At 54.8% G+C, this 230,686-nt stretch carries 204 protein-coding genes, 6 tRNA genes, 1 other RNA gene and 1 riboswitch (2 of these 212 cut by a window edge); of the genes, 118 read left to right on the forward strand and 93 right to left on the reverse strand.

The genetic code is table 11. The features are described from left to right. Window positions 1-708, forward strand: the 3' portion of a protein-coding gene (locus CPA57_RS00320; RefSeq protein WP_182080522.1) for a glycosyltransferase family 8 protein. It extends 201 nt beyond the left edge of the window; 708 of the gene's 909 nt are visible here — the last part of the coding sequence; the start codon falls outside the window, past its left edge; the stop codon is at window positions 706-708. Between the two features lie 148 nt (window positions 709-856). On the opposite strand, the gene ligA is transcribed toward CPA57_RS00320, so the two are convergent. The 23 genes from ligA to zwf all read right to left on the reverse strand — a co-directional run bounded on the left by ligA (window position 857) and on the right by zwf (window position 29,058). Next, window positions 857-2,935, reverse strand: a complete 2,079-nt coding sequence (ligA, locus tag CPA57_RS00325; protein WP_182080524.1) for an NAD-dependent DNA ligase LigA — start codon at window positions 2,933-2,935, stop codon at window positions 857-859. Continuing rightward, window positions 2,932-4,668 (reverse strand): DNA repair protein RecN, encoded by a 1,737-nt coding sequence (recN, locus tag CPA57_RS00330; protein ID WP_182081733.1) that lies wholly within the window; start codon window positions 4,666-4,668, stop codon window positions 2,932-2,934. Before recN ends, ligA begins: the two co-directional genes overlap by 4 nt. 214 nt (window positions 4,669-4,882) lie before the next feature. Beyond that, entirely contained in the window at window positions 4,883-5,902 is a 1,020-nt protein-coding gene (locus CPA57_RS00335; protein WP_229709232.1) for an outer membrane protein assembly factor BamD, read from the reverse strand. A gap of 90 nt (window positions 5,903-5,992) precedes the next feature. Beyond that, entirely contained in the window at window positions 5,993-6,931 is a 939-nt protein-coding gene (gene lpxC / locus CPA57_RS00340) for a UDP-3-O-acyl-N-acetylglucosamine deacetylase (RefSeq protein ID WP_229709129.1), read from the reverse strand. A 122-nt stretch (window positions 6,932-7,053) separates the two neighbouring features. Beyond that, on the reverse strand, window positions 7,054-8,517 hold the full coding sequence (gene ftsZ, locus CPA57_RS00345; RefSeq protein WP_182080529.1) for a cell division protein FtsZ: 1,464 nt from the start codon (window positions 8,515-8,517) through the stop codon (window positions 7,054-7,056). 127 nt (window positions 8,518-8,644) lie between these two features. Continuing rightward, window positions 8,645-9,970 carry a cell division protein FtsA gene (ftsA, locus tag CPA57_RS00350; RefSeq protein WP_182080531.1) on the reverse strand — a complete coding sequence of 442 codons (1,326 nt, stop codon included), beginning with the start codon at window positions 9,968-9,970 and terminating at the stop codon, window positions 8,645-8,647. A gap of 6 nt (window positions 9,971-9,976) precedes the next feature. Further along, entirely contained in the window at window positions 9,977-10,864 is an 888-nt protein-coding gene (locus CPA57_RS00355) for a cell division protein FtsQ/DivIB (RefSeq protein WP_182080532.1), read from the reverse strand. Between the two features lie 6 nt (window positions 10,865-10,870). Then, a complete protein-coding gene (locus CPA57_RS00360; RefSeq protein WP_182080534.1) occupies window positions 10,871-11,866 on the reverse strand; it encodes a D-alanine--D-alanine ligase in 996 nt (331 codons plus the stop codon). Between the two features lie 17 nt (window positions 11,867-11,883). Further along, complete coding sequence (murB, locus tag CPA57_RS00365; RefSeq protein WP_182080536.1) at window positions 11,884-12,801, reverse strand: UDP-N-acetylmuramate dehydrogenase; 918 nt, start codon at window positions 12,799-12,801, stop codon at window positions 11,884-11,886. Further along, window positions 12,798-14,216: a UDP-N-acetylmuramate--L-alanine ligase gene (gene murC, locus CPA57_RS00370; protein ID WP_182080538.1), complete on the reverse strand. Its 1,419-nt coding sequence runs from the start codon at window positions 14,214-14,216 to the stop codon at window positions 12,798-12,800. Before murC ends, murB begins: the two co-directional genes overlap by 4 nt. Before the next feature lie 41 nt (window positions 14,217-14,257). Continuing rightward, the gene (murG, locus tag CPA57_RS00375; protein WP_182080539.1) at window positions 14,258-15,367 is read right to left on the reverse strand and encodes an undecaprenyldiphospho-muramoylpentapeptide beta-N-acetylglucosaminyltransferase; all 1,110 of its coding nucleotides are present in this window, start codon (window positions 15,365-15,367) and stop codon (window positions 14,258-14,260) included. Beyond that, window positions 15,367-16,569 carry an FtsW/RodA/SpoVE family cell cycle protein gene (locus CPA57_RS00380; protein ID WP_182080541.1) on the reverse strand — a complete coding sequence of 401 codons (1,203 nt, stop codon included), beginning with the start codon at window positions 16,567-16,569 and terminating at the stop codon, window positions 15,367-15,369. The genes murG and CPA57_RS00380 overlap by 1 nt, the downstream gene beginning before the upstream one ends. Continuing rightward, a complete protein-coding gene (murD, locus tag CPA57_RS00385) occupies window positions 16,569-17,921 on the reverse strand; it encodes a UDP-N-acetylmuramoyl-L-alanine--D-glutamate ligase (protein ID WP_182080543.1) in 1,353 nt (450 codons plus the stop codon). Before murD ends, CPA57_RS00380 begins: the two co-directional genes overlap by 1 nt. Continuing rightward, on the reverse strand, window positions 17,921-19,012 hold the full coding sequence (gene mraY, locus CPA57_RS00390; RefSeq protein WP_182080545.1) for a phospho-N-acetylmuramoyl-pentapeptide-transferase: 1,092 nt from the start codon (window positions 19,010-19,012) through the stop codon (window positions 17,921-17,923). Before mraY ends, murD begins: the two co-directional genes overlap by 1 nt. Further along, a complete protein-coding gene (locus CPA57_RS00395) occupies window positions 19,012-20,427 on the reverse strand; it encodes a UDP-N-acetylmuramoyl-tripeptide--D-alanyl-D-alanine ligase (RefSeq protein WP_182080547.1) in 1,416 nt (471 codons plus the stop codon). The genes mraY and CPA57_RS00395 overlap by 1 nt, the downstream gene beginning before the upstream one ends. Then, the gene (locus tag CPA57_RS00400) at window positions 20,427-21,914 is read right to left on the reverse strand and encodes a UDP-N-acetylmuramoyl-L-alanyl-D-glutamate--2,6-diaminopimelate ligase (protein WP_182080548.1); all 1,488 of its coding nucleotides are present in this window, start codon (window positions 21,912-21,914) and stop codon (window positions 20,427-20,429) included. Before CPA57_RS00400 ends, CPA57_RS00395 begins: the two co-directional genes overlap by 1 nt. Window positions 21,915-21,954: 40 nt before the next feature. Beyond that, window positions 21,955-23,772, reverse strand: a complete 1,818-nt coding sequence (locus CPA57_RS00405; RefSeq protein ID WP_229709132.1) for a peptidoglycan D,D-transpeptidase FtsI family protein — start codon at window positions 23,770-23,772, stop codon at window positions 21,955-21,957. Between the two features lie 182 nt (window positions 23,773-23,954). Continuing rightward, window positions 23,955-24,731 (reverse strand): cell division protein FtsL, encoded by a 777-nt coding sequence (gene ftsL, locus CPA57_RS00410; RefSeq protein ID WP_182080552.1) that lies wholly within the window; start codon window positions 24,729-24,731, stop codon window positions 23,955-23,957. Then, a complete protein-coding gene (rsmH, locus tag CPA57_RS00415) occupies window positions 24,728-25,672 on the reverse strand; it encodes a 16S rRNA (cytosine(1402)-N(4))-methyltransferase RsmH (RefSeq protein WP_182081734.1) in 945 nt (314 codons plus the stop codon). Before rsmH ends, ftsL begins: the two co-directional genes overlap by 4 nt. A gap of 26 nt (window positions 25,673-25,698) precedes the next feature. Continuing rightward, window positions 25,699-26,178 carry a division/cell wall cluster transcriptional repressor MraZ gene (gene mraZ / locus CPA57_RS00420; RefSeq protein ID WP_182080554.1) on the reverse strand — a complete coding sequence of 160 codons (480 nt, stop codon included), beginning with the start codon at window positions 26,176-26,178 and terminating at the stop codon, window positions 25,699-25,701. Between the two features lie 360 nt (window positions 26,179-26,538). Continuing rightward, window positions 26,539-26,942, reverse strand: an RNA gene (gene rnpB / locus CPA57_RS00425) — RNase P RNA component class A. 62 nt (window positions 26,943-27,004) lie between these two features. Further along, entirely contained in the window at window positions 27,005-27,460 is a 456-nt protein-coding gene (locus CPA57_RS00430) for a hypothetical protein (protein WP_195805385.1), read from the reverse strand. A gap of 125 nt (window positions 27,461-27,585) precedes the next feature. Then, window positions 27,586-29,058, reverse strand: coding sequence for a glucose-6-phosphate dehydrogenase (zwf, locus tag CPA57_RS00435; RefSeq protein ID WP_182080556.1), 1,473 nt, complete (start codon window positions 29,056-29,058; stop codon window positions 27,586-27,588). A gap of 413 nt (window positions 29,059-29,471) precedes the next feature. Between zwf and CPA57_RS00440 the strand changes: the two genes are divergently transcribed. Then, window positions 29,472-29,738, forward strand: coding sequence for a DUF2312 domain-containing protein (locus CPA57_RS00440; RefSeq protein WP_077395914.1), 267 nt, complete (start codon window positions 29,472-29,474; stop codon window positions 29,736-29,738). Window positions 29,739-29,839: 101 nt separating this feature from the next. On the opposite strand, the gene CPA57_RS00445 is transcribed toward CPA57_RS00440, so the two are convergent. Continuing rightward, window positions 29,840-30,748, reverse strand: a complete 909-nt coding sequence (locus CPA57_RS00445) for a LysR family transcriptional regulator (RefSeq protein WP_182080558.1) — start codon at window positions 30,746-30,748, stop codon at window positions 29,840-29,842. A gap of 99 nt (window positions 30,749-30,847) precedes the next feature. On the opposite strand from CPA57_RS00445, the gene budA reads away from it, so the two are divergent. The 5 genes from budA (at window position 30,848) to CPA57_RS00470 (ending at window position 36,306) form a co-directional block, all read left to right on the forward strand. Then, entirely contained in the window at window positions 30,848-31,579 is a 732-nt protein-coding gene (gene budA / locus CPA57_RS00450; protein WP_193791526.1) for an acetolactate decarboxylase, read from the forward strand. A 78-nt stretch (window positions 31,580-31,657) separates the two neighbouring features. Next, a complete protein-coding gene (gene alsS, locus CPA57_RS00455; protein WP_182080562.1) occupies window positions 31,658-33,340 on the forward strand; it encodes an acetolactate synthase AlsS in 1,683 nt (560 codons plus the stop codon). Between the two features lie 211 nt (window positions 33,341-33,551). After that, window positions 33,552-34,295: a (Fe-S)-binding protein gene (locus CPA57_RS00460; protein WP_182080564.1), complete on the forward strand. Its 744-nt coding sequence runs from the start codon at window positions 33,552-33,554 to the stop codon at window positions 34,293-34,295. Then, window positions 34,292-35,704 carry a lactate utilization protein B gene (locus CPA57_RS00465; protein ID WP_182080565.1) on the forward strand — a complete coding sequence of 471 codons (1,413 nt, stop codon included), beginning with the start codon at window positions 34,292-34,294 and terminating at the stop codon, window positions 35,702-35,704. The genes CPA57_RS00460 and CPA57_RS00465 overlap by 4 nt, the downstream gene beginning before the upstream one ends. A gap of 11 nt (window positions 35,705-35,715) precedes the next feature. Beyond that, window positions 35,716-36,306, forward strand: a complete 591-nt coding sequence (locus tag CPA57_RS00470; RefSeq protein ID WP_077395910.1) for a LutC/YkgG family protein — start codon at window positions 35,716-35,718, stop codon at window positions 36,304-36,306. Between the two features lie 70 nt (window positions 36,307-36,376). Here CPA57_RS00470 and obgE read toward each other — a convergent pair whose 3' ends face one another. From obgE to rplU, 3 genes are all read right to left on the reverse strand, one after another. Further along, the gene (gene obgE / locus CPA57_RS00475; protein WP_182080567.1) at window positions 36,377-37,384 is read right to left on the reverse strand and encodes a GTPase ObgE; all 1,008 of its coding nucleotides are present in this window, start codon (window positions 37,382-37,384) and stop codon (window positions 36,377-36,379) included. A 105-nt stretch (window positions 37,385-37,489) separates the two neighbouring features. Beyond that, window positions 37,490-37,756, reverse strand: a complete 267-nt coding sequence (gene rpmA / locus CPA57_RS00480; protein ID WP_182080569.1) for a 50S ribosomal protein L27 — start codon at window positions 37,754-37,756, stop codon at window positions 37,490-37,492. A 28-nt stretch (window positions 37,757-37,784) separates the two neighbouring features. Beyond that, window positions 37,785-38,099 carry a 50S ribosomal protein L21 gene (gene rplU / locus CPA57_RS00485; RefSeq protein WP_182080571.1) on the reverse strand — a complete coding sequence of 105 codons (315 nt, stop codon included), beginning with the start codon at window positions 38,097-38,099 and terminating at the stop codon, window positions 37,785-37,787. Window positions 38,100-38,399: 300 nt separating this feature from the next. Here rplU and CPA57_RS00490 point away from each other — a divergent pair. Then, window positions 38,400-38,489, forward strand: a tRNA-Ser gene (locus CPA57_RS00490). A 175-nt stretch (window positions 38,490-38,664) separates the two neighbouring features. After that, window positions 38,665-40,185, forward strand: coding sequence for a DNA recombination protein RmuC (rmuC, locus tag CPA57_RS00495; protein WP_229709134.1), 1,521 nt, complete (start codon window positions 38,665-38,667; stop codon window positions 40,183-40,185). Between the two features lie 11 nt (window positions 40,186-40,196). Here rmuC and CPA57_RS00500 read toward each other — a convergent pair whose 3' ends face one another. The 4 genes from CPA57_RS00500 to CPA57_RS00515 form a co-directional block, all read right to left on the reverse strand. Further along, complete coding sequence (locus CPA57_RS00500) at window positions 40,197-41,204, reverse strand: flagellin (RefSeq protein ID WP_268235184.1); 1,008 nt, start codon at window positions 41,202-41,204, stop codon at window positions 40,197-40,199. 426 nt (window positions 41,205-41,630) lie between these two features. Continuing rightward, window positions 41,631-42,479 (reverse strand): fumarylacetoacetate hydrolase family protein, encoded by an 849-nt coding sequence (locus CPA57_RS00505; protein WP_182080573.1) that lies wholly within the window; start codon window positions 42,477-42,479, stop codon window positions 41,631-41,633. After that, on the reverse strand, window positions 42,476-43,585 hold the full coding sequence (locus CPA57_RS00510; RefSeq protein WP_182080575.1) for a glycosyltransferase family 4 protein: 1,110 nt from the start codon (window positions 43,583-43,585) through the stop codon (window positions 42,476-42,478). Before CPA57_RS00510 ends, CPA57_RS00505 begins: the two co-directional genes overlap by 4 nt. Window positions 43,586-43,648: 63 nt before the next feature. After that, the gene (locus tag CPA57_RS00515) at window positions 43,649-45,844 is read right to left on the reverse strand and encodes an FUSC family protein (RefSeq protein WP_182080577.1); all 2,196 of its coding nucleotides are present in this window, start codon (window positions 45,842-45,844) and stop codon (window positions 43,649-43,651) included. A 210-nt stretch (window positions 45,845-46,054) separates the two neighbouring features. Between CPA57_RS00515 and CPA57_RS00520 the strand changes: the two genes are divergently transcribed. Further along, the gene (locus tag CPA57_RS00520) at window positions 46,055-46,537 is read left to right on the forward strand and encodes a MucR family transcriptional regulator (RefSeq protein ID WP_182080579.1); all 483 of its coding nucleotides are present in this window, start codon (window positions 46,055-46,057) and stop codon (window positions 46,535-46,537) included. Window positions 46,538-46,670: 133 nt separating this feature from the next. Continuing rightward, the gene (locus tag CPA57_RS00525) at window positions 46,671-46,958 is read left to right on the forward strand and encodes an HU family DNA-binding protein (RefSeq protein ID WP_077395689.1); all 288 of its coding nucleotides are present in this window, start codon (window positions 46,671-46,673) and stop codon (window positions 46,956-46,958) included. Here the strand turns inward: CPA57_RS00525 and CPA57_RS00530 are convergent. Next, entirely contained in the window at window positions 46,939-47,883 is a 945-nt protein-coding gene (locus CPA57_RS00530; protein WP_182080581.1) for a LysR family transcriptional regulator, read from the reverse strand. The genes CPA57_RS00525 and CPA57_RS00530 overlap by 20 nt on opposite strands. 294 nt (window positions 47,884-48,177) lie before the next feature. After that, entirely contained in the window at window positions 48,178-49,149 is a 972-nt protein-coding gene (trxB, locus tag CPA57_RS00535; protein WP_182080583.1) for a thioredoxin-disulfide reductase, read from the reverse strand. A gap of 295 nt (window positions 49,150-49,444) precedes the next feature. Here trxB and CPA57_RS00540 point away from each other — a divergent pair, with 295 nt between their 5' ends. Further along, a complete protein-coding gene (locus CPA57_RS00540; protein ID WP_077395687.1) occupies window positions 49,445-49,909 on the forward strand; it encodes an Lrp/AsnC family transcriptional regulator in 465 nt (154 codons plus the stop codon). Between the two features lie 96 nt (window positions 49,910-50,005). Next, window positions 50,006-51,325: a glycosyltransferase family 39 protein gene (locus tag CPA57_RS00545; protein ID WP_182080585.1), complete on the forward strand. Its 1,320-nt coding sequence runs from the start codon at window positions 50,006-50,008 to the stop codon at window positions 51,323-51,325. 86 nt (window positions 51,326-51,411) lie between these two features. Here CPA57_RS00545 and rpsU read toward each other — a convergent pair whose 3' ends face one another. Next, window positions 51,412-51,615, reverse strand: coding sequence for a 30S ribosomal protein S21 (gene rpsU / locus CPA57_RS08920; RefSeq protein ID WP_026294133.1), 204 nt, complete (start codon window positions 51,613-51,615; stop codon window positions 51,412-51,414). Window positions 51,616-51,808: 193 nt separating this feature from the next. On the opposite strand from rpsU, the gene CPA57_RS00555 reads away from it, so the two are divergent. After that, window positions 51,809-52,354 (forward strand): MarR family winged helix-turn-helix transcriptional regulator, encoded by a 546-nt coding sequence (locus tag CPA57_RS00555; protein ID WP_229709136.1) that lies wholly within the window; start codon window positions 51,809-51,811, stop codon window positions 52,352-52,354. Window positions 52,355-52,422: 68 nt separating this feature from the next. Here CPA57_RS00555 and CPA57_RS00560 read toward each other — a convergent pair whose 3' ends face one another. Beyond that, a complete protein-coding gene (locus tag CPA57_RS00560) occupies window positions 52,423-52,983 on the reverse strand; it encodes an outer membrane protein assembly factor BamE (protein ID WP_182081739.1) in 561 nt (186 codons plus the stop codon). A 257-nt stretch (window positions 52,984-53,240) separates the two neighbouring features. On the opposite strand from CPA57_RS00560, the gene CPA57_RS00565 reads away from it, so the two are divergent. The 7 genes from CPA57_RS00565 (at window position 53,241) to CPA57_RS00595 (ending at window position 58,858) form a co-directional block, all read left to right on the forward strand. Then, the gene (locus CPA57_RS00565) at window positions 53,241-53,840 is read left to right on the forward strand and encodes a DUF177 domain-containing protein (protein ID WP_182080587.1); all 600 of its coding nucleotides are present in this window, start codon (window positions 53,241-53,243) and stop codon (window positions 53,838-53,840) included. A 221-nt stretch (window positions 53,841-54,061) separates the two neighbouring features. Beyond that, a complete protein-coding gene (gene rpmF, locus CPA57_RS00570) occupies window positions 54,062-54,268 on the forward strand; it encodes a 50S ribosomal protein L32 (protein ID WP_077395684.1) in 207 nt (68 codons plus the stop codon). A gap of 105 nt (window positions 54,269-54,373) precedes the next feature. Next, window positions 54,374-55,477 carry a phosphate acyltransferase PlsX gene (plsX, locus tag CPA57_RS00575; protein ID WP_182080589.1) on the forward strand — a complete coding sequence of 368 codons (1,104 nt, stop codon included), beginning with the start codon at window positions 54,374-54,376 and terminating at the stop codon, window positions 55,475-55,477. Window positions 55,478-55,486: 9 nt separating this feature from the next. Beyond that, window positions 55,487-56,482 carry a beta-ketoacyl-ACP synthase III gene (locus tag CPA57_RS00580; protein ID WP_182080591.1) on the forward strand — a complete coding sequence of 332 codons (996 nt, stop codon included), beginning with the start codon at window positions 55,487-55,489 and terminating at the stop codon, window positions 56,480-56,482. 107 nt (window positions 56,483-56,589) lie between these two features. Beyond that, entirely contained in the window at window positions 56,590-56,910 is a 321-nt protein-coding gene (locus CPA57_RS00585; protein WP_195805386.1) for an integration host factor subunit alpha, read from the forward strand. Further along, window positions 56,897-58,717, forward strand: coding sequence for a MerR family transcriptional regulator (locus tag CPA57_RS00590; RefSeq protein ID WP_182080593.1), 1,821 nt, complete (start codon window positions 56,897-56,899; stop codon window positions 58,715-58,717). The genes CPA57_RS00585 and CPA57_RS00590 overlap by 14 nt, the downstream gene beginning before the upstream one ends. Before the next feature lie 64 nt (window positions 58,718-58,781). After that, window positions 58,782-58,858, forward strand: a tRNA-Pro gene (locus tag CPA57_RS00595). A gap of 12 nt (window positions 58,859-58,870) precedes the next feature. Here the strand turns inward: CPA57_RS00595 and CPA57_RS00600 are convergent. Continuing rightward, window positions 58,871-59,986 (reverse strand): AI-2E family transporter, encoded by a 1,116-nt coding sequence (locus tag CPA57_RS00600; protein WP_182080595.1) that lies wholly within the window; start codon window positions 59,984-59,986, stop codon window positions 58,871-58,873. Window positions 59,987-60,066: 80 nt separating this feature from the next. Next, a complete protein-coding gene (locus CPA57_RS00605) occupies window positions 60,067-60,909 on the reverse strand; it encodes an NUDIX hydrolase (RefSeq protein WP_182080596.1) in 843 nt (280 codons plus the stop codon). A 172-nt stretch (window positions 60,910-61,081) separates the two neighbouring features. Between CPA57_RS00605 and CPA57_RS00610 the strand changes: the two genes are divergently transcribed. From CPA57_RS00610 to CPA57_RS00625, 4 genes are all read left to right on the forward strand, one after another. After that, window positions 61,082-62,887 (forward strand): ABCB family ABC transporter ATP-binding protein/permease, encoded by a 1,806-nt coding sequence (locus tag CPA57_RS00610; RefSeq protein WP_182080598.1) that lies wholly within the window; start codon window positions 61,082-61,084, stop codon window positions 62,885-62,887. A 133-nt stretch (window positions 62,888-63,020) separates the two neighbouring features. Then, a complete protein-coding gene (gene rpmB / locus CPA57_RS00615) occupies window positions 63,021-63,326 on the forward strand; it encodes a 50S ribosomal protein L28 (RefSeq protein ID WP_077395677.1) in 306 nt (101 codons plus the stop codon). 153 nt (window positions 63,327-63,479) lie between these two features. Continuing rightward, the gene (gene fusA, locus CPA57_RS00620) at window positions 63,480-65,591 is read left to right on the forward strand and encodes an elongation factor G (protein WP_182080600.1); all 2,112 of its coding nucleotides are present in this window, start codon (window positions 63,480-63,482) and stop codon (window positions 65,589-65,591) included. Between the two features lie 113 nt (window positions 65,592-65,704). Then, window positions 65,705-65,792: riboswitch (Fluoride riboswitch) on the forward strand. A 46-nt stretch (window positions 65,793-65,838) separates the two neighbouring features. Further along, the gene (locus CPA57_RS00625) at window positions 65,839-67,179 is read left to right on the forward strand and encodes a voltage-gated chloride channel family protein (RefSeq protein WP_182080602.1); all 1,341 of its coding nucleotides are present in this window, start codon (window positions 65,839-65,841) and stop codon (window positions 67,177-67,179) included. A gap of 70 nt (window positions 67,180-67,249) precedes the next feature. Here CPA57_RS00625 and CPA57_RS00630 read toward each other — a convergent pair whose 3' ends face one another. Then, the gene (locus CPA57_RS00630; protein WP_182080604.1) at window positions 67,250-70,042 is read right to left on the reverse strand and encodes a phosphoenolpyruvate carboxylase; all 2,793 of its coding nucleotides are present in this window, start codon (window positions 70,040-70,042) and stop codon (window positions 67,250-67,252) included. A gap of 219 nt (window positions 70,043-70,261) precedes the next feature. On the opposite strand from CPA57_RS00630, the gene CPA57_RS00635 reads away from it, so the two are divergent. The 8 genes from CPA57_RS00635 to CPA57_RS00670 all read left to right on the forward strand — a co-directional run bounded on the left by CPA57_RS00635 (window position 70,262) and on the right by CPA57_RS00670 (window position 77,642). Then, the gene (locus CPA57_RS00635; protein ID WP_182080606.1) at window positions 70,262-71,518 is read left to right on the forward strand and encodes a DUF445 domain-containing protein; all 1,257 of its coding nucleotides are present in this window, start codon (window positions 70,262-70,264) and stop codon (window positions 71,516-71,518) included. 148 nt (window positions 71,519-71,666) lie between these two features. Then, a complete protein-coding gene (locus CPA57_RS00640; RefSeq protein ID WP_182080608.1) occupies window positions 71,667-72,161 on the forward strand; it encodes an SUF system Fe-S cluster assembly regulator in 495 nt (164 codons plus the stop codon). After that, window positions 72,136-73,617: a Fe-S cluster assembly protein SufB gene (gene sufB, locus CPA57_RS00645; protein ID WP_182080610.1), complete on the forward strand. Its 1,482-nt coding sequence runs from the start codon at window positions 72,136-72,138 to the stop codon at window positions 73,615-73,617. Before CPA57_RS00640 ends, sufB begins: the two co-directional genes overlap by 26 nt. Before the next feature lie 3 nt (window positions 73,618-73,620). Further along, window positions 73,621-74,391 (forward strand): Fe-S cluster assembly ATPase SufC, encoded by a 771-nt coding sequence (sufC, locus tag CPA57_RS00650; protein ID WP_182080612.1) that lies wholly within the window; start codon window positions 73,621-73,623, stop codon window positions 74,389-74,391. Next, window positions 74,388-75,587, forward strand: coding sequence for a Fe-S cluster assembly protein SufD (gene sufD / locus CPA57_RS00655; protein ID WP_182080614.1), 1,200 nt, complete (start codon window positions 74,388-74,390; stop codon window positions 75,585-75,587). Before sufC ends, sufD begins: the two co-directional genes overlap by 4 nt. Then, window positions 75,580-76,791 (forward strand): aminotransferase class V-fold PLP-dependent enzyme, encoded by a 1,212-nt coding sequence (locus CPA57_RS00660; RefSeq protein ID WP_182080616.1) that lies wholly within the window; start codon window positions 75,580-75,582, stop codon window positions 76,789-76,791. Before sufD ends, CPA57_RS00660 begins: the two co-directional genes overlap by 8 nt. A gap of 7 nt (window positions 76,792-76,798) precedes the next feature. Beyond that, window positions 76,799-77,245, forward strand: a complete 447-nt coding sequence (locus tag CPA57_RS00665) for an SUF system Fe-S cluster assembly protein (protein WP_229709138.1) — start codon at window positions 76,799-76,801, stop codon at window positions 77,243-77,245. Between the two features lie 40 nt (window positions 77,246-77,285). Continuing rightward, entirely contained in the window at window positions 77,286-77,642 is a 357-nt protein-coding gene (locus CPA57_RS00670; RefSeq protein WP_182080619.1) for a HesB/IscA family protein, read from the forward strand. A 39-nt stretch (window positions 77,643-77,681) separates the two neighbouring features. Here CPA57_RS00670 and CPA57_RS00675 read toward each other — a convergent pair whose 3' ends face one another. The 3 genes from CPA57_RS00675 to CPA57_RS00685 all read right to left on the reverse strand — a co-directional run bounded on the left by CPA57_RS00675 (window position 77,682) and on the right by CPA57_RS00685 (window position 81,925). Further along, window positions 77,682-78,980 carry a class I SAM-dependent RNA methyltransferase gene (locus CPA57_RS00675; protein ID WP_182080621.1) on the reverse strand — a complete coding sequence of 433 codons (1,299 nt, stop codon included), beginning with the start codon at window positions 78,978-78,980 and terminating at the stop codon, window positions 77,682-77,684. Continuing rightward, window positions 78,977-81,304 carry a DEAD/DEAH box helicase gene (locus CPA57_RS00680; protein ID WP_195805387.1) on the reverse strand — a complete coding sequence of 776 codons (2,328 nt, stop codon included), beginning with the start codon at window positions 81,302-81,304 and terminating at the stop codon, window positions 78,977-78,979. The genes CPA57_RS00675 and CPA57_RS00680 overlap by 4 nt, the downstream gene beginning before the upstream one ends. A 177-nt stretch (window positions 81,305-81,481) precedes the next feature. Beyond that, window positions 81,482-81,925, reverse strand: coding sequence for a cytochrome ubiquinol oxidase subunit I (locus CPA57_RS00685; RefSeq protein WP_182080623.1), 444 nt, complete (start codon window positions 81,923-81,925; stop codon window positions 81,482-81,484). 60 nt (window positions 81,926-81,985) lie between these two features. On the opposite strand from CPA57_RS00685, the gene CPA57_RS00690 reads away from it, so the two are divergent. The 15 genes from CPA57_RS00690 (at window position 81,986) to dnaE (ending at window position 100,574) form a co-directional block, all read left to right on the forward strand. Continuing rightward, window positions 81,986-83,458, forward strand: a complete 1,473-nt coding sequence (locus CPA57_RS00690; protein WP_182080625.1) for an NAD(P)H-hydrate dehydratase — start codon at window positions 81,986-81,988, stop codon at window positions 83,456-83,458. 122 nt (window positions 83,459-83,580) lie between these two features. Continuing rightward, window positions 83,581-83,665, forward strand: a tRNA-Leu gene (locus CPA57_RS00695). Window positions 83,666-83,732: 67 nt separating this feature from the next. Then, a complete protein-coding gene (tig, locus tag CPA57_RS00700) occupies window positions 83,733-85,061 on the forward strand; it encodes a trigger factor (RefSeq protein ID WP_182080627.1) in 1,329 nt (442 codons plus the stop codon). A 150-nt stretch (window positions 85,062-85,211) separates the two neighbouring features. Next, window positions 85,212-85,853 carry an ATP-dependent Clp protease proteolytic subunit gene (locus tag CPA57_RS00705; RefSeq protein ID WP_077395662.1) on the forward strand — a complete coding sequence of 214 codons (642 nt, stop codon included), beginning with the start codon at window positions 85,212-85,214 and terminating at the stop codon, window positions 85,851-85,853. A 68-nt stretch (window positions 85,854-85,921) separates the two neighbouring features. Further along, window positions 85,922-87,184: an ATP-dependent Clp protease ATP-binding subunit ClpX gene (clpX, locus tag CPA57_RS00710; protein WP_182080629.1), complete on the forward strand. Its 1,263-nt coding sequence runs from the start codon at window positions 85,922-85,924 to the stop codon at window positions 87,182-87,184. A 167-nt stretch (window positions 87,185-87,351) separates the two neighbouring features. Then, on the forward strand, window positions 87,352-89,955 hold the full coding sequence (lon, locus tag CPA57_RS00715) for an endopeptidase La (protein WP_182080631.1): 2,604 nt from the start codon (window positions 87,352-87,354) through the stop codon (window positions 89,953-89,955). Between the two features lie 128 nt (window positions 89,956-90,083). After that, the gene (locus CPA57_RS00720; RefSeq protein WP_043559910.1) at window positions 90,084-90,371 is read left to right on the forward strand and encodes an HU family DNA-binding protein; all 288 of its coding nucleotides are present in this window, start codon (window positions 90,084-90,086) and stop codon (window positions 90,369-90,371) included. 93 nt (window positions 90,372-90,464) lie between these two features. Beyond that, window positions 90,465-90,539, forward strand: a tRNA-Val gene (locus tag CPA57_RS00725). 19 nt (window positions 90,540-90,558) lie between these two features. Continuing rightward, complete coding sequence (locus tag CPA57_RS00730) at window positions 90,559-91,308, forward strand: biotin--[acetyl-CoA-carboxylase] ligase (protein ID WP_182080633.1); 750 nt, start codon at window positions 90,559-90,561, stop codon at window positions 91,306-91,308. 10 nt (window positions 91,309-91,318) lie between these two features. After that, window positions 91,319-92,116, forward strand: a complete 798-nt coding sequence (locus CPA57_RS00735) for a type III pantothenate kinase (protein WP_182081742.1) — start codon at window positions 91,319-91,321, stop codon at window positions 92,114-92,116. Window positions 92,117-92,170: 54 nt separating this feature from the next. Beyond that, window positions 92,171-93,829: a ribonuclease J gene (locus CPA57_RS00740; protein WP_182080635.1), complete on the forward strand. Its 1,659-nt coding sequence runs from the start codon at window positions 92,171-92,173 to the stop codon at window positions 93,827-93,829. A gap of 11 nt (window positions 93,830-93,840) precedes the next feature. Next, complete coding sequence (gene proS / locus CPA57_RS00745; RefSeq protein WP_182080637.1) at window positions 93,841-95,157, forward strand: proline--tRNA ligase; 1,317 nt, start codon at window positions 93,841-93,843, stop codon at window positions 95,155-95,157. Between the two features lie 2 nt (window positions 95,158-95,159). After that, the gene (locus tag CPA57_RS00750; RefSeq protein ID WP_182080639.1) at window positions 95,160-96,407 is read left to right on the forward strand and encodes a lipoprotein-releasing ABC transporter permease subunit; all 1,248 of its coding nucleotides are present in this window, start codon (window positions 95,160-95,162) and stop codon (window positions 96,405-96,407) included. Continuing rightward, a complete protein-coding gene (locus CPA57_RS00755; protein ID WP_182080641.1) occupies window positions 96,400-97,098 on the forward strand; it encodes an ABC transporter ATP-binding protein in 699 nt (232 codons plus the stop codon). The genes CPA57_RS00750 and CPA57_RS00755 overlap by 8 nt, the downstream gene beginning before the upstream one ends. A 47-nt stretch (window positions 97,099-97,145) precedes the next feature. After that, the gene (gene dnaE, locus CPA57_RS00760; RefSeq protein WP_182080643.1) at window positions 97,146-100,574 is read left to right on the forward strand and encodes a DNA polymerase III subunit alpha; all 3,429 of its coding nucleotides are present in this window, start codon (window positions 97,146-97,148) and stop codon (window positions 100,572-100,574) included. A 45-nt stretch (window positions 100,575-100,619) separates the two neighbouring features. Here dnaE and CPA57_RS00765 read toward each other — a convergent pair whose 3' ends face one another. From CPA57_RS00765 to CPA57_RS00780, 4 genes are all read right to left on the reverse strand, one after another. Then, window positions 100,620-101,516, reverse strand: coding sequence for a hypothetical protein (locus CPA57_RS00765; protein ID WP_182080645.1), 897 nt, complete (start codon window positions 101,514-101,516; stop codon window positions 100,620-100,622). Between the two features lie 54 nt (window positions 101,517-101,570). After that, window positions 101,571-103,394 (reverse strand): cobaltochelatase CobT-related protein, encoded by a 1,824-nt coding sequence (locus CPA57_RS00770; RefSeq protein ID WP_182080646.1) that lies wholly within the window; start codon window positions 103,392-103,394, stop codon window positions 101,571-101,573. A 5-nt stretch (window positions 103,395-103,399) separates the two neighbouring features. Further along, window positions 103,400-104,368 (reverse strand): AAA family ATPase, encoded by a 969-nt coding sequence (locus CPA57_RS00775; protein ID WP_077395650.1) that lies wholly within the window; start codon window positions 104,366-104,368, stop codon window positions 103,400-103,402. Window positions 104,369-104,492: 124 nt separating this feature from the next. Further along, a complete protein-coding gene (locus CPA57_RS00780; protein ID WP_182080648.1) occupies window positions 104,493-105,104 on the reverse strand; it encodes a J domain-containing protein in 612 nt (203 codons plus the stop codon). Between the two features lie 125 nt (window positions 105,105-105,229). Here CPA57_RS00780 and CPA57_RS00785 point away from each other — a divergent pair, with 125 nt between their 5' ends. Together CPA57_RS00785 and CPA57_RS00790 are read left to right on the forward strand one after the other, a co-directional pair. Further along, entirely contained in the window at window positions 105,230-105,529 is a 300-nt protein-coding gene (locus CPA57_RS00785; RefSeq protein ID WP_182080650.1) for a BolA family protein, read from the forward strand. Then, window positions 105,526-106,158, forward strand: coding sequence for a LolA family protein (locus tag CPA57_RS00790; RefSeq protein WP_182080652.1), 633 nt, complete (start codon window positions 105,526-105,528; stop codon window positions 106,156-106,158). The genes CPA57_RS00785 and CPA57_RS00790 overlap by 4 nt, the downstream gene beginning before the upstream one ends. Here CPA57_RS00790 and lipB read toward each other — a convergent pair. Continuing rightward, window positions 106,142-106,840, reverse strand: coding sequence for a lipoyl(octanoyl) transferase LipB (lipB, locus tag CPA57_RS00795; RefSeq protein WP_407647549.1), 699 nt, complete (start codon window positions 106,838-106,840; stop codon window positions 106,142-106,144). The genes CPA57_RS00790 and lipB overlap by 17 nt on opposite strands. A gap of 84 nt (window positions 106,841-106,924) precedes the next feature. On the opposite strand from lipB, the gene CPA57_RS00800 reads away from it, so the two are divergent. The 7 genes from CPA57_RS00800 to CPA57_RS00830 all read left to right on the forward strand — a co-directional run bounded on the left by CPA57_RS00800 (window position 106,925) and on the right by CPA57_RS00830 (window position 112,453). After that, a tRNA-Leu gene (locus tag CPA57_RS00800) sits at window positions 106,925-107,010 on the forward strand. Window positions 107,011-107,213: 203 nt separating this feature from the next. Beyond that, window positions 107,214-108,083 (forward strand): UTP--glucose-1-phosphate uridylyltransferase, encoded by an 870-nt coding sequence (locus CPA57_RS00805; protein WP_182080655.1) that lies wholly within the window; start codon window positions 107,214-107,216, stop codon window positions 108,081-108,083. A 16-nt stretch (window positions 108,084-108,099) separates the two neighbouring features. Beyond that, window positions 108,100-109,509 carry a phosphoglucomutase/phosphomannomutase PgmG gene (pgmG, locus tag CPA57_RS00810; protein WP_182080657.1) on the forward strand — a complete coding sequence of 470 codons (1,410 nt, stop codon included), beginning with the start codon at window positions 108,100-108,102 and terminating at the stop codon, window positions 109,507-109,509. 77 nt (window positions 109,510-109,586) lie between these two features. Then, window positions 109,587-110,339, forward strand: coding sequence for a ComF family protein (locus CPA57_RS00815; RefSeq protein ID WP_182080659.1), 753 nt, complete (start codon window positions 109,587-109,589; stop codon window positions 110,337-110,339). A gap of 33 nt (window positions 110,340-110,372) precedes the next feature. Continuing rightward, window positions 110,373-110,633, forward strand: coding sequence for a glutaredoxin 3 (gene grxC, locus CPA57_RS00820; RefSeq protein WP_182080661.1), 261 nt, complete (start codon window positions 110,373-110,375; stop codon window positions 110,631-110,633). Further along, window positions 110,611-111,093, forward strand: a complete 483-nt coding sequence (locus CPA57_RS00825; RefSeq protein WP_229709237.1) for a DUF2147 domain-containing protein — start codon at window positions 110,611-110,613, stop codon at window positions 111,091-111,093. The genes grxC and CPA57_RS00825 overlap by 23 nt, the downstream gene beginning before the upstream one ends. 118 nt (window positions 111,094-111,211) lie before the next feature. Beyond that, window positions 111,212-112,453 carry a lactonase family protein gene (locus CPA57_RS00830; RefSeq protein ID WP_182080663.1) on the forward strand — a complete coding sequence of 414 codons (1,242 nt, stop codon included), beginning with the start codon at window positions 111,212-111,214 and terminating at the stop codon, window positions 112,451-112,453. A gap of 61 nt (window positions 112,454-112,514) precedes the next feature. On the opposite strand, the gene ubiG is transcribed toward CPA57_RS00830, so the two are convergent. Further along, window positions 112,515-113,279 (reverse strand): bifunctional 2-polyprenyl-6-hydroxyphenol methylase/3-demethylubiquinol 3-O-methyltransferase UbiG, encoded by a 765-nt coding sequence (gene ubiG / locus CPA57_RS00835; protein ID WP_229709146.1) that lies wholly within the window; start codon window positions 113,277-113,279, stop codon window positions 112,515-112,517. A 126-nt stretch (window positions 113,280-113,405) separates the two neighbouring features. Between ubiG and CPA57_RS00840 the strand changes: the two genes are divergently transcribed. From CPA57_RS00840 to prfA, 6 genes are all read left to right on the forward strand, one after another. Then, the gene (locus CPA57_RS00840) at window positions 113,406-114,716 is read left to right on the forward strand and encodes an aspartate kinase (RefSeq protein ID WP_182080667.1); all 1,311 of its coding nucleotides are present in this window, start codon (window positions 113,406-113,408) and stop codon (window positions 114,714-114,716) included. Then, entirely contained in the window at window positions 114,713-115,762 is a 1,050-nt protein-coding gene (locus tag CPA57_RS00845; protein ID WP_182080669.1) for an NAD(P)H-dependent flavin oxidoreductase, read from the forward strand. Before CPA57_RS00840 ends, CPA57_RS00845 begins: the two co-directional genes overlap by 4 nt. 51 nt (window positions 115,763-115,813) lie before the next feature. Beyond that, on the forward strand, window positions 115,814-116,980 hold the full coding sequence (locus CPA57_RS00850; protein ID WP_229709238.1) for a helix-turn-helix domain-containing protein: 1,167 nt from the start codon (window positions 115,814-115,816) through the stop codon (window positions 116,978-116,980). 73 nt (window positions 116,981-117,053) lie between these two features. Then, window positions 117,054-118,175, forward strand: coding sequence for a flavodoxin-dependent (E)-4-hydroxy-3-methylbut-2-enyl-diphosphate synthase (gene ispG, locus CPA57_RS00855; protein ID WP_077395637.1), 1,122 nt, complete (start codon window positions 117,054-117,056; stop codon window positions 118,173-118,175). Beyond that, window positions 118,175-119,425 (forward strand): histidine--tRNA ligase, encoded by a 1,251-nt coding sequence (gene hisS, locus CPA57_RS00860; protein ID WP_182080672.1) that lies wholly within the window; start codon window positions 118,175-118,177, stop codon window positions 119,423-119,425. The genes ispG and hisS overlap by 1 nt, the downstream gene beginning before the upstream one ends. Beyond that, window positions 119,422-120,495 carry a peptide chain release factor 1 gene (gene prfA, locus CPA57_RS00865; RefSeq protein WP_182080674.1) on the forward strand — a complete coding sequence of 358 codons (1,074 nt, stop codon included), beginning with the start codon at window positions 119,422-119,424 and terminating at the stop codon, window positions 120,493-120,495. The genes hisS and prfA overlap by 4 nt, the downstream gene beginning before the upstream one ends. Before the next feature lie 20 nt (window positions 120,496-120,515). On the opposite strand, the gene CPA57_RS00870 is transcribed toward prfA, so the two are convergent. Next, window positions 120,516-121,004 carry a hypothetical protein gene (locus CPA57_RS00870; protein WP_229709148.1) on the reverse strand — a complete coding sequence of 163 codons (489 nt, stop codon included), beginning with the start codon at window positions 121,002-121,004 and terminating at the stop codon, window positions 120,516-120,518. 47 nt (window positions 121,005-121,051) lie between these two features. On the opposite strand from CPA57_RS00870, the gene prmC reads away from it, so the two are divergent. Then, entirely contained in the window at window positions 121,052-121,915 is an 864-nt protein-coding gene (gene prmC, locus CPA57_RS00875) for a peptide chain release factor N(5)-glutamine methyltransferase (RefSeq protein ID WP_182080676.1), read from the forward strand. Window positions 121,916-122,091: 176 nt separating this feature from the next. Continuing rightward, entirely contained in the window at window positions 122,092-122,547 is a 456-nt protein-coding gene (locus CPA57_RS00880) for a DUF4167 domain-containing protein (RefSeq protein ID WP_182080678.1), read from the forward strand. Window positions 122,548-122,722: 175 nt separating this feature from the next. Here CPA57_RS00880 and CPA57_RS00885 read toward each other — a convergent pair. Next, a tRNA-Met gene (locus CPA57_RS00885) sits at window positions 122,723-122,797 on the reverse strand. Between the two features lie 183 nt (window positions 122,798-122,980). On the opposite strand from CPA57_RS00885, the gene CPA57_RS00890 reads away from it, so the two are divergent. Next, on the forward strand, window positions 122,981-124,186 hold the full coding sequence (locus CPA57_RS00890; protein WP_182080680.1) for a mechanosensitive ion channel family protein: 1,206 nt from the start codon (window positions 122,981-122,983) through the stop codon (window positions 124,184-124,186). A 72-nt stretch (window positions 124,187-124,258) separates the two neighbouring features. On the opposite strand, the gene CPA57_RS00895 is transcribed toward CPA57_RS00890, so the two are convergent. From CPA57_RS00895 to CPA57_RS00905, 3 genes are all read right to left on the reverse strand, one after another. Further along, a complete protein-coding gene (locus CPA57_RS00895) occupies window positions 124,259-125,806 on the reverse strand; it encodes an APC family permease (protein ID WP_182080682.1) in 1,548 nt (515 codons plus the stop codon). Between the two features lie 89 nt (window positions 125,807-125,895). Next, on the reverse strand, window positions 125,896-127,398 hold the full coding sequence (locus CPA57_RS00900) for an APC family permease (RefSeq protein WP_182080684.1): 1,503 nt from the start codon (window positions 127,396-127,398) through the stop codon (window positions 125,896-125,898). Between the two features lie 131 nt (window positions 127,399-127,529). After that, window positions 127,530-128,390, reverse strand: coding sequence for an undecaprenyl-diphosphate phosphatase (locus CPA57_RS00905; RefSeq protein ID WP_182080686.1), 861 nt, complete (start codon window positions 128,388-128,390; stop codon window positions 127,530-127,532). Between the two features lie 105 nt (window positions 128,391-128,495). On the opposite strand from CPA57_RS00905, the gene CPA57_RS00910 reads away from it, so the two are divergent. After that, window positions 128,496-129,014, forward strand: a complete 519-nt coding sequence (locus CPA57_RS00910; protein WP_229709153.1) for an MlaD family protein — start codon at window positions 128,496-128,498, stop codon at window positions 129,012-129,014. 64 nt (window positions 129,015-129,078) lie between these two features. Here CPA57_RS00910 and CPA57_RS00915 read toward each other — a convergent pair whose 3' ends face one another. Next, entirely contained in the window at window positions 129,079-130,143 is a 1,065-nt protein-coding gene (locus tag CPA57_RS00915; RefSeq protein ID WP_182080688.1) for a D-alanine--D-alanine ligase, read from the reverse strand. Between the two features lie 3 nt (window positions 130,144-130,146). Then, window positions 130,147-130,692 carry a DedA family protein gene (locus CPA57_RS00920; protein ID WP_182080690.1) on the reverse strand — a complete coding sequence of 182 codons (546 nt, stop codon included), beginning with the start codon at window positions 130,690-130,692 and terminating at the stop codon, window positions 130,147-130,149. A 154-nt stretch (window positions 130,693-130,846) separates the two neighbouring features. Here CPA57_RS00920 and CPA57_RS00925 point away from each other — a divergent pair, with 154 nt between their 5' ends. The 7 genes from CPA57_RS00925 (at window position 130,847) to CPA57_RS00955 (ending at window position 137,940) form a co-directional block, all read left to right on the forward strand. Further along, complete coding sequence (locus tag CPA57_RS00925) at window positions 130,847-131,872, forward strand: lytic murein transglycosylase (protein ID WP_182081746.1); 1,026 nt, start codon at window positions 130,847-130,849, stop codon at window positions 131,870-131,872. 119 nt (window positions 131,873-131,991) lie between these two features. Beyond that, entirely contained in the window at window positions 131,992-133,212 is a 1,221-nt protein-coding gene (locus CPA57_RS00930) for a D-alanyl-D-alanine carboxypeptidase family protein (RefSeq protein WP_182081747.1), read from the forward strand. After that, window positions 133,199-133,852, forward strand: coding sequence for a dTMP kinase (gene tmk, locus CPA57_RS00935; RefSeq protein WP_182080692.1), 654 nt, complete (start codon window positions 133,199-133,201; stop codon window positions 133,850-133,852). Before CPA57_RS00930 ends, tmk begins: the two co-directional genes overlap by 14 nt. Continuing rightward, a complete protein-coding gene (locus CPA57_RS00940; protein ID WP_182080694.1) occupies window positions 133,849-134,793 on the forward strand; it encodes a DNA polymerase III subunit delta' in 945 nt (314 codons plus the stop codon). Before tmk ends, CPA57_RS00940 begins: the two co-directional genes overlap by 4 nt. A 2-nt stretch (window positions 134,794-134,795) precedes the next feature. Next, window positions 134,796-136,373, forward strand: a complete 1,578-nt coding sequence (metG, locus tag CPA57_RS00945) for a methionine--tRNA ligase (RefSeq protein ID WP_326831327.1) — start codon at window positions 134,796-134,798, stop codon at window positions 136,371-136,373. Then, on the forward strand, window positions 136,370-137,155 hold the full coding sequence (locus CPA57_RS00950) for a TatD family hydrolase (RefSeq protein WP_182080697.1): 786 nt from the start codon (window positions 136,370-136,372) through the stop codon (window positions 137,153-137,155). Before metG ends, CPA57_RS00950 begins: the two co-directional genes overlap by 4 nt. Continuing rightward, complete coding sequence (locus CPA57_RS00955) at window positions 137,152-137,940, forward strand: MBL fold metallo-hydrolase (protein ID WP_182080699.1); 789 nt, start codon at window positions 137,152-137,154, stop codon at window positions 137,938-137,940. Before CPA57_RS00950 ends, CPA57_RS00955 begins: the two co-directional genes overlap by 4 nt. Window positions 137,941-137,953: 13 nt before the next feature. On the opposite strand, the gene CPA57_RS00960 is transcribed toward CPA57_RS00955, so the two are convergent. Together CPA57_RS00960 and argH are read right to left on the reverse strand one after the other, a co-directional pair. Next, window positions 137,954-138,397 (reverse strand): hypothetical protein, encoded by a 444-nt coding sequence (locus CPA57_RS00960; protein ID WP_182080701.1) that lies wholly within the window; start codon window positions 138,395-138,397, stop codon window positions 137,954-137,956. Between the two features lie 372 nt (window positions 138,398-138,769). After that, on the reverse strand, window positions 138,770-140,224 hold the full coding sequence (argH, locus tag CPA57_RS00965) for an argininosuccinate lyase (protein ID WP_182080703.1): 1,455 nt from the start codon (window positions 140,222-140,224) through the stop codon (window positions 138,770-138,772). A gap of 10 nt (window positions 140,225-140,234) precedes the next feature. Here argH and CPA57_RS00970 point away from each other — a divergent pair, with 10 nt between their 5' ends. The 12 genes from CPA57_RS00970 to CPA57_RS01025 all read left to right on the forward strand — a co-directional run bounded on the left by CPA57_RS00970 (window position 140,235) and on the right by CPA57_RS01025 (window position 152,613). Beyond that, on the forward strand, window positions 140,235-140,807 hold the full coding sequence (locus CPA57_RS00970; protein ID WP_182080705.1) for a TlpA family protein disulfide reductase: 573 nt from the start codon (window positions 140,235-140,237) through the stop codon (window positions 140,805-140,807). Window positions 140,808-140,816: 9 nt separating this feature from the next. Further along, a complete protein-coding gene (locus CPA57_RS00975; protein ID WP_229709158.1) occupies window positions 140,817-141,608 on the forward strand; it encodes an N-formylglutamate amidohydrolase in 792 nt (263 codons plus the stop codon). After that, entirely contained in the window at window positions 141,605-142,438 is an 834-nt protein-coding gene (locus CPA57_RS00980; protein WP_182080707.1) for a shikimate dehydrogenase, read from the forward strand. The genes CPA57_RS00975 and CPA57_RS00980 overlap by 4 nt, the downstream gene beginning before the upstream one ends. Window positions 142,439-142,477: 39 nt before the next feature. After that, window positions 142,478-143,083, forward strand: a complete 606-nt coding sequence (coaE, locus tag CPA57_RS00985; protein WP_182080709.1) for a dephospho-CoA kinase — start codon at window positions 142,478-142,480, stop codon at window positions 143,081-143,083. Window positions 143,084-143,087: 4 nt separating this feature from the next. After that, complete coding sequence (gene dnaQ, locus CPA57_RS00990; protein ID WP_182080711.1) at window positions 143,088-143,783, forward strand: DNA polymerase III subunit epsilon; 696 nt, start codon at window positions 143,088-143,090, stop codon at window positions 143,781-143,783. Continuing rightward, on the forward strand, window positions 143,780-144,685 hold the full coding sequence (locus CPA57_RS00995) for a glycosyltransferase family 9 protein (RefSeq protein WP_326831328.1): 906 nt from the start codon (window positions 143,780-143,782) through the stop codon (window positions 144,683-144,685). Before dnaQ ends, CPA57_RS00995 begins: the two co-directional genes overlap by 4 nt. 51 nt (window positions 144,686-144,736) lie before the next feature. Continuing rightward, window positions 144,737-146,059, forward strand: coding sequence for a dihydroorotase (locus CPA57_RS01000; RefSeq protein ID WP_182080713.1), 1,323 nt, complete (start codon window positions 144,737-144,739; stop codon window positions 146,057-146,059). Window positions 146,060-146,233: 174 nt separating this feature from the next. Beyond that, window positions 146,234-146,926, forward strand: a complete 693-nt coding sequence (locus CPA57_RS01005) for a tetratricopeptide repeat protein (protein WP_326831329.1) — start codon at window positions 146,234-146,236, stop codon at window positions 146,924-146,926. Then, a complete protein-coding gene (locus CPA57_RS01010) occupies window positions 146,923-148,332 on the forward strand; it encodes a PQQ-binding-like beta-propeller repeat protein (protein WP_182080717.1) in 1,410 nt (469 codons plus the stop codon). The genes CPA57_RS01005 and CPA57_RS01010 overlap by 4 nt, the downstream gene beginning before the upstream one ends. After that, the gene (gene der, locus CPA57_RS01015; protein WP_229709161.1) at window positions 148,307-149,692 is read left to right on the forward strand and encodes a ribosome biogenesis GTPase Der; all 1,386 of its coding nucleotides are present in this window, start codon (window positions 148,307-148,309) and stop codon (window positions 149,690-149,692) included. Before CPA57_RS01010 ends, der begins: the two co-directional genes overlap by 26 nt. 88 nt (window positions 149,693-149,780) lie before the next feature. Further along, the gene (locus CPA57_RS01020; protein WP_077395611.1) at window positions 149,781-151,214 is read left to right on the forward strand and encodes a sugar porter family MFS transporter; all 1,434 of its coding nucleotides are present in this window, start codon (window positions 149,781-149,783) and stop codon (window positions 151,212-151,214) included. A 1-nt stretch (window position 151,215) separates the two neighbouring features. Then, a complete protein-coding gene (locus tag CPA57_RS01025; RefSeq protein ID WP_229709165.1) occupies window positions 151,216-152,613 on the forward strand; it encodes an MFS transporter in 1,398 nt (465 codons plus the stop codon). Between the two features lie 87 nt (window positions 152,614-152,700). Here CPA57_RS01025 and ubiA read toward each other — a convergent pair whose 3' ends face one another. Beyond that, window positions 152,701-153,627 carry a 4-hydroxybenzoate octaprenyltransferase gene (ubiA, locus tag CPA57_RS01030; protein ID WP_182080721.1) on the reverse strand — a complete coding sequence of 309 codons (927 nt, stop codon included), beginning with the start codon at window positions 153,625-153,627 and terminating at the stop codon, window positions 152,701-152,703. Window positions 153,628-153,714: 87 nt separating this feature from the next. On the opposite strand from ubiA, the gene CPA57_RS01035 reads away from it, so the two are divergent. The 3 genes from CPA57_RS01035 (at window position 153,715) to CPA57_RS01045 (ending at window position 156,598) form a co-directional block, all read left to right on the forward strand. Next, the gene (locus CPA57_RS01035; RefSeq protein WP_229709166.1) at window positions 153,715-154,431 is read left to right on the forward strand and encodes a 16S rRNA (uracil(1498)-N(3))-methyltransferase; all 717 of its coding nucleotides are present in this window, start codon (window positions 153,715-153,717) and stop codon (window positions 154,429-154,431) included. A 141-nt stretch (window positions 154,432-154,572) separates the two neighbouring features. Next, window positions 154,573-155,958 carry a glutamate--cysteine ligase gene (locus CPA57_RS01040; RefSeq protein WP_182080725.1) on the forward strand — a complete coding sequence of 462 codons (1,386 nt, stop codon included), beginning with the start codon at window positions 154,573-154,575 and terminating at the stop codon, window positions 155,956-155,958. A gap of 13 nt (window positions 155,959-155,971) precedes the next feature. After that, entirely contained in the window at window positions 155,972-156,598 is a 627-nt protein-coding gene (locus CPA57_RS01045; RefSeq protein ID WP_229709168.1) for a LolA family protein, read from the forward strand. Here the strand turns inward: CPA57_RS01045 and rsmI are convergent, their stop codons facing one another. Continuing rightward, window positions 156,599-157,495 carry a 16S rRNA (cytidine(1402)-2'-O)-methyltransferase gene (rsmI, locus tag CPA57_RS01050; protein WP_229709172.1) on the reverse strand — a complete coding sequence of 299 codons (897 nt, stop codon included), beginning with the start codon at window positions 157,493-157,495 and terminating at the stop codon, window positions 156,599-156,601. Between rsmI and CPA57_RS01055 the strand changes: the two genes are divergently transcribed. Beyond that, on the forward strand, window positions 157,480-159,000 hold the full coding sequence (locus CPA57_RS01055; RefSeq protein ID WP_229709173.1) for a penicillin-binding protein activator: 1,521 nt from the start codon (window positions 157,480-157,482) through the stop codon (window positions 158,998-159,000). The two genes, rsmI and CPA57_RS01055, sit on opposite strands and share 16 nt — an antisense overlap. A 90-nt stretch (window positions 159,001-159,090) precedes the next feature. On the opposite strand, the gene CPA57_RS01060 is transcribed toward CPA57_RS01055, so the two are convergent. The 4 genes from CPA57_RS01060 to CPA57_RS01075 all read right to left on the reverse strand — a co-directional run bounded on the left by CPA57_RS01060 (window position 159,091) and on the right by CPA57_RS01075 (window position 162,892). Beyond that, window positions 159,091-159,489 carry a hypothetical protein gene (locus CPA57_RS01060; RefSeq protein WP_182080727.1) on the reverse strand — a complete coding sequence of 133 codons (399 nt, stop codon included), beginning with the start codon at window positions 159,487-159,489 and terminating at the stop codon, window positions 159,091-159,093. Window positions 159,490-159,660: 171 nt separating this feature from the next. Beyond that, complete coding sequence (locus tag CPA57_RS01065) at window positions 159,661-160,572, reverse strand: lysophospholipid acyltransferase family protein (RefSeq protein ID WP_182080729.1); 912 nt, start codon at window positions 160,570-160,572, stop codon at window positions 159,661-159,663. 35 nt (window positions 160,573-160,607) lie between these two features. Beyond that, window positions 160,608-161,600: a tetraacyldisaccharide 4'-kinase gene (gene lpxK / locus CPA57_RS01070; protein WP_182080731.1), complete on the reverse strand. Its 993-nt coding sequence runs from the start codon at window positions 161,598-161,600 to the stop codon at window positions 160,608-160,610. After that, entirely contained in the window at window positions 161,600-162,892 is a 1,293-nt protein-coding gene (locus tag CPA57_RS01075) for a 3-deoxy-D-manno-octulosonic acid transferase (RefSeq protein ID WP_182080733.1), read from the reverse strand. Before CPA57_RS01075 ends, lpxK begins: the two co-directional genes overlap by 1 nt. A 155-nt stretch (window positions 162,893-163,047) precedes the next feature. Between CPA57_RS01075 and fabI the strand changes: the two genes are divergently transcribed. From fabI to CPA57_RS01100, 5 genes are all read left to right on the forward strand, one after another. Further along, window positions 163,048-163,899: an enoyl-ACP reductase FabI gene (gene fabI, locus CPA57_RS01080; RefSeq protein WP_077395601.1), complete on the forward strand. Its 852-nt coding sequence runs from the start codon at window positions 163,048-163,050 to the stop codon at window positions 163,897-163,899. Between the two features lie 6 nt (window positions 163,900-163,905). Beyond that, entirely contained in the window at window positions 163,906-165,000 is a 1,095-nt protein-coding gene (gene aroC / locus CPA57_RS01085; RefSeq protein ID WP_182080735.1) for a chorismate synthase, read from the forward strand. A 199-nt stretch (window positions 165,001-165,199) separates the two neighbouring features. Then, window positions 165,200-167,107, forward strand: coding sequence for a ribonucleoside-diphosphate reductase subunit alpha (locus CPA57_RS01090; RefSeq protein WP_407647555.1), 1,908 nt, complete (start codon window positions 165,200-165,202; stop codon window positions 167,105-167,107). A gap of 132 nt (window positions 167,108-167,239) precedes the next feature. Then, window positions 167,240-168,262 (forward strand): ribonucleotide-diphosphate reductase subunit beta, encoded by a 1,023-nt coding sequence (locus CPA57_RS01095; RefSeq protein ID WP_077395598.1) that lies wholly within the window; start codon window positions 167,240-167,242, stop codon window positions 168,260-168,262. Between the two features lie 215 nt (window positions 168,263-168,477). Next, window positions 168,478-169,545 (forward strand): polyprenyl synthetase family protein, encoded by a 1,068-nt coding sequence (locus tag CPA57_RS01100; protein ID WP_407647550.1) that lies wholly within the window; start codon window positions 168,478-168,480, stop codon window positions 169,543-169,545. On the opposite strand, the gene murI is transcribed toward CPA57_RS01100, so the two are convergent. Both murI and CPA57_RS01110 read right to left on the reverse strand, forming a co-directional pair. Further along, window positions 169,542-170,366: a glutamate racemase gene (gene murI, locus CPA57_RS01105; protein ID WP_182080740.1), complete on the reverse strand. Its 825-nt coding sequence runs from the start codon at window positions 170,364-170,366 to the stop codon at window positions 169,542-169,544. The genes CPA57_RS01100 and murI overlap by 4 nt on opposite strands. Window positions 170,367-170,465: 99 nt before the next feature. Then, window positions 170,466-171,209, reverse strand: coding sequence for an orotate phosphoribosyltransferase (locus CPA57_RS01110; RefSeq protein ID WP_077395596.1), 744 nt, complete (start codon window positions 171,207-171,209; stop codon window positions 170,466-170,468). A 205-nt stretch (window positions 171,210-171,414) separates the two neighbouring features. On the opposite strand from CPA57_RS01110, the gene CPA57_RS01115 reads away from it, so the two are divergent. Beyond that, on the forward strand, window positions 171,415-171,669 hold the full coding sequence (locus CPA57_RS01115; protein WP_182080742.1) for a hypothetical protein: 255 nt from the start codon (window positions 171,415-171,417) through the stop codon (window positions 171,667-171,669). 145 nt (window positions 171,670-171,814) lie between these two features. Here the strand turns inward: CPA57_RS01115 and CPA57_RS01120 are convergent, their stop codons facing one another. The 13 genes from CPA57_RS01120 to CPA57_RS01180 all read right to left on the reverse strand — a co-directional run bounded on the left by CPA57_RS01120 (window position 171,815) and on the right by CPA57_RS01180 (window position 188,620). Next, window positions 171,815-174,010 (reverse strand): pyrroloquinoline quinone-dependent dehydrogenase, encoded by a 2,196-nt coding sequence (locus CPA57_RS01120; protein WP_182080744.1) that lies wholly within the window; start codon window positions 174,008-174,010, stop codon window positions 171,815-171,817. Further along, window positions 174,003-174,383: a glycerol dehydrogenase gene (locus CPA57_RS01125; RefSeq protein ID WP_182080746.1), complete on the reverse strand. Its 381-nt coding sequence runs from the start codon at window positions 174,381-174,383 to the stop codon at window positions 174,003-174,005. Before CPA57_RS01125 ends, CPA57_RS01120 begins: the two co-directional genes overlap by 8 nt. A gap of 166 nt (window positions 174,384-174,549) precedes the next feature. Beyond that, window positions 174,550-176,760: a pyrroloquinoline quinone-dependent dehydrogenase gene (locus CPA57_RS01130; RefSeq protein WP_182080748.1), complete on the reverse strand. Its 2,211-nt coding sequence runs from the start codon at window positions 176,758-176,760 to the stop codon at window positions 174,550-174,552. Further along, window positions 176,753-177,130 (reverse strand): glycerol dehydrogenase, encoded by a 378-nt coding sequence (locus CPA57_RS01135; RefSeq protein WP_326831330.1) that lies wholly within the window; start codon window positions 177,128-177,130, stop codon window positions 176,753-176,755. The genes CPA57_RS01130 and CPA57_RS01135 overlap by 8 nt, the downstream gene beginning before the upstream one ends. A 116-nt stretch (window positions 177,131-177,246) precedes the next feature. Then, on the reverse strand, window positions 177,247-177,594 hold the full coding sequence (locus CPA57_RS01140; RefSeq protein ID WP_182080750.1) for a chorismate mutase: 348 nt from the start codon (window positions 177,592-177,594) through the stop codon (window positions 177,247-177,249). After that, entirely contained in the window at window positions 177,584-178,240 is a 657-nt protein-coding gene (locus CPA57_RS01145; protein WP_182080752.1) for a metallophosphoesterase, read from the reverse strand. Before CPA57_RS01145 ends, CPA57_RS01140 begins: the two co-directional genes overlap by 11 nt. 147 nt (window positions 178,241-178,387) lie before the next feature. After that, window positions 178,388-182,935 (reverse strand): AAA family ATPase, encoded by a 4,548-nt coding sequence (locus CPA57_RS01150; RefSeq protein ID WP_182080754.1) that lies wholly within the window; start codon window positions 182,933-182,935, stop codon window positions 178,388-178,390. 45 nt (window positions 182,936-182,980) lie between these two features. After that, window positions 182,981-183,637 carry a thioredoxin domain-containing protein gene (locus CPA57_RS01155; RefSeq protein ID WP_182080756.1) on the reverse strand — a complete coding sequence of 219 codons (657 nt, stop codon included), beginning with the start codon at window positions 183,635-183,637 and terminating at the stop codon, window positions 182,981-182,983. An 86-nt stretch (window positions 183,638-183,723) separates the two neighbouring features. Further along, window positions 183,724-184,608, reverse strand: coding sequence for a hemolysin family protein (locus tag CPA57_RS01160; protein WP_182080758.1), 885 nt, complete (start codon window positions 184,606-184,608; stop codon window positions 183,724-183,726). A 59-nt stretch (window positions 184,609-184,667) separates the two neighbouring features. Further along, window positions 184,668-185,159 carry an rRNA maturation RNase YbeY gene (ybeY, locus tag CPA57_RS01165; protein WP_326831331.1) on the reverse strand — a complete coding sequence of 164 codons (492 nt, stop codon included), beginning with the start codon at window positions 185,157-185,159 and terminating at the stop codon, window positions 184,668-184,670. Next, complete coding sequence (locus tag CPA57_RS01170) at window positions 185,128-186,231, reverse strand: PhoH family protein (RefSeq protein ID WP_182080760.1); 1,104 nt, start codon at window positions 186,229-186,231, stop codon at window positions 185,128-185,130. Before CPA57_RS01170 ends, ybeY begins: the two co-directional genes overlap by 32 nt. Then, window positions 186,228-187,613, reverse strand: coding sequence for a tRNA (N6-isopentenyl adenosine(37)-C2)-methylthiotransferase MiaB (gene miaB / locus CPA57_RS01175; RefSeq protein ID WP_182080762.1), 1,386 nt, complete (start codon window positions 187,611-187,613; stop codon window positions 186,228-186,230). Before miaB ends, CPA57_RS01170 begins: the two co-directional genes overlap by 4 nt. Before the next feature lie 56 nt (window positions 187,614-187,669). Next, the gene (locus CPA57_RS01180) at window positions 187,670-188,620 is read right to left on the reverse strand and encodes a lysophospholipid acyltransferase family protein (RefSeq protein WP_182080763.1); all 951 of its coding nucleotides are present in this window, start codon (window positions 188,618-188,620) and stop codon (window positions 187,670-187,672) included. A 178-nt stretch (window positions 188,621-188,798) separates the two neighbouring features. On the opposite strand from CPA57_RS01180, the gene CPA57_RS01185 reads away from it, so the two are divergent. From CPA57_RS01185 to CPA57_RS01195, 3 genes are all read left to right on the forward strand, one after another. Beyond that, window positions 188,799-190,895, forward strand: a complete 2,097-nt coding sequence (locus CPA57_RS01185; RefSeq protein ID WP_229709175.1) for an autotransporter assembly complex protein TamA — start codon at window positions 188,799-188,801, stop codon at window positions 190,893-190,895. Continuing rightward, window positions 190,895-195,118: a translocation/assembly module TamB domain-containing protein gene (locus CPA57_RS01190; RefSeq protein ID WP_182080764.1), complete on the forward strand. Its 4,224-nt coding sequence runs from the start codon at window positions 190,895-190,897 to the stop codon at window positions 195,116-195,118. The genes CPA57_RS01185 and CPA57_RS01190 overlap by 1 nt, the downstream gene beginning before the upstream one ends. A 73-nt stretch (window positions 195,119-195,191) precedes the next feature. Beyond that, window positions 195,192-195,836 (forward strand): YceI family protein, encoded by a 645-nt coding sequence (locus CPA57_RS01195; RefSeq protein WP_182080766.1) that lies wholly within the window; start codon window positions 195,192-195,194, stop codon window positions 195,834-195,836. A gap of 200 nt (window positions 195,837-196,036) precedes the next feature. Here the strand turns inward: CPA57_RS01195 and CPA57_RS01200 are convergent, their stop codons facing one another. The 3 genes from CPA57_RS01200 to CPA57_RS01210 all read right to left on the reverse strand — a co-directional run bounded on the left by CPA57_RS01200 (window position 196,037) and on the right by CPA57_RS01210 (window position 198,455). Then, the gene (locus CPA57_RS01200; RefSeq protein ID WP_182080768.1) at window positions 196,037-196,837 is read right to left on the reverse strand and encodes an SDR family NAD(P)-dependent oxidoreductase; all 801 of its coding nucleotides are present in this window, start codon (window positions 196,835-196,837) and stop codon (window positions 196,037-196,039) included. Window positions 196,838-196,917: 80 nt separating this feature from the next. Then, entirely contained in the window at window positions 196,918-197,490 is a 573-nt protein-coding gene (locus CPA57_RS01205) for a CarD family transcriptional regulator (protein WP_407647551.1), read from the reverse strand. An 89-nt stretch (window positions 197,491-197,579) separates the two neighbouring features. Continuing rightward, on the reverse strand, window positions 197,580-198,455 hold the full coding sequence (locus CPA57_RS01210; protein ID WP_182080769.1) for a bestrophin family protein: 876 nt from the start codon (window positions 198,453-198,455) through the stop codon (window positions 197,580-197,582). A gap of 111 nt (window positions 198,456-198,566) precedes the next feature. Here CPA57_RS01210 and CPA57_RS01215 point away from each other — a divergent pair, with 111 nt between their 5' ends. Together CPA57_RS01215 and fghA are read left to right on the forward strand one after the other, a co-directional pair. Beyond that, window positions 198,567-199,688, forward strand: coding sequence for an S-(hydroxymethyl)glutathione dehydrogenase/class III alcohol dehydrogenase (locus tag CPA57_RS01215; protein ID WP_182080771.1), 1,122 nt, complete (start codon window positions 198,567-198,569; stop codon window positions 199,686-199,688). Beyond that, window positions 199,685-200,536 carry an S-formylglutathione hydrolase gene (fghA, locus tag CPA57_RS01220; RefSeq protein ID WP_182080773.1) on the forward strand — a complete coding sequence of 284 codons (852 nt, stop codon included), beginning with the start codon at window positions 199,685-199,687 and terminating at the stop codon, window positions 200,534-200,536. Before CPA57_RS01215 ends, fghA begins: the two co-directional genes overlap by 4 nt. An 83-nt stretch (window positions 200,537-200,619) precedes the next feature. Here fghA and hisI read toward each other — a convergent pair whose 3' ends face one another. Further along, the gene (hisI, locus tag CPA57_RS01225; RefSeq protein ID WP_182080775.1) at window positions 200,620-201,042 is read right to left on the reverse strand and encodes a phosphoribosyl-AMP cyclohydrolase; all 423 of its coding nucleotides are present in this window, start codon (window positions 201,040-201,042) and stop codon (window positions 200,620-200,622) included. 1 nt (window position 201,043) lies between these two features. Next, the gene (gene ygfZ / locus CPA57_RS01230) at window positions 201,044-201,892 is read right to left on the reverse strand and encodes a CAF17-like 4Fe-4S cluster assembly/insertion protein YgfZ (RefSeq protein ID WP_229709177.1); all 849 of its coding nucleotides are present in this window, start codon (window positions 201,890-201,892) and stop codon (window positions 201,044-201,046) included. An 87-nt stretch (window positions 201,893-201,979) separates the two neighbouring features. Here ygfZ and CPA57_RS01235 point away from each other — a divergent pair, with 87 nt between their 5' ends. From CPA57_RS01235 to CPA57_RS01255, 5 genes are read left to right on the forward strand one after another with little or no spacing between them, the layout of a single operon-like run. Further along, on the forward strand, window positions 201,980-204,373 hold the full coding sequence (locus CPA57_RS01235; RefSeq protein WP_229709180.1) for a cache domain-containing protein: 2,394 nt from the start codon (window positions 201,980-201,982) through the stop codon (window positions 204,371-204,373). Continuing rightward, window positions 204,370-205,188, forward strand: a complete 819-nt coding sequence (locus tag CPA57_RS01240) for an MlaE family ABC transporter permease (RefSeq protein ID WP_182080791.1) — start codon at window positions 204,370-204,372, stop codon at window positions 205,186-205,188. Before CPA57_RS01235 ends, CPA57_RS01240 begins: the two co-directional genes overlap by 4 nt. Beyond that, the gene (locus CPA57_RS01245) at window positions 205,188-205,922 is read left to right on the forward strand and encodes a P-loop NTPase family protein (protein ID WP_182080793.1); all 735 of its coding nucleotides are present in this window, start codon (window positions 205,188-205,190) and stop codon (window positions 205,920-205,922) included. The genes CPA57_RS01240 and CPA57_RS01245 overlap by 1 nt, the downstream gene beginning before the upstream one ends. 7 nt (window positions 205,923-205,929) lie before the next feature. Further along, window positions 205,930-206,901: an MlaD family protein gene (locus CPA57_RS01250; protein ID WP_229709181.1), complete on the forward strand. Its 972-nt coding sequence runs from the start codon at window positions 205,930-205,932 to the stop codon at window positions 206,899-206,901. After that, a complete protein-coding gene (locus CPA57_RS01255; protein ID WP_182080795.1) occupies window positions 206,898-207,683 on the forward strand; it encodes a hypothetical protein in 786 nt (261 codons plus the stop codon). Before CPA57_RS01250 ends, CPA57_RS01255 begins: the two co-directional genes overlap by 4 nt. Window positions 207,684-207,760: 77 nt before the next feature. Here CPA57_RS01255 and bioB read toward each other — a convergent pair whose 3' ends face one another. Then, on the reverse strand, window positions 207,761-208,756 hold the full coding sequence (bioB, locus tag CPA57_RS01260) for a biotin synthase BioB (protein WP_182080797.1): 996 nt from the start codon (window positions 208,754-208,756) through the stop codon (window positions 207,761-207,763). A 120-nt stretch (window positions 208,757-208,876) separates the two neighbouring features. Here bioB and CPA57_RS01265 point away from each other — a divergent pair, with 120 nt between their 5' ends. From CPA57_RS01265 to mltG, 8 genes are all read left to right on the forward strand, one after another. Further along, window positions 208,877-209,701: an acyl-ACP desaturase gene (locus CPA57_RS01265; protein ID WP_182080799.1), complete on the forward strand. Its 825-nt coding sequence runs from the start codon at window positions 208,877-208,879 to the stop codon at window positions 209,699-209,701. Between the two features lie 43 nt (window positions 209,702-209,744). Continuing rightward, on the forward strand, window positions 209,745-211,844 hold the full coding sequence (locus CPA57_RS01270) for a M13 family metallopeptidase (RefSeq protein ID WP_182080801.1): 2,100 nt from the start codon (window positions 209,745-209,747) through the stop codon (window positions 211,842-211,844). A gap of 122 nt (window positions 211,845-211,966) precedes the next feature. Continuing rightward, window positions 211,967-212,692 carry a glycine betaine ABC transporter substrate-binding protein gene (locus CPA57_RS01275; RefSeq protein ID WP_182080803.1) on the forward strand — a complete coding sequence of 242 codons (726 nt, stop codon included), beginning with the start codon at window positions 211,967-211,969 and terminating at the stop codon, window positions 212,690-212,692. Between the two features lie 48 nt (window positions 212,693-212,740). Continuing rightward, complete coding sequence (gene fabD / locus CPA57_RS01280) at window positions 212,741-213,685, forward strand: ACP S-malonyltransferase (protein WP_182080805.1); 945 nt, start codon at window positions 212,741-212,743, stop codon at window positions 213,683-213,685. Window positions 213,686-213,698: 13 nt separating this feature from the next. Further along, entirely contained in the window at window positions 213,699-214,442 is a 744-nt protein-coding gene (fabG, locus tag CPA57_RS01285; RefSeq protein WP_182080807.1) for a 3-oxoacyl-[acyl-carrier-protein] reductase, read from the forward strand. A 164-nt stretch (window positions 214,443-214,606) separates the two neighbouring features. Next, window positions 214,607-214,849 carry an acyl carrier protein gene (locus CPA57_RS01290; RefSeq protein WP_077395564.1) on the forward strand — a complete coding sequence of 81 codons (243 nt, stop codon included), beginning with the start codon at window positions 214,607-214,609 and terminating at the stop codon, window positions 214,847-214,849. A 128-nt stretch (window positions 214,850-214,977) separates the two neighbouring features. Continuing rightward, complete coding sequence (gene fabF / locus CPA57_RS01295) at window positions 214,978-216,261, forward strand: beta-ketoacyl-ACP synthase II (RefSeq protein WP_182080809.1); 1,284 nt, start codon at window positions 214,978-214,980, stop codon at window positions 216,259-216,261. Window positions 216,262-216,304: 43 nt separating this feature from the next. After that, window positions 216,305-217,393, forward strand: coding sequence for an endolytic transglycosylase MltG (gene mltG / locus CPA57_RS01300; RefSeq protein WP_182080811.1), 1,089 nt, complete (start codon window positions 216,305-216,307; stop codon window positions 217,391-217,393). Window positions 217,394-217,470: 77 nt separating this feature from the next. Here mltG and CPA57_RS01305 read toward each other — a convergent pair whose 3' ends face one another. After that, window positions 217,471-218,172 (reverse strand): lipid-binding SYLF domain-containing protein, encoded by a 702-nt coding sequence (locus CPA57_RS01305; protein WP_182080812.1) that lies wholly within the window; start codon window positions 218,170-218,172, stop codon window positions 217,471-217,473. 49 nt (window positions 218,173-218,221) lie between these two features. Beyond that, a complete protein-coding gene (locus CPA57_RS01310) occupies window positions 218,222-219,028 on the reverse strand; it encodes an inositol monophosphatase family protein (RefSeq protein WP_182080814.1) in 807 nt (268 codons plus the stop codon). A 169-nt stretch (window positions 219,029-219,197) separates the two neighbouring features. Here CPA57_RS01310 and CPA57_RS01315 point away from each other — a divergent pair, with 169 nt between their 5' ends. Further along, entirely contained in the window at window positions 219,198-220,085 is an 888-nt protein-coding gene (locus CPA57_RS01315) for a glucosamine inositolphosphorylceramide transferase family protein (RefSeq protein WP_182080816.1), read from the forward strand. A gap of 49 nt (window positions 220,086-220,134) precedes the next feature. Here CPA57_RS01315 and CPA57_RS01320 read toward each other — a convergent pair whose 3' ends face one another. Genes CPA57_RS01320 through CPA57_RS01340 form a run of 5 tightly spaced genes read right to left on the reverse strand, consistent with a single transcriptional unit; the run spans window position 220,135 to window position 224,870 of the window. Beyond that, complete coding sequence (locus CPA57_RS01320; protein ID WP_182080818.1) at window positions 220,135-220,890, reverse strand: nucleotidyltransferase family protein; 756 nt, start codon at window positions 220,888-220,890, stop codon at window positions 220,135-220,137. Further along, window positions 220,887-221,693, reverse strand: a complete 807-nt coding sequence (locus CPA57_RS01325; RefSeq protein ID WP_182080820.1) for a sterol desaturase family protein — start codon at window positions 221,691-221,693, stop codon at window positions 220,887-220,889. Before CPA57_RS01325 ends, CPA57_RS01320 begins: the two co-directional genes overlap by 4 nt. Continuing rightward, window positions 221,690-222,790: an LptF/LptG family permease gene (locus CPA57_RS01330; RefSeq protein WP_182080822.1), complete on the reverse strand. Its 1,101-nt coding sequence runs from the start codon at window positions 222,788-222,790 to the stop codon at window positions 221,690-221,692. The genes CPA57_RS01325 and CPA57_RS01330 overlap by 4 nt, the downstream gene beginning before the upstream one ends. Then, complete coding sequence (locus CPA57_RS01335) at window positions 222,787-223,956, reverse strand: LptF/LptG family permease (protein ID WP_182080824.1); 1,170 nt, start codon at window positions 223,954-223,956, stop codon at window positions 222,787-222,789. The genes CPA57_RS01330 and CPA57_RS01335 overlap by 4 nt, the downstream gene beginning before the upstream one ends. Further along, a complete protein-coding gene (locus CPA57_RS01340) occupies window positions 223,950-224,870 on the reverse strand; it encodes a metallophosphoesterase family protein (protein ID WP_182080826.1) in 921 nt (306 codons plus the stop codon). Before CPA57_RS01340 ends, CPA57_RS01335 begins: the two co-directional genes overlap by 7 nt. Before the next feature lie 145 nt (window positions 224,871-225,015). Between CPA57_RS01340 and CPA57_RS01345 the strand changes: the two genes are divergently transcribed. Both CPA57_RS01345 and CPA57_RS01350 read left to right on the forward strand, forming a co-directional pair. Further along, the gene (locus CPA57_RS01345; protein WP_182080828.1) at window positions 225,016-226,002 is read left to right on the forward strand and encodes a diacylglycerol/lipid kinase family protein; all 987 of its coding nucleotides are present in this window, start codon (window positions 225,016-225,018) and stop codon (window positions 226,000-226,002) included. Beyond that, window positions 225,995-226,933 (forward strand): hypothetical protein, encoded by a 939-nt coding sequence (locus CPA57_RS01350; protein WP_182080830.1) that lies wholly within the window; start codon window positions 225,995-225,997, stop codon window positions 226,931-226,933. The genes CPA57_RS01345 and CPA57_RS01350 overlap by 8 nt, the downstream gene beginning before the upstream one ends. Before the next feature lie 91 nt (window positions 226,934-227,024). Here the strand turns inward: CPA57_RS01350 and spt are convergent, their stop codons facing one another. The 3 genes from spt to CPA57_RS01365 form a co-directional block, all read right to left on the reverse strand. Continuing rightward, window positions 227,025-228,224, reverse strand: a complete 1,200-nt coding sequence (gene spt / locus CPA57_RS01355; RefSeq protein WP_182080832.1) for a serine palmitoyltransferase — start codon at window positions 228,222-228,224, stop codon at window positions 227,025-227,027. Then, window positions 228,221-228,475 (reverse strand): acyl carrier protein, encoded by a 255-nt coding sequence (locus CPA57_RS01360; protein ID WP_182080833.1) that lies wholly within the window; start codon window positions 228,473-228,475, stop codon window positions 228,221-228,223. The genes spt and CPA57_RS01360 overlap by 4 nt, the downstream gene beginning before the upstream one ends. 80 nt (window positions 228,476-228,555) lie before the next feature. Further along, window positions 228,556-230,304 carry a fatty acyl-AMP ligase gene (locus CPA57_RS01365; protein WP_182080835.1) on the reverse strand — a complete coding sequence of 583 codons (1,749 nt, stop codon included), beginning with the start codon at window positions 230,302-230,304 and terminating at the stop codon, window positions 228,556-228,558. 364 nt (window positions 230,305-230,668) lie between these two features. Here CPA57_RS01365 and alr point away from each other — a divergent pair, with 364 nt between their 5' ends. Further along, window positions 230,669-230,686, forward strand: partial view of an alanine racemase gene (gene alr / locus CPA57_RS01370; RefSeq protein ID WP_182080837.1) — the 5' portion only. 1,059 nt of this gene lie beyond the right edge of the window; only the first 18 of its 1,077 coding nucleotides appear in the window; it begins with the start codon at window positions 230,669-230,671; its stop codon lies off the right edge, out of view.

The following is a 230,686-nucleotide window of genomic DNA, read 5'->3' on the forward strand; positions in this document are numbered from 1 at the left end:
TGTTCTTCATTTTTGGAAAAACAAAGATTTTCCAATAACGAGAATCGCCCTCTGGAAACTTATTTTCCTTTATTTATTCCTACGCTGTTTAAAGATTTTAGCCGAGTGTTGAGCATTGATGTCGATGTATTGGTGAGAGATGACATCCTGAAGATTATTCAAGAACTTCCTTCGGATAAGAAAATCGGCGGTGTTCGCTGTATGATAAGGAATTACAGGAAATATGATGATTATGGAGATTTTAATAAATTTAGCAGGAACGTGCTGGGTTTAGCCGATCCATGCCGTTACATAAATAGTGGACTAGTTCTTTTTAATATGGATGCCATTACGACATCGGATTCTTTATACTGTATTGAATGTATAAATAAAAAATGGCCCTTTTACGATGAATCAATATTGAATCATGTTTTTAGAGAATCTCTTTATAATTTTGAACAATGTTGGAACTTTTACGCTGAATATGTAGATACAAATTACCTTGATTTTGAACCTGATATACAACAGCAGGTGAAAGAAGCACAGGACAATGCGTCCATATTCCATTTTGTAGCAGATACCAAGCCGTGGGATCATCCCGAACCTGAGACTACAAGTAAATATAGGTTAGAATATCGGGAGCTGGTCATCTCTGTAAAGGAGGAGATTAGACAAAGTCTACCTAAGGTGATTTGTGGCTTTATGTGGGATAAAATTGATAAGGCCTAAGCGATCCATTCAGGGATAATAGTAACGTATCCCGATATTTTTCATGTGTTCCACAGTCTCTTCTGAGAGGAAAACCCCAGAAGAGACTGTAGCCTAGGCTATGAACGACGTTAGAGGATTGGCATTGCCCCCATTTGTTTTGAGAGCATCAGCCTGCCTCGGGCAGTCCGGCCATTGTACGCCATTCAGCTTCATCAAGAGTGCGGATATTCAGCTCATGGGCCTTCTTAGCCTTGGAACCAGCTTTTTCACCCAGAACGACTAATGTTGTGCGGCGAGAGACGCTGTCCGTCACCTGTGCGCCTAGCCGTTCAGCAATGGCTTTCGCTTCGGCTCGGGACATGGTGGTGAGCGACCCCGTGAACACCATGACCTGACCACTCAAGGGAGCAGAGCCTTCATCATCAGTAACGGGACCTGTCTCTTCGTTGATGGTCAGGGATGGCGTCAGGTCATCCAAAGCGTCCCGGTTATGCTCTTCAGCAAAGAAGGCAGCCACTTCCTCGGCAATGGCGGGGCCAATGCCCATGATGGCACTCAAGGCAGCTCGTTCTTCGCTATCCGATTCAATAGCGGCGAGCATGGCCTCATGCCAGGTTGAGAAGGTTTGATAATGACGTGCGAGTAACTGGGCGTTACGCTCCCCGATGCGGCGGATACCCAATGCATAGATGAAGCGAGGTAGGCTGATGGTGCGGCGGTCATCAATAGCCTGAAGTAATTTATCGACCGACTGCGGCCCCCAGCCTTCCAGCTTTTGGAGGCGTTCCCTGTGCTCATGCAGGCGGAAAATATCGCCCGGACGTTGGACCAGCCCAAGCTCATAAAAGCTGCGAATGCTGCGCTCGCCCAGCCCATCAATATCGAACGCTTTGCGGGATACAAAATGAATAAGCCGCTCGACCGTTTGGGCAGGACAAGTCAACCCTCCAGAACAGCGGCGCACGGCCTCCTCGCCAATGCGTTCGGCATGGGCATGGCAGGCAGGGCAGTGGTCGGGAAAATGGAACGGCCCAGCCCGGTCTGGCCTGTCAGCATCGACGACACCAAGCACTTGCGGAATAACATCCCCGGCACGCTGGATGCGCACGAGGTCACCGGGCCGGACGTCAAGACGGCGGATTTCATCCTCATTATGCAGGGTTGCCCGGGAGACGATGACCCCACCGACATTGATAGGTTCCAGATGCGCTACGGGGGTAAGGGCACCAGTCCGCCCCACCTGAATCTCGATGTCGTTTAGGCGGGTAATGGCCTGTTCCGCTGGAAACTTCCAAGCGATGGCCCATCGAGGGGCACGGCCCACAAAGCCAAGGCGTGTCTGAAGGTCTATGGCATCAATTTTAAAAACGATGCCGTCAATATCATAATCAAGATCAGACCGTTCCTTGGCCAAGTTCTCCACATAGGCGGGCACATCACTGGCGTGGCTGATGGCCTGTGAGAGTGGATTGACGGTAAAGCCCCATTTTTTCAGCTGCTCTAGCCATTCCAGATGGGTGGTGATGGTCACGCCCGTGTTATAGCCCAGCCCATAGGCAAATAGCCCCAAAGGGCGGCGGGCCGTAACGGACGCATCCAGCTGGCGGAGTGATCCAGCAGCGGCGTTGCGTGGGTTGGCGAAGGGCTTTTCTCCCCGTTCTTCCTGCTGCTTGTTGAGGGCCAGAAACTCGGCCCGGCTCATGAAAATTTCGCCTCGGATTTCCAGAAGTTCCGGAAAGGGGGCAGGGAGTGTCTGGGGAATGGTGCTAATGGTCTGCACATTGGCGGTCACATCTTCCCCGGTCGTGCCATCCCCCCGGGTCGTGGCGACAGTCAGCGTACCATTTTCATAGGTCAGGCTGATGGAAAGGCCGTCAATTTTGGGTTCCGCTACGAATTTTAACCCGTCTGTTTGGGCCTCATCCAACCCAAGAAATCGGCCGATCCGGCTGATGAATTGGGCAAATTCATCCTCGTTGAACACATTATCCAGCGAGAGCATAGGGGCACGGTGCTTGACCTTGCCAAAGGCCGGATTGGGCGCTGCCCCGACCTGTGAGGAAACGCCGTCCTTTTGTTTTAGTTCCGGGTGGCGTTTCTCCAGCATGACCAGTTCCAACCGAGCATTATCATATTCGGCATCGGAGACTTCCGGATTGTCCTGCCCATGATAGGCTTCATTCCAGCGGGCAATTTTTGCTTCCAGTTCGGCATGGCGCTGGGCGGGAGTGGGAGTACGGGTCATTCTGCTGTGGGTCCAAGAAGGCTATCCGCCGCTGCACGGGCGGCATCGGTTACAGTATCACCAGCGAGCATACGGGCTAGCTCTTCACGGCGTTCTTTATCTGTTAGAGGGGTGGCACTGGTCTGCGTCTGATTATTGACGACCTGCTTAGCGATGCGGAGCTGATGGTTACCGTAAGCAGCGACCTGAGGGCTATGGGTAATGGCTAGCACCTGAACATCCTTTGCCACACGGTTTAGCCGCTCCCCAATGGCGGAGGCAGTGGCCCCACCAACGCCAGAATCCACCTCGTCAAAGACCAGTGTGGTGAGGGAAGAACGCCCTGCTAACACGACCTTGAGAGCCAACATCAGGCGGGAAAGCTCCCCACCGGAGGCTACTTTGCCAAGAGGGCCGGGTGGCTGGCCGGGATTGGCAGCGATGAGGAAAGCCACCTGTTCCATGCCATGACGATTCCACTGCTCGGCAGGCAGGGGGGAAAGTTCGACGATGAAGCGTGCCCGTTCCAGCTTGAGAGGCACCAGCTCCGCCATGACCCGAGCCTCAATCTGACGGGCTGCCTTACTGCGGGCTGCACTGAGCTCTTGGGCAGCTTTCTCGTAGGCGGCCCGGCTTTCGCGGACTTGTTCTTCCAGTTGGGCGAGGGCCTCTGCGCTGGAATCGATGCTGGCAAGCCGTTGGTTCAGTGTTTCCAGGAATGAGGGCAGTTCACTAACGCTAATCTTATGCTTACGGGCTTCGGAACGCAGGGTGAAAAGCCGTTCTTCTGTTTCTTCCAGAAGGCGGACATCAACTGTCGTATCCACGGCCAGACGGGAAAGCAGGGTCTCAGCCTCGGCCAGATATTCCTCTGCTTTTTCCAAGGCGGTAAGAGCTTCTTGTGCCTGTTCCTGCTGGGCGGATGGTGTTTCTTGTTCTTCGTCTTGTGCTCTGTCCAGAGGAGAGGGTAGCAGCCGGGAGAGGGCACGATTGGCCGAACGGAGTGCCGTGGCAGGTGTGGCGGTACGGCGGTCTTTGGGGGTTAGTTCTGCAAGGGCAGCGGCGACAGCTTCGCCTCGGCGTTCATCCTGTTGGAGCTTGATGCGCAGGGCGGCAAGCTCATCTTCCTCGCCTTCCTTGGGGGCGAGGGCGGAAAGGTCGTCCACGACCTGACGCAGCCAGTCTTCTTCTTTGCTGGCCTCCTCTACCTCTTTGCGGGTCTTGTTTAGGGTGCACAGTGTGTTCTGCCATGTATCCCAACAACGAGCGACTTGCCGGCGTAGATGTTGTGGAACCCCGAATGCATCCAGCAATGTCTGGTGAGCACTCTGATTAGCCAACCCCATTTGTTCATGCTGGCCCTGTATTTCCACAAGAAGGGAAGCTACTTCCCGCAGGATGCTGATGCTGATGGGTTGGTCGCAAACATAGGCCCGGGAACGTCCTTCTTTGGGGACGATCCGACGCAAGATAAGGGGTTTGCCTTCTTCGACGGAGGCAATGCCTTTGTCTTTGAGCAGTTCATAAACGGGATGGCCCGAGGGTAGCGTGAAGGTAGCCGTCACGCTGCTTTGGGGGGCCCCGGCCCGAATGATGCGGCTGCTAGTCCGCTCGCCCAGAGCGAGACCGAGACTATCCAGCAGGATAGATTTTCCAGCCCCGGTCTCTCCCGTCAGGGCTGTCAGACCACCGTGGAACGGGAGGTCCAGCTTTTCTATCAGTACAACATCACGGATGGAGAGATGTGTCAGCATAAATGCAGCCTCCAGAACCGGTAGAAACAGCCATGCCATGTTTCTGTTATGGTTTGTAGAAAATGCGGTGCCCGATAGTCAGGAAGAAACTTGATCCGTGCAAGTGGTTGCACCGGCCGGACAAAGAGAAACGTTGTGAGGCCAGATGTTTCTAACCTCACATGTTACTTTTCAGAAAGAATTGCGACACGAATACGGCAATAATGAACCTGCCTTAGTGTGATGTCTTTCCATTATTCTGATGGCTGGAGCCAGAGGCCGCAGCCGGCACGGGGGGAATCTCGACAGAAGCAACAGGTGCAGACTGTGTCGTGGAAACAGGCTGCACAATGACAGCATCCGGAGATGCCGGTGCACTCTTCTGCACGGGCGGCGGTGCCATGGTGTGGTGTTTCTTGGCGTGCCGCTCCTGCTTCTGCTGGCTACGGGCGGGCTTTGGCAGTTGCGGCGTAAGCTGATTGTTATATTTCAGCTTGTCATAGGCGAGACGATACCAGCGGCTATCTGGCGAGTTGTAGCCAAGGACAGCTGCGGCCTGACGGGCCTCATCTGGCAGGCCGAGGTCCAGATTGACTTCCACCAGACGCTCCAGTGCTTCCGGCACATGGTTGGTCGTCTGGAAGTCCTGAATAACCCGCTGGTAACGGCCATAAGCGGCCTGATAGTCTTTTTCCCGCTGGTAGTAACGGCCAACATACATCTCTTTACCGGCCAGATGATCACGGCAGAGGTCAATTTTCAGCTGGGCATCACGAGCATAAGAAGTTTGGGGGAAGCGTGTTATGACTTCCTGGAGAGCATCCATAGCCTCCAGCGTGCCAAGCTGGTCTCGGGAAACATCGCCGATCTGCTCGTAATAGCAGAGGCCACGGAGATAATAGGCGTAAGCGGCATCCGGGCTGGTGGGATGCAGCTGAAGGTAGCGTTCTAGCTGCTGGACAGAAAGCGCATACTCACCCTGTAGGTAGTAGGCGTAACCTTCCATCAGTTCGGCACTGCCCGTATAGCCGGAATAGGGGAAATTTTGCTGGAGGAGCTCGAATTCACTGCTGGCCAGCTTGTAATGCCCACCATGCAGGGCATCAATCCCGTAGTTATAGAGGGTCTCGGCATCTGCCGTGCGTGGCAGCTTTGCCTGTATGTCGGCATCGGAGCTGGAGCAGCCCGTAAGAAGGGCAAGCCCGAGCAGAGCCGGTGCGCCGAGGGCCGAAAGACTGAAACGGTACGAAACCATGTGGGATTTGAGGATGCTGCTGACCATGATTTTCTTATAGCATGGGAGTGTTCAGGGGAAAGGGGGTTCTTGCGTCCGGATATGATATTCTCAACCGGATGAAGGAAGCCTGTGCGGGCTGCCATCAGAGAAACGCCAGTTTTCGGGGGAGGCGAACAGGGTGTGCAAAAGCTGGTTGTTCAGTGCATGGCCTGTTTTATGGCCTTCGAACCGGCCTGAAAGTCTGAATCCGGCACAGTAAAGATCACCGATAGCATCCAACATTTTATGGCGGACACATTCATTATCAAAGCGTAGCCCATCGGGGTTTAGGATACGGTCATGTTGAATGACCAGTGCATTCTCCAGCGAGCCCCCGAGAGCTAGCCCCTGTGCCTGAAGCATGGTGATATCCTGATGGTTCACAAAAGTTCGGCAGGGGGCGATGTCATGCTCGAAACTATGTTGAGATAGAACCATCTGGAAAGATTGTTTCCCGATGGCTGGGGCGGGGAAATCAATGGTGAGGGAGAGTTCAAGCTCTTCCGGTCTGCCCGGTAGTAAGCTGGCATAAGCGTCGTTCTTCCCCTTTGCGTGAACTGGACGAAGAACTTCAATAGTCCGGCGTGGCACTGGTAGGCGGCTACGGCCAGCCGCCTTTATGAGAGAAAGAAATGTGCGGGAACCACCATCTAAAATGGGTAGTTCTGGGCCATCAAGCTGGATGAGCAGGTTATCCACCTCACAGGCATGGAGGGCCGCCATGAGATGTTCCATCGTGGCGACTGTCAGCCCGGGTGTGAGCGGGGAGGAAGCAACCGTGGCTAGTGGGCTGGAGATGATGCAGTCATATGTCAGGCGGAAAGCAGGAGAGGCCGCTACATCTAGCCGTTGGAACCGAGTACCCGTATCAGGCCCTGCTGGGACAAGATGGACTAAGGCGGGTTTGCCACTATGTAGCCCTATGCCCTGACATTGTATGGCACGATCCAATGAGGTCTGCATTTGCAGGGATGCCGGTGCTGGCCGGGAGTATGAGGCGTCTGTCATGAGGGCAGGTGCTTGGGCATGGGCGACCTTACCCGATGAGGCAGGGCGCGCCCCCATAAAGGGGGAGAGGTGGATAACGCCCCCAGCCTACAGAAAGGCTGAGGGCTTATAGGCAGAGTGGGTTACTTCGGGCCACGGCGCAGATAGGTCGGGATGCTCAGCTCGTCATCCTCGGGAGGTGTTGTCAGACCGTCACTCTGTGGTGGCTTCCGTTCACCAGAGACAGGCGGTACGTCCCGGCGGTCATGTTCTGGTGCGGGGCGGGAACGGAAGAAGCGGCTAAACAGCCCACCACCCGTCTGCCCGGCATCTTCTCTTGGGCGGATCGGCTCGGGCGGAATACCGCTGGGGGTGTGATTAGGGCCGAGATGGGGATCGTAATTGGGGATATGAGGGGGATGGCTCTCAGGCGTTGGCTCGGATGGGTTTTCACCCTCATGCACACCCTCAGCCCCTTCGGAAGGCCCGTTATGCTCGGTGGTTTCTGCCTCATGCTCCGCAGCCCGATTCCCCTCTGCGGGGGGAGCTGCGTCCTCGGTGGAAGGCGTACGATGAGGTGCCTCGGCGGGTTTTTCTTCAAAAGGCTCCTGGCGTTTCTGGCCATTCAGCCCCGTAGCGATGACAGAAACCTGTACTTTGCCCTGCATGTTCTCATTGACGACAAACCCGCTGTTGATTTCTTCATCTTCACAGTTGGCTGTCTCACGGATGAGATTCATGATCTGGTTATAAGCCAGCAGGCTCATATCTGGACCAAGCGTCACGTTGACGAGCAGTGCCCGTGCCCCAGCGATGGAGGTTTCCTCCAGGAGTGGGTTAGAGATGGCTCGTTCGGCGGCGGTGATGGCCCAATCCTCACCGTCTTCTTCAGCCGAGGCGGTACCAATGCCCATCATGGCCTTGCCCATGCCGCTCATGACAGTGCGGACATCGGCGAAGTCAAGATTTTGGTACCCGGCTTCCACCATCAGGTCCGTCACGCTGCGGACGCCGCTGTATAGAACATCATCAGCCATGGCGAAGGCCTCCACAAGGGAGGTCGTCAACGAGGCACTGCCAAAGAGGTTCTGGTTAGGGATGACCAGCAGTGTATCAACGTATTTTTCCAGCTCGGCGATGCCGGCTGCTGCTGCCCGACTGCGGCGGGAGCCCTCAAAGTCGAATGGTTTGGAGACGACACCAATCGTCAGAGCGCCAACTTCATGGGCGATCCGTGCTACGACAGGGGCTGCGCCTGTACCGGTGCCACCGCCCATACCAGCCGTAACGAAGACGAGGTCCACACCCTCCAGATGCTGGCGGATTTCGTCTTCCACCTCCTCGGCGGACTGACGCCCGACCTCTGGCTTGGCTCCTGCGCCTAGTCCGCGTGTCAGGGTTGGGCCAAGCTGGAGACGTGTTTCCGCTTTGGAGAGAGCCAGCTGTTGTGCATCCGTATTGGCAGCAATAAAGGTGACGCCCCGTAGGTGGCCATCAATCATGTTATTGACGGCATTGACCCCGCCGCCGCCAACCCCGATGACAGTGATGCGCGGGGGGCTGACAGCGCTAACACCAGGGGTCGTCGGGGTCAGGTTCAATGACATAATGGTCTTGCTCCGGCCGGGGTGGACTATAAAGAGAGCTACAGATGTGCTGTAGCAAACAGATTTCGGCGATAGAGTAACATCTGGAATGAAAGATGTAATCTGAAATATCGAGGCTAAAGCCTGTTTATGTCTTCCTTCGTAGGAAATTTGCAAGACGCCAGGCAATACCCCGTGGGGCTGCTTCAGTCTCGGAGAGGCAGAAACGGTCTTTTGCTCCAGCCGCCCAAGCGAGTAGGCCCGCCGCTGTTGAGAATCCCGCCCAGATGGAGGGATGGTCTGATTCCGGTAGCCCTCGTATCGCCGTGGGAGAGCGGACCTGCACGGGACGGTTCAGGATTTCCGCCGCTACAGCATCTATCCCATTGAGTAACGCTCCACCGCCTGTCAGGATGACACGCCCTTCTGCTGGACGACCTAGACCGGCTCCATCAAGCTCATAGCGGAGCATTTCCAGCGTCTCTTCAACACGAGGGGCAATAGCCCGGACGAGGTCGGCCCGGGTGATTTGCCGGACAATATTGCGATGTGAGACAGGGAGGGCGATGGGGATGGAGGTATCATCGGCTGAGGCATAAGCGACCCCGTAGAGGGTTTTTAGCCGTTCTGCGGTTTCGAGCTGGATAGACAGGGACTGGGCGATGTCACGAGTGATGTGATGCCCGCCAACCTTGATGTGCCGTGTGTAAAGGACCCGCCCACGGGCAAAGACGGCAAGAGTGGTTGTCCCGGCCCCCATATCGACAACAGTCACCCCTAGGTCGCGTTCATCATGATCGAGCACGGCAAGGCCAGAGGCGATGGGGTTGGAAAGCAGGTCGACAGCCCGCAACTCCGCTTTACGTAGGACGGCATCTAGCGTGTGTAGGGCGCTCGTCTGGGCATCTACGAGATGAAACTTGCCGACCAGCTTTTCGCAGCGCTGCCCGCAGGGGTTTAGAACAGTGAGGCTGTCGTCAATATTGAAGCCCAGAGGCATGGCCTGAACAATCCTACGGTCATGCTCGGCGGCGTCGTGGCGGGCCTGCCCGTAGAGGTGCAGAATGTCATCTTTGGTTACTTCCCGCCCATTGGGAGCCATGAGGGTATCAATATGGTAGCTGCGCGGATTGCCGCAGGCGAGATTGACCGTTACGTCTCGAATACGGCGGCTGATTTTGCGTTCCGCATCCCCAACTGTTGCTCGAATGACCCGCTCCAGTTGGATAGTGTCTACGATAGCCCCGGAGTTCACCCCTTCAGAGCGCCGCCACCCCCAGCTTAGTACACGCAGGCCGCCATTTTTCAGCCCTTGCCCAATTAGGCAGGTTGTTTTGGTGGAGCCTATGTCCAGAATAGCCTTCAGCCCTGGTGTCCAGACAAAGCCCTGCTGTTCTTCTGAGGGAAGAATGGGAAGAACGGCTCGGTTCTGTTGAAGGATGGCGGGGGAATGCTGAGAGGCAGAGCGGGACATGATGGATCAGTTTTCAGAGGGCGGAGGCACAGGTGGGACTTCCTGGTCGGCACCCGGAGACGTAGCAGGGTGAATGACCATACGGTCGGGCAGGCGCATGTCAATGGTTTTCAGGGGGCGGTCTAGGAGCTGATAATCGTGTTGATAGTCATGCAGGCGAGAGAGGGCGGCAGCTTCGGCGCCTTCAGGCAGCATAAGGGTGGTGCCATTCTGCATGAGGATATTCCAGCGTCGCTGCCCAATACGGATAAGGGCCAAGGTATGGCTGTTAATGTCAGGGAACTGGTCTAGCAGGGTAATGAGGGTATTCGCCTCCAGATTAGCCCCGGCACCAACAACAAGAGGCAGCTTGCGGAACACAGAACTGTTATGGGCCGTCAGCTCTTGCCGGGAGACGGTATCTCCCTTCTGGTTGATGAGAACGAAATGGCCTTCCATCTGCCAGATGGCGATGGGGTTTTTCTCCTCTACCGTTACACTGATGGTATCTGGCAGATGGCGTTCGACCGTCGAGTGGTCGATAAAGGGCAGGGCATCAATACGCTCCCGTGCATCTTCGACAGAAAAGCTGAAAAGCGAGTGGTTCAGGCTCGTTCCCAAGGCCTCCATGATCTCGCTTTCATCAGTCAGGTGCCGCCCGGTGATGATGATGTGCTGAATGCGTAGCGGGTCTAGTGCTGCTAGGCGGGAACGTAGGCTGTCGGCTAGTCTGTGCCCTCCTTGGCTGCTCCAGGCTAGCCAGCCAGCACCGGCAAGCAGGAAACAGACCACTCCCAAAATACTGAGCCGCCGGAGAAGGATCTTCTGCCTTTGCCAGAAGAGGGACATGCTGGAGGGGCGGTCCCCGTAGGGATCGAAAGGCTCCTGAGGGCGTTTTCTGAAGAAGGACACCATGATGTGTCAGCGGTTATCTGGTAGGGGGACAGGATGGAGGGAAAGCGGGTGTGCTTGCCCTAGTGCATCCATCACCAACCAATGGCATAGCAGGGGATAGCTTACGCCACGGGCTGCGGCCTGCTCGGGTAGTAGGGATGTGGCCGTCATACCCGGTTGGGTGTTGACCTCCAGAATGACCAGCTCATCACTGTCGCTGTTATAGCGGTAATCTGTCCGGCTAGCGCCCTTGCAGCCTAGAGCTTGATGGGCCTTGCGGGCCAAGGCAAGGGCTTGTTCCGTAATGTGTGCTGGCAGGGGGGCGGGAATAATATGGCGGGACCCATTGGCCTGATATTTGGCGGCAAAGTCGTAAAAACCGCCGCTTTCCTGCGGGAGGATTTCCGTCACGGCGAGGGCATCATCCCCCAGTACGGCGACTGTTAGTTCACGACCGGGAATGAAACGCTCGGCGAGAATCTGAGGGCCGAATGTCCATGAATCAGCAATGGAGGTTCGCCGTTCTGCATCATCCTTATGGATGATATGCACCCCAACGGATGATCCTTCTGCTACGGGTTTCAGCACATAGGGGGCTGGTAATGGTGCTTGTTTTTTTAGCTCATCCGGGGTGGTGAGACAGCCTTCTGCTACGGGCAGTCCAGCCGCTTGAAGGGCCATGCGGGTGCTGGCCTTGTTCATGGCGATGGCAGAAGCCAGCACGCCAGAATGAGTATAGGGCAGGCCCAGCCATTCTAGCACGCCCTGGATGGCACCATCTTCCCCACCGGGACCATGAAGGGCATTGAAGACGGCATCGGGCTTGCAGGCTTTTAGGGCCTGAATGGTAGCAGTAATGTCCGGCCCTGCATCAATGGCATGGACATGGTGTCCGGCTTCCTTCAGAGCGGCCATCACAGCCTTGCCGCTGGAGAGGCTGACGCTTCGTTCACTGGATGTTCCCCCCATCAGTACCGCAATGGAAAGAGGGGTGGAGGTAGGAAGGATGGGTGTGTATGTCATGCCCGGATGTCTCACTATCAGGAGGAAGAAGCAGAAGGAAGAGGGCGGCCCAGCCGTTTGATCTCCCAATGCAAGGCGATGCCGCTTTTATCCAAAACACGGCTACGGACCATTTCGCCTAGTTCTTCCAGCTCTGTGCTGGTGGCATTGCCTGTGTTGAGCATGAAGTTGCAGTGTTTCTCGCTAATCTGAGCCCCTCCATGTCGTAGCCCCCGGCACCCGGCAGCATCAATCAGCTCCCATGCCTTATGTCCTTCGGGATTACGGAAGGTGGAACCACCGGTCCGGGCACGCAGGGGTTGGCTGGCCTCACGGCTGGCACGCATTTCCTGCATTTTTTGCTGGATAGCGGCAGGTTCTTCATCGCCACGTGCCTTTAGGCGGGCACGTAGGACGATGCTACCTGCTGGCAGAGAGGTATGACGATACTGCATGTTTAGTGCCGAGGCGGGCAGACGTTGGAGTGTGCCTTCATGGGTCAGAATCTCTACCCAGTCGAGCAGGGTAGACATGTCCCCCCCATAGGCTCCTGCATTCATGCAGACGGCACCGCCAATGGAACCGGGAATAGTGGAGAGGAAGGCAAAACCGGCCATGCCTGCCCGTGCTGCTGTTTCAGCTACGCTGCTATCTAGTGCGGCCGCTCCGACGATCAGGCCATCGTCATCCGCTTCGATGCTTGCAAAACCTCCTGCAAGGCGGATGGTCAGGCCCGGAAGGCCACCATCCCGGAGGATAACGTTGGAGCAGGCTCCAAGAACCGTCACCGGCAGGTCGGATGGGCACTGGCGCAGGGCGGAGGCGAGGTCTTCGGTATCCTGCGGGATGAAGAGCCAGTCGGCAGTTCCGCCGGTTCGGAACCAGCTGCGTGAGGCCAAAGGGGCGTGTGCCTTCAGCCGTCCCCGTATATGTTTGAAAGGTGCAGCAGCCGTCATGATGCGTCCTGTTTGAGGCTGGTCAGCTGCTCGGGAAGAGCCTGTGCCCAGTGGGTGATGGACCCAGCGCCCAGGCAAAGGACATAGTCACCCGGCACGGCTACGTCGGCGATGACGGTGGCTAGATCATCCGGGGAGGTGAGGGGCAGGACATGGCGGTGCCCACGGTCCCGCAACCCTTCGACGAGTTGGTCTCTCCCAATGCCTTCGATGGGGCTTTCCCCTGCGGCATAGACGTCTGCCACGATAACGGTATCGGCGTCGTTCATGCAGGTGCAGAAATCATTGAATAGTGCATTGAGGCGGGAATAACGGTGCGGCTGGATGACGGCAATGACATGCTTTGCCCCAGCCTGTCGGGCGGCTTTGAGCACAGCGGCAATCTCCACAGGATGATGGCCGTAATCATCAATGATTTTCACATCATTCCAGGTGCCTGTCAGGGTAAAGCGACGCTGCACGCCTCGGAAGCCGCCAAGGGCATCGGCGATGACGTGATCGGGAATTTCCATTTCCTGCGCCACGGCGATGGCAGCCACGGCATTGAGGACATTATGGTGCCCGAACATGGGTAGGTGGAACGGTCCGGCCAGACGTTGGCTGTTGGTGGCTCGGTCTGTGATGGTGACGTTGAAGTTTACGCCCTGACCGTCTGCCCCGGTGATTTCAGCCCGAACATCTGCCTGTGGGCTGAAGCCGTAGGTTACGACACGGTGGTCGGAAAGCTGAGGGATCATTTGTTGCACGCGCGGATGGTCCACGCAGAGGACGGCAAACCCGTAAAAAGGGATGTTGGAAACGAATTGTCGGTAACCGGCCTCCATCGCTTCATCGGACCCCCAATGGTCCAGATGTTCGGGGTCCATATTGGTGACAACGGCAATGATGGCAGGAAGGCGGAGGAAAGAGCCATCACTTTCGTCGGCTTCCACCACCATCCAGTCACCGGACCCCATGCGGGTGTTGGTGCCGTAGGCCTCGATGATGCCACCGTTAATGACGGTCGGGTCCAGCTTGGCCTGTTCTAACACACAGGCCACGAGGCTGGTCGTGGTCGTCTTGCCATGTGTCCCCCCGATGGCCACCGCCCAGCGTAGGCGCATCAGCTCGGCCAGCATCTCCGCCCGCCGGACAACGGGAATGAGCCGGGCACGGGCGGCCATGACCTCCGGATTATCCCGCTTCACAGCGGTGGAAATGACAACGACCCGCGCTTCCCCCAGATTGGCTTCATCATGGCCAATATGCACTTGAATCCCCGATTTGCGCAGGCGTTTTACATTGGCATTTTCGGCAATGTCGGACCCCTGAACCTTGTAGCCAAGCATATGCAGTACTTCGGCAATGCCGGACATGCCGATGCCACCAATACCAACGAAGTGAATCAAGCCAAGATTGAGGGGTAATGCACGCATGAGGGGGAACTCCGGCAGGGGATGGGATAGGGGGCAGATAATCAGGCTTTAATGGTCGTTTCAACCAGGTCGGCCAGTTTTTCGGCAGCACGACGCTGCTGGAGGTTGCGAGCACCTTCTGCGGCCCGCTTCAGCTCTTCAGGGTGGTTGAAGAGATAGGTCAGATGCTTGCACAGCGCAGAGGAGGAAAAGTCACGCTGACGGACCATCCAGCCGCCCCCCGCCTGTTCCATCGCTTGTGCATTGACACCTTGCTCATCAGAGGCAGCGATGGGAAGCGGCACGAGGATGGAGGGACGGCCCGCCATAGCCAGCTCTGCTACCGAGGAGCCACCAGCACGCCCGATGACGAGATGGGCTTTCCCCAGTTCGGCGGCTACATCGTCAATGAAAGGCGTAACAGTCGCCTTAATGCCGACTTGCTTATAAATGCCGGACAGGACAGGGACCATGTCCGCATGGGCCTGCTGAGTGACATGGAGGCGGAAGCGGAAGGATGCCGGCAAGTTGCAGAGTGCCTGAGGAACAACAGAACTGAAAATTTCTGCCCCTAATGAGCCTCCCCAAACCAAAAGATTGATTGGTTCGTTACTGAACATGTTTGGGGTGGTATATTCCGTATCGGCCAGAGCCTCGATAGAGGGGCGGACTGGCATACCCGTCTGCATAACCTTCCGGCCTGCTGGTAGGCGGGCGACCCGCGGGTAGGACGTGGCGATGGCATCGCTGAAGCGGGCTAGAAGGGCATTGGCTTGCCCTAGGATGGCATTGCCTTCGTGGATGATGAGGGCGGGGCGTTTGCCTATCTTCAGGCGGCTACCCAGCAGGGGAGGAATGGATGGATATCCGCCAAATCCGACCACAGCGGCTGGTTGGTATCCAGCTACGATCTGGCGACCGCCAAGGCAGCTCCAGAGTAGGCTGCCTATGCCTTTGAGCTTGTCGAGAGGTTTTTTCCCGGCCACACCACTGCTTTTGAGAACATAGCGGGGGGAGTGGGCAAAGGCACCCAGTTCTGCCCGGGTGTTGCGGGCATCGGTTACGAGAATGGTCTGATGCCCCCGGCGTTGAAGTTCTGCCCCTAGTGCTTCAGCAGGGAAGAAATGGCCACCAGTACCGCCAGCGGCGATGAGGATTGTTGCGTGTTTCATCAGATGCGATCCTTTGAGGATGACGTGGTTAGACGGGGGGTTGTTTCTATTGGAGAGGGATCAGGCGTAAAGGGGCCTGCCTCCACGCGATGGCGGGTTAGTGCCAGAACCATGCCAATGGTCAAGGCTACGGAGAGGGCTGAACTCCCCCCGTAGGAAATAAAGGGCAGCGTCATACCTTTGGTGGGAATGAGGTGCAATGACGAACCCATATTGACGAAGGCCTGTAGGCCGAACCCGGTGATCAGCCCGCTTGCCGAAAGGATGATATAGGGCTTCTTCTCTTCCAAAAGGCGGTTGAGAGTGGAAAATACGAGTGCGGTAAATATAGCAATGATGAAGAGGCACATCACGAAGCCATATTCCTCACCCGCTACGGAAAAGACGAAGTCAGCATGTGCATCGGGCAACAGGTCTTTTACCCGGCCTTCACCCGGCCCCCGGCCTAGCAGACCACCATTGCCGAAGGCCCGCATGGAGGTATCAATCTGGTAATGATCCCCCACATCTGGGTGGAGAAAGCGTTGCACGCGGGAATGGACATGGTCGAACACTAAATAAGCCACCCCGAAGGCACCCAGAGCCGCCGAGACAAGCATCCCAAAAACAACGATGGGGAGGCCATCAATAAACAGCTGGGTGATGAACACCATGCTGATGACCGAAAGCATCCCGATATCCGGCTGTGCCTGAAGCAGAGCGGCAATGACGATATAGACCCCGCAGGCTACTATCCTCCCCGGGAAACGCCACCCGTTGGAGAGCCGTAGGGTATGACGCAGGCTTAGCAGCAGCCCTGTTACAACGGCGAAGCAGGGTTTAAGAAACTCAGAGGGCTGGACAGACATCAGGGGTAGAGCGATCCAGCGTCTTGCCCCTTTGATCTCCATACCATGGACGAGTGTTAGGAAGGTGGCCCCCAGTGCTACGATCCCTCCCATGACGGCAATCCGACCAATCATGCGGGGGCTAAGCCGTGAGGTTATAACAACGACCGACCCGGCAAGGGTCAGAAAGACCACCTGCTTGAGGATGAACATGTTCCGGGAGGCCCCGATGCGATGCGCCACGGCGGGGCTGGCAGCCAGCATAAGGATATATCCCAGCGCAATAAGGGCGCCGACACAGCTTAGGCTGACATGGTCGAGGCTACGCCACCATTGGGCCTTCTGGGAACTGTCGGTGCGGTCGGTGAGGGCCATCAGCAGGGTTCCTCCGCACAGAGATGCCGGGCCAATGTCGCAAAGGTCGTGCCTCGTTCCTCGAAATTGCGGAACTGGTCAAAACTGGCACAGGCCGGGGAAAGCAAGATGGGTAGGGCCTCCTGCGCCTGGGCGAAGGCCCAGGCGGCACGGGTTGCCTGTTCCAGCGTTTCGCTGATCTCGAAGGGAACGCCATGTGCTGCCAGTGTATCGGCCAGCATTGGCGCATCCTGCCCAATAAGAAAGGCTCGGCGTATATGACCCAAAAGTGGTGCAAGGCTGGCTATGCCGCCTTCCTTGGCGGCGCCTCCAGCAATCCACAGGCTTGCAGGAAAAGCGCGGAGCGCATGGAAGCTGGCCTCGGCGTTGGTGGCCTTACTGTCATTGATGAAGTTGATTCCATTAGCCTGAGCTACAAGCTGGAGGCGGTGGTCGAGCCCGGAAAAACTTTTGATCCCTTGGTTGATCTTCTCTTCCGGGAGACCCAGATGGCGGGCGATGGCTCGGCAGGTTTCGATATTTTGGGCATTATGCTGCCCCGGTAGGAATGGTGCCTCTACCTCTGGCACGGCCTGCGTTATGGCAAGCGTCTGCACCGTAATATCCCGTGCCTCCAGTTGCTGGCGCAGGGCCTCCGCCCACGAGGCGTTTTCTCCCAGAATGGCAAGGTCGCCTTTGGTCATGTTGTCAAAAACATGCGCCTTGGCGTCCAGATAACCTTGCATGGAGCCATGCCGGTCCAGATGATCCGGTGTCAGATTAAGCAGAGCAGAGGCGCAGGCGTGGTAGTTCTTCAGTCGTTCCAGCATGTAGGACGACATTTCGATGACATAGACGCCATCATCGCCCAGAGGGGGCAGGGCAAGGGAGGCTGTGCCAAAATTGCCCCCGCAGCAGGCCGGAATACCCGCCTGTGTGAGGATATGGGTTAACAGGGCCGTGGTGGTGGATTTACCGTTTGTTCCCGTGATGGAGACAAACCGTGCTTGAGACCCTGCTTTGCGGACGACCTGCCAGAGTAGTTCTGCATCTGAGAGGATAGGCACATGTTGTGCTTGTGCCAGTAGAGCCGTGGGGTGTGGTTTGGGCAGGTGGTGAGGGATGCCGGGCGAGAGGATCAGGGCCTCCATGCTTGTCAGGTCCGTAAGGGGGGCCAGAGTCAAGCGAGGGTGGGAGGCAAGGGGGGTGGGTAGCTCCGGCTTGTTGTCATCCCATGCCTGCACGGTTGCCCCCATGCTCAGCAGGGCTTGCACAACGGCAGCTCCATTGCGGCCCAGACCGCAGACAGCGTAACGCTGACCAGCCAGTAGAGTAGTTGGCCATGCTGTAGGAGAAAGGGATGAGGGTGTCATCAGCGTAGCTTCAGTGTGGCGAGACCACACAGCCCCAGAATGATGGCGATGATCCAAAAGCGGACGACGATCTTCGGCTCCTGCCAGCCTTTCTTCTCAAAATGGTGATGCAGGGGAGCCATGAGGAAGATGCGTTTCCCCGTGCGGCGGAACCAGAAAACCTGAATGATGACAGAGATGGTTTCCACCACAAACAGCCCGCCAACGAGGCAGAGGACTAGCTCGTGCTTTACAGCAACGGCCACGGCCCCCAGAGCCCCACCGAGTGCCAGAGAGCCCGTATCCCCCATGAAAACTTCAGCCGGTGGGGCGTTGAACCAGAGGAAGCCTAACCCGGCCCCAATCAAGGCGGCGCAGAAGATGCTCAGTTCCCCAGTGCCGGGAACATGATGGAGCTGGAGGTAATCCGCAAAGACATGGTTACCGACCAGATAGGCGATTAGAGCGAAGACCAAGGCTGCGATGATGGAGGGAACTGTGGCCAGTCCGTCCAGCCCGTCCGTCAGATTCACGGCATTGCCGAAACCAGTGATCGTGACCATCGCAAAGAGTGGGAAGATATAGCCAAGATGGAGAACGAAGGTCTTGGCGAAAGGGAAGGCAACAGCATTGCGTAGGTCGGGTGGTGTCAGGGCTTCCATTGCGATACCGGCGAGGCAAGAGATCAGAAACTCGCCTCCTAGTCGGACTTTTTTGGAAACGCCCTTACTATTACCCTTGGCCAGCTTGAGATAGTCATCTGCAAAGCCAATGGCTCCGAACCCTAACGTCGTAAGCAGCACAGCCCAGACAAACCCGTCATACAGATCAGCCCAGAGCAAGGTAGAACAGGCTAGAGAGAAAAGGATGAGGCCGCCACCCATAGTGGGGGTACCAGCTTTTTCTAGTATGTGTCGCTCCGGTCCGAGGGCACGGATGGGCTGCCCCTGCCGCTGGATGCGCTTAAGCTGGGCAATGAAGGGCTTGCCGAGCAGCAGGGAGATCACCAGTGCCGTTAGGCAGGCGCACCCGGCTCGGAAGGTCATGTAATGCAGCAGATTGAGCAGGCCGCCATGGGAGGAAGAGGGTGCAGCAAGAAGGTTGAAGAGCATCAGGCGGACTCTGGGGCGTGGGGTGTTGCAGGTACAGGCTGCTCCAGCAGCGCAATGAGGGCACGCATATTACTGCCCAGACTTCCCTTTACGAGCAGCACATCCCCGTCTTGCAGGGCGGGTTGCAGTAAGGAGGCAAGCTGGGCTGAAGTTTCAGCATATCCCCCCTGTAGGGAAGGAGGAAGGGCCTCGTAAAGGGATTTCATATGCGAACCACAGCAGAATGTTAGAATATTATGCTTTGTTAATGGCTCAGAGAGGGCGCGGTGCTCGGCATCGGCAAATTGGCCTAGTTCTCTTATGTCGCCCAAAGCAGCAAGATGTCGTCCGGCTGGCATGAGGGCTAGCGTTTCTATGGCGGCGCAGATGCTTGGGCCAGAGGCGTTATAGCTTTCATCCAGCAGTGTGACATTGCCAGGTAACAGGCGTTGCTGGCCTCGTCCGGCCTCGGGGAGGAAATGGCGCAAAGCATCGGCACCTGCCGCTGGGGAGAGGCCCAGTGCAGCGATGACGCCAAGAGCCAGAGCTGCATTGCGGGCCAGATGCGGGCCGGGGGGCTTGAGCTCCACATAGACTTCCCCTTGTGGCGTAAGAAGACGGAAATGACTGCCTTCTGCCGTACAGGCGAGGTCTGTTATCTGAACAATAGCCTGCTCTGTCATGCCTATCTGCCAGAGGGGTGTGCTAGCAGGCAGAGCGTCTTTCAGGCGGGTAAGGCCCTGTGATTGTTCCGGGCAGAGGGCAATGCCAGAGGCGGGCAGAGCGGCAAATAGGGCAGCTTTTTCTTTCGCAATGGCGTCTATGCTGCCCATATGGCCTAGATGGGCGTTACCGATGGTAGAAATAACGCTGATATCCGGCCGTATCTGAGCGGCCAGTGGGGCGATCTCACCGGGGTGGTTCATGCCCACTTCACTGATGCAGAAGCTAGCTTCTTTTGGCAGGCGGGCGAGTGTTAGAGGCACGCCCCAATGGTTATTGAAGGACGCTACGGAGGCATGAACCTGCCCGTAAGGTACAAGGGCCGTGGCGAGCATGTTCTTGGTGGTTGTTTTGCCCACACTACCCGTGATGGCGATGACTTTGCCGGTGAACTGGCTACGTCTGTACCGCCCCAAGTCTTCCAGTGCCCGCATGGTGTCATCGACTTGTAGCAGGCGGGGGTCATCTGTCAGACCTACCTCAGAAACGGCGGTTTTATCATGGGCCATCACGCAGCTGGCTCCAGCCTCTAGTGCCTGCTTCAGGTAGCGATGTCCGTCCGAATTATGGCCGATCAGAGCAATGAAAAGATCGCCGGGCTGTAGAGTTCGTGTATCGATACAGACACCATGCACTTTCACCTCACCGGGAAGCTGGCCCCGTGTGGCGTCACGAAGCTCTTGGCTGGTCCAGAGGACAGGGCTGGCGGGCATCAGACAAGCTCCTTTGCGAGGGTAGCGGTGAGGGTGCGGTCATCAAAGGGATGTGTCTCCCCTTTGATGATCTGGCCGGTTTCATGACCTTTTCCAGCGATGAGGAGAACATCGCCTTCTTTTAGTCCAGCAAGGGCGGTCTGGATGGCTTGTTTACGGTCGCCGATCTCTTTTGCCTGCGGGGCCGTGGCGAGGATTTCGGCCCGGATGGTGGCGGGCTCTTCGCTGCGGGGATTGTCATCGGTGATGATGACTTCATCAGCAAGATGGGCGGCAATTTGCCCCATGAGAGGGCGCTTGCCTTTGTCACGGTCTCCGCCCGCCCCAAAGACGACAATCAACCGCCCACTGGCATGAGGGCGCAGGCTGAGTAGGACATGTTCCAGCGCATCGGGCGTGTGGGCATAATCCACATAGGCGCAGGCACCGTTTGTCAGGTGGGCAACAGGCTCACAACGACCGGGCACGCCTTTCAGCTGTGGCAGAAGGTTGATGATGGCTTCAGCCTCTTTGTCATTATCCCAGCAGAGGGCCGCTGCCAGCAGGGCATTTTCCGCCTGAAAACGGCCCGGTAGCGGGAAATGTAGCGAAGGTAAGGTATGGCCATGTAGCTGAAGTGTTAGATCCATGCCCTGTGGGGTCGGGATGGCTTCAACAATGCGGATAGTCTTTCCTGTTGTACCGACCGTGCGAAGGTTCAGTTTCCGGCGTGTGGCAATCTCGCAGAGGGCTTGATAGCTTTCGCTATCCATATCGCTATTGACGACAGCCCGGCCCCCTTCTGGCAGTAGTTTTTCAAATAAATGCAACTTGGCGTGCCGGTAGGCTTCCAGCGTGTGGTGATAGTCCAGATGGTCCCGTGTGAGGTTGGAGAACGCCGCTGCCGTGATGGCAACACCATCCAGCCGGTGTTGTTGAAGCCCATGTGAAGAGGCTTCTAGTGCTACATGATTGACGCCATGAGCCTTGAGGGCGGCAAGCGTGTTGGCAAGAGTAACGGCATCTGGTGTGGTTAGGGAGGGCAGAGGGGGAAGGCTGACATCACTAATGAGCCCCAGAGTGCCGAGGCTGGCAGCCTTTTCATGGCGTAGCTGATGGAGTTGGCGGAGAAAATCTGCCGTGCTGCTTTTGCCGTTGGTACCGGTAATGGCAGCAATGTGCTCCGGCTGCGGGCCAGCTAGAAGAGCCGCAGAGCGAGCTAGAAAACGGGCCGGGTCGGGCAGTGTGATGATGAGGGCTGTATGACCGTTTTCCGTTTGCGCCGGCGGATAGTGATGGCCTGCCTCTTCGGCCTGTACGATCGCAGAAGCACCTTGGGCAATGGCTAGGGGGATGAAGTGGCGTCCATCCTGCTTCATGCCTTTTAGAGCTACAAAAATGCAGCCTTTTCCTACGTTCCGACTATCAGCTGTGATGCTGGAAATTTCCGGGTCGTGAAGGAGGGGTGAGGTAAGACCGTGGTGCTGGAGCAGGGAGGAGAGTTTCATGGGGGTGCCTTCATGATGGGGGCAGTAATGGAATTCTGGTTTAGTGCGTATGTTTGGCGCTATGTTTGGCTGCCAGACGGTTGACTGTGGCCGCTCCCGGATCATTCCCGGGGCCAAGTGGATGACGGACACCAGGTGGCACCGGTGGCGTCAACGATAAGGCGAGTTGGTCATCAATCTGCTGGGCTTTGTCTGGCTCCAGCGGGAAGAGCCCCAGCATGGGGGCTGTGCGTGTCACAATGCGGGAGAAGGTAGGGGCGGCAATCCAGCCTGCCGTTGTCCAGCCGTGCGTTTCTGCCGTGCCCTGCGGGGCATCCAGCATGACATAAAGGGCATATTTAGGGTTGTTCATGGGGAACATGCCCGTAAAGGCTGTAATGTTGACGTGCTTTAGATAGCCCCCATGTGCGCCGATCTTCTCTGCCGTACCGGTCTTCCCACCAACAAGATAGCCAGGACTTTCGGCCTTCTTACCGATTCCCTTGGTTACTACGAGACGGAGAATACGGCGGAGAAGTTCGGAGTTCTTGGCAGAAATCAGGTGCGGCCCTTTCTGATCCTCGGCCATGACGACATCATCATTGAGATGATCATGAGCCAGCAGTGTAGGTGTGACGAGATACCCCCCATTGCCGGTACAGGCCGTACCCCTGACAATGGCTAGCGGAGATTCCGCCACGCCGTGACCGAAGCCGACCGTCATGACTGTGGTCTCTCCCCAGTTTTTGAGAGACGGCACCAGAGGCCGCCCCGCCTCGGGAAGTTCAACCGGCACACGGTCCAGAAAGCCCATGTTTTTTAGCCAGTCATGTTGGCGGTCTCGCCCCACATCCAACGCAATATGGGCGGAAGCCGGGTTGGAGGAATAAGCCATAACGGAAGGTAGAGCCAACCATGGGGCGAAATGGTCCGTTTTAAGGTCGGAGATCGTGAATCGGCCAACATGGATGGGAATAGTGGAGAATTGGTCCCAAGGATGGGCCACGCCGAGTTCCAGAGCCATGGCGGCTGTTTGAAGTTTGAAGGTGGATCCCGGTTCATACATGCCTGTTACGGCCCGATTGAAGCGGGCATCGTCTGCGGCATGGGCGAAGTCGTTGGCGTCATAATCCGGGAGGCTGACCATGGCTAGTATTTCCCCGGTATGGACATCCATCAGAATGGCCGAGGCACCAATAGCCCGGAAACGCAGCTTTGCTTCATTGAGCTCATCCCGGACGGCCGCCTGCACCCGGGCATCAATGGAAAGACGGAGCGGTGTATGGTTTGCTAGCAGACGTTGATTGAAGAACTTCTCGACCCCAGCAATGCCGTGATTGTCGATATCCACACTGCCGAGAATCTGGGCGGCAACATTCCCTAGTGGATAGTGACGTTGTTCGCCATTTTCAAAATAGATGCCGGGGATTCCCAGATTATTGATAGCCAGTTCATCCGTTGGGGCGATGTTGCGGGCCAGATAGACGAATTGTTTTTTCTGCTTCAGGCGGCGGGCCGTTTCTGCCACGTTGAGGTTGGGTAGGATCGTCCGGAGTTTTTTGGCAACGTCCTCCGGCTCAATGATCTCCATGGGGTTGGCATAGACCTGCACGACAGGGAGCGAGAGCGCCAGCGGTTGCCCGTTGCGGTCTACGATGCTGGCACGTTTGATATCAGGGAGAACGAACCCATTGCCCGCCATGGCTTTGGGGTCCGGGTGGGGGATTTCCGGTATTGTGTTGCCAATCTGGTTAGGCAAAGGGGCCATGGGGGCCAGAATGGTCGCAAAAAGTGCCTTTATGGCAACGCCACCATAGAGAAACAGAAATCCCATGCCGAGATAGACCAGCCTATTACGGCTTTTCTCTAGCCAGCTCATGGGGTTCTGCCTGTATTCAAGCCACCAGTTTTTGATACGACCTAGTAAAGATGGCTTCCTCGCCGGCCCATCTTTATGGTCCGGTCCAGGTCTATTGGTCTTGTGGGACGGTCTGGATGCCATAGGGCGTAGGCTCGGCATAAGGAAGGATTAAACGTAGGCGAGGGCCGCCAAAGGGCCGATCAGTCCGCTAGAGGGACAGGCGGAGGCAGCGGGGCGGGCTCGTTCGCAGGGGCCGAAGCCGTGCGGATTCCACTCATATGGCTGCGCTTTGCGGCCTGGTGGGCAGGCAGGTGCCAAGCCACATCCTCTGTTGGCTCGTTGTGCGGATGGTCAGGTGCCGGGTGGGGCTTCCGATGGTTTGGAAGGGCCGTAGTATCCGCAGTGCCATGCAGGTGATGCCGGGGCAGGGTGCCGCTATCCTGGGCGCTGAGCAGTGCTAGACTCCGCTCTAGCTGGCGGTCCGCTTCACCTGCATCATCCTTGCGAGCATGGAGATGCGCAATCTTGCGTTCCAGATGGTCGGCACTAGCCGTAGTCTCCCGCAGAGAGTGCGGTGCAGCAGCCTGCACCATTGCGGCGGCACTCGCCTGATGGGCTGGGGCTGTGAGGGCTGCTAGCTCCTTCTGGGCTTGGCCTTTGCCCGGTGTCATGGGGATGATGCGGTGATCAATAGCCGGAAGGCGTTTCCGCAGGTCTGTCAGCTGCACGAACTGTGTGGGGTCGACCTGGCTCATTTCCGGTAGAACCCGCTGTGCCAGAGCGTTAAGGCGGTCTGGCTGGTTCAGCAGAGCCCATTGTGTGCGCAGGATGGCTGTCTGCTGCTGGATACGACGTGTATCCTCAATGGTTTTTCTGATTTCCTGATTCAGCACGAGAGTTTCGTGTTTCTTCGTATAAAGGAAGAGGCCAGAACCAGCCGCCATAGCGGCACAGAGCAGGGTGACAAAACGAATCATGCGGAAGCTCCATGAACGGGAAGGCGTCGCAGGGCACGCAGGCGTGCACTGCGGGAGCGGGGGTTAAGGTTCAGTTCGTGATCAGTCGGCGTGCGTGGCCGTGTGTGCAGGAGTTCAAAAGACGGAGCTTCTGTCTGCTGCATGGAAAGGGGAGTATGGCGGGAGGGGCCAGCTGTACGGCCAGCTAGCCGGGCAAGGGCCCGTTTTGTCATCCGGTCTTCCAAGGAATGGAAGGTCACGATGCAGAAGACACCTCCCGGCGCAAGAAGTTCTGGTGCAGCGTTGAGCGTCCGTTCTAACTCGCCGAGTTCATCATTCACGGCGATGCGGAGGGCCTGAAAGCTGCGTGTGGCTGGGTCAAAATTAGGTCGCTCTTTCGGTACGGCCTTACGGATGATCTCAGCAAGTTGTCCCGTGGTTTGGATTGGGCCGCTCTGGCGAGCATCGACGATGGCCCGAGCAACACGGCGGGAGCGGCGTTCTTCCCCATAGTGATAGAGGATATCGGCCAGCACACCTTCTTTTTCGCCATTGACGATATCTGCTGCACTTTGGCCGTCAATGCTCATGCGCATATCTAGTGGCCCATCATGGCGGAAGGAGAACCCACGGTCTTCCTGATCCAGCTGGAAGGAGGAAACGCCGAGGTCCAGCACGATACCATTGAGCGGGCCGACATGGCCGACCAGTTCTTTCATGGCACTGAATGTACCCTGGTGAAGGTGTAGTCGCCCCTCGGAGGCTGCTACCAGTGGCTGCCCACGTTTGATGGCATCAGGGTCACGGTCAATAGCATGGACGGTGCAGTTCGCCGCACGAAGCAGGGCACGGCTATAGCCACCACCGCCGAATGTACCATCCAGATACACACCGCCATCCTGCGGGTTCAGGCTCTCCAGCACTTCCGGTAGCATGACTGGGAAATGACCCTCCTGCCGCATTTCTTCAGCAATTTGGTAGGCGTAGGTCATAGTGCTGTTCTTTCTCTGGTCTCGGCGTGCTGCTTACGGTGGCCGAGTTCCCGCGTGCGGCTGCGGGCCTGTTTCCGGCGCTCCTCTGCGAGAGTGGGGTTCCATATCTGGAAGACACGGCCCAGCCCCATGAAGCTGACATCGTCCTCCAATCCGGCATGTTCTTTCAGTGCTTTTGGTAGGCTGACCCGTCCTTCTTTGTCGCAGTCCAGCGGATAGGCATCAGCGTAGAGGCTGGTGGCCAGATCATCATGATCTGCCGAGAAAGGGTCATATTCATCAAGAGCACCAGAAAAGGCGAAGAAGGCGGAGGCGGACCAGCCTTCCAGACAATCATGGAGGTGGGACGGCCTGATGATCATTAAGGCCTCACCCGGCCGTGCTTGCTCACGCAGAACGGCACGGAAAGGGGAAGGAATGGAAATGCGTCCTTTGGCATCCACACGGCTGGCATGGGTTCCGAGAAACATGGTCATGGTCTGAAACGTTTCCCCTCCCTGTCTGTCATGGGTGGACACACTCCTGCACCTTTATGGTGGGAACTCATGGGGTATCATGGGATTTTATGGGACGTCAAAGTTTTATTACGGAAAATGACATCGGAGCGTTGTTTTATTGTATAGTATTCTAGATAGGCGCGATGTGTGTTGTATTTATTAAAAAAATATTTCTTTATATTATGCTTTATAACATCGCCTTGTATTGGGCAGTAAGTGCGATAATCTGGCAGACAAAGAGGGCTATCCTGATAGTATAGCCTTGTGCACGAGGTGTAATGAAGGCCTTTTGCAAGGTATTAGACGTGTTTTTGTCTAGGGGGAGGCTTGGTAAATAAAAGGGCCAGATGGTCTGTAAGCCGGGTTCTGTCCTACCTCACATGTAATGAGGTGGGGCGATCATTCCTCTGGGATGTGTCTTGCGACACACCTCACGCAACCAACCCGAATGACAGGGCAGGACCCCTCAGCCATTTCTGGCTTGTCATTCCTATTCGGTCTTGCTCCCGGTGGGGTTTACCATGACCGCCGCTGTTACCAGCCGCGCGGTGCGCTCTTACCGCACCGTTTCACCCTTATCCGCATTATCCCCCCATAAAAGGAGGAAACAGGCGGACGGTATTGTTTCTGTGGCACTGTCCCTAGGGTCGCCCCCGCCGGCCGTTAGCCGGCACCGTTTTCCTGTGGAGCCCGGACTTTCCTCCCTGTTCCGTAAGGAACACAGCGATCGCCCGACCATCTGGCTGGGGTGCTTATGCCTGCCTGCCGGGGGCGGGTCAAGCGGCAGGCAGGATGAGTGGCATTATCAGGGTGTAAGAAGGTGGTACATGTCGGGTGAGCCTGCATCTGTCATGATGCTCTGGCCTGCACGATCTACCCGGACATGAAAGAGCAATTCTGCTGAAGGTTTGTCCCCGGGGCACCCGTTCCCATGCCGTCCCAATACGTCAATTGTGGGTGTGTTCACGCTGCTGTCACCGTTGACAACCATAACGAGGCAGCGTCTGGGCAGAGGGGTCAGCCCTTTGCGGGTGATGAGGGTCCGTAGATGTTCCACAAGGGCGGTATTGTCGAACCAGCTTAGCTTGCTGAAGGTGAATTGGTCATACAGGCTGTCCAACACTCCCGTTCGGACGACAAAGAACATGAGCAGAAAGGCCGGTAGCAGAACGACGAGCCGCCGGATGATATGCTGCTTTAGGGAACGGGGTTGCTTCGGGCGGCGGCGGCCGAGACGGGGAGGGGTGGTTGGTTCGGTCATGATAGGTCTGCCCCATGAGAGTGATGAAGAATACAGAGGCTGGATAGGCAAAACCGCCCTGCCAGGGAGGCAGGACGGTTCTGGGAGCCATATGGCGGAGTGGCCAGAGTGTGATCCGGTCAGGATCAGTCGGCCATGTCCTCATGCCAAGAATCGCCTGTTGTAGCGATAAAGTGGCGTGCTTCTTCCGGCCCGTAGCTCCCAGCGGCATAATGAGCCATTGGCACTTTGTTGGCAGCCCATGTCTTCAGTGTCGGCTCGACCCATGCCCATGCGGCTTCTACCTCATCACGACGGATGAAGAGTGCCGGATAACCACGGACGGCATCCAGCATGAGGCGTTCGTAGGAATCCGGGATGAGGGAGCCATCAGCCGGGGCGAATTTGCCGGACATGCTGCCGTGTTGGAGGTCGAACCCAGCAGCGGAAGGATTCTTGATGTTCAGAGCAAGTCCAAACCCTTCATCTGGCTGGAGACGGATGACCAGACGGTTGGAGGCAGCAGATGAGCCGAACAGGGAGGAAGCAGACTTCCGGAAGGTCACGATGACCTCGCTAACCTTTTTGGTCGAACGCTTGGCCGTGCGGATGTAGAAGGGCACACCCTTCCAGCGTGGCGTGTCGATATAGGCCCGCATGGCGGCGTAGGTCTCGGTGTGGCTGTCTTCGCCCAACTCTTCCAGATAACCCGGAACCGGCTTACCCTTCATTTCACCTTTGATATACTGAGCACGGACCGTCTCGCTAGCCACTTTGTCTTCCGGAATGGGACGTAGGGCCTTCAGGACATTCACTTTGGCATCACGGACTGTATCTGCCTCAAGGTCCGCAGGAGCTTCCATAGCGCAGAGGCTGAGAACCTGCAGCAGATGGTTCTGGATCATGTCCCGCAGAGCACCGGATGTGTCGTAATAGGCAGCACGGCCTTCTACGCCTACAGTCTCGGCAGCGGTGATCTGGATGCTCTGGATGTGTTCAGCAGACCAAATGGCATTGAAGATAGGATTAGCAAAGCGCAGGGCGATGATATCCTGCACGGTTTCCTTGCCCAGGTAATGGTCAATGCGGAAGATCTGCTTTTCATCAAAGAAGCGGCTTACGCCATCATTGATAGCTTTGGCGGAGGCACTGTCCGTTCCGATTGGCTTCTCCAGTACGACGCGGGACTGCGGAGTGATGAAACCGAAACGGTGGAGATTCTCGCTGATGGCTTCGAAAAGCTGCGGTGCCGTGGAGTAGTAGAAGACACGGATGCGATCAGCCGGAGACTGGTCCAGAACGGCCTTCAGGTCGTCCCAGTTATGGTCGCTCTTTGTGCCATCCAGCGTGACATAATGCACTTTTTTGAGAAAGCGTTCGATCAGCTCGGCATTTTTATGCTGTTCTGGCAGGAAGGTTTCCAGAGCTTCACGCGCCCGGATAATGTACTCATCACGGGACAGGGAAGAGCGGGCGGTCCCGATGATGCGGGCTTCCTCCGGAACATGCCCGATACGGAGCTGATTGTAGAGGGCCGGGAGCAGTTTGCGCATCGTCAGATCGCCCGTGGCGCCGAAGATGACGTAGTCAAACGGTGCGGTCTGCTGAGAGTGGGCCATGATAAGGCGTACCTTTCCTGTCTGGAAACTCTGGTGAGACATTAGGTCTGTCTCTAGTCTTGTTTCTGCCCTTCTTTTAGAGCCTGTCTCATGTCCCATTCAAGCCATAACCGGAGGAATGGGGGGCAGTAACGGATGGAAAAATATCCTTGAAGCTTCGAAAAAAAGGCGCAGTAGGCAGCGGGGTGATGCAGGGAGGGGCGGGCGTATAGGGTGTTGGGCAGTCCGCAACCATGTATTCACATTTGCGTTTTTCCCACTTTGCGGCTTTTCTTGTGCCCGAATGGGGCGTCTTCCGCTTGCGTGGCGTATCAAGAAAACGTCTTTGCGGTGGCATGGTATTGACCATGCCCATAAGGGAGCGATAAGCCGCCCTGTAACCCGGTGTCTGAGCAGAGTTGAGGAGTATGGTTATGGGTATGGGAAGTGGTGACGAAGGGGCCGTAACGGGCGGTATTGCGGTGGATCGTCTGCGGTCCATCATCGACCGTGTCGAACGTCTGGAAGAAGAGCGCAAAGCGCTTGGTTCTGATATCCGTGATGTGTTCCAGGAAGCAAAATCAGCTGGGTTTGATGTCAAGGTCGTCAAGCAGCTGCTTAAGCTGCGTAAGCAGGAGCCGGCCGAGGTGGAAGAGCAGGAGACGCTGCTGGATATCTACCGCCGTGCGTTGGGCATGTAAGCGAACCTGTTTTCTGGTTTGTTATTCAAGAAAAGCCTTTCTTTGCTGGTTCAAGGAGCCCGCAGAGAAAGGCTTTCTTTTTGTGTGGCTTATGCGGGTTGTCAGGCGGGCAATTCCATATGGGTTTTGCAGGCCTGTTGCAGAACAGTGATGAAGTGATGGATCAACGGTGGCTGTTCGCCCATCCGTATGCCTATGGCGAGCGTAGCATGGGGGGCTGGTCGGGCGATTTTGTGGAAGGTCACACCCCCTGTATGAAGCTGGTGCAGGGATTGCGGAACGATGGATACGCCCAGTCCAGCGGCAACTAGCGGGATAGTACCGGCAATCTGCGGTGCCTGCTGGCCAAGGGAAGGGGTGATACCAGCATCTCTGTAGGCTGCAAGAATGGCATCAAAAAAACCCGGTCCTAACTCACGAGGGAAGATGATGAGCGGCTCGGCAGCTAGTCTGCTGAGATGTATTTCCGGCAGGTTTGTGAAGGGGTGACCTTTGGGTAGGGCGATCAGTGTTGGTTCGTCTAATAGAGGGATGACTCGTACATTGGCTTGATCGGGAACAGGCGGACGCAGGATTGTGATGTCCATGCGGTAAGAAAGCAGGGCTTCGCATAAGGCGGGTGTATTGCTTTCCTCCAGCGAGAGGGTAACGCCCGGCGCAATATTGCTGAACTGCCGGATGGCGAAAGGAATGCTGGGCAGGAGAGGAACCGCACCGGCCAGTCCGATGCGGAGATGGCCCTTCTTGCCTTGGGCGAGCCCGTGAGCGTCCTCAATGAACTGGCGGCGGAGATCGAGGATCAGCCGTGCATGAGGTAGGAGGGTAAGGCCAGCCTCTGTCAGGCTCACCCCACGGGGCTGGCGGCGGAAAAGCGAGACGCCCAGCGAGCTTTCCAGACGGCGGATCTGCTGGCTGAGAGGAGGTTGCTCCATGCCAAGTTTTTCAGCGGCTTTTGTGATGTTGCCGGTCTCGGCAATGGTGACGAAATAGCGGAAATGACGGATATCCATAAGCCATATATAAAATATATGGAGACAATGAAAACTATATATTTGTAGGAGTTTATGTCCTGCCTTACAGAAAGGAGCATTCACAACGCAGGGGGCAATATGACTCGACCTTCAGGTGTAAAGCCAAACCGTCTCTTTCAGACATCAACGATGGCTGCTTTGCTGGATGCCGTTTATGATGGGGAGATGACGCTGGGCGAGCTGGTTCAGCATGGTGATTTCGGTCTGGGGACATTCGATGCTCTGGATGGCGAAATGATCGTGACGGAAGGCGAGGTCCGTCAGTTCCGCTCCGAGGGGATCGCCTCTGGCACAACGGCGGATATGAAGACACCGTTTGCCTGTGTGACTTATTTTGAGCCGGAAAAAACGGTTACAATCGATAAGCCCATGGGCAAGGAAGAGTTTGAAGAGCTCGTCAATGGGCTTATCGACAACCCCAATCTTTTTGGTGCCGTGCGCTTTACGGGAGAGTTTGAGAAAGTCGATACTCGTACGGTGTTCTGCCAGCACAAGCCTTATCCGGGCATGCTGGAGGTTGTTGCTAAACAGCCGACATTCCGCATGGGTGAGATCAGTGGCGTGATGCTGGGTTTCCGTACACCTCCCTACATGCAGGGGATCAACGTTGCTGGCTATCACCTCCATGTCCTTAGTGACGACCGCAAGCATGGTGGCCATGTGACAGATTACCGTGTGAAGTCCGGTAAGCTGGAAGTTGCTCGCATTTCCGATCTGGAGATTTCCCTCCCGAAGACGGAAGATTTTGCCAAGGCTGATCTTCAGCCAGCTGGTCTGCATGAGGCCATCCGTACGGCAGAAGGCGGCTAAGGGTTCCGTCCCCAGGTTGAGACAGACTACACAGGCCCGTCTGGTGTTTTCAGGGCGGGCATGATCAGGAAAAGCATCATGACACAGAAAAAATCTCACAAGGCAGCACAGACAGCCGCCGATCTGATCGTCCGCAATCTTGAAGCCCACGGTGTTGATCATATCGTTGGTATTCCCGGTGCAAAGATCGACCGCCTCTTTGAGGCGCTGGAAGATTCCCCCATCCGCACGATTGTTGCCCGCCATGAGCAGAACGCTGTCTTCATGGCCGGTGGTATTGGCCGTCTTACGGGCAAGGCTGGTGTGGCTATTGCAACATCTGGCCCCGGTGTTTCCAATCTGGCGACCGGCCTGGCAACGGCAACATCTGAAGGCGACCCGGTCCTGACAATCGGCGGTGCTGTTGGGCGTGCTGACCTGCTGAAGCTGACCCACCAGAGCATGGATACGGTCAGCATGCTGCGCCCAGTGACGAAATATAGTGCAGAGATCGGGGCCCCGGCTGCTACGTCAGAGGTCATCGCTAATGCGTTCCGCGCTGCTGAAAGCCCCCGTCAGGGTGGTGCTTTTGTTAGCGTGCCGATGGATGTGCTGAATGCTGAGATCACCGAAGATTATCCGGTGATGGGCAACCGTAATGCTGTGAAGCAGGGGCCGGCTCCGGAAGATGTCATCAAGGACGCTGCCGCTACGCTGAAGAAGGCTAAAAAGCCGGTTGTCCTGCTGGGCATGAAGGCTAGTAAGCCAGAGAATGCTGAAGCTATCCGTGCATTTTTGAAGAAGACAAACCTGCCGGTTGTGGGCACTTATCAGGCTGCTGGTGCTGTCTCCAAAGACCTGGTCTCCCGTTTTGGTGGGCGTGTTGGGCTGTTCCATAACCAGTATGGTGATTATCTGCTGGATGAAGCTGATCTGGTCATTGCCATCGGTTACAACCCGATCGAATATGATCCCTGCCTGTGGAACAGGAAGGCCGCACGGCCGATCATCAATATTGATGTTGTTCCGGCTCAGCTGGATAATGCCTTCAATCCCGAGATTGAGCTGATCGGCTCCATCGCTCTGACAATGCAGCATCTGACCCGTGAGACAGGGGCTCTGACATCCGGTGCTGCGCTGGATAAGATTCTGGAAGTTTACCGTGCTTCCCAGAAGGCCGCTTTTGCTAAGGCAAAAAGTACCCAGCAGGGAATGCTCCATCCGCTTGAGGTCATCAAGGTGATGGAAGATATCGTGGCGCAGGACATCACGATCTGTCTGGATATGGGGTCTTTCCATATCTGGCATGCACGCTTCCTTGAGGTTTTCCGTGCCCGCCAGATGCTGATCAGCAATGGCCAGCAGACAATGGGTGTGGCCCTGCCGTGGGGTATGTCCGCCAGCATCGTGAACCCATCCCAGAAGGTTATTTCCGTCTCTGGGGATGGTAGCTTCATGATGTCTTCTATGGACCTGGAAACGGCTGTTCGCCTGAAGAGCAATCTGATCCATATCATCTGGGTGGATCAGCACTTCAACATGGTTCGTATTCAGGAAGAAAAGAAGTACGGGCGTGATGCTGCCGTGGCCTTCGGCCCGATTGACTTTGCTGCCTTTGCCCGTTCCTGCGGTGCCAAAGGTATCAATGTTAACAGCGTGGATGGCCTGAAGGCTGCTCTGCGTGAGGGTATGGAAACACAGGGTCCGGTAGTGATCGCCGTTCCGGTCGATTATGCTGATAACCCAGCTCTGATGAACCCGCTGCCGGAACTTTCCAAGTAAGGCGGTCTCATCCTTGTTTGATGAGGTAGGGTTGTAAAGAAGAGGGGGCGTCTTTTGGCGTCCCCTCTTTTTATAGCCTCTGGATAATTGAGAGTAATTATCATTTATATTTAAATCGTATCCTAAAGTTCTTAACGGTGCGGATTTTAATAAAGTCAGTCACGTTTTGTTTTATTGATGTTGTTGGGGTGTTTTCATAGGATACCTCATTATGAAAATCGGTTTATTTATTCCCTGCTACATGGATGCTTTCTATCCCCAAACAGGTATTGCAACGTTGGAGTTGCTAGAAAAGTTGGGGCATGAGGTCGAATATCCTATGGATCAGACCTGCTGCGGCCAGCCCATGGCGAATTCTGGTTGCAATCGTGATGCCAAGGAGACGGAAGCTCTCTTCATCCGCAACTTCTCGAAATATGAGGTGATCGTTTCCCCATCGGGAAGCTGTGTCCATCATATCCGGGATAATTTCGATGCTATCGAGCAGACGGATGAGGTTCGGCACGTACGGCAGAACACGTATGAGCTTGTCGAGTTCATCCATGATGTCTTGAAGGTGCGTGAATTCCCGTGGGCGGAGTTCCCGCATAGGGTCGGGCTGCATAACAGTTGCGCCACATTACGTTCCCTGCGGACAGCCAGCATGTCCGAATTGGGTGAGCCGTTCTTCTCTAAACCTAAGACCCTTCTTTCCGCCGTGAAGGGCATTTCTTTTGCGACACCGAAACGCCCAGATGAATGTTGTGGCTTTGGTGGTACTTATTCCGTGACGGAAGAAGCCGTCTCAGCCCGTATGGGGCTGGATAAAGTGACGGACCATCATGATGCTGGGGCGGAATATATAGTATCGGCCGATACATCTTGCATGATGCATCAGCAAGGTTGTGCTGAGCGCAATGGCGTGCCTATTCGCTTCATCCATATCGCAGAGATTCTGAATGGAGCACGGGCATGAGTAACAAACCAGTCCCCCATGCCAAGCTGGCGGCAGAGTTTCTGAAAGATGAGCCTCACCGTCATTTCCATGATGAACGTCTGTGGGACATGCGCCAGAAGCGTGATGAGCAGATGCATATCATGCCAGAGTGGCAGGAGCTGCGGGAGCAAGCCTCCCGGTTGAAGGAGCATACGCTGGCCCATTTGCCCCAGTATTTGGAGCAATTCGAGGAAAATGCCCGCCGTAATGGTATTCATGTCCATTGGGCGCGGGATGGTGCGGAGCACAACCGCATCGTGGAACAAATCCTCAAGGATCATGGCCACTCATCCATCATCAAAAGCAAGTCGATGATTACCGATGAGTGCGAGATGCGGGAGTATCTGGAGCCAAAAGGCATCAGTGTTACCGAGACAGACCTTGGCGAACGCATCCAGCAGCTGGATAATGAGTTGCCTAGCCATGTGGTCGTGCCAGCGGTCCAGAAGTTGACCACGGATGTAGCGAAGACCTTCGCCAAATATTACCATACAGACCCGGATATTGATGACCCGCACGCTCTGGCAGAGGCGCAGCGTAATGCGGCCCGTCCTGTTTTGCTGAGCGGTGATACGGGCATGACGGGCGGTAATTTCCTCGTGGCGGAAACGGGCAGTTTTGTCGTCTGCACGAATGAGGGCAATGCGGACCTGAGTGCCAATCTGCCGAATTTGCACATTGCTACTCTTGGGATTGAGCGTCTGGTTCCTCGTATGGCGGACCTCGGTGTGTTCATCCGGCTGTTGTCCCGTAGTGCGCTTGGCTCGCCGATTACCCAGTATACGACCCATTTCCGTAAGCCCAAGAAGGGCGGGGAGATGCATGTCATTCTCGTGGATAATGGCCGGTCCGAACGTCTGGGGATGGATGATTTTTGGACTTCGCTAAAATGCATCCGTTGCGGCGCCTGCATGAATACTTGCCCGGTCTATCGCCGTTCTGGTGGGCAATCCTACGGGTCTGTTTATTCCGGGCCGATCGGGGCGATTATCGACCCGACCTTTAATGCCAAGAAGTTCAGCACGCTGCCTTTTGCCTCCACAATGAATGGAAGCTGTACCAATGTTTGCCCGGTGAAGATCGACATTCACGAGCAGCTTTATAAATGGCGGCGTGTTCTGGCAGAACGGCATGAAATTCCGTTCGTTAAACGGGAAATTATGAAGATGGCTGGCCGACTGTTGGCCCAGCCGGCTATGTATCGTCTAGCTATTAGCGGGACGGAAGTAGCCCTGAAGACCATGCCTCGCTTTGCGCTGTATAATTACCTAAATCCATGGGGCAAACATCGTGAGCTACCCCATCCGGTGAAGGAGACATTCCATAGCTGGTATAAGAAGAACCGTCTGAATAAGCCCAAGGCACAGCGTGAGGAGACACAGGCATGAGCGATGAGACGATGAGTGCCCGTGATGTCATCATGCAACGCCTGAAGGCAAAGAAGTCCCCGCAGGAAGGGGCGCATCCTTTGCCGCCAGTCGTGACATTGGGGGATCAGGATGCTAGCCCGGAACGGTTCGAGGCCAGTTTGGCCCTGATGGGCGGTAAGATGCTGCCTTTGCAGGATGGAGAAGGGATTGAGCAGGCGATCAAGCGGGCTTTCCCGGAGCTGCGCAACCTCTGCACTGCCGTGCCAGAGGTAGAAGGGACGCTGCGGATTGAGGACCTAGAAACGCACGAACAGGCCGACAAGGTTGATGTTATGGTCGTGCGGGCTGCGTTTGGCGTGGCGGAAACTGGCGGCGTTTTTCTGAGTGAGGTGGAATTAAAAGATCATCTGGCTGATGTGCATTTGGCGCAGCATCTGATCGTTCTGCTCTCGAAGAATGAGCTAGTGGGCAATATGCACAATGCCTATCAAGAGCGTTCGGAATTTCGGACGGCGGGCTATGGCGTGTTGATGAGTGGCCCATCTGCCACGGCTGATATTCAGGGTGTCCTTATCCGTGGGGCGCAGGGTGTGAGAAGTCTCTCCGTCATCTGGGCTTGATAGCTTCGGAGAGCAGAACATAAAAAAGGGCCGTGCGATATAATGTCGCACGGCCCTTTTTTGGGGTGGATTAGAAGGCTTCGTTGCGGGAAGCCGTCACGCGGTCCTGAAGATACCGCAGCAATTCTGGCAGGCCGTCCCGGCTGACACCTGAAAGCAGATGAACCTCTGCACCAGAAGCAGCCTCAAGAGCGGCCTTCCGCTCCTCGATTTCTTCCGGCAGCAGAGCATCGCATTTATTCAGAACGAGGACTTCCGGCTTGGCTGCCAGTCCTTCATCATAGGCCTTTAGCTCCTTGCGGATCAGCTTCCAGTTTTGAACGCAGTTTTCATCCGTCCCATCAACAAGATGGATCAGAACGGCACAGCGTTCTACATGGCCGAGAAAGCGGTCGCCTAGACCAGTGCCTTCGCTGGCCCCTTCGATGAGGCCGGGGATGTCGGCAATGACGAATTCTTCCACGGCATTGAGACGCACGACACCAAGCTGCGGGTGCAGGGTCGTAAAAGGATAGTCAGCAATTTTGGGCCGAGCACGGGAGGCTACGGAGAGTAGGGTGGATTTGCCTGCATTAGGCAACCCGACAAGCCCGACGTCGGCGATCAGCTTCAAGCGGAGCCAGATCCAGCGTTCTTCACCGGGAAAACCCTTGTCAGCACGACGGGGAGCACGGTTGGTACTGCTCTTATAATGGGCGTTGCCCAAGCCACCATCGCCGCCCTGACAGAGCAGGACGGTCTTGTTTTCCTCATCGAGGTCCGCCAGCAGGGTCTCACGGTCTTCATCGAAGATCTGCGTGCCGATGGGAACATCAATGATGACGTCCTCAGCACCCGCCCCGGTTCTGTTGGAGCCAGCCCCGTTGCCACCCTTGCGGGCACGGAAATGCTGTGTGTAGCGGAAGTCGATCAGCGTGTTGAGGCTCGGCACGGCACGGAAATAGATGTGCCCACCCCGGCCACCATCACCGCCATCCGGGCCTCCAAACTCGATATATTTTTCCCGGCGGAAGGCGACAACGCCATCTCCTCCATCACCGGAGCGGACATAGATTTTAGCTTGATCAAGAAACTTCATGGGGAGGCCGCCACAGTAAAGGGAGGTAAGAAGAAAAAAGGCCGGCACCAGTGACGGAGCCGACCCTTGTTCATGCTCTGTGCCTATTAAGGCAGGCAGAGTGCGTTATTCGGCAGCTTCTGCCAGTGCAACGGAAACATGCACCTTGCCACCAGCACGACGCTGGAAGCGTACACGACCATCGACCAGAGAGAAGAGGGTATGGTCACGGCCCATACCAACGTTCTCACCCGGGTGCACCTTTGTGCCACGCTGACGCATGATGATGTTACCGGCGATGACGCTCTGGCCACCAAACTTCTTCACACCAAGACGGCGGCCGGCGCTATCGCGTCCGTTACGGCTGGAACCACCTGCTTTTTTTTGTGCCATGACTGTGTCTCCTTAGGAACGGGCGAAATTACGCAGCGTTGATTGCGGTAATGCGCAGAACGGTGACCGGCTGACGGTGGCCATTCTTGCGGCGGCTGTTCTGACGGCGGCGCTTCTTGAAGATGATGACGGTCGGCAGACGGTCCTGTGCGACAACTTCAGCAGTTACGCTTGCACCTTCAACCAGCGGTGCGCCGATTTTCGTGCTGCCTTCGCCACCGACCATAAGAACGTCGGAGAAGGTGACTGTGCTGCCAGCTTCGACATCCAGCTTCTCAACTTTCAGGATGGCGTCCTTGGCAACGCGATACTGTTTCCCGCCCGTGCGGATGACTGCAAACATGCAAAACTCTCTTTATGTTACCGAAGCCTATGGCCCTTCCTGTGCCTTTTTAAACAAAGGAGGTGCCCCGCTCGCTTTTTGTCATTGGTTCAAATAGCCCCCTGTCTGAATCAGAAAGCTATGGGAACAGAGGGGTTCTTTACTGCCTTGTTTGAGGATCGTCAATAAAAAAGCAGGCATTATGATCTGGAAGCGGGATGAGAGGATGTGCAGCCTCTTGCCAATTTAGTAAAATTTCGTCATAAGGTGCCGCATTCGCTGGCGATGAGGTATCATTGTATTTTTCTCATCCCAAGCCCCGGAGAGGTGCCAGAGTGGTCGATTGGGGCGGTCTCGAAAACCGTTGAGCGTGCAAGCGTTCCGAGGGTTCGAATCCCTCTCTCTCCGCCATGATGACCGTTCCCGTCCCATGCAGTCTTCCATTACCAGGCATGTTGGCCCGAAAGCTGGTCTACTGCCTGATGGCTGGTTATGTTCGCCTTCCATGCACTATGGGCTCCTCCTTCATGCCGGTTCACGGGGGTGAAGCCGTCGCCGTACACCGGGGCCTTTGGGAGAGAACAACATGCAGATGTCCGAACTGATGGTCGGCACCGTCATCATTGTCATCGTGGCGTTTCTGGCCGCCGGGCTGGGGTATCTGCTGGCCATGAGGCGGGCCGGGTGGCAGATGTCCGATCTTGCCATGCAGGTCCGGCAGATGGAGGTGGCTTTCCAGAAGGCCAGTGACCAGAATGTCAGGGATGGGGAGGAGCTTGCCCAGCTCAGGAGCAGGCTTCATGACGTGGAGCTTTCGGACAATACGGCCCGCACGCAGCTGCGCAATGCCCATGAGACGGTCCAGCGGCTGGATGCGGCCTTGACGGAACGGGGCGGACAGTATGAGGCCCTCCTGCAGAAATATGGCATGCTGGAAAAAGAGCATGTGGAAATCAGGACGACGCTGGAGCGGAAAGAGGAACATTTCCGGGAGCAGATGCAGCAGCTTGGCGAAGCCAGGCAGTCACTGGGGAAAGAGTTCGAAAATCTGGCCAACAGGATATTCGAGGAAAAAGGTAAAACCTTTGCCGATGCCAGTCAGGTCAGTCTGTCGTCCATGCTGAAGCCGTTCCGGGAGCAGATCGAAGGGTTTCAGAAGCGGGTCAACGAGGTGCATGATGCGTCTCTCCAGGGGAACAGCACCCTCAATGCGGAGATCAGGAAGGTTCTGGAGATCGGCCTGAAGATGAGTCAGGAGGCCACCAACCTGACATCAGCCCTGAAGGGGGATTCCCAGCAGCGTGGTGCCTGGGGGGAGGCGCAGCTTCGCCGGACCCTAGAAATGAGCGGTCTTGTGGAAGAAGCCCATTATGAGGTCCAGAGTTCCTTCCGGGATGCGGAGGGGCGGCAGAAACAGACGGACTATCTGATCCGGCTGCCCGAAGGCAAACACATCATCATCGACAGCAAGGTGTCACTGAATGCCTATGACCGGGCCGTGGCGGCGGAGAGCCAGACGGAGCACGAGGCCGCTCTCAGGGAGCATGTGAAATCCGTCCGCCGGCACATGGATGATCTGGCCTCCAAGGATTACACGAACCTGATCGGGATGCGCAGTCCCGGTTTTGTCCTCATGTTCATGCCGATCGAGCCGGCCTACATCAGTGCCCTGAAAGCAGATCGGGACCTGTTTGACTATGGGTACAGGAAGGGCATCGTGCTTGTGTCCCACACGACACTCATTCCCATCCTGCGGACGGTCGCCAATCTGTGGATGATCGAACGGAGCCACCGGGAAGCCCGTGAGATCAGCGAGAAGGCAGGGGACATCTACAATTCGGTATGCCTTGTGGCCGAAAGATTGAATAAGCTGGGTGGAAGTCTGAACACGGCGAGTAACCATTACAACAGTGCCGTCAGGGCATTGGCCGGGCAGCAGGGGCTGTATGGCCGGGTGGACCGTTTCAGGCAGCTTTCAGCCAAGGTCAGCAAAAACCTGCCCCGGCTGGAGGCGGTTCATATGGATTTTGAAACGGAACGTCTGGGCCTGATCGTGGAGCCAGTGGAAGATGATACCGGACAGCCGGTACCAGAAACCGGTCCCTGAACACGCCGCCCTTACTGGAAGAGGGACAGGATGTTCTGTGACTGGCCATTGGCGATGGAAAGGGACTTGATGCCGAGGGACTGTTTGGTCTGGAGAGATGTCAGTTTGGCAGACTCGGCAGACGTGTCAGCATCCGTCAGCGCACCGGATGCTGCCGTGAGGGAATCGGACGATTTCTGCCCATAGGCACTCATGGAGTTGATGAGCTGCATGTTGGCGCCAAGGTCGGATGTGACGTTGGTCATCGCCTGGATGGCGTTCTGCGTGATCTGGATCATTCTGGGAAGACGCTGGGCCGTATCCGTCGCATTGAATCCATCGCTGACACGGGCACCATCCGGGGTTGCAGTCAGGAAGTTGTTCACGGTGGGGTCTTCGCCAGGCATTGCGCTGCCAGGTGTCATGCCGAACAGTTCTGTCATGATGTGGCCGATCCCGTAACCGGTCGTGAGGCCGATCATGTAACCGTAGCTGTTCAGTGTCTGCGTGTCTCCCTGGAGGCTGGTGACAAAGGTCAGGCTGTTGGAGGTAATGCCCATTCCGTCCCCCGTGCCGCTCAGCGTGCCGCCGGAAAGAAGATTGACGCCTTTCACCGTGGCGTTTCGGGCGATGGTGTCGATGCTCTTCATGTAACCTGTCAGCTCTTTGTTGAGCTGGCTGAGAGATGATTCATTGCCGATGTTGTTGCCAACGGTTGTCACGGCATTCTGGACATTCTGAAGAACCTTGATGATGCTGTTGGCCGCAGAGTTGGTGGCGCTGAGAACCTGGGAGGCATAGCTTAGCCCGTCATTGACAGCACTTTGTCCTGCAATGTCCCCGCCAATTTGGGAGGCAATGCCGAAAGCGGCTGGATTGTCGGAGGCATTGGCCACTTTCTTGCCAGTGGAAACAGCGTTTTCCGTGTGGGCCAGATCCGTCTGTGTCGTGTTCAGTGTTTCCAGGGCAGCCAAGGAAGACTGGTTGGTGTTGATGGAAAGACTCAGGGCCCTTTCTCCCAGTTCATTAAGCGGAACCAACGGACATCTGCTGGCGGATGCAAGGAAACACGAAAATTTTACAAGCTTCTTAAATTTTGAATGAAAAATGGTTCTTTACTTGTTTTATGAAAGTCACATTAGAGCGTCATTAATATTCATCATGTCGAGAGATGATTTTTTATAATAGAGAAATATGAGTAATGTTTTAATTATATGAGATGGATTTCATGGCGACATGTCGTGAAAATGGCATATGTGCATTTCAACTTCATGAGCCAAGGACTGTCAGGATGACATTGGTTTCTTCCGGTCCGGTATTGTGAAACCAGTGCTCCATGTCCACGAGAACAATGGCCATCCAGCTGGTGGCAGGTGAAAATGGCGCGGGCAGGCGGTGGATTCAGAGGACAGTTCTGTAAGTATCTGTTTCTGTCATTCTGTCTTTCATGGGGTTGTTCTGTTTTTTCATCGTGTCCATCGCACGAGTGTCTGCTTCTGTTCCCCCAGCCCTTCAATGCCAAGCCGCATTTCATCACCCTCCTGCAACCATAGGGGCGGGTTGTGGCCCATTCCGACACCGGGCGGCGTGCCAGTAGCGATGATGTCGCCGGGTAGGAGTGTCATGTAACGGCTGAGGTAGGCGATGATTTCACGCACGGAAAAAATCATGGTGGATGTCGAACCATCCTGACGTCGGACACCGTTTACATCCAGCCAGAGATGCAGGTTTTGTGGATCAGCTACCTCATCTGCCGTTACGAGGAAAGGACCGACAGGGCCAAAATTGTCGCATCCTTTTCCTTTGTCCCACTGTGATGATTGCATTTGGAAGCTACGTTCCGAAACATCATTGATAACGCAGTAACCGGCAACGTGTTTTAGGGCATCGGCCTCTTTGACATGATGTGTCGTGCTGCCAATGACAACGCCCAGTTCAACCTCCCAATCTATCTTGGAGGCATGGGGAGGAATAGGAATGGCATCGTACGCACCGCAGAGCGCTGAAGGTGCCTTCAGGAACACGATAGGCTCCTGCGGGATGGGCAGCCCTGCCTCTTTTGCGTGATCGGTATAGTTTAGCCCGATACAGACACATTTAGAAACCTGACTGACAGGAATCCCGAAGCGGGGAGAACCACTGACGGCCGGTAGAGAAGAAACGTCAATATCGGCCAGCCTGCTTAGGGAGTGTGGAGCTAGACGCTCCGGTGTCAGGTCATTCCAGAGGCTGGACAGGTCACGCAATGTACCGGAACTGTCTACCAAACCCGGCTTTTCAGAGCCGGGGCGGCCATAACGGCAGAGTTTTGTCATGACGGGGCTTTTCCTGAGGGTTGTGGGTTGGTCATCCGCTCCAGTTTTTCAACAATGTTTCCGCATCGTTGCGTGAAGGCTTCCCGGCTGTAATGCTGTTCGATGTACCGTTTTGCGGCTTTGCCATAGTCGTTCAGCAGGGCCGGGTTCTGAAAAATCTCCGCCAGCGTGTTGCAGAAGGTTTCAGGAATCCTGTCAGGTTGCAGCAGGAATCCTGTTTGGTCAGGCTGGACGCTGTTGCGCATTTCCCCGACCGGTGTCGCCACGACAGGCAGGCTCATGTTCATGGCTTCATGGGCAGCCAGACACATGCCTTCATAACGTGAGGGCTGTGCGTAAAGCTGGAGGGTGCGGAGAAAAGCCGGAACATCCGTCTGGAAGCCTTTCAGTGAGACGTGGTTTTCCAGCCCGTGCTGCCGGATGAGAGCTTCAAGCTCCGGCCGCTGGGGGCCATCGCCTGCAAAGGACAGATGCACGAGGTCTGCCCACTGGGGATGACGGGCGCGGAACAGGGCCAGACCTTCGATGAGCAGGGGATAGTTTTTCACCTCATGCAGTCGCCCCGTACTGCCGATGTGCAGAGGCGTCCCGTCATTCCAGTCCGGGGCCGGGTGGTTTTCGGGGGCGGCCACATAAAGAGGCCAGGACGTGATTTTCTCCGGCGGAATGTTCATTTTTTCCCGAAGGAAACGGGCTACATAAGCGGAATCTGCAACCCATAGCCGGGTAATGCGACGGCCTACCGTGGTGGTGAAACGGATGCTGGCACTGTTTTTCCAGCTGACAACGGGAATATTGAGGAGTGCTCCGGCCAGCTGGCCCAGCAGCGTGGCCCGGCTCAGGGAAGTCCAGATGATGTCGGGCCGGTTCCGGCGGAGCAGGCGCAGGAGACGGATCAGTGTGAGGAAGAAACTGCGGCGCCGGCTGTCCAGAAGATGGTAGGGGATTCCGGCCTGTTCCAGATGGGGGGCTGCCCCCATGTCCCGAGGCTCGCAGGCGGTGACATCCACCTGATGGCCGAACTGTTCGAGGGTTTTTACGATATCCGGGATGGCAAATTCAGCCCCACCTGTTTCCAGGCTTGTGACAATATAATGGATCTTCATGGAGACGGCAGAACCTCGGACAAGGGCAGGGAGGCAGAAGTCTGGCTGCCCACAGGCGGGAGATCAAGCCCTTTGCGGGTGGCCTGCGTATGAATCCTCATCATGGGGCAGGGGGATGGGGCTTTCACCACGGAAGGGTTTGCTTGCATCCAGAAAGTTTTCATTTGTTCGCAAGGTATGTTCGATCACCACAAGATGGGTCAGGGCACGGGTAATTTCTAGCCGGATGATGGCTTCATGGTCTTGTGTGTCCAGCTCACGCAGGCGGCGGATGGCAGCGCGAGTTATACGGGCAGCTCTGCCGTGGCGTCGTGAGGCATGTTCGATGTGATGAAGTACCAGCATGATGGGGCGGCGGGCACTTTCGGGTAGATATTCACGGTTGAGAAGACCACGGAGGCGGATGATGTTCAGCCCCAATGTCAGGGTGGCTAACGTACCTTGAATCCCGGCTTCTACACGTGGTGTCATGGTAGTGACGTGGCTTAGAAGACGGGAGAAGCGGTCCGTACTATGGCCGATCCATGCGCTGATCTGTGGGGTACTGTGTAGGCTGGCAAGGTTACGCAGCTCTCGCAGTGTCGCACGGCGCAAGCGGAATTCTTCGGCTTTGCGGTTGAAAGGCAGAATACTGCGGAAAATTAGAACAGCCGTTACACCGGCGAGCATGATGGCAAGGTTAGTGTTGTAGAATTTGGCTTCATCAATAACATGATGATTCTGGATACCCAACATAAGCGGCATCAGCAAGTTGAAGGCCGAGGCAGCCGGGGCCGTAGCTGGATTAGCACGCGCAAGCCCCCCCACCATCATCACGGAGGACAGAATGAGAATGAGCGGCTCATAGGTCGTGACCATGGGAATAAAGATGAAACAGAGGACCCAGGCCACACACCACCCTACGGCGAGCCCTTTGAGAAATTTTATTGTTCCTAGTACGGGGTTTTCCTTTGTGGCGAATAGCCCACAAATCAGCGCAGTAATACTGATGAGTGTATTACCGTTGGACCATGCCGTGATTTCGTAAATGAAAGATGTGACAAGAATTGTCAGGGCTGCCCGAAAGCCGTTATTGAAGGCAAGTCGCCCATCCCGATATGTATGACGTTGGAACTGGAAGTGATCGCCCCGCACGCTATGGGTACTGGCGTGATATTCTGTAATGGCTTCTTCTAGATCACCGATCAGATCCCCAAGGGATGAGAAGAGAATACGTTCATCCAGTGCGGAATGAGTAATAATAGTGGTTTTATCCTCCAGCATTGTGGTTTGACCGGGCGTGGAGATGACTTTTTGCCGATGGGGTGTTGCGTAGCGGCGGCAGATGTCCCGGAGGTGCTGGAGTTCGGCAAGGAGTTCTGAGATTTCTTCTTCTTTGGGGAGGCGGGTTGAAAAGCCCTGAAGGAACTGCCGGAACGCTTTGGCAACCGTATCAAAGTCTTGGTGATTGGAGGAAAGCAGCTCCAACCGTGTCGCCATACCAAAACTGCGGGATAGTAAGGCGGAGACCGCTGCCAGAGCAGCCCGGGCATGGTCGCCTTCATGCCCATGAGCCCCCATTTCCAGCTCGGCAAATTCAATCTGATCGTTGATGGAGAGAATGGTTCCGAATAATTTACGGGCTTCTGTGAGGGCACTGGTATCGCGCTGAAGAATATGGCCTAGCGTGTCGGCTACCAGAGTTAGAGCAGATTCCAGTTTCTGTCGTATTTTTAAATGGGCCAGACGATCCTGATTGAAGGCGAAGAGGAGGCCGATAAAGGCTTCGCACAGCACGCCGAGGATGATGTAGCTGGCACGGGAGACGGCAAACATAAAAATGCTGCCTGTGTACGGGACCACGTCCATGCAGATGATAGCGCATGTATAGCCAGACAGAACGAGCGCATAAGAGCGGAAATTGCTGACAAAGGTCGCTAATCCGCTACATAGGCCGATCCATAAGGCAATGAGTGGAAAGAACAACCATGGGGCCTGCGGGTAGATACCGACAAATATCAGGGCCGCTACACCACCGGTCAATGTTCCGATGATGCGCCAGCGGGCTTTGGAAAGACTTTCCCCTCGGGAAAGCTGCGCTACAGACCAAACCGTCATAGGGGCCCAGATGGGGCTATCCAGTTCCAACCACAGGGCGATCCCTAGAGACAGACACGCTGCAATAGTGGTGCGCAGGGCAAATAGGAATCCATCCAAAGAAGGGGTGAATATCCAGTAGAAAAAGGACGGGGTCCTGAAGTTCAGAAAACGGGTAATCATTGCGCATCCAGTGGCTTCCGGGAGGGGAGATTACTGCCCTTTGCTCACAGATGCGAGGGGTAACACTTATAATTGAACAAAAATATCACAATGCTTTCAGAGGTCATGTTTTTTCATGAGCATGGAATATTTTGCTTTTTTGTTTAAAGGAAAAATAGTAAAACTTTTCTGAAAATCCTACTGAAGACTTGTAGCTGTGAAGGTTATTCAATGACAGACAATACCCCAGCCGGAGGGACCCAGGCTTCTCCGAATGAAGAGCGTAGAAAACTGCTTGAGTTGACGACAGATATTGTCGTTGCAAAGCTAGCTGGCTCTGATGTTGCTGTAGATAGCTTGCCAGGACTGATCCGTCAGGTCTATGAAGCACTTGCAGGACAGGGGAATGAAAACCAGACTGCAGCAGAACAGAACAAGCAGCAGCCTGCTGTCCCTGTGCGTAAGTCTGTTTATCCTGACTACATCATCTGTTTGGAAGATGGGAAAAAGCTCAAGATGCTGAAGCGTCATCTTAAGAGCACATACGATATGACGCCAGATCAGTACCGTGAGAAATGGGGCTTGCCTTCGGATTACCCCATGGTGGCACCGGCTTATGCTGCACGCCGTTCCGAGCTGGCTAGAACAATTGGACTGGGACGCAATATTGGTGTTTCTGCAGAGAATAAACGAGATACTGAAAAGAAAAAGTAAAATTCTTTATTAACAGCAGGTATGGAAAAAGCCGGGTTAAAGCCCGGCTTTTTCCATAATTGAGCGTTTTTTCTTGACGTATCTGGTTTCCTCTTGTCAATCTTAGGTGGGTAATCAGTGACGGAGAGTACGGATGACACGCTCGGAATTTGTCGCTTTACTGGCCTCCCGTCTGGAAGGTCTTTCCAGAGATAAGGTCGATCAGGCTGTAGATGGGGTGTTTTCCTGCATTGCTGCCGGTCTAGCGGCGGGCAATAGAGCTGAGTTGCGCGGGATAGGTAGTTTTGGAACACGCCAGCACACTGCCCATCAGGGAAGAAATCCGAGGACAGGGCAGTCCGTAGCGGTGGAGGCTAAGCGTGTTCCTTTTTTTCGCGCAGGGAAGGACCTGCGGGAGCGGGTTAATCAGCCGAAGAAATGAACGGCTCCGCACTATGTGATGGAACATCCTTGCCTGTGCGTGCCGTGTTGAGCTCTTCCAGCAGGAAGTCCCGGAAGACGGAAATACGCTTGGAGCTTTTCAGTTCCTCAGGATAGACAAAGAAGGCCTCTGCCAGCGGGCCATGTACGTCCGGCAGAATACGGACGAGATTTGGGTGGGCAGAAGCGGTATAGAAAGGCAGGGTGCCGATACCGTTACCCTGTGCAATAGCCAGACCAACAGCGGCAATATTATTGACAGCGAGAGGGACCTTAGGCTGAAGGATAATCTTGTCCTTTACAAGCCGTTCGATCAGCCAGTTCACATGGGGAAGGGGAAGATGCCAGCCCGCAAAGCCGATCAGATTATGGTCTGCTAGGTCCTTCAGTGTCTTGGGGGTGCCGTGTTCTTCCAGATACTCCCGACTGGCGTAGATGGGCATATGGAAGCTGGCCAGATGACGCTGGATGAGATCAGGCTGGGTCGGGGGATGCAGGCGGATGGCCACATCAGCTTCACGCATGCTCAGATCAAGGTCAGAATCTTCCAGCAGGAGCGTAACCTCAACATGGGGGTGCCGTTCCATGAAGTGGTGTAGGCGAGGGGTCAGCCATGAGAGGCCAAAGCCCGATGTGGTCGTGACCTTGATCTTCCCTGCCGCTTTCTCCCGGTTTTCACTTAGAAAGGCCTGTGTCAGAGCTAGTTTGGAGAAGACCTCTCGGGCGGTACGGTGCAGCACTTCGCCTTGTTCTGTCAGGATCAGACCACGGGCATGGCGGTGGAAGAGGGGCACGCCCAACACGTCTTCCAGAGCAGAAATTTGCCGGGATACAGCTGACTGACTTAGATTGAGACGGTCGCCTGCATGAGTGAAAGAGCCTGCCTCGGCCACGGTGTGAAAGATACGGAGTTTATCCCAGTCCATTTTCTGATTCCCGTATGCCCCTTCGCAATAATCATGGCCTGCTCTGCTCATAACGCCCCGCATCGTAACCTTAACCGTATGTCCAATTTATGAAAAATTCCCGAAAAGAAACGATCGGTCAAGAGTAGAATGGCGTCAAAGTTGGTTAGAGCTCTATTAATTGGTAGGCAGAAGGCCCAGTAAAGGACCAGCTCTGTCCCTTTTGTCTTGTAGCAATCCAACCTTCAGAGGGGTAGCTTACCGTTCAGGGAAAGGGAGGATGGAAATGTATCCTATCCTCCCGTTGTTATGTCATTAGCTATTGTACTTTTTTTCGGCAAGGTAACGTTCCGCTTCCAGAGCGGCCATGCAGCCTGTGCCAGCAGCCGTAACGGCCTGACGATAGATTTTATCCTGAATATCACCAGCAGCAAAGATACCGGGAATGGATGTTGTGGCTGTTCCTGGTTGTGTTGTGATGTAGCCTTCCTCATCGCAGAGGACTTCATTCCGGAAAGGCCCTGTGCTGGGGCTGTGCCCAATGGCTACGAACACGCCATCTACAGCGAGACGCTCCGTGTTGGTGCTGTTCTGGGTATCGGTGAGTTCAAGAGCCGTTACGACAGCAGGGGAGCCTTCGCCGATGATTTCACGGACAGCCCGGTTCCAATGAACCTTGATTTTGGGGTTATCATGCAAACGCTTCTGCAGGATGCGTTCGGCCTTCAGGCTGTCACGTCGGTGGATGAGATGCACAGTGGAGGCGTGATGGGTCAGGTATAGAGCTTCTTCCACGGCTGTATTGCCACCGCCTATGACGGCAACTTCTTTTCCACGGTAGAAGAAGCCATCACATGTTGCGCAGGCTGATACGCCCGCCCCTTGATATTTTTTTTCAGAATCGAGGCCGAGCCATTTGGCTTGCGCTCCTGTAGCAATGACAACCGTACGGGCACGGAACTGGTCGCCGGAATCACCCTTTAGATGGAAATAGCCACCTTCATCTGGCCCCTGTTTGAGGGGGGCCTCTGTAATGAGGTCATAAATGAGTTTCGTGCCGACATGCTCGGCCTGCTCTCTCATCTGTTCCATCAGCCATGGGCCCTGAACGGGCTGCGCAAAGCCGGGGAAATTTTCAATTTCATCAGTGATGGTCAGCTGGCCGCCCGGCTGCATCCCGGTTACCAGTATGGGGTTCATGCCCGCCCGTGCCGCATAAATGGCCGCTGTGTAACCTGCCGGGCCAGCCCCAACGATCAGCATGTCGGTATGATGTGTCTCTGCCATTGAACGCTCCATGATTAAAGGGATGTGACCCGGCTTATGGGGAAAGGAATGGTTTCTAAGGGTAGGCTGATAGTATGGTCGCCGCCGGCTCGGGGATAATAGATATAGTATATGAAAGAGTTCGACAAAAATGATTATACCAAAGGGAACGAAATAATATTTCGTTTTCCCATGGGAAGCGTTTTCACATAAGAAAGATCAGTCTATACAGGCAGGTGCAGAGGCCCTCTGTGGGCGTGCTTGTCCTCTTCTGGGCCGTTGGGAGGCCTCCGTGAGCAGAGTTGCTGGGAATCATATGAGCATTGCAGACCTTGATGATATTGACCGCAGCATTCTGGCTGAGCTTCAGCAGGATGGACGTATTACGAATGTAGAACTCGCCCGGCGGGTCGGAATTTCTGCGCCACCTTGTCTACGTCGTGTAAGACGGCTGGAAGAGATGGGGCTCATTCAGGGTTACCATGCGACATTGGCCCCGGCGATGCTGGGATGGTCCATCAGTTTTTTTGTTCTGGTCGGATTGGATAGCCAAAAAGGGGCGGTACTGGCAGAGTTTGAGGCTCTGGTTGCCGAATGGCCAGAAACACGGGAGTGTCACATGATCCGGGGAGGTGAGGATTTTCTACTCCGCCTCATGGCCCGGGATGCCGAACATCAGAATCGTCTGACACGGGACCTGATCGAAGTGGCGCATGTCGTTCGTGTACAGACATTCCAGGTTATTCGGACAAGTTGCGAGAGGGCTGGCGTGCCTCTTTAAGGGTAGACCATAATGAAGTCTGGCAGTTTCAGGTACTGGAGCCCGCATTATATACTGCCCTGTGTTGCTGGACTGCTTCTCATGTTGAGACTGATCATGGCTGCGCAGATGCCGTTGGTCCCGGATGAGGCTTATTATTGGCTTTGGTCCCGGCATTTGCAGGGGGGGTATCTGGATCATCCCTTCATGGTGGCTTTGTGGGTTTGGTTGGGGGCGGCCCTGTGGGGGGATACGCCGTTTGGTGTTCGGTTCTGTGGTCTGGTGGGATTTATCCTAGCCAATATATGGTTGTTTCTGGCGGCAAGGCGTTTTTTCCCCCTTCATGAAGGAGTGGGGCTGCGGGCGATCCTGTTGTTGAATGTAACGCTGATGGCCTCCGTAGGGCTTGTCCCTGCCACGCCCGATAGTCCTCTGTTTGTGTTTCTCTGCTTGGCTCTTTGGGCGTTATCTGAGGCTTTGTACGCACGAGAAGGCCACGCCGCCTGTGGTTGGTGGGGGCTATGCGGAATTAGCCTCGGGCTGGCAGTCGACTCTAAATATACGGCTTTGTTGTGGGGCGTGGGCCTTGTTGGGTTTGTGCTGTTCGGTGGCCGTGGGTTGTGGCGCACGATAGGGCCTTGGCTGGGGGGTACCTGCGCTACATTGGCGATGATACCGACTCTTGTCTGGAATGATCATCATGGATGGGCTGGGCTGTTAAAGCAGGGCGGGCGAGCGTCTCAATGGCATCCTGGCCGGGCCGGGCAGTTTCTAGGGGAGCTGGTTGCTGGGCAGTTGGCTCTTTTGACGCCCTGGGTCGCTGTATTGTGCGGTGTGGGATTATGGCGTGCCCGCCATGAAAAGCGTGTGCTGCTATGGCTGTCTGTTCCTGCCATGGTGCTGTTTTTGGTGAATGTAACGGGTGAACGTGTACAGCCTAATTGGGTTTGGGTGTTGTACCCTGTCCTGATTCTTGCAGGTGCTGCTTATGGGAAGCGGATTAGAGGGGCGGTGATGGTGGGAGGGCTCTGTACAGCACTGGTCTATGCTCAGTGCCTAACAGGGGGCTTGCCGCTGTCATCGCATTTGAATGTCGTAGCGAGGCTGGGGGCAGGTTGGAACGGAATGGCGCAGGATTTGGTCGGAGAGGCCAGCAAAGCCGGCACGCCTTTTCTGGTAACGGATGATTACGCACTGGCCTCTATTCTAGCCTTTCAGAAACCGGCGGGCCTTACATTGATCGGAAGAGATTCTCGTTGGGGTTATATCACTGGCTTGCCCTGGAAGACGGTCGGAACGGCTCTATACTTGAAAGATGAACATTACGGGCCAGCCAGGCCGGGAGTAGGGGCACTTTGGCGAAAAGATAGAGGCCGCCCCCTACGGCTCTATTCATTGGAAATAAAGCACGATCTTTCTGGCTGGGTTGTTCAGTAGCGTTAGCGAGAGGAAAAGTAGCAGATATGAAAAAAGCCACCCGATATGGATGGCTTTCTCATTCGTAAAGTACGAACAGGCTAAACTTAGAAGCCTTCGCGCTCCAGACGCTTACGCTCCATCTTGCGAGCGCGGCGGACTGCTTCAGCAACCTCACGAGCGCGACGCTCGGACGGCTTTTCAAAGTGGCGACGGAGCTTCATCTCACGGAAGACGCCTTCGCGCTGCATTTTCTTCTTAAGGGCTTTCAGCGCCTGATCAACATTATTGTCACGAACGAGAACCTGCACGGTGTCGTCATCTCCTTTGGGGTTCTGATCCTTCCCGAGCGGTGTCTGTAGCATCACCCATTGAAGGACGCGGATCCGATTACAGTGTGAGTTGGCCTATCATACTCTAAAACGTGAGACAATAGTTTCTGCAGCTGGAAATACTGAAGAGCTACTTTATCTGTGGATTGTTTCGTATGTTTGATGGCTCCTCATGGCTGGGAAGCGTATGCTGCATGTGGATGAGCGTGTGAAAAACAGCAGGAGCAAGACGGTGGCACAGAATGACACACGAACCATGGTCGATGCGCATCTGTACCTGAGGGAACATTCCATCAGGCAGTCTTTTGAGGGCTTTCTTTCGCTTTGGCGTTCCCTCTCTGTTGCGTGTGAGAGTGGGCTAGATGCTCATGGCCTGGGGCCTGCCCATCATCGGATCATGTTCCTGTTGGGTAGTCATGAGGGGTTGTTACCCAGCGAGCTTTGCAGGCGCCTTGGCATCACCAAGCAGTCACTGGGACGAGCATTGGGAGAGCTAAAGGGGAAAAGGCTAGTCGAGCAACGGCACGACGGTGCTGATCGACGTAAACGGCCTATTTTCTTAACAAATGAAGGAAGACGGCTGGAGGCGGAACTCTTCATGGCCATCCGCACAGTGTTGACACTGGCCTACCGGCAGGTTGATGGTAGTGCTGTTGATGGCTTCCGGCGTGTCCTACGTGCTGCTGAACAGGTTAGTCAGCTTCCTGATGGGTCGTAGGAGAGGGAAGGACTTTCCTCGCTGGATGAGGATTCGTCCTCCCTGTACTTTATTATCCTGTTAGGGGATCAGGGCATCGAGTTGCCAACGCCACCGTTACCGGTTCCCTGGCCACTCATCGGGCCAGCGCCCATACCGCCGCCGCTGCCTCCCAGCCCGCCGAACGTGCTGCCCATGCTGCTCATCGGGTTGTAGCGGCCAACGTTACCCAGCAGTTCCTGAATAACAGAAATATGCGTTCCCGGTGTCGGGGTAGCACCGCCCGCCATGGAGACACGGATGGCATCGTGCTTATTCAGCACATTCATTTTGCGGAGAACGCCCGCATTATCGAAGTTCAGTACCAGAATCTGCTGCTTGTCCACGACAGGGTGAGCCAGCGGGACAAGGTCCTTCGTCATGGAGATATAGATCCATGTGTTGTCATTGAAGGTCGCATGCGCCGTTGGAGATCCCAGAATGCTCAGCGCATCATTCTGCGTGCTGGAATTGAGGACAAGCTGGTCATAATCCAGTTTCTCAATCAGTGCCCCACGGGGGATGGGAGGAGGACTGATGGCTTCACAACCGCTGAGCATGAGTATTCCCCCAGCCAGCAGGCCCGTCCAGCAACGGCGATGCATTGCCATGAAGCGGGTCAGGCGGAGAAAACGGGAGCTCTTGTCTGAGGTGGCGGCAGTAGAAAAGCTGGTCATGAAGGGCAAACTGTCCTGATAGTATGCGGGCAAGCCGTACGTGCTCTTTCCGGTGCCTCAGAGAGGGCGGTATGTCAATCTTTTTCGTGGGCCGTCATCCCTCAGCTCCGCAGTCAGCACAGTTTTATCTTGACTTCACAGCCATGCCTCCTTCTGAAAGAGGCACATTATAGAACTACCGGGAGGTCATCATGTCATCTGGAGGAAAAGCAGACACTGGAGCACAGTCTGAAGGAAAGAGTACGCCGGAATTTTCGCACCGTATTCCTTTGGCAAAGACGGGTCGCCCCCTCAAGGAGCATGTGGAAGCCAATGCGGAGGAAAGAGAAGGCCTGCGGAAGCGTTTTGGCCTGCTGTCTCTCGACCGGCTTGCCTGTACCTTTGACCTCAAGCGGGGGGCGGAGAATATCGTCTTGGCAGAAGGCCATATTCAGGCACAGCTAGAACAGGCTTGCATCATTACGGGTGAGCCGGTGGCAGAGGTGATTGATGAGTCTTTCAGCTTGCGCTTCGTTCCAGCCTCCGAGATGCCTGATGATGAGGATATTGATATCGAGGCTCTCCTTCAGGAGGATGCTGATGATATCCCCTATGATGGCCGTATGATTGACTTGGGCGAGGCAGCGGCCGAACAGCTAGCTTTATGCCTTACTCCTTACCCTCGCCGGGCAGGGGCTGGGCTGGAGACGTTTGTAGAGGTCACGCCGTCTGATGATGAGCTGGATGAACGCCGTGATACTGCCCGGGAAAATCCGTTTGATGTACTGAAAAAATTACGGAAAGAGTCGTAAGGGAGTGGTAATTCCTCCAGTCTTCTGTTAAAGGCGGGAGGCAAGGAGCAATGCCGTAGTGGCATTGATGGCTTGCAGAGAGTTATTCTCTCTGCTAGAGCCCCACGCCTGAGCACCGTGGCTTATGGCGGTGGTGAACACCTAGTGAGATTTCTCTGGCTTGAGGCCGCGCCGTGCGGTAGCAGAAGCCGGATACGCAACCCAGTGAGAGGCAGAAACCCATGGCCGTCCCCAAGAGAAAGACTACGCCGTCCCGTCGTGGCATGCGTCGCAGCCATCAGGCTCTTCGTATTGAGGCACACGCTGAATGTGCAAACTGCGGCGAAATGAAGCGCCCGCATCATGTATGCAGCCACTGCGGCCATTATGATGGCCGTGAGGTTGTCAGCGCAGAGGGCCGCGCCCTGAAGACAGCTGTCCGCGCCTGATAGTCTGTATCCTTAATTGGATAAAGCCCCGGACTCTTAGTCCGGGGCTGCATTTTGTGTGTCCTGCTTAAGCAGGAAAACAAGGATTTTCTGGGGGCTGCACTCATGACGGAGGCGTCTGGCGTTAGAGCTGAGGGTGGAGTCGAGAAACAGACTGCACATTCTCCCGCTCCTTTTACCCTGGCCGTTGATGCCATGGGGGGAGATAACGCCCCCGGGATCGTTCTTGCCGGATTGGAGATGGCGGCTATCCGTCACCCAGATATCCGGATTCTTCTCATCGGTGATGAGAAGATGCTGAACGCATCGCTTGCGAATTATCCCAAACTTTCAGCTCTGTGCACCGTGCGTCATGCGCCGGAGAGTATCCCGATGGAGATGAAGCCCACTGCGGCCCTCCGTGTACGGGGATCATCCATGCGGATTGCCATGGAAGCTGTGGCGTCTGGTGAGGCACGGGGCGTTGTTTCTGCTGGCAATAGCGGTGCCATGCTTGCGCTGGCGAAAATCATCGTAAAGGCACTTCCCGGAATTTCACGTCCAGCCATGGCGGCAGTTCAGCCATCAGCCCGTGGCGATGTTGTCATGCTCGACCTTGGCGCAAATATCGTTTGTGATGCCCGCAATCTGGTCGAGTTCGCCATTATGGGTGAGGCCTTTGCACAGGCTGCTTTGTCCCTCAAAGCACCCAGTATCGGTCTGCTAAATGTCGGCTCAGAAGAGCTGAAGGGTGATGAACGTCTGAAACAAGCGGCAGAGCGGCTGCGGGACAGCGTTCTGTCTGACCGCTTCTATGGCTTTGTAGAAGGTCACGATATCACTGCAGGCGTGACCGATGTTGTTGTGACGGATGGTTTTACGGGTAATGTCGCACTGAAGACAGGTGAGGGAGCACTAAAGCTGGCGTTCGGGTTGCTCAGAAGTGTGTTCATGAGCAACTGGTTGACCAAACTTGGTTATATTCTGGTGCGGCCCGGTCTGCGTCGGATGAAGGAATGGATTGATCCCAGCCGCTATAACGGTGCTGTGTTTGTGGGGCTGAATGGCATCGTTGTGAAGTCACATGGCGGAGCCGATGCGGAAGGTTTCGCCTCTGCTGTGGATGTTGCTATAGACGCCGTAGAGAACCGTCTGAACGACAAGATCCGCCACCGTCTGGACCAGCTAGGTATGCTGGGGCAGTCTGGAGAGAACAAAGAGCAGGAGTGACGTCTTCATATGGCGCAGGATAAACAGGCCCGGAACAAGGTAACGGGTGCCCGTCTGATAGGTGTCGGCAGTGCTCTTCCGCAGCGCGCTTTCAGTAATGATGAGCTGGCTGCTGAGTTCAATCTTGATACATCAGATGAGTGGATACGGACCAGAACGGGAATCCAGCAGCGTCATATCGTCTCAGGGGATGAGACAGCTGTTTCACTTGCTCATAAGGCAGCGCAGAGGGCACTGGATCACGCTGGTAAAACAGCCGACGATGTTGATGCTATCATTGTGGCGACATCAACGCCGGATCAGGTTTTCCCGTCTGTTGCTGTGCGTGTTCAAGCGGCTCTGGGTATGGAGCGGGGCTTTGGCTTTGATGTCAGTGCAGCCTGTTCCGGTTTCGTCTATGCCCTAACGATTGGCGATTCCATGATCCGCTCTGGTCAGGCCAAGCGTATTATGGTGATTGGCGTGGAAGTCTTTTCCCGTCTGCTGGATTGGGAAGACCGGTCTACCTGTGTTCTGTTCGGTGATGGTGCTGGCGCTGTCCTGCTGGAGGCAGGCGCAGGGGAGGGTGAGGGCATATTGTCGACTCATCTTCATGCAGATGGGCGGCTCGGTGATCTCCTTTATGTTGATGGGGCCGTTGGGTGTACATCCGGCAAGGTAGCTCTGAAGATGCATGGGCGGGAGGTATTCCGTCATGCTGTTGTCAATCTGGCTGCCGCTGTTGATGAAGCCCTAGAGACCAACGGTCTCAAGGGGACAGACATTCAGTGGATGGTGCCACATCAGGCGAATCTAAGAATTATCGATGGCATGGCCAAGAAACTTTCTTTGCCATCGGATCGTGTTGTGGTGACGGTGGATCGCCACGCCAACACTTCAGCTGCTTCCATTCCATTGGCGCTGGATGAAGCTGTCCGTGATGGGCGGATCAGGCAGGGTGATCTGGTCCTGATGGAGGCTCTGGGTGGTGGTCTGACGTGGGGTTCAGCACTTATAAGAATGTGAGGCTGTTCAGTTTCGGGTAAGGTGCTTGTGGGATCCCCTGATTTATATGCAGGGGATTTCGTTTTTTCAGTGTGCTAATTAGATAGCTCGTGATACGTTTTCTCATTATGGAGACAATTGCACGCGCTGATCTGATAGAGCTCCTTCAGGAGGAGCATGGCTTTTCCCGGCAGCAGGCTATCCTGTTTCTGGAGGAAATGTTCGAGCTGTTTGTCCAGACGCTCGAACAGGGTAAGTCGTTGAAAATCAGCGGCTTTGGAACGTTTGCCGTGCGGGATAAAGCACCTCGTCTAGGGCGGAATCCCCTTACGGGGGAGGAAGCCGTCATCTCGGCACGGCGTGTACCGTTTTTCCGTCCGTCCCGTTTGTTGCGGGAGAGTGTTAACGGTAGATCAGTAACGCAGGGTGCCCCTAATGACTTCCACTGATTCATCTCAGCGTCAGCATGATGCTCTGAGGACGGCAGCTAGTGTTGCCGAAGAGCTGGGCCTACCCCTGTATCGTTTGCGCTCGTGGGAAAGTCTCTATCCCGTTTTTAAGACGGAGCAGCGTGGAGACGGGCAGAGCTATTACGACGAGCGGGCCGTCATGATCGTGCGGAATATTGCCCGGCTGCTTTATCAAGATGGTGCTCGAAGCCATGAAGTTGTCCCACAGTTAAAGCGTGAGGGGATTATCGGTGATGATACCGCATCCTCGTCTCATAGGAGTGAGGAGACGGCCGATGAGGATGTGTCGCCGCAATCTGATCAGCTGAAGGAACTTCAACAGGAAAACAGGACGCTTAATGAGCGTCTTGAAGAATTTGGTCGTATTGCTCTGTCTCTCAAGACATTGGAAGATGAGAACACTTCTTTGAAGGAGGCACTTGAGCAAGCTCATGATGCGGTGCCTCAAAAGGAAGACGAAAAAGTTTATCTAGCGGAGCTTGAAGAGCAGAATCTTGTTTTGCAGGAAGCTGTTGAGCGCCTGACGGCAGAAAAGAAGGCGCATCAGCAGGCAGAGGCTGGCGAGAAAGAGCGACAATTACAGCTTGATGAGCTGCGTTCGGAATTAACCAAGTTGCAGGATGAGCGTGGGGAAGCACAAGCCCTGCGTGAAAAGTTGGAAGTTGTGCAGGCTAGTGCTCGACGTTTCGAATCTGAGAATGAAGCTCTGCGTGCAGCAGGGCAGAAACAGCGAGAGGCGGAGCGTGGGGAAGCACAAGCCTTGCGTGAAAAGCTGGAAGCTGTGCAGGCCAGTGCTCGACGTCTCGAATCTGAGAATGAAGCTCTGCGTGTAGCGGGGCAGAAACAGCGTGAAGCAGAGGCAGCTCGTGGCCGAACGTTAGAAGAGCGCAATCACGAGTTGCAAAGAACGATTGAGCAGCTGAGGTCTCAGGCAAAAGAGCATCAGAGAGAGGCAGAGTCCCGCAAGGAGCGGCTGACTCAGCTTGAAGGGCTAAGGGGAAAGCTGGCGGACATGCAAGTCGAGCATGGGCGAGTTCAGGAGCTGACCAAAGAACTGGAAGAGGTTCGGGCGGAAGCAGAACGCTGCCAGGCTCTGGAAGCTGAGAATGAAACGCTGCGTGCTACTGATATAAAACAGAGGGAAGCTGCACAGCTTAGATATCAGAAGTTGGAAGAAGAGACTATCAGCCTGAGGGAGACAGTCGAGCGTCTGACAACTGAAATGGAAAAGCAGCTGCAAAATGCAGAGGTCAAACAGGGTGAGTTTGATGCGTTGCATGGTCGGTTTACGACGTTGCAGGCGGAGCAGGAACAGCTTCATTCGTTGCAGCAAGAAGAGGCCCTTCAGCATAAAAAGCGTGCCAGCCAGCTAGAGACCTTGAGTGGGGAACGGCAGGAGCTTGTACGGAAGTTGGAGCAGTCTGTTCTGATCATGCAGTCGCTTGAGGATGAGAATGTGCGCCTCAAGCGTTCGTTGAAAGAAGGCGAAGAGAAGCAGGCTGCGCAAGCTGTTATTGTTGAGAAGGTGGAACGCCTCGAAGCGGAGAATAGTGAGCTGCGGCAGGAGCAGGCCGGTTTTGCCGAAGAACGTGAGCGGCATGCGGAATCTCTGGAACGCATCCGTGCTTTGGAAGGGGAGGGCGTTGTCCTCCAGCAAAGGCTGGCAGCGCAAGAGATGGATAGCCGCCTTCAGGCTAAGCGGAAAAGCGAGTTGGACGGTCTCTTGCATGATCTTCTCGGCGAACTAGCCGGAATGAGAAAGACCTTACTTGCTGAAAAATGTTAAAAAAGAGCCTCGGACCATTGCAAGAATAGTCCGAGGCTGCTAGAGCTTCCTCACCGCAGGACGACGGGCAGTAGCGCAGTCTGGTAGCGCATCAGTCTGGGGGACTGGGGGTCGTGGGTTCGAATCCCGCCTGCCCGACCATCTCCTGCGGTTTCATTCCTTCACAATATGTGTTGCACGCTGGGCAGAGACCTTATTGCTGGTCCATAGTGTCCATAGTAGATGCAATCCCGCCATAATGGCCGGGCCGATGAACAGGCCCATTAGCTGCCATGTTTCTGCACCTCCCAGAATACCCATCAGAACCCAGAGGAACGGCACCTTCGTACTGCCGCCGATCAGAACAGGACGAATGAAGTGATCGGCTACGAAAAGTACGATCGCACCGATTAGCCATACGATGGCGGCAGCCAGCATGCTGCCTTTAAAGGCGATCAGCAGGCAGACCCCTGTTACGGCAATCCAGCCCAGTAGGGGCACCATAGCAGCAATGGCTGTTGCCAAGCCGAAGATAAGCGGTTGTGGCGCACCGGCGACTACATAGCACACGCCCATGATGGCCCCTTCGCCAAGACCCACCAGAACCAGCCCGGAAACCGTGCCATGAATGGAGGCGATGATCTGCCGTGCCAAGCTTTCCCCTTGTGCTCCAAAGAGACGCTGCGACCCGATCATGCATTTGCGGATGATGCTGTCGCCATCCTTGAGCAAGAAGAAAAGTGTCAGCATGGAGAAACCGAACAAGATACCCCGATGCAGAACCTCTGATCCAAACTGTTTGCCCACAGCAACACTGTGACCGACATTCAGAGAATGAAAGAGCTCGTTCAGGGTGTCGGGGTTGCTGAGATGCTCTGTCCAGATCGCCTTAACCTGTCCAGAAGCCACAGGTAGGCGATCCAGCCAAGCAGGAGCGGGTAGCCCTTGGTGGCGGATTGTATCGAGCCACAGGAAGGCAGAATGGACCTCGTCCGCTGTTTTGATGCTGATGAAGGAAACGGGCACTAGAAAGACCAGCGCCAGCACGCCGGTGAAGAGTAGCGGCAGCCAGACGGTTTGGCCAAAGCGCTGTACCGATCGCCTGTAAAGCGGCCAGAGGGCGATTGCGAAGATGCCGCCCCATAGCAGGGCCGGCAGCATGCTTCTAAGTGTCCAGAGTGCAGCGAGGATGAAGAACAACGCAAGAAAACCGCGGGCGCGTTTCTGTAGGGTTTTGGAGGGCAGGGTAAGCCTGATTTGTGGAGTACCCTTGTCGGAATGAGTGGTCATAGTGTGTGGTGTCTCGGTCAGCTTGCCAGAATGAAGGAGGGCGTCACATTGCTGTGGGGCGGTCCGGAAAGGGTAGTCAATTAGACGTGCCCATGTAAATTCTCCGCCAGAATTGAGCCGTCTTGCTTATCGAACATCCCAAGCCGGAGGAAAAGGTCCAGAAGGACAAGATTAACGTTAAATTTGAAATCGTCCGTATCCCGTACCCGCTGAAATACGTCCTCGACCGGCATGAGGTGGAAGGATTCTACTTCGCCATCATTGATATGGGGAATAAAATCTTCCGGGAGGAGGAGGTCGTAACAATAAAGTCGGTCACGGCGCAGCCCTTCCGGGCGGGACATGGCATAATGGAGCGTACTGGCATGGCGGGCCTGACGAGAGAGGTGGGCCGGGATGGCCGCTTCTTCCTCAGCCTCTTTAATGACTGTTTCTTCTGCTGTGAGGCCGCTGCTCATGCCCCCAGCTACCAGATGATCCAGCTTGCCGGGGTCTAGCCGTTTGTGGGGGCTCCGGCGGGCAACCCAGAGATGCAGGCCCGTATCCTTCTGGACAAGGCCGTTTAGATGGACGCCAGAGGCCTCCACACCGAAAACCGGGATTAAGCCACGGTCAATTTGTCCGATGATCTGCCCCTTGGGAGAGCGGACATCAAACCACTCCTTGAACGGCACATAACGTTCCTGCTGTGCCAGAATAGTGCTGATCCGTTGTAGGTTCTGCCCGTCTGGTAGGAGGATATGATCTTCATTCACACTCAGTAGGCCAGCGCATGCAGGGTTGGTCATCCAGCTCAGGCAGGCAGGGTCTACCAGGCCGATGGTTATGCCGTCATGTAGTAGAGGAAGACGCCCTGCCGGAAGGGTGACATTACGGCACCGTTCTATGTGGCGGAGGAAAGGAGAGGCAGCGGAGGACAGCATGAGGTCTCTCAAAAATGTTCATTCATGATGTGGAGATGGGGGCGGTGGCGTCAGGGACGCACCCGTTCCAGCGGCATTGTCAACAGGTAGATGCTGGCAGAAAGGATGGGAGGGTGTAAAGTTCTTCTAGGGACGGCTCTTATCTCAGCAGTGTAATATTTATCAGGTTTTTATGGCAGCAATAAAAAACGGACGTCTGTCTCTTCGGGCTTTTTGGCGGCAAGTGCGCCCTTCTTCCCTTAAAGGTTGGTCTCTGCGCTTTTGTTGCGCTTGTATTCTGCTGGTTTTGGAGAGTGTGACAGCGGTTGCCACGCCTTGGCTGTTCAGTGGCATGGTAGGTAGGCTTTCAGGGCATGAGACCGCTTTGGTGGCCATCATGGCTCTTCTAGCAAGCTATACAGTCCTGCGTATGTTGGGGGCGGTAGCGGGGCCGGCGCGTAGCCTGCTTATGGTGCCGATAAGAACGGTGCTGCGGGAGCGGATTAGTCTACGGGGATTGGAACATATCCATCAACTCAGTGCCCGTTTCCACCAGCAACGGCAGACCGGGGCTTTGACCCGTGTCATCGACCGAGGCGCCGATGCGGCTAGCACGATTGTGGATATGGCGTTTTCTAATGTCATGCCAAACTTGTTGGGGTTGGGGCTGACATTTATTGTGGTGCTGCATGTTTTTGATGGCTGGTACCTGGTGCTGCTCTGCGGCACGTTGCTCCTCTATGCGGGCGTATCATTTCTTTTCACGCGTTGGCGGATGCAGGCCCGTAGGGAGCGTAATCAGGCAAACAGCAACGCACACCGTCATCTTGTAGATAGTTTGCTCAATGCGGATATTGTCCGGGCTTTTGGTAATGCCGCTTATGAAAGCCGACGGCAGGAAAAGATATGGAAGTCTTTAAGCGCAGCTGAAGCACGGTTGCAGAAACTTATTGGAAGTTCTCAGGCCATTCGCAATATTCTGATTGCTTTAGCAACGGCCTCGTTACTGGGGATGGCTATATTAGATATTGAGGCTCATCGACTCGGTGTTGCACAGTTTGTGCTGATTGGCACTTATCTTCGGAGTGTTTATGCCTCAGTCGGGGCTTTGAATTATGTCGGGGCGGGCTGGCGTAATGCTCGTGTGGATATGGAGGCTTATCTGGAGCTTATGGCTTTGAAGCCAGAGATACAGTCCCCGTCCAAGCCTGCGCCATTGCCCATAGGGCAGCCCGGAGGCGTTACGCTGGAGATGCAGCACGTTACCTTTGGGTATGAGCCGGGCAGGTTGATCCTACAGGATGTTAGCTTCCGGTTGGAGGCTGGCAGAATGCTTGCAGTGGTGGGGCGTAGCGGGTCTGGTAAATCGACATTAGCGAAGCTCATCAGCCGTCTGTATGACCCGCAGGAAGGAAAAGTGCTGATGGAAGGTGTGGCCCTTCCTGATCTGTCGTTGGAGGTCCTGCGGGCGCAAATTGGCGTGGTGGCGCAGGATACATCGCTTTTTAATGCCACGATTGCCGAAAATATTGCCTATGGTCGGGTAGGGGCTGGAATGGAGGAGATCCGACGGGCTGCCGAAGCTGCGCAGTTAGGGCCACTTATTGAGAGATTGCCAGATGGGTTCGCCACACTGGTTGGAGAACGAGGTGTGCGCCTTTCTGGTGGGGAGAGGCAGAGAATGGCCATTGCCCGTATCCTATTGCGCAGCCCCCGCCTGCTAGTGCTGGATGAGGCGACTAGTGCCCTGGATACTAAAACGGAGGACGCCATACAGCAGGAGCTTTTGGCTTTGTCATCCGGCCGGACAACGGTTGTGATTGCCCATCGTCTTTCTACGATCCAGCGTGCTGACCATATTCTTGTTATGGAGGGCGGAAAGGTGATGGAGGAGGGAACCCATCATGACCTGCTAGAAAAAGAAGGTATTTACGCAGGAATGTGGAGATTGCAGGCAAGAGGGGGTTCCGTTGAAAGTCATTCGGTTGTAGAGGGGTAGCGGGCTACTTCTGTCGGTATGAAAGGCAGGAAAGACTTGACGTATCAGCGTCTATACGTCATAAGCCCGCCTTATTTACGGAACACGCTAAGCCGTTTTGCGGCTCTGCGTATCACAGTATCGAGGAAGTTCTATGTCTCGCCGTTGCCATGTCACGGGCAAAGGGGTGCTGACGGGCAATAACGTCAGCCACGCCAATAACAAATCCCGTCGCCGTTTCCTCCCGAACCTTCAGGAAGCCACGCTCCTGTCCGATATCCTCGAGGCACCGGTGCGTATGCGCCTGTCTGCCAAGGGTATCCGTACAGTTGAGCATAATGGCGGACTTGATTCCTTCCTGCTGGGTACACCGAACCGGAAACTGACGCCGGAGGCTCTTGTTATCAAGCGTCGTATCCTGCGCGTTCAGGAACGTAAGGCTGCCCAGCCGGCTGCCTGATTTAGGTAGCTGAGCCCGTCCTTAGTATAGGGCGGGCGGCTGTTCCGGGGTGACTCTGCCGGCGCAGTCCGTTTTTCTGGTATTCATACAGGGTCTGATGAGGGTGCCCCGGCGCAGGCGGTGGCACCTTTCCTTGCATTTTGGAGGTTTCCCGTGACCGACGACAGCGTTCAGGGCGCGAAGTCCGCTCTCTCAAAGATTCGCAACATCGGTATTACCGCTCACATTGACGCCGGTAAGACGACGACGACAGAGCGCATGCTCTATTACACCGGTATGTCCCACCGTATCGGTGAAGTGCATGACGGGAACACCACGACCGACTACATGGAGCAGGAGCGTGAGCGTGGCATCACCATCACCTCCGCTGCTGTGACCTGTGAGTGGGACGGCCACCGCATCAACATCATCGACACCCCTGGCCATATCGACTTCAACATTGAGGTGAACCGCTCCCTCCGTGTGCTCGATGGCGCTATCTTCGTGATCGAAGGTGTGGCCGGTGTGCAGCCGCAGTCCGAAACCAACTGGCGTCTGGCTGACCGCTATAACGTGCCCCGTATCATCTTCATCAACAAGCTGGACCGTACCGGTGCCGACTTCGACTACGCCTTCAGCACACTGAAGGAGAAGCTGGATATCGTGGCCATTCCGCTTCAGCTGCCGATTGGCGCCGAAGAGAACATGGTCGGTGTCGTGGACTTGGTGGAAATGCGTGCCATCGTCTGGGAAGGTGGTGAGCTGGGTGCTAAGTTCCACTACGAAGAAATTCCGGCCGATATGAAGGAGCGTGCTGAAGAAGCACGTCAGAACCTGCTTGATACGGCTCTGAGCGTCGATACCGCCGCTATGGAAGAGTATTTCGAGAAGGGCGAGGTAGACCTTGCTACTCTGAAGCGCTGCATCAAGAAGGGTACGATCTCTGGTGAGTTCCGCCCTGTCCTGTGTGGTACGGCCTTCAAGAACAAGGGTGTGCAGCCGCTGCTGGATGCCGTGATCGACTACCTCCCGGCTCCGGATGAGGTTGAGGGTATTCGTATTGCTCCGCCGGAAGATAAGGAAGTTGATGAGAGCTTCCTGCCGATCATCCCGGTTGACCCGGAAGGCAAGTTCGCCGGTCTCGCCTTTAAGATCATCTCCGATAAGTATGGTACACTGACCTTCGTTCGTGTCTATCGTGGCGTGCTGAATACGGGTGACACCGTGCTGAACACCACAAAGGGCACCAAGGAGCGTGTTGGCCGCATGTTCCAGATGCACGCTGACAAGCGTCAGGAAGTGAAGTCTGTCGGCGCTGGTGACATTGCTGCCTTCGTTGGTCTGAAAGACACCGTGACCGGTGACACACTGGCCGATGCAGCTGACCCGGTTGTTCTGGAGCGTATGCAGTTCCCGGTTCCGGTGATCGATATTTCTGTCGAGCCGAAGACCAAGGATGCCGTCGAGAAGATGACGCTGGCCCTCCAGAAGCTGACAGCTGAAGATCCGTCTCTGCACCTGCGGACAGATCAGGAAACAGGTCAGACCATTCTTTCCGGTATGGGTGAGCTGCATCTGGACATCATCGTGGACCGTCTGCGCCGTGAGTATGGCGTTGATGCGAACATCGGTGCTCCGCAGGTTGCCTACCGTGAGGCGATCACTCAGTCCCACACCGAGACCTACACTCATAAGAAGCAGTCCGGTGGTTCTGGTCAGTTCGCTGAGGTGAAGATCACCTTCGAGCCGCTGCCGGAGAAGGGTGACGAAGAGATCATCTTCGAGAACAAGATCGTCGGTGGTGCTGTGCCGAAGGAATACATCCCGGCTGTCGAAAAGGGCGTGCGTATGCAGTCCACGACAGGTGTGCTGGCTGGCTTCGAAACGGTGGGCTTCAAGTTCACTCTGGAAGACGGTAAGTACCACGATGTTGACTCCTCGGCTCTGGCCTTCGAAATCGCCGCTAAGGCCTGCTTCCGTGAAGGTATGAAGAAGGCTGGTCCGGTCATTCTGGAGCCGATCATGGATGTGGAAATCACCACCCCGAACGATCACGTTGGTGACGTGGTGGGTGACCTGAACCGCCGCCGTGGTATCATTCAGAACCAGGAGACATCTGGCTCCACCGTTCTGATCCGTTCTCAGGTGCCGCTGAAGGAAATGTTCGGTTACATTTCTCATCTGCGTTCTGCAACGAAGGGTCGTGCATCCTTCACCATGCAGTTCCACCACTACGAGCCGGTGCCGCGCAACGTGCAGGATGAGATCATCGCAGAGCGTTCCTGATACGCCCTGTAACGATCCTTCTTTAAGGAGGGCCCTCCGTCAGTTCGCTGGCGGAGGGTTTTCTTTTGTCCCATCCCAGCTTGACAGACCATCTTACGGTGGTGTTACTTACACGAGCATACGGTGATGGATTACCACCGGGCCGCTAGGCCGAACCGCCCACCCGAGGAATCGGGAAAGGCTGATGATTCCTGCCAATTAAGACCTCTCATAAGACCGTATGAGGGGGAGGGTGGAGGAGTCTCTTATGTTGTCTTCAAAAGATGTGATGTCGTTTGCGTTGAACCTGCTCCGCTGGTTTGGTCTGCTGGTACCATTGGCCATGGTTGTAGGGAGTTCTTGCGCTCTCTTTCTCTGGATGCTGGAATGGGTAACGCACTACCGTTTTGTTCATCCGGCTATTTTGTATGGTCTGCCCTTTGCTGGTGTGGCGGTGGCTTTGTCCTATTACTGGTGGGGCGGTCGTGCAGGTGGTGGTAATAATCTCATCCTTGATGAGATTCATAATCCATCGGAAGGCGTGCCGCTGCGCATGGCGCCGCTTGTTTTTATTGGTACGGTAATCAGTCATCTTTTCGGGGCCTCTGTTGGGCGTGAGGGGACAGCCGTGCAGATGGGCGGGAGCCTTGCCAGTAGTTTTGCCAAACTCTTCCAATTGGATAAGCGCAACACAAGCATCTTGCTGACAGCTGGTGTGGCGTCCGGTCTAGGGGCTGTGTATGGCACGCCCATCACGGGGGCTGTTTTTGGGCTAGAGGTTCTGACCCTTGGTGCGCTGGATTACTCGGCCCTATTGCCGGTGGCGGTCGCCTCTATCATCGCCGATTGGACATGTCATCAGTGGGGTATTCATCACGCTGTCTATCCAGTTACCTTCAAGGGGCTGGCTTCACCGGGGCAGATACCTTTCCATGTGGATGCTACATTGTGGGCAAAAGTAGCCGTTGCTGCCGTGATGTTCGGCTTTGCTAGCCGTGCTTTTGCAGAAGGTGTTTATCGGCTTGGTCCTGTTGTGAAGAAAATTTGCCCGACACCGTGGTTACAACCTGCCATCGGTGGCATTGCAACCATTCTGCTGGTCTGGCTTTTGGGCACACGGGATTATCTGGGGCTTGGTGTTGTGGCTCCAGAGGCTGGAGGGGCCTCCATCATCAATTTTTTCAGTACAGCCCATTATGATTGGAGCTGGCTGTTGAAGCTGGTTTTTACCGTCATTGCTCTCGCTACAGGCTATAAGGGAGGAGAGGTGACGCCGCTATTTTTCGTCGGGGCTGGCTTGGGGAATGCCCTTGCGCCAGTGTTGGGTGTTCCCAATGATCTTCTAGCGGGTGTGGGCATGGTGGCTGTTTTTGGTGGTGCCGTGAATACCCCTCTGGCCTGTACGATCATGGGAGTGGAACTCTTTGGCGGGGCGAATATCGTTTATTACGCCACGGGTTGTTTTATTGCCTATCTCTGTTCTGGTCATACGGGAATTTATCTGTCCCAGAAGGTAGGGGTGCCTAAAATATGGCGGTCTGATTTCGTGCCGGGCATAGCTTTGCGTCGCACCAGAGAAGGTATTTGGAAGGAAGAAGATCAGCTCTGAATTGAAAAAGGGCCTCTTCCCGGGAGGGAAAGAGGCCCTTTCTGTAGTGTCTCTATAACAGAGAGTGGCGTCAGCCGAAGCAGTGATTGGCGTGCATGATGGCGACACCGACCTCACGGAGCAGATCGAACGCTTCTCGTAACGGCTGGAAGATTTCCCGATGCTCACGGGCAAAGCCCTGTGCCACACCAGCACCGCCGGGTTCGCCGAAATCGAGATCGGCAATGCTGGGGGCTGTGATGGGGAAGAGGTCATCCAGCAGGCGCAAGGCCCGTGGGACATCGAGGCAGAGGATAAGCGTTGTGATGGCTTCCCGGGTTAGCGTGCCACGGGGGCCGAAATAGGGGATGTGTGTCCCTAGTGTCCAGATGCGGTCCATCAAGGCAAAGCGGATGACGTGTAGCAGCTTCTCGTCCACGTTCATGCGGGGGGCTTCCGGCCATGCGGAGCGTAGGGCGATGTCTTCCCGCTGGATGCGACGGAAGAGAGCCGGAACGCTCTTCCAGAACTCCAGCTCTTCCAGGTCACGGGCAATATTGAGGAAATGTACCCGATCATCGGCATTGTCGCAGTCAGCTGCACGGTTCAGCCATGTGCCGGGGTCCAGCTGATGAATGGTGGCTCGTAGAACATCCAGGTCTGAATGTTTCAGAGCCTGGGACGCAAAATCCATGAGCTGGCGGAAACGGGGAGAGCTGTGGCGCAGTTGCTCGAACTGTTCCGTATGGCGGCGGGCGGCCCCGCCAAGGCCGTGCAGAACATTAGCCCACCAGCCTAGCTGCTGGAGAATGGCATTATTGGGAATGGCACGGATCTGGCTCGGATGAGTGATGCGTGTCACCCGTGCTGTGTCGGACTGACGTGCAGAAGGGCGGGAGCCGGTTTTGTCCACCAATGCAGGGCCGAAAGCACTAAGTAGGGCAGTATAGCCGGGGTCATCAACCAGATCCCCCATCTTCAGGGCGATGGTGGAGAAGAAATCCATAGCAAAATCGGGCTTGCTGAAGAGCGGATCATTCAGTGCCTCTGCGGCAATGGGTTCTCCCTGCGCAGCAACGAATTCAGCCAGTGTTGCAATGGTAGAGGCGGCAAGGTTCTCTGTTCCGAAGGAGAGATAGCCGTCCCCTCCCTGAAAAGCCGCTTCGACCCGGCTTGTAATCCCTGCTTTGCGCAGGGCCTGCCGTGTGTTAGCCGGGGAGAAATATTCCAGACGCTCTTTTAGGCTGAAAGGATGGGCACCACGGCCAATGCTTTCGCCATGAGTGTCGAACATGGTCAAGGCGATATCGTCTAGCCCATGTTCTTTCATCAGTTCCAGCGTACGCAGGCGGAGGCGTTCGACCATGGGGCCAGCTGCTAGCTGCCCGACATAACGCCCGGAATCCGAATAACCGAACTGGAGGGAGAGACGCCCGTTAGCCCGGAGATAGGCCCGCCAGTGTGGAGAGCGGAAGGCTTCCTCCAAAATTTCCGCACCGTTTTCCAGAGCACTCTCTGTCTCGAAAAGCGGGGAAATTTCAATCTGGTCATCACGGATGCCAAAGAGGCGGGCCAGCCATAGTGTGGCAAGCAGCGTATAGCCACTTTCCGTCTCGGCAATCAGGAAGCGGATGGGAGACCCAGAATCAACGTGCTTGAGGATCTGCGCCATGGTCATCATCAGGCGTGATGCGGCACTAGGTTCTACCAGCAGAGCGCCGAAGTCGATGGCCAGGGGCTTTAGATCATCCATGGCGGCATCAATGTGCGAGAGTAGAGCCCGACGATGGAAAGGCAGGGTCGGGTCATCCGTCAGGCCGAGCCTTGTACGGGCTACGTTATAAATCTGCGCCGCATTGAGACGGGTGTGGATGTGAGACAGCCCTAGCCCATGATTGAGGAAGCCCGTACGGATGACATCCAGCTGACGGGCTGTTGTATCATCCAGGCCGGCGGCTTCTGCCTCGAAGAGGGGAAGTAGTTCTTTAGCGTTGAGGAGAGCCGTTTCCCGCAGGTCAATCAGGGTGTGGGAAAAACGGGCAATATCTTCCGGCTTCATGGTCTGGCCGGGGATGGAACGGGGGCAGGCCTCCCGCTGTTGCTGTGTGGCCTGCAGAGCAGAGATAACCCGTTTGCCGAGGGCGGAATCTTTCAGGCCAATCCGCTCCAACCCTTCGAGCAGGCGTTCCAGCTGGGCGATCTTGAGGCCCAGACGGATGCGGATTGTATCCCACCAGCCGATGTCATTACGGCCATCCGTATCAAAACCCACCCAGCTGGCCAGTCGGACAGGGGCCGGGGTCAGCTCTTTAGAATCAGGCCAGCGGCGATGTGCAGCCTGAAGGATTTCTGCTGAGAGTTTGTCCAGCGCATCACGCCCACGAGTGATAGCGGCAAGGGCTAGAGCCTGCTCTTCATCCAGTGTTGGCGGTGTAGCGCGGCGATGTGTCGGCAGGGAAGGTACTGGGCAGGCTGGGTCTTCTGCCCGGCGGGCGAGAAGCTCATAGACATCATTGGCCAGGGCAAAGGTCGGATGAGCCGTGAAGACGGCAGAAAAACCGGTTATGGAGAGGTCGTCTGGCGTCCGGGCCTGTGCGACCAGCTGTTCGGCTACTTTGCGTAGGCGGGGTTCTGGCGGGCAGATGGTGCCATCATGCTCCAGCCCAACATAACGACGCAGAGCATCGGCCCGGGTCATGAAATTGCGATCCCGTAACAGACGTACAGCCTGTCCGATTGTTTCCAGGCCTTTTTCTGCTCCCGTTTTTTCCGCAATAGAAATAATCAGGCTGGAAAGGTCATGTGGCGTGCGTTTCAGCACTGTAGCACAGGATTCAATCAGTTCAGCAGGCGATGCGTCAGTCTGGGAGGCGCAATCAGGCATGGGGAACAGTCTCGCTTGTCTTGATCTCATATCAGCCGGGAAGAACATAGCATCATTACCGGCACGGTCGTTCCTGTATAGGCTTAATTATGCTAATGAGCCAAGTGTTGTTAACTAAGTGATTCAGGTCTGTTCTGCTGGATTTCTTCCGCAGGATGGCCATAGCGGGAGCTTCAGCCCGCTTCTTACTTGTGTGTATGGTGAGGTCAGTCTATCGCTATGTCCGTCCCGGTGCGGAAAAATAGGGTTTCTCTCTGGGCCGGCCTGTTGTTGGTGGGCACGTCTGTGCTTGCTGTCGTCAGCCGACTGAGTGTCTGGCAGAAACTGTTTGGCCCATCACTGTGGCTTGAAATGATCCAAGCTGGAAGTCAGGCCGGTGTAGTGGGGGGCATGGCCGATTGGTTTGCCGTTACGGCCCTGTTTCGGCATCCGCTGGGGTTACCCATTCCGCATACGGCTATCCTACCACAGCGCAAAGCCCAGCTAGGAGAAGCACTTGGGCGTTTCATGGTGGAGCATTTTCTAACCGAAGAAGAAATGCTGCGCCTGCTGGAGCGGGTCGATGTGCCAGCCGTTCTAGCAAATTTCCTGAAGAAGGAAGAGATAGAACGGCGGGTTTTGGAGCATCTGCGAGGGCTGGCCCCGGCAGTGCTGGAGCGTGTCGGCGATGGGCGGGGTGGTTCTTTTCTGGTCACTCTCTTCCCGACCCTGATGAAAAGAGATGATGTAACGGCCCTCGTCATTCGTGGTCTTCGGGCTATGGTAAATGGGGAAATTCATCAGGAGGTTTTTTCCTTTTTCTTGGCACAATTCAAAGAATTGGTCAGCCAGAAGGAAGATGACATGCACCGCTTTGTGGAGAAGCGGGTGCGAGAGCAGGGTGGGCGTTTGATCGGTTGGGCCATTGGTACGTCAGTAGCCACGCAGGTGTTGACAGCATTGAAGGCCGAGCTAAGCCGTGTGGACCCGATGGATTCCGAAATCAGGCACGGTTTTACACGCTGGGTGAGGAGGAAAATCCAGACCCTAGATGAAGACCCGCAGACTGCTCATCAGCTTATGGATGGTATCACTGCCTTTTTCGCACACGATAGCGTGAAGGAGTGGGGCGGGGGCCTATGGCGGCGGCTCTGCCTGATGGTGGAGGAGGATAGCCAGAAGGACGATGGGCTGAGTATGCAGGCGCTGACAACAGCCTATCAGCAGTTGATCGATATGCTTTTGCAGCGGACAGAGTTAGCTACTCAGTTAGATCAGGCACTGCGTCAGGCAGTTAGGCAGGCTCTACCACAGATGCAACATAATGTGGCGGGAATGATCGCCCGTGTTGTTGGGCGCTGGGATGCAGAAAGTCTATCATCCCGGCTGGAGGCTGGTATTGGGAAGGACCTAGCTTATATCCGGGTTAATGGCACTGTGGTTGGTTTTGTGATAGGTGCTGTACTGGAGGGCCTGCTTGCCTATTTTGTGCCGTGAGTGGTATTTTTAACATAAAATTAAAAAACCAGCCTGCTACGACCGTACATAAAGCTTGACCATCAGGAAAATATGGGTCACTTCCTTGAATGGGGACCTATTAGGTCTTAAATATAGAATCATTGATGTTGGCTGTAGGTTTTTCATTGTGCTGAGACTGTCCAAATTGGCTGATTATGCGACTGTTGTTCTTGTGCGTCTTGGCGTGCGTGGTGGCTTAGCCACGGCTGCGTCTCTAGCGCAGGAGACCGGCGTACCCGAGCCCACAGTTGCCAAACTGCTAAAAGGACTGGCCGCAGGTGGGTTGGTTGTCTCTTATCGTGGTGCACGTGGGGGATACCGACTGGCGGAAGAGTTGAAGGACATTTCCGTGGCGCGGGTCATCAGCGTGGTGGATGGGCCCATCTGTGTGACGGCCTGCTGTGATGGTAAGGAATGTGCCCACGGGGAGACCTGTGGGCTGTCCGGGCAGTGGGATATGGTGAATGGGGCGGTCCGGCAGGTGCTCGAGACCATTACTCTGGCCGATATGGCCAACCCAGAGCTGAAATTCGATCCGTCCTCTGCCGCACCGGCGGAAGCGACAATGCATAGGCCTGAGGAACAGGGAGGATGCCATGCCGGCTGTGTCGGAAACCCGTGAAGCCGTCGAGAAACTGGCCAAGTCCAATTATGAATGGGGCTTTGAGACAAATGTGGAGATGGACCTCGCCCCGAAAGGGTTGAACGAGGACATTGTCCGGCTGATTTCCGCCCGCAAGAAAGAGCCGCAATGGATGCTGGAATGGCGGCTGAAGGCTTTCCGTGCGTGGCAGGAAATGAGCGAGCCGAATTGGGCGAAGATCAAGCATCCGCCGATTGATTATCAGGACGCTCATTATTTCGCTCAGCCCAAGAAAAAGGCTGGCCCCAAGAGCCTTGATGAAGTTGATCCCGAACTTCTAAAAACTTACGAGAAGCTCGGCATTCCCCTGCATGAGCAGGAGATGTTGGCCGGTGTGGAAGGGGCAGGGCAGAAGACACCTGTTGCCGTTGATGCGGTATTTGACAGCGTCTCCGTAGCGACGACCTTCCGCAAGACGCTGGCCGAAGCGGGTGTGATTTTCTGCCCGATTTCTGAGGCTATTATCGAACATCCAGAACTGGTGAAGAAATATCTGGGTACGGTCGTACCAGTGGCGGACAATTTCTTCTCGGCTCTGAACTCGGCCGTCTTTACGGATGGTTCCTTTGTGTATGTGCCCAAAGGGGTGCGTTGCCCGATGGAGCTTTCCACTTACTTCCGTATTAACGCCCGTAATACGGGGCAGTTCGAGCGGACGCTGATCATTGCTGAAGATCAGGCCACCGTGTCCTATCTGGAAGGCTGCACAGCTCCCCAGCGTGATGAGAACCAGCTCCATGCTGCCGTTGTCGAGTTGGTGGCGATGGAAGATGCCTTCATCAAATATTCCACGGTGCAGAACTGGTATCCGGGTGATGAGAACGGTAAGGGCGGCATCTATAACTTTGTGACCAAGCGGGGCCTCTGCAAAGGTGACCGTGCCCGCATTTCATGGACACAGGTTGAAACCGGCTCCGCTATTACATGGAAGTATCCGTCCTGCATTCTGGCAGGGAAGGGCTCGGTTGGTGAGTTCTATTCTGTCGCCGTGACGAACGGGCATCAGCAGGCTGACACGGGCACAAAGATGATCCATCTTGCCCCGGATACACGCTCTACCATCGTGGCTAAGACCATTTCCGCTGGGAAGTCCGATAGTACCTATCGGGGGCTTGTCCGTATGCAGCCCAAGGCCCGCAATGGGCGTAACTTCACACAATGTGACAGCCTGCTGATTGGTGACCAGTGCGGGGCCCATACGGTTCCTTATATCGAGAGCCGCAACATGAGCGCACGCATCGAGCATGAGGCGACAACATCCAAAATTTCCGAGGACCAGCTTTTCTATTGCCGGTCCCGTGGTTTTTCAGAAGAGGAAGCCGTTGGCCTGATCGTGAACGGTTTCTGCCGGGAGGTTCTCAAGGAGCTCCCGATGGAATTTGCTGTGGAAGCACAGAAGCTGCTTCAGATCAGTCTGGAAGGGAGCGTGGGTTAAGCTATGAGTGATTTTCTGAAGATTGAAGGGCTGAAGGCCCAGATCGATGCTGACGGAACCCCCAAGGAAATTCTGAAGGGTCTGGATCTGACAATCCCTAAGGGAGAGGTTCACGCCATTATGGGGCCGAATGGCTCCGGTAAGTCCACGCTGTCTTACGTTCTGGCAGGGCGTGAGGATTACGAGGTGACGGGCGGTTCCGCTCATTTCAAGGGGCAAGACCTGCTGGAGCTGGAGCCGGAAGAACGGGCTGCGCTGGGCGTGTTCCTTGCCTTCCAATCCCCTGTGGAACTGCCGGGCGTTAATAATGCCAACTTCCTGCGGACAGCCGTAAATGCTGTGCGTAAGGCTCGTGGTGAGGAAGAACTGGATGCCGTGTCCTTCCTCAAGCTAGCACGGGAGGAAACAAGCCGTCTTTCCATGTCTGGCGAAATGCTTAAGCGTGCCGTGAATGTCGGCTTCTCCGGTGGTGAGAAGAAGCGCAATGAAGTGCTTCAGATGCGTTTGCTCAAGCCTTCACTGGCCATTCTGGATGAGACGGATAGCGGGTTGGATATTGATGCCCTGCGTATTGTGGCTGATGGCGTCAACTCCCTGCGTGGGCCGGATTTCTCTTCTTTGGTGATCACCCACCATCAGCGTCTGCTGGATTATATCGTGCCGGATCGTGTGCATGTTATGGCGCACGGGCGCATCATCCATAGTGGCGGGCCGGAAGTGGCTAGCCTGCTGGAAAAACAGGGCTACAAACAGTTTCTTGAGGCAGCAGCGTGAGTGAGAACAATGCAGCAGCCTGGCAGGCCCTAACGGGTCGTGCCGGGGAGCGTGCAGCCCTGCTGGGGACGGAAGGGCTGCCGACAAGGCGGGTAGAAGCATGGCATTATACGCCACTTCAGTCGCTGAACGGGGTCGCATGGCAGGCCGCTCCAGCCCTTGATGAAGCCGCTGTAAAGCAGCGTGTCGATGCGCTGAATTTGCCGGCTCATGATGGTTTGTTGGTCTTTGCCAATGGGCGGTTCTGCAAGAGCCTTTCCCATCTACCAGCCTGCATGGATGTGCAAGAATATGGCGATGGGGCTGCTGTGCCGGCGTTGCTGGCAGGGCGTTTCTCCGCTGGCTTGAATGCGGCTCTGCGGCAGCCGGGGGCACGGCTGCATGTTCCAGCCAAGACGGATGCTGGCCTGATTGTCATGATCAGCCTGACAGAGGGAGAGGGTGTTTCTACTCATCTGCATCACAGCATCACATTGGAGGAAGATGCACGGCTGAGCTTGCTGGATATTCAGCTTGGCGAAGGCCAGTATCTGACCAACCCTCAGATGGATGTCCATTGTGCAGATAGGGCTCACTTCAGCCATATTACGCATCAGGCAGAAAGCCGTGAGGCGGCTCGACTAGGGATCATCAGTGCCCGCATTGGTGAGCGGAGCAATTACGATAGCTTCACGCTCAATCAAGGGGGGGGGGTGGCCCGTCAGGAAGTGGTTAGCCAGCTTTCTGGGCCGTTCAGTAACACGAACGTCAATGCTATTCAGCTTGTTGATGGCAACCGGCTGAATGATCTGTCTTCCATGATTCACCATGCGTCGCCAGACTGCACATCCCGTCAGACAGTGCGGACAGTTCTGTCCGAAAACGGGCAGGGTGTATTTCAGGGTAAGATTCTGGTGGATCAGATCGCCCAGAAGACTGATGGCTATCAGATGAATCAGGCTCTTCTTCTGTCTGAAAAGGCACAGATGAACAGCAAACCGGAGCTTGAGATTTACGCTGATGACGTCAAGTGCAGCCACGGGGCGACCGTTGGTGCGCTGGATGAAGACCAGCTTTTCTATCTCCGCTCCCGTGGTGTGTTGGAAGAGCAGGCCCGTGATATGCTGGTTCAGGCCTTTCTGCTGGAAACGGTGGAACTGGTGGAGCATGAGAGCCTGCGTGACTATCTGCTGAAGGCGTTGCCCGGCCATGTTTGATAATGTACGTGCTCGCTTCCCCATTCTTTCCGAAACGGCCCATGGTCGTCCGCTTGTCTTTTTGGACAGTGCGGCCTCTGCCCAGAAGCCGGAGTGCGTCATCGACGCCATGAGTGAAGCGGCACGGCATTGTTACGCCAATATTCATCGTGGCTTGTACGACATGAGCGACCGGACCACGCAGGCCTATGAAGCCGTGCGGGACGATGTGGCCCGGTTCCTCAATGCGGCGGATCGGCGGGAGATTGTCTTTACTAAAAACAGTACGGAAGGTTTCAATCTGTTGGCCTATTCGCTGGGCAGTCAGCTGAAACCCGGGCAGGCCGTGCTGATTTCTGCACTGGAGCACCACGCCAATATCGTGCCGTGGCTCATGTTGCGGGACCGTCTTGGCATCGAGCTGCGTGTTGCACCGATCAATGAGGCTGGCGATATCGACCTTGCCGCATATGAAGAGTTGCTGAGTGATGGCTGCGTTGCTCTGGTTTCGGTCACGCATATGTCCAATGTGCTGGGGACCATCACGCCGGTAACGAAGTTGGCAGAGCTTGCCCATCAGTATGGTGCGAAGATCATTGTTGATGGTTCTCAGTCTATCGTTCATCGCAAGGTGGATGTGCAGGCTCTGGGAGCGGATTTCTTCCTCTTCACCGGGCACAAACTCTATGGCCCAACAGGGGTTGGCATCCTGTGGGGAAAGCTGCCTCTGCTGGAAGATATGCCGCCTTTCCTTGGAGGGGGGGACATGATCCGCTCTGTCTCTTTCGAGAAGGCCACATGGGCCGATGCCCCGCATAAGTTCGAGGCCGGTACGCCTGCTATCTTGGAAGTACTGGGTCTAGGGGCTGCCATCCGTTTTGTGGAAAGCTTGGGGGCAGAGGCAATTGAAGCACATGAACGTGACCTGATTGCTTATGCTCAGAAGGTTCTTGAAAAGACGGACGGGGTGCGCATCATGGGTAACCCGGTGGAGCGGGGAGGAGTTTTCTCGCTGCAGGTAGAGGGGGCTCATCCCCATGATCTGGCTGTATTGCTGGACCAACAGGGAATTGCCATCCGGGCGGGACAGCATTGTGCTGAACCGTTGATGCACGAGCTGGGAGTACAGGCCACTGCCCGGGCCAGTTTTGCCATTTATACGACACGTGACGAGATAGACGCTCTGGCCCATGGCATTGAGCGTGCGCGTGCCTTACTTGCGTGAGGATGTCATGACAGAAACAGACGACCTGAAGACCAGAGACGAAGCGGTTTCTCCCGCTGTGGACGAGACCATTCCCGATGGGCCGTCTGTTCCGACAAAGGAGCAGGCTTACGAGGGAGAAGAAGAGCTTGTCCCTCCGCCTGTAGATGCCCCGCCGCAGCAGGATGAGGTCATCGCTGCTATTGAGACGGTTTTTGACCCGGAAATTCCGGTCAATGTCTACGAGTTGGGACTGATCTACGCTATCGACCTGCACGACGATGGGCGTGTGGATATCGAGATGTCCCTCACGGCTCCGAATTGCCCTAGTGCGCAGGAGTTACCCCAGATGGTGCGATATGCTGTGCTGTCTGTCCCAACCGTGCGGGAAGTGACCGTCAAGGTCGTGTGGGATCCACCGTGGGATATGAGCCGGATGAGTGATAATGCCCGTCTAGCTCTGAATATGTTCTGATCGAAGACGCTGGAAACTGAAAATCGGGAGGGTACACCCTATGACAGACATTGCTCCAAAACGCAGTCTGCCACCTCTGATGACCATGACAGACCGTGCCGCTGCCCGCTTGAAAGCCCTGTATGAAGGGGCCGAGCAGGGCAAGTTCCTGCGTATCAGCGTTGGTAAGCGTGGTTGTTCTGGCATGTCTTATGAGATGAATTTCGTGCCGGAAATTCAGAAAGGTGATGAGCGGATCGAAGATCATGGCCTGACCCTACTGGTAGATAGCAAGGCAACACTTTTTCTGATCGGAACAGTGATGGATTATGAGGTGAAGGAGCTGGAATCTGGCTTTACTTTCACCAATCCCAACGAAAAAGGCCGTTGCGGCTGTGGGGAGAGCTTCCACGTCTGATTGTGGGATTGATCCGGAGATGATGAAGCGGAAGGGGGATTATCTCTTCCGCTTTTTTTCGGCCTTGCGGATACGCTTGAGGTCTCTGGAAAGAACCAGCACAGTTTCTACATCTGTAGACCAGAGGAATTGATCAATCACGGTCCATGCCAGAACGGCAAAACCGGCTTCTTTCATGGCGGGAAGTTCTTTCTCCAGAGCCGCAGGGTTACAGCTTACATAGATCATGTCCTGCACCTTGGAGCGCAGCAGTGAGGCGAGCTGTTTACCGCAACCAGCATAAGGTGGGTCCAAAACGACAACACGGGCCTGATTCAGTTCTGGTGGGAGAAGTGGCTGACGGTTGAGGTCTCGTTCAAAACCTTCGGCACGACTCCCATGCGTAGCGGTACGCAGGGCCTCAATAGCAGCTTTCTCGCCCTCATAGGCCAGCACGAATCCATGCTGTGCAAGTGGGAAGGTTAATGTCCCACAACCAGCATAAAGCTCGATGATGCGATCTTTCCGGTTCAGTGGAGGGAGACCGGCTAGAACGGCGTTTCGAATAGCTTGCTCACCTTCTTGGGTGGCCTGTAGAAAACTGGCTGGCGGTGGAGAGACCTTCACACCACCAAAATGATGAAAGACCGGCCCAGACTGAGCCGCTGTTTCCATCACTTTACCGGGAGCTGGGCGCCATGTGATGCGTGGGATGTGGTGTTCCCGTGCAAAAGCGGCCAGTTTTTCCCTGTCAGAGCCGCTTAAAGGCGCTGATGTTTCCAGAGTTAGGTCAGGTCCGCTTTCCAGCAGATTGATGGCAAGGTTGCCACGGCTTGTCAGCGCACCGAGAGAGGATAGACATTGGCGGAGGGCCGGGAGGAGGGCTAGCAACTCCGGGTGGATAAGGGGACATTCGGTCATGTCCACCGGGTCACCACCCCGCTGATGCAACCCTAGAACCATCCCACCCGGGACACGCTGCAAAGCCACATCCAACCGCTGGCGGCTATGGGGTGGTGTCTGATACAGGGAGGGGTCTGGCAGATCAGTAAAGCCGCTCTTTATGAGAGTGCGCTCGACTTGATCTTTCTTCCAGTCCAATAGGGTAGCTGGATCCATATGTTGGAGGGCACAGCCCCCGCAGCGATCAGCGAGAGAGCAGGGGGGTGTTACTCGTTCAGCAGCGGAACTTTCCCGCTCCAGAAGCTCTACCTGGCCATTATGAAAGCGCAGATGTAACCGCTCACCCGGCAATGTGCCGGGAATGTACCAGACCTGCCCATTGTGGCGCACCATCCCATCCCCCGAGCGACCAAGCTGCTCGACAGTGGCATGAGCCTGCGTGGAACCTTCCATCATGATTCGGACGGATCACGAGGTTCCGGCAGGAAACTGACCTTCATGAAGGCTGGCACATTCTCGCCAAAGCCATCTTGAATACCGTTCTTTTCCGGTACAGGCGGCAGAAGCTCGGCCCGGCCAGAGCGCTGCTTATGGTCATGCTTACGGGCCTCGGGCAGAGGGTCACGTTCTGGCTGCTTCTTGCGGGCGGGACGTTTCTCTGCCTTAGCGTCAGCGGTTTTCTTATTCCCGTTATCCTGTGGCCGATCTTTGGTTTCCGTTTGGGCGGTAGTCGAAGGAGTGTCTTCCTCTCCCCGCCATTCAAGATGCCGGAACCCTTTGATCGTCAGCGGGTTAATTGTTTTGCCTGTTAGGGTCTCGACTGCCTCAAGCAGTTTCTGCTCATCCGGTGTGGCGAGACTGTAAGCTTTGCCTTCCTTACCGGCACGGCCTGTGCGACCGATGCGGTGGACATAATCTTCCGCATTAAAGGGAAGATCATAGTTGAAGACATGAGAAAGCCCGCCAATGTCGATGCCACGGGCCGCTACATCGGAGCAGACGAGAATCTGGATATCACCGGTGCGGAACCGTTCCAGCGTTTCAAAGCGCAGGTCCTGCGTCAGATCGCCATGCAGATGTCCGACTGAGAATTTCTGCCGTGTCAGATAGCGTTCCAGCATATCCACGTCACGCTTGCGATTACAGAAAATGATGGCGTTCCGTACGCCATCTTGCCGCAGGAGAGCGCAAAGAGCCTTGTTTTTGTCTTTCTTTTCTACAACCAGCAGACCTTCCGTGATGGTGCTGGTAACAGAAGACTGGCGGGCAACGGTGATTTCCTTTGGGCTGTTCAGGAAGTTATCACCCAGACGGCGAATTTCCGGTGCCATTGTAGCGGAGAAGAAAAGCGTTTGACGGCGTCTGGGCAACAGAGCCACGATGCGCTCAATATCGGGGATGAAGCCCATATCCAGCATACGGTCTGCTTCATCAATCACGAGCAGATCGGTCTGTGTCATCAACAGTCCGCCCCGTTCGAACATATCAAGCAGGCGGCCCGGCGTAGCGATGAGGACATCAACACCACGGTTTAGCAATTCCCGCTGTTCATTCATCTTGCCACCGCCGATTAGCAGGGCGTGGGTTAGACGGAGGTGAGCACCATACTGCTTGAAATTTTCCGCTACCTGAAGGGCAAGCTCACGGGTTGGTTCAAGAATAAGTGACCGGGGCATCCGGGCACGAGCACGAGACTTCGAAAGCTTTTCGAGCATAGGCAGAGTGAAGGAGGCTGTTTTACCAGTTCCCGTCTGCGCTACGCCCAGCACGTCATGCCCTGCCAGAATTTCTGGAACAGCCTGTGCCTGAATGGGCGTAGGGTGCGTGTAGCCCATTTCTGTAACAGCTTTGAGGATTGGCTCTGACAGACCAAGATCACTGAAACGGATACGTTCTTCCGTCTCACTGCTCTCGGGCTCGTCAGTGGCTGTTTCCTGCACGGGGCTTTCTACCGTTTCCGGTTCGGCCTTCTTTACGGTTTTACGGCGACGCCGTACTGGCTTAGCTGGAGCGGTTTTCTCTTCCTCAGCCTCAGCGGATGAGGGGGGCACTACTGTAGCTTCGGCCGGCTCTTCCGTTGTTTTTTTGCGGCGAGTCGCCGCACGACGTCGAGCAGGCTTTGGTGCCTCCACTGGGGATTCGAGGCTTTCTGCTTCATCGGCCTTGGGTGCAGCCTCTTCCGTCGCAACTTTTTTACGGCGTGTCCGTGTTGTCGCTGGTTTTGCCTTTGTTGCACTGTCCTCTGTGGCTTCCGTTTTGGCTGTCTGGGCCGTACGGGTGGACGTTGTGCGCTTGCGTTTGGGGGCGGTCTTTTTAGGCTCGGCAGCCGGCGTGGTGTCGTCCTTTACCGTCTCTTTTTCGGGTTCCGTGACGGTCTTTTTACGGCGTGTTCGTTTGACTGGTTTTTCTGCCGGGGTAGAGGCGTCCGTCTCCTCACGGGAGGTCGTTTCTTCTGGTGTAGATTTTACGGTACGACGCCGTGTCGTGCGTTTGGGCTTTTCAGCAGTATCTGCGGCTTCGACATTGTCTGTCGTTTCGTCCGTTTTTACCTCTGCTGGAGTCGTAGTTTTTTTTCTGGTGCTAGCCGCAGTACTGCGGCGGCGTGTTGTTGTCTTGTGGGTGGCAGTGGCGGCGTCATCTTGCACAGTATCGTCCGCTGGCTGCTCCGTCCCGGTTTTTGTCCCGGTGCGGGGTGTCTTCGTGCGGGTGGAGGACGTTTTCCGCACGCGGCTGGTGCTGCTGCGGGTCTTGGACGGACCAGAGGATGGTTTACTGCTCAAATGACTCTCGGAATATCTCGGTTACAGATCAGGCTGCCCGGTACCCTGTTGGGCAGACGGAAGCTGAACGGGGAGGAGGGGCTCCAACCTCCCCGGTTCGTTAATATCCGTTATCGTTAAATGCCATTTTTGGCAAGGTATATAGGCTGTCAGTTCATGGTGTAAGGAGGCGGGAAATCAGGCTCCGCCACCAAGTGCCCCAGCGATGATGGCAATGATGCCAACCAGAGCCATGAGTGCTGCCCGCCGGTGTAGGGAGGTGAAGAGCTGTGGCTGCGGACGGATGGCACGGCGTGCAGCCCGCAGCGGGCCGAACAGCATGCTCAGGAAAATAACGATCATGACCACTCCACAAAGCGCCATGAGGTGGAACGGCCACGGCAGATAGGCTCCTGCGTGGATGATGAGGGCGATTCCGCTCAGAACAGCCACAGGCACCACGTGGCACAGTGCCCTGAGGAAGCGGCCATAGGTCTGGAGCATAACCGTGCTGGCCTGTTGTGCTTCCAGCAGGCGGACAGTGCGGCGTGACTGGAGGCAGAAAATCGTCCCACCAACCCAGTAGGTGATGCAGAGGAGATGAAGGGCAAGGATGAGCCCCCAGAGAATGGAACTGGTCATAGTCAATCCATGAAGTGTAACTGAATGATCGGTCACATCTTATAGAGGGAAGATTTCGTTATGTCCTGCTTTCCATCTCAGAGAGCATTATCACAGGTTCTTCTGACCCCCGAAGATACGAAGCGGATGGACTGTGTCATGGCCCCGATTCTGCCGCAGGTCATGGAGAGAGCGGGCATGATGGCAGCACGGGTTGTTTGCCAGCATATCCGGCCTTGCCGGGTTCTGGTGGCTTGTGGTCCGGGCAACAATGGAGGAGATGGCTATGTGCTGGCGCGTTATCTGGCAGAGCGTGGCTGGCCTGTCTCTGTGGCTGTGTTGTACCCGCCAGGAGATGGCACTCTTGCTGAGACGATGGCGCAGCGTTGGCAGGGGCCGGTGGTGGCTTTCACAGCGGAAGAGGCCGGACGTGTTGATCTGGTTATTGATGCCGTTTTTGGAGCCGGGATGAACCGCCCCTTACCGAAAGTGGTCGAGCAGTTTTTTGCAGCAGCACGACAGATCGTCGCTATTGATGTTCCATCGGGTCTAGATGGCGCTACGGGGGCTTGCAAGGGGCGGGTTGCTCCCTGTTTGATGACGGTTGCTCTGATACGTAAACGGCCGGGCCATCTGTTAGAGCCAGGCCGGTCCCTTTGTGGTGATGTGGTTTGTGTTGATCTGGCCATTCCTCCCGCTGTGATGGAGGGGCTGGCAGATTCGGCGCTGTGGGAAAATGGTCCGGCCTTGTGGACTCTGCCGGTGCAGCAGGTAGAGGACCACAAATATAGACGAGGTGTTGTAAGCCTTTGTGGTGGTACGGCGATGCATGGTGCGGCCCTGTTTGCGTTTGAGGCAGCCCGCCATGTTGGTGCTGGGCTGGTGCGGCTAACGGTGCCTGATGAATCTGCCCTGTTGTATCGACTCGCATCACCAGCGGCCATTGTTGATACGCTCCCTCTAGAAGAGGCACTGAAAGACGAGCGACGGCATGTCTGGGTCTGTGGTCCGGGGTTGGGAAGAGAGGAGGTAGAACGGACATTACCACTCCTCCAGCGAGCTAATCGGAAGATCGTGGCAGATGCAGGGGCGCTGACATGGGCTGCTGGACATCCCGAGTTGTTGCAGGGTGTGTCTGTCATAACGCCACATATGGGTGAGTTTTCCCGTCTTTTTGGACCATGTGAAGAAAATCGTTTGGAAGCAGTCCAGCGGGCATCCAACCAGCTTGGGGCCGTGGTCGTGCTTAAGGGAGCCGATACGCTTATCGCTGCACCAGATGGCCGTGTGGCGGTCAACGTGCATGCTACACCCGCTCTTGCTGTTGCGGGGGCTGGGGATGTTCTGAGTGGACTTGTCGGTGCTTTTCTGGCGGCGGGATTGCCAGCATGGGAGGCTGCTGCCGCCGCAGTGTGGATTCACGGCGAGGCAGGGCGGCGTGCCGCTGTAAAGAAAGGGGGCTGGATCGTGCCAGAAGATCTTTTCGGAGAGCTGGGAGTGGCCCGTTCTGCGGCATCTTATGCGGAAGAAGAGAAATTATATTGGCAGAAATAACATATTTGCAAAGACAAGCCCTTGCCGATGCCGATTTCATGCGCTAAATCCGCAGACCAGTGAAGGGTCTGTGCCTACTTAGCTGAAGGGACAGATACTGGAGAGCAGGCCGTATGGATTATGCGGGCGTGGTGAAATTGGTAGACACGCCAGATTTAGGTTCTGGTGGCGCAAGCTGTGGGGGTTCAAGTCCCTCCGCCCGCACCAAGGCAGTCTCCTCCTGAATAGAACGATGTTGATGATCCCCTTATCATAGAGAAGGAAGAGCGGTTTCATGCAGGTTACGCCCACACTCACAGAGGGCCTGAAGCGGTCCTTTACCGTAGTTATCCCCGCTGCTGACCTGCAGGGCCGCTGTGATGCCCGTCTAGCTGAGGTGGGTCGTGATGTGAAGCTGCCGGGATTCCGCCCGGGTAAGGTGCCGGCTTCTGTCGTTAAGCAGCGCTTCGGTGAATCTGTGCAGGCGGAAGTAACCGAGAAGCTTGTGCAGGAGAGTGTGAAGTCCCTGCTCGAAGAGCGTGACATCCGGCCGGCTATGCAGCCGAAAGTTGATCTGGTCTCCGCTGGTACGGACGGCAAGGATCTCGAGTTCACGCTGGAAATGGAAGTCCTGCCGGAAATTCCGACACCGGATATGTCTGGTACGAAGCTGACTCGCTACACCGCCAAGGTGGCTGATGAGGTCATCGATAAGGCCCTTAACGAGGTTGCTGAGCGTAACCGCAAGTTTGAAACGATTGAAGAAGATCGTCCGGCTGGCAAGGGCGATGTCTTGAACGTGAACTTCGTTGGCAAAAAAGACGGTACGCCGTTTGATGGCGGCACGGCAGATGATGTCAATGTTGAGATCGGTGGTGCTGGTTTCATCCCCGGGTTTGCCGAGCAGATGGAAGGCATGAAGCCGGGTGAAGAGCGCACGATCACAGTGACCTTCCCGGAGAACTATCAGGCCAAGGAACTGGCTGGCCAGGAAGTAACCTTCGACATCAAGGTCAATGCGCTTAAGAAGCCCGTTAACCCGGCTATTGATGACGAATTCGCCAAGTCCCTGGGGCTGGAGAGCGTCGAGCAGATGCGTAAGCTGATCACCGAGCAGGCAGAATCAGAATACAGCCAGCTTTCCCGTATGCGAATCAAGCGGGACCTGCTGGATGTTCTGGCCGAGAAGGTTGATTTCGAGGCTCCGCAGGGCATGGTTGATGCTGAGTTCGGCCAGATTTGGAGCCGCATCGAGGCAGAGCGCAAGAATGGCGGCCTTGATGAGAAAGATGCTGCTAAGGATGAAGAAACTCTGCGTGCCGATTATCGCAAGATTGCCGAGCGCCGGGTGAAGCTGGGTCTGCTGCTGGCCGAGATTGGCCGCAAGCAGGACATCCAGATTTCTCAGGAAGAGCTGCTTTCCGCCATGCAGCAGGAAGCACGCCGTTATCCTGGGCAGGAGCAGGCCGTATTCGAGTTCTTCACAAAGAACCCGCAGGCTATTGATAGCCTGCGTGGCCCGATCCTTGAGAACAAGGTTGTCGATTATCTGATCGAGCTAGCTGAAGTGACAGATAAGGAAGTAACAGCCGAGGAACTGGCAGATATGCCAGATGCCGACTGATTGCCAAACCTGAAGGAAGAAGGGGGCAGCAGCCGCTGCCCCTTTTTTTTGCTCTTGGCAGGAAAATTCCTCTGACATAAGTCCACTCCACACAGAGACAGGGGCTGGGGGTGTGTGCTAGGCTAGGGGGAGTTGTAAAGGAAAATACCTATGGGCATTGAAGATCGTAATCCTCTGGACGTGTTCAATAATACTCTTGTTCCAATGGTGGTGGAGCAGACCTCAAGGGGTGAGCGCTCTTTCGATATCTATTCCCGGCTTCTGCAGGAGCGTATCATTTTCCTGACAGGCCCGGTTTATGATCAGGTCTCTTCGTTGATTTGTGCGCAGCTGCTCTACCTTGAGAGTGTTAGCCCGACCAAGGAAATTTCTTTTTACATCAACAGCCCGGGTGGCGTTGTGTCAGCTGGTTTGGCTATGTACGACACCATGCAGTATATCCGCTCGCCGGTTAGTACGGTTTGTATTGGTCAGGCAGCTTCCATGGGGTCACTGCTGTTGGCTGCCGGTGAGGCCGGACGGCGTTTTTGTTTGCCAAATGCCCGTGTAATGGTTCATCAGCCTTCTGGTGGGGCGCAGGGGCAGGCTTCGGATATTGAGATTCAGGCCCGTGAAATCCTTCAGATCCGCCGCCGCCTGAACGAGATCTACCGTGAGCATACAGGGCGTGCTCTGGAAGAAATTGAAGAAGCGCTGGAGCGCGACCGTTATCTCTCCGCTACGGAAGCCAAGGAATTCGGGCTGGTCGATGAGGTTGTGACACGACACCCGGCGGAGAAGAAGAGGGCCTGATCTGATTATTCACAGGGTATTCAGGGGTCTGAACATACCCGTTTCCCATACGGGTTTGAGGAGCTGTAATGAGCGGAAAAGATAGCGATTCCAAGAATACGCTTTATTGTTCATTCTGTGGAAAGTCCCAGCATGAGGTGAAAAAGCTCATCGCCGGACCGACCGTGTTCATCTGTAATGAATGTGTCGAGCTATGCACGGATATCATTCGTGAGGAGCGGAGTGCAGGCCCCGTAACCAGTGGTGAAGGGGTCCCGACCCCACGTGAGATCTGCCAGATCCTTAATGATTATGTCATCGGCCAGAGCGAAGCCAAGAAGGTGCTCTCGGTGGCCGTGCATAACCATTATAAGCGGCTGGAGCAGGCCGAGAAGGCCGGGGATGTCGAAATCGGTAAGGCCAATATCATGCTGATCGGCCCGACCGGTACAGGGAAGACCCTTCTGGCCCAGACGCTTGCCCGTATTCTTGATGTGCCCTTTACTATGGCAGATGCCACAACGCTGACAGAAGCCGGGTATGTGGGTGAGGATGTTGAGAATATCATTCTCAAGCTGCTTCAGGCCTGTGATTATAATGTCGAACGTGCCCAGCGTGGCATCGTCTATATTGATGAGATCGACAAGATTTCTCGTAAGGCAGAGAATCCGTCTATCACTCGTGATGTATCGGGTGAGGGGGTGCAGCAGGCTCTGCTGAAGCTGATGGAGGGGACTGTGGCGTCCGTTCCTCCGCAGGGTGGGCGCAAGCATCCGCAGCAGGAGTTTGTTCAGGTTGATACAACCAACATGCTCTTCATCTGTGGTGGTGCGTTTGCTGGGCTGGATAAGGTTATCAGTGCCCGGGGCAAGGGAAGCGGGATTGGTTTTGGGGCTGATGTGCGCTCCGAAGATGATCGCAAGCTGGGAGATATTCTTAAGGATATCGAGCCGGAAGACCTCATGAAATATGGTTTGATTCCAGAGTTCATCGGTCGTTTGCCCGTCATTGCGACACTGAATGATCTTGATGAAGCCGCCCTGGTCCAGATTCTGACAGAGCCGAAAAATGCTCTAATCAAGCAGTATCAGCGTCTCTTCCAGATGGAAGGGGTCGAGCTAGAGTTTGAGGAAAACGCCATCAAGGGGATCGCTGCCCGTGCCATTGAGCGCCAGACAGGCGCCCGTGGTCTGCGTTCCATCATGGAGAAAATCCTGATGGAAACAATGTTCGACCTTCCCGGCAGAAAGAATGTTGAGAAGGTCGTTGTCAATCGTGATGTCGCAGAAGGCAAGGCTGAACCGGTATATGTCTACGGTCAGCAGGATGATGAAAAGAAAATGGCAGACTGACAGAAAAAGTACTGGCAGAGTCATGTTTCTGTCAGTGCTTTGCTATGGCGGGGTATTGCCCCTTATGCCTTGATACCCCACATAGAGACATTAATTGAAAGAACCCTCGCCGTGCCATTTTTATAGGGCGGCGTGGGTTTGGTCGTCCGCTATGGAGATCCTGAAGCATGAGTGACGAAAAGAAACCAAAAACAAGTCGCCGCAAGACTGCCGATACGAAGACTTCCGGCGGCGGAAATGCGGGGCGTACGCGGCGTACGACTTCCAATGCTGTTAAAGACGAGGCAAGCAAGGCTACGACACCACGTAGAAAGGTAGCAGCCAGTAAGGCGCAGCCGGAAAAGGCCGCTACTGAAAAAAAGGTGGCTCGTAAAAAAGAGCAGCGGCCCGTCCTGCCTGTGCTGCCCTTGCGGAATATTGTTGTCTTTCCTCATATGATCGTCCCGCTTTTCGTGGGGCGTGAAAAGTCGATCCATGCTCTGGACCAGATGCCTGAGGATGGCCGCGAGATCATCCTTGTTTCTCAGAAGGATGTCGGCAAGGACGAGCCGACCGTTGATGATGTCTTCCGTGTTGGGACGGTTGCCAGCGTTCTTCAGCTGCTGAAACTGCCTGATGGCACTGTGAAAGTGCTGGTGGAAGGGATGCGTCGTGTCCGTCTGGTCGGGTTGAAGGAGCAGGACGGGTATTTCCAGAGCTCTGTGGAGGACCTTCCCGATGAGCTGGGCGCTCGGGAGGGTGAGCGTGAGGCATTGGCCCGCTCTGCTGTAAAACGCTTTGAGGATTATGCCCGACTAAACAAGAAAGTCGCCCCAGAGGTGCTGGCCTCCGTCAGCCATCTGGAAGATCCTTCCCGTCTGGCAGATACGATTGCCAGCCATCTTAATTTGCGGATCCCGGAGCGGCAGGAACTGTTGGAGACGCTCTCTGTTGAGGAGCGGCTGGAGCGCATCTTTGCTGGTATGGAGGCGGAAATTGACGTGCTTCAGGTAGAGAAGCGCATCCGCAGCCGTGTGAAAAAGCAGATGGAGAAAACCCAGCGGGAATATTATCTCAATGAGCAGATGAAGGCCATTCAGAAAGAGCTGGGCGAGGGGGAAGATGGTCGTGATGAGCTCGGCGAGATCGAAGAAAAGATCGAGACGCAGGGCCTGAGCCAGGAGGCTAAGGAAAAAGCTCGTGGTGAGCTGAAAAAGCTTCGGAACATGAGCCCGATGTCTGCCGAGGGTACAGTAGTCCGCAGTTATCTGGATTGGCTGGTCGCCCTGCCGTGGAAGAAGCAGTCCAGATTGATCAAGTCGCTCCAGAAAGCCGAGGATGTTCTGGAGGCCGATCATTACGGGCTGGAGAAGATCAAGGAGCGCATTCTGGAATATTTGGCTGTCCAGAGTCGCGCCAAGAAGCTGAAGGGCCCGATTCTCTGCTTGGTTGGCCCTCCGGGTGTTGGTAAGACCTCTTTGGCACGGTCCATCGCTAGAGCGACGGGGCGGAAATATGTCCGTATGTCCCTTGGTGGTATGCGTGATGAATCCGAGATACGTGGTCATCGGCGGACCTATATCGGGGCCATGCCTGGCAAGATTATTCAGGGCGTTAAGAAAGCGGGGGTGAATAATCCACTCTTCCTGCTGGATGAGGTGGACAAGCTCGGCTCTGACTGGCGTGGTGATCCGTCTTCGGCTCTGCTGGAGGTGCTAGACCCAGAGCAGAACAACACGTTTGGGGATCATTACCTCGAAGTTGAGTATGATCTTTCGAACATCATGTTTATTGCTACGGCTAACTCCCTTGATATGCCGCAGCCGCTGCTGGACCGTATGGAGATTATCCGTCTGTCTGGCTATACGGAGCAGGAAAAGCTGGAAATTGCCAAAAGGCACCTTCTCGCCAAGCAGGCAAAGGAGCATAACCTGCGCCCTGATGAGTGGCATGTAACAGATGAGGCGCTGCTGGCCCTTATCCGCTCTTACACACGGGAAGCAGGGGTGCGTAGCCTGGAGCGGATGATCGCCCGTCTAGCCCGCAAGGCCGTGCGTGAGATCCTGTCTGGCACGGTGAAAAAGATTGAGGTTACGCCAGACACGTTGGAGACCTACGCCGGTGTGCCTCGTTACCGTCATAGCGAGGCAGACCAGGAGGATCAGATTGGTATCGTGACCGGTCTGGCATGGACACAGGTTGGTGGTGAGATATTGACCATCGAGAGCCTGACCATGCCGGGTAAGGGGACGATCCGCCATACTGGTAAACTCGGTGACGTGATGAAGGAGAGTGTTTCTGCGGCCTTTTCCTACGTGAAGTCCCGCGCTGAGACATTCGGGATTGATCCTGCCGTGCTGGAGAAGACGGATGTTCATGTGCATCTGCCGGAAGGTGCGGTGCCCAAGGATGGTCCTTCTGCTGGTTCAGCACTGACGACATCGCTTGTCAGCGTGCTAACACGTATCCCGGTTCGGCATGATGTCGCCATGACGGGGGAGGTAACCCTGCGTGGCCGTGTGCTGGAGATTGGCGGGCTGAAAGAGAAGCTACTGGCAGCTCTTCGGGCCGGGATCAAAACGGTTCTGATCCCGGAGGCGAACGTTAAAGACCTTGCCGAGATCCCGGAGAATGTGAAGGAAGGCCTACAGATCATCCCTGTGCAGCACATGGATGAGGTGCTGAATGTTGCTCTGACAGAACCGCCCAAAGCTCTGGCAGCAGGGCCGGTAGCGGGCAGAAGCGGCAAGAAAGTGAACGGGGAAGGAATTTCTCGCTCAATTCGGCACTAAGTGGGGGTATTCTTGCCCTCCGGCTGTTGACGCGGACGAAAACCGCTTCATAGTGCAGATGTAAATTGCAATATGTGATTCTGGCCCCTTTCCGGGGCCGTCTCACCCAACCATTGGAAAGGCTTACCATGGAGAAACCTCTGAACAAGCAGGAACTCATTGCTTCTGTTGCCGAGGCTGCAGATCTTCCCAAGGCGAAGGCTGGTGATGTCGTGGATGCCGTGTTCGGCACCATTGAGAAGACCCTTGCTAAGGGGCAGGAAGTTCGCCTGGTAGGTTTTGGCAGCTTCGTGACAGCCACCCGCAAGGCTGCTAAAGGCCGCAATCCTCGCACTGGCGAAGAGATTGATATTCCGGCTTCCACGTCCGTGCGCTTTAAGCCGGGCAAGGGCCTGAAGGATGCCGTCAGCAAGTAAGGCTGGCATCGTAGCAACGGGGAAGATAATTTTTTGAAAAAAAATGATAATTCCCTGTTGCGCTTCGAGGTGCTTTTGCATATAACTCGGGGCGGGCAATTAGCTCAGCGGTAGAGCGTCTCGTTTACACCGAGAGGGTCGGCGGTTCGATCCCGTCATTGCCCACCACCCTATATTCAAGTTTTTTATGACCTGGCGTTTCGAACAATATGAAACGCTGGCATCCACTTCCGGCCTTTGTCGGGAACGGGCTGAAGCCGGCGAAAAAGATAGGCTGGCTATAATAGCAGAGCGACAGAGTGCTGCCCGCGGGAGCCGAGGGCGTCATTGGGATAGTGGTGAAGGAAATCTAGCTTTTTCCTTCCTTTTTCATTTTTCTGAAAATCAGAATCTGCGTGGTGTTCTGCCATATTTGGTAGGGCTGGCCCTTTATGATGGGCTGGTTGCTACCGCGGCTCTGCCCGAGAAGAATCCTTCCATATTAAAACTGAAATGGCCGAATGACCTGTTGCTTTCTGGCCGTAAGATGGCCGGTATTCTCATTGAGACCGGTTCTTTGACGAATGAAGGGGAAGGGCCCACCAGCTGGGCGGTGATCGGCATGGGGGCCAATTTGCGTATGGCTCCGCATGTTGAGGGGCGAGAGCTGGCAGCACTCGCTGAATATTGCCAGCCACCGGAAGCACCAGCCTGTGCCAGAGCCATAGTGCAGGCTTTTGATAGCTGGATGGAACGCTGGCAGCATGAGGGGCCTAGCGTGATATGGGATGGCTGGATGCAGCGTGCCCACCCTCTGGGTACTCGACTGATCCTTCGAAGGCATGGTAGGGAAGAGACAGGACGATTTGCCGGGCTTGATGCGCAGGGACATCTTTTGCTTGCACTGGACGGTGGTACTGTAACCTCGGTTGTGACGGGTGATGTGATCTGTGAGTAAGGGAGGAGATGTGCTGCTCGTCATTGATGCTGGCAATACGAATGTGGTTTTTGCCATTCATGATGGCGGGGCATGGGTAGGCCGTTGGCGTATCTCGACAGATGACCGTAGAACGGCAGATGAATACGCTGTTTGGATGCTCAGCCTGATGGAGCGTGTAGGACTGAGCCCGGATTGTATAACGCAGGCCATTATTGGGACGGTAGTTCCGGCTGCGTTGTATGATCTGCGGCGCTTATGCCGCTGCTGGCTGCATGTGGAGCCCCTCGTGGCTAATGATGAGCTGGACTGGCACATGGATGTGCTGGTGGATACCCCGGCGGAGTTGGGAGCGGACCGCCTTTTGAATGGTCTTGCTGCCCGCCAGCTTTATGGTGGCGGCCCGTTGGTGGTTGTGGATTTTGGAACGGCGACAACGTTCGATGTTGTCGATGCTCAGGGCCGTTATTGCGGTGGAGCGATTGCCCCGGGGGTTAATCTCTCGATGGATGCACTGCACCAGGCGGCGGCACGGCTGCCCCGTGTCAGTGTCGGGCGGCCTGTGGAAGCAATAGGCCGCAGCACAAGTGTTGCGATGCGATCAGGCCTTTTCTGGGGCTATGTGGGTTTGGTCGAAGGAATTGTTCACCGCATTGCGGGTGAAATGCAGGAGAGCCCTAAAGTTGTGGCGACGGGCGGCCTGGCCCCGCTCTTCTCTGAGGGGACGACGTTATTTGATGAAGTGGCCCCTGACCTAACGCTGGAAGGACTACGTCTTCTAGCTGAGCAGAATAGGGATCGTTTCATTACCGATTTTTCCGGGCAATAGGCCCATACCGCCTTCGGGCACCCTGATAACGTTTGAACAGGATATGATGCGTTTATGACAGAACAAAAAAGTGATTTTGCCTTCCTTCCACTTGGAGGGACGGGCGAAATCGGCATGAATTTCAATCTCTATCGTCTACGTGAGGATGGAGAAGAACATTGGTTGGCTATTGATTGCGGTATCGGTTTCTCCGGTAATGATACACCGGAAGCTGATGTGCTGCTGTCTGACCCGACATTCATTGCCGAGCGGCGGGAGAGTTTGCACGGGCTGGTCATTACCCATGCTCATGAGGACCATGTGGGGGCTGTAGCCCATCTTTGGCGGCAGCTTCGTTGTCCGGTCTATGCCACGCCATTCACGGCGGCTGTGCTGCGGCGTAAGCTTAGCGAGGCAAACCTCCAGAACCAGGTCGTCATCCATATCATTATGCCGGGTTCCCGCTTTGATGTGGGGCCGTTTGATCTCCAGTTCGTTCCGGTGACCCATTCCATTGTGGAGGCCCAGTCCGTGGCCATCCGCACTCCTCATGGTATTATTATCCATACGGGTGACTGGAAGCTGGACCCGACACCACTGGTGGGCCCAGTAACGGATGAGGATGCGTTCCGTGCGCTGGGTGATGAGGGCGTTCTGGCGATGGTGGGTGACAGCACCAATGTCATGAAAGAAGGGCGTTCCCAGTCGGAGGCTGATGTCCGTGTCGGCTTGACGGAAATGATTGCAAAGCTGGAAGGGCGTGTCGCCGTAACATGCTTTGCCAGTAACGTTGCCCGTGTGGAGAGCATCGCTAAGGCTGGTTTGGCCTCTGGTCGTGAGATCATGGTGGTTGGGCGTTCTTTGCGTAATCTGGAAGCCGCAGCGCGTGAATGTGGTTATTTCTCCGACCTCCCTCCCTTCCTGACGGAATATGACATCAAGGATGTTCCGGATGAGAATCTGCTGATGATCATTACAGGCAGTCAGGGTGAGGCACGTTCTGCCCTGTCTCGCATTGCCTGCGATACTCATTCTACGATTTCGCTGGGTGAGGGGGATACGGTCATTTACAGTTCCCGCGTCATTCCGGGGAACGAGCAGGCCGTCATGACCGTGCAGGATAACTTGACCCGCCGTGGCGTAACTGTCCTGACGGATAAAGATGGCATGGTGCATACATCCGGCCATGCAACTGGTGGTGATATTCGTCACCTCTACAGTTTGGTCCGTCCCCGTTACAGTATTCCTACACATGGGGAATGGCGCCATCTGACGGCGCATGGGGCACTAGCCCGTGAGTGTGGCGCAGAGGCCGTGCTGCTGGAAGATGGTGATATCCTCAATCTGGGGCCGGGACCGGTCGAGGTGATCGATACAGCACCAACGGGCCTGCTGGCTCTGGATGGTGATCGCCTCCTGCCTATGACGGGTGGGGTATTGGCTGCCCGTCGCCGGATGCTCTTTAATGGTATGGTGCTGGCCAGCTTTGCGGTGGATGATGAAGGTTACGTCATCGGGGAGCCTCGCATCAGTGCGCCGGGCCTATTGGAGCGGGATGATCCCGAAAGCACGCGCATCCGTGAAGAATTTGCGTATGCCATTGATGAGATTCCCGATGAATTCCGGCAGGACGATCAGGCGTTCCGTGATGCAGCACGTACGGCTCTGCGTCGGGCTCTAGGCCGGAAGTTGCGGAAGCGTCCGCTGGTTGATGTCCACCTCCTGCGCGTCTGAGGAAAAAGAACATGCGGTTAAGTCAGGCTTTCCAGCCCACTCTGAAAGAAGTCCCGGCGGAGGCGCAGATCGCTTCTCATCGGTTGATGTTGCGGGCTGGTCTTGTGCGGCAGTCTTCATCGGGCATTTATACATGGCTGCCCGCAGGGCTGCGTGTCCTGCGGAACATTGCTAACATTGTACGGCAGGAGCAGGACCGGATTGGCGGGCAGGAAATCCTGATGCCAACCGTTCAGTCGGCCGAGCTGTGGCGGCGTTCTGGCCGTTACGATGCCTATGGTCCGGAGATGCTGCGCATCACGGATAGGCAGGATCGTGAGATGCTCTATGGTCCGACTAATGAGGAAATGGTGACGGATCTTTTCGGCGGTACGGTGAAGTCTTACCGTGAATTACCGAAGATGCTTTATCATATTCAGTGGAAATTCCGGGATGAGATCCGCCCTCGTTTCGGTGTGATGCGTGGCCGTGAATTCTACATGAAGGACGGTTATAGCTTCGATCTCTCTTATGATGATGCAGTGCGGAGCTATTACCGCATCATGCTGTCCTATCTGAAGATTTTCCGTCGTCTGGGTGTACAGGCCGTACCGATGGCAGCCGATACGGGGCCGATTGGTGGTGAGCTAAGCCACGAATTTCTCGTTCTTGCCCCGACAGGGGAGAGCGAGGTCTTTTATGATGCTGGCTGGGATGACATCGACTGGGACAGCATCGGTCTCGACCCGCAGAAGGAGGAGGACCTCCAGAAGCTGCGTGAGATCGTAAAGACGACATATTCTGCTACGGATGAAAAACACGATCTTTCCACATGGGAGAGCGTGCCGGAAGATCGCCGCCGTGGTGGTCGGGGCATCGAGGTAGGCCATATCTTCTATTTCGGTACGAAATATACCGAATCCATGGGCGTGGAAGTGAGTGGTGCCGATGGTGCGCCCCTGCATCCGCATATGGGGTCTTATGGCATTGGTGTGTCCCGTCTGGTTGGGGCCATCATTGAGGCTTCGCACGATGACGCTGGCATTATCTGGCCGGAAGAAGTGGCTCCTTATCGTGCTGCTCTGCTCAATCTCCGTCCCGGTGATGAGCTGTGTGACCAGCTTTGCGAAAGCATTTATAGCCGTGACCCAGAAGGGCTGCTCTATGATGACCGCTCCGACCGTGCTGGTGTGAAGTTTAATGATGCCGACCTGATGGGCCATCCGTGGCAGATCATTGTCGGTCCCCGTGGGGCTAAGGCGGGCATGGTGGAGCTGAAGCATCGTGCCACCGGTGAGCGGAGTGAGCTGCCGCTGGATGAGGCTCTGGTGAAGCTGGGGCTTGCCTGATCATGTTCGGGCGATTTGAGCGGACAGTTGCCCTACGCTATCTGCGTGCCCGCAAGGGAGAACGCTTTGCATCCGTCATTGCGCTTTTCTCCCTTGTCGGTATTGCCCTGGGGGTAGCGACGCTCATCATCGTTATGGCTGTGATGAACGGTTTCAAGGCTGACCTGATGGGGCGGATTCTTGGCCTGCATGGGGATCTGAATGTCTATGCCTATGGGCAGGTCATCCGGGAGTATAAGGATGATGCGGCGTTGATCCGTAAGGTGCCCGGTGTGACGCAGGTTTTGCCCATGACGCAGGGCACAGTCCTTGCAGAAGCGGGGCGTTATTCCACAGGTGCTATGCTGGAAGGGCTAGCACAGGATGACTTGCGGAACTGGAAAGCCCTCAGTGATGGAATCATGGAAGGCAGTTTGGATGACTTCCAGGGTGATTCTGCCGTTGCCGTGGGGGTCACGCTGGCCGAACGGGCCGGGTTGCATGTTGGCTCGCCACTGACCATTCTTTCGCCCAATGGTCAGGCCACGCCATTCGGTACGATGCCACGGGTGCGGAAACTGCATGTGGCCCTGATCTTTGATGCCAACTGGAATGATTATAACAGTAACATCATTCTTATGCCGCTGGCGGCCTCCCAAAAATTCCTCATGATGGGAGATGGGGTCTCGTTGATGCAGGTTAGCACGTCCGACCCGCTGCATGTTAGACTGACCAGCCATCAGATTACGGACGTTTTGAACGATCCTCGCCTTCAGGTGCTGGACTGGACACAGAGCGCTAACGGTTTTCTGGATGCCGTGACAGTGGAACAAAATGTAATGTTCCTCATCCTCACGCTCATCATTCTTGTGGCGGCCTTTAACGTGATTTCCTCGCTCATCATGATGGTCAAGGACAAGACACGGGACATTGCTGTGCTGCGAACCTTCGGGGCCAGTCGGGGCAGTGTAATGCGGATTTTCTTAATGTGCGGGGCGTCTGTTGGTGTGGTGGGAACGGTCGTGGGAACGGGGCTGGGCATTTGCTTTGCCCTGAATATCGAGCGGATCCGGCACGTGCTTGAGTCCCTAACGGGTACGGACCTGTTTAATCCGGAGGTTTATTTTCTCGCCCGTCTTCCGGCCCGCCTAGTGTGGTCGCAGGTTGTGGAAGTCGCCGTGCTGTCGTTGGTTCTGTCGCTGTTGGCTACGCTGTACCCCTCATGGCGTGCGGCAAAGACCGACCCGGTGGAGGCGCTGCGGCATGAGTGAGACAAAACAGACCACGGTTTTAACGCTTGAAGCACTGGGGCGGTCCTTTCATTCTGGTGATGAAGAGCTGCATATCCTACGGGGGGCCAATTTCGCCCTAAAGAGCGGTGAGTTGGTTGCGCTTGTAGCACCAAGCGGAACGGGTAAATCTACTTTGCTCCATCTGGCTGGCCTGCTGGAGCGTCCTGACAGGGGCGAGGTCTTCATTAAAGGGCAGCCTACGTCCAAACTGGGCGAGGCGGGGCGGACAGCTCTGCGGCGGGATGAAATCGGTTTTGTGTACCAGTTTCATCATTTGTTGCGGGAATTTACGGCCGTGGAAAATGTCATGCTGCCTCAGCTTGCAGCAGGCGTAAAGCCAGCCGAGGCTCGGAAGCGTGCGGAAGATCTGTTGGGCCGTTTTGGTTTGTCTCATCGGCTGGCGGCCTTGCCGGGGCGTATGTCTGGCGGGGAGCAGCAGCGGACGGCGATTGCCCGTGCGCTGGCCAATCGGCCTAGCCTGCTTCTGGCTGATGAGCCGACGGGCAATCTGGATACAAAGACGGCCGATCTCGTTTTCACTGAGCTGATGCGTGTTGTGCGGGAAGAAGGCGTAGCCGCTTTGATCGCTACCCATAATGAGGCTCTGGCCGCAGCGATGGATCGTACTGTCACGCTTTATGAAGGGCGAATCATTCCTTTTCAGGGATGAGGTGTTTTCTATTCCGAACTGGAGTGGGAGCATGGTAAATATAGGCTATGTCCTATGCCAGCTTTGTCCATCTTCGTAATCATTCCGCGTACTCCCTTAGTCAGGGAGCGATCCGTGTCTCCGAGCTTGTAGAGCTGGCGAAAAAGAATGCCATGCCTGCCGTGGCTCTGACGGATAGTGGCAACATGTTTGGTGGGTTGGAGTTCTCCCAGAGTAGCCGCAAGGCCGGTGTGCAACCTATCATTGGGTGCCAGCTGGCTTTGCCATCCGCTTCGGGCAGGCCCGGTGTTCCAGCGGAGCCGCTGGTCGTTCTGGCCCGAACAGAAGAAGGGTTGGAGAATCTCCAATATCTTTCCACACAGGGCTTTTTGAACGGGGATTCAGCTGACCCGTCCATGCCGCTTGATGTGCTGTGTAGCCGTGCCGGTGGGTTATTCCTGCTGACAGGCGGCAACCGGGGGCCGATCAACCGGCTTTTGCTGGGGGAACAGAAGGCCGCTGCAAAGCAGATGCTTGAGCGTTTCAAGGAAGCGTTTGAGGGGTATGTGGCGGTTGAGATCAATCGGTTGGATGAAGCCGGGGAGGAGATCACTGAACCGCAGCTAATTGCTCTGGCGGATGAGTTGGACCTGCCCCTTGTGGCAACCAATGAATGTTTTTTCCCCAAGCCGGAACTTCATGAAGCACATGATGCGTTGCTCTGCATCGCGCAGGGGCGCACTATGGCGGAGGAAGACCGCTGGCGTGTTTCCTCTCAGGCATGGTTCAAGACGCCGGAGGAAATGCGGGAGCTATTCCACGACCTGCCAGAAGCTTGCGACAATACATTGGTAATTGCCCGCCACTGTGCTGTGGCAGTGAATACCCGCAAGCCACTGTTGCCGGTCTGCCCAAAGGTTCGTGAGGGGAGTACGGAAGAAGAAACCTTGCGAGCCATGGCATGGGAAGGGCTGGAGAAGCGGCTGGCCGTTATGAAGGATGGTGAATCCCATCGGGCAGAGTATGAGGAACGGCTAGAAACCGAACTAAAAATCATCGCGGATATGGGCTTCCCCGGTTACTTCCTCATCGTGGCGGACTTTATTCAGTGGGCCAAGGCGCATGATATTCCTGTAGGGCCGGGGCGTGGGTCTGGTGCGGGGTCGCTGGTGGCTTATGCGCTGACCATTACGGATATTGACCCTATCCCGTTCGGGCTGCTGTTTGAGCGGTTCCTGAATCCCGAACGTGTTTCTATGCCGGACTTTGATATTGATTTCTGTCAGGACCGGCGGGATGAGGTCATCCGCTACGTGCGGAATGAATATGGCCATGAACGTGTGGCGCAGATCATCACTTTTGGGAAGCTCCAAGCCAAGGCAGCCGTGCGAGATGTGGGGCGTGTGTTGGGTCTGCCCTACGGTATGGTCAATCGTGTTGCGGAACTGATTCCGAACAATCCGGCTAAGCCGACTCCTCTGGCGCAGGCCATTGAGGAAGAACCCCGCTTGCAGGAAATGCGGGACACGGATGAGATGATTCGTCGCCTGCTGGAGATCGCCCTCCAGCTGGAAGGGCTGTACCGTCATGCTTCGACCCATGCAGCCGGTGTGGTGATCGGTGATCGTGATCTTGTGGAGCTTGTGCCGCTCTATCGCGATCCACGAAGTGAGATGCTGGTTACCCAGTATAACATGAAGTTCGTGGAGCAAGCCGGGCTTGTTAAGTTCGACTTCCTGGGGCTGACGACCCTGACTATCCTCAAGCGGGGTGTCGATTTCCTGAAGCAGTTGGGTGAGGAGGTAGACCTCTCCCATATTCCGCTGGATGACAAAAAAACCTTCGAGATGATGGCCCGTGGGGACACGGCGGGCGTGTTCCAGTTCGAAGGGGCGGGCATGAGGGACATGCTCAAGCAAATGGCGGCCAGCCGTTTGGAAGACCTGATTGCCGGGGTGTCGCTCTACCGGCCCGGCCCGATGGAAAATATTCCCGAATATTGCCGCCGTAAACACGGGGCACCGTGGGAACCGCCGCATGAGGAGATCCGCCCAATCCTGGAAGAGACCTACGGCATTATGGTCTATCAGGAACAGGTGATGCAGATTGCCCAGAAGATGGCCGGTTACAGTCTTGGCGGTGCTGACCTGCTGCGGCGTGCTATGGGTAAGAAGATTGCTTCGGAGATGGAAAAGCAACGAGCCATCTTCTGCGAAGGGGCTACAAAGCGGGGCATTACGGCGGAGAAAGCCGAAGAGGTGTTCGACCTCATGGCCAAATTCGCTAATTATGGGTTTAATAAATCCCATGCAGCTGCCTATGCCTTTGTCTCGTACCAGACAGCATGGATGAAGGCGAACCATCCGGTGGCGTTTCTTGCAGGCTGTATGTCTCTAGCACGGGAAAAGACGGAAAAGCTGGCGGCTCTCTGTCAGGAAGCAAGGCGGATGGGGATTCCCGTCCTGCCGGTGGACATTAATAAATCGCAGGCCGATTTTTCTATTGAGAAAATGGAAGATGGGCAGCTGGGCATCCGTTACGCTCTGGCCGCCGTCAAGCGGGTTGGGTTTGTCGCAATGGAAGGTTTGGTGCGGGACCGAGGAGAGAAGCCATTTTGTGACCTGACCGATTTTGCAGAACGGTGCGATTCCCGGCACATCAACAAGATACAGATGGAGAGTCTGGCTAAGGCAGGAGCTTTCGAGAGTCTGGAGCCGGACCGTCACACGGTTTTTGCTAGTGCGGAAATCATTCTGCGCCGGGCGCAGTCCCGTGCACAGGAGAAGGAAGTAGGACAAGCGGGGCTTTTTGGCGGTGGCGTAGATAGCAGCTTGCGGGAAGTTCTGCGGTTGAAGAAGGTCCGTCCATGGCCAGATTTTGAGCGGCTCTCCCACGAGGCTAGTGTGATCGGCTTCCATATGAGTGCCCATCCGCTGGATGCCTATAAGCAGGTGCTGCGCCGCTTGGGGATTACGCCAGCCCTCCAACTGGAGAGTAAAGCGCATGAGGGCGTGATGCGTGTTTCTATTGCCGGGTGTGTGGTGGATAAAAAGGAGCGCCCCACCAAAACAGGAAAGAAGATGGCGTGGGTTACGCTGACGGATGCCACCGGCGGCTGTGAGGTCACGCTATTTTCCGAAACATTGCAGAGCTGTCGGGATTTGCTCGTGGCGGGTCAGGCTGTACTTGTGCAGGCGGAATTGAAACTGGATGGAGACGCCCTGCGCATCACGGCGAATAGCGTGCAGGACTTGGAAACAGCTGCCGCCAATGAGCAAGGGGAATTACGCATCTGGATTGATAATGAGGTCGCTTTGTCCCCCCTTCATGACATGCTGAATGATGTCCGAGGCGGGCAAGGGCGTGTTGTACTCTTGCCGACAGTTGAGGAAACACAGGCTATTGAGATCAGATTGCCAGGTTTTTACCGTGTTACGCCCCGTCTGGCTGAGCAGATGCACACGTTGGAGGGAATCAAAAAGTTGGAGCAGGTTTGAAAGAGAAAAGTCCCGCCAAAGGAGCGGGACTTTTTGCATTAGGCATTAGAAGGCGATGGGGATACTAATACCATTGACCGTGATGGTCCCTTTATTCACGTTAATGTGCCAACCTACATGATGGTCTGGCTCGTTCTTGCTAAAAATGCGGGCAATAGTTAAGGCTGCCTGGATCTTGGCCGGTGCTAGCTGGTGGACTTGAGAAATCATCTTGCCAATTCGACCAATGGAGAGGTGGATATTGGCTTGGAGGTTCTTGGTACCCTCGCCAGCAACAACGGTTCCCGACCCCTTTATATCACTACCATTGATAGCGGTCTGAAGGTTGTTAATGGTCAGATGATAAGGCGGTTTTGCGGCGGGTACGAAGCTGACATCGCCAGAGAGGGCGGGAGGAAGCAGGATCGCACCAGCTGAATGAAGGCCCTCTGCAGCGAATACGACATGAATGGTTGGCGTGGTGCTGAGAACATTGACATGCGCTGAGCTGGCCGTGGAGACCCGGTCTGGACGGGTCATGGTGATGCCGGTCCAGTGTAGTTCTGGCAGGGTATTCTTTACTTCTTCTATTTCTGGCAAAGGCTGGGTGGAGCAAACATCTGTCATGCCCCGGTGATAGGCTGTCAGTGCGGCATAAGCGACCGCCGCATTGAGGCGGGTTAGGGCAGCTGCATCCATTTTCTGCTTGTGGTCCGCCGCTGTAGTAGAGGTGACCGAGATGCGGTGCTGGGTGCCCGTTAGCTCCGCTTTCATCCCTTTGATCGTGACACCATGCCCAGTTTTGATGACCTGCCCAGGTGAGTAGGTGAAACATTCTGCCGAAAGATGCGGCAATGTATCAGCCGAGGCGGCAGGCAGGGTAGCCAGACTGCCTAGTGCCAACAGGGAGAAACCAGCCTTACTGGCCAGTATACGGAGAAAACGGGCAGGATGATGTAGCATAATGCCTCGGAGAGTGGCGGAGTCTGAAAGGTCTGGCAATGGGGGAGGGGAAAATTATCCCCTCCGCCCTTTTCGGGTAGTAGGTGGTGCAAATAAGGCGGTGAGCTGGGCAACCATAGTGTCGCCAAGGTCTTCGGCGGAGCTGATGGTCACGCTGTTGGCGTAATAGCGTGTGACATCATGCCCGATACCGATGGCTAGCAGTTCCCCAGCATGATCATTTTCCAGTTGGTGGATGACACGATGGAGGTGCAAGTCCAGATATTCAGGCCCATTGGCGGAGGAGGTGCTGTCATCCACTGGCGCCCCATCGGAAATGACCATCAGAATACGACGATGTTCCGGGCGGTGTTTCAGGCGTTTCCATGCCCAGAGCAGGGCTTCACCGTCGATGTTTTCTTTCAGTAGCCCTTCCCGCAGCATCAGCCCGATATTGCGCCGTGCTCGTCTCCATGGCGTATCTGCCGATTTATAGATGATATGGCGGATGTCATTCAGGCGGCCCGGTTCTGGTGGTCTGCCTGCTTGCGTCCATTTCACCCGGCTCTCGCCACCTTTCCATGTCCGGGTAGTAAAGCCCAGAACCTCGACCTTGATGCCGCAACGCTCCAATGTGCGGGCCAGAATGTCCCCACAAATGGCGGCGGTCGTAATCGGACGTCCCCTCATGGAGCCCGAGTTATCGATGAGCAGCGTAACGGTCGTATCACGGAAATTGGTATCGCCCTCCTGCTTGTAGGAGAGGGGCAAGGAGGGATTGCTGATGATACGGGGCAGGCGGGCGGCGTCAAGAATCCCGTCTTCCTGATCAAAGTGCCAATGCCGCTGTTGCTGGGCTAGAAGTTTACGTTGCAAGCGGTGGGCCAGACGAGAGACAAAGCCCTGCGTTTGTTGCAGTTGCTCATCCAGTTTGTCCCGGAGGAGGTCTAGTTCGGTAGGGTCGCAGAGATCATGCGCGTGGACCTCTTCGTCAAATTCCTGCGTATAGGCGTGATAGCCTCCCAGACCCCTTACGGGACATTCTCTTTCTTCTTCAGGCTGGGCAGATGGGCCAGCGGGCTGTTCGTACCCGTTTTCGCCTTCCGTCAGGATTGCTTCCATTTCATCGGAAGATGAACCATCCGGACTGGCAGAGTCGTCTGAATCATCACTCAGGGCTGCCTGAGTATCGTCCGTGCTGCCGTCGTCTTCTTCCTGTCCTTGTGGGTCAGGTGCGGAAGACTCACCTTCCGTGTTGTCATCCTGGCTCTGCCCACGGGATTTTGAAGGGTCAGGCTCCTCCGTTCCTTCGTCACTCTCCTTTGTGGTGAGGGCCTTCACGAAACGCTGGGATGCCTGATTGAAGAGTGTCTGGTCATTCTGTACGTCAGCCAGCCTAGCCAGAGCTTCACGGGCTTTGGGGCTGAGAGACTGACGCCATTGCTCCAACGCAGGGCCGGTTATGCTCTCGGGCAGTTTCCGGCCGGAGAGGGTTTCCCGTGTCAGAAGCTCCAATGCGAGGGGAGCGGGCATATCATCCCGTTCGATCATTTTCGCACTGTTGAGGGCATGGAGACGCCGCCCCAGATAATCCTCCAGATTGGCCTGAACCCCGGCCATATGGCGGGCACCATAAACCTCGCAGCGGGCCTGTTCCATGTTGTCAGTGATGGTCTGGGTCTGAGCATCGGGAATGGTGATGCGCTTCTTCGGGTCATGGTGGCGTTGGTGCAGAGCCACGGCATCCGTGGCACCCCGGATGTAAGTTTTATCCTCAGGGGTCAGAGCCGCACGCTCCAGAGAGGCCAGAGCGGGCGTCATAGGGACATCCTGATGACCACTCAGGGCGCGCTGCGTGGCAAATATTGCCTTGCGGAAGAGTTCGTGCGGATCAGACATGAGACTTAACCCAAGGGTGAGGCGTTGAAGCAGCGCTGATAATATTCAGCTACGATGCTGCGTTCGGCTTCGTCACATTTATTGAGGAAGCTCAGACGGAAAGCGAAAGGCACATCCTTGAAGATGCTGATATTCTCAGCCCACGAGAGAACCGTCCGGGGGGAGATAACGGTGGAAATATCCCCGTTCATAAAGCCAGCACGGCTAAGGTCTGCCAGCTCCACCATCTGACCGATGAGGGTTTCCTCCAGAGCATCGCCCATCTTGGCCTTGATGATGCGGATTTCCTGTTCCTTGGGCAGATAGTTCAGGGAGGTGACAATGTTCCAGCGATCCATCTGGCCTTGATTGATCTGCTGTGTGCCATGATACAGCCCGGTCGTATCGCCCAGCCCAACCGTATTGGCTGTGGCGAAGAGGCGGAAAGAGGGATGTGGCTGGATGACACGGTTCTGGTCCAGCAGCGTTAAGGCACCATCAGTTTCCAGAACACGCTGGATGACGAACATAACATCGGGACGTCCTGCATCATATTCATCAAAGATCAGGCTGCATGGATTCTGAAGGCACCATGGCAGTAACCCTTCACGGAATTCTGTAACCTGTTTGCCGTCTTCCAGCGTGATGGCATCCTTGCCGATGAGGTCGATACGGGAGATGTGGCTGTCCAGATTGATGCGGACGCAGGGCCAGTTCAGCCGTGCGGCGATCTGGTCGATGTGGGAGGACTTCCCGGTACCGTGAAAACCTTGAACCAGCACGCGGCGGTTGTGCATGAATCCGGCGAGGATGGCACGGGTTGTGTCCCGGTCGAACTGATAGGCTGGGTCGATGTCAGGGACATGGTCAGTCTTCTGCGACCAGACAGGCACTTCAAGGTCCAGATCAAGCCCGAACAGCTCCCGGGCGGATTTCAGACTATCAGGTGTCTGGGGCAGTGTCTCGGAGAGGGACTGTGATGAAGGAAGAGCCATGACATGATTCCTGTCATTAGTAAGGTGGTATGGACAATCAGAGAACTGTCTGTCCTATTAAGGACCGGGTAGGTACGATTACACAATCACCCGGTCATGAAAAGAGGAAGTAGGGGCAGGGCAGCTATCCGACATCGGCAGTCTCCTGCTCCACATTATGGGTGAGATGGTCCCGTAATGACGCATAAGCCGTACCAATGACCTTGAAGCGTTCTTCAGCCCGGGGATCATCCTGATTGGCGTCTGGATGATAACGGCGGGCGAGGACACGATAGCGGGTTTTGACAATCTCAAGTGTAGTTGGCCATTCGAGATCAAGCTGCGCCAGCGGCTCACGCAGGGCAGCGGGGGCATGCTGTCTCGTTTCGGCCCCGCGAGAGGGGCGGGCTTTGTACCCTCTAAGGATATCTAGCGGGTCATGCAGATCATCCTGTGGGAAGGAAGCGCGCGCAGAATCGTGGCCCGGGGTTCCCATTTTCCATGAAGGACGCTGCCATGAGGTATCCTCCCGTAGGTGGCGTTCAATCTGCCCCGGTGTCATGCCCCGGTAGTAGTCCCAGTTGGCGTTGTACTGGCGGACATGTTCTAAGCAGAACCAGTAATAGCTGCGCAGATTATCCCGCCCACGGGGGGCACGGTAGCCTGCTGGCCTGTCACAATCCGGATGGTCGCAGCATTGCTGGGGAGCGTCCGGGTCCGGTGCAAAGGCTTTATGTCTGGGTGGTTTGCATTGCATAATGGACGATATGGGGGGAGGTCTGGCATGGATGCAAGCATCCTTTCTCTCAGGGGAGAAAGATTCCTGTTATGAATATGACAGACGGAGCCTGTAACTCTGTAAACAAGCGTGGAAGAGAACCAATGAAAAGAGGCGACCGCATGAAGGCGGTGCTAGAGGATGCTCTGCATCCCTCCGTGCTGGAAATTCGGGATGATAGTGCCCGCCACCGTCACCATGCTGCTATGCAGACTCAGGCCCAGCAGAGCCGAGGACCAGCGCAGGTAGGCGAGACACATTATCACTTGCATGTCGTTAGTAGTCGGTTTGACGGTATGAAAACTCTGGCCCGGCATAGGCTTGTGCATGAGCTTCTAGCTGAAGAATTCAAGACAGGACTTCACGCCCTTTCTCTATCTCTGAAAGGGGAGAACCAGCCATGAAGCGGCGTATGATTGCCAGAAGCCTGCTGCTCTGGGTGGGTGTGGTGGCTGGTCCGCTGGGTGCTGTGGGTCTGACAGGATGTGCCACATCCGGCTATGATCATCTTGTCACAAATGACCAGCACGACATCCACCGAGTGGAAAATTATCTCAACGGGTTGACCTCGTTGCAGGCATCATTTGTGCAGACTGGCCCAGCCCAGCAGGGTGATGGACATTTCACCTATGCGCCCGGCCGCTTCGAGATGGTATATGAAGTGCCCCATGCCATGCGGGCCGTGGCCCGGGATGGTCATTTTGTTCTGCGTAATGCTGATAATGGTGCTGTGACGCACTTATCTCTCAAGAGAAATCCGCTGGGCTTGTTGCTCCGTCGTCCGGTCAGTTTCGATGGGGATGTTCAGGTTACCAACGTATCCCGTGGTGCTGAATCGCTTCAAATCTCCGTAGCGGAGGCCAACAATCCCTCTCAAGGGTTGCTGACCCTCCAATTTGCAGATGTGCGTGGTAAGCTGACACTCGTAGGCATACAGGGTGTTGATGCCCGGAATCATCATTTTGGCCTTTCCCTGTTTGATGTGCAGGAGAATCAGCCCGTTTCTGAAGATAGCTTTATCCTGCCGGAATAGCGGCAGGCAGAGCTGGCGAGCCGAACAGGCTTGCCCAGTTTTTTAGAAGGGCAGCGTCGGCATCTTGCATGCGTAGGGACGGGTTGAAGCGTTGTAGGCTGGTCACGCCATAGTCACGAATGCCGCAAGGAATGATTCCTTCAAAGTCACTAAGTGATGGTGAGACGTTTAGCGAGATGCCGTGCCAGCTGACCCAGCGTGTGACGCGGATTCCGAGAGCGGCGATTTTGGCTTCTTGCCCAGTTTGAGAATCAAAGCACCAGACACCAATGCGCCCTTCCCGTGTGAAAGCGTCAATATTCATGTCTTGAAGGCTCATAATAAGCCAGCGTTCCAGAGTTTGGACGAATGCCCTGATATCCCGAGGGGGGAGAGGGCCATGCTGGCGTGTTAAGTCCAGCATGATATAGGCGAGACGCTGGCCTGGGCCGTGATAAGTCCATTGCCCTCCACGTCCGGCCTCAAAGGTTGGATAATTATGAGGGTTGATGAGGTCTTCAGCCTTGGCCGAGGTGCCGGCCGTATAAAGGGGCGGGTGTTCTGTCAGCCAGATACGCTGGGGGGCTTGTTGTCGATGTATGGCCTCGACTTGCTGGCGCATGAAAGTGAGAGCTTCCGGGTAGGGGCAGAGTTTTTTATCTACCTGCCAGATAATTTCTTTATAAAACTGTGTCATGACCATTGCCCTCTCTGTTTTGATGGGCTATAGGCCATTTCACCGAAGCGGTCACGCCTCAGATGAGGAAATAGGGCCGCTGACCACGGGGCGGCCGTGGCGGAATGGTAGACGCGCAAGCTTGAGGTGCTTGTGGGGGAAACCCCGTGGAAGTTCGAGTCTTCTCGGCCGCACCATACTCTCCCTAGAGTGCAGAGAGATGGTTAGTTAACATGGTTGAAACTCCATGTTACGTCATTTTCATAAAAAACTGATTGTTGGTATCGGGATAGCCTCTGTATCCGAGATGTACTTTGGGGTACATCTTGCCCTGCGGCCTGCATTCCCTAAGAGGGAGCCGTAGTGCGTTGGTATATCTTGAATTGAAGAGAGAGCTCAGATGATCAAGCCATTGAAAAAAGCTGTTTTGCCAGTCGCAGGCCTGGGGACCCGTTTCCTCCCAGCGACAAAGGCTATGCCGAAGGAAATGCTGCCTGTCGTGGACAAGCCCCTGATCCAGTATGCCATTGATGAGGCTCGTGCTGCTGGTATCGAGGAGTTCTGTCTGGTTACGGCTCGCGGCAAGGACAATCTGATTGATTATTTTGATATTGCCTATGAGCTGGAAAGCACATTGCGGGAACGTCAAAAGACATCTGCTATCGAGGCTCTGTCAAGCAGCAGCGTAGAGGCAGGGTCTCTTGTGGCGGTTCGTCAGCAGGTGCCGCTCGGCTTAGGTCATGCTATTTGGTGCGCCCGCAACTTTATTGGGAGCGACCCTTTTGCCATCCTCCTGCCAGATGACATCGTGAAGGGCGGACGTAGCTGTGTTGCTCAGCTGGCTGACGTTTACCATCAGACAGGCGGTAACGTTGTAGCAGTTGATGAGGTGCCCAAAGAGTGGACAGACCGTTACGGCGTGCTGAAAATCGGTGAAGATGATGGCCGTAGGGTCGAGGTTACAGGCCTTGTCGAGAAGCCAGACCCGGCCGTGGCACCCTCCAATCTGGCCATTATCGGCCGTTACGTTCTAACGGCTGATGTCCTCAAGCCTCTGTCTGCCCTGAAGAAGGGTGTCGGCGGTGAGGTCCAGCTGACGGATGCTATGGCCGAGATGATCGGCAAGGTGCCGTTCTATGGTCTGCGCTATGAGGGTACGCGCTTTGACTGTGGCAGCAAGCTGGGCTTCCTTGAGGCACAGATAGCTATGGCTCTGGAGCGTGATGATCTGGCCGGTGATGTCCGTGCCTTCCTGAAGAAATATCTTTGAGAGAGGATGTAAGGTCATGACCGGATTCAAGCATCATTTTGAGCCTACCAGCCTGCGCGAATATGACATCCGTGGCATTGTGGGCAAAACGTTGCATCCTGAAGACGCCTATGCGTTGGGGCGTGTTTTTGCGAGCATGGTCCGCCGTGACGGGGGAAGTGTGGTGACGGTCGGTTATGATGGCCGCCTTTCTTCACCGGAACTGGAAAAGGCTCTTGTTCAGGGGGCTGTCGATTCCGGCGTGACAGTGCGCCGTGTCGGGCGTGGGCCGACTCCCATGCTCTATTATGCAGCTGTCACGGGGAAATCCGACGGTGCCATTATGGTGACCGGCAGCCACAATCCGCCCGATCATAATGGCTTTAAGATGATGCTGAAGGGCAAGCCGTTTTTTGGTGAGCAGATTCGTGAGGTTGGCCGTCTGGCGGCTGCAGGCGATGTTGTTCCCAAGGCAGAGGGAAAGGTCGAGACGATCGATCCTTCCGAGGCTTATATCGAGCGTCTGCTTCAGGACTATGACGGTGAAAAGCCGCTTAAGGTCGTATGGGATAATGGCAACTCCGCTGCCGGTGACGTGCTGGCACGTCTGGTGAAGAAGCTGCCGGGTGAGCATACGGTACTGTATCCCGAGATTGACGGGACATTCCCGAATCATCACCCAGACCCGACCGTCGAGGGTAATCTGCAAGACCTGATCAAGACAGTTCGGGAGAAGAAAGCCGATATTGGCGTGGCCTTTGATGGCGATGCAGATCGTGTCGGCGTGGTAGATGGCAAGGGTGAAATTCTCTGGGGTGACCAGATTCTGGTTCTGCTTGCTCGTGATGTGCTGAAAAGGCATCCGGGTGCCACTATTATTGCGGATGTTAAAGCTAGTCAGGTTCTGTTCGATGAGGTGGGCAAGGCTGGCGGTAAGCCGCTGATGTGGCGGACAGGACATTCCCTCATCAAGAGCAAGATGGCAGAAACATCTTCCCCTCTGGCAGGTGAGATGTCCGGGCATATCTTCTTTGCCGATAAATGGTACGGTTTTGATGATGCTCTGTACGGGGCGATCCGAATTCTTGGTATCGTAGCTCGTCTGCCCGGCACGCTGGCCGCTATGCGTGAGGCCCTGCCGCAGATGGTCAATACACCCGAGCTGCGTTTCCCCTGTGAGGATACACGCAAGTTCGATGTCATCAAGGAAGTCGCAGAACGTCTGAAAAAGGAAGGGGCTGATGTTTCTTCTGTGGATGGCGTTCGTGTGAATACGGCTGATGGTTGGTGGTTGCTCCGTGCCTCCAATACGCAGGCAGTGCTCGTTGGGCGTATTGAGGCGCAGTCTCACGAGGGACTGGCCCGCCTGAAAAAGGCTTTTGTTAGCCAGTTGGAGGCTTCCGGGCTTCAAGCACCTGACTTTGATGCTGCAGCCGCTGGGCACTAATTACGGGGCACCCGGGCCATGTGCGTTCATAGCTGGAGGAGTGTATACCCGGTTAGGAATGGCTGGTGTTCTGAAAGATGGACTGGCTTAATAGAGGTAAACAGCTTGGGCGGAATGTGCTGAACTGGCTCATTCCGCCCAGTTGCGTTTCGTGTGGTGCAGAGATAGCCGCTAATGGTGGCTTTCTGTGTGGGAGCTGTTTTGCAGGGCTCCGTTTTGTTCATGCTCCTTTTTGCGATGTTTGCGCTGTACCCATCACGCAGGAAGAAATGGCCGAACGTGGGGCACTTTGTACGGAGTGCGAGATGCGCCCACCGGCATGGCATAGGGGGCGGGCAGCTTTTTTGTATGAAGGACAGGCACGCACTCTTCTCATGGGGTTGAAATATGGAGGGCGGACTGAACGTGCCGCCGCTTTGGCCTCTTTTATGGCGCAGGCAGGTGAGGATCTGCTGACGTCTGAGGCGGTGGTATTGGTGCCTGTCCCTGTGCATCGTGGGCGTTTGTGGCAGAGGGGCTACAATCAGGCAGCATTGATAGCGAACCATCTGGCCCGGAGCAGGGGGCTTACCTGCTATCCGACCGCTTTGCATCGCCGGTTCAAGACGGTTGCCCTCGCAGGGCGTTCCCGACATGGTCGGTACCAGCAGATGGCTGGTGCTATTACAGTGCGGTCCCGTTACCGGAAGCTGCTACGTGGTCGCTCCATCGTGCTGGTTGATGATATTTTGACAACCGGGGCTACGGCTGAAGCCTGTGCAAAAGCATTACTTGAGCATGAATGTGTTTCGGTAGATATTCTTGTAACAGCTCGGGTGACATTGACGTGACATCCGGCCTTCTGGATCAGAAAGGACTGTTATATGTCGAAAGTCGAAATCTACACGCAGCCGGGGTGCCCGTATTGCATCCGGGCTATCAGCCTGCTTCAGGCCAAGAACGTACCTTTTGAGGAAATCCATGCCCCTCGTGGCTCTGCAGAGCGGGAGACAGCACGGGAGCGTTCAGGCGGGGGGACGACGGTGCCTCAGATTTTCATTGATGGGAAATCCATAGGAGGGTGCAGTGAGCTTATGCAGCTGGAGCAGGATGGGCAGCTTGATGCGCTTCTCGGGCATCGTTAAGAAGAGGCTCGCAATATCCCTTTTTGTCCTTGTCGGTGCTGTTATGGCAGCCCCACAGGGGCAAGCCCGCACACCATCCACTCTTGAAGGGACGTGGCTGGTGGCGGAAAAGGATGGGATTTTCAACATCGCTCCTTGCCCATCGGATGGGGATCGTCTCTGTGGTTGGCTGGTCGGTATGGACTATACGGAAGCTGAACCAGAGAAAGATGTCTGGGGGCGTTCGGAATGTGGGCTGGAGATCATCAGTGACATGCAACGCCACAAGAGCGGGCAGTGGCATGGCACGATTCTGGACCCGAGGACTGGCCGAACGTATCAGGCCATCATGTGGTCCGGGAAGGGGGGTACCCTGAAGTTGCGGGGGTATGTTGGCTTCAGCTTATTTGGTGAGACGCAGACGTGGAGCCGTATCGCAAATCCGGTAATCGGTAAGCAGTGCCGCATGAAGGTAAAGTGATTGGCTTCCATGTCATTTTGCCTCCAGACTGCGAATAACTCTTATGGGGGACGGTGTTTTTTGGTAGCGTCACTCCGTTCTTCCCATAAGGGTGAAGTTGAAGGAGGATAACTACACTATGTCACAGAATCTTTCCCGGCGTCAGTTTGCTCTGGGGCTTGCCGGACTGGGGGCTGCTACGGCCCTGTCGCCTTTGCGAGCAGCTCGGGCTCAGAAAGGACCGCTACCCCGTATTCTGTGCTTTGTTGGTGGCTATACGGAACATGCCCCTCCAGGCGGCGCAGGCAACGGCAAGGGGATTTCTGTTTTTGAGATGGATCGTGATACCGGCTTTTTGACACCGGTCGCCACGTTTATGGACATTCCCAGCCCGTCTTTCATTACGCTGAGCCGTAACCGGAAGTTCCTCTACGCTCTCAGCGAGATTGATGATTTTGATAAGACCGGAAGTGGTTCTGTGACGGCGTTCTCCGTTGATACACGCAACGGAACACTGGCTAAGATTAATAGTGTTAGCTCCGGTGGGGCCGTGCCGGCTCACCTTAGCGTCCATCCATCCGGGAAGTATCTGCTGGTCGCTAACTATGTGGGCGGCAGCGTAGCTGTTCTGCCTATTCATGCCGATGGCTCTTTGGGTAAGGCAACAGATGTTGTCCGTAATAGCGGCCCGAAACGGCCGGAGCGTGCTGCGGATAATCCTGAAGGCAATTTCGCTGTTTCCGATCATTCCGGTGCTCATCCGCACATGGTTGCGACCGATCCGAGCGGTAAGTTCGTTCTGGTGGATGATGCCGGGCTGGACCGTGTCTATGTCTGGACGCTAGATCTGGCCACAGGGAAGCTGATTCCGGCCAAAACACCATTCTATGAGATGGAGCCAGGTTCTGCGCCGCGTCATTTCGTGTTCGATCATTCAGGCCGTGTACTGTACAACCTCTGCGAACAGAATTCTAAGGTTGTGGTGTCCAAGTTTGACCCGCAGACAGGCGCCATCACGCAGATTCAGTCTGTTAGCACTGTGACGTCCCATTTCCGGGGCTCCACACTGGCTGCTGAGATCCTGCTCGCTGAGAGCGGGCGGTTTGTGTATGTTTCCAACCGTCTGGGCGATTCTCTAGCCGTATTCTCTGTCGGTATGGATGGCACGCTGACGCTGGAAGATGAGGTTTGGATGCATGCCGACTACGGTCGTGCCATGATGTTCGACCCGAGCGGGACATTCCTGTTCTGTGCGAACCAGCGGTCTGATTCTGTCACAGCTTTCCGTGTGGACCGTGAGACAGGCAAGCCGGTCTTCACCAATCACTTTACCGCTGTTGGTAGCCCGACAACCTTCGCCTTTATGGTGGCTGATTCCTGATCAGTTTCAGAGGGTGATAGAGCAGAGGAAAGGCGCCCGTTTGTGGCGCCTTTCTTTTTGGTCAGTCCTTCTGAAAGAGGGCAATGTAATTAATGCTGGTATCGTGGCTTTCCCGCCAGTGTGGCGGGCGGTAGGAGAGACCCTTCAGGTCCAGCAGCCGGAGCCCCACGTGTCGAGCCATGCTGTCCAGCTCTTCCGGGCGGATAAATTTTCTCCAGTCATGGGTGCCAACAGGGAGGAGGCGCAGCACATATTCCGCCCCTAGCTTGGCCATTAGAAAGGAACGCAGACTACGGTCCATAGTGGAGACGGCAACATAGCCGCCTTTTTTGGTCAGCCCGGCCAGCAGGGAAAGAAAGACCTGAGGGTCTCTTACATGCTCGATGATTTCTAGTGCCGAGACCACATCAAATTGACGCCCCTCATCAAGAAGGATTTCCGCATTACTACATAGATAATACAATGGAGCTGCCTGAGGAGGGAGGGGGTGGAGGCTCTTATGTGCCTTGGCAGCCTGTATGCCCTCTTCACTGGCATCAACGCCCAGGGTGTCAAACCCTAAGGAGGCAAAGCGTTCACTTGCCAGTCCAGCCCCACAACCGATGTCTAGCAGGGTGGGCGGTGCGGGCTGCTGGAACAGTGACGTGGGAAGATGTTTGACAATCCAAGAGGTTCGCAGGGGGTTCATGGCATGGAGTGGTGCCATGGGACCTTTAGGATTCCACCAGTCTTTCGCAAGCGCACTGAACTGATTGATTTCATCATCGATAACAGACGATGTCTCTTTGTGTGGTTCGCTGGATAGTGAAGGTGATGAAACAGGCATTCTGACGCTCCTCCCGGCTTTCATGGTGCTTTTCTGCCATGTTGTGGCTAGACGTGAAAGAGCAGGAGAGCTATGTGAAACGGATATTTATGTAATGATAGCCTTATTCTTGGAGCTTTCTGCCCGATGTCCATACACGACTGTTCGGATGATGCAGCACGATCTGCTGATAGTGCTTTCTCAGGTCGGTCGGCCCCCCGTACGGTCGTGATGAAGTTTGGCGGGACGTCCGTCAAAGACCTAGAACGTATTCGTATTGTAGCGGAGAAGGTCCGGAAGGAAAGAGCTAAAGGCCAGCGTGTGGCGGTGGTTGTTTCCGCTATGTCGGGCGTGACCAACCAGATGGTAGATTATTGCCGCACGTTGAATGCGCAGGCAGACCCGGCGGAATATGATGCGGTGGTGGCTTCGGGTGAGCAGGTGACAAGTGGTTTGCTTGCTATTGCTCTGGGGGCGTTAGGCGTACCGGCCCGTTCATTTCAGGGGTGGCAGATTCCTCTGCTGACTGATGAGATGCATGGTTGTGCTGCTATCGAGGATGTAGATGGAACGGCCCTGCGCCAGTGTATGGATCAGGGTATCGTGCCTGTGATTGCAGGCTTTCAAGGCGTGGATGCCAAAGGGCGCATTGCCACGTTGGGGCGGGGAGGCTCCGATACGTCTGCTGTAGCATTGGCTGCCGCTATCAAGGCTGATCAGTGTGATATTTATACGGACGTAGATGGTATTTATACGACTGACCCGCGTATCGTGAAGCAGGCTCGCCGTCTTGAGCAGATTACTTATGAAGAAATGCTGGAGCTGGCCTCTGTCGGTGCCAAGGTTCTTCAGACCCGCAGCGTGGGACTAGCCATGCGGGAAAAGGTGCATGTGCGTGTTCTGTCCTCTTTCGTAGAGACGGATGAGAACAGCGGAACCATTGTAGTGGATGAGGACGAAAGCGTGGAAAAGAAGCTGGTGACCGGTATTGCGTATTCCATGGATGATGCGAAGATTACCATCCGGCAGGTGCCTGATGAGCCGGGCATTGCAGCAAGAATATTCGAACCCCTCTCCGCTGCAGGACTGAATGTGGATATGATCGTGCAGAGCATTGGTGCAGATCGTAGCACGAACATGACCTTCACCGTTAGCAAGGGAGATGAAGGCCGGGCTTGCCAGATTCTGGAAGAAATGCGCCCCGAGATTGGTTATGGCGACCTGAACACTTCCAAGAATGTTGCAAAGATCAGCGTGGTCGGTGTGGGTATGCGCTCTAACACGGGTGTGGCGACTACTATGTTCCGGACATTGGCAGAAAAAGGGATCAACCTTCAGGTAATTTCTACAAGCGAAATTAAGATTTCCGTTCTGATTGACGCAGAATATATGGAGCTGGCCATGCGGGCGCTGCATACGGCCTATGGGCTGGATGCGGCCGAAGGAGCAGGGGCATGAGCGGGACAATGAACGCACGCGAAACGCTGGATCAGCTTTGGAAACCGGGGTGTGACTTTCTGGGCAGCCGCTATGCTCTCCTTGGCGGTGCCATGTCATGGGTGAGTGAGCGCAATCTGGTTTCAGCCATTTCTAATGCGGGTGGTTTCGGAGTGATCGCCTGTGGGGCGATGGAGCCGGAACGGCTTGAGGAAGAGATTGTTGCTACTCAGGCACTGACGGATAAGCCCTTTGGTGTGAATCTCATTACCATGCATCCGAAGCTGGATGCGCTCGTGGATGTTTGCCTTGCACATAAAGTGACGCATGTCGTGCTGGCAGGTGGCGTGCCGACTGGTGCCACCATCCGCCGGGTGCGTGATGGTGGGGCAAGGGTCATGGGGTTTGCGCCTGCGCTGGCTCTAGGTAAACGGCTCGTGAAGCTGGGGATCGAAGCTCTTGTTATCGAAGGCTCCGAAGCTGGCGGGCATGTCGGGCCAGTATCTTTGAATGTTCTGGCGCAGGAAATTCTTCCCAATATCACAGAGGTTCCCGTTTTCGTAGCCGGTGGTCTTGGTCGTGGTGATGCGGTCCTGTCTTATCTTGAGCAGGGCGCTGCTGGCGGGCAGTTTGGAACGGTCTTTGCTGCCTCCAAGGAAAGCATTGCCCACGAACGCTTTAAGGAGGCCTTCCGCCGGGGCAATGCTCGTGATGCTGTGATGTCCGTACAGCTGGATGAGCGTTTTCCGGTTATCCCGGTGCGTGGCCTTTCCAATGCTGCGACACGCCATTTCATGACCCATCAGGCTGATGTGATCGAGCGTTTCCGTAAGGGAGAGATCGAGCGGGAAGCGGCTCAGCTGGAGATTGAGCATTTCTGGGCTGGGGCCCTGCGGCGTGCCGTTATTGAAGGAGACGTGGAAAACGGCTCCATGATGGCCGGTCAGTCTGTCGGGATGGTTAAGGAAATCAGGCCGGTAGCGGATATCATCAATACTCTGGTGGATCAGGCCGTGGAAGCTCTTCAGAAGCGTGAGCGGCGTATCCATGCGGAGCCTGCACAGTAACGCTACCTTCGGATTGAAGGTCTGGTTATATGAGGAAGAGGGGGTGACGTGATGGACGATAAAATGAGGCAGGATATGGCCGGCCAGTCATCTGCCACTCTTGGGGGGCGCTTGATGGCCCGGCGTAAGGAGCTGGGCTGGAAGTTGGAGGATGTTGAGGCTTATCTGAAGGTAAGGCTTGCAACGCTTCAAGCTATCGAGAGCGGCCGCTATTCCGACTTGCCAGATGCAGTCTATGCTCTTGGATTTATCAAGAGCTATGCTTGCCTGCTGGGGATGGAGAGTGAGGAGCTCATACAGCAGGCGAAGCGGGAGCTCTCTGCTCTTACGCCAAAGCGCCAGACCGTTCATCTGACTCTCCCCGGCCCGCAGGAAGGACGTTCAGCAGGGCTTTGGGTCCTGCTGGGTATTGGGCTGGTTGTTATCGCTGGGGGCTATGCAGGATGGTATCATTTCTCCTCCCACGGGCAGCTTGCTTCGTCCATAATGCCATCTCATCTGGCCGATAATGCTGAGGTTCCGCACGCTGCGGTCGCACCAGCTGCCCCTCCGCAGGCCGCTCAAGCTCCAGCTAGTCAGCCCGTAATGGCTCAGTCTGGGGCAGCATCCGCACCTGTTGGGGCGCAGGAAGCGGCGACTAAACCGGATGATGGGGCGAAAGATACGCCTGATCTGCCGCCAGCGCCGGAAGTCGTTTCTCCATCGGCAACCGCAGTGCCTTCTACCGTTGATGCTGCAGGAAATGACATTTCCCATACTGGGGGTGATCATCCGGCTGATGTTCCTGCGGGGGCTTCCGTTCCTTCTGTGCAGTCTGTACCGGAGGCTCCTAAGGTCCCGGCTCAACCATCTGTGCCAACACAAGCAACTTCAACTCCGAATCAGGATGCAGGCGATCGGGTCGAGCTTCTGGTTCGTGAAGATAGCTGGGTGCAGATTATTGATGCTTCTGGGAAGTCTTTGCTGGCCCGGGTGCTGAAGAAGGGAGAGAGCTGGCAGGGCAATGCTGGGGAGACGTATCATGTTACCAGCGGTAATGCCGGGGGTGTTGTTTTTCAGGCGGGGAATGTTGTAAGCGCTCCCCTAGGGCTGCGTGGCAGGGTTGTCCGCAATCTGACGGTCGATGCGGCATCTGTGGAGCAGGGCCATTATGGCTACGGTTCTCTTGCCACTGGAGTGACCGCAGCACCGGAAGCAGCGGATGAACGCAGCCAGTAAAATCCTGTGACCGTTCATGTATGCGGTCACGTCAATCATGGGTCAGTCCAGTCAGGACCCGGAGAGGTTATTGATGAGCAGTTTACGTCCCTATCAGCATATTGAACGCCGTAAATCACGGAAGATCTATGTTGGTAATGTTGCCGTTGGTGGTGATGCGCCGGTTTCGGTGCAGACCATGACCAACACGCTAACAACGGATATTGAAGGAACGATTGCTCAGATCCGCAAAGCTGAAATGGCTGGCGTGGATATCGTCCGTGTATCCTGTCCTGATGAGGGAAGTACCAAAGCCCTGAAAACCATCGTAGAGGAAGTTAATGCGCCGATCGTGGCGGATATTCACTTCCACTACAAACGGGCTATCGAGGCGGCTGCGGCTGGTGCAGCTTGCCTGCGTATTAATCCGGGCAATATCGGTAGTGCCGACCGTGTGCGCGAAGTCGTCAAGGCTGCTCGTGACCACGGTTGTTCCATCCGTATTGGTGTGAATGCTGGCTCGTTAGAGCGTCACCTGCTGGAGAAGTACGGTGAGCCGAAGCCAGAAGCCCTGGTGGAAAGCGCACTGGAACACGCAAAGATTCTTGAGGATCACGACTTCCATGAATTCAAGATCAGCGTGAAGGCTTCCGATGTCTTCATGGCGGTGGAAGCTTACAAACAGTTAGCTGCTTGCTGTGACCACCCGCTGCATATCGGTATTACTGAAGCAGGTTCTAAGCGTGCAGGAACGGTGAAGTCCGCACTTGGTCTTGGTAATCTTCTTTGGGCTGGTGTGGGTGATACGATGCGTGTTTCCCTTTCTGCCCCCCCAGAAGAAGAGGTGCTGGTGGGATGGGATATTCTCAAGTCCCTCGGCCTGCGTCACCGTGGTGTGAAGATCATCTCCTGCCCATCCTGTGCCCGTCAGGGCTTCAATGTGGTGGATACAGTCCAGACGTTGGAGGACCGTCTCCAGCATATCAAAACGCCGCTGACGCTTTCTATCATTGGGTGTGTGGTCAATGGTCCGGGTGAAGCCCTGATGACCGATATTGGCGTGACAGGTGGCGGCTCTGGTCGGCACATGGTTTATGCAGCCGGTAAGCAGGATCACACTATGCCTGCTGAGAACATGATTGAACATATCGTGGAACTGGTAGAAGCTCGTGTGGCTGCCATTGAGGCAGGAACCGCCGAGAAGGCAGCGCACTAATGGCACGCTTTCAGCCGCCACGGGGAACAAAAGACCTTCTGGGTGAAGATATGCGCCGCCACCAGAAGGTCACGGGGATGGGAAAAACGATTTTCCATCGCTATGGTTTCAGCCAGTGGGCAACGCCTATCTTTGAGGATACACACGTTTTCGCCCGCTCTCTGGGGGAAAGTTCAGACGTTGTCTCAAAGGAGATGTATAGCTTTGAAGATCGTGGTGGGGAGAGCCTGACCCTTCGTCCAGAAGGGACGGCGGGTGTGGCTCGTGCGCTGGTCTCTAACTCCCTGACGCAGGCCCTTCCACAGAAGATTTTCTATACCGGTCCGATGTTCCGGTATGAGCGGCCACAGAAAGGGCGTTTCCGTCAGTTTCATCAGATTGGTGCGGAGCTGATCGGTGCGGAAAGCCCCTTCCGTGATGCTGAGATTATCGCCATGGCCCGGGATTTTCTTGTGGCGCTTGGTTTGGGGGATGATCTGCGGCTTGAGCTGAACACGCTGGGCGATAAGGCGAGCCGTATGGCATGGCGTGAGGCTCTGGTGGCCTATTTCCGTCAACATGAGGACCGTCTCTCTGAAGACAGCCGCTCACGGCTTGAGATCAATCCCTTGCGGATTCTGGATAGCAAGGCAGAGCAGGACAGGGCTCTGCTGGCTGATGCACCAGCTTTTGATGATTACCTCAATGACGAATCCCGTACTTTCTGGGGTGAGCTGAAAGCCGCTCTGGAGGCGTTTGGGGTTGCATTTGTAGAAAATCCTCGGATCGTTCGTGGGCTGGATTATTACAGTCACACCGTGTTCGAATTTGTTACGGATAAGCTGGGGGCACAGGGCACGGTGCTGGCTGGTGGCCGGTATGAGGGGCTTGTTGAAGAAATGGGCGGCCCTGCCGTGCCTTGTATCGGTTGGGCAGCGGGTGTTGAGCGGCTTGCCGCTCTGATTGAGGCTCCAGTGGCTGACGTCAGCGATGTGGCTATTCTGCCTATGGGAGATGCGGCCCTGCTTAAGGCGGCGTCTATTTCTCGCTCTCTGCGGGATAGTGGCCTGTCCGTTTCGATCGAGACACGAGGAAACATGAAGAAACGCATGGACCGCATTGTACAGTCTGGTGCGTCTCATGCTCTTTTCCTTGGGGATGATGATCTGGCACGGGATGTTGTGCAGCTGCGTCATCTGGCCTCACGGGAGCAGGAAGAGGTACCCGTGGCGGATATCGTTTCTGTGCTGGAGCGTGCCCGGGCCTCATGAGTGCGGCTATGGAGCATAAGCTGGAACAGATCATTGCCCGCTTTGAGGAAATGCAGGCAATGATGGCCTCTGGGGAGGCGAGCGGGGAGGAGTTCGTTCGTCTTTCCCGGGACTATGCCGCTATGGAGAAACCCGTGGAGGCCATCCGGGCATGGCAGGCGGCACAGAAGCGCCAGAAAGAAGCACAGGCCTTAATGCAGGACCCGGAAATGCGGGAGCTGGCCCGGATGGAGCTGGAAGAGGTCGAAGCGGACATGCCAGCCCTAGAGCAGAGCATGCAGCTGGCACTTCTACCACGGGATGACGCTGATGAACGTAGTGCCATTCTGGAGGTTCGCCCCGCTGCTGGTGGAGATGAAGCAGCTCTTTTCGCTGCGGAACTCTTTGAAGCCTACCGTCGTTTTGCCGAGGCCAATGGCTGGCGTTTTGAGGTCATGTCTCTGACGGAAAGTGATCTGTCCGGCATCCGGGAGGGGATGGCTACCATCACCGGGCGAGGTGTGTTTGCTCGCTTCAAATATGAGTCCGGTGTGCATCGTGTCCAGCGTGTCCCCGCTACGGAAAATCAGGGACGGATTCATACTTCCACAGTAACGGTGGCTGTGCTGCCAGAAGCTGAAGAGGTTGATGTGCAGGTGAATGAAGAAGACCTGCGGATTGATGTCTTCCGGGCCTCCGGTGCGGGGGGGCAGCATGTGAATAAGACGGAGAGTGCTGTCCGTATTACACATCTGCCAACGGGTGTTGTGGTGGCTATGCAGGAAGAAAAGAGCCAGCATCGCAATAAGGCAAAGGCTATGCAGATTCTGCGTGCTCGACTTTATGAGGCAGAGCGCCAGAAGGCACACGATAATCGGGCAGCGGACAGAAAGTCGCAGGTTGGCACGGGCGACCGTTCCGAGCGGATACGGACTTATAATTTCCCTCAGGGCCGGGTGACCGATCACCGCATTAATCTGACGCTCTATAAGATTGATCAGGTCATGGGGGGGGAGTTTGACGAGATTGTTAATGCCCTGACCCATCATGAGCAGATGGCCTTATTGGCGGAGGAAATCGGCAGCCCTTGATGGATGGTCCATCCTGCTGATTAGCTGGTGGAGGATACGCAGCGGGATGAAGCACCATTGCGATGGTCGGCGGCCGATAGGTCAGTTTCATCCATTAGGAAGAAATCCTTGAAGTTCTCGCTGCCAACAGCTTCAAAATAATGACCGTCTGGATTGTGTAGAACACCTTCTCCGCTGACATTCCGGGTTTCGGCATGGCCATCATGCATGACCGTTACAGTGCCGCAGAGTGTGTAAGGAATATCGACACGGCCCAATGGTAGGGGGATTGTGGCTGTGTCATCAGCATGGGCCAGATCAAGACGGAATGTTGCCGCCAGATGGCCATTGAGATAGAGGCGAGTGGATTCTGATACTTCATCAGGGGCCCGGCCATCATGAACGGTAAAGCTCCCTCCGGTTGGTCCATCCGGCATGGGGTTGATGGTTTCACTTTTCGCAGCGGGAATCAGCAGGACGCTGAGGCCGAGAGGAAAGAGCAGAGAACGCAGGAAACGGGATGGTATCATGTCTGGTCTTCCTGGAATGAGAAAGCGGTCGATCAGGGATAGCGTCTATGCGTAAAATAAATCTTTTGGAACAGGCGAGGGAGAGACTTTTTCAGGCTGGGATAGAAGAGGCAGCGTCAGAGGCTCGTTTGTTGCTGTGCTGGGCCTGTGGCTGGACCCGGATGGAACTGATGCAGCGGGACGAGATTCCGGACGATGCAGCAGAAAAATTTCAAGCTGCTATCCAACGGCGTAGCCAGCGGGAGCCAGTTGCCTTCATCATCGGGGAGCAGGGATTCTGGACGCTGGACCTGTATGTCTCGCCGGAAACTCTCATTCCCCGTGGGGATAGTGAGACCTTGCTGGAGGCTCTGCTAGACCATCGGCGGGACCGGCAGGCTGTCCGATCTGTCTTAGACCTCGGTACTGGAACAGGATGTCTTCTGCTGGCCGCATTGAGCGAGTATCCGCAGGCCTGGGGGCTGGGGGTGGATATTGCACCAGCGGCCGCCGCTCTAGCGCAACAGAATGCACGCCGTAACGGCCTGTCGGACCGGGCGGATTTTATAGCAGGGGATTGGGATGCTGCGGTGAGGGGGCGGTTTGATGTTGTTCTATCTAACCCGCCGTACATTGAACATGCGGAGATGGCCCGGCTGATGCCGGATGTAGCAGTGTACGAACCGCATCGGGCGCTTGATGGTGGGGATGATGGGTTAACGGCTTATAGGATCTTATGTAAAAGTTTACCACGTCTGCTTGCAGAAGACGGTTGTGCCGTATTGGAGCTGGGAATAGGGCAGGCACAGGCCGTCACTGCGTTGGCGGCAGAGGAAGGCCTTACGGTGCTGGAATGTAGGAAGGATTTGGGCGGTGTAGAACGTGCCCTTGTTCTTGCCTTTTCTAAGGAAAGCAGTTGGCTTATGGGCTGATGCCTGATAGATTGTTATAGGAAAATACAGGGGATGGACAGCATTACAGTGATGGCTGTCAGTCAAACGGTAAAGTGTCGTTTCCTCTGAGAGTGATGTTTCTTCGGACAATATGGGAAGAAGCGGCAGATTGGCTGCTAATAGCGCCATTGTGACAAGATTGCGGGTTTGAAAATATGAAGCGAATGAGGAACCGTCATCATCGTTCAGGCGGCGGTGGAGGAGCATCCCGTGGCAATAATGGTCAGATTCCGCTGAACCGGAATCATGTTTTTGAGAGCAACGGGCCTGATCTGCGCATTCGTGGTACTGCCCAGCAGCTGTTTGAGAAATATCTCCAGCTTGGTCGTGATGCGACAGGCACCGGTGACCGTGTGCAGGCAGAGGCTTATTTTCAGCATGCTGAACATTATTTCCGTGTGCTCAATGCCATGAATCAGGCCGCTCAAGCTGCTCAGCAGGAGCGTGCTGAACGGCAGCGTAATTATGAGCAGGCACGGCAGGAACGCCGGGAACGGCAGGAGCAGGACGATGAGGAGGCTCCAGCTCCCGCAAGTGAACGTCGTCCGCCGGAACGTCGTCGGCGTGCTGAGAAGCGCGAAGAAGAGGTAGATCAGGACGACGAGGATTAAGGTCCTTCTCACGAGTAGGCTATATGGGAAGCAGGTCGATCTATGTCGGCCTGCTTTTTTTACATCCGTTTCACAGCATTGAGGAACAGCGGAGGTATGATTTGCCGTACTGCTCAAGCCGCACCTGATACGATGCTCTATCTTATGAAGATTTTCCGGGAAAGGGGAGGAAAGATGGTAGCGGCGGACGGATTTGAACCGCCGACCAAGGGATTATGATTCCCCTGCTCTACCACTGAGCTACGCCGCCATCATGTCCTCTAGAAGGCGTTTGCCTTCCGATGAGGGTGCTTTTATGGCAGATGAGGGCAGAAGTCAACAGGGGTGGGGAAATATCATTATGTTTTTTTGTTGTTTTCTATTCACTTCCTGCGGCAGGGCTGTCATTTTCCGCTGATGGCGTGTTGAACCTTCAGTCAGAGGCCGTTTTCTTTTGTCCCAACATTTCACAAATATTCTCTTTGCATTCAGCAATGCGCTTTCCTGGCTACCACCTGCGTTGGTGTCAGTTTTGATGCTCGTTATCGTCGGCCTGACAGCGTTCTATGCGGGGCATGGGGCAAGTGCATTGATTCTACGTATCCCCGGCACACGCAGCGGGGCTATGATTCGCAATACCGTCAGCGCACTACGGCGGCCTATGCAGATTATGGTCACATTGCTGACCTTATTGGCAGCACTGCCAGCTGCAACGGGTTTCTCGTATGAGGAGGAGCAGAACCTCCGGCTATTTTTCTTCTTTTTGCTGATTCTTGTTTTTGGCTTTTCGCTCATCAGCATGTTTCGTCTGCTGTCAGAGGCTTACCTGAATCGTTTAGCACGGCTTGATTATGCCGATGATATCATGGCTCGTGCTCATCAGACGCAGATCAAGGTTCTCCGGCGGCTGGGTGAAATCTTGATCGGCCTTATCACCGTTGCCTCGGCCTTGATGTTGTTTCCATCGGTCAAGCAATACGGTGTCTCGCTCTTTGCCTCTGCGGGAGCGGCTTCGTTGATTGTTGGTTTGTCAGCCCGTGGGTTGCTTACGAATCTGATTGCCGGTGTGCAGATTGCTATCACTCAGCCCATCCGTATGGAGGATTTGGTCGTCATCAATGGGGATTGGTGTTGGGTGGAAGAGATTACGGCGACTTATGTCGTGCTGCGTGTCTGGGACTGGCGGCGGCATATCGTGCCCATTTCTTATTTTCTGGAAAACCGGTTCGAAAACTGGACACATAACTCTGCTGCCATAACAGGCGTTGTGTTTTTGTGGCTCGATTATGATGCCCCGATGGATGAAATCCGGGACATGCTGCGGGAGATTGTACGGAATTGCCCGCTTTGGGATGGTAAGGTGTTCGATGCTCAGGTGTCGGATTGTACTGATCAGGCCATGTCTGTGCGTGTCATTGCGAGTGCCCGCAACGCTATGCAGAGCTGGGACCTGCGTTGTGACATTCGAGAGAAGGCCATAGCTTGCATTCGGGAGAAATTCCCTCAGGCTTTACCGCGGCGGCGTGTGGCTTTTGTTTCACCAGAGACAGGTGCACGGTTGGATATAACCGACCCCGATACGTTGCTCTCGCCACCGGTTCATCGTCCTCCGCCGGGTAGTTATATGGGCCCAGGGAGTGGTCGCGAGGGCAAGGGATGATCGGTAATTACCGTCTTTAGACGAGGAATGGCCCGTCAGTTCTGGTCTAGCCAGAGCTGACGGGCTTATTTTTTACGGCTTTGTCGAGGCTGATGGATTGGCCATACGAGAGTTGTGATAGCCGTAGAAGCGGTAGGTTAATGCCCCGATTAGGAAGTAGGTCACCAGGAGGATGACAGGCACCGGATTGCCACCCAGTAGGGCGTGAATCATGTTGAAGATCAGAGGTAGGATCATAATCAGGCAGAAAATGATCCCTAGGACAGGCGTAACGCCAATCCAGAAGCCGCGGATGCGGATTCCGCCTAGCGGTACACTAAAGGGGCGCCGAGTGTCAGCAGCGTAATTCCGCTGCCAGATGACGGTAAAGCAGACCATGGCAAAGGCTAGAGCGGTGCCCAGTGAGACGAGATCACTGATGATATCGATGGGGAGGGTAGCCGTCATCAGGGCAATGATGGCCCCCATGATGAACGTGCCTCGGGCAGGCGTGCGATAGCGTTTGTGGATTCTGCTGAAGACGGCGGGGATGAGACCATCCCGTCCGGTGGTCAGAAGGATACGGGACTGCCCGTACATGAGGCCGAGCAGAACAGAGGATAGACCTATGGTGGCTCCTCCATTTACGAGTAGAGCTAGCCACGGTTTACCCATGGCTTCTGTAGCAACGGCGAGTGGATCAGCTACGTTTAGTTTGGTGTAAGGAACAATCCCCAGCAGAACAGCCGCTACAGCCACATAGATCAATGTGCAAATGAGCAGGCTGCCAATAATGCCGATTGGGATGTCACGGGTTGGGTTGCGTGCCTCCGAGGATGCTGTGGAGACGGCTTCAAACCCGCCATAGGCAAAGAAAATGATGGATGCTGCCCGGAAGATACCCGCCACCCCAAAGTGGAAATGCTCCTGAGCTGGTGGGATGAAAGGATGCCAGTTTGCCGGTGTGATGTAGCTAACGCCAATGATAAGAAACAGGAAAAGAACACCAATCTTCAAGGCCACTACGAGCGAGTTGAAACGTGCCGATTCTTCTACACCACGGGCTAGAAGGGCCGTAACGAGCAGAACAGAAATGAAGCCGATCAGATCAAGCCGGAAACCCGCCGTCAAAGCCGTTCCTTCGGAGCCGGGGACAGGCTGGAGACTGGTCTGGGTTAGCCAAATGGGTAGATGTATGTTGAAGATACCCAGCAGGGAATTCATGTAACCTGAAAGGCCAGCCGCCACGGCGGTGCAGGAAATGCCGTATTCCAGTAGCATCAGCCAGCTAACATGCCAGGCAGCCCGTTCCCCCATGGAGATATAGGCGTAAGAGTAGGAAGAGCCTGAAACCGGGAAGGTGGAGGCCAGCTCCCCATAACAGAAGGCTGTGAAAAGACATGCTGCCGCTGCAATCAGAAACGCGAGTAGTACGGCAGGGCCAGCATATTCGGCAGCGGCTGTTCCGGTCATAACATAGACCCCCGCACCGACGGTCGTCCCAACCCCCATGAGTAGTAGTTGTGTGGCTGTTAAACTTCTTTTGAGCGTGACGGAGTCATTCTCTGCCGTGATCTGATGCATGGTCTTGCGCCGTGGGTCACGACGCCGTCTGGTAGAGGAGGAGGGATGTTTGCTCATAAAGGTGGTGGATCGTCCAGAAAATGGAAACAGTCAGTGAGATGGAAGGCGTTGTAGCGTATGGCCTGAAAAAAAACAGCTACGGCTTATTAGGAGGGTGGGTGCTTCATGGTGGAATTATGCCGCCCATAGAACAGGTAGGTTGCAAAACCTAACCCTGTGTAGAGGACAAAAAACACGAGTGGGATGATATTCCCGTGCAGTGTGACGTGCAGCATGTTGAGCCCTAATGGCACCAGCATGCAAAGGCAGAAGAAAATCCCGAGCATGGGTGTAACTCCTAGCCAGACACCCCGGATGCGAATACCGCCGAGCGGAACCTGAAAAGGGCGAGGGGCGTTAGGTGCCTTGTTGCGTTGCCATATGACGGTGAAGCAGACAATGGCAAAGGCCAGCGTGGTTCCGATGCAGAGCAGGTCTCCTAGCAGGGCAATTGGCATGGTCGCACTCATCAGCCCCATGATGAAGCCAAGAATCAACGTGGCCAGCCAGGGGGTTCTGAAATGTGGATGCACAACACTAAAGACGCGGGGCAGGAGGCCATCATGGCTGATGGCATGGACCATACGGGAAATGGCATAAAGGAGGCCGATCAGTACGGAGAAGAGCCCGACCGTTGCACCAGCATTGATGAGAAAGGCAAGCCAAGGTTTATGGATCAGCCCTGTAGCAACGGCTAGCGGATCGGCTACATCCAACATCTGATAAGGGGCGATACCCAGCAGGATAGCTGCCACGATGACATAAACTAACGTACAGATGACGAGACTACCGATGATGCCGATAGGCACATCCCTGGTTGGGTTGCGGGCTTCTGCCGCAGCGGTGGATACGGTCTCAAACCCACCATAAGCGAAGAAGATGATTGAGGCTGCCCGGAAAATCCCTGCCACCCCAAAATGGAAATTCCCCTGCGAAGGCGGGATGAAAGGGTGCCAATTGGCAGGATGGAGATAGAACACGCCAACGCCGACAAACAGTGCCAGAACACCAATTTTGATGCTGACAAAGGCTGTATTGAATCGGGCTGCTGCCTCTATACCACGGGTGAGAACCAAACTGATGAAGAGCATGACTGCCAGACCAATCAGATTGATGCTTGGGTGGAAGGTCAGCAGCCCGCTGCTGGAGTGCGGTATGGATTGAAAAGTGGTCTGTGTGATCACATCTGGCAGGTAGATGCCGCATCCCTTGAGTAGGGAGGTCAGATAACCCGAGAACCCCGCTGCTACGGCGGTCCCAGCAATGCCGTATTCTAGCAGGAGAAGCCAGCCGATTACCCATGCCATTTTTTCTCCCATGGAGAGATAAGCATAAGCATAAGCCGACCCGGAAACCGGGAAGGTGGAGGCTAGTTCACCGTAGCAGAATGCCGTGAACAGACAGGACGCTGCCGCAATCAGGAAGGAGAGAAGAACGGAAGGGCCTGCATATTCTGCAGCTGCTGTCCCTGTGATAACATAGACCCCTGCTCCGATGGCCGTTCCCACACCCATGAGCAGTAGTTGCGTAGCGCCGAGACTGCGTTTGAAATTGTGTTGCTCTCCCGCAGATTGAATCTGGGAGAGAGTTTTACGACGTGCCTTGTTCATGGTGTTTCCAGCTGGGGCATAGGGATCACGAGTCCTGCATAACGGGCCTGAAATGGTATGATACCGGAATGTTTTCTTTCATGACGGTTCAGGGGGGATTTGTAAATTATTTGGATAGGAGTTTTCTGCCTTTAGAGATGGAAATGAAGAAGGCAGGCACTGCCGATACCCGCTAGAAGGCAGTAAATGCCAAAGCCCGTCAGAGTATTTTTGTTATCATCATGGAAGAAACGTAGCAGGAGGCGGGAACAGATAAGGGCGGTAATTCCAGCTACGATGGCCCCAAGAAGGGACTGGCTAATCATGGTGTTAGAAAGGTGGACGTGCCGGAGCTGCCACGCTTCTTTTACCGTAGCAGCCAGAATGATGGGCTGGGCCATGAGCAGGGAGAAACGTGTGGCTGTTAGGTGATCCAGCCCCCGCATCAGACCGCCATTGATGGTAGCACCGGAGCGTGAAAGCCCGGGAAGCAGGGCCAGACATTGCCAGAGACCTATGATGAAGGCGTCTTTCCAGCTGAGTTCTTGCGTCGGGTAGGCTGTATGTTGCTCGTAACGAAGGGACCGACGACGCATGATTTCAGTCAGGATCAGGAGCAGCCCGTTGAGCGTTAAAAAGCCTGCCACCATGAAGGGGTTGGCAAAGACATGTCGTAGATGATGCTCGAACAGCCCCCCCATAATGACAGCCGGTATGGTGGCGATAACAAGCAGACTGCACAGGTAGAGTGCCTTGTTATGTGCTTTGGCTGTTCTACGGGGAGAGAAAAGACCTAGAAGAATAGCGGACCAGTCCGACCAGAAGACATTGGCCAGAGCAACCAGCGTTCCCACATGTAACATGGTGAGAAAGGGGAGGAAGGTTGGGCTGTGTTCATCCAGTGACCAATGTAGCAGCCCGGGAAGAAGAACGGCATGACCAAGACTGCTGACAGGGAAAGGTTCCGTAATGCCTTGAACAACGGCAAGAATAATGGCCTGTAAATATGTCATGCGGAACCACGGTCTGTCTTAGGGTGAAGGAACTGGCGGAAAAGGGCGGGCTGGTGCTGGTGAGAAAAGCTTGTATATGATAGCAGCAACATTCTGTTGTTTTTCATGAAATCAGCGTTTCCGATCGGCAGATTAGCAGAGAAGGGCGTGAATTTCGAGGTGTCTATGTGGGCGATCCTTAAAGGACGTGGCGGAGCATTTATTGCCAGTAGCTGTGTTCTTCTAGCCGCTGGTGGGTTTGTTGCCTATGGGCTAGGCTTGCTAGAAGGGCCGGACCGGCACATGACGGGCTACCATGCTATCTTCAGTTCTGCGAATGGTCTGAATGACGGAGCCGATGTTGACCTCGGAGGCGTGACAGTGGGGCGTGTGCGCTCCATCACGCTGAATCCTGAAACTGCCGTTGTAGATGTTCTGTTTGCCGTGCAGGATGACCTAAAACTGCCAGAGGATACAGCTGTTGCCATTGCCGCCCCGACCATTGGCGGGGATAACGCCCTTCAGTTGCTTCCGGGCAAGGCGAAGCGGGTGCTGACAGCTGGGGCAACTATTTTGGATGCGCATCCTTTGCTGTCGCTAGAGCAGCAGATCAGCAACTATATTTTCGGTGCAGGCAAGCTGTAACGAGGTCTATCCCGCCGGGTGGTGATCCCAGCGGGATGGTGGTGATCCCAGCGGGATGTGTTGATTAGTCGTTGGTTGGGTAGGAGGCTAGCAGGCGTCGCTGCTTGAGCCACGAGCGGAGCATTCCGAGGATGCCTGAGCTTTTCCAGCCTTCTTTCTTTTTGGCGGCCCCAATAAGGAATGTCTGCCGATAATGGTAGAACTGGGCCCGATAGGCCTCGAGCAGTGTGGTACGCCGGTCCCAGATATGGATGGCTTCCGAGCCGACACCATTAATCTCGATGATCTGGAAATCTTCCCCACGTTTTAAAGCTTCTGGCGAGGCCATCTTGAGGTCGATCCGCCCAAAATGGAAGTCGGGAATATCCAGCATGATGGCGTTGATACGTTCTGTCAGGGTTGGGGTGATATCAGGTCGACCGTCCCGGAAGATGGACCCCTTGCAGTGATTCCCTGCAAAGACCAGAGATAATGTCTCTCCAGCAGGGAGAATCTCATTCTCACGCCCCTTGATACGGGGCAGGTAAAGCTGTGGTACCTGACGCATACGGGGGTCGGCCATAACAAGTTCCTTTAATGTGGAACGGCCATTGCCAGTCAGGACAGGGGCTTCCTTGTAAGTCAGGGAGGTAATGTGGCCTGATTTTTCATCAGGATGGCGGATATAGAAAATACCAGCTTCCATCGGATAGGTGATGAGCTGCTGTACCATCAGGGCAATACCTGCTGGAAAGAGGGGTAGCACATCATGGAGCATGTCCAGCGATGAGATCAGCCTGACGCCCGTACCGTTGCAGCCAATATCAGGCTTGAGCACGAACGGGAAATCAAGGTTCAGCTCTTTCATGGCTGTTTGCACGTCCTGAACGGCATCAGCACCATTATGAATGATCCGGTATGGGGCAATGGCCTTTTGGGCTGTTGGTCCGGCCATATCAAGAATGGAGCTTTTGCTCTCCCCACAGAGGCCGCCCGTTTCAATACGGGGATTGGCAGCTGTGGAGATGCTGAGGTCACCATGACGCAACCCCATCAGAATCCAGTAGATGACGATGGGGGTATAGAAAATGCTGTCGGGCCAGAACTCAAAGAGGGACAGCGTTTTATGAGGGGCTGAAGGTGCCGTCATGAATTACGTATTCCTGCGTTGTAGATGGCTGATGAAGCGGCCCATTAGGAAAATACACAGGATGAAGCCGATGATCCCTGCCCAGCGCCAGCCGCCCTGATGTGCTAAAAGCCACCCGCCAATATGCAGGGCGAGCAAAAAGAGCAGGCTCGTCCAGACTAAGGTTGCCCCAATGGCTGTTAGGGCAAATGCCAGAAAGGGAGCACGAAAGAAACCGCAGGCCGTATAGAGTGGTAGTCGGCTCCCCGGAACAAAGCGGGAAATAGCAACAACCCCTATGATGTTTCGGGAGAACCATCGTTGAGCCTGTTCCTCGCTGGGAAGGGTGAGGAAACGACGCAGAAACGTCCATCGGCTGCCCGCAAGCCCTAGGGCATAGAGGCCCATATCACCCAGAGCGACCCCAGCATAAAGGCTACCAAGCGCCAGAGGGATGGAAAGCTGGTTCCCTTTGGCTGCGATCGCTGCCAGAACGGTTGCAACATCTTCGAGGATAAATGTACCAAGGATGACAGTGAAGGCTTTCAGCCAAGCAGGCTGAGACGCCATAATAGCACTTATACGGATCACAAATAATACGGTCCTGGCTGTGGTTGGGTGGGAATGTGCCACGAAATGGTCCTGTCTGCAATCGGCGACACCGGATATACAGGGCGCTCCTTGTTGAGATGGAGGGAGATCGGTCATGACGGAAAATGGAATGATGAAGAGACGCAATTTTCTGGTCGCCGCCGCTAGTGGCTTGGCGATGACCGGCTTGCCTAGGCCTGCTTGGGCGGCCGGCCGTGCCGTGGCCGGGCGGTCCTCCGCTAGCTATGCGATGTTTTTGAGCGGTCTGCGGCAGCAGGCACTGACAGCGGGTGTGCCGTCATCCATCGTGGAGCAGTCTTTGGCTCTGGCGCAGGCCCCCAATCAGGATGTCTTGCGGCTGGACCGGCATCAGCCGGAATTCACTCTTACATGGGCGCAGTACCGGGCTCGTGTCATCTCTTCCGCTCGGGAGGGCAAGGGGCAGCAGGCCTATCAGCGGGTGAGGGGCACACTCTCACCTCTGGGGGTACGGTTTGGGTGTGATGATAATGCCATCATGGGCATATGGGGGTTGGAGTCCGGTTTTGGGGAACATCAGGGCCGGTTCAACGTCATAGAGGCATTGGCGACTTTGGCCTTTGATGGCCGTCGGGCTGCTTTTTTCCGCAGCGAGTTGATCAAAGCCATGCAGATTCTGGCACAAGGGGCTATTAGTCCGGCTAATATGTTGGGCAGTTACGCTGGGGCCATGGGGCAGCCCCAATTCATGCCGAGTGCCTATCTGCGTTTTGCTGCAGATGGTGACGGCGATGGTAAATGTAATATCTGGAGCTCCGAAGCGGACGTTTTTGCTTCCATTGCTAATTATCTCGGGCGGTCAGGCTGGCAGCGTGGGGAGCCATGGGGTGAGGAAGTGGCGGTCCCGCTAGGCAATAATGGTAAATTTACCTCTATTGCGGCGACGAGCTCCAAACATGCCCCGGTTCATCCTGTCAGCACGTGGCAGGCTTTGGGTGTAAAGCCCATCCAGTCTTCTGGCTTCCAGGCGCCACAGGCATCGGGTAGTCTCATCCAGCCGGACGGCCCCGGTGGACAGGCCTTCCTTGTTTATCATAATTTCCGTGTCATACGGGCCTATAACCCTTCCGACTATTATGCATTGGCGGTCGGGATTCTGGGCGATAGGATGGCTCGGTAATCTTAGTGTCCGGCGGTATATCGCCGGGAGGCCGGGTATCGCGGTTTTTTTCATAAAGGTTCCGTTCTTGTGGCGGGGCGTGCAGTGCGGGGATTGACGTGCAAACAAGACGTTCTCTCATGGGGGGGGCTGCCGGTTTTTCGGCATTTTCCCTGCTGGCATCATCACGGGTCGGGCAGGCTGCTGGGCTGCACAGGCAGGGGCGCGCCAACCCGGCTGGGCAGGTAAAACCAGTTAATTCGACAGTCGATTCGGCTGTGGGTGATGCCATAACCCCAATGGGCCCCATGCCGACTTCCGCCCGCTGGGCTTATATTCTGGACAGCACGACCGGGACGGCACTGCTCAGCCGCAATGCGGAAGAGCGCATGCCCCCATCATCTCTAACCAAGATGATGACGGCCTACGTCGTCTTTGCCTTTCTGGCATCTGGCCGCATCCGGCTGGAGCAGGAGTTTCCTGTAAGTTCCAAGGCATGGAAGATGGAAGGCTCCCGCATGTTTGTTCCACTGGGCAGTTCTGTCAGTGTGGAAAATTTAATCCGTGGGATGCTCATCCAGTCTGGTAATGATGCCTGTGTGGTACTGGCCGAGGGTATTGCCGGGTCTGAAGAGCGTTTTGTTGCTTTGATGAATGAGGCTGCCCACCGCATCGGCCTGCACAATTCCCACTTCATGAATGTGACTGGCCTGCCCGCCGAAGGGCACTATATGTGTGCGCTGGATGTAGCCATGCTGGCCCAGCATATTATTCGGGACTTCCCGCATTATTACGGTTTCTTCGGGGAGAAGGAGTTTACCTTCAACCATATCCGTCAGGGAAATCGTAATGTCTTGGTGGATAAAGGGCTGGCTGACGGGCTGAAGACCGGCCATACCGATGCGGGCGGTTTTGGTCTGTGTGCCAGTTCCGAGCGGAATGGAAACCGTATTATCGTTGTCATCAACGGGACAGCCTCCACGAATGAACGTGCCCATGAAGGCGAACGATTGATGAGCTGGGCTTTTTCCAGTTTTGAGACGGTTCAGCTTCTGCACAAGGGGCAGGTTGTGGAGCCGAATGCCGCTGTGTGGAATGGTGAACATCGGAGTGTCGGTCTAGCTGTTGCGGATGATGTCAGCCTGACCATTCCTATTGGTTGGTCTTCCAAGGTGCAGATTAGTGTCGATTACCCGTCGCCCATTCCAGCACCGGTGGTAGCTGGGCAGAAGTCTGGTCATGTTTCTGTTGGCCTTCCGGGGCAGCCACGGGTTTATGCGTCACTTTATACGGTATCGCCGGTTGCCGAACTCGGATTTGTGGGGCGGCTCATGGCACGGTTTGGCCATGCCCCGCAGTAAGCCTAACGGAGTGTTCATCACGCTGGAGGGAGGGGAAGGTGGCGGCAAGACTACACAGGTAGCTCGCCTTTCCGAACGGTTGAAGGACGCTGGTTTCTCAGTGTACCAGACACGGGAACCGGGCGGTACGCCAGCTGCGGAAGCCCTACGGAATTTTCTGCTCTTCGGGAAGGATAGTTTCTGCTGGCAGTCTGAGATCATGCTGCACATGGCCGCTAGAGTCGATCATCTTACCAGAGCGATCCGCCCAGCCTTAGCAGAGGGAAAGATCGTTCTCTGCGACCGTTTTCATGATTCCACATGGGCCTATCAGGGTTATGGAATCGGGGAAGGGCAGGCCGAGGTGTTGAACTATATCAGCTCGTTGCGTCAGCTTGTTGGGGGAGAGCCGGACGTAACATTCTGGCTAGACCTGCCTTGCGAATTGGCCCGTCAGCGTATGGCTCAGCGTGGAGGTAAGCTAGACCGGTATGAGGGGCAGCATATGCAGTTCCATCAACGTGTCCGGGCTGGATTTCAGGATATAGCGGAACAGGATCCAGCCCGTATCGTGCGGGTTGATGCCAGTCAGTCTGTAGAGGATGTGCAGGATTGTCTGTACGATCTTGTGCTGCAGCGTCTTGCGGGTAGGACTGCGTGAACGGGAATCCCCCGGAACCTCGTCTGGCCCCCCATGTGTATGGGCATCAGGCAGCGATACAGCAGTTTGAAGAGGCTTGTGCCTCTGGCCGTTTGCATCATGCGTGGTTGATTTCTGGTCCAGCCGGTGTTGGTAAGGCGACACTGGCTTTTCATCTGGCCCGTCGTGTACTGGGTGGCAGCGATTTGAATAGCCCGGTCGGGCGGCGTATTTCTGCTGGCACACATGGCGACCTGCTGACGATCAGCCGTAAACTGGATCCACGGAAAGGGCAGCTGCGAGGAGGGGTCACGATCTCTGATGTTCAGCCTGTTCAGAATTTCTTGCACCATACGGCTACAGAAGGTGGCTGGCGGGTTGTGATTGTGGATGGTCTGGAAACCTTGAACCGGTCTGCGGCCAATGCGCTACTGAAGATTCTTGAGGAGCCACCACCCAAAGCGATATTGTTTCTGACGAGTTCGGCACCGGGCAGGTTGTTGCCAACATTGCGGAGCCGCTGCCGCTCATTGACCTTGTCCGGGCTGAAGGATGAAGAGATGAAGGCCGTTCTGCCAGAATTGCCCGATGATGTCCTACGCCGGGCTCATGGTTCTCCGGGCCGTGCGCTGTTTTTGGCACGGGGTAGGGATAGTGTCTGTGCGCAGCTTGTGGCACGGGCCATGGCAGGGGAAGAGCTGGATCATGAAAGTTGGATGACCATCAGCCAGCTTGCTCGTGAAGCAGACGGTTTTGCGCTATTATGCGATCTGCTAGGCGAAGCACTGGCTGATCAGGCACGGGATGCCGCTTTTGCGGGCGATCTGCCCCGGGCTGCCATCATGGCGGAGCGTACGGCTCGGCTAGGGCAAATTAGGGGGCAGAGTGAACGCTTCAACCTTGACAAGGCAGAGGCTATCCGGGAAGCCCTTGCACTAGCCCGACAGGGGCGGCAGGACTGAATGTGTATTTTGGAAACACTTGGACGACAGGACAGACTATGACACGGCGTTTCACCATCACGACCCCTATTTTCTATGTGAATGGTGCGCCGCATATCGGCCATGCCTACACGTCCATTGCTTGCGATGTGATTGCCCGATTCCATCGGCTGGATGGTAATGACGTATTGTTCGTCAGCGGGACGGATGAGCACGGCCAGAAGGTGGAGCAAAGCGCAAAAGCGCAGAACGTGCCGCCGCAGGAGTTTGCGGATCGAATTTCCCAGAGTTTCCGTCAGATGCAGAAGGACATGGCCGTCCAGACGGATGAGTTCATCCGCACGACGGAAGTTCGGCATAAGAAGGCGGCCCAGACGCTTTGGGAAAAGGTTGCCGAGAGCGGCCATATCTATCTTGATGCTTATGAAGGCTGGTACTCCACACGTGATGAGATGTTCGTCGGTGAGGATGAAATTACCACACATCCAGATGGCAGCCGGACAGCGCCTTCCGGTGCGCCGCTGGAATGGGTGCGGGAGCCTTCCTACTTCTTCCGTCTTTCCAAGTTTCAGGACAGGCTTTTAAAGCTGTATGAGGAAAACCCCGACTTTATCGGCCCTCATGGTCCGAAACGGGAAATCGTCAGCTTCGTGAAGCAAGGGTTGCGCGACCTCTCCATCAGCCGGACCAGCTTCCGCTGGGGCGTAGAGGTGCCGGGTGATCCGGACCATGTCATGTATGTGTGGTTCGATGCGCTGGCAAATTATCTGACAGCTGTTGGCTATCCGGATATGCAGGACCCTCGGCATGTGCATTGGCCTGCTGATGTGCATGTGGTGGGCAAGGAGATCATCCGCTTCCATTGCATCTATTGGCCGGCCTTCCTGATGGCGGCTGGCCTGCCCTTGCCGAAGCGGGTTTTTGCTCATGGCTGGTGGACAGTCGAAGGCGAGAAGATGAGCAAGTCTCTCGGTAATGTGCTGGACCCCAAGGCTCTGGCCGATGAATTCGGTCTGGATCAGCTGCGCTTCTTCCTGATGCGGGAAGTGCCCTTCGGCGGTGATTCCAACTTCAGCCGGCGTTCTCTCATCACCCGTATGAATGTCGAGCTGGCTAACGATCTCGGTAATCTTGCACAGCGGACGCTCAGTCAGGTAGCCCGTAATCTTGGAGGTGTTTTGCCGGAACGTGGCACGTTGACCGAAGATGATGAGAAGATTCTGGCTCAAGCAACGTTGCTACCCGATCTGACCCGTCGTCATATCGAGCGGTTGGCTATTAGTGATGCGTTGGAAGACATCTGGAAGCTCATCCGGGAGGCTAACGCTTATATTGACCGTCAGGCTCCGTGGGTCCTGAAAAAAGAGAACCCGGCTCGTATGGCCGATGTTCTGCGTGTTCTGGTGGATGTGATCCGTACCGTGGCTACGCTGCTCCAGCCCTACATGCCGGATACAATGGAGAAGATGTTGGATCAGCTCGGTGTGGAGACGGGGGAGCGTCATATCGCCGCTTTGGAAACATTGCTTCCCGGTGGCCGCACCCTGCCTAAGCCGCAGGGTTTGTTCCCTCGCTTCGTGGAGGAAGAAAAACAGGCATGAAGGGGCTGATCGACACACATTGCCATCTGGACAGGTTGGAAGACCTACCCGCCGGGCTGGACTTTGCTCGGCAGGCTGGTCTAGCTGGTATGATCACCATTGGTACACGTTGGTCGGAACGGGCAAAGCAGAAAGCTTTGACAGAGCATGATAGCCCGGACCTGCGCATTTGGTGTGCACTGGGCACGCACCCTGACCACGCCCATGAAGAAACCTTACCCAGCCTTGATGACATGCTAGCCGAGCTTGAATCTCCCCGTGTGGCCGCCATCGGTGAATCGGGTCTCGATTATTTTCATGGCACGGACGAGGTAAAACCGGCCCAGCATGCGTCCTTTCGCCGTCATATTGAGGCCGCCCGTGTAACAGGCCTGCCATTGGTCATCCATACGAGGCAGGCGGATGATGACACTATCGCCATCTTGCGGGATGAGCACGAGAAGGGAGCCTTTCCTTTCTTGATTCACTGTTTTGCTTCTGGCCCCAGGCTGGCAGAGGCCGCGTTGGAACTAGGCGGTTATTTGAGTTTCTCTGGGCTTCTGACCTTTAAGAAGTGTGAGGAAATCCGTGACGTGGCCCGTCATGCACCTGAGGATCGTATTCTGGTGGAGACGGACAGTCCGTTCTTGGCCCCCGTGCCCAAAAGGGGCAAGCCGAATACGCCCGGTTATGTCGTTCACACGGCGGCCCGTCTGGCTGAGGAGCGTGGCCTGACGGAGAAGCAGCTGGTGGAGGTAACGCAGGCCAATACACGGCGTCTTTTCACAAGGATAGCTGTATGAAAATCACGATTCTCGGTTGTGGTGGCTCCGCTGGTGTCCCCATGATCGGGGGGCAGGAAGGAGCAGAGACGGGCATCTGGGGGGTATGCGACCCCACAGATCGGCGTAACTATCGTCTGCGCTCTTCCATCGTGATTGAACATGAGGGTTTCCGTCTTTTAGTCGATAGTGGACCTGACCTGCGGCAGCAGATGCTGACGAATGGGCTGACCCATATTGATGCCGTGTTCTATACGCACGCTCATAGCGACCATATCGCTGGGCTTGATGAGCTGCGGGCTATCAACCGTGTGATTGGTCGTCCGCTGCCACTTCTGGCCAGTGCGGATGTTCTGGTGGAATTGCGGCAACGCTTCGACTATGCCTTCCGCCCTTGGGAAGGGGGAACGTTTTACCGACCTTCTTTCGATGTGCAAGAAGTCCCGAATTGCGGGCCAATAAAAATCGGCCCGTTAGAAGGACATGTCTTCCCGCAGAAGCACGGCTGGACCACGAGCCTCGGCTTACGTTTTGGCCCGTTTGCTTATTGCACAGATGTGGAAAGCTTCCCTGAGGCGTCAGAGGTCCTTCTGCAGAAAGTGCCTCTTTGGGTTGTGGGGTGTTTCCAGCGGGAGGCTCACCCGTCCCATGGCTGGCTTGGGCGTGTTATGGAATGGCGGGAACGGTTCCAGCCAGAGCGTACTATTCTGACCCACATGGGGCCGGACATGGACTACGGCGCACTGTGCAACGACTTGCCCGCAGATGTCCGGCCTGCGTGGGACGGGATGGTGTTGACGGCCTAGAAGGGGAATATTTCTAGGCGACGTTCTGCCAGATCGTTGTCTGTTCTGCCGGCTCCAGGCGAATGCATAGCAGTCCCTGAACCCAGTTAGGTATAGGCGGGAGAGTCAAAAGGGCTGTTCTCGCCTGATTGTCCTGTTTGGAGGAGGAAGCAAGGGCGGGGGGGATCGGCAAGGACCATTCCTGCGCTCCCACGAAAAGGATCAATTCCCTGACGGACTGATCACACAGCCCCGGGGCTGTCATATCTAGACAGATATGCGGCGTTTCAGCAGGTAGGACAAAATTGAACCACCCCCCGTTCTGACGTTGGCAGGGAACGGCATTACCAGAAGGGGTAGTAAGGCGCAGCTCAGTTCTGACGGCCGGAGGCATCCAGTAACGAGCGGTGCTGCCAGCCCGCATATCTTCGTAACGGGATGGATCTTCCAGAGTGATGTCTGTCAACGGTACCATCATGGCCACTTCAATTCCAAAAATACGAATTACGGGGCCAGTCTAGGGATAGAGTCTGTAGAAAACATGAATGGAGGGAATAATTTCTGACTGTCTTCAGTAAATTTTATGAATGAGAGTTCAGCTTACTGGCGCAGATTCACATAAAAAAGGTGGGAGTGTATCGCCAACGCTCCCACCTTTCTAAGAACAAATCGCAGATAGTGACGATGCCTTATTCTGGCGGGTAAATCTGCGGATATGTCACCTTTTCAGAAGGGCCGGGCGGTTTGGGGCTGCCAGGCCGCCCGCAAGCACTTAGCCCTAGTAGAAAAACACCCCCCATGAGAGCTACCATGACCCTTGTCATGATGGATGGCTTAAGAAAAAGCATGGTCATTTCTCCGTTGCGGGCTGGGTGAGACGGTCCAGCCATGCCGTGGCCTGTGCCTTAACATTGGCCGGAGCTGTGCCGCCGTGGCTAGTGCGGGAAGCAAGGGAGGATTCTACAGTCAGCACATCATAGAGGGATTCATTGATGCCGGATTCTACAGCTTGCATCTCCTCAAGGGAGAGGTCAGCCAGATCGCAGCCTTTCTGCTCTGCCAGGCTGACAAGCCGCCCTGTAACATGATGGGCCGTACGGAAGGGCAGGCGCAGTTCCCGCACCAGCCAGTCGGCAAGGTCTGTGGCGGTGGAGAAACCGGCCCCAGCCAGCTCCCGCATACGCTCCTTATTGGGTTTCAGGTCCCGGATCATCCCTTCCATAGCGGCCAGAGACAGGGTGATGGCTGTTGTGGCGTCAAAGACGGGTTCTTTGTCTTCCTGCGTGTCTTTCGCATAAGCCAGCGGCAGACCCTTCATGACCGTCAGCAGCCCGATGAGGTCGCCGGTGATGCGGCCAACCTTGGCGCGGACTAGTTCGGCAGCATCTGGGTTGCGCTTCTGCGGCATGATGGAGGAGCCGGTGGTAAAGGCATCGGAAAGATGCACGAAGTTGAAGGCCGCAGATGCCCACTGCACGATCTCTTCAGAAAGGCGGGAGAGATGCATGGCCTCCATGGAGAGGACAGATAGATACTCCAGCGCAAAATCACGGTCAGAGACGGCATCCAGTGAGTTCGATGTCGGGCGATCGAAGCCGAGTGCCTGAGCCGTCATATCCCGGTCGATGGGGAAGGACGTACCAGCAAGGGCGGCAGAGCCAAGCGGGCATTCGTTCATCCGGCGGCGGGCATCACGCAGGCGGGACGCATCCCGGGCGAGCATTTCCACATAGGCCAGCAGATGATGGCCGAAGGTAACAGGCTGGGCCACCTGAAGGTGAGTAAAGCCCGGCATGGGCGTATCGTGATAGTCCAGCGCACGGCGGGCCAGGGTCCGCATTAGGGCTTCGGTTTGCTCTACGATGCCATCAATGGAATCACGAACCCAGAGACGGAAGTCGGTGGCGATCTGGTCATTGCGGGAGCGGGCTGTGTGCAGGCGTTTTCCAGCTTCGCCGATCCGCTCGGACAGGCGGGATTCGATATTCATGTGAATATCTTCCAGTGCTGGGGAGAAGGCGAAACGGCCTTCTTCAATTTCTTTGGCAATATCTGCCAGACCCTGCTGGATTTCAGCTTCTTCTTGTTCTGTCAGCAGGCCAACCTTCCGGAGCATGGCGGCATGAGCGAGGGAGCCCCGGATATCCTGCCGCCAGAGAATCTGGTCGAACCCGATGGAAGCGTTGATCTCTTCCATGATGGCTGCCGGACCGCTGGCAAAACGGCCACCCCATTGCGGGTTGGCGGCTTCAGTCTTGGCGGGCTGGTTTGCAGGGGAGGCGTTGCTGGTATTATTGTGTGTCATGAGGACCGATATGATCAGAAACTGGAAAAAGATTCGTACGTGCGCCGTTCTGGCGGGCTGGCTAAGTGTAGCCGCTGCAGGCTTGTGGCACAATTCTGCACAGGCGGAGGCTTTACAGAGTCTTCAGGAGTTAGAGCCGGAACCAGCCTTGTCGGCCCCTGTTATGCTACCCGTAGCGGGGGTAGGGAGAACAAAGGCAACACTGCCCCTGCGAGCAGGCAAGCCGTATATGCTGCATCTTTGGGCCACATGGTGTATGCCCTGCCGGGAAGAGCTGCCCAAGCTAGCGGCATTTCTTGATAAGAACCCTGATATACCTGTCGTTCCTGTTGCGTTGGATAGTGGGGTGCCTGAAAAAGTGCAAGCGGCATTGCCTCGCCTTCATGCTGAAGGTCTCCCCGTCTGGACAGCGGACCGCCAGAATGTGGAGCCGTTTCTGAAGAGCCTTTCAGAACCGGGGCTGCCCATGACACTGCTCATCGATGCGCATGGGCAGGTCCGTTCCATTTCCGATGGCGGTGTGGATTGGCAAGAGATTGGTGCGGCCGGTACGGTCCGTTCTCTTCTTCAGCAGGTGGAATAGGGGGCTGCCATGATGAGCCAGCAGAATGAGACGGGGCCCCTTTTGGATGAGGGGGAAGCGCATCCTTATCATGTACATCACGGGAAAGAGGATAGCCCCTTTGTCATGATCAGCGATCATGCTGGCCGGATGGTGCCGGAGAGGCTGGGTGATTTGGGCCTGCCACCGGATGAATGGGACCGGCATATCGCTTATGACATCGGTATTCGGGAGGTGGGGAGGCACCTTCAGCAGGCTCTGGACTGCCTACTTGTGGAACAGGTTTATTCCCGTCTTGTGATCGACTGTAATCGGGCTGCAGGGCATCCAACTTCCATCCCGCCCATCAGTGATGGTGCGCCGGTGCGGGGTAATCAGGGCCTTTCAGCAGCGGAGAGGCAGCAGCGGGAAGAGGCCATTCTTCATGTCTATCATGATGAGATAGAACGTCATCTGAGCCGGAGGAATCTGGACGAGACTTTGTTCGTGTCTCTGCATAGCTTTACGCCTGCCATGCAGGATGGACAGGCACGCCCATGGCATATCGGCCTTCTGCATGACCATGACCCTCATTCAGCCCGACTGATGAAGGAACTTTTGGAAGGCGAAGGTAATCTTTGTGTAGGGGACAATCAGCCTTACGTCCTGAATACCCAAAACGAATATAGCGTACCGTATCATGCCGGACGGCGGAATCTACCGGCTCTTGAGATCGAGATAAGGCAGGACCTCATTAGTGATGAGGCAGGGCAGCGTCTCTGGGCGGAGCGTCTGGCCCGTTTATTGCCCTGCCTCTGGGAAAGACGGAAGGACATGGCGTGACGATAGATGGAAAAACCAGATTGGCTGGTGTCATTGGCTGGCCAGTTGAACATTCCCGTTCTCCTTTGCTCCATAACCACTGGTGCCGGGTGCATCAGGTCAATGGGGCTTATGTTCCTTTGCCAGTCGCACCGGGGCGGTTGGAAGCAGCTTTGAGGGGGCTAGCCGCAGCGGGCTTCCGAGGGGTGAATGTTACGATTCCGCATAAGGAGGAGGCTTTCCGCCTCTGTGATGAGCTGACAGAAACGGCTCGCCGGGCCGGAGCCGCTAATACGTTGCGTTTTGTAGAAGGACGGATCATCGGTGACTGCACGGATGGGACTGGCTTCTGTGATAATCTTGCGGCGCATGACGTTAGGTTAGAAGGACAAGCCCTTGTTCTTGGTGCGGGTGGAGCTGCCCGGGCTGTGGCTGCTGCCTTGCAGGATCGGGGTTGTGAGGTCTTCATTGCCAATCGCACGGCAGCTCGGGCCGAGGCTCTTGTACAGGCTCTGGGAGCCGGAACGGTTCTGGACTGGGCAGAATGGCCTGACCGACTGGGAGAGATGAGCCTTCTCGTTAATGCGACATCGCTCGGTATGGGCGGCCGTGAGGATATGGACTGGGCCACCCTGTTGCAGGCGGGGCAGGCAGGGCTGAGCGTGGCGGACATCGTCTATACCCCACGACAGACACCTCTGCTGAAGGCAGCGCAGAAGCATGGATTTCGCACCGTGGACGGGTTGGGGATGCTGATCTGCCAGGCACGGGCTGGGTTTCAGGCATGGTTTGGTGTGCTGCCGGAGGCTGATGAAGCTAGTTTTGACCTTCTGGCGCAGGACCTCGCCTAACATGGTCTTTCCTAAGATGGTGATGAGCGGGGCCTGTTTGTGAAGGTTCTGGGGCTGACGGGCGGCATGGCGGCGGGAAAGAGTACGGTGGCTTCTCTTTTTCGTAAGGCCGGTGTGCCGGTTTTCGATGCGGATGCTTGTGTCCGCCAGCTTCAGGCGCCTCACGGGCGGTCTATCCCGGCTTTGCAGAAAGCATTCCCCGGCATCGTGCGTCATGGCGTGTTGGATAGAGCAGCGCTGCGCCGCCTGATTGCTGCGGATTCAACCGTTCTCCCTCGGTTGGAAGCCATTATTCATCCGCTCGTTCGGCAAGAAAGACGGTTTTTTTTGAAACGCTGCCGGTCCCGTCAGGTGCCATTGTGTGTTTTGGATATTCCCCTTTTGTGGGAGACAGGAGCGGACCGAGATTGCACGTTGATTATGGTGGCGATAGCCCCGCTGTCTGTCCGTCTGTCCCGAATCCGGCAGCGATATAAAAGGGGCGGCCTGATGAGCGAGGCTGATGCAAAGGCCCTACTAGCCCGGCAGATGCCGGACCGAGAAAGGCGACGTCGGGCGGATGTCGTGATAAAAACAGGCCTCTCCCGGGCCTATGCGGCCCGCCAGGTGCGTGCTCTTTTGGCTTCCCTGTTGCGTGAAAGATAATGACATGACCCGTTCCATTCTCTTTGATACTGAAACAACAGGATTAGACCCGGATACTGGGGACAGGGTAATCGAGATTGCCGCTCTGGAGTTAGTGAACGACCTACGGACAGAGAACTATTTCCACGTATTAGTGAATCCTGAGCGAGATATTCCTCCTGAGGCGACGAAGGTTCATGGGATCACATTGGCTGATCTTGAAGGGAAACCTCTTTTTGCTGACATTGCCGATGAGTTTTTAGCCTTTATCGGTGACGGGAAAATGATTGCGCATAATGCACCATTCGACTTCAAATTCATCAATGCGGAGTTGAAGCGGGCAGGGCGGGCGCCATTGGATTATGAGAGCCGTGCTATTGATACCGTCATCATGGCTCGCAAGAAGTTTCCCGGCATGCCCGCCAATCTGGATGCTCTCTGTCGCCGTTTCGGGATCGACCTCTCCGAACGAGGTACTCATAATGCCTTGCTAGACTGTCGCCTTCTGGCTGATGTTTATGTGGAGTTGATAGGCGGGCGGCAGCGTGGTCTTGGGTTGAGTGACGATCGGCAGCAGTCTTCTACATCTGGCGGGGTAAGGAAACGCAAAGTCGTGACGGGACGTAAGGCACGCCCTATGCCGCCACCAGATGAGGCTACTCTGGCTCGTCATGCTGAATTTTTGGACAGCCTGTCTGACCCGATCTGGTTGAAGGAGTGAAGAGAGTCCTCTTCATCACAGCGCATCGTCTCGGGGATGCCGTGATTGCCATGGGGGTCTTGGGTGGGTTGATGCAGCGTTATCCACACGCCCGGTTTACTGTCGCCTGTGGCCCAGCTGTGCAGGACTTGTTCCGCTATATGCCGCAATGTGATCACATCATTGTGGTGGAGAAGAAATCTCATAATCGGCACTGGCTGGCTTTATGGTGGCAGGTTGTGAGGTATCGCTGGGAAGCAGTGGTCGATCTACGGTCATCACCTTTGGCTTATGCGGTTTGGAGCCGTGCCCGGCATGTTGTCAGAGGGGGTAGGCAGGCGGGGTTGAAGCTGGAGCAGCAGGCCCGGTCTCTGGGGTTCGAACAGCCCTGCCGTCCGTATGTCTGGCTAGGGCAGGCGGAGCAGGAGGAAGCGGCACGTCTTTTGCCTGGTGATACCCGTTGGGTGGCTTTAGCCCCGACAGCGGGAACAGAAACGAAAATATGGCCAGCTGCAGCCTTTGCGGCTCTTGTCGAGCGGCTGAAGATGCGTGGATTGCGCCCAGTCTTGTTCTATGGACCGGGTGAGCGTGAAGATAGGCTGGCTGCTCCTGCACGGGCGGCAATGCCAGACGCTCTGGACATGGGAGGGAGATACACAGTGGCGCAGGTGGCTGCTCTGCTGGCCCGATGCTCCCTGTTTGTGGGGAGTGATTCGGGGCTGATGCACCTGTCTGCGGCATTGGATGTGCCAACAGTGGGGCTATTTGGTCCTAGCCATGCGGCACAATATAGCCCGTCGGGCCGCTGGGTTGAGGTGGTCGAGGCTCCCGGTCCATCGGGAGAGGGGGACATGACACGTCTGTGTGCAGAAGACGTTAATAGGGTCGCTATGGCCCTTTATGAACGTTCCAGAGAGCGGTAAGAACCATTTACCACTGTGATAAAACGATGGCAGATTTTTCAGGGAGGCATCATGCATTTTGATCTCATAATCCGTAACGGACGCTGCATATTCCCATGGGGGGAGGCGCAGGCCGATATTGGCATCCGGGACCAGCGGATTGCTTCCTTGTCTGTCTCTGCTCATGATGAGGCAGATCGTGTCATTGATGCTACCGGGTTGCACGTTCTTCCCGGTCTGATCGATTCTCATGTGCACCTGCGTGACCCCGGTAAGCCAGAGGCAGAAACGCTAGAGACGGGCACTCGGGCAGCAGCTCTGGGGGGTGTCACGGCTGTTTTTGATATGCCGAACACTAACCCGACCATCACAGATAAGAAGATGCTGGACTGGAAGCGCCAGCATATCGTCGATACAGCGAATATTGATGTCGCTATGTATATTGGTGCCACCCGTGAGAATACACCGCTTTTGACTGATTTTGAGCAGGAAGAAGGCGTCTGCGGTGTTAAGGTGTTTGCCGGCTCCTCTACCGGTGACCTCATGATTGAGGACGATGAAGGGATCGAAGCTGTTCTACGCTCTGGCCATCGTCGTGTGTCGTTTCATTCGGAGGACGAATATCGCCTGCGGGAGCGGCGGAAGCTGTTTGAGCCGGGCCAGCCCTATCATTGCCATGCAGAGTGGCGGGATGCGGAATGTGCTATCCGGGGGACACAGCGTATTCTGGCCCTGTCCCGCAAGACGGGTCGCCCCATCCATATTCTGCATGTTTCAACGGAGGAAGAGTTCATTCTTCTGGGTGAAAATCGCCGTCACTCCACGGTGGAGGTCCTGGTTAATCACCTGACCAATGAAGGGCCTGAATGTTATGAACGTCTGGGCGGTAAGGCTGTGATGAACCCGCCTCTGCGGAATGAACGCCGCCATTTTGAAGCAGGCTGGGCGGCTCTGCGTGATGGGCGTGTTGATGTGGTGTCATCCGATCATGCACCGCATCCTAAGGATGCTAAGGAACTCCCGTGGCTGGAATGTCCGTCAGGCCTGACGGGTGTGCAGACGATCGTTCCGCTAATGCTGGATCACGTCAATGCAGGGCGGTTGAGCCTGACCCGCTTGGTCGATGTGATGGCTGCTGGCCCTGCCCGTGTTTATGGGCTGCCCAATAAGGGGCGTCTGGCAGTCGGGTTTGATGCCGATATCACCCTCGTGGATATGAAGAAGCAACGAACCATCACCAATGACTGGATTGCTTCCCCCGCCGGTTGGACACCGTATGACGGAAAGACTGTTACAGGGTGGCCTGTGGGCACTATCGTCCGGGGGCAGGTCGTGATGCAGGATGATGAAATTGTGACCCGTAATGTCGGGCGGCCTATCAGTTTCCAGCCCTGAGGGGTAGCAGAGGCTCTTCCTAGTCAGGGAGAGCCTCTTTTCTTTGTTATTGTGACGTTGATGATAGGGATGCAGCCTGAAGTGGTAATTTTTGCCAAGGGAGGATGTTTGCTGTCCGTCCGTCATGCTATAGGGGGTTCAGAATTATCGTGATTGGTCCAGCAAGGATATGGCGTGTCAGACGATTTGATTAAGGAAGTGGAAGAAGAGCAGCGCCTGTTGCGGCTTCGTTCCATAGCCCTCCGTGTGGGTGGTGTGTTTGCGGTTCTTCTGGTTCTGGCCGGTATTGCCGGTGGCGTATGGGGATGGCAGCAGCACCGGCTGCATACGGCGCAGGCTGCGGCTTCGGATCGTTATTTTGAGGCCATGCAGCTTCTCGGTGACCTGAACAGCCCGCCTTCTACCGCTAGTGATGCACGCCAGAAGGCCGAAGGGATTTTCTCTGACTTGGCCCAGTCAGCACCGCAGGGCGTGCGGAGCTATGCTGCGATGTATCTTGCCGAGCTTAAAGAGCAGGACCACGATCATCAGGCAGCGTTGGCTTTGTGGCAGAAGGTGGCAGATGATGCGGCTTCCGATGAGTCCTTGCGGATGATGGCGCAGTATCGTGTCTTGAATGCCCGTATGACGACGGCTCCAAGGGAAGAGCTGCGGCGTGGTTATCAGGCTCTTGTACAGACAGGGGGAAACTGGGCCCCGCTGGCCAAGGAAGGATTGGCTGTGTTGGACCTGCGAGATGATGCCAAACCGGAAGAGCGTGCAGAGGCACGGCGCCTTCTTCTGGAGGTTCAGGCGTCACCGGACAGTACGGATGATCTACGGCAGCGGGCCGGGATGTTGTTGCAGACTTTGGGAGAGGCCGGATGAACCATCATTTTTCTTCATTGCTGGGAGATGGGACAGCAAGAACCTCCCGTCGGTCTCTTCTCAAGGGTGCTTGCTCATTTGCCGCTATGACAGGGTTGGCCGGCTGTGGTGCTTTTTCGGATGATCCCAAGAAAACCATCCTGCCGGGGCGTCGGATTGATGTGCTGTCAACCGGGGCGGGGCTGGCTGTGGACCCTCGTAATAAAGCTCCCATCACGCTGCCTGCCGTACAGCCGATTACAGCTTGGGAGCAGGAAGGGCGTGTAGCCTCACATGAGGGCGTTAATGCGGCATGGCACGGTACCCGCCAGCTCTGGAGCACATCAGTTGGTTCCGGCGTTAATCGGGTGGGCTGGCTCTCCATGGTGGCTTTTGTGCCCAACCGTAAGGGGGCCCTGCAATCTCCGCCTGTGATTGGCAATGGGCGTATGTTCACGGTGGATGCGCAGGGTGTCATTCGGGCGTGGAGCTGGCCGGATCGCCAGCCGCTCTGGCATCTTCAGCCAGCCCGCAAAACACGTTCTACCAATATTGGCGGCGGTATCGCTCTGGCAGGCGGGACGCTCTACGTCGTTGATGGCGTAGCGCAGGCACTGGCTCTGGATGCTGCAACAGGGCGGCAGAAATGGGCTGTAGATATTGGCACGCCGGGTCGTTCAGCCCCGACGGTTGTCGGTGGCCTGATGGTCTTCACGACTATTGATGCCCGCCTGTATGCTCTGGATGCAGCAACTGGTCAGCAGCGTTGGACGTATCAGGCGACTGATGTCAGCACGACCATGTTTGGTGCCGGGGCTCCTGCTATTGTTAATGATATTGTGGTTGCGGGCTTTGGTAGTGGCGATCTGGTGGCGTTGCGTGCGGCCTCAGGCGAGGTTGTCTGGAGTGACAGCCTTGGCGGCGGTAACGGGCTAGGTGCCATGTTGGACTTTGCCTGCGTACGTGGTGGCCCGGTGGTTGTTGGTGGCACTGCCTATGCTATTTCTCTTTCCCGTGTGCTGGTGGCGATCGATATGCGCTCTGGGCGCCGTCTGTGGGAGCGTGAGGTTAGTGGTCAGTCACCGCTTTGTGTCTGTGGGGGGTGGCTGTATCTCATTTCTCTGGACCAACAGCTTGCTTGCCTTGACCGTGTAACGGGGCAAGTGCGTTGGGTTAAACAGCTAGCGCGGTATAGAAAGCCAGAGCAGGAGAAGGGCCCCATACAGTGGATAGGCCCCATCATGCTGAATAACAAGCTGGTCTGCCTCTCCAGCATGGACCGTGGCGGTATGGTGATCGTTGATGCCCGAACGGGGCAGGAAGAAGGAAAGATAGAGACGCCATCGTCCTGTCAGGTGCAGCCGATCGTTTGTGACGGTCAGTTGCTTGTCCTGAGTGAGGATGGTGTCTTACGCGCTTATGGTTAATGCTGCTGAGATGGGTAGATTGCCCGTCGTTGTGATTGCAGGGCGCCCCAATGTGGGGAAGTCCACTATTTTTAACCGGCTTGTCGGACGACGGCAGGCCATCGTGTCGGATGAGCCGGGTGTTACGAGGGATCGTAAGGACGGCGTGGCCCTTCTGCGTGGCCGCCGCGTGCGGCTTGTGGACACGGCAGGGCTTGAAGAAGCCGCCCCGGAGACGCTGTTCGGCCGTATGCGGGCGTCATCGGAGCAAGGCATTGCTCAGGCAGATCTGGTCGTTTTCTGTGTGGATGCTCGGGCAGGTATCACACCGGCAGATGCTCATTTTGCCAATTGGCTGAGGCGGCAGAATCGTCCTGTTCTTTTGGTAGCCAATAAAGCGGAAGGGCGTGCCGGGGCTGAGGCTGCTATGGAGGCCTATTCTCTAGGCCTGGGAACTCCACTTGCCATGTCAGCTGAGCATGGTGAAGGTCTGGCTGACTTGATGAGTGAAATCGTCAGTCTGTTGCCTGATGAGGAGACGCTGGCCGAGAAGGATGGCGAGAAGCCGTTGCGCATCGCCATCATTGGGCGCCCCAATGCGGGGAAATCTACGCTTTTGAATAGCCTTCTAGGCGAGGAGCGGATGATTACCGGCCCAGAAGCAGGACTGACACGGGATGCTGTCAGTGTCATGCTGGACGATGAGGCTGGGCCGATTGAGATTGTCGATACGGCTGGCATGAGGAAACGTGCCCGCGTCCAGGAAGGGCTGGAGCGTGTTTCCGTTTCTGCGTCTATTGAAGCTATGAAGATGGCGGAAGTGGTCGTGCTGGTGTTGGATGCGTCTCGTGGTGTTGATGAGCAGGACCTCCAGATTGCTCGCTTGATCGAGCGGGAAGGGCGGGCTTGCGTCCTGGCATTGAACAAATGGGATGCTGTTAAGGAGCGTCAGGCGACCCGTAAGGCGATTTCTGACCGTATCGAGATTTCTCTGGCTCAGATGCGTGGGATTGAGGTTGTGACCTTCTCAGCTCTGACTGGTGAGGGGCTGCATCGCTTTTTGCCGGCAGTTCGGCGGGCAAGTGAGGTCTGGAATGCCCGTGTGGGTACGAGCGACTTGAACCGTTGGTTTGAGGAAGCTGTGGAGCGTCATCAGCCTCCGCTGGTTGATGGACGCCGGTTGAAGCTGCGTTATATGACCCAGGCCAAAAGTCGTCCTCCTACCTTTGTTTTGTTTGGAACAAGGGCAGAGCAGCTGCCAGATAGCTATAAGAGGTATCTCATAAATGGACTGCGGGAGACCTTTCATCTGCCCGGCACGCCGATCCGGCTGTTGCTGCGGGGAAGCAGGAACCCATTTGTGAAGCAAGACGAACGTTAGTGGATTGAAATTGGAATAATAACGTCCATAATCTTTTGCCAGTCCCGTGCCGGAAGGGGCGTTTTAAGATCATGGATAAGGAGTCATCATGGTAGGAGTAACGCCGGCAGCCAGAAGTGAGGGTGGGGCCTCTTCGTCGCAGAAGGCGACAGGGCGCGCCACTGTTCTGGGGATTCTTGCGGCCCTTTCTGGGCTGATGTTTGGGCTAGATACAGGCGTTGTCGCCGGTGCCTTGCCGTTTATTGCGGGTGATTTCCATGCCGGTGCAGCCATGCAGGGCTGGATCGTTTCTTCCATGATGGCAGGGGCTGCGTTCGGAGCCATGTTTGCCGGACGTATCTCTGTTTCATTCGGGCGTCCGGGGGCCATGCTGGGGGCCGGCATCTTGTTCTTGGTGGGTACGTTCTTCTGTGCGTTCGCGCCGGGAGTGGCTTTGCTCATCGTTGGCCGTGTGCTGCTAGGGCTGGCAGTGGGTGTCGCTGCTTTTGCAGCTCCGCTGTATATTTCTGAGATCACGGTGGAATCAGCCCGTGGTGCCATGATTTCCTTTTATCAGCTGATGGTCTCTCTCGGGATTTTTCTGGCCTTTGTGTCCGATAGTTTCCTATCTGCGGGAGGGCATTGGCGTTGGATGCTCGGGATTATGGCGGTCCCAGCTGTGCTGTTTCTGATCGTGGTGCTGATCCTTCCGCATAGTCCTCGTTGGTTGATGATGCGTGGCGATAAGGAGCGTGCCCGTAAGGTCCTGCGTATTTTACGGTCTGATGAGGAAGTGGCGGAGGCAGAGCTTGCCGATATCCATGACCGTCTCTCCAAAAGCAGTGATGCTGGGTATGGGCTGTTCCGCAGCAATCCCAATTTCCGGCGCTCTGTATTTCTGGGGATTGTTCTTCAGATCATGCAGCAGCTGAGTGGGATTAATGCGCTGCTCTATTATGCGCCGCGTGTGTTCGAAGCCGCCCATTTCGGGACGAACGCCGCCGTATGGGCAACGACGCTCGTCGGGCTGACGAATATGGTCTTTACGGGTGTAGCCATACGATATGCCGATAAATGGGGACGTCGCCCGCTGCTGCTGACAAGCTGCATCGTTGTTGGAGCGTCCCTGCTTGGTGTGGGTGCTGTGTTGGCTATCGGTGGTGATAGTTTGGTGGCGGCCATTCTGCTTTGCGCTCTGATCCTTCTCTTCGTCGCTGGTTTTGCCATTGGTGAGGGGCCACTTGTCTGGGCACTGTGTTCGGAAGTTCAGCCGACACGTGGGCGTGACTTCGGGATTGGCTGCTCCACGGTGACCAACTGGGTGGCCAACTGGGTTGTGTCCAGCGTATTCCCGCTGATGATGCTGGCTATGGGTGCTTCTTGGACGTTCATCCTCTTTGCAGCCTTTAATGGTCTGTTCGTACTCATCACTCTTGGGTTTGTCCCGGAGACGAAGGGTGCTTCGCTGGAGCGGATTGAGGCAAATCTTTTTGCAGGGGTGCCCCTGCGTAAACTGGGAGAACCAGAGAATAATGGGCAGTAAGATGGCGGATCCTAGCCTTGAGGGAGAATACGACCCGGAACGGCATGCAGGCCTTTACGGGATGCAGCGCTTCAAGGCGATGTCGTCTGTCATTCTGGCATTGATGCTCTCAATTCTGGATTATTCTGTTGCGAATGTGGCTTTGCCCACAATCGCAACAGACCTCCATTCTTCTGCATCACAGGCGATCTGGGTTATCAATGCCTACCAGTTGGCCAATCTGGCTTGTCTCCTGCCATTGGCTGCTATTGGGGCCCGGGTTGGGTTTGGGCGGATGAGCCAGCTGGGGATTGTTTTGTTTCTTGTTGCGTCCGTGGCCTGTGCTGTGTCGCAGAATATGCTGGAATTGACGTTGGCCCGTGCCCTTCAGGGTGTTGGCAGTTCCTGCATTATGAGCGTCAATATTGCGCTTGTCCGCTTTATCTACCCGCATAAGCTCATAGGTAAGGGCATCGCTCTCAATGGGTTGTTTATCGGGTTAGGCGTGGCACTGGGGCCGACGATTGGTTCTTTCATCCTGTCTGTAGCATCTTGGCCTTGGATATTCTGGGTTAATCTGCCGCTAGGGGGCGTTGCTATTCTACTGGCCAGCAAAGCCCTGCCTAAAACGCCACGGAGTGAAGTGAAGGTCGATATCTTTGGTTCAGTTCTTACAGTGGCGTCCTTTGCCCTGCTGGGGATTGGGCTAGATAGTTTCATGCATGGTGATCTAGGTTGGGGGGCCGGGCTGACGGGGTGGAGTCTTGTTAGTTGGTGGCTGCTTCTGCGTTGGCAGAAGAAACGGCCAGAGCCCATTGTACCGCTGGACCTATTGAAGCGTGTACCGTTCTTGCTGGCGTGTTTGATCAGTTTCTGTGGCTTTGTGGCCTCGAATCTTTATATCGTTGCCATGCCCTTTACACTGACTGTTGCTTTTCACAAAAATCCTGCAACGGTTGGGCTGCTTATTGCGCCTTGGGCTGTTGGTGTTGCTGTCATGTCTTTTACCGTTGGCAAGATTGCCGACCGGTTCCCAGCGGCACTGCTGTCATCCATCGGGTTAATCGTGACGGGGATTGGCTTCATTTTGCTTTGCATCCTACCGCTGGATGCAGATAATACAGCAATCGCTTGGCGAACCCTTGTGGCAGGTATGGGTTTTGGTTTCTTTCAGCCCCCAAATAATCGCGCCATTATGGTGACGGCCCCTCCTGGTCGGGAAGGCGGTGCCAGTGGAATGCTTTCCGTTGCTCGGTTGTCCGGTCAAACAACAGGGGCTCTGTTAGTCGCAGGGCTGTTTACCTTATTCCCCCACCCGGCCTTCATCTGCCTTGGCGCAGCAGCTGCTGTAGCTTTTTGTGGTGCCGCCTTAAGTGCGGGCCGGACACTTTTCAAGTCTCGGCCTGCTAAAACGGTATAATATGCCAATGCCTCCCCCGTAGAATGGCCTTTTAAAAGCCGTTCTACGGGGGAGTGGAGAGTACTCCCTAACTCTCTTTCTATAAAACTAAAGGGTGTCGATCGCTCCCAGAATAAAGGCTGCTGCTAGAACAAGTCCTACTGTGACATTCTGCCGAAAGAAATGGAGGCAGAGCGGGGCATCATGTGGGGAAAGGCGAACTGTCTGACGGATCAGAAGGAAGCAGGCTAGTAGGAAGGGCGGCCAGAAAAGGGAGAGTTGGCCTGCCTGAATGGCTGCGAGGGCGAAGAGAGTCAAAGCTGCCCCATAGCAGCTGCCTATGAAGAAACTGGCGTGTTTCAGCATAAGCCGGGATGTGGATTTTACGCCAATGCGTGCGTCATCTTCCATATCCTGAAAGCCATAAATGGTATCAAATCCGAGCTGCCAGACGATAACACCGCCATAGAGTAGGATTCCAGGCAGGTCCAGAGTATGCTCGCTGGCTGCATAGCCCATGGGAGCTCCGAACCCAAAAGTGAACCCCATGACAAGCTGGGGCCACCATGTCAGCCTTTTTGCGGTGGGATAGAAGGCAACGAGGAGCATGGCTAGAGGGGCAAGGGCCCAGCAGATTGGCGGTAGAGCCAGTAGAACAGCCAGTCCCCCAAGCAGCAGAATTGCCAGTAGTCCTAGCCCTTGTTTTAAGCTGAGTGCTCCACTGGCCAAAGGGCGCCCCGCCGTGCGAGCAACTTGGGCATCAATTTTGCGATCCCAGATATCATTAATGACACAACCTGCTGACCGCATAAGAAGCGAGCCAATGGCGAACAATGCCGTATAAAGAAGCCGTTGCTTTAGGGGCGGGCCATTGGGAGCCAGAAAAATGCCGAACACGCCGGGAAGCAGTAGTAGCCATGTTCCTACAGGGCGGTCCAGCCGGGCAAGAAGAGCATAGGAGTGCCATGGCTCTGGCAAGCGACCGATAAGGCCGTTGCTACGGATGTCGGTATGGGGGTGGTGATTTTGAGACATGGGTGAGTGATTGGATAGAAATAGGAAGGGGTCAATATTTTATCGCACATGCTGGAAAATAAGTGGGGAAAGCGGTATGCCCAAACCATGAGCCGTACCGATCCACGCCTTTTCATCGCCGATGTTTCATCTCCCTGGAGGGAAGGGGAGATGTTACCCTTATCCGCTGGCCAGGCCCATTATTTGGGTAAGGTCATGCGTCTTCAGCCGGGGGATGGTGTCGTATTGTTCAACGGCCGGGATGGAGAATGGCAGGCCGTTATGGCGGGGCTGCAAAAGAAACAGGCCACAGTGCGTCTATTGTCTTGCTTGCGCCCCCAGCAGGATACGGAAGGGGTAGAGCTACTGTTTGCTCCGCTTAAGCGGGATGCAACAGAGCTGCTCATCCGTATGGGCACGGAGCTGGGTGTGACACGTTTTCGTCCAGTCCTGACGGCTCGGACGAATACACATCGGTTGAATTATGAACGACTGAATCTGATTGCGCAGGAGGCAGCAGAACAGTGTGAAAGGCTGGATATCCCGGTTCTCATGCCGCTGGAGCCTCTGGCGGCTGTTCTGGCTCGTTGGCCCGCTCGGCGGAAGATGGCTGTAGCATTAGAACGTCAGGGAACAGGTGGCCCTCCCAGTGGCTGCGATGCGTTGTTGATTGGCCCAGAGGGAGGCTTTGCCGAGGAGGAAGTGCAGCGGCTAGCCCGGCATGAGGCTGTACAGTCTTTTTCGCTTGGTCCCCGGATTTTGCGGGCGGATACGGCGGCTTGTGCGGCATTGGCCCAGATTAGTGCCGTCAACAGGCAGGTATGAAAATCCGATAACTGCCTGAATATGAGCTGGTTCTCTTGAATGAAAGTAAATTTGCCCCCTAGTATAGGGGTATCTGGCTTACGGACAGTCTGAACGTCCTGCGGCATATCGTGGTGAATTTTAGCCGGTAAGGTTTTGTACATGTCCAATCCAGGTGAGAGCAATACAACGCTGATTGAAAACAGAGCGCAGCTTGTCGAGGTGCTGGCGCGTGGCTGCAAGCCTCAGGAAGAGTGGCGCATTGGCACAGAGCATGAGAAATTTGGTTTCCGACTGCCAGCGCGTGCCAGAGGAGAGTTGAAGCCTTTTGCTCCACCCGCTTACGAGCCCGAAGGCATTGGTGCTTTGCTCGCCGCACTGGAGGGGCCAGAATGGCAGGCCATCCGTGATGATGGGCATCTGATCGGCCTGAAAGGTGCAGGCGTGCATAAGGGGCGGTCCATCTCTCTGGAGCCAGCTGGGCAGTTTGAACTTTCTGGGGCACCTGTCAGGACCCTTCAGGAGACCGAGCAGGAAATGATCGCTCATTTCCAGCAGATCACGGGGCCTGCCCGGGAGCTTGGTTTGGGGTTTGCTCCACTTGGTTTTCAGCCACTTTGGGCTCGTGAGGCTATGCCGTGGATGCCCAAGAGCCGCTATGCCATCATGCGCCGTTATATGCCCACAGTTGGGCGTCGTGGGCTGGATATGATGACACGCACCTGCACGGTGCAAGTGAATCTGGATTTCTCCAGCGAGACAGATATGGCCCGTAAAATGCGGGTGTCTCTTGCGCTTCAGCCCCTCATCACGGCTTTTATGGCTAATTCACCTTTTGCTGAAGGTAAGCCGACGGGGCGTCTCTCCAACCGTGCTTATATCTGGTTGGATACGGACAATCAGCGTAGTGGCCAGCCGACATTTTTCTTTGAAGAAGGCTTCGGGTTCGAGCGCTATGTGGATTGGGCGTTGGATGTCCCGATGTATTTCGTCAATCGGGATGGGCGGAATATTGATGCAGCAGGATGCTCGTTCCGTAAATGGCTGGATGGTGTCGAACAGGAACCATTAGCAGGGCTGCGGCCAACGGTTGGTGATTTTGAGGATCATTTGACGACCCTGTTCCCGGATGTCCGGCTTAAGCAGTTCCTTGAGATGCGGGGTGCGGATGCTGGCCGCCCGGATATGATGGTCGCACAGTCTGCTTTCTGGGTTGGACTGCTGTATGATCCCGATGTGTTGGCCGAGGTGGAACGGGTGGTGAAAGAACAGCCGTGGCTGACCTATCAGTCTCTGGCGGAGCTTGTTGTTGAGCAGGCTATGGATGCTCCGTTCCCTGGGGGGCTTCGTGCGCTGGCAAAGCGAATTCTCGAACTGGCCGAGCAGGGGCTGCAGAAGCGTGGATATGGGGAAGAATATTACCTTGCCCCCCTCTATGAGATTGCTGACGGAGCCAAAACGCAGGCTGAGCGGTGGCTGGAGCGTTATCATGGGGTCTGGCAGGGTGATGTCCGGCATATTTTCCGGGAAGCGGATATTTCTCTGTAAGGGGAAGAGGCAAATGATGATGCGGCGTATTGTCGTGGCGTGTGGGGTGGCTCTTGCTCTGGGTGGGGCGGTCCTGCCACTGCGTCAGGCTGTAGCTGGTGTTAGTCTGACATCAGCTCAGCAGGGATGGGTGAATAAGATCGAGGCCAGCCTTGCTGCAACAAAGACTTTTCAGGCCCGCTTCGAGCAGGTGACGGAACAGAACGGAACATCTACCGGGACGGTTCTTCTGGAGAGGCCGGGGAAGATGCGGTTCTCTTATGATCCGCCCAGCCCGCTTCTTCTGGTCGCTAACGAAGGTAAGGTTGTGTTCCAGGATCATAGCATTGGTCAGGTTACTATGATTCCTTTGGACCATACGCCACTCGGTCTTCTTTTGCGTCCTGATCCCCGTTTTTCGGGGGATGTCTCCATTCTGGGCTATGAGCAGCAGGGTAATGAGATACAGCTCCAGGTGACTAGAACGGAAAATCCAGGCGAGGGCGAGATGACATTGTTCTTTGCCACTCATCCGCTCAGCCTGAAAGGGTGGACCGTGCTGGATGCACAGGGACACAGGACAGTGGTTCATTTCTCTAGCGTGAAGACCGGTGTTAGCATCCCGGCCTCAAGTTTTGTTCTCCCGAAGGATGAGGATTAGTCATCCTTTTTTCTGTTTAGCCAGCTCAAGCGCCCGATTATAGACGGTACGCTTGGGCAGGTTCACAATCCCTGCCACGAGAGCGGCGGCATCCTTGACAGAATGCGTCTTTAGGGCAGCCATCAAGGTTTGATCGAGCTCTTGAGCCCCTGTATCTTCTGCGGCGGGTGGGCCGAGGAGTAAGGTAATTTCTCCCCGAGGAGCGGTTTCTTCGAAATGGGCGATGAGGTCTGCGAGGCTGCCCCGGATCATTTCCTCAAAATGTTTTGTCAGCTCGCGTCCTACAGCAGCGGGACGGTCGGCCCCGAACACCTGTTGTTGGGTTTTTAGCGTTTCTAGGAGCCGGTGAGGCGATTCATACCAGATGAGTGTGGCTGTAAGACCAGCCTGCTCGGCAGCACGCAGGGCTGCGAAGCTGTGCCGGCGAGCCTCCCCCCGAGGTGGAAAACCCAGAAACATGAACGGAATAGGCGGCAGGCCGGAGAGTGTCAGGGCTGTGACGGCGGCGTTGGCACCCGGCAGGGAGGTGATGGCGATATCGGCTTCCTGCGCTGCCCGGACGAGGCGATAGCCGGGGTCCGAGACGATGGGCGTCCCCGCATCGGATACCAGAGCCAGACATTGGCCTTGGCGGAGGCGTTCTATAAGAGCCGGGGTGCGGTCCTGCTCATTATGATCATGCAGGGGGAAAAGCTGATTGCTTATGCCATAATGCCGTAACAGCTTTGTGGTAACGCGTGTGTCTTCACACAATATGGCATCAGCCATCTTCAGGGCATCAAGGGCACGCTGGCTGATATCGGCAAGATTACCGACAGGCGTTGCCACCAGCATGAGCTGCCCGGTAGAAGAAGAGAGTGATCCGTGATCGGGGGGAGTATATGGTTTCTCAGACATCGTTATCCTCAATGAGCCGCTCTGGCCCTTATAGCCGTGATGGGCAGGGGCACGGCAAGAGAGGAAGCAGCCGGACCGCCCTGGCTGTTGGTATTTTCATGTTTCTGGGAGCCTGCTCCGGAGAAAATGGTCATGAAAGGGCAACATCCCCGGTGGCGACTGCGCCAGTGCCGGTGGAGAAACCGGCCCGTATCGGGTTGATTGTCCCGCTTAGTGGCCCTCATGCTGCTATTGGCCAGCGTATGCGGGATGCTGCCAGACTGGCACTGCCGGAGAATCAGACCCCTTCGATGGATGTGTTTGATAGTGCCCAGCCGGAAGGTCCAGTTCATGCAGCACGGCAGGCTTTGGCAGCTGGTGATAAGATTGTGCTGGGGCCACTTACGGCAGGCGATACCCAGGCCGTAGCGTCTGTCCTGCAACCAGTCAGCGTCCCGGAGCTTGCTTTTACCAGTGATGTGGCACAGGCCAAACCGGGTGTCTGGGTCATGGGGTTAACACCAGAACAGCAGGTTCGTCGCCTTGTGGATGCAGCCCGGCTGGATGGCCGGAAACGCTTTGCGGCGTTTCTGCCAGATACGGCTTTAGGCCATTCCATGGGAGAGGGGCTGACCCTTGCTTGTCAGGAAGCAGGGCTTGAGACGCCACAAATTGCGTTCCATAGCAGTGATCTCAACGACATCACCCAGAAGATGGCACAGTTGAGCCATCATTCATTAGCAGGGGGGACGGGGGCTGCGCAGGCCTCTCCGGGAGCAGAGAGTGGCCCTTCGGCTGTTGACCCGTTGAATGATGGTGATGAGATAGGGGCTTCTGCGGTTAAGTCGGAGCATACGGATCAGCCAACCGGAGCGGCCTCTGAGGCTTCCCCTCCGCCTTTTGATGCGCTGCTTCTGGGCGATACGGGGCTTGATCTGGCCCGTGTGATTGATGCGTTGCGGACTAATCAGCTTCTTGTCCCGCAGGTGCGTATTCTTGGGCCGATGCTTTGGCGTTCCTTTGATGCCAAGCTGGGGGATTTGCGAGGTGCTTGGTATGTGGCGTTTGATGAGAAGCAGCGTAGTGGTTACGTGCAGAGCTATCAGAACGCCTATCAGCAGAAACCATCCCCGGTTGCTGATTTTGCTTATGATGCAGCTGCCCTTGCTGGTGCTTTGATCCGTCAGAATAAACTGAATGTGGCTACATTGACCCAGCGGGAGGGGTATCTTGGGGTGAATGGCCTTTTCCATCTGCGGCCAGATGGTCGGATGACCCGTGCTTTGGGCATTTATCAGATTGCCCCGGGTGGGGGGAGCCAATTGATTGTTCCAGCATCTCGTGATCTGGCACCAGCATCTAGCCAACCCGCTGGGACTGTCGTGCCAGGGCAGCAGGCGGCGGCGTCATCAGGGGCGGTGCAGGCCAAGGCTATGCAGACCCCTCCGACAGCGGTTTCCGATGTTGCTGTTTGGTCTCCGTCTCGTCATGCGGCGGTTGGAAGTGATGCCCTTTCAACGCCTTGATGGCGTATGCGGTATTGGAGTGATGTAACAGAAAACCCCGTCCGAGGAGATCGGCGGGGTTTTTCTTTGAGGAAGAGAGGGGGTTCTTCTTTAGCAGGTGGCTGTATCAGTCTGATGCAGGGGAAGGACGGGCCGAATAGTATGCAGGGCTTCAGAAAGATTCCGGTACCGCCCGAGTTCATTGTCTCGCAGGCAGTCTGTCAGGATCCATTCAGGGCCGCTCAGGCTGATGATGTAGGCAGGATCAGTATTTTCCCGAACCCAGATGACCACCAGGTTGGCGTCATCTGTACGTTGTTCTGGTGCGGCTTCGATAGAGGCATCAAGAATGCCCATTTTCTCGCTGGCGGCGAGCCATTTGGCGAGATAATGGCGGTGGTGAGGAAGGAGTTTCTGGCGGAATGGGACGACAATACCGGCGGCACGATCCCGGGCGTTGGAGGAGGGGGCTGTGGCGTGATTCGCCACGCAAAACGCTTTTTGAGCCATGTCAGAATCTCCTTCATGGCAACAGGGAAATCCCCTGTCGCATTACCATCAGAACAACCCATGAGTGCCGAAGCGCGCTATCTGAAAAGTGAACAGGAAGGCTTGGCTGCTATGATCTTGCTCTTATTTTGCAATCCTACCATGTTTTCTGTGCATGGCTAGAAGAAAAATTTACTTTTCCTTATTCTGATAATAGGACTTGGCCCATCTCCTATGCAGCCAGAGCCAGTTTTCCGGGCGTTTTGTGATCCATTGTTCCAGTTCATCATTCAGGCGTTGGGTGAGATGCCGAATCATTTCATGGCGGGACAGGAATGGTTTGGTGAGAGTCTGGGGATCGAGAGAAGAGGTCACTTCAAGCACCAAACGGGCGGGACCTTCCCGCCAGACATAGCCCGTAATAATCAAAGCGTTGAACCGGAGCGCAAGAGCCGCAGCGGCCGGGGCGGTCATGGTGGGATGGCCGAAGAAAGAAACCTCGATCCCATCATTCATTTTCTGGTCGCCTAGAACTCCGAGATATCCGCCTTTGGCAAGATGATGGACGGCCTCTCGTGCGCCTTGTTTTCCCTTAGGGAAGAATGAAACTGGCACACCGGCAATACGACGCCGGAGTTGGCAGAGGAGCTGGTCTACTAACGGGTTATTGGGGGCCCGATAGAAGGGTGAGAATCCCATCCCATAATGGGCGACGATCAGGGGCATGAGTTCCCAGTTGCCGAGATGGCCCGAGAAGAAAATGACAGGTCGTCCGCTTTGGCGGGCATGATGCAGTAGCTGGTCGTTCAGGACACGCCAACCCGGCCCACTTTCTGAATCTGAGGGGAGAGTTGGTAGATGAGGGAGTTCCGCCAGTGTGGAGCCGATATTTCCCCAGCAGCCTTGGATGATCTTCTTGCGGCTTTGTTTTCCTAGCGTTGGGAAGGCTCGTTGTAGATTAAGGTCTGCAATGTGGGATGAGGGGAGAAACAGGCCAATATGACGGGCAATGCCCCCCCCTAGTCGGGAGGAGAGACCGGCAGGCATTTTACTAGCAGACCAAAGAAGCCCCTTCAGGCCCCATGCTTCAAGATGATGCTTCATGTGTCTTTCTGGTCTGTTGGGCAGAAGGGCTTCTATTATCCGTGATCATTTGCCAGAAAATGATCAAGAAGTTCATCGGCTATAGCGGGGTTGCTCCATCGGGGTTCAACGTCAAGACTAATGACGAAATTCTGGAAAAGGGAGGGCAGCTTGACGTAGTCCTTCTCAGTCGTCACCAGCATAGTGTCTGGCGCATGAGCAAGTTGGGCAAGTTGCTTTAATTCACGGTCTGAATAGATGTGGTGATCCGGGAAGGTGAGAGTCCGCAGTAAGGTGAGGCCGGCCTCCTGCAGGGTAGAAAAGAATTTCTGCGGGCGGCCAATTCCGGCAAAGGCGATGATCTGAAAACCCCGCAGTTTGTGGAGGCTTGTTCCGGGGGAGAGTATCCCTTTCAGGACAGGGAGAGATTGGGGAACCTGTTTGGCAATATGCTGGCGGTCTTCCCCAAAGATTACGACCGCTTGTAGGCGAGGCAGAATGTCGGAAAGGGACTCCCGTAATGGGCCAGCGGGGAGCAGACGCTGGTTGCCTAGCCCCGCAGGGCCGTCAACGATCAGGATGGACATATCCTTATGAAGGGAAGGGTCTTGCAACCCATCATCCATCACCAGGCAGTCCGCTCCTGCAGCGATGGCCTGTAAGGCATTGGCCTGCCGGTCTGGCCCCCTCCATGTAGGGGCAAGGCGGGCTAGCAATATGGTTTCATCCCCGACATCAACGGCTTTGTCCAATTCAGGATGGATAAGCCCCGTTTTTCTGGAACGCCCGCCATAACCGCGGGTGATAGCGTGAGGGGTACGGCCTCTTCGTATTAGTTGTTGGAGTAGATGTAGGGCCATGGGGGTCTTACCAGTCCCCCCAACGGTGATGTTGCCGCAGCAGAGAACCGGGACCGGCAGTTTGAGTGAGGGCTGGTTTTGCCGTTGTCGGGTGAAGAATCCCGTTGCTTTGCTGAGGGGCAGCAGGAGGTTGGATAGCGTGGTTGGGGCAGGGTTCTGCCAGAAGGAGGGGGCCATCAGTCTCATCATTATGCCTTATTAGGCAAAACTGTGTCCTTAATAAGGCGAACCGCACATGCGCTGGCCTGATTCCTTTTGGGGGGATGGGGAATGGGCAGATGTGGGATAGTCAACCAATGTGCGAGAGTGTTGGCATCGTTGATGCGATGAAGAGAAGCGGCGTAGCGGGAGCAGAGGTCAACCCAGTTCTGCATATAGGGGCCAATGGCTGTAGGGCGTTGGAAATGGAGAGATTCCAAGGGATTATGCCCCCCGCCGGGGAGGGTGAGAGAGTTGCCGATGAAGACACGGTCAGCTAGCTGAAAAAAAAGTCCAACCTCTCCCAGCGTATCAATGATCCACAAATCATCTTGTGGATGGGGAAGCTGTTGCTTGGAACGCTGCGGGGCCTGATGGTATTGGGCTAACTCCCGCCCCCGTTCAGGATGGCGGGGAATGATGATGCCGAGTAGGTCCGGCCGTTTTTCTCGGGCTTTTCGCACTGCTTCTACGATGATGTCTTCTTCGCCTGGATGTGTTGAGGCCGCTACAAAAATGGGTCGCTGTCCGATCTGCCTGCGGAGGGCTGCGGCTTCGTTCTTATTAAAGGGTAGAGGTGGTGTGTCTTCCTTCAGATCGGCAGGGGGAAGGAGTGGTCCGATGCCGAATCGGGCAAAGGCTCGCTCATCTTCCAGGCTCCGGGGCATGATCCAGCTGCAGGGTTTCATGAGATGGCGCAGCAGCGGGGTTGCCCATCGCCAGCGTGCTGCAGATTGCGGCGAGAAACGCCCGTTGAGCAGCATGACGGGAAGCTGTCTTTTCCGGCACAGACCAAGGAGGCCCGGCCAGAGTTCACTTTCCGTGAGGACCAGCCCGATAGGCTGCCAATATCTCATGAAACGCTCAAGAAGATGCGGCGCATCGTAGGGGATGAGCTGATGGATCAGCCGTCCTGTATGAGTGGCTGGATGAGTCGCCACCGTTTTCCCACCGGTTAAGGTGGTGGTCGTCATAAGGATGGTCAGGTCCGGGCAGTCCATTAGGAGTTGATTAGCAACAGGGAGAATGCAGCGGCTTTCTCCTACGCTTGCAGCGTGTATCCAAAGGAGATGTTGGGCATGGGGCGGGCGGGCTACTCCCGGCCTTGCGAAACGTTCAGGGAGGCGGGTGTTATCTTCTTTGCCTTGGTGCAGCCTTTTGCGTGCATGGCGGCGGAGCCACGGCATGGCTATGTGGCCGATTAGTGACCATATCTTGAAGAGGGGATCAGATGGAGAAGCTGAAATCGGGCAACAGCGTATTGAACGTTCTATACGGCGCATGTGGTGCATTTTCGCATCATCTCTTCGTTACAAGATAGGAGGAAGGGTAAAAAATTTTTCCTTAGGACAGGAGGGCCTTGCCGAGATGGGCATCCTTGTGCAACGAGATGACCCACTTAATTATAGATGCAGGATTATCCTCAAGGGAGCTGACCATGTCAGAAACGGAAGCGCACACGCAGCAGGAAACGGCCAAGGGCAGACTTATGGCCGGTAAGCGCGGCGTTGTCATGGGTGTGGCGAATAAGAACTCCATCGCTTGGGCTATTGCTAAAGCCTGTGCTGATCAAGGGGCTGAGATCGCCTTCACATATCAGGGTGAGGCACTGGGCAAGCGTGTTCGCCCATTGGCGGAGAGTGTGGGTTCCTCCATGGTTCTGCCCTGCGATGTAAGCGACGATAATGCCATCAATGCCACATTCGATGAGGTCGAAAAGGCATGGGGCAAGATTGATTTCGTTGTTCATGCCATTGGCTGGGCTGATAAGCAGTATCTGCGTGGGCGTTATGTGGATACCCCTCGTGAGGCTTTTCTGCAGGCGCTGGATATTTCCTGCTTCTCCTTTACCGCAGTGGCCCGCCGGGCGTCAGCTATGATGAATGCCGGTGGCTCCCTGCTGACCTTGACCTATCTGGGTGCTGAACGTGTCATGCCCCATTATAACGTGATGGGCGTAGCCAAGGCAGCACTGGAGGCTTCCGTCCGCTATATGGCGGTGGATCTGGGGCGTGATGATATCCGTGTGAATGGTATTTCCGCTGGCCCGATCATGACACTGGCCGCTAATGGCATTGGCGATTTCCGCTACATTCTGCGTTGGAATCAGGTCAATGCCCCGATGGAACGTAACGTGTCTCTGAAGGATGTTGGCGGGTCTGGCCTGTATCTGTTGTCTGACCTTTCCAGCGGTGTGACGGGTGAGATCCATCATGTTGATTGCGGGTACAACATCATTGGTATGAAGAACCCGGACGCTCCCGATATGAGCCTCGCATCAGGGGAATAAGAACTAATGTCTGAAAACAGTTTTGGGCGTCTTTTTCGTGTCACGACATGGGGGGAGAGTCATGGTCCAGCTATTGGCTGTGTTATTGATGGCTGCCCACCACGCCTAAAACTGTCTGAAGACGACATCCAGCCTTGGCTGGACAAGCGGCGGCCGGGACAGTCTCGCTATACGACTCAACGTCGTGAGCCGGATCAGGTCCGGATTCTGTCTGGCGTTTTCGAGGGGCAGACGACGGGGACACCCATTTCCCTGATGATTGAGAATACGGACCAGCGTTCTCGCGACTATGGCGAGATTGCGCGGCAATATCGCCCCGGTCATGCTGATATCGCTTATGATCTGAAATACGGCATTCGTGATTATCGTGGTGGTGGTCGGTCTTCTGCTCGGGAGACAGCCATGCGTGTTGCCGCTGGGGCTGTAGCTCGGGTTATCCTGCGGGAATTGGTTGGCCCACAATTGCTTATTCGTGGTGCCCTCACGGGTATTGGTGGGCAGTCTGTAGACCGAAGCCGCTGGGATTGGGCAGAAGTGGAGCAGAATCCGTTCTTCTCGCCGGATGCTGAAATCGTTCCGTCCTGGGGGGAACAGCTGGAGGCGGTACGGAAGTCAGGTTCATCCATCGGTGCAACGCTGGAAGTTGTGGCAGAAGGCGTGCCTGCCGGTCTGGGTGCGCCTGTCTATGGCAAGCTGGATGCCGAGCTTGCTGGTGGCATGATGGGTATCAATGGTGTGAAGGCTGTTGAGATTGGCGACGGGATGGGCGTGGCTTCCCTGCATGGGGAAGAGAACGCCGATCCTATTCGCCCTTCGGGAAATCCGATGGAGCCTGCTTTTTTGAGCAATCATGCCGGAGGGATTCTAGGCGGTATTTCTACAGGGCAGCCTATCGTGGCACGAATGGCTATCAAGCCGACCAGTTCCATTTTACTGCCGGTTCCAAGCGTTACACGGGATGGCGAGGCTGTAGAGGTTCGGACCAAAGGGCGGCATGACCCCTGTATCGGTATCCGAGCTGTGCCAGTGGCTGAGGCCATGATGGCGTGTATTTTGGCAGACCAGCTTCTGCGCAACCATGCCCAGTGTGGATGGCTTTGAAAAACAGTGTTATTCAGCCGGAAGGCTAATCGGCTGTAACAATATATAGTGCCTCTTACCTATTGGTGTACCCTATATATGGCGATGAGGCACACTTCCCGCTTAAAAACAAGCCTTGAAATGAGCTCTTCATCCGTGGGAAATGGGGCCAATAATTATGCTCAAAATGATGCCGAAATGAGGGGCTCGATTCATGACCATGCATGATGCGCAGACGTTCGCTCACCCAGCGGGTGTGCCTGAGGAACCTGAGCTCTTCCCTAATGTCGTTCAGCTGCCGGGACGCCCTCCTGTCCGGACATCGCCGGAGCGTGATGAGCGGCTGACGGATTTCGGCCGTGCCACTCTGGATGACCGCTACCTGTTGGAAGGGGAGACATATCAGGGGCTGTTTGCCCGTGTGGCGTCTCACTACGGGGCCGATGAGGGCCATGCGCAGCGGATTTATGACTATATGTCCCGGCATTGGTTCATGCCAGCGACGCCGGTTCTCTCCAATGGTGGGACGAATCGTGGTCTGCCGATTTCCTGCTTTCTCAATGAGTCGGAAGATAGTCTGGAAGGTATTGTTGGGCTCTGGAATGAGAATGTTTGGCTGGCTGCCAAAGGGGGAGGCATCGGCTCTTATTGGGGGAATCTGCGTTCCATCGGGGAGAATATTGGCCGTAATGGCAAGACATCTGGTGTGATTCCCTTTATCCGGGTAATGGATAGCCTGACGTTGGCCATCAGTCAGGGTAGCCTGCGGCGTGGGTCTGCAGCGGTCTATTTGCCAATCTGGCATCCCGAAATTGAAGAATTCATCGAGATGCGCCGCCCCACTGGTGGCGACCCGAACCGTAAGGCACTTAATCTGCATCACGGTGTTCTGCTGACGGATGATTTCATGCGGGCTGTAGCGGGTGATGAAGAGTGGCCGCTGATTTCTCCCAAGGATCATAGCGTCATTCGTAAAGTATCTGCCCGTGCTTTGTGGATCCGTCTTCTGACGGCACGTATGGAGCAGGGCGAGCCGTATATTGTATTCTCGGATACGGTGAATCGGGCCCGCCCGGAACATCATCGTTTGGCAGGGCTGGAGGTGAAGACCTCCAACCTTTGCGCAGAAATTACCCTGCCGACTGGGATTGACCATCATGGCAAAACCCGCACGGCGGTTTGCTGCCTTTCTTCCCTGAATCTGGAATATTGGGATGAATGGAAGGATGACCCACAGTTTATCAAGGACGTGATGCTGTTTCTTGATAACGTATTGCAGGACTTTATCGATAATGCGCCTGATGACATGGCGCATGCCCGTTATGCCGCTATGCGGGAGCGATCAGTCGGGCTGGGCGTGATGGGGTTCCATTCCTTCCTCCAGTCCAAGATGGTGCCATTTGGCAGCGTTATGGCTAAGGTGTGGAATAAGAAATTCTTTGAGCATATTTCAAAGCAAACGGCTGAGGCTTCCCGTGAGCTGGCAAAGACACGTGGTCCGTGCCCGGATGCCGAGGAGTATGGCTTTCAGGAGCGTTTCTCCAATAAAATGGCCGTTGCGCCGACGGCATCCATCTCCATCATTGCGGGTAATGCCAGCCCGGGGATTGATCCCATCAGTGCTAACGTTTTCCTCCAGAAAACGCTCTCTGGCTCCTTTACGGTACGGAACCGTCATCTTGCCAAACTGCTTCAGAAATACGGGCGGGATACAGATGATGTCTGGTCGTCTATCACTCTGACCAAGGGGTCCGTGCAGCATCTGGACTTCCTGACGCAGGATGAGAAGGATGTCTTCAAGACTGCTTTCGAGATTGATCAGCGTTGGGTAATTGAACATGCCGCCGATCGTGCCCCGTTCATTTGTCAGTCGCAGTCAGTCAATCTGTTCTTGCCGGCAGATGTGCATAAGAGAGACCTCGTGCGCATCCACTATGAGGCATGGAAGAAGGGCGTTAAATCGCTCTATTATTGTCGTTCACTTTCCATACAGAGGGCTGATACGGTCTCTAACGTGGCTGTAAAGCGTGATATTATGGAGGGAGATGATGATCATCTCCCGCAGGCCACACCACGCCATGCGGAGAGTGGTGTCGGCAGTTATGAAGAATGTCTCTCCTGCCAGTAAGGCAGGGAGCAGGATGGGCAGGCTGTCGAGCCCATGCCCATTGGAGAGGAATAATGCAGTCCCGTAGCCTGTGGGACGCCTGAATAGGGGACGGGCAACGGGGCTGGTTTCAGAATAAAAAGGTTTTGTGAGATGACAGATGGCACCCCATTGCCGCCAGCCCCCGAAGCGGCCGAACAGGCCAATCTTCTGGTTGAAAACCCGGTCTACAAGCCATTTCGCTACCCGTGGGCCTATGATGCATGGCTAACCCAGCAGCGTTTGCACTGGTTGCCGGAAGAGGTGCCGCTGGCTGAGGATGTAAAGGATTGGCACCGCAAGCTGTCTGAAGCTGAACAGAATCTTGTCACGCAGATATTCCGCTTCTTCACGCAGGCTGATGTGGAAGTGAATTCTGCCTACATGAAATATTACAGCCAGGTCTTCAAACCGACTGAAGTTCTGATGATGCTCTCCTGCTTCTCGAATATCGAGACGATCCACATTGCAGCCTACTCGCACCTGTTGGATACGATCGGTATGCCGGAGACGGAATATTCCGCCTTCCTGAAATATAAGGAGATGAAGGACAAGTATGATTTCATGCAGTCCTTCAACATCAACAGCAAGCGAGAAATCGCCAAGACCATGGCGGCGTTTGGTGCCTTCATGGAAGGACTGCAACTGTTTGCGTCTTTTGCCATTTTGCTGAACTTCCCTCGCTTCAACAAGTTGAAGGGGATGGGGCAGATCGTTTCGTGGTCCGTGCGTGATGAAACATTGCATTGCCTGTCCATGATCCGGCTATTTCGTACCTTCATCCGGGAAAATCCGGAGATCTGGACAGAAGAATTCCGTGCTGAGTTGGTGGAAATCTGCCGTCAGACGGTGTCTCACGAAGATGCGTTCATTGAGCTGGCCTTTGAGATGGGACCGGTGGAAGGGCTGTCAGCGGGGGAAGTGGAGCAGTATATTCGCTTCATCGCAGATCGCCGCCTGATTCAGCTGGGGCTGGATCCGATTTATGGCATTGAGGAAAATCCGCTGCCATGGGTGGATGACATGCTTAATGCTGTTGAGCATACCAACTTCTTTGAGAATCGTGCGACAGAATATTCCCGTGCGTCTACTCAGGGAACATGGGAAGATGCCTTCGAGAGTGGTGTGTTTTCCTGAAAGAAAAAGCATGGAAATTACCCGTTCTCTGAAGGGTTTATGCCGAGGCTATCTTGACCGTGCCCGGATTGCTGATCATATGAACGGAAGTATTTTCTAAAGGGGAAAGGCTGCTTCCTGTCTGATGGTTCGTTCTGGAAAGAATGTAGCCTAGGGCGGGGAGGCAGCTGCCCGAGACTGTCTGTTCCTGCATGTAGGAATGGGTAGAACTGGAGTTGTGCGTTTTGGTTTCTTCCTCATCAGAGCCCTACGTTGTATCTGGCGGTGAGGCTGCGGGTAGAGAGGTCAAGGGGGAAGATGCCCTGAAGGCCCTCTCAGCCTATCTTGCCGATGATATGACTGCCTGTAATCAGGCCATCATTGATCGGATGCAGAGCTCTGTGCCGCTTATTCCTCAGCTTGGTGCACATCTTGTAGCGGCCGGGGGGAAGCGACTGCGCCCCTTGCTGACGCTCGCATCGGCTCGCCTTTGCGGATATGGGGAGAAGGAGGAGGAGAGACGCCATATCGGTCTAGCGGCCTGTGTGGAGTTCATCCATACAGCAACGCTATTGCATGATGATGTGGTGGATGAAAGCACCCTCCGGCGTGGTATGGCCTCTGCCAATGCGCTGTTTGGTAATAAAGCATCCGTGCTTGTGGGGGACTTCCTCTTTGCACGCTCCTTCCAGCTGATGACGGCAGATGGATCGCTTGAAGTCATGGCGATTCTGTCGGCGGCATCGGCAACGATTGCGGAAGGAGAGGTCCTTCAGATGTCCACGCAGAATGATCTTTCCACGCCTATAGAGCGTTATTTGGAGGTCATTCACGGCAAGACGGCGGCTCTGTTTGCTGCGGCCTGCCGGGTTGGGGCTGTTGTCGCCGGGCATAATCGTGAAGCCGAGCTGGCATTGGAGCAGTATGGTACCAGCCTTGGTATGGCCTTCCAGCTTGTAGACGATGCGCTAGATTATGCGGCAGATCAGCAGGTGTTGGGCAAGACGGTCGGGGATGATTTTCGGGAAGGGAAAATCACGCTCCCGGTGCTAGCAGCTTATGAGCAGGGCACTGAGGAGGAGCGTCAGTTCTGGAAGCGTGTGATCGAAGATAATGAGCAGACTGAGGCAGATTTGTCCCACGCTCTGGAGATTATCGCCCGGAGGGATGCCATTCGTATAACCATTGAGCGGGCTCGTGAGTATGTCGGGCAGGCCGTGGAGGCTTTGGCTTGTTTCCCGGAAAGTGAGCTGAAAAATCTGTTGCGTGAGACCGTGCTTTATACGGTTGAGCGAGCCCGTTAAGAGAAAATCTCCCAACCATTGGTGAAGCCCAGCCATGCTATATGGCTGGCGAGGTCTTGGTTGTTTTGTGGTGGGGCTGTCAGGAAGAAGCGGTCCGGTGTCGCTGTCAGGCCGGAGGGAGGAGGTGCTTCTGCTACATCTCCTAACCGCCGGAGGGCCTGCTGCGCTACAGCGGGGGCGGGGTCTAGCCACATGATGCCGGTTGGACCGAGCCGCTGGAAGTAGGGCAGTAGAAATGTGTAATGCGTGCAGCCCAGCCCGACAGTATCGATGTCGCTTCCGCCGGGTTGTTCGAAAAGATACGTCAGTTCTTGCTGTACCTCGGCAGGTTCAAGCTGTTCCCCTCGAAAAGCCCGTTCTGCCATATTGGCCAGATGACGGGAGCCATGAATGAGCAGATGACAATCAGCAGCGAAATCTTCGTGTAGTTGCTTCAGATAGGGGCGGCGTGCTGTAGCACTGGTAGCCAGCAAGCCGATGGTACGACTGGCAGATACCCGCCCAGCCCAGCGGATAGGGGGAACACAGCCTACAATAGGGAGTGTTAGGCGTTCTCGTAATATGGGAAGAGCTAGAGTGCTAGCTGTATTGCAGGCAATGATGATGAGGGTGGGTTTGAGAGCATCAGAGGCTTTGCAGATCAGCTCAGTAATGCGCTCTCGCAGAAGATCATCCGGTTGTTCGCCGTAGGGAAACAAGGCCGTATCGGCGAGATAGTCTATTGTCAGGGATGGAGCCAGACTGCGTAGCGCCTGAACAACACCCAGCCCTCCGATACCGGAATCAAATACCAGAAGACGGGGAGAGGAGGGTGCTGGCATGGTTATGCCTCTGACTGAAATGGAGAAAGGCGGAACCAGTGAGGGGAGATGAAAGGCGGATGCCTCTCATCTCCCGCTGGGGAGTGTGAAGGAGATGAATTAGCCCCGCTTGAAGGCGAGTGCTTCCTCTGCGCTGCCTACGCCACCATGAGCTTTGGACCAGCTGCATGGGTCTTCAAGGAAGCGGCGAACCTCTGCGCTATCTTCGGCGGAGAAATACTGACCATCGGCACAGGCTTCCAGTACGTCCCACCATGTGCAGAGAGCGTGCAGGCTGATGCCCATCTCCTGAAGGGTCTTCTGCGCACCGGGGAAAACGCCATAGAAGAAGACCACAAACGTATGATCCACAATGGCACCAGCCTCCCGCAGAGCATTGGCAAAGCGGATCTTGGAGGCACCGTCTGTTGTTAGGTCTTCCACCAACAGGGTGCGCATACCTTCCGGCACATCGCCTTCAATCTGCGCATTGCGGCCAAACCCTTTGGGTTTTTTGCGAACATAGGCCATAGGTGTCATCAGACGGTCGGCAATCCATGCGGAAAAAGGAATACCTGCTGTCTCACCACCCACAACAGCATCAATGCTCTCATAGCCGATGTGCCGGCCAATTTTTTCGACAGCCAGTTCCATCAGTTTCTTACGGGCGCGGGGGAAGAAAATAATCTTGCGGCAGTCGATATAGACCGGGGACTTCCAGCCGGAGGTCAGTGTGTACGGTTCGCTAGGGCGGAAGTTAATGGCCTTGATTTCCAGAAGAATGCGCGCCGTTGTCAGCGCAGCATCACGATCCCACTGTGTGGGGCGGATGCCCAGATTTGATGCTGTGCCAGATGCAGGCATTATTCTCTCCGTAATCTCGAAAAATGGTTCCTTTGGAGACATCTACCCGTTAGAAGGGGAGAGGGGTAGGGTAAAGATGCCTTTTTTGCCTATTCTCCTTATTGATGACGCTTTATTCTGTTATGGGCAGGAGCGATGAGGAAGTCCTGTCTTTCTCAATGGAGGTTTTTCCTTCGGGGAACAGGGTATTGTAAGGGTATGGGATATGAAAGTTGCAACTGGTCATATCGGTCGTAAATGCGAACGCGCCGTAATTACAGCTTATCAGGAGCTGCATGATATGGGGCAGAGTGAGATGAGCATCTTTGCTGCTTGCACTACCCTGTATCGGATACATCACCCAGAATCGTCTCTGCCAGAAGCCCGCCTTCTGGTCTCAGAATGGATAGATCATCATATTGTTCGGCGTTCTTCAGACCCAACACGGGGCTGTAATTGTCCGCCGATAAACCCACGCTGAGAACACGACACGGTCTGATATAGCTGCAGGCCAGAATACGATGAAGCGGAGCACCGACGGGGTCTCCGCTTTTTTGATGCCTGTTGTGCCTTGAAAAAGGCTTCCTTCTGGCCGTCTGGAAGATCAGACAGCCAGAAGGAGGCAGTTATTTTGCATCCTGCTCTGGCAGAGCATAAACGACCAGCTGATCGGAGACAGGTGTTCCCATAAGGTGATGCCCCCCTGCCATGATGGCGACATATTGCCGACCATTTACAGCATAGGTCATAGCATTGGCCTGCCCGCCTCCTGGAAGCACATCAGTCCAGAGCGTTTTGCCCGTTTTAAGGTCAATGGCATGGATCTGATTGTCACTGGAAGCACCAATGAAGGCGACTCCGCCCGCTGTCATGACGGACCCACCGTTATTTGGTGTGCCGATTGTTAGCGGCATGCCTGTCGGTATGCCCCATGGCCCATTGGCGCGAGCCGAACCAAAGGGACGTTGCCAGAGGACCTTATGTGCCTTTAGGTCGATGGCGGTGACCATGCCGTAGGGTGGAGCGTTGCACATCACCCTCGTAAATTCATTCCAGAATGGTCCAACCAGGGCACCGTAAGGGGTTTCGGCTTGTGCTGCATTACCGGCTGTCATGCCATGACGTGGTGTGTATTGGGGAACATCGACCGGAATCAGGCGTAGCTGGTCCGCTGTTTTCCGGGTTACGAGCTGGTTGTACATGGGAACATTGTTCCAATTTGCCAGTACGATGCCTGTTTGCGGATTATAGGAAATGCTGCCCCAGTCACTGCCGCCATTGTAGCCTGGTGCTTCAATCCACGGGCGGTCGAGGGAGGGCGGTGTGAACTCGCCAACATAATGGGCACGCCGGAACTTGATGCGGCAAGCGAGTTGATCCAGTGGCGACATACCCCACATGTCAGCTTCTGTGAGTTTTGGGAAACCAAGACGAGGCACACCGACAGACCATGGCTGCGTTTGTGTACGCTGGTCATCCTTCACGCCACCTTCGGTTGGAACGGATTTTTCCACGACGGGGAAATCTGGCAGGGGCTTCCCTGTCCGGCGGTCGAGGATGAAGGTTTGCCCCCGTTTTGTAGGCATGATGAGGGCAGGAATGACGCTGCCATCATCAGCGTGATAATCGAACAGCGTGGCCTGAGAGCCGATATCATAATCCCAGACATCTTTATGGACGGTCTGGAAGACCCAGCGTGGTTCACCAGTACGGACATCCAGCGCAACTACAGAGGATGAGACCTTGTTCTCTGCATCGCTGCGCATAGCGCTATAGTAGTCAGCTGATGAGTTGCCCATAGGGACATAAACCAGCCCTAAAGCATTATCGCCCGTCATGGCTGTCCAAGAGTTAGGTGTACCACGACTGTAATAATGGTCTTTGTCTGGCTGGTGATGATCGTTTGGATTATTGACATCCCATGCCCAGAGGAACCTGCCGCTTTCGGCATCATACCCCCGGATGACACCAGACGGCGCCCAGCGGCGTTGGCCGTCCAGCACCTCATGATTGACGACAATCACACCATTGATGATGGGAACTGGGCTTGTCACCCCGACGAAACGCGGAACAGACCAGCCCATACCCTGCATGAGATTGACCTGCCCACCATGACCAAAGCCTTCGCAGAGTTTCCCGTCATCAGCGTTTACGGCAATCATGCGGTTATCCAGAGTGCCTTCAATGATGCGGTTATGGCAGGGCTGCCCCTCTGGTACCGTGGACGAGGTATAGTAGGTGACGGACTTACAGGCGGATGTGAAGGGGATAGCATCGTAACTCTCGTGAGAGTGGAAACGCCATTTCTCTTTGCCCGTTGTGGCATCAATGCGCATCATGTCGTTGGTGGCTGAGCAGAGATACAGGGAATCCCCAATTTTGATCGGTGTGGTCTCCGGTGCCAGTCGGTTGAGGTTACCCTTAGGGACCAGAACGCCTGTGTGATAGACGAAGGCCCGTTGCAGTTTCCCGACATTCTCCGGGGTGATTTGCTTTAACGGGGAATAACGGGTTGCTCTGTCGTCGTGCCCGTAGGCAGGCCAGTCCTCAGGTTTGGGGTTGGCACTTTCTTGCGGAACAGCCTGCGGCAATTGGTCAATTGGCAGTTCGTCAACATCCGGCAAATTGGCTGCGTTAACGCCCGTTGCCTGTGGCGTTTCAGGGGCGGGCGGATGGTAAATGCTGGAGGCTACGTCCTCTGGAGGAATGGCCCTGTGAGTGGTGCTAGGGGGAGCAGTTTCTTGTGCCTGCGCTGCTGGGAATGACGCACCGAGCACAGTACCGCTCAGAAGGATACCAAGAAGATAGGCCTGATTACGCATCGATACTGACTTTCTGGTTACGGAGAAGGTGAGGTATGCAAGCAGCAACGGCAATAGCCAGCAGGGTGGGGCCGAAGAGGCGAGGTAGCCACCCCCAGAAGTGGAAGCCAACCTCATAGATGGTCCAAGGTATGGTCAGGACCCAAGCGAGCAAATAGCCCCACGCTCCCGCAATGTTCTGACGGAAGAGGTAAACACCGGAAATGCAGAGGAGGATCCCGCATGGGGTGTAATACCAGGACCCACCCAAAAGAATGAGCCATGACCCAAAAATGACGAAATAAAGACCGAAGAGCAGAATCAACAGGGCAAGTATCCAGACGAGCACATCGGCGACCCCTGGTTTCTTCTTCGGATAAGAGAAAAAAGACACAGTTCTGTCTCCAGTAAAATAAAGAACATACTGTGACTATGAGGGCAGAATATCAGAATAGAAAAATAGATAAATAAGATAGTTTTATATATTTTATAGGTAAATTAGATTAATTTTTGAAAAGTACTGGCCACATGAACAGGTCATGTGGCCAGTAAATAGTGTATTACTTTTTATCAGCTTCCGGTAGCGCATAGACGACCAGAGCATCAGAAACAGGGCTACGCATAAAGTGATGCCCCCCTGCCATAATGGCAACATATTGCCGACCATTTACGGCATAAGTCATGGCATTGGCCTGTCCCCCGCCGGGCAGGACGTCAGTCCAGAGTGTCTTGCCTGTCTTGAGGTCAATGGCATGTATCTGGTTATCAGTCGAAGCACCGATGAATGCTACGCCGCCTGCTGTCATAACGGACCCACCGTTGTTTGGTGTGCCGATTGTCAGCGGCAGGCCTGTCGGTATACCCCAGGGGCCATTGGCACGAGCTGAACCAAGTGGCTTCTGCCAGAGGACCTTATGTGCTTTCAGGTCAATGGCTGTAATCACTCCATATGGTGGCTCATTGCACATCATCTGGGTAAAGCTGTTCCAGTAAGGGGTAACAACAATACCATATGGTGTTTGCGCCTGTGCCCCGTTGCCTTCAGCCCCACCGGCACCAGGATTATACTGCGGTGAGTCGATGGGAATCAGCCCCATCTTGTCGGCTTTCTTGCGGCTCACCAGCTGATCATACATAGGCAGGCTGCTCCAGTTGGCGAGCATGATGCCTGTCTGCGGGTTGTAGGAAATGCTACCCCAGTCGCTGCCACCATTGTAGCCGGGATATTCAAGCCACGGCTGCTTGATAGTAGGTGGTGTGAACTCACCAACATAATGGGCACGCCGGAACTTGATGCGGCAAGCTAGTTGATCCAGAGGGGAGATGCCCCATGTGGCTGCTTCTGTCAGTGGCGGGAAGCCAAGGCGAGGCACGCCGATAGACCAAGGCTGCGTTGGAGCCCGTGGATCATCTTTAACAAAGCCAGGGTTAGGAGCAGGTTTTTCCACGACGGGGAAATCTGGCAAGGGCTTCCCTGTCCGGCGGTCGAGGATGAAGGTCTGTCCCCGTTTTGTAGGCATGATGAGGGCAGGAATGACGCTACCATCATCAGCGTGATAGTCGAACAGCGTGGCCTGAGAGCCGATGTCATAATCCCAGACATCCTTATGGACGGTCTGGAAGACCCAGCGTGGTTCACCAGTGCGGACATCCAGCGCAACTACAGAGGACGAAACCTTGTTCTCTGCATCGCTGCGCATAGCACTGTAATAGTCAGCAGCAGAGTTACCTGTGGGAACATAAACCAAGCCCAGAGCATTATCGCCGGTCATGGCGGCCCAAGAGTTGGGCGTACCACGGCTGTAATAATGGTCTTTGTCCGGCTGGTGATGATCGTTTGGATTATTGACATCCCATGCCCAGAGGAACTTGCCGCTTTCGGCATCATACCCCCGGATGACACCGGACGGTGCCCAGCGGCGTTGGCCGTCCAGCACTTCATGATTGACGACAATCACACCATTGATGATGGGAGGTGCCGTTGTCATAGCCACAAAGCCGGGGACGGACCAGCCCATGCCTTGCATGAGATTGACCTGCCCACCATGACCAAAGCTCTCGCAGAGTTTGCCGTCATCAGCATCAACAGCAATCAGTCGATTATCTAATGTCGATTCGATGATGCGGTTATGGCAGGGTTGCCCCTCCGCAGCGGTGGAAGAGGTGTAGTAGGTGACAGCCTTACACGCTGCGGTGTAGGGGATGGCATCATAGCTTTCATGGGCATGGAAGTGCCATTTTTCCTGCCCTGTAGCTGCATCGACACGCATCATGTCGTTTGTGGCGGAGCAGAGATACAAGGAATCCCCAACCTTGATCGGCGTAGTTTCTGCCGCCCATTTATTGGGTTTGTCTTTAGGGGGAAGGCTGCCGGTATGATAAACAAAGGCCCGCTGCAATTTCCCGACATTTTCCGGTGTGATTTGTGTCAGGGGGGAGAAGCGTGTGGCCTGATCGTCACGCCCGTAAGCGGGCCAGTCCTCCGGCTTGGGATTGGCACTTTGCTGCGGAACAGCCTGCGGTAGCTGATCAATTGGTAGTTCATCAATGTCCGGCAGATTGGCCGGATTTACGCTGGGAGGTTGCGGCGTTCCAGGAGCTGGATCATGGAAAATGCTGGATGTCGCCTGCTCCGCTACCGGGGTGTCATTATCTGGGCCGGGTGTTTCAACGGAGGGCGGGATCTGTGCTCGAGCCGTCTGGAAGGGAAGTGAGGCCCCCAGAACGGTACCCGTCAGAAGAACCCCGAGGAGATAAGCCTGATTACGCATTGTGGTGTTCCTTCTGGTTACGAAGAAGGTGAGGTATGCAGGCAGCAACGGCAATAGCCAGCAAGGTGGGGCCGAAGAGGCGAGGCAACCATCCCCAGAAGTGGAAGCCAACTTCATAGATGGTCCAAGGTATGGTCAGGGCCCAAGCGAGCAAATAGCTCCAGGCTCCCACGGGGTTTTGGCGAAAGAGATAGACACCGGAAATGCAGAGAAGGATCCCGCATAGGGTGTAATACCAAGACCCACCCAAAAGAATGAGCCATGACCCAAAAATGACGAAATAAAGACCAAAGAGCAGGATTAGTAGAGCCAGAGCGTAGGTAATTAGGCTCGCAATTCCTAGCTTTGGTCTGGAAGATGATGGTGACACGGCACTATCTCCAGTTTAGCAGAAACCATGTCGTAACTATGGAGGCATTTTTGGGAGATAGAAAAATAGATAAATGAATTAAGCCTATGAGGTTTCCATAGGTAAAATAGATTAACTTATTCCCCTACTATCTTGGAAGAAGAGGATTTGTGACGAGTTTTTGAGGCAATGACCTTATGGTTGGCAATGACTTCTCCGACAAGAAAGGTGAAAAACTTTTTCGTGAAGTCTTCATCAAGTCCCGCATCATTGGCCAGAGTACGTAAGCGGGTGAGCTGCTCTTTCTCACGGGCTGGGTCGCAGGCAGGGAGGTGGAAAGATGCTTTTAGTGCTCCTACATCAGCTGTGCAGCGGAACCGTTCTGCCAGCATATAGATAAGGGCTGCATCAATATTATCGATGCGCTGGCGGAGGGCCGCCAGCTGCTGTGTTGGATCAAGAAGTGTGTCATGCTCAGAAGTCATTGAGATCAATCCATGCAAGATGGCCGCCTTTACCAGCGCCAAGATCCATAAAGATGGCTTTTCCCCCTAGTCGACCGGTGCGATGCAGAGGGCGGCCATCAAGAGACCGCCTATCGTGGCCGACATAGACGGTTGTGCTTTCGGGAATACGGTTAATCCAGCTCAGTCGTCTTTCTGGGTAGCCGTCCGGCTGAAGGCGGCTGGTCGTCTCCCCGAAGAGTGCTCGGGAGAGGGGGGCAGACATGTCGGCAAGCCCTGTCTGTGGTGGTGGGCCGGAGAGCATGGCCGTATGGAACCCACCGTGAACAAAGAGCATATTACCCAGCCTTTGCCATGCCGGTGCCCGAGCAATAGCTTGGTAGGAGCGATTGGCAAGGTCCTCGGCAGTAGAGGTCTGAATCTGCTTTAGGGTGGTTTCCAGCGGGAGATCCCGCCGTAGCCGTCGCCCTTCTAGTGCACGACCCAGTTTGCGGTCGTGATTGCCTAGAACGAACATGCCTCTGCGGGTCTCCAGCAGGTCTAACATGGTCTCCAGCACGCCAGCACTGTCTGGTCCGTGATCGACCAGATCACCAAGTTGGATGATGAAGCGTTTTGTGGCTATGGCATGGCGGAAAGCATTGAGATCACCGTGCACGTCTCCCACAACGCGAAGACCATGCTCACGAATGCGGGATAAGACCGATTCGTCAAGCAGTGGTTCTGAAAAGATAGGTCGATCGTTCACGGTTTTGGAAACTCAGCCTCCAGTTGCCTTAAAGGGCACTAATTGTCTGATGATAATGACAGAAGGTCAACCACTTACCATACGGATGCTTTCATCCAGATTGACGGAGAGTAGGCGGCTCACGCCTCGTTCCTGCATAGTGATCCCATAGAGGCGATCCATATGGGCCATGGTCAATTGGTGATGGGTGATGACCAGAAAGCGTGTGCCTGTTTCTTGGGTGATATCTCTGATTAGTGTGCAGAAGCGTTCTACGTTTGCATCATCAAGAGGTGCATCTACCTCATCCAGCACGCAGATAGGAGCAGGCGTACATTGGAATGCTGCAAAAATAAGGGAAAGGGCCGTAAGGGCCTGCTCTCCGCCGGAGAGAAGAGACAGGGTAGATAGTTTTTTACCGGGGGGCTGGGCGAATATTTCCAGTCCGGCTTCCAGAGGGTCGTCACTGCCGACCATCTGAAGGTGCGCCTTGCCGCCACCGAACATACGGGTGAAGAGCTTCTGAAAATGTTCGTTAACATCTGCAAAAACGGCCATGAGACGCTGCCGTCCTTCACGGTTGATCGCCCCGACCCCGCCCCGTAGGCGTGCGATGGCACTGGCAAGGTCCTGATGTTCCTTAGCGATTCGTTCGGACTCCTTCTGGGCCGTCTGAAATTCTTCTTCGGCACAGAGGTTGACTGGCCCCAGGTCATCACGGTGCTTTGTGGCACGCTTTAGGGCCTGTCGTAGAGTCTGTTCGGCCTCGGCTGAGATATTTTCTGGCACTTCGGGATTTTCTGGTAGCGGCGCATCGTGGCGGAGAAGAGCCAGTGCTTCCTCGGCTTGCTCAACCCGTTCCCCAAGGCGGATGGTATCCTCACGGTAGCGGCTGCCTCCCTCCTTGTGGTGGTCCAGAAGGGCCTGTTGCTCCTGCAGGGTAGCCGCAGTCTGGGTGAGACGGGTAGTGAGTGCTTGTTCTGCTTCTTCCAGCGTTTTGAGCGTTTCCATATCCTGCTGGAGCTGCTCTTGATGGTGGGTGAGGCTGCTATCTTCTGCTTTGTCTGGTGTTGCGGCCATCAGGGCAGAATGACGATCCTTCAGATCCGCAATGCGGGCCTGTAGCTGGGTATGGTGTTCAGCCTGTTTTTGGCTATCAGCCTGAAGATGGTCATGTCGCTCCTTTAGCAGGGATAGTTCCTGCATCAGAGCGTTATGGTCTGTCTGATAGCGCTGGAGGTTGGCCTTCGTTTTGGCTAGTTCGTCCCCCATCTGATCCAGTTGTGCTTTCAGGGAGGCTATATCTGGGAGCTTACTCTGATTTTTCTGGCAGTTTTCCTCATCGCTCAGACGTTTCTCCAAAGCCGCCTGCAAGGTTTTGCGCTGTTGGGCAAGACTTTCCTGCTTGGCCTGAAGACCGGCGAGCCGGCGGCTCTGCTCTTGCAGGGCCTGCTCTTGTAGCGTGGCGTCTCTGCGGGCTATGTCGGCTTTCTGGCTAGCGTCTGTGGCTGCTTGCTTGGATTGCTGGAGGGCACTCTGTGCTTTTTCCATATCCAGCTGCAGGGCAGAAAGGTTGATCTGCGCCCGTGCATCTAGGATGCCTTGTTTCTGTTCAGTTAGTTCTTTGATGTCCTGTTCAAGGCGGGTAATGGTGTGTGTTAACTCCTCCAGCCGTTCCTTGAGGGCATTGTCTCTGAACAGGGCTTGCTGTTGTTCAGATTCAGCTTTCTGCTGTTGGGTGCGGGCCAGCTCACAGGCAGTTCGGGCTGCCTGTTCTTCTGTTCGAATTGCCTGGAGAGCGGCGGCGGCATCGGACACAGGTCTATCCGATAGGGAGAGGGCTGCTAGGTCTGTCTGGGCAGCATCAAGCTGCTTTTTTATACGCTCCTGCTGCGCTGCATGGTTGGAAACCTCTTTCTGGAGAAGGGCGATCTGTTCCTGCTGGAAGGCATGGCGTTGGGTTAGACCATCCAGAAAGTTTGTCTGTTGTGCCTGTTCGTCACGTTCCTTCTGACAGGATTGACGCTGTTCCGTTAGTGTCTGTTCCAGCGCTTCACGTTGCTGGTGTAGAGCATGAGTGACGTCCTTTTGGGCATCATAGCTCTGGGTGAGTGTCTTGATGACTGTTTCGGTCTTTTTAAGACGCTGCGCCTGCTGGAGACGAACCATTTCAGCCGTGGGCGTGTTGGGCTGGCGAATGAAGCCATCCCAACGCCACAGAGCACCGTCGTTAGTCACCAGTGCTTGCCCGGGGTGGAGATGAACCTGAAGCGCGGGGCCATCTTCAGCTTTTTCTAGAAGGAAAATGGCACGAAAGGCCCGTTCTAGGGGGGCAGGTGTTGTTATCAGCGAGGCGAGGCTGGGTAGGGTTGCCAGTTGTTTATTTGCTAAGGCCTGTTCCGTAAGGGAGGGGAGGGAACGCCATTGCCGTGGTGTATCGGCAAGCATGTCGCCTTTAGGTGGGAGAGATGCCTCCAGCCCGTCCGTTATAGCACTGGCGACTGCCTTGGTGAGGGTGTCCGGAATGTCCAGTTGGTCTAGTATGGGATGAGGGATGGTCAGGAGGCTGCTGTGCAGGCTGCGGTGCAGTCCTTCATATTCTCCCTTATGGCGAAGCAGGTCTGCCTCGATTTTTTGCAGAGCATGACGTGCTTCTTCTTCTTGCTTCAGAAGATGTTCATGCTGCTCTTCGGCTTGCGCTATGGTTTCGAGGCGTGAAGTGATCTGTTCTTTCAGCGTGTTGAGGTTAGCTTGGGTTATTTCAAGCTTTTTGGAGCTGATGGCTGTAGCCTGAGTATTTTTAAGACTGGTCTGTGCGGTAGCGTGGCGTTCTTGCTGTTCTTTTAGCTGCTCGGTAAGCCGGGTGATGTCTTGTTGTAAGAACCCGTGACGTTGCTGGCACTTTTCTAACGCCGCTTGTTCTTTCAGCCAGAGTGTTTCCGCTTTTTCCCGTTTCTGGATTAGGTCTTTTTCAGTGTGAGAAGCCTGCTCTGCCTTTTCCTCTGCGGCCTGATAGGCAAGTGCAAGCTGTTTCTTGTCTGCTTCATTAAGCAGGTTGTTTCTGACGTCCTGACTTTGTGTCTGATCTGCCTTCAGGCGGTCCTGCTGTTTGGCGATAGCCTGCGTCAGTTCTTGTTCACGCTGTTGCAGTTGCCGAAGTCGTGCTTGTGCTTCTTGTAAATCACGTTGCGTACGTTCGCTGATGAGCCTCTGTTCTTGAAACTGTGTTTCTGCCTCTTTGGCCGTGTGCTCGCAGGCTGCAGCCTGTTCCAGACTGTTTGCCACCTGCTGGCGTCGCTGATCGGCGATCGTGTTCTGAGCACAGTCTTGTTCAATAATTTGTAGTTCGGCTGTCAGATGCTCAATGTTTGTGCGGTCATCGGCGATCTGCCGAACTAGTTCCTGCTGGCGGCTTAGGAGCCGTTCATGCTGGAGTGTTCCATCCTGATAACGGGTAGAAAGTGCCGCATGTTCAGCCTGTTGGGCTGCTTCTTGCTGTTTCAGCTCATTAAGCTGTTGTTCCAGTTCCGGTATTTTGGCCGTTGCTGTTTGCCTGTGTAAGGCAAGTTGCTCTAGGGCCTTTTGCGTCGTGGTCTGCTGTTCTTCCAGCCGGGTTAGTTCAGCCTTCTGGCGGGCGAGATCGTCCTCCAACTGGGTTCGCTGGCGGGTGTGATCTTCCGAAGCTTTTTGCCTGTGTTGAAGAGCGGATTCCGTGATGCCGACATGGATGCGGACTTGCTCTAGCTTACGGCGGAGGGTTGCTAGCTCATCGCCTTCCTGCTGGTGCTTTTCTCGTTGGGTGTTGACATGGTTCTGTGCTGTTTGAAAGGCTTTCTCGCTTTTGGTCAGAGCCTCACGGGCTTTTTCCAGCGCAGCACGGCGACTTTTGACCAGCTCTTCCGCTCTGGCGTGCTGGAGGATGAGCAGGGCCCGTTCATGCTGACGAATGGTTTCGGAAGCGTGCCGGTAGCGTCGGGCCTGTTCAGACTGGGTAGAAAGATTGCTGAGCTGCTGGTCGAGCGTCTGACGATGCTCTTCGGCTCGTTCTAGATTGCTTTCAGCTTGCCGGAGTTTCAGTTCAGCATCCCGACGGCGGACATGCAGGCCAGTAATGCCGGCGGCTTCCTCCAATAGGAGGCGGCGTTCTTCCGGCTTTGCTGCAATGAGCTGGCTGACACGGTTCTGACTGATGATAGAGGAACTGCGCGCCCCGGAGGAAAGGTCCGCAAAGATGGTCTGCACATCTTTGGCCCGCATGACACGGTTATTGATGCGGTAGGTACTGCCGGCACCACGTTCTGCCTGTCGCGAGACTTCTAGCTCTTCAGATTGCTGAAATGGTGGTGGGGCGAGACCGGTGGCAGCCGCCAGATGGAGGGTGACGCGAGCTAGATTGCGGGCTGGTCGACTCCCTGTCCCGGCGAAAATGAGGTCGTCACTTTCGCCACCACGCAGTGCACGGGCTGAGCTTTCCCCCATCGTCCAACGCAGGGCCTCGACAATATTGGACTTGCCGCACCCGTTAGGGCCAACAATACCGGTAAGACCGGGAAGAATGTCCAGATGGACCTCATCAGCGAAGCTTTTGAAGCCAACAATATCGAGGCGGGTCGTGAGCGCCTTATGCTGTGTCATTGAACCCCGTTTGGACTGTAACGATGGAGGAGTTGAGAGTGGTGATCAGGCCTTGCTGACGAGCTCGGCGAATTTTTCTACAGTTTCGGGGTCTTGAGCGAAGGGCGTATTATTGAAGCGGAAATACGGTGTGCCCTTGATGTCGTAGGTCTGCCCGTCCTGCTGGGTTAGCTGGTATAGTTCCTGCCCGAATGTCATGTCTTTGCTGATCTTATCAAACTCATTAGGGGCAATACCGGCGAGGGCAGCTTCTTGCTTGAGATGAGCAATCGGGTCCCCACCAGAGAAGGCCCATTGCATCTGGCGGGAGAAGAGGGAGCTTATGAAGGGCAGATAACGTTCCTCCGGCAAGGTGCGTGCGACCATAGCGGCAATCATGGCTACTTGATCCAGCGGGAAGTCATGGAACTGGTAGCGGATCTTTCCAGTATCAATGAACTGTTCCTTGACCTTGGGGAAGACATCTGTCGCAAAATGAGCGCAATGGGTGCAGGTCAGGGAGAACCATTCCTGGACTAGTACAGGAGCCTTAGCATCGCCGATGATGCGGGGGGCAAGGCGGGGGTCTTTTGGTGCCGGGGTAGGTGTCTGTGCCAGAGCGGGACGCTGTGCGATGAAGCTGCCAGCTGTTAGGCCAGTTGCCAGCAAGGCGGGGCCACTAGCCAGAAAATGACGGCGTGAAAGTGAATGGCGAGCGGTCATGACGGCTCCTTTCTTCTGGAAGAGGGGGATGATAAAGGATCGATTAACGGTTTATCTTGCCATGAACGGTAAGAGAGGTCGTACCGTCAAGAGGATGGATCAGAAGGTATCGTCTGTCCTTCGGTTATTTCCGGCTGACGCCGAAGATGAGCAGGTACCCGCATTCGCAAGGTCAGTATGTGCCGGGCATCGGAATCAATAACCCGGAACTCTAACCCGCTGGGATGAACCAGAACCTCATCACGGGCGGGGACATGTTCAGCTAGATGAAAGACAAGGCCGCCAACGGTTTCGATCTCTGCTTCTCGTTCTTCTCGTGTCAGGACAGGGCCGAGGCGCTCTTCCAGTTCTTTAACTGGCAGGCGAGCGTCAAGGTCAATCGTGCCATCAGGACGGTTGAACCACGGGGTCGTGACCGGTTCGTCATGTTCGTCTGATATGTCGCCGACAATAGTTTCGATAAGGTCTTCAATGGTGACGAGACCGTCAATACTACCATATTCATCGATGACGAGCGCCATATGGGTACGGCGTTGGCGCATTTGGAGCTGCAGGTCCAGCACTGGGATGCTGGGGGCAACAAGCAAGGGCTGACGGAGGAGGGAGCGTAGATTGAAGGGCTCTTCTGTACCGATATGGGCGACAAGATCCTTGACGTGGATCATCCCGATGATGTCGTCTAGCTCCTTATGATAAACAGGCATACGGGAGTGATTTTCCTCCCGCATCAGGCCTAGTGCTTCGTCAAAGGAGAGATCATCCGGCATGGCGATAATGTCGGCACGAGGGACCATGACGTCATCCGCCGTGATGGTGCGCAGGCGCAGCACATTCATGATAAGTGCCCGTTCTTGCCTGTCCAGCTCGGGAGCGTCAGGATTTGTCTTCCCCAGACTGGCGGCTTCCCGGACGAGGTCAGCAATATGCTGCCTTATGGTCTTTGTGCGTGCCTTGCGGTGGAAAAGTTTCATCGGGTGCGGAATGTTCCTGTTTACGGACGGGGAAAGAGAATGAGGTAATACCGGATGGTTCAGCTGTTTGGATAGATACGTGGCTTCCAGGGGTCGCCAAAGCCCATCCGTCTAAGAATGAAGGTTTCTAGCCCTTCCATCTGTCGGGCTTCACCCGGATGATGGTGGTCATACCCGGCTAGATGGAGGAGGCCGTGCACGGTCAGATGGACCGTGTGAGCCCGAAGGGTCTTTCGAGCCTGTAGGGCTTCCCGGTGCATGGTCTCGTAGGCAAGGATGATGTCCCCGCCCAGCATGGGGGCTGGCGGCTCGAAGGTTAGAACATTGGTCGGTTTGTTTTTGCCCCGAAACTGGGCATTAAGCTGCCGGATATGGCGGTCATCTGCGAAGACGAAAGAAGGGCCCGGCCTGTCTCCAGGGAAGATGTTTCCATGACGCTGGGCCATCTGGCAGGCTCGCTGGACGAGCTGTTCTACATTGCCCAAAGCTGCACGCCAGCGTGGATCGGCGATCAGGACCTCAGCGTGGGGAGCGGTAGGGCGTTTCATCATGTGTCCGGTAAGAATGGTAGGGCTCGGATGCTGTGTCGGCACTCTGCTGATCGTAAGCTTCGACGATGCGGGCGACAAGAGGGTGACGGACAACGTCAGCCGCCGTAAGCGGGCAGACAGCAATGCCTTTAACACCTTCCAGCGTTGCTACGGCATCTCGTAGGCCGGATGTGACCCCACGGGGCAGGTCAATTTGGCTGAGGTCGCCCGTAATAGCCATGCGTGTACCAGACCCCATGCGGGTCAGAAACATTTTCATCTGGGCGGGGGTGGTATTTTGAGCTTCGTCAAGGATGACATAGGCATGAGCCAGCGTCCGCCCTCGCATGAAAGCAAGTGGGGCGACTTCAATTTCTCCACTGGCCATGCGGCGCGAGACCTGATCGCCGGGCATCATGTCATGGAGGGCATCATAGAGGGGCCGTAGATAGGGGTCGATTTTCTCTCTCATATCGCCGGGCAGGAATCCCAGCCGCTCCCCAGCTTCAACAGCGGGGCGGGAGAGAATAATACGGTCCACCTGTCCCGCCTGAAACATGGCTACAGCCTGTGCAACGGCCAGATAGGTCTTACCTGTTCCCGCTGGTCCAAGACCAAAGACAAGCTCCTTTCTGGCTAGTGCGCTCATATAAGCACTCTGCCCAGGGGAGCGGGGAGCGATGACGCCACGCTTGGTTTGTATCTGCGGAAGGTTGTCCAGTGAAGAAGCATCCATAGGTGGGGCTGTTCCTTCTGTGGAAGAGCGATGTGCAACACGCCGGTGGGATGGCAGAGCTGTCAGCCTTATGACACCATCAACCTGATCGCCATCCAGAATCACACCCCGGCCGACCTGTTGGTAGAGGGCATGGAGGACAGCCTGCGCCCGATTGACGGCCTCCGTCTCTCCGGAAATGGCTACACGATTACCCCGGCAGACCAACCTTGCCCCGGTTCCCTGTTCTAGGCGGATAAGGTGGCGGTCATGATCGCCGAGGACTTTCTGCAGACGATGATTATCCTCAAAGCGCAGGGTTGTCGTGCGGTGTCCTTCCTGACCGGAAGAGAAGGAAGCTGATGCAGAACGGCTCAAATGGCTGTGCCTTCCTGTTCATGGAGGTGACCACCAAGGGAGTTGGTGAAAGGAGCTGTAATACGAACCTTGACGATCTGCCCGATCTGGGATGGGTCACCTTCGAAATGGACGGGCTGGAGATAGGGGGACCGTCCATTTAACTGACCCGGCTTACGCCCGAGCCCAGTGACAAGAACATCCTGAACCGTGCCAACAAGAGACGCATTGAATGCGTCCTGTTGTTCTCGCAGAAGAGCCTGCAGGGCTGCAAGCCGTTTTTCTTTCACATCCTCAGCAACTTGAAAAGGCTGTCCGGCTGCAGGGGTGCCGGGGCGCTGGGAGTATTTGAAGCTATAAGCACTGGCGAATCGTACATCGCGCACCAGCTGCATGGTGGCTTCAAAATCTTCGTCTGTTTCACCGGGATGGCCGACAATGAAGTCGGATGTCAGAGCGATGTCTGGGCGGGCTTGTCGGAGGCGGCTGATAATTTCCCGGTATTCATCAGCCGTATGACCTCGGTTCATGGCCTTCAATACTTTGTCTGATCCGCTCTGGACCGGTAGATGAAGGTACGGCATGAAAATAGGATTATCCCGGTGAGCATCAATCAGGGCCTGTTCCATGTCTCGTGGGTGGGATGTGATGTAACGCAGGCGTTTGAGAGCCGGAATCTTTTCGTGCAGGAGAGAGGCCAGCTCTGGTAGGGAGGCGGTTCCGCCATTCCAGTCACCATGAAAGGCATTCACATTCTGCCCTAGTAGGGTGATTTCTTTGACGCCACTGGCAACAAGCCGTTCAGCTTCTGCCAGAATGGAAGCCACGGGACGGCTTGTTTCAGCACCTCGTGTGTAGGGGACCACGCAGAAGGAGCAGAATTTGTCACAACCTTCCTGAATGGTGAGAAAGGCCGTTAGATTGCCTTCATTTTGCGGTGCAGCTTCTTCCGGGAGAAGGTCGAACTTGGATTCAACAGGAAAGTCCGTGTCAATTACGCTGCCACCGGCACGGGCAATGCGGGCTACCATCTCGGGTAGGCGATGGTAGGTCTGCGGGCCGAGGACGAGGTCCACGTAAGGGGCACGGGCCAGCAGTTCCTTACCTTCCGCCTGTGCCACGCAGCCTGCTACGGCGATGAGGGTTTCCTTGCCTTCCAGCTTTCGGGCTTCACGGATCTGGCGTAGCCGCCCCAGTTCGGAGAAGACCTTTTCCGCAGCTCGCTCACGAATGTGGCAGGTATTGAGGATGATCATGTCCGCATTATCTGGCAGGTCTACCGGGCTGTACCCAAGTGGTCGCAGAACATCTGCCATACGGGCACTGTCATAGACATTCATCTGACATCCCCATGTGATGATGTGCAGGCCTCGTGATGGGGAGTTGGAAAGCTGTTCTGGCATGAATGATAGTCGCTGTCTGTTCGTGAATCGGCGGGCTTATAAAAGGAAAGGGCAGGTCATGAGAGGGCAGTATCCTGCGGCCGGTTCTGCCGTAGCTCTTCACTGCCTTGTTCAATGGCGGCCCGGGCAGCATTGGAGAGTGCTTTGCGGGATGGATAGTCCTCTGGTTTGATAGGCGGATGGAACATAACCGTAGCCCGCATGGAACGCCATTTACCAAGGCCCATCAGATGCGGGCCGAAATCCATGTCACCAAACCATGAAAAGACGAAAGAACGTCGATGCCGCCCAACAGGCAGCCCCTCTAGCCGGTCATAGGTAACTGTGACGGGCTGGATGATGCAGGATGGGTGATCATCAGCCTTTGGTTCACCAGGGCGGCGAACAGGTTTTGCAATAGCAAAGAGTGATGACATGAAGGGAAGAAGACCATTGCCCTTGGAAGTTGTACCTTCTGGGAAAAAGGCGATGTCATACCCTTTGCGAAGCTGGTTGATAACGTTTTCGACATCCTGACCCGCTTCCTGCCGGTTGCGGTTGATGTAGATAGTCCGTCCCAGAAAGGTCAGATAACCAATGACTGGCCAATGGCGGACTTCCTGCTTGGCAATGAAGAAGGCTGGAAGCACTTTACCCAGTACCAGCACATCCAGCCATGAGCTATGATTGGCGACATAGATGACCCGTCGTTTATCCGCACGGGGGGTAAGAGAGCCTGCTCGCTCTCCGAGCGTGCGGACCTCCATATTGAGGATGCGACAAGCTACGCTCCAGAAAAAGAGCGGGAAACGGCGGAACATCTTGCCCGGCATAAGTAGGCACGAGCCCTGCCCAACACATCCGGCTGCAGCCCAGCCCAGCAGGGCACCAGCCCGCAAGCGGGCCCTCAGGCGGTCCATGAATGTGTCCTGCAAGGCACGGCTTTCTTCCGCAAAGAGACGATCCGGGTCAAAAACAGGCCGCTGGCTGTTTCGTTTTCTGGTTGAATGAGGCTCTGCAACAGACATAGTCGTCTAGATAGGCATTTTATGGAGGAGAGACAATCTTTATCAGCAGGATAGAATGATCTTCTTGTTTAGGTAGAGTGAGGAATAGCTTGAGATGACAGAACAGAAACTTTTTAAAGACAAAACTGTCTGTCATAAGGAGCCGGATGGCCGGAGCTAGGCTGAACCAGCGGGGAAAATGGCGAGTAATCGTTTGATAGGCAGGATGGGAAAACAGGCAGAACGCATTGTAACGCTACTACTATGCGTGGGGCTGGTGGGATGGGAGACCATGCCGGTATGGGGCGAGGATAGCATGCCCGTTGTGCATGAGCTCGTACGGCATCCTTTGCCTTACACCACTATGGTCGTGCCGACGGCGGACAAGGATGTCACATCTGGTATGGCGGCGGCGTCCCAGCTAGTGAGCCTTCAGGCGACCAGAAATGTTGGTCCATATGCGCTTGCTGGCCGCATACGGGAAGATTACGAGCGATTGCAGGGGGCGTTGCAGTCTCGTGGCTATTACGGTGGCCACGTGACTGTTACGGTGCAAGCTGAAGGTAAGACCATTGATGGCCATGCTCCAGACCTTGCCGGTTTTCTGTCCTCAATACGTTCTGGTGAAACGGTAACCATCCGTCTTGGTGCCGTGTTGGGGGAGCAGTTTACTGTCGGGCAGATCATTGTTGTTGAGGATGATGAGGGGGACGGCAAGGAGGTGGCTGCTGGGGAGAAACAGCAGAGTCATGTACCGGCTGTCCGCAAGGTTCTAACCCTTTCGAAAGGGGAGCGTGACAGTCTGGGGATGGAGAGCGGTGCTCCCGCTGTGGCGGCGGACGTGCTGGCTATACAGGGCCGGTTGTTGGGTTATCTTCAGGAAGAAGGATACGGCCTATCCAGTGTGCAAGCTCCTCAAGCCATTCTGCATCCAGAGCGGAAGCAGATTGATGTGCAGATCAGGATGAAGCGTGGGCCAAAGCTGGTTATTGGCCCTATGGCTCTCAACGGATTGAAACGGGTCAAGCCGGATTATATCCGGCGGCGTATATTGTTGAGGGAAGGGCAGCTGTATCAGCCTTCTGTTTTGGAACAGGCAAGGCTTGATCTGGGCAGTACTGGCTTGTTTGCCTCGGTCGTGCAGAGGAATGGCGATAAGGTGCTGCCGCTGTCGGAACAGAAGGTGCCTCCCCAGAGGGAGCGGACAACCCACAAGAAAGTGGCGACGCAGCACTCTCCTGCCGGGGTGGATGGGGCTTTGCCGATTGATTTTGATTTTACTGAGGGTAAGCGTCATCGCCTGACAGGTGATGTTGGGTATTCAACCGATCTGGGTGGTCGTGCCGGTGTTTCATGGCTGCATAGAAATTTGCTGGGGCGGGGTGAGCAGCTGCGTGTTGCGGCCATGGCTACGGGGCTGGGAGGAACGGCGCAGCAGGGGCTTGGTTATGATGGTTATGTGGATTTCATGAAGCCGGATTTTCTACAGCGTAGCCAGGTGCTTGACCTCCGGGTCGAGGCGATCCGTCAGCTTCTCTATTCTTACCGGCAGACAGCTCTTCTAGTTCAGGGGCGTGTTGAGCGTCCACTATGGAAAGATTTTTCTGGAAGTGCCGGGGTTACGCTGGAGCAGGAACATATTCGCCAGTTCGGTAGAAGGGCGGATTATTTCATCGCTTCTATTCCGGTGAAGCTGGATTATGATGGTACTCACCGCTCCAATCCTATCGAACCGGCAACGCATGGTCTGCGTGTGTCGTTGGGGGTGACGCCTTCCATTTCCATGGAGCATCAGACATCCTTCTTTATTCCCATGAATATGCAGGCCTCCACTTATTTCGATCTGACACATGTGGGCCTAACAAAACCGGGCAATAGTATCATTGCCGTGCGTGTCATGGTGGGGTCTATTCAGGGGGCGAGCACTTGGAATCTACCACCGGATCAGCGTCTGTATGCTGGTGGTCCGGGCTCTATTCGTGGCTTTCGTTATCAGGGTGTCGGGCCACAATATGGCACGACCAAATATGCCATTGGTGGAACAAGTATGGATGCTGGGACTGTCGAGTTCCGCCAGCGTTTGCCCAAAAATTTTGGACTGGCGGCTTTTGCGGATGCTGGTCAGGTTAGTGGCAATTCCATACCCGGGCATGGAAAACTGCGTGTCGGCTGTGGTGGTGGTATCCGCTATTTCACGCCGATCGGACCGGTCCGTGTGGATGTAGCTGTGCCGATCAACAGGCCGCATCGTGGGGATAAATGGGAGCTTTATTTGGGGCTGGGGGAGACTTTCTGATGTTAACATTGGGACGCAGGCTTCTCCGGTATAGCTCCATCTTTTTGGCAGGCTTGGTTCTGCTGGTGTTGCTGCTGCTTGTGGGGATCAATCTTCCGCCGACCAAACGGTTTGTAGAGCAGAAGCTGCCGGACTGGTCGGGCGGCATGGTTCAGGTCGAGGGAATTAGTGGGATTTTGCCTTGGCATCTGGCGCTCTCTCATGTGGTCTTACGGGATCCTCAGGGCATATGGCTGGAAGGGCGTGATGCCGACTTGCGTCTTAGCTTGTTGTCTCTTTTGCATAAGCAGGTTCATGTGCGTCATCTTTCGGCGGGACTGCTTGTTTATGATCGCAATCCTGTTTTCCCGTCGACCCAAAAACCTAAGGAAACATCCCCAACCGAGTTGCCAAACTGGGGTGTACGAGTTGATCATTTGGAGCTGTCCTTGTTGACAGTAGGGCAGACTGTTTTTGGGCAGGCAGCGCGTCTGAATATTGAGGGGCGGGCCCATCTGGGTAGCCTTAGCAGTCTGACACACATGCCATCTTTCAAAGCGATGCCTGCAACCCAGCTCTGGTTGAAGGTGGAGCGCTTGGATGATCCAGCCCATCTTTTGGTTGACCTAAAGACCCAGCGGCAGAGAGGGAAGCTTCAGCTGCATTATGACGAGGAGGTGCATGGTTTTGCTACCTCTCCGGGAGGGATGGCTGTGCTGGACCCTCTGTCTGTTGATCTCTCTGTGGATGGTCCTTATCGAGCGTTGGCAATTAAGCTGGATGCCCGAGCCGCAACTCATCAGGAAAGCCCTTTGACAGTCATGGTAAAGGGTAGTCTGGATTGTGTGCATCTGAAAGACGACCTAACACTCGCTGTTCATGCGCCTCCCATGGCCTTTCGGCCTGATGTGGGATGGGAAAAGCTGGATATGACGGCAGCTCTTCACGGGGCAATGCTGGACCCTCAGGGTAGCATACAGTTTGACGGCATGAATCTAATGGCGTCAGGAACCGGAGCGGAGCATGTGCATGTTCAATTTGATGGACAGGCAGGCGGAGTGCAGGCCCTTCTTGCCCGTGATGTAGCAGCCTTCCAGAAGGCTCGTACGGGCAAGGACGAGGCAGGTAAGTTGTCCCTGTCTGCCCGTCTTGATGGTGTCAGAGTACCGGGGAAGGTCCCAACCATTTTGGCGGATGCCCCGCTGATTTTTGATGGCACAATACAGCCTTATCAGCCTGATAGGCCTTATCAGATACGCTTAGAGCATGATGCGATAAAACTGGTTGCCGCAGGGAACGTGGCTTCCACCCTGGCAGGGCATATGCAGCTTGATGTAGAGAAATTGCCGGACCTTGCCGGTTTGATCGGTCAGCAGATGGCTGGATCAGCGCATCTTGGTGGGGATTTCAGTGTGCCTTTGCAGGCACCAGGCGATATGGTGGCCACTTTGGAGGGGCGTTTCGGCCTGACGGAAGGTCCAGCTCAGGCCGTTGCGCTGATTGGGGATCAAGGAACGCTGCACCTTCAGGCAAAGCGGGATGGAACTGGTCAGCTGCATCTGGACCAAGCCGTTTTGGGAGGGCGTTCTTTCCGGCTAGAGGGGAAAGGTCAGTTGGACCCGAAGCAGGTTTTAGCTGCCTCTTTCACATTAGCTCTGTCTGATCTGAAAGCTTTGCACACAGCCTTACGTGGTCAGGCTACGTTGGAGGCCAGTGTAGGGGGGGCGATGACGGACCTGGCTATGCAGGCGCATCTGGGGGGTATGCTGGGGGTCATACACCCTAGTGTTTCATTGCCTGTTGCACCGTTGGATCTAAAGCTGGATGTAGCCCATCTTCCGTCTCAGCCTCAAGGGGCAGTGCAGGTGAGTGGTATGCTCGACCGGTCCCCTCTGAAGCTGCATATGAATTTCGCCCGCAACGTTGATGGTGGAATGGCAGCATCTATCGATGCTCTGGAATGGAAAGAACTGCAGGGCAGGGCAGATGTGGCTCTACCCGCAGGGCGGCGTATTCCCCGTGGGGATGTTGAGTTGAAGATCGCCCGGTTGGATAGCTTTAGTCGTCTTTTAGGGAGGCCCATGGCGGGTCATCTCCAGCTGGCGATGCATACGCTACCGGGAACACAGATAGCAGACAAACCACCCATCCAGCCTGATCGTTTGACGCTGGCACTTGATGGTCAGTTCCATATGGGTGGCTACGCCGTGAATATGTTGAAATTGAAAGGTGAGATTCAACATCTTCAGCAGGACCCTACGGCGGATCTTGCACTTCAACTTTCCGGCTTGCGGGCTAACGCAATTACGGGCGATCTGAAACTGCGAGTAAAAGGCCCTCAGACAGCGTTGTCTGTGCAGACTGAAGGTACTTTTGATCATGTTATGGAAGCACCGGCCCGTTTCGCTCTCCTTGCGCAGGCCAATTTACCAATGCAGAGTGTTAAGTTGGAAAAACTATCTGCCAGCGTGAAAGGGGATGCGCTCCGTCTTCTGTCGCCTGTTAGCGTAGCCTATGGGTCGAAGCTTGCCGTTGAAAAGCTCTCATTGGAGCTACGCCCTCCTCATGGGGCGGTAGGACGGGTGGCTTTGAATGGGACACTTAAGCCCGATTTGGCTCTCGATGCCCGGCTTGAGCATATCACACCAGCCTTAGCAGAACCGTTTGTTCCGTCACTTCATGCCAGAGGTGAGTTTAATGCTGCAGCGAAATTGAAAGGCAGCATAACGGCCCCTGTGGGGCGTATCACTCTTGATGGGACAAACCTGGGCCTTCTGAGTGAGTCAACGGTATTGCTACCGGCAGGACAGTTGCATGTACAGGCGGAGATGAATGGCAAGACGGCCCAGTTGCGGACGGAGTTGCGTGCCGGTGATCCTATGGCCCTGTTAGTAACAGGCCAGGTGCCACTTTCTCCAACAGGGGTGTTGGACCTTTCAGCAAAGGGCCGTCTGATGCTTTCGGTTGCCAATGCTTTTCTTGGAACAGCTGCTATGGGGACGGGAGGGCAGTTAAGTCTTGATCTCGGGATTAAGGGGCCTATCCAGCAGCCTAAGATTAACGGAACGGTACAGCTGCATAATGGATCATTCGACCATTATGCGCAGGGCGTGCACCTTCAGGCTATTGATGCGGTGCTGATGGCTCGTGGTGATAATCTGCTGCTTGATCATTTTACTGCTCGGGCTGGGCGAGGGACGCTAGGCATGACAGGGCAGGTAGGTATTCTGCGTCCGGGAGTGCCGGTTGACCTTCAGTTCCTCATGGCTAAGGCCCAGCCGATACAGAGTGATATGCTGACGGAAGAGATTGATAGTCATCTGCATATTCATGGGCAGGCCACAACCCGGATTGATGTTGAAGGCGACATTACAGTGCCGGAGGCCTCCATCACTTTGCCGGATTCTATGCCTGCGTCGGTGCCCCAGCTAGAGGTCATTACGTTGGAGGAGGCAAAGAAAGTCGCTCGACCGGCGCCCAAATTGGTTGTGGGGTTAAATATCGACTTCACATCTCCGGGGCGACTTTTTGTGAGAGGGCACGGCCTGTTTGCCGAGATGCAGGGGAAGATGCACATAGGAGGTGTCAGTACGGCACCACTTTTGACGGGTGGTATCAACCTGAAGAGAGGTAATTTTAATCTGGCTGGGATCAACCTTAACTTTACGCATGGGCAGGTTGGTTTCAACGGTGGTGGTGTGGCCCACCGGCTTGATCCGACCATTGATTTCAGGGCGGACCGTAATGCTAATGGTACTCTGGCGAGTTTGTTGGTCCGGGGCTATGCCAGCGATCCGAAGATTGATTTTGTCTCCAATCCAAGCCGTCCTCGTGATGAGGTGTTGTCCATTCTGTTGTTTGGGACAGATAGAAACTCCCTCTCTTCAACGCAGCTGGCGTCTCTTGGGCTGGCTATTGTGCAAATTGGCGGCGGTTCGACTTTTGACCCGATGGGGAAGGTCCGTAGTACGTTGGGGCTGGATCATTTGGCCATTGGCGGAGGCAACAGCGTAGGACGGGGGGCTGCCAGCGTTGAAGCTGGGAAATATGTGATGAAGGGTGTTTATGTTGGCGCTAAAGAGGGATTGTCCGGTAAAGGTGCGCAGGCGCAGGTAAAAGTTGATCTGACAAAACGGCTACAGCTTAACACTACTGTAGGTACAGGTGGACAGGTAACGGGGTTTACAACCCCTGAGAATGACCCGGGTTCCAGTGTTGGGCTGTCCTATGGGATAGATTATTAATGTTTTCTACTGTAGGTAGAAAGTACAGATACATCATGCTGTCATGATGCCTGTTATGGGGGAAGGATTTGTCATGCATTTTTCACTACGGGCTGCCTTAGCAGCTATTACTCTTTCTTGTGCGGCCCCGATGGTGGCCTCCGCACAGGTTGTGACGGATGCTTCCCAGATTCAGCCTGGGTATTACAAGGTGGAACCGCTGCACACGCAGGTCAGTTTTTCGGTGCTGCATTTTGGTTTTTCTGTGTTTGAGGGGCTTTTTTCTGGGGCCTCTGGTGTGCTTCGCCTGGACCCTAATCAGCTTGAATCTTCTAGCCTGTCTGTCTCCATCCCGGTTGCTTCTGTGCTGACGACAAATAATAAGCTGATGGAGGAGCTGAAAGGTGGCCAGTGGTTGGCAGCTGATCAGTTCCCAAAGGCTGAGTTTGTTTCTGTCAGTGTTAAGCAGACAGGGCCGAATGATGCGCTTGTATCGGGTAATCTAACACTGCATGGTATCACCTACCCAGAGACGCTGCACGTTCATTTTATCGGTGCAGGGGTCAATATGCTCGACAAGAAATATACAGTCGGGTTTGATGCGACAACAACCATCAAGCGCAGTGACTTTGGTGTTAAAATGTTCGTGCCATATGTCAGTGATGATGTGGAACTGCGGATTGCGGGTGTTTTTGAGAAGCAGGATACTCCTGCTCCAGCAGCTTCGAACAATAAGTAACAGATAGCTCTAGAGGAGCATGACCGGTTAATCTGTTTTGTAGGTTCATTTCCTTTCCGGTCATCAAGGAAGAGGGAGGGCCAGCCTTCTTCTGGAACAATCATCACGGGAAAGAACAAAGGGCGGCAGGAATGATGTCTCCTTGCCGCCCTCCGCATTCAGTCGCTGACCTCTTTTAATGAGGAAAAAGCCCTAGCGTCTTATGAAGACCAGTTCTTCTCGAAGTCACCATACAGCGTTAGGCCGCCATCGACATAAAGCGTCTGCCCCGTGACATAACTGCTCTCTTCAGAGGCTAAAAAGCCCATGGCATCAGCAATCTCGTTGCTTTTCCCAGGGCGTTTCATGGGGATATGACTGGCGACAGCTTCATACTGCTTGGGGTCTTTGACCCAAGAATCATTGATCGGTGTGACAATGGCGCCGGGTGCTACTGTATTGAACCGGATTCCACGGGAGGCATATTCCAACGCCAGCGTGCGGACAATGTTGTCTACTGCCCCCTTGGAGGCAGAATAACCTAGATAATGTGGCTTAGGAATCAGCTGATGGACAGAGGAATTGACAACCACCCGACCTTTCACACCAGCTTTTAGCCAGTAGCGCAGAGCCGCACGGCAACAAAGCATGACACCAGTGACATTGACAGCCATAACGCCCTCAAAGTCAGCCAGGGTGATATCTTCGGATGGGGACGGAATCTGATAACCTGCATTGCAGATTAATATGTCCAGCCCGCCCATGGTTTCGATACTTTTCTGGAAGATCTTGTCGATAGACTCTTCCTGTGAGATGTCACCGGCAACGATGACATGGTCTCCACCAGAAACTTTGGGCAGAGTTTCCAGAACCGTCCGCAGTTTCTCTTCCTTACGCCCGTTGATGGCAACCTGGGCTCCATGTCGAGCAAAATACTGCGCAGCAGCCTCACCAATCCCCTGGGAAGCCCCAGTAATCAGTACCTTCTGGCCTTCAAAACGCTTTGATGACGTTGTGGACATAACCTCTACCTTTCCCATCAGGGTTTTGGAGGAAGCATCCCCTCCCGGATAGACAGGTCTATAAGGGAGGGGATGGTAGATCAGGCGTTCTTCATGGTCTGGGTCAGGTCTTCCAGAACCGTGGCCGGATCTTTGTTCTCAAGCACGGCCAACTCGGCAACAAAACGCTCCTGAGCGGCCTCGAAAAGTTTACGTTCGGAAAAGCTGCCGTCAAGACTGTCGACATTGCGGCGCAAATCACGCAGAACTTCAGCAATCTGGACAAGATCACCGGAGTTGATCTTTTCCTGATATGCCACCGCACGGCGGGCCCACATGCCACGGCTGACATGCGGCTTACCTTTAATGACCGACATGGCCTTGTCCACAATTTCGCGCGTGGCGATCTTGCGCAGGCCGGATTTACGGGCCTTGGCCAGCGGGATACGGAGTGTCATCTGGTTGCCGGGGAAGGAGATCTGGATCATTTCGATCTTTGTATCGGCGATCTCTTCTTCACCAATCCGGTCAACACGGCCAACCCCATGGGCGGCATAAACGATGGCGTCACCCTCACGGAAAGGATTCTTTTCCTGTTCTGGGTCTTTCTGACGGGCGGTGTGCTCGGCGGCGGCGCGGGCCATCTCGTCAGTAACACCACCCTTATGGGACATTCTGAAGCTGTTGTTCATGGTCGGGAGGATAGCAGAAAAACAAGAATATGTCTTGTATTACCTAAGGGCTATCCTCCCATAACTACATATTAAGGTAGCTGTCCAAAGCGAGGCTTTGGCAAGGGGAGGGATTCCTGCCCCAGGGGTTGTAGGAGATCCCGCTCAATTGTGCGGCTCATTGTCAGCATCGGCAGGGAATGAGGGCTGACCTTGAAAGGTTCCTGAAGATTTTGTCCGCTGCGGTCCAGCATTTGGAAGAGAACGCCAATGATGCTGGAGCCCAAAGGTGTGATCCAGCCTAGCGTTTGCACGGCGGACAAAGGCAGCAGAATGCAGAAGAGGTGGGTGATGACCTTCGGCAGGAGTGAATATTGTACAGGAAGAGGCGTATTGCGGATGCGCTCCAGCCCACCCTGCGCATTGGCTAGGTCGGAGAGGATACGGTCCACAGTCCCGTGGACAGCCCCATCAATATGACGTTCTTCGACGAGCCTGCGGACCTCTTGCCCGATTCTGTAGAGCAGGGCATTGGCTGGGTTGCCGCAGGAAAAGACGAATCTATAAGTTTCCTCATCCAGCAGCACCTGAATGGCAGCATCGGGCTCATTGCCGCTCAGTGAGGATTTTAGAATATACGGATAGGCTGCCATGGAGCGAACAAGGCTTGGCTGCCCACCAAGGAGCGATTCTACTTCCCGTGCGAAGGAGCGGCAGTTGTTGGTGATGGCCCCCCATAATGTGCGTCCCTCCCACCAGCGGGCATAGGCAGCATTATTACGGATTCCTAGAAAGATGGCGAGTGCCGACCCCATAAGGGAAAAGGGCAGGGCGGGCTGTTCCATCCATTCCTGATGGAAGATTTGGAACAGTATGACCACCACACAGTCCCACCCTGTCAGGACGATCAGAGGGGGAAGGATTTCCCGGAACAGTATGGAAAGGCCATAACGACGTTTGATGATCAAGGTGGCAAATTCCTCACATGGAGAGTGGTGAATATGTCAGGGCTTGAAGCCCGCTCATTCTGTGGCACAATCCATACCTAAAGAAACAGCGATAAGTAGGATTATTAAGAGATGGATGTTCGCGCTGCAATCGCTCTTGAAGCCGGGAAACCGTTGGTCGTTGATACTGTCCAGCTAGAAGGCCCTCGTGAGGGCGAGGTTCTGGTGGAAATCATGGCTACGGGACTCTGCCACACGGACAAATATACACTTTCTGGTAATGATCCAGAAGGTCTTTTCCCCTCCATTCTGGGCCACGAAGGTGCTGGAATCGTTCGTGAAGTTGGTGCTGGGGTAAGGCACCTTAAGCCGGGCGATCACGTCATTCCCCTTTACACGCCGGAATGTCGTGAATGTCCGTCCTGTCTTTCCCGTAAGACAAATCTGTGCACGTCCATTCGTGGTACACAGGGTAAGGGTCTGATGCCGGATGGGACGACGCGCTTTTCCTACAAGGGGAAACCAGTTCATCATTATATGGGCTGTTCCACATTTGCTAATTTCACGGTCATGCCAGAAATTGCGCTGGCCAAAATCCGTCCCGATGCACCGTTTGACAAGGTCTGCTACATCGGGTGCGGTGTGACGACCGGTATCGGTGCTGTGCTGTTCACCGCCAAGGTAGAGGCTGGGTCCACTGTGGCTGTGTTCGGTCTCGGTGGTATCGGGCTGAATGTCATTCAGGGTGCGAAGATGGTCGGGGCCAACCGGATTATTGGTATCGACCTCAACCCAGAGCGTGAGGCTATTGCCCGTAAGTTTGGTATGACGGATTTCGTTAATCCTAAAGATTTAGGTGAAAAAGGCGATCTAGTCGGCCATCTTATCGAGATGACGGGTGGTGGTGCTGATTATACCTTCGAGTGCGTTGGCAATGTCGGTCTGATGCGTCAGGCTCTGGAAAGTGCACATCGTGGCTGGGGTGTTTCTTGTGTGATCGGCGTTGCCGGTGCAGGGCAGGAAATCAGCACACGTCCCTTCCAGCTTGTGACAGGCCGCCGCTGGATCGGTTCGGCCTTTGGCGGTGCCCGTGGGCGTACGGATGTTCCGAAGATCGTAGATTGGTACATGGAAGGGCGCATCAATATTGATGACCTGATCACCCATGAGATGAAGCTGGATGACATCAACAAGGGCTTCGAGATGATGGAGCGTGGTGAGGGCATCCGTAACGTCGTGAATTACACGCTATGACGGATAACCCCTTTACACTGATCGAACGCCATGCCTGCTGTGGAGGGGAAATTCATTTCCTCTCCCATCAGTCGCAAGAACTTGGGCTGCCCACACGAGTCAATTTATTCCTGCCGCCGCAGGCTCTTGCTGGTGCTCGGGTGCCGGTTGTTCATGTGCTAGCAGGGCTGACTTGTACGCAGGATACGTTTCTCATTAAAAGCAATGCTGTTCGTTATGCGGCGGAATATGGTCTTGCTTTGGTAGCGCCAGATACTTCCCCACGGGGAGCTGACGTAGCTGGTGAGGATGAGGCGTATGATCTGGGTACTGGCGCAGGCTATTATGTGGACGCTACGTCTGACCCATGGGCGGCGCATTACCGTATGGGTTCTTACGTGCGCAACGAACTGCCAACCTTGATAGAAGAACATTTTCCCATCCAGGTCGGACATCGTGGGGTCATGGGGCACTCGATGGGAGGAATGGGGGCTCTGTCCATTGCGCTGGGCGATGCTGAAGCATGGCGGACCGTTTCAGCTTTCGCACCGATTTCATCACCATCTCAGGTGGACTGGGGCCGCAAGGTGACAGCCAGCTATTTCGGGGGGTATGAGGCGGAATGGACTCAGTATGACCCTTGCCTGCTTCTGGATTCTGGCAGAATTCATCCGGGAACCCTGCTGGTAGATCAGGGGAGCGATGATGAGTTTCTGGATCGCCTGCGGCCGGACCTTTTGGAGCAGGCTGCTAAGGCTGCTGGCCAGTCCCTGAAGCTACGCAGACATGAAGGGTATGACCATTCTTATTGGTTTGTTCAGAGCTTCATACAGGATCATCTGAAACATCATGCTGAAGGCCTTCTCTGACCATATTTTGAAGAATGATGGTGGAGCCCTTCCCACCCTTTATGCGGTGGGAAGAGCTTTATTCTGTCAGGGAGTGTCAGTCTTCAGGAGGAAGGGGGTGTTCCGTACAGATTTGTGGGGTCAACGTCCGGATTAGTCAGATTTGTAAGGCCGGTGGGTGTTAGTGCCTGATAGAAGCAGCTGCGACGCCCTGTATGGCAGGCAACGCCTTTTTGCTGGACAGTCAGAAGCAGGCAGTCAGTGTCACAGTCTAGAGAGGCAGAAAGAAGATGCTGCTCCTGCCCGGAACTTTCTCCCTTACGCCAGAGCTTGCCCCGGCTGCGGGAGTAATAACAGACCCGTCCTGTAGAGAGCGTCTCGGATAAGGCTTCCCGGTTCATCCATGCAAGCATGAGTACTTCTCTTGCTTCATCTTGCGCAATGGCACTGATGAGCCCTTGTTCATTGAATGAGATCTGATCTAACAGATTTGTCAATGTTGGTTCGGTAATAGGTTTCCACGACATGTCAGCTGTCCTGTTTCTCCGATGGTTCTGCGGCTTTGGGCAGCCAGTCAGGCCAGTTCAGTGTGATGGTCTGGCCGTTTAGCTGTAGTTCGGTAGCGTTCCATGCTCGACGGTGGAGCAGGGCTAGCCCACGTCGCCCTGCATGTGACCTGATTTCACCGACATCCTGTCCATCCAGGGTTATGGTCCCACTATCGGGCAGAGCGTCTCCATTGGCAGTACTAATGGGCAGGATACGCCTTTTAATGAGCCCTCGGTAGTGGGTTCGGGCCGTGACTTCCTGACCTAAATAGCATCCTTTGGTCCATGAAATACCATGCAGGTGATCCATGTTGGCTTCTAGAGCCAGTGTCTGGCCTGGAGTGATGTCTTCGTCTGCCGGAATCCCGAGGTGCAGTCGTCGGTTAAGTAGGGATTCGGCTTCGGTGCAGCAGGTAGCTTCGTCATGTGGTAATGAGGCCGGGATGATGGCCCGCCATCCTAGCGCAGAATGCCGGGGGTCTGACGCATGGACCAAAGAATTTTCTGGTCGTGGGCTATCTAGTGGGCCTGTTAGAACGGTGGCTTCCGTTCGCTCCATCTGGACATCGGCTCTTAGTCTGAAACGACGTAGGTTTTTTAGGAAAGAGTCGGCCTGATCCTCTGGGAGGTCCAGGAGGAGGGCATTTTCAGTTTTCCAGAGAAAAAATAATGCCTGTATGCGCCCTTGCGCATTGAGCATAGCCGCCCAGATGGTATCCTGCTCGGAAAGGGTCTGTAAATCATTGGTTATGAGGCCGTTTAGAAAGCTGGTTTTGTCATTTCCTGTGAACGAAATGACAGCACGGCGTGAAAGATGGTTGCGCTTCATCAGTGTCCGCATAATAGTGGTGGCTACAGAAGAGGGACCTTCACCCTATTCCAGCATGGTATACAAGGGATCATTTCGGGATACCGGATGACTAAGGGGGATTCTAGAGCCTTGCCGACAGATGAGATCATTGATCCTGCCATTGATACCACAGGACGGCGCTGGCAGCTTTTTCAGTTCATAGGGCCAATTTTGGGCGTGATTTTGGTCATTATGACCATTGGTGTTGTCACGCTGTACACATATCGGACCATGCGGGAAGGGGCGATCACCCTCTCACGGAATCTTCTTAAAAGCCAGCAGCGTTATATTACCGAGGAAGTCAGCCATTATCTGTCTCCGGCAACGGGGATTTCTTTCATGGCCAGTGGGATGCTCACCAGCACGGACATGCAGGCAAATGCTAATGCCTTTATGACGTTGGGGCGTTCTGTCCTGCGGGGTATCCCTCATGTGGATAGTTTCTATCTGGCGGATGATCAGGGGCACTTTTGGATGTCTGCCCGGCGGGATGGGCAGTACGAGGAGACAACGCTTCAGATTGAGGATGGAGCCCCGTATTATCGGCACAGACTGACCGATAAGGATGGTCGTTTTATTTCCACAGACAGGCTATCGGCGGAAGGATACGACCCCCGGCTGCGCCCTTGGTATAAAGGGGCACTCCATTTTGAGAGTCGTGCGCCGGATCGTCGTCTGTTCTGGACAGACCCTTATCCTTATCTTTCGACTCATCAGTTTATTGTCACGGCCTCTCTGGCGTTCAGGACATTGGATGGGCGGCATGTTGTGTTCGCTATCAGCATTTCGTTGAATCGGCTGACACAGTTCGTCAACAGCCTCAAGGTGGGCAAAAGTGGACAGGCTGTGATCGTGGATCTCAGCGGCCATGTGATTGCCGGTCATAACATGATGGATGTTGGTAAACCTGGTTTTGATGCAGAAAATGTACACTTGGACCCTAAAACGCAGCCCGTTTTTGTCAGGGCACTTAACGTGTTTCGTGTCATGGGAGATGGGACGGGGATGGTGCAGGCCAGGGGGCAGAATTATGTCACTATTGCCTCAGCCATGCCTTTGGCTAAGCGGTCGTGGGTGTTGCTGCTCAATGCGCCTGAAAGTGACTTCGCTAGCTTTACACATGCTGTGCAGAAACAGGCGGTCTACTTCTCCATCGTTATTGTCGGGTTGGCGTTGGTTCTTGCTTTGGGGTTGATCTACCAGGGGAGGCGGGTTGAAAGGCTCCAGAAGGATTTGACGGTCCTTGATGACAAGAAGAAGGAGGATAATGCCGTTCTTCTGAAGATCACCAATGCCGAGGGACTACTGAATCCAGAGCAAGAGCAGCCCTATTTCTGTGAGGCTCTGGCCGAACGTGCAGTGGCCCGTCGTGCTAGTGTTTGGCGTTTGTTGGCGGATGGGGACAGGCTGCTATGTGAGGACATGTTCGATCGAGGCAGGGATGCTCATGGGTCCGGCATGGAGCTCACTAGGAATGGCCATCCCGGTGTGTTTGAGTGTCTTGAAAGCGGGCATGACGTTGACCTGCCGGATGCAGGGGAGGATCAGCGTTTCCAGAGCCTACAGCGTGTGGTCATGCGGATGATCGGGGCCAAGCACCTGTTCTTTATGCCGGTTGTGGAGGAGCATCGTCCAGTAGGGGCTATCATGCTGGAGGATCCCTACCAGCTGGGTGAGGCAGATCGGGTTATAGCGCTGCTTGCGTCTGTTTTGGCTGTCCGTTTCGGGCATGTGCAGGAGGAAGAAAAGAAGACAGAGCAGCTTCAAGGAGGCACCGCTGCTACGGCGGCAGGCACCACGGGGCGATCAGCTAGATCCCCAATGCGAATTGTCGAGGGCTTTCTCATCCATCCGGAGGAGGAAGGTAACAGGGTTCCCCCTATGCCGGGTCTTTACCCGACAGTGCCGATTATGGTGCTGGAATTTTCTGAGGCTTATTCTTCCAACCGTGATACGGCACAGGCCATGTTGGAGTTGGTTGCAGAGCTTGGCGGGAAAATTGAGGGTATTGCTAGAGAACGTGGTCTGTTCTCGGCACAGGTAGCGGGAAACCGTTTTATTTTCTTAGGCAGTTGCTCTCAGAGTATTGATGCAGAGGGTGCTGTGCATCTAGCAGAGGCGGCTATTGGTATTCGTGAAGCTTGTCTGATGGTCATTGCCCAGATGAATACGCAGCTCATGTTCCGCATTGGTATTGATGTCGGGCCCGTCCTGGTTGCTTATTTTGGGGAGAGGCGTGATATCTTCAATTTGTGGGGCGAAGGGCTCACAATGGCCGAGGCTCTGGCTCACAATGCTCCTGATGGTGGGCAGATTCAGGTTTCGGAACGAGCCTATCAGACGTTGCAGGGTGTTTTCCTGTTCCGTTTGAGAGGGGAGTTCTTCCTGCCCAATAATGGTATCTCCAATAGCTACATCTTGGCAGGCCGGAGTGAAAGCACGGCGGCAGAGAGATCATGAATTTCTCAGAACGCTTTGCTGTCATCAATAGTGGTCTGGCTATGCTGGGCCGCTTTGCTCGTTCTCAGCCACGCTTCTTTCTCGTTATGATTGGGGCGGCGTGGGGTGTTGTATATGAAACGCTTCGTCCTAGCTCATGGCGAAGGACGGTCATCATCGAGTTCCGGCGTAATTTGCGGCAGTTGGTGGGTAGTGGGTTTTTCAGCGTGGTGGTGGTAGCTGTCATCACGGGGTTGGGGCTGGTCTCACAGGCTGTGTACTGGCTGGGTTTTGCAGGTATGGCTCAGATGACAGGGAGCCTTCTTTCCAGTGTTCTGCTGCGGGAAATCGCCCCCATTCTGGTAGGTGTTATTCTGCTGGGACGTTCTGGCATGTTGATGCTGACGGAAATGGGTACCCTGACAACTAGTGGGAGGCTCAATACCCTGAATGGTATGGGGATTGATCCCTTTCTGGTTTTTGTTGTGCCGCGAACCATCGCTACAACTGTTAGCGGGATTACATTGGGAACCATTTTCAGCGTCATTGCCTTGGGTATGGGATATGTGGCCTGCTGGATGAAAGGGATTGTCACATCCTCAATCTGGTCGTTCATCTTTGATGTGATCAACAGTATGGAGCCGGGTGATTATGTCGGTATTCCTCTGAAATTCCTCCTTAGTGGGGCAAGTGTTGGTTTGTGCTGCTGTTTGTCTGGCATGGATGTGACGGCAGAGGATAATTTGACCACGTTCATGCCACGTGGCTTCTCTCGTGGCATTATGTCCATTCTGGTCATCAATGTGCTGATCGATATCATTCTGGGGAGCCTCTGATGGTAGAGAATGCGACTCTTTCAGAGGGAGATTACGGCTTTGTCCTGAAGCTGGATGATGCCGTACCGTTTTCCGATTCCACAGGGCTGCCTTCGGTAAAGTACAATTTATCTCTTGAGCCCGGTGAATGTGTGTTTGTGGAGTGCCGTGATAGTTTCCGGGCTGCCCAGTTTACGGATTTCTGTGTCGGTCTTTTACCAGTCAAGCCGGACCCTAGTACGGGTAAAGGACAGGGTACGGTCAGCTGCATGGGCTTGAATTGGGCAGAGTTGGATGAAAAACGGGCGCAGGCCTTACGGGGACGGATTGGCCGCATAACGGATGATAGTGGCTGGATCGACCTCTATGAGATGCATATGAACATCCTGTGGCCTAGCTTGCATCATAGTCGCACGTCCTACGATAAACTTGTGTTGGAAGCCGTTCATCTGGCCGAATCATTCGGTCTGCCTGGTCTGCCCACTCAGCTACCGGAAAAACTGTCCCTGTTGGACAGAAAGCGTTCAGAGTATGTGAGGACGTTCATGAACAGGCCTTCTTTGCTTCTATTGGAAAATCCTATCAATCTTGGTGGGCCGATAGAGCTGTATAATGCCTTTTTGACAGAACTGACAGCGGCACGGGAGCGGGGCTGTGCCGTCGTATGGATCGGTTCGGAACGTTCCGCTTGGGCTGGTTATGCCAGACCAGGGATGCAACGTTTTCGCCTCGGTAGTAATGGTCTCGTAAAGTGAGAGATATATGATGCGTCCTTTACGTTTACGTCGGCGTTCCGGTCTTGCGGCTCCTTTATTCAGGAGCTCTTTCGTAGATGAGTGGGTGGGGCTGCTTGTTTTGCTGGCTCTTGTCATTCTCACGGCCGTGTTGGTGGAGGCTGGGTTTCTCAAGCAATGGCTGACACCGGCAGGACGTCTTCATTTTGTTTTACCGGAAAGCGGTGTGGCTGGTCTGGCCGTCAATAATGATATTGAGGTCATGGGGGTTCGTGTCGGGGAGATCCGTCGGCTGGACCTTAATGAATCAGGCCGTATGTATGCGGAAGGGACTATAGAACCTCATTTTGAACGCTATATTCGTAGTGACAGCATAGCGACTATCAAGCGTCGTCTTGTCGTTGCAGGTGCGGGGTATATTGAAATTACCCGAGGGCAGGGTGAGCCGCTCAACTGGGATTATGCCGTGTTGAATACCAGAGTAGAGCCTAACCCGGCGGATATGATTGTTCAGACATTGCTAGACCTGCGCGCTAGACTTCTCCCAGCCATGGACAATGTGGAAGAAATTACAAAGCAGGCCAAAGACATCATGGTGGACCTGCATGCGGGTAAGGGGACAGCCGGCGCCTTGTTGACGAAGGAAGAGACAGCTCAGCGTATTAATACGATTCTGGCATCGCTGAACAAGGCGATTGAGAGCGTGCAGCCACTGGAGCGTCAGTTGCAGGTTACCTTGAATGAGGCCAATGGCGTGATGCAAAATGTGCATCATCTGACCAATGGACTGAAAGATTCTGGGCCGGAGGTAAAACGTAGCATCCGTAATGTGGCCGATGCTACCGAGCAGCTACCTGCTGTCCTAGCGGAAGCTGAAGCTACTGCGGACAGTTTACGTAAACTGAGTGATCAGTTACGAGGTCTGTGGTTGCTGGGCGGTAGTGGAGGAAAGAAACACCGGCCTAATCGTAGGCTCTCGGCCCATGAGGTGCGACCATGAGGTTCCATCATATCATCGTGTCTCTATCGCTGTTTGTAGGGTCTCTTGGGGGATGTTCCAGTGGTCCTGGTGAGTGGGAGGATCAGCGCTACGCCGTCAGGATGGAAGCTGCGGATAGTGTGTTCAACCTTGGTTATGTCCAGCAGGCTCAGCAGCATTATGCTGAAGCCTTGGATAGGGCGTTTCTAGTTGATGATTCCCAGGGAATTCATGATGCTGGCTTCAACCTGGCTACCAGTGACCTCCGCCTGAAGGAGTATAAGGCCAGTTTGGAAACGCTTCGAAGGGTATCGGACGCCTTGACGGTAAGAGGGTGGATCGAAGCGCAGCAGGCTGATTTACACCTTGTGCGTGCTTCCGTTTTCTATGATCGGGGCCAGTGGCAGGACGCTGCAGCTGAGGCACGCCTGGCTAGAAATAGTTTGGATGAGAGGACACGTTTTAGAGCCTATGCGCTGGGCGGTCTTGTCGCTGCTGCAATGTCTGATCGGGTTGGTCTGGAAGAGACTATTACTTATCTTACCTCCAGTAGAGATGAGAAAGATCAGACTGATCTCAAAGAGCTTCTTACCTGGCGTATGATTATGAACCAAAACTGGCAGTCGGCTGCTGATAGTGCCGAATCACTAGCTAAGGCTCGCAGGGAAGAAACGGATTACGAGGCTATGCGTCGAGCATTGCGTCTAGAAGTTAGAGCTTTGCGTGGTATGGGACGGGAGCAGGCCGCTGAGAGTGTTATGATGCGGCTTAGGGATAGTAATCGGGAGCAGGCTAAGCAGTAAGGCTAGTTTCTTTGATTTAGGGAAACGCCCCAGAACTTATTGTTCTGGGGCGGCTTCGTTACAGCACGGTAAAAAGATCAGGCCGTTGCCGTGTTCTGCATCATAGGGCTCATGCCCAGCAGGGATAGGAGCTCCGTATCTCTGTTCTGTGCTGGGTTGGGCGTTGTGAGCAGTTTCTCACCCCAGAAAATAGAGTTCGCACCTGCAAGGAAGCAAAGGGCATGTGTAGATTCAGACATATTCTCACGCCCTGCGGCAAGGCGGACATGGCTGGCAGGCATCATGATGCGGGCTGTAGCAATGACACGGGCAAATGTGATCGGGTCCACGGTTTCTTCATCAGCTAGCGGTGTGCCTTCCACACGGACGAGAAGATTGATGGGCACACTTTCCGGATGGGTTGGTAGATTGGCCAGAGTCGTTAGCAGTCCCGCACGGTCCTGTGCGTCTTCACCCATGCCAATGATCCCGCCACAACAAACCTTGATGCCAGCATCCCGTACGTTGGCCAGAGTGTCTAGGCGTTCCTGATAGGTGCGTGTTGTGATGATTTTGCCGTAGAAATCTTCTGATGTATCAAGATTATGGTTGTAATAATCCAGTCCGGCCTCTCTTAGGCGAGCGGACTGACTAGGCGTCAGCATCCCGATGGTCAGGCAGGTTTCTAGTCCGAGAGCTTTGACCTCTTCAACCATGCGGCAGACAGCGTCCAGATCCCGATCTTTCGGAGCACGCCATGCTGCTCCCATGCAGAACCGCCCAGCACCAGCTTCTTTGGAGCGTTTCGCATCAGCGATGACACGCTCCAGTGGCATGAGCTTTTCGGCGGCCATGCGCTTGTCATGATGAGCGCTCTGCGGACAGTAGGAGCAATCTTCTGGGCAGCCACCGCTCTTGATGGAAAGCAGGGTCGAAATCTGGACCTTTGTAGGGTCAAAGAATTGCCGGTGTGCCAGCTGTGCTTGGAAGATCAGCTCCGGAAAGGGCAGCGCAAGTAGGGCTTCTGCTTCTTCGCGTGTCCAGTCGTGCCGGAGCGTGGCCGTCTGAGGCAAGGGGCAGGTCTGTTCAGTCATCTAGCTTTTGTCTCCAGAGTTGGCCGCCTACACCTACCCAAAAGATGGACGCTATGCCATCTGAAAAGTATGGTAAATGCATGAAGTGTTAATGCCATCGCAGGAAATGAGGGTGTCTTTATGAAACATTGGCAGATTGATCAAATGGATTGGGCCGCTTTTGATGCGACAAAAGTGAACCCTGATATCCTAGCCCTTGTAAAAGCAGCCTCCGTGGTGGAAAGAAATGCGCGGGATTATACCTGCTACCTTCAGAATGTCTTTCATGACGATTCCGGTTTTCGGGATGCCGCACAGAACTGGGCAGAAGAGGAGGTTCAGCATGGTGATGCGCTTGGTAAATGGGCCATGTTGGCAGATCCGGGCTGGGATTACGCTGCAGCTTTCGAGCGTTATCGGGAGGCCTATAAGATAGATACAGATGTTTCTTCATCCATCCGGGGCTCTCGGACGGGGGAGCTGATTGCCCGCTGTATGGTGGAGACCGGCACATCCTCTTTTTATACAGCACTGGCAGACGCTACGGAGGAACCCGTTCTGAAAGCCGTTTGTAAGCAGATCGCAGCGGATGAGTACCGGCATTTCAAACTATTTTATGACAATATGCATCGCTATTTGGGACGAGAGAAGTTAGGCCGTTGGTTCCGTCTACGCATTGCGCTGAGTCGTGTGATGGAAAGTGAAGATGACGAGCTCGCCACGGCTTTTTATATTACTAACTCCGAGCAGTTTCAGTCTTACGATCATAAAAGCTGCATCGCCGCATATATGGCTCGTGCTCTGTCCTTTTATCAGCAGAGGCACCTTGACCGTGTTACCGCCATGATCTTGAAGACATCAGGTCTGACGCCCCATTCTCGTATGCAGCAGTGGCTAGCTAAAGGAATGCATGGTCTGATCGCTTGGAAACAGAAATCATTCGCCCGTCAGCTTCAGCAGGCCTGAACTGACCTGCATTGTCCTGTCCTTTTTTAGTCTGGATGTTTTCATGAAAGTTCCATCATTCCGTGCCGCATTGAAGCAATGTAGCGTCCTCATGGCCCTAGGGGCAGGACTTGTCATGGGGGGAGAAAGTATCGGGCATTCTCAGGCCCAGACGGTACGTGCCTATGAAAATGGTTGGGGGTTTGACCAGCCCGGTATGGACCCAGCAGTGTCACCGGGGCGAGATTTCTTCACTTATGCGAATGGCCGGTATATCAGGCAATTGAAGATTCCTGATGACATGAGCAGTTATGGCCCGTTCCATATTCTTTCCGAGCTGACACAGGCGAGGCAGAAAGCCCTTCTGGAAGATCTGCTGCCTTATGCTGAAGTAGGGAATGAAAAGGGCCAGTTGGCGACCTACTATAGCAGTTTTCTAGATCAGGCCGCTGTTGATGCCAAAGGGGGAACTCCTCTAGAGGAAGAACTGGAGCAGATACGGAATCTGGATGACAGGTCATCTCTGGCACATCTGTTCGGGCGTGCTGCTAGTTCTTTAATGTACAGCCCCTTCGCTTTGGATATTGAGCAGAATCAGCAGGATCCGACGCATTATATGCTGATGCTGGATCAGGGCATGAGTATCGGGATTAGTGGTGGCCTTGGTCTGCCGGATATCAGCTATTACAGTAATCCGGCCCTGGCCCCGCAGAAGAACGCCTATCGTGGCTATGTTGCTAAGATGTTGGCTCTGTTGGATTGCCCCGATCCCGTGAATGAGGCATCGGCTGTTGTGGCTCTGGAGACGGCTCTGGCTAAAGTGGAAACCCCCCGTGATCAGACACGAGATCCGCTAAAGATGTTCAATCCAATGAAGGTGAAGGAGCTCGTTGCTTTAGCACCTGATGTGGACTGGGTGACGTATCTGCGGACCATGGGCTTGCCAGAGGCAGGCTTGATGGAGCGTGTTGTGGATGTTCGGGAGCCGAAGTCCATCGCTGCCATGGCACGGATCATCGCTGGAGCCGATAAGGAAACGGTCAAGGCATGGCTGGCTTTTCATTTGGCTGATAATGCAGCTCCCTATTTGTCGCATGAGTTCTCAGATGCCTCGTTTGACTTTAATGGCCGGGTGCTGACAGGCATGGCTGCTCAGCCTGTGCGTTGGAAACGGGCTATTCGTGCTACGAATGCGGCCATGGGGTGGGCGCTGGGGCGTTTTTATGTACAGCGTTATTTCCCGCCAGAGGCTAAGGAACGGATTACCGGTCTGGTTCAGGAGTTGAAAAAAGCCTTCCGCTGGCGGTTGGAGCATAACGATTGGATGGATGCTCCCACCCGTCAGGCTGCGCTTGTTAAGCTGGACCATTTTGCCATGCAGGTTGGCTATCCTTGTAAGTGGTGGGATTATTCAGCGTTGGATATCCGTCCAGGTGATGTTTACGGCAATGCAGTTCGCAGCACTGCTTTTAATTGGCACCATCGTTTGGACCAGCTGGATCGCACCGTGGATCGGGATGAATGGGATATGACGCCTCAAACCGTTAATGCCTATAACGACCCAGTAAAGAATGAAATCGTCTTCCCAGCAGCCATTCTCCAACCGCCTTTTTTCGATCCGAATGGGGATATGGCCGTCAATTATGGTGGGATAGGTGGCGTCATCGGACATGAGATGAGTCATGGCTTTGATGATCAGGGGCGCCATTATGATGAGCATGGCCGCTTGCATGACTGGTGGAGCAACGCATCTTCTCAGGCCTTTGAAGCAAGAGCAAAAAAGCTCGGTGCCCAGTATGACGCAGAGGAAGTGTTCCCCGGTCTACATGTGAATGGCAGGATGACTATGGGGGAGAATATTGCCGATCTTGGTGGTTTGAATCTGGCTCTGCAGGCTTACCACGATAGTCTGCATGGCAAGGCAGACACGTCCCTGCATGGTTGGACAGGAGACCAGCGGGTCTTTTTGGGATGGGCACAGGTCTGGCGTGAGAAAGACAGACCGGATGCTCTGAAACGTCAGGTGCTTTCTAATGAACATGCCCCGGCAGCCAGTCGGGTTAATATGCCGGTTCATAATATTGACCTCTGGTATCAGGTCTTTGGCGTGAAGGTAGGAGACAAGCTGTATCTGCCGCCAGAGCAGCGGGTCAAAATCTGGTAACGGGGAAGGAAATACCCTTAGATCAAGCCCGCTTTCACTGATGGAAAAGTGGGAGCAGGGCTTCACAAACCGCCGGGCTGTGGCTATCCCGGGTCTGTTTTCTCATCATGCGAGGCTGTCTCATGTCATATCTCACGATTGGTCATCTTTACACGGCGTTGCATGCCGCTTGTGCTAGCGGCGTGGCCCGTGTCATCGAGGCGAATGGTGAAGAGGTTGCCTATGCTGATTTGAGCCGTGACGAACGCCTGCCATCCCTAGATGATGGTGAAGTTGATATTCTGGTCTCTGCATGGTTCCCGCAGGATGAGGTGATCCGCTCTCACGGGCATGAGGTCATCGGCAGTCTTTATCACCCCGAATTGCAATTTTCTGCCCTGCGAACCACCGGTAAGGGCGCTGGCTGGAGTGCGGGGGATTTCACATCCCTTCTGACAACAGCCAATGCTCTTCCTTTTGTGGAGAAGATGTTTGACCAGCGTCCAGACCTTAAAGAACTTCCGCTGGATGTTGTGGCGACAGAAGAGGTTTTTTCACGCCTGAAGCAAGCGGAAGATGCTGGGAATTGCCCTCTTATTGCGGTGTGGCAGCCTCATGCGATCTTTCATAGTGATATGCTGGAGACGCTGCCAGATGGGGATCTGCTCGCTGGAGAGGTACAGACGGCCAGACTGGTGCTTCGGAAGGGGCTCCGTGATGAGGTGGACGAAGACCTGCTTGATGAGCTTTCCATCATGATGCTGAGCAACAAGGTCATGAGTGCCCTTGATTATGCGGTTAGCATTGATGGAATGAGTCCGGGAGAGGCTGCGGAATCATGGCAGCGCGGGCGTCTGATTCCTCGCTGAAACTGTTTCAGTATCAACGTTGATAAATTGTAAGTTGGAGGTGTCCGCATGGCTCGTCATGCATTTGTATTTCCCGGTCAGGGTAGCCAGTCTGTCGGGATGGGGCTGGAGCTGTACAAGGCTTTCCCTGTCGCCCGTGCTGTGTTCGAAGAAGTAGACGAAGCGCTTAAAGTAAAACTTTCTCATCTGATTTTTGAGGGCGATCCCGCCGAGTTGAGAGCAACAGAAAATACTCAGCCTGCTCTGTTTGCTGTATCTATGGCAGCCGTGCGGGCATTGGAGCACGAGGGTGGTTTTGCCCTGAAGGATAAGGCTGCACTACTGGCTGGACATTCTCTTGGTGAATATGCTGCTCTGACAGCTGCTGGTGTTATGAGTATTGCCGAAGGAGCTCGGCTTTTACGGTTACGTGGTCAGGCGATGCAGCGGGCTGTTCCGGTTGGTCAAGGGGGTATGGCTGCGCTTCTTGGCGTGGAGCCTGAGGTGGCGCAAGAGATTTGTACTGAATGTTCACAGGGTGAGGTTCTGGAAGTCGCCAATGATAATGGTGGCGGGCAGATCGTCATTTCCGGGCACATGGATGCTATAGAGCGTGCTATGACTGCCGCGAAGGATAGAGGGATCCGTCGTGTGGTGAAATTGCCGGTATCAGCACCTTTTCATTCTTCTTTGATGGAGCCTGCTGCGGAGGAGATGCAAGAGGCTCTGGCCAGTGCGGAACTTCATCCGGCCAGTATTCCCGTTATTGCCAATGTGCTGGCAGAGAGCGTATCCCAGCCGGACGAAATTCGGAACTTGTTGGTTAAACAGATCACCGGGCGTGTGCGTTGGCGTGAAACGGTGCTTTCCATGCCGGGTAAGGGCGTTACGTGCCAGCATGAGCTGGGAGCTGGGAAGGTGCTGACTGGGTTGGCTCGCCGCATCGTGCCAGATCTGGGAGCAGACTGTGCCGGAACCCCGGCGGAAATCGAAACAATGCTGAAGAGCCTCTAAGGGAGTAGTCTTAATGTTTTCTCTTTCTGGTAAACTGGCCCTGATAACTGGGGCTTCCGGTGGTATTGGTGCGGCTATTGCCCGCCAGCTTCATGAGCGTGGTGCGATTGTTGTGCTGAGCGGGACACGGGAAGGTGCCCTACAGGATGTGGCGGCGGCTCTGGGGAGTGAGCGTGTGCATATCGTCCCTGCCAATCTGTCAGATGATGCACAGGCAGATGCGCTTGTCAGCCGTGCGGAAGAGGTGGCTGGTCAGCCGCTGGATATTCTCGTCAATAACGCTGGTCTGACACGGGATACGCTTGCTGTGCGGATGAAGGATGATGATTGGGCGCAGGTCCTCAAGGTCGATCTAGAAAGTCCGTTTCGTCTGGCTCGTGCGGCCCTGAAGGGTATGCAGCGCCGGCGGAGTGGGCGTATTATTTCCATTTCGTCCATTGTGGGAACGACCGGCAATCCGGGGCAGGCTAATTACGCTGCGGCCAAAGCTGGTATCGTGGGAATGAGCAAATCTCTTGCTCAGGAAGTAGGTCGTCGTGGTGTGACAGTAAATGTCGTGGCGCCGGGCTTTGTAGAAACTGCCATGACAGACGTTCTACCAGAGGCCGTGCGGGAGAAGCTGTTGGGGAATATTCCGCTTGGCCGCATGGGGCGCCCGGAGGATGTGGCTGCTGCAGTGGTTTATCTTGCTTCGGACGAGGCTGGATGGGTGACGGGCACGACGCTTCATGTTAACGGTGGGATGGCCATGGTCTGAAAAAGTTGGCGTTTGCAGAAAAACATGCTAAGCGCGGCCTGCTTGGCCTGACCAAGGATCAGAGTATGGCTTCATTGCCGGACATTTTTTGATGTCCAGAAGCTGAAAAGCAGGCAGGTTTTTTCTTAGAAACACCCGGGAAGGGTAGCAAGGATTTAAGGCAGATGAGCAACGAAATCGCTGATAAGGTGAAGAAGATCGTCGTAGAGCATTTGGGCGTCGATGCGGATCAGGTGAAGCCAGATGCTTCCTTCATTGACGATCTGGGTGCTGACAGCTTGGATACGGTTGAGCTGGTCATGGCTTTTGAGGAAGCATTCTCTGTTGAGATTCCGGAAGATGCTGCCGAGAAGATCGCTACTGTGAATGATGCTATTGAGTACATCACTAAGCAGAAAGCTGCCTAATTCCTTATAGAGGGATTGGATGATGGAACGAGCTGATCGGGTATCGGCTCGCTTCCATCCTGAAAGAGCGAAGCGGAACATACCCGTTTCGCTTTATGCGTATTTATGAATTGTGAGGTAAGGCGGCGATGAGCGGCTCTGGAACGGACAGAAAACGTGTGGTCGTTACGGGAATAGGCGTAGTAAGCCCGTTGGCTGTTGGTGCAGAACTGACATGGAAGCGCCTTATCAATTCGCAGTCTGGCATTGGTCCGATTACGCAGTTTGATGCGTCTGGCCTTCCAGCTCGGATTGCGGGGGAAGTTCCTGCCGGTTCGACTGAAGAAGGTGGGTTGACCCTTTCTGACTGGGTTCCTGTCAAGGAACAAAAAAAGATGGATCGTTTCATCCATCTTGGTTTGGCAGCGGGTATTCAGGCTGTAGAAGATTCAGGCTGGAAGCCAGAATCAGAGGAAGATCGTTGTGCTACTGGCGTCATGATCGGCTCTGGTATTGGCGGTCTGAAGACGATTTACGATAATTCTCTGGCAGTGGCTGCCGGCAAGGCACGTCGTCTCTCTCCATTTTTTATCCCATCCTCGCTGATTAATCTTACGGCAGGTCATCTGTCCATTCGTTATGGCTTCAAAGGGCCGAATCATGCGGTGGTGACAGCATGTGCCTCTGGTACGCATGCAATCGGTGATGCGTCTCGTTTGATCCAGCATGGCGATGCTAAAGTTATGATTGCTGGCGGTGCGGAATCTGCCATCTGTGAGCTTGGGATTGCCGGTTTCTGTTCAGCCCGTGCCCTTTCAACAGGCTTCAATGAAGACCCGACAAAAGCTTCTCGTCCTTGGGACAAGGAACGTGATGGGTTCGTCATGGGTGAGGGGGCTGGTGTGGTCGTACTGGAAGAGTACGAACATGCAAAGCGTCGTGGTGCCAAGATTTACGGTGAAATTGGTGGCTACGGCCTTTCCGGCGATGCTTATCATATTACAGCTCCGGCTGAGAACCATGAGGGGGCCTACCGTGCTATGCAGGCCGCATTGAAGGATGCTCAGGTCGATCCTGCTGATATTGGCTATGTCAATGCTCATGGTACATCCACTATGGCTGATGATTTAGAACTTGGCGCCGTAGAACGTTTGTTCGGCGATGCCGCTTTTGGAACAAGCATGTCTTCCACAAAATCAGCAATTGGTCATTTGCTTGGAGCTGCTGGTGCCGTGGAGGCTATTTTCTGCCTTCAGGCGATGCGTGATGGTATTCTGCCGCCGACGCTTAATCTGGATGAGCCATCCAGCGAGAGTGTTATGGATCGTATTCCCCATAAGGCGAAAGAGAAGCAGGTGGATATTGCCCTTTCCAATAGCTTCGGCTTTGGTGGGACTAATGCCAGCCTTATCTTGAAACGGTTTAAAGACTGATGTGATCGTCTGATGCAGATTTTTGTTAGCTTGAGGTAAGACTATGGCACAGAAACCTGCATCAGAATGCGAAGGAACTAATTCTCCATCGGAGCATCCTGTTCCTGGTGAAGGGAAGGAAGGCGGGAGAAAGAAACGTTTTCGTCTTCTGACCAAGGGGCGTTTTTTTGCCCTGCTTCTAGTTGCCATTGGTGGGACTGCTTTTGCAGGATATGGTCACTATACGGATCCGGGGCCTCTACAATCTGAGCGTGTAATCGTCATCCCTAAGGGTGGGGTAGATCGGGTTGTCGCAGCGCTTCAGGACAATGGCGTCATAGCACGTGGGGCAGTGTCGTCCCTGTTTTTTAAGGTAGCTATGTATGTCACCCGCTCGCAGGGAAGTATTCATGCAGCGGAATTGCGATTTCCAGAGCAAGTCTCAATGGCTCATAGCCTAGATATTCTCCGGCGTGGCCGCCCGGTTACTCATAGCCTGACGATCCCAGAGGGGCTGACGGCCAAACATATAACAACGGTACTGATGCAAGCTCCGGCCTTGCAGGGGAAGCTGCCCATCATTGCAGAAGGGCAGGTAGCGCCGCAGACATTTTTTTATGTTTGGGGAATGGAGCGTCAGGTTCTTCTACAGCATATGACGAACCTGATGACGAAGACGCTTCAGGATGTTTGGGCAGGCCGTGACCAGGTCGCCTTGCAGGGTGTTATTACCTCACCAGAAGAGTTGTTAATTCTTGCCTCCCTCATAGAAAGGGAAACCTCCGTTGCTGAGGAACGTCCGCAGGTGGCACGGGTTTTTCTGAACCGGCTTAAGCAGGGTATGAAGCTTCAGACAGATCCAACGGTCATTTATGCCTTGAGTGGTGGAGAGGGCACTTTGCCTCGTCCCCTAACTCATGAAGACTTACAGTTTGATAGCCCCTACAATAGCTATCTTCATTCAGGTCTGCCGCCTGGGCCTATTTGTTCCCCTGGGCGTGCTTCTCTCGAAGCAGCGGCTCATCCGGCTATGGGAGATGCTCTGTATTTTGTAGCGACAGGACACGGAGGCCACAGTTTTGCCCGGACGCTTACCGAACAGACTAATCATATACGTGCCTATCGGCGGGTAAAAAAAGCCATTTCCCCGTAATTCTGGTTTGATTGGGTGTAATAGCTCTGAAGGGAAGAGCACCATTTTATTTTGAATGATGCTCTCCTCAACAACTGTTATTGGTTGAAAGCTTTCATTACGACCCGACGCAACGGATCGGCAGCTTTGTTGTTAACTTGCATACGGACGACAATGTCCTCCGGCCCAACAACCTGGTGATAGTAAGTGCGGTTTGCTTCGCTATCTGGCTTTAGTTTGCTGCTGCCAAGAGATACCCCAGCGGAAACCCCTTTTGTCTTCTGCATAGCATAGACCTCTTTAGGGGTATTCTGCGTACTGCTGCTATTGTTTCCGAAAGCAGCATCGGCACTGGCATCAAAGCTAAACTCATGATCCATCAGGTTCAGCAGAGCCTTTTGAGACGTAACGAAGAAGAACAACTGGCTATGCTGATAGCCGGCCTGAATACCAAAGGAGCCAGCACTCAGGTGATAGAAAGCTGGGTCGGACCAAGAGTTATTAGCGCCACGGGCCAGTAGAACGCACCGACCGCCGCTTCCACCAAAGACGAGGGACATTTTCGTGACATCAGGGCAGATTACAACAGCCTTTGTTTCACGAAGAATATGAGCCGTATTTTCCTTAACTTTGGAATCAAGGAGGGCGGACTGTACGGCAAAAGTGGCCTTGTTTACCAGAGCTTGCTGTTTGGAAGCTTTGGCTGCTGCTGCATCACTTGCATAGGCACTCAGAGCGAGCAGGCTTGCTCCTGCAGTGATAGAAGCTGTTCGTAATACAAGGGAAAATGATTTGGACATTGGAGGCTCTCCTGTGGGCTGAAAACATGCGCACGCAAAGACTATAAACTTAATCGAGCGTAACGCCTAGTATGTCGGAAAGAGTAGAGGCGATCATGGGGGCTCCAGCTAGAATGGTCGTGCGCTGTGTTAGGCCTCCCATTTTCAGGAAGGGTGATACACGGGCTCCGGCTTCCTCAAGAAGGACCAGAGCCGCAGCAACGTCCCATAGGAAAATGACATATTCGTGATAGCCATCAGAGCGGCCACAGGCAACGTCGGCTAGAGCTAGAGCCCCAGAACCCAGTGAACGAGGCATGACGCCTTGATGGAGAAGTGCCTGCATTTTTTCAGGATACCATCCTTCGGGGACGTAAGGCGACCAGCCGATTTCCACCATGGCTTCTCTCATGTTTGCGGTAGCAGAAGCCTTGATGGGACGTCCATTAAGGAAAGCTCCTTTCCCTTTTCTGGCTGTAAAGGTTTCTCCAATGGCAGGCGCTTCTATGATGCCAGCGACGGGGGTATCCTGATGCATAAGACCAAGGGAGATGCACCAGCGATTACGCCCTCTGGCGTAGTTGGATGTGCCATCAATGGGGTCGATTACCCATCGGAAAAGTCCTGTCGAAGTACCGCCATGCTCTTCCCCCAGAAAAGCATCTTCAGGGAAAAGGGCGCTCAGGCGAGCGGTGACAAATTGTTCTACCGTTTTGTCCGCTTCAGTAACGTAATCTTGATGGCCTTTAAGATTAGCTACAGGTTTTCCGGACGCAGGCTGCATTTTCAGGGCAAGGGCTGCGGCTTCCTTGATCAGGCTAAGGGCTGCATGAAAGCGAATATCGATGGCGGTATCAACGTTGTATGAGATGGACATTCATGAAATCCTTAAGCCGTGGCGAGATGAGGTATCAAAGCAGGAAATTATAGAAAGACGGTCTAACTGTCAGCTGTAGGTAGAGAAAAAGCGAGCTCTTCCACTGGAGAAGATGGCCTTGTATGCTACGTAATGATTTTATGAACATGTATCCGTAGGATGATAAGAGATGAAACTGTTTAAAATGGATTATTGGCGTTCAGCCATTCTGCATGCGCCTTTTGAGCAGATTGTCCGACAGAATAGTCTGGATGACATCGACATGACCTTCCTGCCATCCTGCGGAAAAGAAGGATTTTTGGCAGATCCTTTTGGCCTGTGGCAGGCAGGGCATTTGCATGTTTTTGCGGAATATTATGATTATGCTCAGGGGAAGGGTATCATTGAGGTACTCATTTATGATGAGCATTTTGCTTTACAGGAACGGCGCTGCGTATTGAGCGAGGAGTGGCATCTGTCTTACCCCTACGTGTTTCAGCATGAGGGATGCGTTTACATGCTGCCCGAGGCCTACAAGTCGGGACGCCTGACCCTCTACAAAGCCACGTCCTTTCCTTATGAGTGGGAACGTGTCCCTACGTTTGATTTTCCCATCGGGGCGATTGATGCAACGCCGCTTCATCATGCGGGGCGTTGGTGGCTATTTTGGACTCCTCCCACCCCGAAACTGGCCCGTCAAAGTACGTTACACATTGCGTTGGCAGAGGAACTGACAGGCCCGTGGTGTGATATGGGCCATTTTTTGATTGATCGTAGCGGTGCTCGTCCGGGGGGGACGCCTTTCATAGAAGATGGTGAGGTTGTTCTACCTGTACAGGATTGTTCAGAGACCTATGGCGGTGGTATCCGCCTGCTCCGGATTAGCGGCTTTAAAAAGGGACGCCCTTCGATATGCGGAGGTGATTCCATTCCTGTGCATGTCCCGGAAATTAAGGATTATCCGGATGGTATGCACACGCTCTCTGCTGCGGGTGATATTACTTTGGTTGATTTCAAAAAAATACGGCGTGGCTTGGGACCAGTTCTTTTCAATCTCAAACAGCAGGTTTTTAAATAGGAGAGGTGATCTTTTCCCATGCTGCCCGTTCACAGGTAGCATGGGAACTTTAATCTTGTTGTAGTAGTTGCTCTACGAGGGTAGCATCTTCAGGTTTGTCGACGTCAACGGCAGCTCGACCATCGGAAAGGGGGATGAGCCGTATTCTGGCCCCCGTGAGCGTGTGGATGCGCTGCTCGAGTCGTTTGGAACTGAGTGTGCGGGTAAGAGTACGGAGAATAATGGATAGGCCCAATATCATGGCCATACGGAAGGGTTTCTTCCGGTAATGCTGAAGGCGCTGCCAAAGCGTAACAACTGCCTTGGATTGGGGGGATGCCATCCAGAAAAGGTTACATCCCGAGAAATGCATGTCTGAAAGGCGAATATAGGTTCGCTTTGTTTGGGGTATATCTCGGAGAATGGTACTTCTCAGGGCGATAGCTGCGGTCAGATCGACATCAGCTTGCTGACTTTTAGTGAGAAACTCCATAACCCACTCAGGGCGAAGTAGGGCATGGTCTGCTGTGGTGACGAGGCAGGGGGTACCGATCAGGTCGAGTGCCTGAGCGACGCTTTCACTCGGAGAGTGGGCGGCATGTAGCAGCGTGATGCGATCTTTCAAATGCGCTAGTAAGTCAGGCTGTTCGATACTCACCCATATTTGCCCAATTTCGGGAACTTGTTCCAACGTATGTAGGACACGTTCGATCATGGGGATGTTTTGAATGGGCAAAAGTGCCTTGTGAGATACATTGCCCATACGCGCTAGTGGGTCACGTTCACCATCCCGTGACCCAGCGAGGATCAGTACCGAAATACTCATGCGCTCTTGGAAAGTTCTTCGTTTTTGGGAGCACGAGCAGGGTCGGGCCGATCGCGAGGTGGAGCACCAGTCCGGCGCATAACCCACGGATAACGTTCTGCTTCTTCTACCGTATAGCCCAAATTGAAGACATACGGGCTACGGGGACGTTCCTTGGCGGAGCGGTAGAAGGTACCCATCAGTCGGTCCGGCAGATAGTTTGTAATACCATAATTGCCATCTTCGTCGTGGAAATGATGCAGGACATGGAGCTGCTTGATGTACACAACCCACTGCCAGCGAGGCTTGTATGCCAGATGCTGAATACAATGGAAGAACTCATAGATGCAGGTCATAACCAGAGCCGTGGAGAGAGCAGAAAAGGCACCACCCCAGCCACCGATTAGCCAGCCGATGGGCATGGTGATGACCATCATGGTTGGGACAGTGTTCAAGGGCGACCCGAACAGCACTTCCAGAAGATGGGGATCCTGGTGATGATCGAAATGGATGCGTTTCCACATGGAGGCTGTGATCGGGTTCCGATAGAACCAACGCCCATGCAAGATATAACGGTGAATGATGTACCAAGCTGTTGGATATACAGCGATGATAACAGGGATGGGGATGATGACCTCCCACCAGCTATGATGCAAGTACAGGCTGAGCACGGCTGTACCAATGATCAGAGCAAAATAAAGCAGGATCGTCGGGTAAGTGAGATAAGCCGCCCATAACTGCGAAAGATTCATTTTTCCCAAGTCATAACTCCTGCCTTTTTGCATAAGAGTCGTGCCTTGGAAAAATTGTTTGAACGTACTCATTTTTCCTCCATTCGCAGTATCCATGCCAGACCAAACAGGGCTGCCACGATCTGGCCTGAACTTATAGCGATTAATATGGGAAGGGAACCTGAATTTCCCAGAGCTGAAATCATACCCTGGAGAATGACCACTCCCAGACCAGCCGCCATGACATACACCGGCAGTGGGTTCCGCAATCCCGCACGGGGCGGAATATAGGTGATGGGCAGAGTGATGAGAAGCATCACAGCCATCTGCACCGGCAGCATGAGTATGGCACATAGTGCCATCAGATAATTTGACCTAGGTAAATTGGAAGGGGCTTTTCCCGAGAAAATTTGCCAGAACTGATGTGGCGTATAATAGACGCCCTGCATCGTCATATTGATGATTTCCTGTGGGGTGGCCTTTAGAACGGGGGGGGCTGCCTCACTGTTGAGTTGCGCCTGTGTCTGCTCTTTGAAAATGACAAGCTGTCTGGTCTCTCCATGATTGACCCATTGCCCATTTTCATAGGTTAGGTGTTTAAAGTACTGGCTGCCGATCAGGTTCCCGGTCTCTAACTGTCGGTGATAGAAAATGACTTCTGCAAGAGAGTGTCCACCATGGCTGATAGTGTCGACATGAATGATGTCCTGCCCGAGACGGAACCATAGGCTGTGCAGGTCATCTGTTGCATTAGCTTGCGTTGCCCCTTCATTCCACCAGCGGTTTAGCTCCTGTTCACAGGGGGGGACGGCCCATAACTGCACTACCATGCACACAAGACCAAGTAGCAGAGGAATGGGTAGAAGGTATCGGAACATGTTGAGGGTGGAAAGGCCAGCAGCCCTTAATACGGCGATCTCACTAGAAAGAGCCATCTGTAGAAGGGTAAACAGGCCGCCGATCATGACAGATAGGGGCATGATTTCTACGATAAGGGTTGGTAGATGCAGGCCAATATATTTGAATAGCCCGTTGATTCCTAAATGTCGGTCTAGAATGGTAGAGGCATCATCCAGCAGGGCCAGAATTTCAAGAAGAGCCGTTAGAACACCGCAGCAGAGCAAAATTTTGCTAAGAAGCGGTTTAAGGAAGATCTTCAGGAGGGTCGGTGTTGCCAGGGGAGATCTCATGAAGATGCCTTCTTCAGCAAGGTCAGCTTTCTATTGCGCCAAGAAACTTGGGAGCGTGCGAGTAGAGCGGCTGTGCAGCCAAGGCAGAAAAGGGCTTCGGGTACCCAGATTGCCAGCCAGACAGACATTTTCCCGCTAGATGCCATACTGTGCCCGAACAGAAGTACCTCATTGAAACCAACCAGAATGAGGGCGAGCGTAATCTGCCCGATTACAGATTTTCGTCTTTTGCGACCAATGGCAAAAGCGATGGCCAGTAGGGGAATGAACATGATGCCGATGGCTCGGGCCAGACGGAAATCCATCTCTGAACGAAGAACGATATAGGGAAGGCGTGGAGATCCGTGGCGAAGAGCTTGAAACAGTTCAGGCGTGGTCATTTCTCGTTCATCATCCCCTCTGGAACGGAAAGTCCGCCGATTTTTGCTGCGTTCGATCACACGGGCGATATGTTCGAAATGGGTAATGGTGGCGTGGTTATCAGGTATGGCCGGTTTGTTCAGATGGACGACTTGCCCATCCCAGAGATCAAGTTGTGTTGCTTGATCTCGTTCGGAAAGGGTCAGCAACCCTCTAGGAGCCGTGATCAGTTCGATTTTGCCATTATCTTTTAAGTTACGGATGAAAATGTTCTTCAGGTGGGAGCCGCCATGATCAACACGATCCGCTGTCAGCATCGTGTTGGACGATGTTGAAGCAAACATGCCGGACTGCAGATGGGGGGCCCAGCCTGTATGCTTGGCGAAGTAGAACCCTTCTCGGTAGTCATAGCGAGCGATTGGCTGAATATAGCCATAAAGAAGCAAGCTGAGAACGGCTAGAATCGCGCCAACCTTGATGTAGGGTTGACTGATACGCAGCAGGGAAATGTGAGCGGCGCATAGCACATCAATCTCATTATGCTCGCTCATCCGGTTGACGGTCATGAAGATCGCAATGCAGAGTGCTGCTGGGAGGGCCAGCCCCATATAATGCGGCAGGAGATCGCTAAGGAGTGTAATCAGAGTTGCAATTGAACTGCCACTGCTAGCCAAATGGTTGAACAGTGTTAGTAGCCGCTCCAGCAAGAGAGTAACCAGCATGGTCCCTAGTGCAACTGCGAAAGGCGGGATCATCTGCCGGAGCAAATAACGGTCCAATGTTGGCAGGTTACTTCGTATTAACATACCGTCTGCCTCACAGGAGTGGTGGAAAGCCATTCCATGCGAGAAAAAAGATGGCCCTTATGGTCCCTGCGTATCAGCTTAATCTGCCAGCCTTCATGATGCGGGATGAAAGTTAGATGATTCCAGGATGCTTTACGCTGAGGGTTTTGACTGTCCATGCCTGCGGCGCTGACCCCTAAAAGAGGAATGTCTGTTCCATCAACAGTGGTCAGAGTAGCATCGTGGGAGTGCCCATGAAGAACAAGCTCTGCTCCATACGTCCGTAAGATATCGGCTACGGCAGATGTATTGATGAGGGATTTCCTATAAGGCAACAGTTTTTTGCGGGGGGGGTGATGAATCATGACAACCCGGCAGTATCCTTCTTCACCCAATTCCGCAAGGAGCCTTGCCAATTTCTGGCGTTGTTTTCGATCAATACGGCCATAGGCGGTGAAAGGTGGCGTTGGCAAGGCGGAGTTGAGCCCAATAACGGCGACTTTCCCGAAAAAACGAACAAATGGGAAAGAACTGTCTGCCCATTTTTCCCACTGAGCCAGACTGTTTTCGTAAGAAATTGGAGCCATGAAATCGTGATTTCCCGGCACGACCACAGGCGTTAGAGGTAGAGTTGATAGCCAAGCGGCGGCCTGCCTGTATTCCTCCTGCGTACCGAAATTTGTGATGTCTCCACTGATTAGCAGCCCGGAAAGCTCCTTATGTGATGCGATGCTTTCAAGCAGTTCAGCTGTAATGGAGGGGCGTAGGACATGACGCCGCTTGCTGAGCCAGAGAATACGGCTAAGCAGGCGTTTGTTGAGAAAAGCAGACCATGCGATGCTGGGGGGGGGGGGCAGATGCGGGTCTGACATATGGGCTAGACAGACAGAAGGGTCACGCCGATGAGACGAAGTGGCGGACGGGTCGGAAAGCATTATGGCACCATATCCATGACGGGGGCGATCTATCAGGAGGATAACTCCTTGCTGGCTCCCTTAGCATAGCCATGTTAAAGGAGTTCGGCCAGCTTGGGAAACAGTCTGGCATTTTTATGTTTCTGGGCGGATATGTGGTGGATAGATGCAGACATTGAAGAACGTTGTACAGCCAGCCCTGATACATAACCCCAATAGCCGTAAAAATGCTCAGGATAAAGGGCGTTTCCTACGTATGGCACGGCAGAAGCTGGGGGATTACTGTGTTTCCTCTCTGAATGACAGCCACCTGCCAGCTCATCTGACTGAGCTGAAGAGCAAGGGCGTAGATCTGATTGTCATCAGCGGCGGCGATGGTACGGTTAGTGCTTGTTTGACGGCAATTGCAGCTATTTATCATGACTGCCCGCTGCCGGCTGTGGCCATTCTTCCTTCAGGTAATACCAACCTCATAGCGGGGGATGTTGGATTTGGCTTGCATGGTGATGCAGCACTTGACCGCTTTTTGCGTCCCGAAGGGTTGAAAAGCTGCATCCGTGCACCAATCCGGTTGTCGTGGCCCGATGAAGAAAGGCCAGCAGTATTGGGCATGTTCGGGGGGTGTACGGGTTATGCTAGAGCGGTACGTATTGCCCATTCGCCGAATGTTTTGAAATTTGCCCCTCATGATCTCGCTGTTTTTTTCACGCTTTTTAGTAGCATGGCGAGTCTTCTTTTTCGCCGAAGTCGTCACTCATGGATGAAGGGGGACAGACTATCCTGGTCGGTACAGGGGGAGGATCTTTCTCGAGAGAGCAGAGACGGACGTAGCTTTCTGTTTATGGTAACAGCGCTTGAAAAACTTTCCCACGGCATTTGGCCATTCTGGAATGCCGGTAATGGCGAAAGCGGGTTTCACTTTCTTGATGCTCATGCTTTTCCAAAGGCCCTGCCAAAAGCGTGCTTTAACCTTTTGAGGGGGCGGGCACCGGAATGGCTACGGTCGCATGAGGATTATGTAAGCGCAACCGTGCAGGAGATGCGGCTTGAGACGGATAGCGATTTTGTCTTAGATGGTGAGGTTTTTCCGGCATCTGCTAGTGGACGGTTGATGTTGGAAGAGGGGCCGGCTTTCCGGTTTGTGCATGTCTGACGTCATTAAAGAGATACTGATCGGTGAGCTGACAACGGCCGTTCCTGAGGAAGTCGCACAGTTCGCAGAGTCTATTGCTGGTAGGTTGGATAGGCAGCCGCTGGGTATTCTGTTCTACGGCTCAGTTCTTCGTGATGTAGATCCTGAGGGTATAATTGATTTCTATGTCATTACCGATCGACCAGAGAGTCTGGGAAGCCATGCTCTAGCTCGCATGGCTAATCGCCTGCTTCCTCCCAATGTCTATTATATGGAGCATAAAACAGAGGGAGAGACGATCCTACGGGCTAAGGTAGCTTTTTTATCTCTTCGGCAATTCCTGAGGCGAAGCACACTTTTTACATTGGATACGACCATATGGGCCCGCTTCTGTCAGCCCGTTCGTATGGTTTGGGTACGAGATGGAGTAAGTGCCGATTGTCTTTTGCAGGCGATTAGTCAATGTGTGATTACAGCTTCCTGTTGGGCTGCGCTTTTAGGGCCTGAACAAGGGGAGGCAGCACAGTATTGGCATAATCTGTTTGCTCATACTTATGCTGCAGAGTTGCGTGTGGAAAAGAAGGGGCGTAGCCATAACCTTCTGGCTGGAAAGGAAGAGCGTTACAGGAATCTTCTAAAAGCAGCCTGGCGCAGGGCCGCTCTGAGTTATCGTAGTGAAGGAGGGATGTTATATCCCCAGCTCACTGCATCTGCTCGGAGCAAGGCCTTAAGGAACTGGAGAAAAGTGCATGCTTTTGGAAAACCTCTGAACATAGCACGTCTTATCAAGGCGGCGTTTACGTTTAGAGATGGTGTGGCATATCTTTTATGGAAGATACAGCGCCATACTGGCAAAGCTATCCGTGTATCGACTTTTGAGAAGAAACACCCACTTCTCACCCTTCCGCTCTTCTTATGGCGAACCCGGCATGTGCGATCTAGGAAAATGTAACACTAATTTTCTGGATAATTGAGACATAGAATAGCCTCTGGAGAACTATCTTTCATAGCTTTCCAGAGGCTATTATTTCTGTCCAAAATTGTTAGACGAGTTTCAGTTCCTTGGCAATTGTGCCGAAGGTTTCTACTGCCTGATCAATCTCGGTAGCGGAATGTGCCGCCATGACAGAACAGCGCAGCAGCGGTCTGTTGTCAGGAGTCGCCGGAGGCAGGGAAAGATTGACATAAACCCCGGCATCTAGAAGGGCATTCCAGAAGGTAATGGCCTGCGGAATGTCTTCCAGAGTAACGGCGATAACAGGAGAAATGAAGTTACTCGTATTCAGTCCGACTGATTTAAAGCCTTGATGCAGACGGGCTGCGTTCTCTTGAAGCTTTTGGCGCAGATCGGGACGATTTTCGACCTCTTTCAGCGCCGCTAAAGTCGCTGCAATGATTTCAGGCGGTAGGGAAGCCGTGAACATATAAGGCCGAGAGCAAAGCCGCATGAGATCAATCTCATCATGATCTGTTACGCAATAGCCCCCAACAGTCCCAAGTGATTTGGAGAATGTACCGACAATGAAGTCAATGTCATCCTCACAGCCCTGCATCTCTGCAACGCCACGGCCATGATCGCCCAGAACACCAAAGGAATGAGCCTCATCAACCATGAGAGGGATGTTGTGACGTTTCTTGACTTCCACAAAATCCTTGAGGGGAGCAATGTTCCCCGTCATGGAGTAGATACCTTCAGCGATGATCAGGCGAGCTCCAGTCGTTTTGTCCGTTCTAGCGACACGTTTTTCCAGGTCAGCTGGATCATTATGGCGGAAACGGATAACCTGTGCACCGGAGAGGCGGGCCCCATCATAAATGGAGGCATGACTGTCAGCATCAAGGAAGAGAATATCATCCTTGTTTACAAGGGCTGAAATCGTCCCCAGATTGGCTTGATAGCCCGTCGAAAAAATCATGGCATGTTTTTTTCTGAAGACGGAGGCTAGAGCTTTTTCTAGTTTCTGATGCAGGCCGAACGTGCCGTTGGCAATACGGGATCCTGTTGTACCGACACCCATGGTTTTTGCTGTGTGGATGGCCGCATCCTGCGCCGCTGCGGACTGACTGAGGCCCAGATAGTTATTGGTCCCGAAGAGAAGCGTCTCCCGCCCTTCAATAATGCCTATTGTAGCTGAAAGGGGGCGCTCTATTACAACACCGAAGGGGTTTCTCGGGCTTGTAGTCATCAGGGAGTCATAGTTTCCCTTCAGAGCAGCATATTTGTCAAAAATTCCGACACTCATGCTTGTTCTGCCTTGATGGCATGCAAGCAGACTGCCAGATCCTTAATGGTGCGGATGTCTGCAAGTTTGTCGAGAGGCACGGAGACATCAAGCGTATCTTCAATCTCCATCACAAAATTCATGACAGCAAGGCTGTCGAAGGCCAGGTCTTCAACAATCCGGCTATCGTCGGAAATGTCGCGTGGTACTTTCGGGTTCTCCAGAAGTTTTTGGAGAATCATGTGAGAGATATCAGCAACACTGTCTGTCATGTTTTGTCCCTTTGCGACCAAGCGAAGAGGGAAGGATCTCCATGATCCTCTCCCTTGATGGGGAATAGCCCCTTCAGCCTTCAGGTGAATTCCCTGTTAAGATACATGGCCCTAGCACGAGCCCGGGTCAGTTTCCCGGAAGAAGTTTGAGGTAGAGACCGTGGCGGCACCAGAACTACATCTACATCAATACCATGCAGACGGCGGAAGAGGGCAACCAATTCTTCTTTTAGCTTGTTACGGGTCTCTGCATCTGTATAGCGGCACTGCACTAGAGCCACGACACGCTCTCCCTGACTGTCATCAACAGAAAATACTGCTACATCGCGAGAGCGGAGCGAAGCTACTTCATGCTCGGCAGCCCATTCCAGATCCTGCGGCCAGATGTTCCGAGCGTTAATGATGATGAGGTCCTTGGCTCGTCCGGTGATGACAATCTGACCATCTAACATGTAGCCAATGTCGCCGGTGTTCAGCCAGCCATTTCCGGAGAATGCATTGGCCGTTTCTTCTGGCCGTCTGAAATAACCTTTCATCAGGCTAGGGCCGCGAACATAAACGGTGCCAACCTGACGTTCTTTCAGTACGGCCCCAGTGCCATCCCGAACCTCAATCTGGTGGTCGGGGAGGCAGACACCACAGAGAACGAAATCACGGGCCGTTTCTGTACTTTCTTCAGCCGGCTGGGCATAATCCTCCCGCTCCATGACCGAAAGATCGACCGTATCGGTGCGTAGTCCAGTATTGAGAGGGGCAAAGCTGATGGCTAGTGTGGTTTCAGCCATACCGTAGCTGGCAACGAAGGCTTTCTTGTCGAAGCCTCGTTTGGCGAATGTTTCGGCAAAATTATGGATGATGTGCGGACGGATCATGTCGCCACCGATACCGGCAACACGCCACGAGGATAGGTCGATATCCTCTCGTGCGCCACGTCGAGCGCAGAGCTCGTAGCCGAAAGATGGGCTGTACGACATGGTAGCTTTGTTTCGGGCGATTAACTCTAGCCAGATATGCGGACGCCGTGCGAATTCCCTTGTGGGAAGGAGGTCGACAGACAGCTGGCAGGTCATTGGCGTCAGGAAGAAACCAACCAATCCCATATCGTGATAAAGGGGTAGCCACGAAACACAGCGGTCGTCACGTTTATCAGAGCTAGGATAAACCTGAAGGCCGTACTGAGCGATGGCATGAGCATTAGCCATACCAGCTTTCTGCGTTACACTGATACCCATGGGGAAGCGTGTGCTGCCAGAAGAGAACTGGAGGTAGGAGAGGGCATCTTCCCTGATTTCTGGAAGGGGGATGTCCTTTTCCTCGCAGGTCATTAGTTCGGCAGGTGATCCACCGAAAAGAAGAGGAAAATCAGCAATGATATCGGCTGTCCACCCACCAATGACCTCCGGAACGACAACAGCCCGAGCATCGGCGCTTGTAATCATTCCACGCAGTGTCTTGATGTAACCCTCTTTACCGCCGAAAGCGACTGGCAAAGGCAGTGGCGCAGGGACGAGGCCTGCGTACTGACAACCAAAGAAGATCCGGGCGAAATCCCCATCACTTTCTGCAACAATAGCGACCCGATCACCTGGTTGCAGCCCTATCCCGAGAAGGCGGCGGGCCGTGGCGTGGGCTTGTTGCCGCAGCTTGCTGTAGGGCAGGACCTCAAGCAGGTCTCCCCGTCCAGAATAGATATTAAATCCACTGGCTCCCTGTGCTGCGTAATCAAGGGCAGCGGGAAAGCTCGGGAAATCTCCATAACGGCGCTCTATACCAGAGCGGCTGGGCGTGATGGAGAGAGTGGGATTGGGTTTCTGATTGGCCTCGGTCAAACCTGGACTAGCTCCGTTTGGACCATCGGATTGAACATCCTGAGGCCCCTGCGAAATCAAAAAAACTTAACCCCTGTTCATAGGGTAAAGGCCGCTCTGCACGGGCAAAGCAGCATTGCTGTGCCCTGTCTCTAATACAGAATACCCCTCTGCCTCAAGCATATGTCATGATTTTCGCTGACAAAATTGTAGATATTAAGAAAGCAACTCCATAAACCGCCCTAAAACTTAGGCGAAAATGCCGGAAAACCGGGGGAAAAAGGCGGGAGATTTTATCATTAAATAATAATTTCCAAGGAAGGTATTTCCTGTAAGATCAGCCCTCCTAATCTCGGGGCAGCATAAGGATGAGAGGCCAGAGAAGATGCATTTCTGCAAGCAG

Origin of the sequence: Bombella favorum, from assembly GCF_014048475.1 — a bacterium.
GTDB classification, from domain to species: Bacteria; Pseudomonadota; Alphaproteobacteria; order Acetobacterales; family Acetobacteraceae; genus Bombella; species Bombella favorum.

Coding starts and splice junctions, on each gene's coding strand:
- CPA57_RS00540 (WP_077395687.1), top strand. CDS start 49,445: ATGAGCATTGCAGACCTTGATGATATTGACCGCAGCATTCTGGCTGAG.
- CPA57_RS01140 (WP_182080750.1), bottom strand. CDS start 177,594: ATGACTTCTGAGCATGACACACTTCTTGATCCAACACAGCAGCTGGCG.
- CPA57_RS00605 (WP_182080596.1), bottom strand. CDS start 60,909: ATGCTGTCCTCCGCTGCCTCTCCTTTCCTCCGCCACATAGAACGGTGC.
- CPA57_RS01360 (WP_182080833.1), bottom strand. CDS start 228,475: ATGACAGACAGTGTTGCTGATATCTCTCACATGATTCTCCAAAAACTT.
- CPA57_RS01035 (WP_229709166.1), top strand. CDS start 153,715: ATGAGCCGTACCGATCCACGCCTTTTCATCGCCGATGTTTCATCTCCC.
- CPA57_RS01130 (WP_182080748.1), bottom strand. CDS start 176,760: ATGCGTAATCAGGCTTATCTCCTCGGGGTTCTTCTGACGGGTACCGTT.
- murG (WP_182080539.1), bottom strand. CDS start 15,367: ATGAAACACGCAACAATCCTCATCGCCGCTGGCGGTACTGGTGGCCAT.
- CPA57_RS01160 (WP_182080758.1), bottom strand. CDS start 184,608: ATGAAACTTTTCCACCGCAAGGCACGCACAAAGACCATAAGGCAGCAT.
- CPA57_RS00720 (WP_043559910.1), top strand. CDS start 90,084: ATGGAGAAACCTCTGAACAAGCAGGAACTCATTGCTTCTGTTGCCGAG.
- CPA57_RS01235 (WP_229709180.1), top strand. CDS start 201,980: ATGACTAAGGGGGATTCTAGAGCCTTGCCGACAGATGAGATCATTGAT.
- clpX (WP_182080629.1), top strand. CDS start 85,922: ATGAGCGGAAAAGATAGCGATTCCAAGAATACGCTTTATTGTTCATTC.
- CPA57_RS00850 (WP_229709238.1), top strand. CDS start 115,814: ATGGACGATAAAATGAGGCAGGATATGGCCGGCCAGTCATCTGCCACT.
- CPA57_RS00895 (WP_182080682.1), bottom strand. CDS start 125,806: ATGAGCAAACATCCCTCCTCCTCTACCAGACGGCGTCGTGACCCACGG.
- CPA57_RS01345 (WP_182080828.1), top strand. CDS start 225,016: ATGCAGACATTGAAGAACGTTGTACAGCCAGCCCTGATACATAACCCC.
- argH (WP_182080703.1), bottom strand. CDS start 140,224: ATGACACACAATAATACCAGCAACGCCTCCCCTGCAAACCAGCCCGCC.
- rpmB (WP_077395677.1), top strand. CDS start 63,021: ATGTCTCGCCGTTGCCATGTCACGGGCAAAGGGGTGCTGACGGGCAAT.
- CPA57_RS00840 (WP_182080667.1), top strand. CDS start 113,406: ATGTCCATACACGACTGTTCGGATGATGCAGCACGATCTGCTGATAGT.
- zwf (WP_182080556.1), bottom strand. CDS start 29,058: ATGGCCCACTCTCAGCAGACCGCACCGTTTGACTACGTCATCTTCGGC.
- CPA57_RS00825 (WP_229709237.1), top strand. CDS start 110,611: ATGCGCTTCTCGGGCATCGTTAAGAAGAGGCTCGCAATATCCCTTTTT.
- CPA57_RS00805 (WP_182080655.1), top strand. CDS start 107,214: ATGATCAAGCCATTGAAAAAAGCTGTTTTGCCAGTCGCAGGCCTGGGG.
- rmuC (WP_229709134.1), top strand. CDS start 38,665: ATGCAGATGTCCGAACTGATGGTCGGCACCGTCATCATTGTCATCGTG.
- tmk (WP_182080692.1), top strand. CDS start 133,199: ATGCCCCGCAGTAAGCCTAACGGAGTGTTCATCACGCTGGAGGGAGGG.
- grxC (WP_182080661.1), top strand. CDS start 110,373: ATGTCGAAAGTCGAAATCTACACGCAGCCGGGGTGCCCGTATTGCATC.
- CPA57_RS00545 (WP_182080585.1), top strand. CDS start 50,006: ATGGCTGCGCAGATGCCGTTGGTCCCGGATGAGGCTTATTATTGGCTT.
- CPA57_RS00610 (WP_182080598.1), top strand. CDS start 61,082: ATGGCAGCAATAAAAAACGGACGTCTGTCTCTTCGGGCTTTTTGGCGG.
- CPA57_RS01155 (WP_182080756.1), bottom strand. CDS start 183,637: ATGACCGCTCGCCATTCACTTTCACGCCGTCATTTTCTGGCTAGTGGC.
- CPA57_RS00785 (WP_182080650.1), top strand. CDS start 105,230: ATGAAAAGAGGCGACCGCATGAAGGCGGTGCTAGAGGATGCTCTGCAT.
- CPA57_RS00910 (WP_229709153.1), top strand. CDS start 128,496: ATGAAATCAGCGTTTCCGATCGGCAGATTAGCAGAGAAGGGCGTGAAT.
- aroC (WP_182080735.1), top strand. CDS start 163,906: ATGTCTGAAAACAGTTTTGGGCGTCTTTTTCGTGTCACGACATGGGGG.
- CPA57_RS00845 (WP_182080669.1), top strand. CDS start 114,713: ATGAGCGGGACAATGAACGCACGCGAAACGCTGGATCAGCTTTGGAAA.
- CPA57_RS00975 (WP_229709158.1), top strand. CDS start 140,817: ATGATGAGCCAGCAGAATGAGACGGGGCCCCTTTTGGATGAGGGGGAA.
- CPA57_RS01340 (WP_182080826.1), bottom strand. CDS start 224,870: ATGCTTTCCGACCCGTCCGCCACTTCGTCTCATCGGCGTGACCCTTCT.
- CPA57_RS00585 (WP_195805386.1), top strand. CDS start 56,590: ATGGAGACAATTGCACGCGCTGATCTGATAGAGCTCCTTCAGGAGGAG.
- CPA57_RS01195 (WP_182080766.1), top strand. CDS start 195,192: ATGCATTTTTCACTACGGGCTGCCTTAGCAGCTATTACTCTTTCTTGT.
- rpmF (WP_077395684.1), top strand. CDS start 54,062: ATGGCCGTCCCCAAGAGAAAGACTACGCCGTCCCGTCGTGGCATGCGT.
- ubiA (WP_182080721.1), bottom strand. CDS start 153,627: ATGTCTCAAAATCACCACCCCCATACCGACATCCGTAGCAACGGCCTT.
- dnaE (WP_182080643.1), top strand. CDS start 97,146: ATGTCCTATGCCAGCTTTGTCCATCTTCGTAATCATTCCGCGTACTCC.
- mraY (WP_182080545.1), bottom strand. CDS start 19,012: ATGCTCTTCAACCTTCTTGCTGCACCCTCTTCCTCCCATGGCGGCCTG.
- CPA57_RS00915 (WP_182080688.1), bottom strand. CDS start 130,143: ATGACGGCACCTTCAGCCCCTCATAAAACGCTGTCCCTCTTTGAGTTC.
- CPA57_RS00505 (WP_182080573.1), bottom strand. CDS start 42,479: ATGACAAAACTCTGCCGTTATGGCCGCCCCGGCTCTGAAAAGCCGGGT.
- CPA57_RS01325 (WP_182080820.1), bottom strand. CDS start 221,693: ATGAGTACGTTCAAACAATTTTTCCAAGGCACGACTCTTATGCAAAAA.
- CPA57_RS01245 (WP_182080793.1), top strand. CDS start 205,188: ATGGTAGAGAATGCGACTCTTTCAGAGGGAGATTACGGCTTTGTCCTG.
- CPA57_RS00750 (WP_182080639.1), top strand. CDS start 95,160: ATGTTCGGGCGATTTGAGCGGACAGTTGCCCTACGCTATCTGCGTGCC.
- fghA (WP_182080773.1), top strand. CDS start 199,685: ATGACGGATAACCCCTTTACACTGATCGAACGCCATGCCTGCTGTGGA.
- der (WP_229709161.1), top strand. CDS start 148,307: ATGGTGTCTTACGCGCTTATGGTTAATGCTGCTGAGATGGGTAGATTG.
- fabG (WP_182080807.1), top strand. CDS start 213,699: ATGTTTTCTCTTTCTGGTAAACTGGCCCTGATAACTGGGGCTTCCGGT.
- CPA57_RS01200 (WP_182080768.1), bottom strand. CDS start 196,837: ATGTCCACAACGTCATCAAAGCGTTTTGAAGGCCAGAAGGTACTGATT.
- CPA57_RS00930 (WP_182081747.1), top strand. CDS start 131,992: ATGGGGGGGGCTGCCGGTTTTTCGGCATTTTCCCTGCTGGCATCATCA.
- murI (WP_182080740.1), bottom strand. CDS start 170,366: ATGCCAGCACCCTCCTCTCCCCGTCTTCTGGTATTTGATTCCGGTATC.
- CPA57_RS01335 (WP_182080824.1), bottom strand. CDS start 223,956: ATGTTAATACGAAGTAACCTGCCAACATTGGACCGTTATTTGCTCCGG.
- ispG (WP_077395637.1), top strand. CDS start 117,054: ATGAGCAGTTTACGTCCCTATCAGCATATTGAACGCCGTAAATCACGG.
- CPA57_RS00790 (WP_182080652.1), top strand. CDS start 105,526: ATGAAGCGGCGTATGATTGCCAGAAGCCTGCTGCTCTGGGTGGGTGTG.
- CPA57_RS00400 (WP_182080548.1), bottom strand. CDS start 21,914: ATGAAACTCTCCTCCCTGCTCCAGCACCACGGTCTTACCTCACCCCTC.
- CPA57_RS01025 (WP_229709165.1), top strand. CDS start 151,216: ATGGCGGATCCTAGCCTTGAGGGAGAATACGACCCGGAACGGCATGCA.
- CPA57_RS00360 (WP_182080534.1), bottom strand. CDS start 11,866: ATGACATACACACCCATCCTTCCTACCTCCACCCCTCTTTCCATTGCG.
- lpxK (WP_182080731.1), bottom strand. CDS start 161,600: ATGATGAGACTGATGGCCCCCTCCTTCTGGCAGAACCCTGCCCCAACC.
- CPA57_RS00670 (WP_182080619.1), top strand. CDS start 77,286: ATGACAGACATTGCTCCAAAACGCAGTCTGCCACCTCTGATGACCATG.
- CPA57_RS01150 (WP_182080754.1), bottom strand. CDS start 182,935: ATGACACAGCATAAGGCGCTCACGACCCGCCTCGATATTGTTGGCTTC.
- recN (WP_182081733.1), bottom strand. CDS start 4,668: ATGCTGACACATCTCTCCATCCGTGATGTTGTACTGATAGAAAAGCTG.
- CPA57_RS00970 (WP_182080705.1), top strand. CDS start 140,235: ATGATCAGAAACTGGAAAAAGATTCGTACGTGCGCCGTTCTGGCGGGC.
- CPA57_RS00635 (WP_182080606.1), top strand. CDS start 70,262: ATGTCCGTCCCGGTGCGGAAAAATAGGGTTTCTCTCTGGGCCGGCCTG.
- murD (WP_182080543.1), bottom strand. CDS start 17,921: ATGACACCCTCATCCCTTTCTCCTACAGCATGGCCAACTACTCTACTG.
- rsmH (WP_182081734.1), bottom strand. CDS start 25,672: ATGCGGCAGGAGGGTCATTTCCCAGTCATGCTACCGGAAGTGCTGGAG.
- CPA57_RS00675 (WP_182080621.1), bottom strand. CDS start 78,980: ATGATGGAAGGTTCCACGCAGGCTCATGCCACTGTCGAGCAGCTTGGT.
- CPA57_RS00395 (WP_182080547.1), bottom strand. CDS start 20,427: ATGCCCGCCAGCCCTGTCCTCTGGACCAGCCAAGAGCTTCGTGACGCC.
- CPA57_RS00470 (WP_077395910.1), top strand. CDS start 35,716: ATGAGTGCCCGTGATGTCATCATGCAACGCCTGAAGGCAAAGAAGTCC.
- murB (WP_182080536.1), bottom strand. CDS start 12,801: ATGACGGCTGCTGCACCTTTCAAACATATACGGGGACGGCTGAAGGCA.
- CPA57_RS00755 (WP_182080641.1), top strand. CDS start 96,400: ATGAGTGAGACAAAACAGACCACGGTTTTAACGCTTGAAGCACTGGGG.
- CPA57_RS00380 (WP_182080541.1), bottom strand. CDS start 16,569: ATGGCCCTCACCGACCGCACCGACAGTTCCCAGAAGGCCCAATGGTGG.
- CPA57_RS01350 (WP_182080830.1), top strand. CDS start 225,995: ATGTCTGACGTCATTAAAGAGATACTGATCGGTGAGCTGACAACGGCC.
- ftsL (WP_182080552.1), bottom strand. CDS start 24,731: ATGATTCGTTTTGTCACCCTGCTCTGTGCCGCTATGGCGGCTGGTTCT.
- ygfZ (WP_229709177.1), bottom strand. CDS start 201,892: ATGAAGCGCAACCATCTTTCACGCCGTGCTGTCATTTCGTTCACAGGA.
- CPA57_RS00430 (WP_195805385.1), bottom strand. CDS start 27,460: ATGACCGAACCAACCACCCCTCCCCGTCTCGGCCGCCGCCGCCCGAAG.
- CPA57_RS01000 (WP_182080713.1), top strand. CDS start 144,737: ATGCATTTTGATCTCATAATCCGTAACGGACGCTGCATATTCCCATGG.
- CPA57_RS01275 (WP_182080803.1), top strand. CDS start 211,967: ATGTCATATCTCACGATTGGTCATCTTTACACGGCGTTGCATGCCGCT.
- CPA57_RS00950 (WP_182080697.1), top strand. CDS start 136,370: ATGAAGGGGCTGATCGACACACATTGCCATCTGGACAGGTTGGAAGAC.
- sufC (WP_182080612.1), top strand. CDS start 73,621: ATGAGTGATTTTCTGAAGATTGAAGGGCTGAAGGCCCAGATCGATGCT.
- CPA57_RS00730 (WP_182080633.1), top strand. CDS start 90,559: ATGACCTGGCGTTTCGAACAATATGAAACGCTGGCATCCACTTCCGGC.
- CPA57_RS01265 (WP_182080799.1), top strand. CDS start 208,877: ATGAAACATTGGCAGATTGATCAAATGGATTGGGCCGCTTTTGATGCG.
- CPA57_RS00880 (WP_182080678.1), top strand. CDS start 122,092: ATGAAGCGAATGAGGAACCGTCATCATCGTTCAGGCGGCGGTGGAGGA.
- CPA57_RS00705 (WP_077395662.1), top strand. CDS start 85,212: ATGGGCATTGAAGATCGTAATCCTCTGGACGTGTTCAATAATACTCTT.
- CPA57_RS00630 (WP_182080604.1), bottom strand. CDS start 70,042: ATGCCTGATTGCGCCTCCCAGACTGACGCATCGCCTGCTGAACTGATT.
- pgmG (WP_182080657.1), top strand. CDS start 108,100: ATGACCGGATTCAAGCATCATTTTGAGCCTACCAGCCTGCGCGAATAT.
- CPA57_RS00685 (WP_182080623.1), bottom strand. CDS start 81,925: ATGACCAGTTCCATTCTCTGGGGGCTCATCCTTGCCCTTCATCTCCTC.
- lon (WP_182080631.1), top strand. CDS start 87,352: ATGAGTGACGAAAAGAAACCAAAAACAAGTCGCCGCAAGACTGCCGAT.
- CPA57_RS00690 (WP_182080625.1), top strand. CDS start 81,986: ATGTCCTGCTTTCCATCTCAGAGAGCATTATCACAGGTTCTTCTGACC.
- CPA57_RS00765 (WP_182080645.1), bottom strand. CDS start 101,516: ATGCTACATCATCCTGCCCGTTTTCTCCGTATACTGGCCAGTAAGGCT.
- spt (WP_182080832.1), bottom strand. CDS start 228,224: ATGAGTGTCGGAATTTTTGACAAATATGCTGCTCTGAAGGGAAACTAT.
- CPA57_RS00525 (WP_077395689.1), top strand. CDS start 46,671: ATGACACGCTCGGAATTTGTCGCTTTACTGGCCTCCCGTCTGGAAGGT.
- CPA57_RS00405 (WP_229709132.1), bottom strand. CDS start 23,772: ATGAGCTGGCTAGAGAAAAGCCGTAATAGGCTGGTCTATCTCGGCATG.
- tig (WP_182080627.1), top strand. CDS start 83,733: ATGCAGGTTACGCCCACACTCACAGAGGGCCTGAAGCGGTCCTTTACC.
- hisI (WP_182080775.1), bottom strand. CDS start 201,042: ATGTCGTGGAAACCTATTACCGAACCAACATTGACAAATCTGTTAGAT.
- fabF (WP_182080809.1), top strand. CDS start 214,978: ATGAGCGGCTCTGGAACGGACAGAAAACGTGTGGTCGTTACGGGAATA.
- CPA57_RS00355 (WP_182080532.1), bottom strand. CDS start 10,864: ATGGTGTCCTTCTTCAGAAAACGCCCTCAGGAGCCTTTCGATCCCTAC.
- CPA57_RS00660 (WP_182080616.1), top strand. CDS start 75,580: ATGTTTGATAATGTACGTGCTCGCTTCCCCATTCTTTCCGAAACGGCC.
- alsS (WP_182080562.1), top strand. CDS start 31,658: ATGACACAGAAAAAATCTCACAAGGCAGCACAGACAGCCGCCGATCTG.
- rplU (WP_182080571.1), bottom strand. CDS start 38,099: ATGTTTGCAGTCATCCGCACGGGCGGGAAACAGTATCGCGTTGCCAAG.
- CPA57_RS00665 (WP_229709138.1), top strand. CDS start 76,799: ATGACAGAAACAGACGACCTGAAGACCAGAGACGAAGCGGTTTCTCCC.
- CPA57_RS00335 (WP_229709232.1), bottom strand. CDS start 5,902: ATGGTTTCGTACCGTTTCAGTCTTTCGGCCCTCGGCGCACCGGCTCTG.
- lpxC (WP_229709129.1), bottom strand. CDS start 6,931: ATGACAGACGCCTCATACTCCCGGCCAGCACCGGCATCCCTGCAAATG.
- hisS (WP_182080672.1), top strand. CDS start 118,175: ATGGCACGCTTTCAGCCGCCACGGGGAACAAAAGACCTTCTGGGTGAA.
- CPA57_RS01310 (WP_182080814.1), bottom strand. CDS start 219,028: ATGTCCATCTCATACAACGTTGATACCGCCATCGATATTCGCTTTCAT.
- CPA57_RS01110 (WP_077395596.1), bottom strand. CDS start 171,209: ATGCCTGCATCTGGCACAGCATCAAATCTGGGCATCCGCCCCACACAG.
- CPA57_RS00775 (WP_077395650.1), bottom strand. CDS start 104,368: ATGGCTCTTCCTTCATCACAGTCCCTCTCCGAGACACTGCCCCAGACA.
- CPA57_RS00900 (WP_182080684.1), bottom strand. CDS start 127,398: ATGAACAAGGCACGTCGTAAAACTCTCTCCCAGATTCAATCTGCGGGA.
- fabI (WP_077395601.1), top strand. CDS start 163,048: ATGTCAGAAACGGAAGCGCACACGCAGCAGGAAACGGCCAAGGGCAGA.
- CPA57_RS00770 (WP_182080646.1), bottom strand. CDS start 103,394: ATGTCTGATCCGCACGAACTCTTCCGCAAGGCAATATTTGCCACGCAG.
- ybeY (WP_326831331.1), bottom strand. CDS start 185,159: ATGATGAAACGCCCTACCGCTCCCCACGCTGAGGTCCTGATCGCCGAT.
- CPA57_RS00515 (WP_182080577.1), bottom strand. CDS start 45,844: ATGATTACCCGTTTTCTGAACTTCAGGACCCCGTCCTTTTTCTACTGG.
- CPA57_RS01185 (WP_229709175.1), top strand. CDS start 188,799: ATGGCGAGTAATCGTTTGATAGGCAGGATGGGAAAACAGGCAGAACGC.
- CPA57_RS01315 (WP_182080816.1), top strand. CDS start 219,198: ATGAAACTGTTTAAAATGGATTATTGGCGTTCAGCCATTCTGCATGCG.
- obgE (WP_182080567.1), bottom strand. CDS start 37,384: ATGAAGTTTCTTGATCAAGCTAAAATCTATGTCCGCTCCGGTGATGGA.
- prfA (WP_182080674.1), top strand. CDS start 119,422: ATGAGTGCGGCTATGGAGCATAAGCTGGAACAGATCATTGCCCGCTTT.
- fabD (WP_182080805.1), top strand. CDS start 212,741: ATGGCTCGTCATGCATTTGTATTTCCCGGTCAGGGTAGCCAGTCTGTC.
- proS (WP_182080637.1), top strand. CDS start 93,841: ATGCGGTTAAGTCAGGCTTTCCAGCCCACTCTGAAAGAAGTCCCGGCG.
- CPA57_RS00830 (WP_182080663.1), top strand. CDS start 111,212: ATGTCACAGAATCTTTCCCGGCGTCAGTTTGCTCTGGGGCTTGCCGGA.
- mraZ (WP_182080554.1), bottom strand. CDS start 26,178: ATGACCATGTTTCTCGGAACCCATGCCAGCCGTGTGGATGCCAAAGGA.
- CPA57_RS01250 (WP_229709181.1), top strand. CDS start 205,930: ATGATGCGTCCTTTACGTTTACGTCGGCGTTCCGGTCTTGCGGCTCCT.
- CPA57_RS00960 (WP_182080701.1), bottom strand. CDS start 138,397: ATGATGGTACCGTTGACAGACATCACTCTGGAAGATCCATCCCGTTAC.
- CPA57_RS01255 (WP_182080795.1), top strand. CDS start 206,898: ATGAGGTTCCATCATATCATCGTGTCTCTATCGCTGTTTGTAGGGTCT.
- CPA57_RS00870 (WP_229709148.1), bottom strand. CDS start 121,004: ATGATACCATCCCGTTTCCTGCGTTCTCTGCTCTTTCCTCTCGGCCTC.
- ligA (WP_182080524.1), bottom strand. CDS start 2,935: ATGACCCGTACTCCCACTCCCGCCCAGCGCCATGCCGAACTGGAAGCA.
- CPA57_RS01020 (WP_077395611.1), top strand. CDS start 149,781: ATGGTAGGAGTAACGCCGGCAGCCAGAAGTGAGGGTGGGGCCTCTTCG.
- budA (WP_193791526.1), top strand. CDS start 30,848: ATGACTCGACCTTCAGGTGTAAAGCCAAACCGTCTCTTTCAGACATCA.
- CPA57_RS01180 (WP_182080763.1), bottom strand. CDS start 188,620: ATGTCTGTTGCAGAGCCTCATTCAACCAGAAAACGAAACAGCCAGCGG.
- CPA57_RS01010 (WP_182080717.1), top strand. CDS start 146,923: ATGAACCATCATTTTTCTTCATTGCTGGGAGATGGGACAGCAAGAACC.
- prmC (WP_182080676.1), top strand. CDS start 121,052: ATGCGTAAAATAAATCTTTTGGAACAGGCGAGGGAGAGACTTTTTCAG.
- CPA57_RS00530 (WP_182080581.1), bottom strand. CDS start 47,883: ATGGACTGGGATAAACTCCGTATCTTTCACACCGTGGCCGAGGCAGGC.
- ubiG (WP_229709146.1), bottom strand. CDS start 113,279: ATGCCTGTTTCATCACCTTCACTATCCAGCGAACCACACAAAGAGACA.
- CPA57_RS00600 (WP_182080595.1), bottom strand. CDS start 59,986: ATGACCACTCATTCCGACAAGGGTACTCCACAAATCAGGCTTACCCTG.
- CPA57_RS01060 (WP_182080727.1), bottom strand. CDS start 159,489: ATGGCTCAAAAAGCGTTTTGCGTGGCGAATCACGCCACAGCCCCCTCC.
- CPA57_RS00445 (WP_182080558.1), bottom strand. CDS start 30,748: ATGGATATCCGTCATTTCCGCTATTTCGTCACCATTGCCGAGACCGGC.
- mltG (WP_182080811.1), top strand. CDS start 216,305: ATGGCACAGAAACCTGCATCAGAATGCGAAGGAACTAATTCTCCATCG.
- CPA57_RS01090 (WP_407647555.1), top strand. CDS start 165,200: ATGCATGATGCGCAGACGTTCGCTCACCCAGCGGGTGTGCCTGAGGAA.
- murC (WP_182080538.1), bottom strand. CDS start 14,216: ATGCGTGCATTACCCCTCAATCTTGGCTTGATTCACTTCGTTGGTATT.
- CPA57_RS00465 (WP_182080565.1), top strand. CDS start 34,292: ATGAGTAACAAACCAGTCCCCCATGCCAAGCTGGCGGCAGAGTTTCTG.
- CPA57_RS00510 (WP_182080575.1), bottom strand. CDS start 43,585: ATGAAGATCCATTATATTGTCACAAGCCTGGAAACAGGTGGGGCTGAA.
- CPA57_RS01270 (WP_182080801.1), top strand. CDS start 209,745: ATGAAAGTTCCATCATTCCGTGCCGCATTGAAGCAATGTAGCGTCCTC.
- trxB (WP_182080583.1), bottom strand. CDS start 49,149: ATGGCAGAGACACATCATACCGACATGCTGATCGTTGGGGCTGGCCCG.
- CPA57_RS00460 (WP_182080564.1), top strand. CDS start 33,552: ATGAAAATCGGTTTATTTATTCCCTGCTACATGGATGCTTTCTATCCC.
- CPA57_RS00925 (WP_182081746.1), top strand. CDS start 130,847: ATGAAGAGACGCAATTTTCTGGTCGCCGCCGCTAGTGGCTTGGCGATG.
- rsmI (WP_229709172.1), bottom strand. CDS start 157,495: ATGTCTGAGAAACCATATACTCCCCCCGATCACGGATCACTCTCTTCT.
- CPA57_RS01205 (WP_407647551.1), bottom strand. CDS start 197,490: ATGTCCCATAAGGGTGGTGTTACTGACGAGATGGCCCGCGCCGCCGCC.
- lipB (WP_407647549.1), bottom strand. CDS start 106,840: ATGGTCATGACACAGTTTTATAAAGAAATTATCTGGCAGGTAGATAAA.
- CPA57_RS00625 (WP_182080602.1), top strand. CDS start 65,839: ATGTTGTCTTCAAAAGATGTGATGTCGTTTGCGTTGAACCTGCTCCGC.
- CPA57_RS00555 (WP_229709136.1), top strand. CDS start 51,809: ATGGCTGGGAAGCGTATGCTGCATGTGGATGAGCGTGTGAAAAACAGC.
- CPA57_RS01330 (WP_182080822.1), bottom strand. CDS start 222,790: ATGAGATCTCCCCTGGCAACACCGACCCTCCTGAAGATCTTCCTTAAA.
- sufB (WP_182080610.1), top strand. CDS start 72,136: ATGCCGGCTGTGTCGGAAACCCGTGAAGCCGTCGAGAAACTGGCCAAG.
- CPA57_RS01115 (WP_182080742.1), top strand. CDS start 171,415: ATGAAAGTTGCAACTGGTCATATCGGTCGTAAATGCGAACGCGCCGTA.
- ftsZ (WP_182080529.1), bottom strand. CDS start 8,517: ATGTCATTGAACCTGACCCCGACGACCCCTGGTGTTAGCGCTGTCAGC.
- CPA57_RS01215 (WP_182080771.1), top strand. CDS start 198,567: ATGGATGTTCGCGCTGCAATCGCTCTTGAAGCCGGGAAACCGTTGGTC.
- miaB (WP_182080762.1), bottom strand. CDS start 187,613: ATGCCAGAACAGCTTTCCAACTCCCCATCACGAGGCCTGCACATCATC.
- CPA57_RS01305 (WP_182080812.1), bottom strand. CDS start 218,172: ATGTCCAAATCATTTTCCCTTGTATTACGAACAGCTTCTATCACTGCA.
- CPA57_RS00920 (WP_182080690.1), bottom strand. CDS start 130,692: ATGGCGTCTCAGCCTGCTTGGCTGAAAGCCTTCACTGTCATCCTTGGT.
- CPA57_RS01065 (WP_182080729.1), bottom strand. CDS start 160,572: ATGAAGCATCATCTTGAAGCATGGGGCCTGAAGGGGCTTCTTTGGTCT.
- CPA57_RS00440 (WP_077395914.1), top strand. CDS start 29,472: ATGGGTATGGGAAGTGGTGACGAAGGGGCCGTAACGGGCGGTATTGCG.
- CPA57_RS00565 (WP_182080587.1), top strand. CDS start 53,241: ATGTCATCTGGAGGAAAAGCAGACACTGGAGCACAGTCTGAAGGAAAG.
- CPA57_RS00780 (WP_182080648.1), bottom strand. CDS start 105,104: ATGCAATGCAAACCACCCAGACATAAAGCCTTTGCACCGGACCCGGAC.
- CPA57_RS00905 (WP_182080686.1), bottom strand. CDS start 128,390: ATGACATATTTACAGGCCATTATTCTTGCCGTTGTTCAAGGCATTACG.
- CPA57_RS01240 (WP_182080791.1), top strand. CDS start 204,370: ATGAATTTCTCAGAACGCTTTGCTGTCATCAATAGTGGTCTGGCTATG.
- CPA57_RS01095 (WP_077395598.1), top strand. CDS start 167,240: ATGACAGATGGCACCCCATTGCCGCCAGCCCCCGAAGCGGCCGAACAG.
- CPA57_RS01320 (WP_182080818.1), bottom strand. CDS start 220,890: ATGAGTATTTCGGTACTGATCCTCGCTGGGTCACGGGATGGTGAACGT.
- dnaQ (WP_182080711.1), top strand. CDS start 143,088: ATGACCCGTTCCATTCTCTTTGATACTGAAACAACAGGATTAGACCCG.
- CPA57_RS01190 (WP_182080764.1), top strand. CDS start 190,895: ATGTTAACATTGGGACGCAGGCTTCTCCGGTATAGCTCCATCTTTTTG.
- CPA57_RS00520 (WP_182080579.1), top strand. CDS start 46,055: ATGACAGACAATACCCCAGCCGGAGGGACCCAGGCTTCTCCGAATGAA.
- CPA57_RS01075 (WP_182080733.1), bottom strand. CDS start 162,892: ATGCGCCGTATAGAACGTTCAATACGCTGTTGCCCGATTTCAGCTTCT.
- CPA57_RS00955 (WP_182080699.1), top strand. CDS start 137,152: ATGAAAATCACGATTCTCGGTTGTGGTGGCTCCGCTGGTGTCCCCATG.
- CPA57_RS00580 (WP_182080591.1), top strand. CDS start 55,487: ATGGCGCAGGATAAACAGGCCCGGAACAAGGTAACGGGTGCCCGTCTG.
- CPA57_RS01290 (WP_077395564.1), top strand. CDS start 214,607: ATGAGCAACGAAATCGCTGATAAGGTGAAGAAGATCGTCGTAGAGCAT.
- ftsA (WP_182080531.1), bottom strand. CDS start 9,970: ATGTCCCGCTCTGCCTCTCAGCATTCCCCCGCCATCCTTCAACAGAAC.
- CPA57_RS01045 (WP_229709168.1), top strand. CDS start 155,972: ATGATGATGCGGCGTATTGTCGTGGCGTGTGGGGTGGCTCTTGCTCTG.
- CPA57_RS00815 (WP_182080659.1), top strand. CDS start 109,587: ATGGACTGGCTTAATAGAGGTAAACAGCTTGGGCGGAATGTGCTGAAC.
- CPA57_RS00590 (WP_182080593.1), top strand. CDS start 56,897: ATGACTTCCACTGATTCATCTCAGCGTCAGCATGATGCTCTGAGGACG.
- plsX (WP_182080589.1), top strand. CDS start 54,374: ATGACGGAGGCGTCTGGCGTTAGAGCTGAGGGTGGAGTCGAGAAACAG.
- CPA57_RS00740 (WP_182080635.1), top strand. CDS start 92,171: ATGACAGAACAAAAAAGTGATTTTGCCTTCCTTCCACTTGGAGGGACG.
- CPA57_RS01120 (WP_182080744.1), bottom strand. CDS start 174,010: ATGCGTAATCAGGCCTATCTTCTTGGTATCCTTCTGAGCGGTACTGTG.
- CPA57_RS01055 (WP_229709173.1), top strand. CDS start 157,480: ATGGTTTCTCAGACATCGTTATCCTCAATGAGCCGCTCTGGCCCTTAT.
- bioB (WP_182080797.1), bottom strand. CDS start 208,756: ATGACTGAACAGACCTGCCCCTTGCCTCAGACGGCCACGCTCCGGCAC.
- CPA57_RS00560 (WP_182081739.1), bottom strand. CDS start 52,983: ATGGCAATGCATCGCCGTTGCTGGACGGGCCTGCTGGCTGGGGGAATA.
- rpmA (WP_182080569.1), bottom strand. CDS start 37,756: ATGGCACAAAAAAAAGCAGGTGGTTCCAGCCGTAACGGACGCGATAGC.
- CPA57_RS01040 (WP_182080725.1), top strand. CDS start 154,573: ATGTCCAATCCAGGTGAGAGCAATACAACGCTGATTGAAAACAGAGCG.